The 230,686-nt window shown below is 48.1% G+C and carries 211 protein-coding genes, 1 pseudogene and 3 riboswitches (1 of these 215 cut by a window edge); of the genes and pseudogenes, 177 read left to right on the top strand and 35 right to left on the bottom strand.

The genetic code is table 11. The features are described from left to right. Together ptsP and HP567_RS01055 are read left to right on the top strand one after the other, a co-directional pair. Nucleotides 1–498, top strand: the 3' portion of a protein-coding gene (gene ptsP / locus HP567_RS01060) for a phosphoenolpyruvate--protein phosphotransferase (RefSeq protein ID WP_173610325.1). The gene continues 1,224 nt to the left of window position 1, outside the view; 498 of the gene's 1,722 nt are visible here — the last part of the coding sequence; its start codon lies beyond the left edge, outside the window; the stop codon is at nt 496–498. Between the two features lie 18 nt (nt 499–516). Next, on the top strand, nt 517–774 hold the full coding sequence (locus HP567_RS01055; protein WP_015893797.1) for an HPr family phosphocarrier protein: 258 nt from the start codon (nt 517–519) through the stop codon (nt 772–774). Nucleotides 775–839: 65 nt separating this feature from the next. Here the strand turns inward: HP567_RS01055 and HP567_RS01050 are convergent, their stop codons facing one another. Both HP567_RS01050 and HP567_RS01045 read right to left on the bottom strand, forming a co-directional pair. Next, nucleotides 840–2,516, bottom strand: a complete 1,677-nt coding sequence (locus HP567_RS01050) for a sulfatase-like hydrolase/transferase (RefSeq protein WP_173610326.1) — start codon at nt 2,514–2,516, stop codon at nt 840–842. A 136-nt stretch (nt 2,517–2,652) separates the two neighbouring features. Next, nucleotides 2,653–3,720 (bottom strand): YeiH family protein, encoded by a 1,068-nt coding sequence (locus tag HP567_RS01045; protein WP_173610327.1) that lies wholly within the window; start codon nt 3,718–3,720, stop codon nt 2,653–2,655. 128 nt (nt 3,721–3,848) lie between these two features. Here HP567_RS01045 and HP567_RS01040 point away from each other — a divergent pair, with 128 nt between their 5' ends. Beyond that, complete coding sequence (locus HP567_RS01040) at nt 3,849–4,745, top strand: LysR family transcriptional regulator (RefSeq protein WP_087351171.1); 897 nt, start codon at nt 3,849–3,851, stop codon at nt 4,743–4,745. A 46-nt stretch (nt 4,746–4,791) separates the two neighbouring features. Here the strand turns inward: HP567_RS01040 and HP567_RS01035 are convergent, their stop codons facing one another. From HP567_RS01035 to HP567_RS01025, 3 genes are all read right to left on the bottom strand, one after another. Next, nucleotides 4,792–6,348: a sensor histidine kinase gene (locus HP567_RS01035; protein WP_173610328.1), complete on the bottom strand. Its 1,557-nt coding sequence runs from the start codon at nt 6,346–6,348 to the stop codon at nt 4,792–4,794. Then, nucleotides 6,338–7,015 carry a response regulator transcription factor gene (locus tag HP567_RS01030; protein ID WP_173610329.1) on the bottom strand — a complete coding sequence of 226 codons (678 nt, stop codon included), beginning with the start codon at nt 7,013–7,015 and terminating at the stop codon, nt 6,338–6,340. The genes HP567_RS01035 and HP567_RS01030 overlap by 11 nt, the downstream gene beginning before the upstream one ends. Before the next feature lie 161 nt (nt 7,016–7,176). Further along, on the bottom strand, nt 7,177–7,734 hold the full coding sequence (locus HP567_RS01025; protein ID WP_173610330.1) for a hypothetical protein: 558 nt from the start codon (nt 7,732–7,734) through the stop codon (nt 7,177–7,179). Between the two features lie 332 nt (nt 7,735–8,066). On the opposite strand from HP567_RS01025, the gene eutL reads away from it, so the two are divergent. The 25 genes from eutL (at nt 8,067) to HP567_RS00905 (ending at nt 29,856) form a co-directional block, all read left to right on the top strand. After that, the gene (gene eutL, locus HP567_RS01020) at nt 8,067–8,717 is read left to right on the top strand and encodes an ethanolamine utilization microcompartment protein EutL (RefSeq protein WP_173610331.1); all 651 of its coding nucleotides are present in this window, start codon (nt 8,067–8,069) and stop codon (nt 8,715–8,717) included. 35 nt (nt 8,718–8,752) lie between these two features. After that, a complete protein-coding gene (locus HP567_RS01015) occupies nt 8,753–9,238 on the top strand; it encodes a BMC domain-containing protein (RefSeq protein WP_173610332.1) in 486 nt (161 codons plus the stop codon). Next, nucleotides 9,238–10,731 carry an acetaldehyde dehydrogenase (acetylating) gene (locus tag HP567_RS01010; RefSeq protein ID WP_048035225.1) on the top strand — a complete coding sequence of 498 codons (1,494 nt, stop codon included), beginning with the start codon at nt 9,238–9,240 and terminating at the stop codon, nt 10,729–10,731. The genes HP567_RS01015 and HP567_RS01010 overlap by 1 nt, the downstream gene beginning before the upstream one ends. 49 nt (nt 10,732–10,780) lie before the next feature. Next, nucleotides 10,781–11,068 carry an ethanolamine utilization microcompartment protein EutM gene (gene eutM, locus HP567_RS01005; RefSeq protein ID WP_047069988.1) on the top strand — a complete coding sequence of 96 codons (288 nt, stop codon included), beginning with the start codon at nt 10,781–10,783 and terminating at the stop codon, nt 11,066–11,068. Nucleotides 11,069–11,077: 9 nt separating this feature from the next. Beyond that, on the top strand, nt 11,078–11,854 hold the full coding sequence (gene pduL, locus HP567_RS01000) for a phosphate propanoyltransferase (protein ID WP_173610333.1): 777 nt from the start codon (nt 11,078–11,080) through the stop codon (nt 11,852–11,854). Between the two features lie 15 nt (nt 11,855–11,869). Continuing rightward, nucleotides 11,870–12,697, top strand: a complete 828-nt coding sequence (locus HP567_RS00995) for a hypothetical protein (RefSeq protein ID WP_047069986.1) — start codon at nt 11,870–11,872, stop codon at nt 12,695–12,697. A gap of 4 nt (nt 12,698–12,701) precedes the next feature. Beyond that, the gene (locus HP567_RS00990) at nt 12,702–12,989 is read left to right on the top strand and encodes a EutN/CcmL family microcompartment protein (RefSeq protein ID WP_007720099.1); all 288 of its coding nucleotides are present in this window, start codon (nt 12,702–12,704) and stop codon (nt 12,987–12,989) included. A gap of 2 nt (nt 12,990–12,991) precedes the next feature. Further along, entirely contained in the window at nt 12,992–13,333 is a 342-nt protein-coding gene (gene eutS, locus HP567_RS00985; RefSeq protein WP_007720097.1) for an ethanolamine utilization microcompartment protein EutS, read from the top strand. Next, complete coding sequence (locus tag HP567_RS00980) at nt 13,330–13,773, top strand: EutP/PduV family microcompartment system protein (protein ID WP_173610334.1); 444 nt, start codon at nt 13,330–13,332, stop codon at nt 13,771–13,773. The genes eutS and HP567_RS00980 overlap by 4 nt, the downstream gene beginning before the upstream one ends. Before the next feature lie 92 nt (nt 13,774–13,865). Further along, nucleotides 13,866–15,326 (top strand): sensor histidine kinase, encoded by a 1,461-nt coding sequence (locus HP567_RS00975; protein ID WP_173610335.1) that lies wholly within the window; start codon nt 13,866–13,868, stop codon nt 15,324–15,326. Further along, nucleotides 15,292–15,888: an ANTAR domain-containing response regulator gene (locus tag HP567_RS00970; protein WP_441299782.1), complete on the top strand. Its 597-nt coding sequence runs from the start codon at nt 15,292–15,294 to the stop codon at nt 15,886–15,888. Before HP567_RS00975 ends, HP567_RS00970 begins: the two co-directional genes overlap by 35 nt. A 142-nt stretch (nt 15,889–16,030) precedes the next feature. Then, nucleotides 16,031–17,491, top strand: a complete 1,461-nt coding sequence (locus HP567_RS00965) for an ethanolamine ammonia-lyase reactivating factor EutA (RefSeq protein WP_173610337.1) — start codon at nt 16,031–16,033, stop codon at nt 17,489–17,491. A 20-nt stretch (nt 17,492–17,511) separates the two neighbouring features. After that, nucleotides 17,512–18,873, top strand: a complete 1,362-nt coding sequence (locus HP567_RS00960) for an ethanolamine ammonia-lyase subunit EutB (RefSeq protein ID WP_173610338.1) — start codon at nt 17,512–17,514, stop codon at nt 18,871–18,873. Nucleotides 18,874–18,893: 20 nt separating this feature from the next. Then, the gene (gene eutC / locus HP567_RS00955; RefSeq protein ID WP_173610339.1) at nt 18,894–19,835 is read left to right on the top strand and encodes an ethanolamine ammonia-lyase subunit EutC; all 942 of its coding nucleotides are present in this window, start codon (nt 18,894–18,896) and stop codon (nt 19,833–19,835) included. A gap of 20 nt (nt 19,836–19,855) precedes the next feature. Then, nucleotides 19,856–20,797, top strand: a complete 942-nt coding sequence (gene mdh / locus HP567_RS00950; protein WP_015893779.1) for a malate dehydrogenase — start codon at nt 19,856–19,858, stop codon at nt 20,795–20,797. Between the two features lie 378 nt (nt 20,798–21,175). Next, nucleotides 21,176–22,549 carry a helix-turn-helix domain-containing protein gene (locus HP567_RS00945; protein WP_142497484.1) on the top strand — a complete coding sequence of 458 codons (1,374 nt, stop codon included), beginning with the start codon at nt 21,176–21,178 and terminating at the stop codon, nt 22,547–22,549. A 158-nt stretch (nt 22,550–22,707) separates the two neighbouring features. Next, nucleotides 22,708–22,833: a hypothetical protein gene (locus HP567_RS29800; protein WP_255675221.1), complete on the top strand. Its 126-nt coding sequence runs from the start codon at nt 22,708–22,710 to the stop codon at nt 22,831–22,833. Between the two features lie 156 nt (nt 22,834–22,989). After that, nucleotides 22,990–23,280, top strand: a complete 291-nt coding sequence (locus HP567_RS00940; protein WP_173610340.1) for an aspartyl-phosphate phosphatase Spo0E family protein — start codon at nt 22,990–22,992, stop codon at nt 23,278–23,280. Between the two features lie 180 nt (nt 23,281–23,460). Next, complete coding sequence (locus tag HP567_RS00935) at nt 23,461–24,816, top strand: helix-turn-helix domain-containing protein (protein ID WP_173610341.1); 1,356 nt, start codon at nt 23,461–23,463, stop codon at nt 24,814–24,816. 98 nt (nt 24,817–24,914) lie between these two features. After that, nucleotides 24,915–26,267, top strand: coding sequence for a helix-turn-helix domain-containing protein (locus HP567_RS00930; protein ID WP_173610498.1), 1,353 nt, complete (start codon nt 24,915–24,917; stop codon nt 26,265–26,267). Between the two features lie 230 nt (nt 26,268–26,497). Then, on the top strand, nt 26,498–26,803 hold the full coding sequence (locus HP567_RS00925; protein WP_173610342.1) for an aspartyl-phosphate phosphatase Spo0E family protein: 306 nt from the start codon (nt 26,498–26,500) through the stop codon (nt 26,801–26,803). Between the two features lie 23 nt (nt 26,804–26,826). Further along, complete coding sequence (locus tag HP567_RS00920) at nt 26,827–27,573, top strand: hypothetical protein (protein WP_173610343.1); 747 nt, start codon at nt 26,827–26,829, stop codon at nt 27,571–27,573. 46 nt (nt 27,574–27,619) lie between these two features. After that, the gene (locus HP567_RS00915) at nt 27,620–28,360 is read left to right on the top strand and encodes a hypothetical protein (RefSeq protein WP_173610344.1); all 741 of its coding nucleotides are present in this window, start codon (nt 27,620–27,622) and stop codon (nt 28,358–28,360) included. Nucleotides 28,361–28,507: 147 nt separating this feature from the next. Next, nucleotides 28,508–28,960, top strand: coding sequence for a hypothetical protein (locus HP567_RS00910; protein ID WP_173610345.1), 453 nt, complete (start codon nt 28,508–28,510; stop codon nt 28,958–28,960). A 407-nt stretch (nt 28,961–29,367) separates the two neighbouring features. Beyond that, nucleotides 29,368–29,856: a hypothetical protein gene (locus HP567_RS00905; RefSeq protein WP_173610346.1), complete on the top strand. Its 489-nt coding sequence runs from the start codon at nt 29,368–29,370 to the stop codon at nt 29,854–29,856. Nucleotides 29,857–31,083: 1,227 nt separating this feature from the next. Here the strand turns inward: HP567_RS00905 and HP567_RS00895 are convergent. After that, on the bottom strand, nt 31,084–32,046 hold the full coding sequence (locus HP567_RS00895; protein WP_173610347.1) for a hypothetical protein: 963 nt from the start codon (nt 32,044–32,046) through the stop codon (nt 31,084–31,086). Nucleotides 32,047–32,258: 212 nt separating this feature from the next. Between HP567_RS00895 and HP567_RS00890 the strand changes: the two genes are divergently transcribed. From HP567_RS00890 to HP567_RS00870, 5 genes are all read left to right on the top strand, one after another. Next, a complete protein-coding gene (locus HP567_RS00890) occupies nt 32,259–32,636 on the top strand; it encodes a hypothetical protein (protein ID WP_173610348.1) in 378 nt (125 codons plus the stop codon). Between the two features lie 170 nt (nt 32,637–32,806). After that, entirely contained in the window at nt 32,807–33,271 is a 465-nt protein-coding gene (locus tag HP567_RS00885) for a hypothetical protein (protein WP_173610349.1), read from the top strand. Nucleotides 33,272–33,725: 454 nt separating this feature from the next. Next, nucleotides 33,726–34,127 carry a hypothetical protein gene (locus tag HP567_RS00880; RefSeq protein ID WP_173610350.1) on the top strand — a complete coding sequence of 134 codons (402 nt, stop codon included), beginning with the start codon at nt 33,726–33,728 and terminating at the stop codon, nt 34,125–34,127. A 145-nt stretch (nt 34,128–34,272) separates the two neighbouring features. Continuing rightward, nucleotides 34,273–34,845, top strand: a complete 573-nt coding sequence (locus HP567_RS00875; RefSeq protein ID WP_173610351.1) for an RNA polymerase sigma factor — start codon at nt 34,273–34,275, stop codon at nt 34,843–34,845. Further along, nucleotides 34,838–36,304 (top strand): DUF4179 domain-containing protein, encoded by a 1,467-nt coding sequence (locus tag HP567_RS00870; RefSeq protein WP_173610352.1) that lies wholly within the window; start codon nt 34,838–34,840, stop codon nt 36,302–36,304. Before HP567_RS00875 ends, HP567_RS00870 begins: the two co-directional genes overlap by 8 nt. A 38-nt stretch (nt 36,305–36,342) precedes the next feature. On the opposite strand, the gene HP567_RS00865 is transcribed toward HP567_RS00870, so the two are convergent. Beyond that, on the bottom strand, nt 36,343–37,626 hold the full coding sequence (locus HP567_RS00865; protein ID WP_173610353.1) for an HAD family hydrolase: 1,284 nt from the start codon (nt 37,624–37,626) through the stop codon (nt 36,343–36,345). A gap of 292 nt (nt 37,627–37,918) precedes the next feature. Between HP567_RS00865 and HP567_RS00860 the strand changes: the two genes are divergently transcribed. Together HP567_RS00860 and cls are read left to right on the top strand one after the other, a co-directional pair. Further along, nucleotides 37,919–38,863 (top strand): aminopeptidase, encoded by a 945-nt coding sequence (locus HP567_RS00860; protein WP_173610354.1) that lies wholly within the window; start codon nt 37,919–37,921, stop codon nt 38,861–38,863. Between the two features lie 82 nt (nt 38,864–38,945). Next, nucleotides 38,946–40,394, top strand: coding sequence for a cardiolipin synthase (cls, locus tag HP567_RS00855; RefSeq protein WP_173610355.1), 1,449 nt, complete (start codon nt 38,946–38,948; stop codon nt 40,392–40,394). Between the two features lie 390 nt (nt 40,395–40,784). Here cls and HP567_RS00850 read toward each other — a convergent pair whose 3' ends face one another. The 5 genes from HP567_RS00850 to HP567_RS00830 form a co-directional block, all read right to left on the bottom strand. After that, nucleotides 40,785–41,759: an ABC transporter substrate-binding protein gene (locus HP567_RS00850; protein WP_173610356.1), complete on the bottom strand. Its 975-nt coding sequence runs from the start codon at nt 41,757–41,759 to the stop codon at nt 40,785–40,787. A gap of 68 nt (nt 41,760–41,827) precedes the next feature. Continuing rightward, nucleotides 41,828–43,408, bottom strand: coding sequence for a helix-turn-helix domain-containing protein (locus tag HP567_RS00845; protein WP_229087825.1), 1,581 nt, complete (start codon nt 43,406–43,408; stop codon nt 41,828–41,830). A 62-nt stretch (nt 43,409–43,470) separates the two neighbouring features. Further along, the gene (locus HP567_RS00840) at nt 43,471–43,854 is read right to left on the bottom strand and encodes an OsmC family protein (protein ID WP_173610358.1); all 384 of its coding nucleotides are present in this window, start codon (nt 43,852–43,854) and stop codon (nt 43,471–43,473) included. A 95-nt stretch (nt 43,855–43,949) separates the two neighbouring features. Then, nucleotides 43,950–45,587, bottom strand: a complete 1,638-nt coding sequence (locus HP567_RS00835) for a M20/M25/M40 family metallo-hydrolase (protein WP_173610359.1) — start codon at nt 45,585–45,587, stop codon at nt 43,950–43,952. A 58-nt stretch (nt 45,588–45,645) separates the two neighbouring features. Beyond that, nucleotides 45,646–46,386, bottom strand: coding sequence for an IclR family transcriptional regulator (locus tag HP567_RS00830; RefSeq protein ID WP_173610360.1), 741 nt, complete (start codon nt 46,384–46,386; stop codon nt 45,646–45,648). Between the two features lie 352 nt (nt 46,387–46,738). Between HP567_RS00830 and HP567_RS00825 the strand changes: the two genes are divergently transcribed. Together HP567_RS00825 and HP567_RS00820 are read left to right on the top strand one after the other, a co-directional pair. Next, nucleotides 46,739–47,503, top strand: coding sequence for a dimethylarginine dimethylaminohydrolase family protein (locus HP567_RS00825; protein WP_173610361.1), 765 nt, complete (start codon nt 46,739–46,741; stop codon nt 47,501–47,503). A 72-nt stretch (nt 47,504–47,575) separates the two neighbouring features. After that, entirely contained in the window at nt 47,576–48,985 is a 1,410-nt protein-coding gene (locus HP567_RS00820; RefSeq protein WP_173610362.1) for an amino acid permease, read from the top strand. 75 nt (nt 48,986–49,060) lie between these two features. Here the strand turns inward: HP567_RS00820 and HP567_RS00815 are convergent, their stop codons facing one another. Further along, entirely contained in the window at nt 49,061–50,377 is a 1,317-nt protein-coding gene (locus HP567_RS00815; protein WP_173610363.1) for a D-arabinono-1,4-lactone oxidase, read from the bottom strand. After that, nucleotides 50,365–51,552 carry an amino acid deaminase/aldolase gene (locus tag HP567_RS00810; RefSeq protein ID WP_173610364.1) on the bottom strand — a complete coding sequence of 396 codons (1,188 nt, stop codon included), beginning with the start codon at nt 51,550–51,552 and terminating at the stop codon, nt 50,365–50,367. The genes HP567_RS00815 and HP567_RS00810 overlap by 13 nt, the downstream gene beginning before the upstream one ends. Nucleotides 51,553–51,851: 299 nt before the next feature. Further along, nucleotides 51,852–51,951: riboswitch (purine riboswitch) on the top strand. A 52-nt stretch (nt 51,952–52,003) separates the two neighbouring features. On the opposite strand from HP567_RS00810, the gene HP567_RS00805 reads away from it, so the two are divergent. From HP567_RS00805 to HP567_RS00795, 3 genes are all read left to right on the top strand, one after another. Further along, entirely contained in the window at nt 52,004–53,437 is a 1,434-nt protein-coding gene (locus HP567_RS00805; protein WP_173610365.1) for an NAD(P)/FAD-dependent oxidoreductase, read from the top strand. A 184-nt stretch (nt 53,438–53,621) separates the two neighbouring features. Then, nucleotides 53,622–53,954 (top strand): hypothetical protein, encoded by a 333-nt coding sequence (locus HP567_RS00800; RefSeq protein ID WP_173610366.1) that lies wholly within the window; start codon nt 53,622–53,624, stop codon nt 53,952–53,954. Next, on the top strand, nt 53,929–54,207 hold the full coding sequence (locus HP567_RS00795; protein WP_173610367.1) for a hypothetical protein: 279 nt from the start codon (nt 53,929–53,931) through the stop codon (nt 54,205–54,207). Before HP567_RS00800 ends, HP567_RS00795 begins: the two co-directional genes overlap by 26 nt. 50 nt (nt 54,208–54,257) lie before the next feature. On the opposite strand, the gene HP567_RS00790 is transcribed toward HP567_RS00795, so the two are convergent. Both HP567_RS00790 and HP567_RS00785 read right to left on the bottom strand, forming a co-directional pair. Beyond that, nucleotides 54,258–54,671 (bottom strand): MarR family winged helix-turn-helix transcriptional regulator, encoded by a 414-nt coding sequence (locus HP567_RS00790; protein ID WP_173610368.1) that lies wholly within the window; start codon nt 54,669–54,671, stop codon nt 54,258–54,260. 206 nt (nt 54,672–54,877) lie between these two features. After that, nucleotides 54,878–55,495 (bottom strand): DUF3298 and DUF4163 domain-containing protein, encoded by a 618-nt coding sequence (locus HP567_RS00785; RefSeq protein ID WP_173610369.1) that lies wholly within the window; start codon nt 55,493–55,495, stop codon nt 54,878–54,880. 154 nt (nt 55,496–55,649) lie between these two features. Here HP567_RS00785 and HP567_RS00780 point away from each other — a divergent pair, with 154 nt between their 5' ends. From HP567_RS00780 to HP567_RS00750, 7 genes are all read left to right on the top strand, one after another. Next, a complete protein-coding gene (locus HP567_RS00780; RefSeq protein WP_173610370.1) occupies nt 55,650–57,125 on the top strand; it encodes a methyl-accepting chemotaxis protein in 1,476 nt (491 codons plus the stop codon). Between the two features lie 152 nt (nt 57,126–57,277). Next, a riboswitch (SAM riboswitch) is annotated at nt 57,278–57,400 on the top strand. Between the two features lie 199 nt (nt 57,401–57,599). After that, complete coding sequence (locus tag HP567_RS00775; RefSeq protein ID WP_173610371.1) at nt 57,600–58,628, top strand: BMP family lipoprotein; 1,029 nt, start codon at nt 57,600–57,602, stop codon at nt 58,626–58,628. Between the two features lie 106 nt (nt 58,629–58,734). Continuing rightward, on the top strand, nt 58,735–60,264 hold the full coding sequence (locus HP567_RS00770; RefSeq protein ID WP_173610372.1) for an ABC transporter ATP-binding protein: 1,530 nt from the start codon (nt 58,735–58,737) through the stop codon (nt 60,262–60,264). Next, nucleotides 60,239–61,309: an ABC transporter permease gene (locus HP567_RS00765; RefSeq protein WP_173610373.1), complete on the top strand. Its 1,071-nt coding sequence runs from the start codon at nt 60,239–60,241 to the stop codon at nt 61,307–61,309. Before HP567_RS00770 ends, HP567_RS00765 begins: the two co-directional genes overlap by 26 nt. Further along, nucleotides 61,296–62,210, top strand: a complete 915-nt coding sequence (locus tag HP567_RS00760; protein WP_173610374.1) for an ABC transporter permease — start codon at nt 61,296–61,298, stop codon at nt 62,208–62,210. Before HP567_RS00765 ends, HP567_RS00760 begins: the two co-directional genes overlap by 14 nt. Before the next feature lie 41 nt (nt 62,211–62,251). Continuing rightward, nucleotides 62,252–62,917, top strand: a complete 666-nt coding sequence (locus tag HP567_RS00755) for a sulfite oxidase-like oxidoreductase (protein ID WP_173610375.1) — start codon at nt 62,252–62,254, stop codon at nt 62,915–62,917. A 1-nt stretch (nt 62,918) separates the two neighbouring features. Then, nucleotides 62,919–63,644 (top strand): nucleoside phosphorylase, encoded by a 726-nt coding sequence (locus HP567_RS00750; RefSeq protein ID WP_173610376.1) that lies wholly within the window; start codon nt 62,919–62,921, stop codon nt 63,642–63,644. A 342-nt stretch (nt 63,645–63,986) separates the two neighbouring features. Here HP567_RS00750 and HP567_RS00745 read toward each other — a convergent pair whose 3' ends face one another. Beyond that, nucleotides 63,987–64,313: an ArsR/SmtB family transcription factor gene (locus tag HP567_RS00745; RefSeq protein ID WP_173610377.1), complete on the bottom strand. Its 327-nt coding sequence runs from the start codon at nt 64,311–64,313 to the stop codon at nt 63,987–63,989. A gap of 24 nt (nt 64,314–64,337) precedes the next feature. Continuing rightward, nucleotides 64,338–66,062, bottom strand: a complete 1,725-nt coding sequence (locus HP567_RS00740) for a SulP family inorganic anion transporter (protein WP_173610378.1) — start codon at nt 66,060–66,062, stop codon at nt 64,338–64,340. 298 nt (nt 66,063–66,360) lie between these two features. Between HP567_RS00740 and HP567_RS00735 the strand changes: the two genes are divergently transcribed. Genes HP567_RS00735 through HP567_RS00705 form a run of 7 tightly spaced genes read left to right on the top strand, consistent with a single transcriptional unit; the run spans nt 66,361 to nt 72,595 of the window. Then, complete coding sequence (locus HP567_RS00735) at nt 66,361–66,960, top strand: glycerol-3-phosphate responsive antiterminator (protein WP_173610379.1); 600 nt, start codon at nt 66,361–66,363, stop codon at nt 66,958–66,960. Then, nucleotides 66,938–67,600, top strand: a complete 663-nt coding sequence (locus HP567_RS00730; protein WP_173610380.1) for an HAD family hydrolase — start codon at nt 66,938–66,940, stop codon at nt 67,598–67,600. The genes HP567_RS00735 and HP567_RS00730 overlap by 23 nt, the downstream gene beginning before the upstream one ends. Before the next feature lie 6 nt (nt 67,601–67,606). Continuing rightward, on the top strand, nt 67,607–68,674 hold the full coding sequence (locus HP567_RS00725) for an ABC transporter ATP-binding protein (RefSeq protein ID WP_173610381.1): 1,068 nt from the start codon (nt 67,607–67,609) through the stop codon (nt 68,672–68,674). Further along, nucleotides 68,674–69,630 carry a carbohydrate ABC transporter permease gene (locus HP567_RS00720; RefSeq protein WP_173610382.1) on the top strand — a complete coding sequence of 319 codons (957 nt, stop codon included), beginning with the start codon at nt 68,674–68,676 and terminating at the stop codon, nt 69,628–69,630. Before HP567_RS00725 ends, HP567_RS00720 begins: the two co-directional genes overlap by 1 nt. 26 nt (nt 69,631–69,656) lie before the next feature. Further along, nucleotides 69,657–70,484 carry a carbohydrate ABC transporter permease gene (locus HP567_RS00715; RefSeq protein ID WP_173610383.1) on the top strand — a complete coding sequence of 276 codons (828 nt, stop codon included), beginning with the start codon at nt 69,657–69,659 and terminating at the stop codon, nt 70,482–70,484. A 32-nt stretch (nt 70,485–70,516) separates the two neighbouring features. Then, the gene (locus HP567_RS00710; RefSeq protein ID WP_173610384.1) at nt 70,517–71,845 is read left to right on the top strand and encodes an ABC transporter substrate-binding protein; all 1,329 of its coding nucleotides are present in this window, start codon (nt 70,517–70,519) and stop codon (nt 71,843–71,845) included. Nucleotides 71,846–71,875: 30 nt separating this feature from the next. Further along, on the top strand, nt 71,876–72,595 hold the full coding sequence (locus tag HP567_RS00705) for a glycerophosphodiester phosphodiesterase (protein WP_173610385.1): 720 nt from the start codon (nt 71,876–71,878) through the stop codon (nt 72,593–72,595). 62 nt (nt 72,596–72,657) lie between these two features. Here the strand turns inward: HP567_RS00705 and HP567_RS00700 are convergent, their stop codons facing one another. Both HP567_RS00700 and ggt read right to left on the bottom strand, forming a co-directional pair. Beyond that, nucleotides 72,658–74,646 carry a methyl-accepting chemotaxis protein gene (locus HP567_RS00700; RefSeq protein WP_173610386.1) on the bottom strand — a complete coding sequence of 663 codons (1,989 nt, stop codon included), beginning with the start codon at nt 74,644–74,646 and terminating at the stop codon, nt 72,658–72,660. Nucleotides 74,647–74,726: 80 nt separating this feature from the next. Beyond that, the gene (gene ggt / locus HP567_RS00695; protein WP_173610387.1) at nt 74,727–76,445 is read right to left on the bottom strand and encodes a gamma-glutamyltransferase; all 1,719 of its coding nucleotides are present in this window, start codon (nt 76,443–76,445) and stop codon (nt 74,727–74,729) included. A gap of 182 nt (nt 76,446–76,627) precedes the next feature. Beyond that, nucleotides 76,628–76,716, bottom strand: a riboswitch (cyclic di-GMP riboswitch). A gap of 253 nt (nt 76,717–76,969) precedes the next feature. On the opposite strand from ggt, the gene HP567_RS00690 reads away from it, so the two are divergent. The 8 genes from HP567_RS00690 (at nt 76,970) to HP567_RS00655 (ending at nt 85,274) form a co-directional block, all read left to right on the top strand. Continuing rightward, nucleotides 76,970–77,587, top strand: coding sequence for an SET domain-containing protein (locus tag HP567_RS00690; protein WP_173610388.1), 618 nt, complete (start codon nt 76,970–76,972; stop codon nt 77,585–77,587). A gap of 79 nt (nt 77,588–77,666) precedes the next feature. Next, a complete protein-coding gene (locus HP567_RS00685; protein ID WP_217367146.1) occupies nt 77,667–79,334 on the top strand; it encodes a glutamine--tRNA ligase/YqeY domain fusion protein in 1,668 nt (555 codons plus the stop codon). Nucleotides 79,335–79,455: 121 nt separating this feature from the next. Beyond that, nucleotides 79,456–80,790 carry an APC family permease gene (locus HP567_RS00680; RefSeq protein ID WP_173610389.1) on the top strand — a complete coding sequence of 445 codons (1,335 nt, stop codon included), beginning with the start codon at nt 79,456–79,458 and terminating at the stop codon, nt 80,788–80,790. A 572-nt stretch (nt 80,791–81,362) separates the two neighbouring features. Further along, nucleotides 81,363–81,968 (top strand): QueT transporter family protein, encoded by a 606-nt coding sequence (locus HP567_RS00675; protein ID WP_173610390.1) that lies wholly within the window; start codon nt 81,363–81,365, stop codon nt 81,966–81,968. After that, nucleotides 81,965–82,807, top strand: coding sequence for an energy-coupling factor ABC transporter ATP-binding protein (locus tag HP567_RS00670; protein ID WP_173610391.1), 843 nt, complete (start codon nt 81,965–81,967; stop codon nt 82,805–82,807). Before HP567_RS00675 ends, HP567_RS00670 begins: the two co-directional genes overlap by 4 nt. Beyond that, entirely contained in the window at nt 82,804–83,619 is an 816-nt protein-coding gene (locus HP567_RS00665; protein WP_173610392.1) for an energy-coupling factor ABC transporter ATP-binding protein, read from the top strand. Before HP567_RS00670 ends, HP567_RS00665 begins: the two co-directional genes overlap by 4 nt. Before the next feature lies 1 nt (nt 83,620). Beyond that, nucleotides 83,621–84,409, top strand: coding sequence for an energy-coupling factor transporter transmembrane component T (locus tag HP567_RS00660; RefSeq protein ID WP_173610393.1), 789 nt, complete (start codon nt 83,621–83,623; stop codon nt 84,407–84,409). A gap of 16 nt (nt 84,410–84,425) precedes the next feature. Next, complete coding sequence (locus HP567_RS00655) at nt 84,426–85,274, top strand: alpha/beta fold hydrolase (RefSeq protein ID WP_173610394.1); 849 nt, start codon at nt 84,426–84,428, stop codon at nt 85,272–85,274. A gap of 40 nt (nt 85,275–85,314) precedes the next feature. Here the strand turns inward: HP567_RS00655 and HP567_RS00650 are convergent, their stop codons facing one another. Next, nucleotides 85,315–86,016, bottom strand: coding sequence for a hypothetical protein (locus HP567_RS00650; protein WP_173610395.1), 702 nt, complete (start codon nt 86,014–86,016; stop codon nt 85,315–85,317). A 155-nt stretch (nt 86,017–86,171) separates the two neighbouring features. On the opposite strand from HP567_RS00650, the gene HP567_RS00645 reads away from it, so the two are divergent. From HP567_RS00645 to HP567_RS00630, 4 genes are all read left to right on the top strand, one after another. Next, nucleotides 86,172–86,912 (top strand): gluconate 2-dehydrogenase subunit 3 family protein, encoded by a 741-nt coding sequence (locus HP567_RS00645; RefSeq protein WP_217367147.1) that lies wholly within the window; start codon nt 86,172–86,174, stop codon nt 86,910–86,912. Nucleotides 86,913–86,927: 15 nt separating this feature from the next. Continuing rightward, nucleotides 86,928–88,649: a GMC family oxidoreductase gene (locus tag HP567_RS00640; protein ID WP_173610397.1), complete on the top strand. Its 1,722-nt coding sequence runs from the start codon at nt 86,928–86,930 to the stop codon at nt 88,647–88,649. Between the two features lie 219 nt (nt 88,650–88,868). Next, nucleotides 88,869–90,077 (top strand): trans-sulfuration enzyme family protein, encoded by a 1,209-nt coding sequence (locus HP567_RS00635; protein WP_173610398.1) that lies wholly within the window; start codon nt 88,869–88,871, stop codon nt 90,075–90,077. A 26-nt stretch (nt 90,078–90,103) separates the two neighbouring features. After that, the gene (locus HP567_RS00630; protein WP_173610399.1) at nt 90,104–91,558 is read left to right on the top strand and encodes a sigma-54 interaction domain-containing protein; all 1,455 of its coding nucleotides are present in this window, start codon (nt 90,104–90,106) and stop codon (nt 91,556–91,558) included. Between the two features lie 67 nt (nt 91,559–91,625). Here the strand turns inward: HP567_RS00630 and HP567_RS00625 are convergent, their stop codons facing one another. Then, nucleotides 91,626–91,949, bottom strand: coding sequence for an antibiotic biosynthesis monooxygenase family protein (locus HP567_RS00625; protein ID WP_173610400.1), 324 nt, complete (start codon nt 91,947–91,949; stop codon nt 91,626–91,628). 206 nt (nt 91,950–92,155) lie between these two features. On the opposite strand from HP567_RS00625, the gene HP567_RS00620 reads away from it, so the two are divergent. Further along, nucleotides 92,156–92,524 (top strand): DUF6713 family protein, encoded by a 369-nt coding sequence (locus HP567_RS00620; RefSeq protein ID WP_173610401.1) that lies wholly within the window; start codon nt 92,156–92,158, stop codon nt 92,522–92,524. A 52-nt stretch (nt 92,525–92,576) separates the two neighbouring features. On the opposite strand, the gene HP567_RS00615 is transcribed toward HP567_RS00620, so the two are convergent. Then, complete coding sequence (locus tag HP567_RS00615) at nt 92,577–93,428, bottom strand: arylamine N-acetyltransferase (protein WP_173610402.1); 852 nt, start codon at nt 93,426–93,428, stop codon at nt 92,577–92,579. Nucleotides 93,429–93,630: 202 nt separating this feature from the next. Beyond that, nucleotides 93,631–94,146 carry a stalk domain-containing protein gene (locus tag HP567_RS00610; RefSeq protein ID WP_015893706.1) on the bottom strand — a complete coding sequence of 172 codons (516 nt, stop codon included), beginning with the start codon at nt 94,144–94,146 and terminating at the stop codon, nt 93,631–93,633. A gap of 223 nt (nt 94,147–94,369) precedes the next feature. On the opposite strand from HP567_RS00610, the gene HP567_RS00605 reads away from it, so the two are divergent. Beyond that, nucleotides 94,370–95,059: a uracil-DNA glycosylase gene (locus HP567_RS00605; RefSeq protein ID WP_173610403.1), complete on the top strand. Its 690-nt coding sequence runs from the start codon at nt 94,370–94,372 to the stop codon at nt 95,057–95,059. 80 nt (nt 95,060–95,139) lie between these two features. On the opposite strand, the gene HP567_RS00600 is transcribed toward HP567_RS00605, so the two are convergent. Then, on the bottom strand, nt 95,140–95,781 hold the full coding sequence (locus HP567_RS00600; RefSeq protein ID WP_173610404.1) for a thiamine diphosphokinase: 642 nt from the start codon (nt 95,779–95,781) through the stop codon (nt 95,140–95,142). A gap of 33 nt (nt 95,782–95,814) precedes the next feature. Continuing rightward, complete coding sequence (locus HP567_RS00595) at nt 95,815–96,219, bottom strand: 2Fe-2S iron-sulfur cluster-binding protein (RefSeq protein WP_173610405.1); 405 nt, start codon at nt 96,217–96,219, stop codon at nt 95,815–95,817. A 142-nt stretch (nt 96,220–96,361) separates the two neighbouring features. Here HP567_RS00595 and HP567_RS00590 point away from each other — a divergent pair, with 142 nt between their 5' ends. Further along, nucleotides 96,362–97,270 (top strand): GNAT family N-acetyltransferase, encoded by a 909-nt coding sequence (locus HP567_RS00590; protein WP_173610406.1) that lies wholly within the window; start codon nt 96,362–96,364, stop codon nt 97,268–97,270. Nucleotides 97,271–97,287: 17 nt separating this feature from the next. Here the strand turns inward: HP567_RS00590 and HP567_RS00585 are convergent, their stop codons facing one another. Next, the gene (locus HP567_RS00585) at nt 97,288–98,094 is read right to left on the bottom strand and encodes an Fpg/Nei family DNA glycosylase (protein ID WP_173610407.1); all 807 of its coding nucleotides are present in this window, start codon (nt 98,092–98,094) and stop codon (nt 97,288–97,290) included. Between the two features lie 207 nt (nt 98,095–98,301). Between HP567_RS00585 and HP567_RS00580 the strand changes: the two genes are divergently transcribed. Further along, nucleotides 98,302–99,459 carry a THUMP domain-containing class I SAM-dependent RNA methyltransferase gene (locus HP567_RS00580; RefSeq protein ID WP_173610408.1) on the top strand — a complete coding sequence of 386 codons (1,158 nt, stop codon included), beginning with the start codon at nt 98,302–98,304 and terminating at the stop codon, nt 99,457–99,459. A gap of 36 nt (nt 99,460–99,495) precedes the next feature. Then, on the top strand, nt 99,496–102,210 hold the full coding sequence (locus HP567_RS00575) for a DUF4855 domain-containing protein (RefSeq protein WP_173610409.1): 2,715 nt from the start codon (nt 99,496–99,498) through the stop codon (nt 102,208–102,210). Nucleotides 102,211–102,263: 53 nt separating this feature from the next. On the opposite strand, the gene HP567_RS00570 is transcribed toward HP567_RS00575, so the two are convergent. Both HP567_RS00570 and HP567_RS00565 read right to left on the bottom strand, forming a co-directional pair. Further along, nucleotides 102,264–102,911 (bottom strand): hypothetical protein, encoded by a 648-nt coding sequence (locus HP567_RS00570; RefSeq protein ID WP_173610410.1) that lies wholly within the window; start codon nt 102,909–102,911, stop codon nt 102,264–102,266. A gap of 80 nt (nt 102,912–102,991) precedes the next feature. Then, complete coding sequence (locus tag HP567_RS00565; RefSeq protein WP_173610411.1) at nt 102,992–104,239, bottom strand: MDR family MFS transporter; 1,248 nt, start codon at nt 104,237–104,239, stop codon at nt 102,992–102,994. A gap of 570 nt (nt 104,240–104,809) precedes the next feature. Here HP567_RS00565 and HP567_RS00560 point away from each other — a divergent pair. Then, nucleotides 104,810–105,922, top strand: coding sequence for an aminopeptidase (locus HP567_RS00560; protein ID WP_173610412.1), 1,113 nt, complete (start codon nt 104,810–104,812; stop codon nt 105,920–105,922). Nucleotides 105,923–106,473: 551 nt separating this feature from the next. Next, entirely contained in the window at nt 106,474–107,406 is a 933-nt protein-coding gene (locus HP567_RS00555; RefSeq protein ID WP_173610413.1) for an RluA family pseudouridine synthase, read from the top strand. Nucleotides 107,407–107,502: 96 nt separating this feature from the next. On the opposite strand, the gene HP567_RS00550 is transcribed toward HP567_RS00555, so the two are convergent. Then, a complete protein-coding gene (locus HP567_RS00550) occupies nt 107,503–108,516 on the bottom strand; it encodes a hypothetical protein (protein WP_173610414.1) in 1,014 nt (337 codons plus the stop codon). A gap of 139 nt (nt 108,517–108,655) precedes the next feature. On the opposite strand from HP567_RS00550, the gene HP567_RS00545 reads away from it, so the two are divergent. The 5 genes from HP567_RS00545 (at nt 108,656) to HP567_RS00525 (ending at nt 115,147) form a co-directional block, all read left to right on the top strand. Continuing rightward, nucleotides 108,656–109,279: a YhbD family protein gene (locus HP567_RS00545; RefSeq protein WP_173610415.1), complete on the top strand. Its 624-nt coding sequence runs from the start codon at nt 108,656–108,658 to the stop codon at nt 109,277–109,279. A 14-nt stretch (nt 109,280–109,293) separates the two neighbouring features. After that, nucleotides 109,294–110,022, top strand: a complete 729-nt coding sequence (locus HP567_RS00540; protein ID WP_173610416.1) for a cell shape determination protein CcmA — start codon at nt 109,294–109,296, stop codon at nt 110,020–110,022. A gap of 127 nt (nt 110,023–110,149) precedes the next feature. Continuing rightward, complete coding sequence (locus tag HP567_RS00535) at nt 110,150–110,776, top strand: TetR/AcrR family transcriptional regulator (protein ID WP_173610417.1); 627 nt, start codon at nt 110,150–110,152, stop codon at nt 110,774–110,776. Between the two features lie 31 nt (nt 110,777–110,807). After that, entirely contained in the window at nt 110,808–112,040 is a 1,233-nt protein-coding gene (locus HP567_RS00530) for an efflux RND transporter periplasmic adaptor subunit (RefSeq protein ID WP_173610418.1), read from the top strand. Further along, a complete protein-coding gene (locus HP567_RS00525; RefSeq protein ID WP_173610419.1) occupies nt 112,037–115,147 on the top strand; it encodes an efflux RND transporter permease subunit in 3,111 nt (1,036 codons plus the stop codon). Before HP567_RS00530 ends, HP567_RS00525 begins: the two co-directional genes overlap by 4 nt. A 59-nt stretch (nt 115,148–115,206) precedes the next feature. Here HP567_RS00525 and HP567_RS00520 read toward each other — a convergent pair whose 3' ends face one another. Next, a complete protein-coding gene (locus HP567_RS00520; RefSeq protein ID WP_173610420.1) occupies nt 115,207–116,058 on the bottom strand; it encodes a CPBP family intramembrane glutamic endopeptidase in 852 nt (283 codons plus the stop codon). A gap of 196 nt (nt 116,059–116,254) precedes the next feature. Here HP567_RS00520 and HP567_RS00515 point away from each other — a divergent pair, with 196 nt between their 5' ends. The 9 genes from HP567_RS00515 to HP567_RS00475 all read left to right on the top strand — a co-directional run bounded on the left by HP567_RS00515 (nt 116,255) and on the right by HP567_RS00475 (nt 127,861). Further along, a complete protein-coding gene (locus tag HP567_RS00515; protein WP_007724798.1) occupies nt 116,255–117,550 on the top strand; it encodes an HD domain-containing protein in 1,296 nt (431 codons plus the stop codon). Next, nucleotides 117,543–118,073 (top strand): YwgA family protein, encoded by a 531-nt coding sequence (locus HP567_RS00510; protein ID WP_173610421.1) that lies wholly within the window; start codon nt 117,543–117,545, stop codon nt 118,071–118,073. Before HP567_RS00515 ends, HP567_RS00510 begins: the two co-directional genes overlap by 8 nt. A 183-nt stretch (nt 118,074–118,256) precedes the next feature. After that, nucleotides 118,257–118,646 (top strand): thioredoxin family protein, encoded by a 390-nt coding sequence (locus HP567_RS00505; RefSeq protein ID WP_173610500.1) that lies wholly within the window; start codon nt 118,257–118,259, stop codon nt 118,644–118,646. A 36-nt stretch (nt 118,647–118,682) separates the two neighbouring features. Then, nucleotides 118,683–119,585, top strand: coding sequence for an S-layer homology domain-containing protein (locus tag HP567_RS00500; protein ID WP_173610422.1), 903 nt, complete (start codon nt 118,683–118,685; stop codon nt 119,583–119,585). Nucleotides 119,586–119,623: 38 nt separating this feature from the next. Further along, entirely contained in the window at nt 119,624–123,571 is a 3,948-nt protein-coding gene (locus HP567_RS00495; RefSeq protein WP_229087824.1) for an ABC transporter permease, read from the top strand. A 66-nt stretch (nt 123,572–123,637) separates the two neighbouring features. Then, on the top strand, nt 123,638–126,424 hold the full coding sequence (locus tag HP567_RS00490; RefSeq protein WP_173610424.1) for a lipase/acyltransferase domain-containing protein: 2,787 nt from the start codon (nt 123,638–123,640) through the stop codon (nt 126,422–126,424). Nucleotides 126,425–126,450: 26 nt separating this feature from the next. Beyond that, complete coding sequence (locus HP567_RS00485) at nt 126,451–126,768, top strand: hypothetical protein (protein ID WP_173610425.1); 318 nt, start codon at nt 126,451–126,453, stop codon at nt 126,766–126,768. A 97-nt stretch (nt 126,769–126,865) separates the two neighbouring features. Next, entirely contained in the window at nt 126,866–127,363 is a 498-nt protein-coding gene (locus HP567_RS00480; protein WP_173610426.1) for a YwhD family protein, read from the top strand. A gap of 240 nt (nt 127,364–127,603) precedes the next feature. Beyond that, entirely contained in the window at nt 127,604–127,861 is a 258-nt protein-coding gene (locus HP567_RS00475) for a hypothetical protein (RefSeq protein ID WP_015893678.1), read from the top strand. 51 nt (nt 127,862–127,912) lie between these two features. Here HP567_RS00475 and HP567_RS00470 read toward each other — a convergent pair whose 3' ends face one another. Beyond that, a complete protein-coding gene (locus tag HP567_RS00470; RefSeq protein ID WP_173610427.1) occupies nt 127,913–129,964 on the bottom strand; it encodes a transglycosylase domain-containing protein in 2,052 nt (683 codons plus the stop codon). A 196-nt stretch (nt 129,965–130,160) separates the two neighbouring features. Between HP567_RS00470 and speE the strand changes: the two genes are divergently transcribed. The 18 genes from speE to HP567_RS00380 all read left to right on the top strand — a co-directional run bounded on the left by speE (nt 130,161) and on the right by HP567_RS00380 (nt 152,726). Beyond that, a complete protein-coding gene (speE, locus tag HP567_RS00465) occupies nt 130,161–130,994 on the top strand; it encodes a polyamine aminopropyltransferase (protein WP_088911020.1) in 834 nt (277 codons plus the stop codon). A 19-nt stretch (nt 130,995–131,013) separates the two neighbouring features. Next, nucleotides 131,014–131,883, top strand: coding sequence for an agmatinase (speB, locus tag HP567_RS00460; protein WP_173610428.1), 870 nt, complete (start codon nt 131,014–131,016; stop codon nt 131,881–131,883). Nucleotides 131,884–132,062: 179 nt separating this feature from the next. Next, nucleotides 132,063–133,307 (top strand): MFS transporter, encoded by a 1,245-nt coding sequence (locus HP567_RS00455; protein WP_173610429.1) that lies wholly within the window; start codon nt 132,063–132,065, stop codon nt 133,305–133,307. A 55-nt stretch (nt 133,308–133,362) separates the two neighbouring features. Further along, nucleotides 133,363–133,776, top strand: coding sequence for a DUF1934 domain-containing protein (locus tag HP567_RS00450; RefSeq protein WP_173610430.1), 414 nt, complete (start codon nt 133,363–133,365; stop codon nt 133,774–133,776). Nucleotides 133,777–133,850: 74 nt separating this feature from the next. Next, complete coding sequence (locus HP567_RS00445; protein ID WP_173610431.1) at nt 133,851–134,243, top strand: hypothetical protein; 393 nt, start codon at nt 133,851–133,853, stop codon at nt 134,241–134,243. Between the two features lie 77 nt (nt 134,244–134,320). Beyond that, nucleotides 134,321–135,739, top strand: a complete 1,419-nt coding sequence (locus HP567_RS00440) for a sigma-54 interaction domain-containing protein (RefSeq protein ID WP_173610432.1) — start codon at nt 134,321–134,323, stop codon at nt 135,737–135,739. A 164-nt stretch (nt 135,740–135,903) separates the two neighbouring features. Continuing rightward, entirely contained in the window at nt 135,904–137,268 is a 1,365-nt protein-coding gene (ablA, locus tag HP567_RS00435; RefSeq protein ID WP_173610433.1) for a lysine 2,3-aminomutase, read from the top strand. Between the two features lie 267 nt (nt 137,269–137,535). Then, nucleotides 137,536–139,611: a heterodisulfide reductase-related iron-sulfur binding cluster gene (locus tag HP567_RS00430; protein WP_173610434.1), complete on the top strand. Its 2,076-nt coding sequence runs from the start codon at nt 137,536–137,538 to the stop codon at nt 139,609–139,611. A 115-nt stretch (nt 139,612–139,726) separates the two neighbouring features. Then, complete coding sequence (locus HP567_RS00425; protein WP_173610435.1) at nt 139,727–140,266, top strand: sigma-70 family RNA polymerase sigma factor; 540 nt, start codon at nt 139,727–139,729, stop codon at nt 140,264–140,266. Beyond that, entirely contained in the window at nt 140,263–141,372 is a 1,110-nt protein-coding gene (locus HP567_RS00420; protein WP_173610436.1) for a hypothetical protein, read from the top strand. Before HP567_RS00425 ends, HP567_RS00420 begins: the two co-directional genes overlap by 4 nt. A 161-nt stretch (nt 141,373–141,533) precedes the next feature. Then, complete coding sequence (locus tag HP567_RS00415; protein WP_173610437.1) at nt 141,534–142,712, top strand: acetyl-CoA C-acetyltransferase; 1,179 nt, start codon at nt 141,534–141,536, stop codon at nt 142,710–142,712. A gap of 15 nt (nt 142,713–142,727) precedes the next feature. Beyond that, a complete protein-coding gene (locus HP567_RS00410) occupies nt 142,728–143,579 on the top strand; it encodes a 3-hydroxybutyryl-CoA dehydrogenase (RefSeq protein WP_173610438.1) in 852 nt (283 codons plus the stop codon). A 30-nt stretch (nt 143,580–143,609) separates the two neighbouring features. Beyond that, the gene (locus HP567_RS00405; protein WP_173610439.1) at nt 143,610–144,752 is read left to right on the top strand and encodes an acyl-CoA dehydrogenase; all 1,143 of its coding nucleotides are present in this window, start codon (nt 143,610–143,612) and stop codon (nt 144,750–144,752) included. A 35-nt stretch (nt 144,753–144,787) separates the two neighbouring features. Beyond that, a complete protein-coding gene (locus tag HP567_RS00400) occupies nt 144,788–145,930 on the top strand; it encodes an acyl-CoA dehydrogenase (RefSeq protein ID WP_173610440.1) in 1,143 nt (380 codons plus the stop codon). A 170-nt stretch (nt 145,931–146,100) separates the two neighbouring features. Continuing rightward, the gene (locus tag HP567_RS00395; RefSeq protein ID WP_007725542.1) at nt 146,101–146,733 is read left to right on the top strand and encodes a TetR/AcrR family transcriptional regulator; all 633 of its coding nucleotides are present in this window, start codon (nt 146,101–146,103) and stop codon (nt 146,731–146,733) included. A 121-nt stretch (nt 146,734–146,854) separates the two neighbouring features. Further along, nucleotides 146,855–150,106, top strand: a complete 3,252-nt coding sequence (icmF, locus tag HP567_RS00390; protein ID WP_173610441.1) for a fused isobutyryl-CoA mutase/GTPase IcmF — start codon at nt 146,855–146,857, stop codon at nt 150,104–150,106. 257 nt (nt 150,107–150,363) lie between these two features. Continuing rightward, a complete protein-coding gene (rpoE, locus tag HP567_RS00385) occupies nt 150,364–150,924 on the top strand; it encodes a DNA-directed RNA polymerase subunit delta (protein WP_173610442.1) in 561 nt (186 codons plus the stop codon). A gap of 206 nt (nt 150,925–151,130) precedes the next feature. Further along, nucleotides 151,131–152,726 carry a CTP synthase gene (locus tag HP567_RS00380; protein WP_173610443.1) on the top strand — a complete coding sequence of 532 codons (1,596 nt, stop codon included), beginning with the start codon at nt 151,131–151,133 and terminating at the stop codon, nt 152,724–152,726. A 71-nt stretch (nt 152,727–152,797) separates the two neighbouring features. Here HP567_RS00380 and HP567_RS00375 read toward each other — a convergent pair whose 3' ends face one another. Then, nucleotides 152,798–153,592 carry a lipid II flippase Amj family protein gene (locus tag HP567_RS00375; protein WP_173610444.1) on the bottom strand — a complete coding sequence of 265 codons (795 nt, stop codon included), beginning with the start codon at nt 153,590–153,592 and terminating at the stop codon, nt 152,798–152,800. A 170-nt stretch (nt 153,593–153,762) separates the two neighbouring features. Between HP567_RS00375 and HP567_RS00370 the strand changes: the two genes are divergently transcribed. The 15 genes from HP567_RS00370 to spoIIR all read left to right on the top strand — a co-directional run bounded on the left by HP567_RS00370 (nt 153,763) and on the right by spoIIR (nt 167,862). After that, the gene (locus tag HP567_RS00370) at nt 153,763–154,137 is read left to right on the top strand and encodes a response regulator (protein WP_007725537.1); all 375 of its coding nucleotides are present in this window, start codon (nt 153,763–153,765) and stop codon (nt 154,135–154,137) included. Nucleotides 154,138–154,240: 103 nt separating this feature from the next. Beyond that, a complete protein-coding gene (gene fba / locus HP567_RS00365; protein WP_016740164.1) occupies nt 154,241–155,095 on the top strand; it encodes a class II fructose-1,6-bisphosphate aldolase in 855 nt (284 codons plus the stop codon). A gap of 14 nt (nt 155,096–155,109) precedes the next feature. After that, nucleotides 155,110–155,754 (top strand): fructose-6-phosphate aldolase, encoded by a 645-nt coding sequence (gene fsa / locus HP567_RS00360; protein ID WP_015893657.1) that lies wholly within the window; start codon nt 155,110–155,112, stop codon nt 155,752–155,754. A 79-nt stretch (nt 155,755–155,833) separates the two neighbouring features. Next, entirely contained in the window at nt 155,834–157,117 is a 1,284-nt protein-coding gene (locus HP567_RS00355; protein ID WP_173610445.1) for a UDP-N-acetylglucosamine 1-carboxyvinyltransferase, read from the top strand. Nucleotides 157,118–157,145: 28 nt separating this feature from the next. After that, nucleotides 157,146–158,108, top strand: a complete 963-nt coding sequence (gene glpX / locus HP567_RS00350) for a class II fructose-bisphosphatase (RefSeq protein ID WP_173610446.1) — start codon at nt 157,146–157,148, stop codon at nt 158,106–158,108. 67 nt (nt 158,109–158,175) lie between these two features. Further along, a complete protein-coding gene (gene rho / locus HP567_RS00345; RefSeq protein ID WP_173610447.1) occupies nt 158,176–159,456 on the top strand; it encodes a transcription termination factor Rho in 1,281 nt (426 codons plus the stop codon). A gap of 75 nt (nt 159,457–159,531) precedes the next feature. After that, nucleotides 159,532–160,434, top strand: a complete 903-nt coding sequence (locus HP567_RS00340; RefSeq protein ID WP_173610448.1) for a M23 family metallopeptidase — start codon at nt 159,532–159,534, stop codon at nt 160,432–160,434. A 70-nt stretch (nt 160,435–160,504) separates the two neighbouring features. Beyond that, entirely contained in the window at nt 160,505–161,770 is a 1,266-nt protein-coding gene (locus tag HP567_RS00335; protein WP_173610449.1) for a radical SAM protein, read from the top strand. A gap of 106 nt (nt 161,771–161,876) precedes the next feature. After that, complete coding sequence (rpmE, locus tag HP567_RS00330) at nt 161,877–162,074, top strand: 50S ribosomal protein L31 (RefSeq protein ID WP_015893651.1); 198 nt, start codon at nt 161,877–161,879, stop codon at nt 162,072–162,074. A gap of 87 nt (nt 162,075–162,161) precedes the next feature. Next, nucleotides 162,162–163,616: a cryptochrome/photolyase family protein gene (locus tag HP567_RS00325; protein WP_173610450.1), complete on the top strand. Its 1,455-nt coding sequence runs from the start codon at nt 162,162–162,164 to the stop codon at nt 163,614–163,616. A 28-nt stretch (nt 163,617–163,644) separates the two neighbouring features. Beyond that, entirely contained in the window at nt 163,645–164,220 is a 576-nt protein-coding gene (locus tag HP567_RS00320) for a thymidine kinase (RefSeq protein ID WP_007725515.1), read from the top strand. An 86-nt stretch (nt 164,221–164,306) separates the two neighbouring features. After that, nucleotides 164,307–164,810 (top strand): sporulation protein, encoded by a 504-nt coding sequence (locus HP567_RS00315; RefSeq protein ID WP_173610451.1) that lies wholly within the window; start codon nt 164,307–164,309, stop codon nt 164,808–164,810. A 235-nt stretch (nt 164,811–165,045) separates the two neighbouring features. Continuing rightward, nucleotides 165,046–166,122, top strand: coding sequence for a peptide chain release factor 1 (gene prfA, locus HP567_RS00310; RefSeq protein WP_047069834.1), 1,077 nt, complete (start codon nt 165,046–165,048; stop codon nt 166,120–166,122). Further along, nucleotides 166,106–166,996: a peptide chain release factor N(5)-glutamine methyltransferase gene (gene prmC / locus HP567_RS00305; RefSeq protein WP_173610452.1), complete on the top strand. Its 891-nt coding sequence runs from the start codon at nt 166,106–166,108 to the stop codon at nt 166,994–166,996. Before prfA ends, prmC begins: the two co-directional genes overlap by 17 nt. Nucleotides 166,997–167,106: 110 nt before the next feature. Next, nucleotides 167,107–167,862, top strand: a complete 756-nt coding sequence (gene spoIIR / locus HP567_RS00300; protein WP_173610453.1) for a stage II sporulation protein R — start codon at nt 167,107–167,109, stop codon at nt 167,860–167,862. Between the two features lie 56 nt (nt 167,863–167,918). On the opposite strand, the gene HP567_RS00295 is transcribed toward spoIIR, so the two are convergent. Continuing rightward, entirely contained in the window at nt 167,919–168,716 is a 798-nt protein-coding gene (locus tag HP567_RS00295) for a DUF3298 and DUF4163 domain-containing protein (RefSeq protein ID WP_173610454.1), read from the bottom strand. A 230-nt stretch (nt 168,717–168,946) separates the two neighbouring features. On the opposite strand from HP567_RS00295, the gene HP567_RS00290 reads away from it, so the two are divergent. The 54 genes from HP567_RS00290 (at nt 168,947) to HP567_RS00025 (ending at nt 224,312) form a co-directional block, all read left to right on the top strand. Further along, on the top strand, nt 168,947–170,026 hold the full coding sequence (locus tag HP567_RS00290) for an L-threonylcarbamoyladenylate synthase (RefSeq protein WP_173610455.1): 1,080 nt from the start codon (nt 168,947–168,949) through the stop codon (nt 170,024–170,026). Between the two features lie 56 nt (nt 170,027–170,082). Beyond that, nucleotides 170,083–170,643 carry a manganese efflux pump MntP gene (locus tag HP567_RS00285; protein ID WP_173610456.1) on the top strand — a complete coding sequence of 187 codons (561 nt, stop codon included), beginning with the start codon at nt 170,083–170,085 and terminating at the stop codon, nt 170,641–170,643. 33 nt (nt 170,644–170,676) lie between these two features. Further along, on the top strand, nt 170,677–171,147 hold the full coding sequence (locus HP567_RS00280) for a low molecular weight protein arginine phosphatase (protein ID WP_088909763.1): 471 nt from the start codon (nt 170,677–170,679) through the stop codon (nt 171,145–171,147). A gap of 140 nt (nt 171,148–171,287) precedes the next feature. Next, on the top strand, nt 171,288–171,743 hold the full coding sequence (gene rpiB, locus HP567_RS00275) for a ribose 5-phosphate isomerase B (protein WP_007725502.1): 456 nt from the start codon (nt 171,288–171,290) through the stop codon (nt 171,741–171,743). Beyond that, on the top strand, nt 171,744–172,313 hold the full coding sequence (locus HP567_RS00270; RefSeq protein WP_173610457.1) for a TIGR01440 family protein: 570 nt from the start codon (nt 171,744–171,746) through the stop codon (nt 172,311–172,313). Between the two features lie 19 nt (nt 172,314–172,332). Then, entirely contained in the window at nt 172,333–173,583 is a 1,251-nt protein-coding gene (gene glyA / locus HP567_RS00265; RefSeq protein WP_173610458.1) for a serine hydroxymethyltransferase, read from the top strand. Nucleotides 173,584–173,764: 181 nt separating this feature from the next. Further along, nucleotides 173,765–174,394, top strand: a complete 630-nt coding sequence (gene upp, locus HP567_RS00260; RefSeq protein WP_047069825.1) for a uracil phosphoribosyltransferase — start codon at nt 173,765–173,767, stop codon at nt 174,392–174,394. A gap of 18 nt (nt 174,395–174,412) precedes the next feature. Then, nucleotides 174,413–175,561 (top strand): non-hydrolyzing UDP-N-acetylglucosamine 2-epimerase, encoded by a 1,149-nt coding sequence (gene wecB / locus HP567_RS00255; RefSeq protein WP_173610459.1) that lies wholly within the window; start codon nt 174,413–174,415, stop codon nt 175,559–175,561. A gap of 223 nt (nt 175,562–175,784) precedes the next feature. Then, the gene (locus HP567_RS00250; RefSeq protein WP_173610460.1) at nt 175,785–178,949 is read left to right on the top strand and encodes a phosphodiester glycosidase family protein; all 3,165 of its coding nucleotides are present in this window, start codon (nt 175,785–175,787) and stop codon (nt 178,947–178,949) included. 417 nt (nt 178,950–179,366) lie between these two features. Further along, nucleotides 179,367–180,752, top strand: coding sequence for an adenosylmethionine--8-amino-7-oxononanoate transaminase (gene bioA / locus HP567_RS00245; RefSeq protein ID WP_173610461.1), 1,386 nt, complete (start codon nt 179,367–179,369; stop codon nt 180,750–180,752). A gap of 1 nt (nt 180,753) precedes the next feature. After that, nucleotides 180,754–181,473: a dethiobiotin synthase gene (gene bioD / locus HP567_RS00240; protein ID WP_173610462.1), complete on the top strand. Its 720-nt coding sequence runs from the start codon at nt 180,754–180,756 to the stop codon at nt 181,471–181,473. A 20-nt stretch (nt 181,474–181,493) separates the two neighbouring features. Next, entirely contained in the window at nt 181,494–182,489 is a 996-nt protein-coding gene (bioB, locus tag HP567_RS00235; protein WP_047069820.1) for a biotin synthase BioB, read from the top strand. Between the two features lie 16 nt (nt 182,490–182,505). Next, entirely contained in the window at nt 182,506–183,705 is a 1,200-nt protein-coding gene (gene bioF, locus HP567_RS00230) for an 8-amino-7-oxononanoate synthase (RefSeq protein ID WP_173610501.1), read from the top strand. Continuing rightward, complete coding sequence (locus tag HP567_RS00225) at nt 183,702–184,439, top strand: alpha/beta fold hydrolase (RefSeq protein ID WP_173610463.1); 738 nt, start codon at nt 183,702–183,704, stop codon at nt 184,437–184,439. The genes bioF and HP567_RS00225 overlap by 4 nt, the downstream gene beginning before the upstream one ends. Then, nucleotides 184,408–185,226, top strand: coding sequence for a malonyl-ACP O-methyltransferase BioC (bioC, locus tag HP567_RS00220; RefSeq protein ID WP_173610464.1), 819 nt, complete (start codon nt 184,408–184,410; stop codon nt 185,224–185,226). Before HP567_RS00225 ends, bioC begins: the two co-directional genes overlap by 32 nt. A 99-nt stretch (nt 185,227–185,325) precedes the next feature. Continuing rightward, the gene (locus HP567_RS00215; RefSeq protein ID WP_173610465.1) at nt 185,326–187,314 is read left to right on the top strand and encodes an AraC family transcriptional regulator; all 1,989 of its coding nucleotides are present in this window, start codon (nt 185,326–185,328) and stop codon (nt 187,312–187,314) included. Between the two features lie 145 nt (nt 187,315–187,459). Further along, complete coding sequence (locus tag HP567_RS00210; RefSeq protein ID WP_173610466.1) at nt 187,460–188,650, top strand: acetyl-CoA C-acetyltransferase; 1,191 nt, start codon at nt 187,460–187,462, stop codon at nt 188,648–188,650. A gap of 137 nt (nt 188,651–188,787) precedes the next feature. Continuing rightward, on the top strand, nt 188,788–188,997 hold the full coding sequence (locus HP567_RS00205) for an AtpZ/AtpI family protein (protein ID WP_026134010.1): 210 nt from the start codon (nt 188,788–188,790) through the stop codon (nt 188,995–188,997). 11 nt (nt 188,998–189,008) lie between these two features. Next, nucleotides 189,009–189,377: an ATP synthase subunit I gene (locus HP567_RS00200; RefSeq protein WP_173610468.1), complete on the top strand. Its 369-nt coding sequence runs from the start codon at nt 189,009–189,011 to the stop codon at nt 189,375–189,377. A 67-nt stretch (nt 189,378–189,444) separates the two neighbouring features. Further along, the gene (gene atpB / locus HP567_RS00195; RefSeq protein WP_106779513.1) at nt 189,445–190,260 is read left to right on the top strand and encodes a F0F1 ATP synthase subunit A; all 816 of its coding nucleotides are present in this window, start codon (nt 189,445–189,447) and stop codon (nt 190,258–190,260) included. A gap of 55 nt (nt 190,261–190,315) precedes the next feature. Continuing rightward, on the top strand, nt 190,316–190,537 hold the full coding sequence (gene atpE / locus HP567_RS00190) for a F0F1 ATP synthase subunit C (RefSeq protein ID WP_015893623.1): 222 nt from the start codon (nt 190,316–190,318) through the stop codon (nt 190,535–190,537). A gap of 114 nt (nt 190,538–190,651) precedes the next feature. Then, a complete protein-coding gene (gene atpF / locus HP567_RS00185; RefSeq protein WP_015893622.1) occupies nt 190,652–191,155 on the top strand; it encodes a F0F1 ATP synthase subunit B in 504 nt (167 codons plus the stop codon). Beyond that, a complete protein-coding gene (locus tag HP567_RS00180; protein WP_173610469.1) occupies nt 191,152–191,679 on the top strand; it encodes a F0F1 ATP synthase subunit delta in 528 nt (175 codons plus the stop codon). Before atpF ends, HP567_RS00180 begins: the two co-directional genes overlap by 4 nt. A gap of 43 nt (nt 191,680–191,722) precedes the next feature. Further along, nucleotides 191,723–193,234: a F0F1 ATP synthase subunit alpha gene (gene atpA / locus HP567_RS00175; protein WP_173610470.1), complete on the top strand. Its 1,512-nt coding sequence runs from the start codon at nt 191,723–191,725 to the stop codon at nt 193,232–193,234. Between the two features lie 74 nt (nt 193,235–193,308). Further along, nucleotides 193,309–194,172 (top strand): ATP synthase F1 subunit gamma, encoded by an 864-nt coding sequence (atpG, locus tag HP567_RS00170; protein ID WP_173610471.1) that lies wholly within the window; start codon nt 193,309–193,311, stop codon nt 194,170–194,172. A 48-nt stretch (nt 194,173–194,220) separates the two neighbouring features. Beyond that, nucleotides 194,221–195,630 carry a F0F1 ATP synthase subunit beta gene (atpD, locus tag HP567_RS00165; RefSeq protein WP_015893618.1) on the top strand — a complete coding sequence of 470 codons (1,410 nt, stop codon included), beginning with the start codon at nt 194,221–194,223 and terminating at the stop codon, nt 195,628–195,630. Nucleotides 195,631–195,657: 27 nt separating this feature from the next. After that, on the top strand, nt 195,658–196,056 hold the full coding sequence (locus tag HP567_RS00160; RefSeq protein ID WP_137031981.1) for a F0F1 ATP synthase subunit epsilon: 399 nt from the start codon (nt 195,658–195,660) through the stop codon (nt 196,054–196,056). Between the two features lie 220 nt (nt 196,057–196,276). Continuing rightward, complete coding sequence (locus tag HP567_RS00155; RefSeq protein ID WP_173610472.1) at nt 196,277–197,017, top strand: DUF6042 family protein; 741 nt, start codon at nt 196,277–196,279, stop codon at nt 197,015–197,017. Nucleotides 197,018–197,310: 293 nt separating this feature from the next. Beyond that, nucleotides 197,311–197,682, top strand: a complete 372-nt coding sequence (locus HP567_RS00150; RefSeq protein WP_015893615.1) for an NADH-quinone oxidoreductase subunit A — start codon at nt 197,311–197,313, stop codon at nt 197,680–197,682. After that, complete coding sequence (locus tag HP567_RS00145; RefSeq protein WP_007725455.1) at nt 197,673–198,191, top strand: NuoB/complex I 20 kDa subunit family protein; 519 nt, start codon at nt 197,673–197,675, stop codon at nt 198,189–198,191. The genes HP567_RS00150 and HP567_RS00145 overlap by 10 nt, the downstream gene beginning before the upstream one ends. Next, nucleotides 198,188–199,600, top strand: coding sequence for an NADH-quinone oxidoreductase subunit C (locus HP567_RS00140; protein WP_173610473.1), 1,413 nt, complete (start codon nt 198,188–198,190; stop codon nt 199,598–199,600). The genes HP567_RS00145 and HP567_RS00140 overlap by 4 nt, the downstream gene beginning before the upstream one ends. A 3-nt stretch (nt 199,601–199,603) precedes the next feature. Further along, a complete protein-coding gene (locus tag HP567_RS00135) occupies nt 199,604–200,752 on the top strand; it encodes an NADH-quinone oxidoreductase subunit D (protein WP_173610474.1) in 1,149 nt (382 codons plus the stop codon). Further along, the gene (gene nuoH / locus HP567_RS00130; protein ID WP_173610475.1) at nt 200,752–201,759 is read left to right on the top strand and encodes an NADH-quinone oxidoreductase subunit NuoH; all 1,008 of its coding nucleotides are present in this window, start codon (nt 200,752–200,754) and stop codon (nt 201,757–201,759) included. Before HP567_RS00135 ends, nuoH begins: the two co-directional genes overlap by 1 nt. 135 nt (nt 201,760–201,894) lie before the next feature. Further along, nucleotides 201,895–202,308, top strand: a complete 414-nt coding sequence (nuoI, locus tag HP567_RS00125) for an NADH-quinone oxidoreductase subunit NuoI (protein ID WP_007722093.1) — start codon at nt 201,895–201,897, stop codon at nt 202,306–202,308. A 1-nt stretch (nt 202,309) separates the two neighbouring features. Then, the gene (locus tag HP567_RS00120) at nt 202,310–202,819 is read left to right on the top strand and encodes an NADH-quinone oxidoreductase subunit J (protein WP_173610476.1); all 510 of its coding nucleotides are present in this window, start codon (nt 202,310–202,312) and stop codon (nt 202,817–202,819) included. Then, on the top strand, nt 202,816–203,127 hold the full coding sequence (gene nuoK / locus HP567_RS00115) for an NADH-quinone oxidoreductase subunit NuoK (RefSeq protein ID WP_007722089.1): 312 nt from the start codon (nt 202,816–202,818) through the stop codon (nt 203,125–203,127). The genes HP567_RS00120 and nuoK overlap by 4 nt, the downstream gene beginning before the upstream one ends. A gap of 27 nt (nt 203,128–203,154) precedes the next feature. Further along, the gene (gene nuoL / locus HP567_RS00110) at nt 203,155–205,068 is read left to right on the top strand and encodes an NADH-quinone oxidoreductase subunit L (RefSeq protein ID WP_173610477.1); all 1,914 of its coding nucleotides are present in this window, start codon (nt 203,155–203,157) and stop codon (nt 205,066–205,068) included. Beyond that, nucleotides 205,061–206,593, top strand: coding sequence for a complex I subunit 4 family protein (locus HP567_RS00105; protein ID WP_173610478.1), 1,533 nt, complete (start codon nt 205,061–205,063; stop codon nt 206,591–206,593). Before nuoL ends, HP567_RS00105 begins: the two co-directional genes overlap by 8 nt. Before the next feature lie 3 nt (nt 206,594–206,596). Further along, entirely contained in the window at nt 206,597–208,129 is a 1,533-nt protein-coding gene (nuoN, locus tag HP567_RS00100) for an NADH-quinone oxidoreductase subunit NuoN (protein WP_173610479.1), read from the top strand. A gap of 104 nt (nt 208,130–208,233) precedes the next feature. After that, entirely contained in the window at nt 208,234–208,464 is a 231-nt protein-coding gene (locus HP567_RS00095) for a DUF1146 family protein (protein ID WP_047069796.1), read from the top strand. Between the two features lie 97 nt (nt 208,465–208,561). Beyond that, nucleotides 208,562–209,305, top strand: a complete 744-nt coding sequence (locus HP567_RS00090; protein ID WP_173610480.1) for a YwmB family TATA-box binding protein — start codon at nt 208,562–208,564, stop codon at nt 209,303–209,305. Nucleotides 209,306–209,323: 18 nt separating this feature from the next. Continuing rightward, on the top strand, nt 209,324–210,649 hold the full coding sequence (murA, locus tag HP567_RS00085; protein WP_016740202.1) for a UDP-N-acetylglucosamine 1-carboxyvinyltransferase: 1,326 nt from the start codon (nt 209,324–209,326) through the stop codon (nt 210,647–210,649). 173 nt (nt 210,650–210,822) lie between these two features. After that, a complete protein-coding gene (gene spoIID, locus HP567_RS00080; protein ID WP_173610481.1) occupies nt 210,823–211,839 on the top strand; it encodes a stage II sporulation protein D in 1,017 nt (338 codons plus the stop codon). A gap of 87 nt (nt 211,840–211,926) precedes the next feature. After that, nucleotides 211,927–212,661 carry a M23 family metallopeptidase gene (locus HP567_RS00075; RefSeq protein ID WP_173610482.1) on the top strand — a complete coding sequence of 245 codons (735 nt, stop codon included), beginning with the start codon at nt 211,927–211,929 and terminating at the stop codon, nt 212,659–212,661. Between the two features lie 180 nt (nt 212,662–212,841). Next, complete coding sequence (gene spoIIID, locus HP567_RS00070; RefSeq protein ID WP_003388385.1) at nt 212,842–213,126, top strand: sporulation transcriptional regulator SpoIIID; 285 nt, start codon at nt 212,842–212,844, stop codon at nt 213,124–213,126. Between the two features lie 81 nt (nt 213,127–213,207). Beyond that, nucleotides 213,208–214,224: a rod shape-determining protein gene (locus HP567_RS00065; RefSeq protein WP_088909734.1), complete on the top strand. Its 1,017-nt coding sequence runs from the start codon at nt 213,208–213,210 to the stop codon at nt 214,222–214,224. Nucleotides 214,225–214,231: 7 nt separating this feature from the next. Continuing rightward, nucleotides 214,232–215,221: a flagellar hook-basal body protein gene (locus HP567_RS00060; protein WP_173610483.1), complete on the top strand. Its 990-nt coding sequence runs from the start codon at nt 214,232–214,234 to the stop codon at nt 215,219–215,221. Between the two features lie 15 nt (nt 215,222–215,236). After that, complete coding sequence (locus HP567_RS00055; protein WP_173610484.1) at nt 215,237–216,070, top strand: flagellar hook-basal body protein; 834 nt, start codon at nt 215,237–215,239, stop codon at nt 216,068–216,070. Nucleotides 216,071–216,105: 35 nt separating this feature from the next. After that, entirely contained in the window at nt 216,106–216,360 is a 255-nt protein-coding gene (locus tag HP567_RS00050; RefSeq protein WP_173610485.1) for a DNA-directed RNA polymerase subunit beta, read from the top strand. Between the two features lie 130 nt (nt 216,361–216,490). Continuing rightward, on the top strand, nt 216,491–217,012 hold the full coding sequence (locus tag HP567_RS00045) for a CDP-alcohol phosphatidyltransferase family protein (RefSeq protein WP_137032012.1): 522 nt from the start codon (nt 216,491–216,493) through the stop codon (nt 217,010–217,012). A gap of 172 nt (nt 217,013–217,184) precedes the next feature. Further along, nucleotides 217,185–217,643 carry a 3-hydroxyacyl-ACP dehydratase FabZ gene (fabZ, locus tag HP567_RS00040; RefSeq protein WP_173605649.1) on the top strand — a complete coding sequence of 153 codons (459 nt, stop codon included), beginning with the start codon at nt 217,185–217,187 and terminating at the stop codon, nt 217,641–217,643. A 124-nt stretch (nt 217,644–217,767) separates the two neighbouring features. After that, a complete protein-coding gene (locus HP567_RS00035; RefSeq protein WP_048035063.1) occupies nt 217,768–218,505 on the top strand; it encodes a WecB/TagA/CpsF family glycosyltransferase in 738 nt (245 codons plus the stop codon). Nucleotides 218,506–218,532: 27 nt separating this feature from the next. Next, nucleotides 218,533–219,633 (top strand): glycosyltransferase family 4 protein, encoded by a 1,101-nt coding sequence (locus HP567_RS00030; protein WP_173610486.1) that lies wholly within the window; start codon nt 218,533–218,535, stop codon nt 219,631–219,633. Nucleotides 219,634–219,806: 173 nt separating this feature from the next. Next, nucleotides 219,807–224,312: an S-layer homology domain-containing protein gene (locus HP567_RS00025; protein ID WP_173610487.1), complete on the top strand. Its 4,506-nt coding sequence runs from the start codon at nt 219,807–219,809 to the stop codon at nt 224,310–224,312. Nucleotides 224,313–224,388: 76 nt separating this feature from the next. Here the strand turns inward: HP567_RS00025 and HP567_RS00020 are convergent, their stop codons facing one another. Continuing rightward, entirely contained in the window at nt 224,389–225,048 is a 660-nt protein-coding gene (locus tag HP567_RS00020; protein WP_173610488.1) for a YigZ family protein, read from the bottom strand. A 272-nt stretch (nt 225,049–225,320) separates the two neighbouring features. Here HP567_RS00020 and HP567_RS00015 point away from each other — a divergent pair, with 272 nt between their 5' ends. From HP567_RS00015 to HP567_RS00005, 3 genes and pseudogenes are all read left to right on the top strand, one after another. Further along, nucleotides 225,321–226,529 (top strand): TolC family protein, encoded by a 1,209-nt coding sequence (locus HP567_RS00015; protein WP_173610489.1) that lies wholly within the window; start codon nt 225,321–225,323, stop codon nt 226,527–226,529. Nucleotides 226,530–226,979: 450 nt separating this feature from the next. After that, the gene (locus HP567_RS00010; RefSeq protein WP_173610502.1) at nt 226,980–230,138 is read left to right on the top strand and encodes an S-layer homology domain-containing protein; all 3,159 of its coding nucleotides are present in this window, start codon (nt 226,980–226,982) and stop codon (nt 230,136–230,138) included. 124 nt (nt 230,139–230,262) lie between these two features. Further along, nucleotides 230,263–230,686: pseudogene (locus HP567_RS00005) on the top strand (hypothetical protein); the annotation flags it as partial.

Here is a 230,686-nt window from a genome sequence, read left to right as displayed (position 1 = left end):
GAAGAGAAAAAATCCTTGGTCGATCGCGGAATTGTAGTATCCGATCAGTACGAAGTGGGTATCATGATTGAGATCCCTGCTGCGGCACTGATGGCCGATCAATTTGCACGTGAGGTTGACTTTTTCAGCATTGGAACCAATGATTTAATTCAATACACAATGGCAGCCGACCGTATGAACGAGAAGGTCGCTTATCTCTACCAGCCATATCACCCTGCTGTTTTGCGCTTGCTGCACAATGTCATTAAAGCAGGGCATGCGCAGAACAAATGGGTCGGTATGTGCGGGGAGATGGCGGGCGATCCAATCGCGATCCCGATTCTGTTGGGAATGGGTCTGGATGAATTTAGTATGAGTGCAGGGAGCATTTTGCCTGCGCGCCAACAGCTGAGTCGTTTGAGCGTAGAGGACGCAGCGAAACAGATGGATACGATTTTACAGATGAGCACTTCTGCGCAAGTAGAGGCGTTCGTGAAGGAATGGCTTGAGAGAGTATAAGGAAGGAGGCAGATCAGAATGGTAGAGAAAAAAATAGTGGTTCAATTGGCGCACGGCCTGCATGCACGTCCTGCTGCGAACTTTGTGAAGGTAGCCACGTCTTTTTCCAGCGAAATTAAAATCATCAAAAATGAGAAAAATGTAAATGGCAAGAGCATCATGGGCATTATGGCAGCAGCGATTGGAAAAGGGGAAGAAATTACCCTGATCACCGATGGTGTCGATGAACAAGAAGCGATGGCAGCATTGGAAAAAGCATTGACCGAACAGGAATAGGGATGAGAAAAGGAAAGACGAAAAGCCCCTCGATTTGAGGGGTTTTTTCTGTGTTCCGGGAAAGTTCACGTAGACAGTAGTTGTGCGAAAGGGGGCGAGAAGGGTGTCAGTCGCTTTTGGGCTCGTTGTTCTTCTAAAAGCAGCTCCATTTTCAGGCGGACGCGCTCTGAGTGTGTGGTTTTGTAGAGGGGGATTACCAAATTCCGTGTTTCCAAAGGGTCGGCCGTGAGATTATACAATTCGTATTCAGTCATCGTGGGGTTGAATACATCCCCGGTAAAGTAGCGGGAGTATTTCCATAAAGCGCTGTGCCCGGCAGAATTCATGCAGGCGATGACCGTTTCTATCTGATTTGGAGGAATGACAGAGTCATAGGGTTGGTGTTGCACGTTTACTTGATGCTGTCCTTTTGTCACATCATCGTCCGTCATGAAGTAGATCGGCTCGCTGGAGATAGAGTCCATATCGTGGGACAAGATGATGGGAGTAAGATCACGACCGACAAGAGGGCGCACCTCGCTATGTGTATAGGTCAGCTCCTCACCAAGTCTGTCTGTGTCTGCTCCGGCCATCCCGAGTAGAGTCGGAAGAATATCCACATGACTGGTTAACAGCTCTGTGGAGGTCGCGCATGGAAAAAGAAGCGGGTTGTGGATAATGAGGGGAACATGAATCGCTTCTTCGTAGGCACAGTACCATTTTTGATACAGTTTGCCGTGAGCCCCCAATAATTCGCCGTGGTCGGATGTGAACACGACCAGTGTCTCGGGATAAAACGAGCTGGCGACGAGTGCTTCAAGAACACGCATCACTTCCCGATCGGCGTTTTTTTGGAGCTGATAGTACAGTCTTCGATAATGGGCTTGGTCCGAAATGGGCTGGAACGCCTGTGGATATACCTCCCGATAACTCGCTTGGCAGCGCGGTTTTGTCGCAAGTGATTCATACTGAGTAGGGGGCGGGGCAACTGTGGGAACTGACTTATCCACATGGAAGCGAAAAAACGGTGAGCTCGCTGAGATATCCCCATAGATGGCGATATCATGTGGATTGACGAAAGACGCCACGATCAGCCAAGGATGGTAGCTTTCAACGGAGCTTTTCTCCTGATCCAGGGCATGGAGCAGCTCGATGACTTCGCTGCTGTACACTACATCACGACCATTTACTCCGATGGCTGCGGACGAACCAGAGTTATGCGGCGCTATTCCATGCGGTTCAGGCCCTATCCAACTGGAGAAGCCGTAGCCGTCCAGCCGATCAGCAAGCAAGTATAAGCTTTCCTTATCGGGATCGGGGACCCCTGTTCCAAGGGTATAGCTGGGGATAGGAAAATGGGTACCCGGTACCCAGATGTCGGCATCGGAAATATGCCACTTGCCTTTATAGAAACACCGATAGCCCGCTTGACGAAAATAATTTCCCATCGTCGGAACAGTGTTGCGATCCAGCCAGAACATGTCGCTGTCAGCAGATCGTTTAGCTGCGCCGCTGGTCTGGCTGACGCCGTGCAAAGAGGGGTACTGACCGGTGAACAAGGTAGCTCTGCTAGGGCAACAGGCAGTGGAGCCAACGTAATGACGAATGAATTCCAACCCATGCTCTCGCAAAAAAGTATGAGCGTGGAGTGTATCCTCCTTCCATTCACGTATTGCAGGCTCTTCATAAACAGGGGGAAATCGTTCCTGATCCACAATGATGAATAAGATATTCGGTCGTCTCCTCAACCATTTTCTCGACATATAGATCCCCCTCGGCAAAGATGTACACATCTTTATCAACATATGGGGATAATCTTTGTCCTTATCCACAAAAAAACTCGCCGATCATCAAGAAATCGGCGAATTCGAATTCGGGTGTTTGGTTATCCACAGTTTTTTATACCAATGCAAAGGAGAGCACCGACAAAAGAATTGAGGTAATACTCATGGCAATCAGTGGACGCGCCGCTTTTGTCCGCAGTGCACGCAGATTGACATTGAGGCCAAGCCCGACCATCGCCATAGTGAGAACGAAGGTTGTGACATTGGCGATTCCGTTATGGAATGCTTCTGTGACAGGAATGGATGTGCCGAGAACGTAGCTTCCAAAAACACTCATAGCGAGGAAGCCGATCAGGAACCATGGGAATTCAATCTTGGTGCCACTTTGTAATTTCCCGGAGCGTTTCATCCAAATCATCAGGATAAAACAAAGCGGAACCAACAGGAGCACACGCCCCAATTTTGCCAGCAGGGCAATCGCTAGCCCATCTTGACCCGCTGGTGCAGCAGCCAATGCGACATGAGCAATCTCGTGCAGACTAATTCCTGACCACATGCCGTATTCAACTGCGGACAGGGGAAGGAATGGACGCAGGATCGTGTAGGCAATAGCAAATAAGGTTCCGACGAGGGCAATCATTCCTACCCCAATGGCGGTATCTTCATCCTTGGCAGCAACGATAGGGGAGACGGCTGCAATCGCCGCTGCTCCACAGACGCCTGTACCGACTCCGAGCATGAGGGAGAGGGAAGAGTCTGCTTTCAACCACTTGGCTATCAGCATCGTAACCGCGATAGCAAAAATAATGACACCAGCGTCATAGACGAGAAGCCCGAGGCCTTGATTCAAGACGACATCGATATTGAGCTTGAGCCCGTACAAAATAATAGCCAGACGCAGTAAACGCTTGGCGGAAAATTGAATCCCTGATCGCAATGCTTCCGGATATCCACGAAAATGCCGGTAAGCGACCGCGATCAGGATCGAACAGGCGAGGGGGCCAACCTGTTGAAACCCAGGTATTTTTGCTAAGACGTAGCCTGTCAGGGCGATAAAAAAAGTAAAAGCGATTCCAGCTATCCACAGCGAGAAGGATGCAGGTTTGCTTTCGTTGTTTTTTGCGGGCTGTACGCTGGCATTGCTTTCATTCAATGGCACGCTGCTTTTGATGGGAGTTGCCATTGCCATCACTCCTCGAAAAGTTTTACAAACTCAGCATACGGCAACTGTTATAATAAGAAAAATAAATCATTGCGATAGTGATCATAAGTGAAATGAATGGTTAGTGGTGGAAAGGAGAGTGAAGGCAGTTGGATCAGCATTTGCTAGTGTTCGTGACCGTTGCAGACAGACAGAACTTTTCCCGAGCTGCAGAAGAGCTCCACATGACGCAGCCTGCCGTTAGTCAGTATATTCATGCGCTCGAGCGCACGATAGGGACAAAGCTCCTGGAGCGAAGCAACAAATATGTTCGCTTAAATAAAGCGGGGGAGATTGTCTATCATCACGCTCGGGAGATCCTGGGCTTGTACACGCGGATGCAGAGTCTCGTGGATGATTTGATGAACACACCGAGCGGGCATTTGACGATTGGCGCCAGCTACACATATGGAGAGTATGTACTGCCTCACGTCATTGCGCGTCTTCGTCAGTATTACCCAATGATTACCCCTACGATTACGATCCACAATTCCACAGTCATTGCTGAGCTGGTAGCGAAGCGACAACTCGATGTCGGGATTGTGGAGGGGGAGTATGTGGACGAAAAAATGTGCGTGGAGCCGTTTGCTGATGATCGTATGTATTTGATTGCTTCTCCAGAGCATCGATTGGCGGGGCAGTCTGAGGTCAGCATTGACGAACTGATGAAGGAAACGTGGATAGTACGGGAAGAAGGGTCGGGCACGAGGGAAGCGGCTGAAAAAATGTTTCGCCAACTGCAATTCACACCGCACAAGCGAATGGAGTTCGGCAGTACGCAGGTGATCAAGGAGTCAGTGGAGGCTGGCTTGGGAATCAGCCTGCTGTCTTATTGGGCCATCCGTAAAGAACGAAAGCTCGGCACGCTCTGTACATTGAAGGTGACGGGGACACCTGTTACCCGTGATTTTTCGCTCGTCACGAAATCCGACGAGTTTCATACCAAAGCATTGGACATCTTCATGGATCTTATCCGCACGCATGTGCCGGAGGGGGCCCATACGTAAAAGAGGAAGCGGCACGATTCATCGGTGCTGCTTCCTCTGTTCATTTTCATGCGGATGTATCTGGATGGGCCAGTGTCAGACGAAAGGTTGTTCCTTCTGGAGAAGTCCGAATCAATTCGACATTTCCCCCGTGTGCTTTTGCCAATAGTCGCGAAATCGTCAGGCCCAGTCCCAATCCATGTTTCTTTTTACGTTTGCTGTCGCCGCGATAGTACCGTTCGAAAATGAATGGAACCTCTGACTCAGAAATCCCTTTTCCATTGTCAGTCACGTCGATGGAGAGAAAATCCCTTTGATTATGGACGCTGATCTCGATTTGCGTTGCATTTGCGGCTGCGCTGTTTCCCAATAAATTGAGCAAAATTTGTTTAACATGTGATTCATCGCCGACCCAAACGATTTCTGATCCAGTCGGGTTTACTGTCACAGTTACGTCTGCAAATGACGGTAAGGCTTGCACCTGTGCGACTATCTGATCCAATGTGCTGTTGATCTGAATGGATTGCTTCTCGACGAATACTTCGCCTGCTTCCATCGACGAAAAATCGAGCAGGTCATTGACCATTGTCTGGAGTCGCTTGGCTTCGTCCATGCTGATTTGCATGAATTCATCGGCATCTGTACCTTTTACAACGCCGTCTTTGACCGCTTGAATCATCCCGCGGATCGAGGTGACAGGGGTACGCAGTTCATGGGAGACACCAGCCAAAAGGTCGGTGCGCATCCGCTCCAGTTGTCCAAGCCGTTTCGCCATTTCGTCAAAAGAATGAACCAGCTGACTGATTTCCGCTTCTTTGATTTTGGAAGAATTGGGCAAGGGAGGCGTATAATTCCCGCTGGATATTTGCTCTGCCGCTATTGCCAACTGCCGCAGGGGTTGTGTTAACGAGCGAGACAGCACATAGACGATGGCCCAACCGCACAAGGTGATGATCCCGATGGAAACCATGATCGTGATATAGGTGTGGACCAAATCATTGTTAAGCGGGGTACTGACGTAATAAGTGCCTGCGACTGCATTGTGTTCATAGTAAGGGACACCTACACGCAGCCAGGTAGCACCCTTTGTGGCAACGACCTCCCGTATTTCCTTTGTTTTGTCCACAGGCTGGGCAGGAGTCGGCAACTGCGCAATGGTAGCGGTCGTCGTCTGATTCAGCATATCCTTCTTGAACGTCTTGCCCGCATCATCGTAAATCTGTACCACGTGATCGATTGGGACAGTCGGCATGACTCGAAATGCGATCGTGGCAGTATTGGCTGCAGGTGTTGCGGTGCCAGGAATAGCCGGAGACCCAGGGCCAGTCACAGCAGTGACAGCCTGATTGGAGATACCAACGGTTGTTTGTGCCAAATCCTCTATCTTTACAGAAGAAGTCGAGGTGTCCTTGGCAAGCAACACCTTGGTATACGAATCAGCGAGCAACTCTGTTCTTGCTTCCAATACTTGAAACTGTTGTTCTGTAGTTGCTTTGTTAATCCAATAGATGCCAAAAAACCCAATGCCAAAAAGAATGACCGATAAAATCAGGGCATAGCGCCACGTCCAGTAACGCAAGAGCGGTACAGCAGCTCTGGTAGAAGTAGATCGATTAGTAAACACGCAGGCTATACCCCATTCCTCTGATTGTGCTGATTTCCCCTTCAGAAGTCGGCCACGGCAGTAAGCTTTTGCGCAAGCGCTTCACTGCGGTATCCACAGAGCGATCGCCCCCTTCAAAATCCATTCCCCACACCTGATCCAGCAACTGATCTCGGCTGAAGCATTGGTTCGGATGTCGCGCCAGGAAAACAAGTAGTTGCCAATCCCTTGGCATTAAGGAAAGGGGTGCTTTCCCGATTAAGGCATTTTGGGCCGTAACATCTATGGAAAGTGTCCCGAGTCTGATCGTATCTGCTTCGGCGATATAAGAGGAACGGCGGAGCACAGCTTGTACACGGGCGAGCACTTCTTCTGGATCAAATGGCTTGGCGATGTAATCATCTGCCCCTTGTGCCAGACCTTTGAGCTTGTCTGGCACGGTACCGCGCGCCGTGATGATAATGACAGGGCAGCTGCCGTATTGGCGAATCTGATCGAGTATATTCAAGCCGTCATGATCGGGCAGCATCAGGTCAAGCAGGACAAGATCTGGTTTCCAGGAGAGAAAAGTCGGAATTGCCTCGTGATCACCCACATTCCATTTTACCTCATAGCCCGCCCGTTCCAGGTAGACCTGGACAAGTCGGGCAATCGGCATTTCATCCTCGATGAGTAGAATTCGTTTCACGAAGAAACACCTCCTATCTATCTCAAGTCAATTTGTACTTATCATAGCAATGATAGAAATCATTTTGACTGACATCATGTGTCCGTTGAATGGCGAACGGCATGACTAAACCTCTGGCAGTTTCCTGCTAGAGGTTTTTTTGTGTGCTTGAAAGGCAACGCTTATTTTTTGATGGCAGGTACTGAGACTGTTGTACTTTTTGTGATCTTGCCTTCTTTTTCGAGCTGTTTGATCAACTCTTCCACAGAGATGCCTTTTTCTTTTGCTACTTCTTCCAGATTGATAGTTGTCGTGGAAGAAATTATTGCCAGCGTGCCTTCTTCTTTAAGCTGCTCGATCAACTCTTCTACGGAGATGCCTTTTTCTTTCGCCATTTCAACCAGGTCGATTGTCTTACTGTTATCGCTGATGGCATCGAATTTCATGAAGGAGAAGCTAGTTGTCAGATCGCCGTCTTTCGTGTTAATAGCTACTCCTTTCGTCAGTTTTCCTTCTTTTTCAAGCTGCTTGATCAACTCTTCCACAGTGATCCCTTTTTCTTTCGCCATTTCCTCCAGGCTAATAATCGGTTTGAAAAGAGCATTTGTACCATCTGTGGTCACCATTTTCAGTGGAGCAGAAGAACCAGACGTTTTCGCGGGTTCACTTGCCGCAAACGCGGAACCTGCCATTGCGGATACTGCCAAAGCCATAACTGTCATTGCCATTTTCTTTTTCATTGTGAAATTCCTCCTTGGGGGGTCTTTAGACTGTAGTGAGCCTTGTTTGCGGGCTTGCCCGTCTCGGCTACAACACAAATTTAACGGGGGCGTGTGTCCGTAATATGACCGGAATATGGAAAAGTGACGGAATGCCGAAAACGCTTGCATTTTTCCCTGCCTTGTTCTACATTAGAGACAGGTAAAAGAGCACGTAAATCGCGTGTTATCTTCTACCCACAAGTGAATAATCAAAAGGCAAAGGTGCCCTTGAACACGGATCTTATTTTTTCGTGTTTAGGCACCTTTTTTTGCTTTTGATCAGGGATGTTGTCTTGAAAGGAGTGACACGCATGGAAAAACCAATTCGAGCGACGCCGCTTGCGATCCGACTGATTCCCAATGTCGATCCTCAATTTGCGGAGAAGCTGAACCTGCCTTCTCATATCCGAAGTCTGGGGCTTTTGACCTCCACGATTGACGATGTGGGGTATACGGCCATTGATGAAGCGACCAAAAAGGCAGCGGTAGAAGTTGTGTATGCCAAGTCGTTTTATGCAGGCTCAGGCCATGCGTCTGGACCGTTGTCCGGCGAGTTCATCGGGATGATCGGAGGCGCGACGCCATCGGAGGTGCAGAGCGGACTGGATGCAGCCGTTGCATTTATGGAAAGCGGAGCATGCTTTTACTCTTTGAATGCTGAAGGGACGCATGCGTATTACGCCCATGTTGTGTCGCGGACGGGCAGCTATTTGTCCCAACTGGCGGGAATCAGAGAAGGTGAACCGCTTGCCTACTTGATCGCACCACCGCTGGAGGCCATGTATGGTATTGATGCCGCCCTCAAGGCTGCAGATGTAGAAATGGTTCAATTTTTTGGTCCACCAACAGAAACGAACTTTGGGGGAGCGCTACTCACTGGCAGCCAGTCGGCATGCACGGCAGCCGCTGATGCTTTTGCCGATGCCGTAAGAAGTGTCGCCCAACAGCCTGTCAAACGATAATAGGGATTTTCCCTCTTGAAGGGGAGGTAATGTAAATGCGCGCTACGACATATTCACTCGGCATGATCGAGACATTGGGCTTGCCTGCTCTCATCGCTGCCGCAGACGCTGCTGCCAAAGCGGCTGACGTCAAAGTCGTCTCTTATGAGGGCGCGGACGCAGGGATCGTTACCGTGTATGTAATCGGAGATGTCTCCTCCGTACAGTCAGCAGTAGATGCTGGTGCTGAAGCTGCGAGACGTGTCGGAACATTGCTGCACTCACACGTTATTCCACGTCCTGACGAAAATGTACCCAAAATGCTTAAAAACCTGCTGAAACCGGAAGCAAAAGAAGAGGTTAAGGCAGAGCCGGCCCAAGTGCCAGCGACCAAATTGCAAGATCAGTCTATCAATGATCTGCGCAAAATGGCGCGTTCGTATGCGGATTTCCCGCTGACAACGAACGAAATCAACATGGCGAAAAAAGAAGATCTCATTCGTCTGTTGGAAGAGAAACAAGGCGGAGGTGACAAAGCCTAATGACACTCGACGCTGATCTGTATTCCATACAGGAAGTGCGTACCTACCTCGCACAAGCGAAGGAAGCACAGGCCAAGTTCGCTACTTACAGCCAAGAACAAGTCGACAGAATCATCGAAGCCATGTCCAAAGCGGGCGTGGAGCATGCTGATCGACTCGCAGCTATGGCTGTAGAAGAAACAGGCTTTGGTAACATCCCGGACAAACGGATGAAAAACCTGTTTGCTGCTCAAGATGTGTACGCATCTGTGAAAGATGTAAAAACGGTTGGCATCATCCGTAAGGACGAAGAGAACAAGGTATGGGAAGTGGCGCAGCCATTCGGTATCGTAGCTGGTATCGTGCCTTCCACCAATCCGACGTCCACGGTTATCTATAAATCGATGGTCTCCCTCAAGGCGAGAAATGCGATTGTCTTCAGCCCGCATCCGTCTGCAGCCAAGTGCACGCTGGAAGCAGCGCGACTGATGGCACAGGCGGCAGTAGCGGCTGGAGCACCAGAAGGCTTGATCCATTGCGTTACCAAGCCTACGCTTCCAGCGACAAACGAATTGATGAAGCACAAGCTGACCAATTTGATTCTCGCGACTGGCGGAACGCCGATGGTACGCGCGGCATACAGCTCCGGCAAGCCTGCTTACGGTGTGGGACCTGGTAACGTTCCGGTCTACATCCACCACAGTGCTGACTTTGCTGCTGCTGCCAAGCGCATCGTGCAGAGCAAAACGTTTGACTATGGTACAATCTGCGCTTCTGAGCAAGCATTGGTAGTGGAGGAATCCACCAAACACCAATTGATTGCTGCCCTTAAGCGTGAAGGCGCCTACTTCCTGAACGAGCAAGAAAAGGAAAAGGTAGCTGCCATCGTTACGATTAACGGCTCGCTGAACGCGAAAATCGTTGGCCGCTCTCCGCATGTGATCGCTCAAATGGCAGGTATTACCATCCCTGCTGATACGCGTGTCCTGGTTGCGGAGGAGAACAATGTAGGTAAAGCATATCCGATGTCCGTTGAAAAGCTGGCTCCGGTCCTTGCCCTCTACACTGTTCAAGGCGACAGCGAAGCGTTTGCCCGTTGCCGCGAATTGCTGGAGCATGGTGGTCTTGGACATACAGCGGGTATTCACGCCCAGGATGACAATGTCATCGCAGCGTATGGTCAAGCAATGCCAGCATCCAGAATTCCGGTAAATACCGGTACGACTTTCGGGGGAATTGGTGCAACGACTGGCGTACAACCAGCGTTTACACTTGGATGCGGTTCTTTAGGGGGCAACATCACTTCCGATAACATCGGTGCGAAGCACATGTTCAACATCAAGCGTGTTGCATTTGGCATCAAAGAAATGCCACAATCAACGCCAGCACCACAAGCTCCTGCGACACAAGCGGAAGAAGCTGTTCTACAGGCTGTCTCTTCCATGAACGTTGGCTTGAGCCGTGATGAGATCAAGAACATTATCAAATCCGTGTTAACAGAAATGACGTCTTAATGTCGTAAAACACTAAAATCTTGGAGATATAATTAAGGAGGATACAAAAATGGCTGGAGAAATGTCCGCATTGGGAATGGTAGAAACAAAAGGTTTGATCGGAGCAGTTGAAGCTGCTGACGCAATGGTAAAAGCAGCAAACGTAAAACTGATTGGTAAAGTACACGTAGGTGGCGGTCTCGTAACTGTTATGGTACGTGGTGACGTAGGTGCAGTAAAAGCTTCCACAGACGCAGGTGCCGCTGCTGCTGAAAAAGTAGGAGAGCTCGTATCTGTACACGTAATCCCACGCCCTCATGGAGACATTGAACTGATCCTGCCTAAACTCGAAGGGTAATAAATCCCTATGGCAGTCATTACAGAAGCATCCTTGAGAGCAATGCATAAGTCAGGTATCCCAAACCCCTTTCTCGTTGAGAAAGGGGATAAAATAACACCAGCAGCGGCAGATTTCTTGAAAGGAAGAGGGATTCAAGTGAAACAAGTTGATCAGAACCAGCAGCCTTCCACCAATCAAGCTGCCGAGGCAGTGCGTGAAATTCCTTTGGGCGTATCGAATCGTCACGTTCACTTGTCGCAAGAAGATGTGGAAAAGCTTTTCGGAGCAGGCCATCAATTGACGCCAATGCGTGATTTGTCGCAGCCGGGTCAGTTTGCTTGCCAGGAAACAGTCACCATCGTAGGACCAAAAGGCAGCATTCACGGGGTTCGCATCTTGGGACCAGCTCGTGGCGCGACACAAGTGGAAATTTCCAGAACAGATGGCTTCGCAGTGGGTGTTCATGCCCCTGTGCGTATGTCTGGAGATATTGAAGGTACACCAGGTATGGTGCTTGTAACGGCAAAAGGGACTGTTGTGATGGACAAAGGCGTAATCGTAGCGAAGAGCCATGTTCATATGTCTCCAGCAGATGCTGAGCAATATCAAGTGAAGGATGGCGATACGCTGATTCTGGCGACGCAAAGCGATCGTCCTATTATCTATCCAGATGTAGTCGTTCGTGTACATCCGCAGTTTGCACTTGATTTCCACGTTGATACGGATGAAGGAAATGCCGCTAATTTGAAAACGGGCGACCGGGTAAAAGTGATCGGCAAGAACGGGCAATTTTACTCCGGCTAACGGAGGTTGAGCTTGATGGACATCAGAGAAATGGTGGCGTCGATTACGAAAGAAATTTTGCAATCGATGAATACAGAAAAACAAAGCAGCACAGCGCCTCGTGTCCTGTACGTTTTTTGCGACAGCCAGGCTCATGAGGCGTTTCAAGATCATTTTATCCAACTGAAAAACCACGGGATCTGCCATGACATTCTCTTCCTGGACGGAGAAACCTCTTCCTGGTTGGGAATGCATAAGATTGAATGTGGGGGAGCAGGCAAAATTCTTACAGCAGATGAGTACGCTCCTGCCCCGTTGGAAGTGCCGAAAGATTATGTCGGTATCGTGATTCCAGAAATCGATTTGGATAATGCAGCGAGAATTGCTTCCGGTCTAAAAGGAACAATTAAAGCGGAAATCGTCTTTTCCGCGTTGGTGACGGGCAAATTCGTCATCGCTGGTTCCGATGTGCCAGGGATCAAGCGCGCAGACCGTCGTACCCTGCAAACATTGACACTGACACCTGCTTATGAAAAGCTGTTCAACCGTCACGTTGAGAGCATGAAAGAGCTGGGTGTAGAGTTTGCAGAGCAACGCCGTCTGGCTGATCGCGTGGTTTCCAAGCTGAAGTCTCAACTGCAAAAAGTGGAGACTACTAGCAAGACAGAGCAACCGACATTGACTCCTTTGGATGAGCAAGAAGCTGTCTTTTCCGGGAAGCTGTTGACAGCGGATTGGATCAGATCTCAGCCTGAGCTTCGCGATACGACTTTGATCGTGAAAAAAGGTGCAATTGTTTCTCCGCTTGCTTATGACAGCATGAGAGAACGCGGCATTACGGTCAGCTATTTAGGAAAAGGGTGATCGCATGTTTTTGGGAAAAGTGATCGGCAGCGTCTGGGCCACGCAAAAAGAAGCAGGTATGGAAAATCTCAAGCTCATGGTGGTTCAGCCGATTGATTGGCGTGGCGAAGAAGGCGGACAAACCGTAATCGCAGCGGACAGGATCGGTGCGGGAATCGGGGAGCAGGTTATCGTCTCTCGTGGGACGCCTGCCCGAATCCTTTTCTCCGGCACCAGTGTGCCGATCGATGCGATCATCGTAGGCATCGTGGATTCGTTTGAGGTGCCGGGTGCCGCAGGAAGAGAGGAATAGGAATGGAACAGGAACGTTCACGAGTCATCCAGGAATTCGTACCAGGGAAACAGGTCACGTTGGCTCATGTGATCGCAAACCCTGACCCAATGCTCTATACCAAGCTAGGTATCAATGAGGCCGGTGCGATCGGCATCTTGACTTTGACGCCTACCGAAACAGCCATTATTGCCGCGGATATTGCGACAAAGGCTGCTGGCGTCGAGCTTGGGTTTCTCGATCGTTTTACAGGTTCACTGATTGTCGTAGGAGATGTATCCGCTGTTGAGATGGCAGTCGAAGCGGTCAATCAGGTGCTGAGCGAAAAACTGCGGTTTACACCGGCGTTGGTGACGAAATCATGACCGGCCGTGTAATGATTATCGGTGCAATTGAAGCAGGAAAGTCTTCTCTGGTGCGGGCGCTGTTCAATGACGAACAGCCTGCCAGGAAGACCCAAGCGCTCGAATATCGGGACTGGGCAATTGACACTCCGGGTGAGTACAGCGAAAACCCGATGTTTTACCGCACGCTTATGGCTACCTCTCTTGAGGCGAAGGTCATTGTGATGGTACAGGATGCTACGCGGGAGCGCAATTATTTCCCTCCTGGTTTTTCGCAAGGGTTTCCGCAATCGTGCATCGGGGTCATTACCAAAATGGATCATCCTGATGCCAACGTGGAGAGGGCAGAACAATTCCTGCGTCAATCGCTAGGCAATGCGAAAATTTTCCGGACCTCCTCGCTCACGAATGAGGGAGTGCCAGAATTGCGAGCGTATTTGCAAGAAATTGTAAACGAGTAGCGTGATTAACCAGTATTACACCCCTTTCCGCCGTAGCGTGTCTGTGAGAAAATGAGGTCATATCAACTCCTAGCAGGTGAAAAGAGGTTCACATGCAATCAATACGAGAAGTGTGCAAAGCGTCCACGACGTTGAGTGATGACGACATTCGGATTGTGGAGGATCTGGCTTCCAAGCTTCAGATTTTTGCTGATCTGTCTCAAGCGGACATGTTTATCGATTGTCCGACGGTAGATCGGAGCGCGGCGATGGTAGTCGCACAAGCTGCACCGAGTACGGCACGCTCCATGTACAGTGGATCGGTCGTAGGGCATTTGGCGACGGCGATTAATGAGCCGGCCGTTATGTATTGCCTGACTACAGGCAAGCCCGTCATCGGTTCACGTGGGGTTTCACAGGAGCAGGTCGTGATGCGACAAAGTGTCGTACCCATTACGAATGCGGCTGGAAAAACAATCGGGACCTTGATAACTGAACAAGATATATCCAAACAGGTGGAACAGGAAAAGAACGTCGAAATGCTCAAGGAAACAACAGAGCATTTAAGCGAGACGCTCATCCAGTTCGCTGTGCCTGATCTGCCCATTTCGTCGCTGTTGCATGAGGGCATGATTTTGTTTGATCAGAGTGGGATTATCACGTACGCCAATGGCCGTGCCCACAAGCTGCTCTCCTTGATTGGCTTTGAACGGCCGGAAAAGGGAGAGAGCATTGAACGTATTTTTTCCTGGAGAGTTACCCCGGAGAATTTTGTACGCAACGGGGGTTATATTCAGGAGGAGCTGTCAAAAGGCAAACATTTTATTATGATGAAAGCGGTTTCGTCCGTTCGCAAACAAGACATCATTGGGGGATTTATTCTCCTGCGAGACATATCGGACATTCGGGAAAAAGAAAAGCAATTGATGATCAAATCCGCGGTGATCAAAGAGATTCACCACCGGGTCAAAAACAATTTGCAAACCATCTCTAGCCTGTTGCGCCTGCAAATGCGGCGTTCGCAGTCAAACGAGATTGAAAAGGTATACCGGGAAAGCATCAATCGCATCAACAGCATCGCCATTATTCACGAATACTTGGCACAGGATGGTCTGGAGCAGATTGACTTCAAAGAGATTTTAACCAAAATATCGAAAATAATCGTCTCTTCGATGAGACGTTCTGAGCAAGCTATACACGTCGTGGTGACGGGCGAATCGGTGTATCTGCCGTCCAACAAAGCAACATCGTTTGCCTTGATCGTCACCGAGCTGATTCAAAATTGCATGATTCATGGTTTTCATGAGCAGCAAGAAGGGAAAATCTCTATTGCACTGGTTGCCAAGGAGGACTTCGTTAGTCTGTCTGTGACAGATGACGGGGTAGGCATCGAGGACATGGAGCAAATCCACAAAAAGGGCCATCTGGGCCTGAAAATTGTCGATACACTGGTCAGGGAAGACCTCGAAGGCACGATGCATTTCCGCAACACTGGGAACGGAACAGAGGTTACCATACTCTATCCGATCCAAAAGGAGGATGAAGATGACACAGCCGAAGATTATGGTGGTTGATGACGAGCCGATTATTCGCATGGATTTGCGCGAGATGCTCGAAAATGAAGGGTATTTAGTGGTTGCCGAGGCGAAAAACGGAGAAGAGGCAGTCGAACAGGCCCATCGTCACAAGCCCGATCTGATCATCATGGATGTGAAAATGCCTGTCTTGAATGGTATCAAGGCAAGCAGTATCATTCGTTCCTTTTCAGACAGTTCCATTCTCCTTTTGACGGCTTATAGCCAAAAGGAACTCGTCCAGGATGCCAGAAAAGCGGGTGTGACGGCTTACTTGGTGAAGCCGGTGTCGGAGGATGACTTGATTCCCGCAGTAGAAATCGCGCTCAGTCAAAAGGAAAAAGTCGTTTCCCTGAAGAAGGATATAAATGATCTGAAGCAAAAGATCGAGGATCGCAAGGCAGTGGAAAAGGCAAAAGGAAAGCTGATGAGTGCCCTATCCTTGGAAGAGGATGCGGCTTACAAATGGATGCAGCAAGTAAGCATGCAACGGCGCATGCCGCTTGTGAAGCTGGCAGAGGAAATCTTGTCGGGCGAGCAGGCCATTTTTTCGCAAAGCTAGAACTGACGTTATCATAAAAAGCAGTGACAAGTAGATACGAAGAGAGCAAAGGCGCTTGAATCAGACCGGGAGCAAGGAACCGGCTGTTCAAGCGTTTTTTCGTAGGGCCCGTCTGACACGCCAATGGTTCAAGGAGGTTCATATGGACGAACAATGGATCCAAAGCGTCGGGATCGATGTGGGAACAAGCACGACCAAAATGATCGTAAGCCGATTGCGATTGGGTCGCATGTCCAGTACGTTTTCGCTGCCGCGTTATCAGATCGTGGAGCGACAATTGCTGTATGCGAGTGAAGTGCATTCCACACCGCTCATCGGATTTGATGAAATCGACGCTGACGGAATCGGAGCGATTCTTGCAGCTGAGTACGACAAGGCACAAATCAGCTTGTCCCAAATCAAGTCCGGGGCGGTCATCATTACCGGAGAAACAGCCAGCAAAAAGAACGCACAGCATATCGTTCATCTGCTGGCAGAACGCTCCGGGGATTTCGTGGTAGCGACAGCAGGTGCTGACCTCGAAGGCGTGCTGGCGGGCAAGGGCGCTGGCGCAGAAAAACGCTCGCAAGCCATGCAAGGTGTGATCGTCAATGTCGATATTGGCGGAGGAACAGCGAATGCAGCCTACTTCCAACGTGGCCGGGCGATTGCGACGGTAACGTTCCACGTCGGAGGAAGACTGATCCGTCTCAGTCCGCAAGGTGTCGTTCAATACGTGTCGCCGAACATTCAACAATGGCTGACGGCAAAAGGACTGCGTATTCAAGTCGGACAGGAAATCGGATTCGCGCAGCTCACAGAGGTTGCCGAACAGCTGGGACGCAGTATGCTCGATTATTTGACGGGGAAAGAGCGCCAAGTGTCAGGCTTGCTCGTAGTGGGACCGCATTTGCGCGATACCATCCCTGTTAACGAACTGACTGTCTCAGGCGGTGTGGGTCTACTCATGAGCGGACCTCCCGTCCAAAATATTTCGGATGCGAGCCGATACGGCGATTTCGGCCCACTGCTCGGTTATGTCCTCCAGCAGGAGCGCGAAAAAGGAACGTATCCGGTACAGTGGCTAGACCCGGATCAAACGGTACGGGCAACGGTAATTGGCGCGGGGATGCAGAGTACGGAGATTAGTGGTTCAACCGTGCATATCAAGCCGGAGCTGTTACCGATTAAAAATATTCCGATTCTCAAGCTGGAGCTTACCGAGGAACAATTGGCAGATGCCACACGACTGCGACAGGAAGTGGCTTCGATCTACCAATTGGGTGAGCGTCTGTTTGAAAAAACGACAGGGATTCCTTTCGCACTTGCGATCTCCGGCATCGGGTACTGCTCGTACGCTCTGCTGCAGACGCTGTCTCAGGAGCTGTCGGAGCAATACCGGGCGACTTTCCCCGAGAGTCAAACCATGGTTGTGATCTGTGAAACAGATATGGCGAAAGCGCTCGGGCAGGCCTTGGCGCTGCGTTGCAAAGGGGCACCGGAAATCATTTGCATCGATCAGGTGCGTGTGGAATACGGCGATTACATCGATCTCGGTGAGCCGATCTCGGGAACGATTATTCCCGTCGTCGTCAAAACACTTGCATTTGATGAGAGGCCGTAACGTAAGAAGGGGTGGACGTGATGAACACGAAAACGACTGTGCTTGGACAGACCTATCAATTTCGCGATTTGAAAGAAGTTTTCGCGAAAGCTAATGAAGATAAATCAGGCGACCAGCTGGCTGGTATCGCCGCTGCTGATTCCCGGGAACGTGTAGCTGCCAAGCAAGTTTTGGCTGACCTGACATTGGCGGATATCCGCAACAATCCGATGGTTCCGGCAGAAGAAGACGAAGTATCGCGTGTGATCGAAGAAGGGATCAACGAAAAGATTTACAACGAAATCAAAAACTGGAGCGTAGCTGAGCTGCGCGAGTACATCTTGAGCCATCAAGCAGGCGATAATGAACTCAAGCGAATCAGCCGCGGCTTGTCCAGCGAGATGATCGCAGCGACTGCCAAGCTCATGAGCAATCTCGACTTGATTACGGCTGCGTCCAAGATCAAAGTTGTGACGCATGCCAACACAGCAATCGGTCAGAAGGGCGTACTGGCTTCTCGTGTACAGCCGAACCATCCATCTGATAACGTACAAGGCATCAAAGCGTCTCTGTACGAAGGACTGAGCTACGGAATCGGCGATGCGGTTATCGGGATCAACCCGGTTATCGATACAGCGGACAGCGTCAAGGATATTTTGAACATGACCAAAGACGTGATGGCCAAGTTTGATATCCCGACGCAAAACTGCGTATTGGCTCACGTATCCACACAAATGCGTGCCATCCGTAATGGGGCACCAGCAGACTTGATCTTCCAAAGTTTGGCGGGCAGTGAAAAAGGAAACAAGGCATTTGGTATTGATGTAGCACTGTTGGATGAAGCAGATGAGCTGATGCGCAAAGAAGGCACCTCCTACGGGCCGAACTTCTGGTACTTCGAGACAGGCCAAGGCTCAGAGCTGTCTGCCGAGGCGCATCACGGCATGGACCAGGTAACAATGGAAGCGCGTTGCTACGGACTTGCTCGCAAGTACAATCCGTTTATCGTGAACACAGTAGTTGGCTTCATTGGACCTGAGTATTTGTACGACAGCCGTCAAGTGATCCGTGCTGGACTGGAAGACCACTATATGGGCAAAATGCACGGTTTGCCGATGGGCTGTGACGTATGCTACACGAACCACATGAAGGTCGATCAAAACGACATGGACAATCTCGGCATTTTGCTCTCGTCGGCAGGGGTTAACTTCGTAATCGGCGTAGCGATGGCAGACGATGTCATGCTCAACTATCAATCGACAAGCTTCCATGATATTGCGGCATTCCGTGAAGTGATGGGACTGCGACCTGCTCCTGATTTTGAAAAATGGCTGGAGAAAATGGGCATCATGGAAAACGGTAGGCTGACTGCAAAAGCAGGCGATCCGACAATCTTCATGTAAGATCAGGAGGTGAAAGACGGATGGAACAACAATTAGATTTCTTGGTAGATAAAGTAGTAGCAGAGCTGCAAAAGAAGCTGGGTGAGGCTACAGAACAAGCTCCGTCACCAAAAGCAGAGACAGGCTTGATCCAACTGAGAGCGGAGCCAAAGGCAGAGCCAGTAGCAAATGCGACAGCCGCACCGACACCTGCTCCTGTAGTGAATGAGCAGCCTGCTCCATCGACAGAACCAGAGAGAACCACACATGTACCGAATCCGAAGTACAAGGAAGGCTTGGATGAATTGCTGTCCAGCACGCCAGCGCGCATCGGGGTTTGGCGTACAGGTGTGAGACCTCTGACCAAAACTATGCTCGAATTGCGTCGTGACCATGCTGCGGCTGTAGATGCTGTATATGGCGAAGTCAGTCAAGCGGTGCTCGACCAGTTCTCTTTGTTCACAGTGGAAACACAGTATGACAACACGGAAAACTATTTGAAGCGCCCAGACATGGGACGTATCCTCACTGAGGAAGGCGTACGCATGCTCCAAGAGCGCTGCCAAAAGAAACCGCAGGTACAAATCGTGGTTTCGGACGGCTTGAGTGCTGCTGCGGTGGATGCGAACCTGAAAGACGTGCTTCCATCCCTGATGGACTCTCTGAAAAGCTACGGACTGACCTGCGGCACTCCGTTTTTTATCAAGGGCGGACGCGTAGCCAGTATGGATCACGTCGGCGAGATTTTGGAGCCAGAAGTATTGGTGCTCTTGATCGGAGAACGTCCAGGATTGGTTACGGCACATTCCATGAGTGCGTACATGTGCTACCGTCCACGCAAAGGTATGGTAGAATCAGAGCGTACAGTGATCTCGAATATTCATCGTCAAGGTACATCTCCGGTTGAGGCGGGTGCCCACATCGGGACTATTCTCTCCAAAATGCTGGAGCAAAAAGCAAGTGGTGTAAAACTAGTCTTGTAACATGACGAGGAGGATTCAGCATGACATTTCGCAGAAAAAAAGTAGCCGTAATCGGTAGTGGTTTTACTGGAGCGACAACTGCGTTCATCATGGCGCAAAAAGAGCTGGCTGACATCGTATTGGTCGATATCCCTCAATTGGAAAACCCAACGAAGGGGAAAGCACTCGACATGATGGAAGCTTCTCCAGTTCTCGGCTTCGATGCTAGCATCACAGGTACTTCTGACTACAAAGACATCGAAGGCTCCGATATCGTAATCATCACAGCAGGGATTGCACGCAAGCCAGGTATGTCCCGCGACGACTTGGTAGCAACGAATGCAGCCATCATGCGCTCGGTTGCTGAGCAAGTGAAAACATATGCACCAAACTCCATCGTACTCATCCTGTCCAACCCGGTAGATGCGATGACCTATACATTCTACAAAACGTCCGGCTTCCCGAAACACCGAGTAATCGGTCAATCCGGTGTACTCGATACAGCTCGCTTCCGTACGTTCGTAGCGATGGAACTGAATGTATCCGTGAATGACGTAACAGGCTTCGTATTGGGCGGTCACGGTGACGACATGGTACCACTCCTGCGTTACTCCTACGCTGGCGGCATCCCACTGGAAAAATTGATCCCACAAGATCGTCTGGACGCTATCGTCGAGCGTACACGCAAAGGCGGCGGCGAAATCGTAGCTCTCTTGGGCAACGGTTCCGCTTACTATGCACCTGCGGCAGCTCTGGTAGAAATGGCAGAAGCGATCTTGAAAGACCAGAAGCGCATCCTGCCATCCATCGCTTTGCTCCAAGGCGAGTATGGCTACAACGATATCTACCTGGGCGTACCAACTCTCTTGGGTGGAAATGGTATCGAGCAAGTCATCGAGCTGGATCTGACTGCTGCTGAGAAAGCGGCTTTGGATAAATCCGCAGATTCCGTTCGTGCGGTTATGAAAGTAGCTATGCCATAAGCACAGTATGAAAATGAAAGCTTCGCCAGATATCTTGGCGGAGCTTTTTTTACAATGTGGCTATAAGTAACTGTAGTGGTGGGGAAGAAGCGGATTTCCAGTCTACGCTTCGGCCTACGCCCTGCTGAGGGCGTGTACTGTTCGCTCCGAAATAAATAGCGGGAGCGCTTCAAAAGTAGAGTTTCGAGGCTGTATTCGCATGAAAGCTGATTCAACTGAGTGTAATTGTCACGAAGTGCAAACACCTGTAAGACATTGGAGGAATTGTGCGAAGAGTGACGAACTAGATTACAGAAATGTTAAGGATTGTAAAGAAAAATCTATCAAAAAAATATATTTTGTTGTAAAATTAAGGAAAAAAGTAGGGGTTGATTCTTTATGGGGGGGCTGCAAGGGACGATGCACTGGTCGCTGCGGTCAGAAATTGAAAGACACCGTAGAGAGTGCGGCTATACCTTGAGTAAATTAGGTGAATTAACGGGAATCAACCATGGGAGTTTAAGCGAAATCTTGAACGGAAATCCACCGCGGGCTATGACCATTGGTCAATTGGATGCGCTAGCGGCGGTGTTTGGTCGCGAGCCAGGTTGGTTGTACGAATTGTATACGGAAGAATGCATAACAGAGGGGCGAATATCGCGCCCTCGGTTGATACCTTATTTAGTTCGATGCGCGGAGGTTGGGCGGAAAGATTGCATCGAAGAGGTTGTTCCTAAATTGTTGGACAACCCTAAAAATATTTCGACTCTCTTTTTAGTGGCGGAACAGCTATATGAAAGTGGGAAACAAAAAGAGTCCGTACCTTTTTATCAGGCTGTCGTTGATAGCGAGAAGGATGGACATTCTGACCAATTCGTAATGAGTCAATATCGATTGTTTCGGGCTGCACTCGGGACCAATTCTGAAGAAAATGGGGAGGCAGTTATTCGGTTTGCTCCCTATCGGAATAGGCTTCCTGAGAACTATCAGTTGGATGCTTTATTTCAATTAGCGCGGGTTTGTTTCGCTTTACAGAAATGGAAGAAATCAGAGCAGTATGCAGATGAGTTGCGGTTTCTTGCAGAAACGATTTACATACATGAGTTGGATAGGTTGAAAAGAAACAAAAAGAGTGAGTTACCTGAGACAGACAGGCACTTGGTCTTTTATTATGCAATAGGACACCTATTCAAGGGCGCGGCATTGGAAATGCAAGGCCTGTATGCACAGGCAAAAACATATGTACAAGGTTACGCTGATTTGGGATGGTTTGAATTACTGGATGAAGTCGGGCACCAAGAGGTAGAAAAGTTCCGTGTTTGGGCAAAGGCAAACTTATACACATTAGAGGTACTAGCTGGCAATACAAGCATTATTGAGGAGTATGCAGACTATCTTGAAAGTCTTCCTACGAATGAAATACTTGCTGGTTTAATTTCTATTATGAAATCAGCTAATACGTACCAATTTTGTGTGGATGAGATATTAGAACGTTTTTCTTCGCATATTGCTAGTTTCGGTCAATTTAAAGAGGCTATTGGATTGGACAGACATCTCCAGTTTCGATATCAGACATCCATTTATGAGTTTGATAAAGGACGGATAGAAAGAGGAATCGAAGAAACTTTACGTTGCCTTTCCCTAGCAGATTTGATGAATCGATATGACGATACTCTTAAATGCGTAGCATTATTTGAAGAATATCGGCAGTATGCATCCACAACACAAGTGGAACAGTATCGAACAATTGTAACGGGTAAAAGAGCGATCTGATTATCCAAAGCTACATAGGGGTACCTAGTATTACATTCTCAAAGATGCACTGCAACAGTTATAGTTATGTTAGAGAATAGCGCTGATGCTTAGGATTTAGCATTACCCAGATTGTTGCATGTAAAATGTTATAAAGTAGAAAGAGGGGGATTAAAAAGATGAAGGGACTTATTCTCGCATTTTTTATTACGTTTGGACTTCTCGCAGGTATCCCGATTGATTTTGATTCAAGCCATTCCAACATGTATACAGCCAAGGCAAATCAGCATGGAACTGATGCTTAGGAATTTTACTGGGATTCTGGTTGTTAAATAGAGTGTTCTCCCCCCAAAACATCCCTCCGATGGGATGTTTTTTCTATTCAATTTTTCTTAATCGGTGAATTTCTGCACATCCCTGTATAGTAAATATATGTAATAAAATGTAAAAGAGAGGGGGCGTTGGACATTACTGCTATCGCAAATATTTTAGATAGGGATGTTTCTTTTCACAGTGGAAACTCCCCCAAAAGAGGAGCAGCATCAGCCCCTAAAAGTAAGTGTACGATCCGGGGCATGGTAAAGGAAATCGGTTGCCACTTAGAGTTGGATAATAGAATTGAACAGCTACGACAGGAAATGATGGAATTGGCAGGAAGGTATGGTCTTTCACATGATAAAGTTTTGGCTGTAAGCCAACAATTGGATAAATATATTGTCATTGCACAAAACAGATTGAAAACGGAAAAGTAAGGATAAGGTTACTTCTTCTCACACCTCAAGGCCCCAAAAACCCTTCCGTTACCCCATTGTCCGGGTATCTGCTGACTCCTAGGTCAAAATGTTATGAACTAGATGACGAAATGCTAGGAAGGTAAAGTAGTGTATTTCGAAAAAATGTAAAATAAAGTAAAAACGAAGGGATGAACCTTTATGGTAGGGCTGCAAGGGACATTGTATCAGTCACTGCGGTCAGAAATTGAACAATGTCGGAGAAAGCACGGTTATACATTAAGCAAACTGGGTGAATTAACGGGCATTAACCCCGGTAGCTTGAGTGAGATATTAAATGGAAATCCCCCGAGGGCTATGACCATAGGGCAATTAGATGCGTTCGCTGAGGTATTTGGACGTGAGCAGGGTTGGTTATATGAATTGTATACAGAAGAATGTTTATCGGAGCAGAGAATATCGCGCCCACGATTAATTCCTTATTTGACTCGATGCGTGGAGGTTGGGAGAAAGGATTGCATAGAGGCTGCCGTTCCCATATTGCTGGAGAATCCGAAAAATATCTCAATTTTGTTTGCACTTGCAGAACAGCTATATGAGAAAGGGCAACGGAAAGAATCGGTGTCCTTTTATGAATATGTCATTGAGAATGAGAAAGATAGCTTTTCTGACCACTTTGTGATGAGTCAGTACAGGCTCTTTCGAATAGTCGTACAAGGAACGAATTTTGAAGAAAATTTGAAAGCAGTTATTCGATTTGATCCGTATCGAAGGCGCTTACCGGAAAATATCCAGTTGGATGCTCTTCTGCAATTGGCCAATGTTTGTTATACGTTGCATAAGTGGAGGCAAATGGAGCATTATGCAGATGAATTAAGAGAATTGTCTACAATTGTCTATGAGGATGAGTTGCGGAGGCGAAAAAACAACATACCGAGTGAAATGTTAGCAACAGAACGTCATCTGGTTGTGTACTATGGACAATCATTTCTCATTAAAAGTATAGCATTAGAAAAACAGGAGTTGTATGTAGAAGCGAAGCGATATGTTGAAGGATATGCTGATTTAAGCTGGTTTGAACTCTTGGATGAAGTTGGACAAATCGAGGTGCAGAAATTTCGAACATGGGCAACAGCCAATTTGTACACATTGAATATCCTGATGGGGGATGGTGACGTCATCCCTGAGTATATTCAATTCCTGGATGATCATCCAAAAGAAATACTTTCCGGTTTAGTAACAATTGTGAAAGCGGCCAATGAACATGGTTTTTCCATCGATTCAATATTTGATAAGTTTGCAGAAAATATAGATAGTTTCATAGGACGCATAGACGCTATCGGCATGAGTGAACATATCCAGTTTCGGAATGAAATGGCGAAATACTTACTAGAAAAAGAGAAGTATGCAGAGGGGCTTAATGAAACGTTTCAGTGTCTCTCTTTATCGGATATTACTAAAAACTATAACAATTATAGCAGTTTGTTCAAATTATGGGTGTGGGTATCAAAGTCGTTAGTGGATAAGCAACAAAGTAGGCAGGGTGATATATGTTAGGCTAAAAATATCCGAATTAGAGGATATTTTTCTATTTGGATATTAGAAACTGCTAGTTCCTTTAAAATTCATAAAATAAAAAACAAGGGAATTATGCTATATGGGGGGCGCAAGGGACATTGTATCGGTCGCTGCGGTCAGAAATCGAACAAAATCGGAAAAAGCATGGCTACACATTAAGCAAGCTGGGTGAATTAACGGGCATTAACCCCGGGAGTTTGAGCGAGATTCTCAATGGTAATCCGCCGCGTGCAATCACCATTGGTCAGTTAGACGCGCTAGCCAAGGTGTTTGGTCACGATCCGGGTTGGTTGTATGAATTATACACGGAAGAATGCATATTAGAGGGGAGAATATCGCGCCCCCGATTAATACCATACTTGATTCGATGCGTGGAGGTTGGGCGAAAGGATTGCATAGAAGCTACTGTCCCCCAAATGATGGAGGATCCGAAAAACGTCATGATTCTTTTTGCCCTTGCAGAACAGCTATATGAGAAAGGGCAACTGAAAGAGTCGGTGCCCTTTTATAAATATGTGATTGAGAATGAAAAAGATAGCTACTCTGACCACTTTGTAATGAGTCAGTATCGGTTATTTCGTGTTGTACTTGGGACAAATGCAGAAGAAAATTGGGAGAATGTCATTCGGTTTTCTCCTTACCGAAACCGGCTTCCTGAAAACTATCAACTCGACGCCTTATACCAATTGGCGAAGATCTGTTTCGCTTTGCAAAAGTGGGAAAGATCAGAGCAGTACGCAGACGAATTAAGGCTTCTGGCAGACACTGTTTACAGGCATGAATTGGACAGGATGAAAAGAAACAAAAAAGGCGAATCTCTGAAAACGGAGCGCCATCTTGTCTATTATTACGGATTGGGCCATTTATATAAGAGCGTTTCACTGGAAATGCAAGGACTGTATGAAGAGGCGAAGAAGTATGTGCAAGTTTACGCTGATTTAGGATGGTTTGAATTACTTGATGAAGACGGACGTAAAGAGGTAGAAAGATTCAAGGTATGGGCAAAGGCGAACTCCTACACATTGGAGGTGTTGTCTGGCAATAGTAGCATCATTGAAGAGTACGCTGACTATCTCGATAGTCTTCCCACCAATGAAGTTCTTGCTGGTTTAAATGCCATTATGAAATCCGCTAACACCTACCATTTTTGCGTGGATGAGATTTTAGAGCGCTTTGCCTCCCAAATTTCTAGTTTCGATCAATTTACAGAAGCAATAGGATTGGATCGACATCTTCGGTTTCGATATCAGATGGCTATTTATGAGTTTGGTAAGGGAAGGATAGAGAGAGGAATTGAAGAAACGATATATTGCCTTTCACTAGCGGATTTGACGAATCGACACGACGAGACCCTTACATACATAGCACTGTTTGGATGGTTAGGGAATATGAATAAGCGAATAGGTAACCAAAACAAATTAGGTGACTAGTATACTGTTAGGTCATTGTGAATATATCGTAGGTTGATGAAACATCCTCTGTCAGGATGTTTTTTTATTCCGTTTTTTGCAGTTGGTAAAAACTCGCATATCATTTTATGGTTAATTATGTAACAAATCTCAAAATAAGGAGTTGGGGGTGATAATCTATGAAGCAATAGAAATCTAAGAACATCTCTAAAAAGAGGAGCCACGAATAATCTGGTGGTAAAGGAAGTAGGGTGAGTCTTATAGCAGCAATTGCATTTAAAAAGGGCGTTCCACCCCTTCGACAGGTTAAAGGAACGCCCGCAGGAGGAGCAGTTAAAGCTCCTATAAGTAAATGTATCACGCTACCTCTAGATCGGGAAGGAGTAACCTATCACGATATTGATCATTTGAAAAACATTGTGGAACAATTGCGAGAACAATTGGTGCAAATGTATTTAGAGAAGAATGATTTCTTGAATGATGAAGTCGTAGCATTAAGCCAGCAATTGGATCAGTACATTCTGGTAATTCAATCTAAATGCTATTACCTTGAGTAAAATTCTGGTCGGGGGGTTGAGGTATGCGAAAAGTTATTTCAAGTATTGTATGCGCATTGACCTTAGTTGTTTCAACGTTTTCATTTGGTCACGGATATGCAGCTGAAAAGCAGGAAAAGGTGATGTATAAAACTGAAATGAAATCAGAGAAAGAACTTCGTAAAGATGCGTTGGCAGGAAAAAAAGATTATGACTTTAAGGACATTAGATTCCAGTTACATGATGAGAAAGGGAATGTAGTTAAAGACCTAACTAAATATAGTCACTATACCGTTCAAAAATTAAAGGAAACACAAGTAGGTCAGCAGGTAATTAGCGATTATGTACTTTATGCAGTTTCAGATCCGTCTGATTATGATAACCGCGATCAGGATTCTAACCCAGCTCTAAACTTTCAACAAACTGTTTGGATGTGGACGAGCATCATTAAGGAAAATAATATAGATGTTTGGGGAAAAGCTACTCGTTATGAAGCAAGATGGGATCTACTAGATAGAAACGGTTTAACAATAAAATCAGGAGAATTTACAGCGAAAGCATATGGTAGAAGTAAATCTAATGGTACAACCTTAAATTACAGTGATCCAAAAACGTACACCCCACCAGCTTGGGGGACAAATTATGTCAAGAAGCCGACATGGGATTACGTTCGGATTGACGATTCATATGGTGTTTTCGGTGCTAGATTGAAAACCTCCTACACTGCTCGTACATCCACCGGTACACTGTACAGCACTGTTATTGTTGGTAGCGGCAGCATTTCATGGTAAACACCATGAGTTAACTCTACTCATTTTCATTCAAGGAGGTTGTACAATGAAAAAGGTTATTGCAAGTATGATTTGTGCATTAGTCTTAGCTGCTTCAACACTTTCATTTGGTCATGGATATGCAGCTGAAAAGCAAGAAAAGTTGCTGTATAAAACTGAGATAAAATCAGAGAAAGAACTTCGTAAAGATGCTTTGATAGGAAAAAAAGACTATGACTTTAAAAACGTGAAATTCGAGTTAAAAGATGAGAAAGGGAATGTAGTTAAAGACCTTACTAAATATAGCCACTATACAATTCAAAAATTGATGGAAAGACAAGTAGGTCACCAGGTAATTAGTGATTACGTACTTTATGCAGTCTCAGATCCTTCAGGATATGACAATCGGGACCAAGATTCTAACCCAGCTCTAAACTTTCAACAAACAGTTTGGATGTGGACAAGCATTATTAAGGAAAATAATATTGATGTGTGGGGTAAAGCTACACGTTATGAGGCTAGATGGGATTTACTAGACAAGAATGGTTTAACAATAAAGTCTGGAGAATTCACTGCAAAAGCTACTGGAAATAGTAAATCTACTGGAAAATACATGAACTATAGCGATCCAAAAACGTACTTTCCTCCTTCCTGGGGCCAAAGTTATGTTAAGTCACCATCATGGGATTATGTCCGCATTGATAATCAGCTTGGAGGATTTGGAGCCCGTCTAAAAACTTCTTATACCGCACGAACGTCAACGGGTACCATCTATAGCACGGTTTCTGTAGGGAGTATAGCTTGGTAAGATTCCAACATGAAAGTGAACGGTCTTTGATAGGCCGTTCATTTGATTTCATATCTTTAAACTTGAAAACTAATAGAATGGATTACGATGAATATAATACTTGCTGTAGCATAGACTTAATCATACTTTGAGATAGGAGGTTTACCTTTGAAAAAAACGATACTAGTATTTCTTATTCTCCCACTTCTTTTACTCGGTGCTTGTTCCGAAAAGGAATGGTCCTACAAGTACGAAGGAGCTACTGACAATTGGAATGGAGTTACTGAAATTTTTCACGATAAAGAAAATGGTGCACGCTTTGTAGGTAAAATTAAGTATTTAGGAAATGGTGATGTTAAGAAGCTTAAATTTATTTCTGAATTAACCCAAACAAGTCAACAAACAGGTAGTGTTCAAACCCCCAATTTTAAAGAGGGTTATATCATCATCTTTCAAGATGTACCTAACACGGATAGCACCAAAAATGATTTTAAGAATGGAGTAACGGACGAAGAAGTAAAATCTTTTTTTGGTGACTATCCTGTTTTCAAAATTGATTGGACTGATGAGGAAGGTATAGATCACACCGAAACTATTTACCTAAAATATGTGGCTCAATAATAAAAGCAACAATGGCTAGGAACCTTTTGATAGCTTCCTAGCCTGTGTTTGACAAGCGGCTTTGATGTTCAAATCGACAAAGGTACAAAACTGTTCAAGGACCTCTGGGCGCAAGCACCTGTTACTCAACCCGCCCTGTTTAGTGGTATCAATTATAACAAAACTGTTACTTCAAACGGTGTAACCTACAAAAACTACATCTGGACAAAGAACTGGGGAACTTGGGCGTTGTACAAATATACACCTCATGCTTTGGACATTAATCTGCTCCCAACAATCGGTGGAGGTAACTATTTGTTCTATCAAATATTTAAGGGATATTGGGGAACAGATTGGACATAACAAGATTGGGAAGCAACCTTCATTAAAGAGTGAAGGTTGCTTCCGCACATAGAGGAGGATAAGATATGATTCATGCTCGATATATAACCTTATTTTTTGGGTTGATCTCTTTTTTTGTGTTGATCATGGGGTGCTCCGAACGTACTGGTACCCCGGTGAGCGAAACAAATTTGAAATCTATTTTTCCAAAAGAAATATGGGTACAACTCTATCGTGAAGACTCGATAAAAGCTCAACCAGAACTAATTGCTGAGTACTTCGAAGATCCAGACTTAAACAAAATCCTGAATTGGATACATGAAGGGGTAATAAGCGACTTTGAAGGAACCATTGCTTCCCTGTCTATATTGCAGTTTGAATATGGAACGAAGGAAGGTGCGGCAGAGGCCAAATATATAATGTACGCCGCAACCAAAGAGGGGGGTTACTACATCAAACCATTCAACATAACTCCTCATTTTAATCTTGATTCCTACAAACAAGAAGATGGAGACAAATTAATATCCTTATTGGGCAAAACAGAGTGGTACAAAGTTGAAAGAGCGCCCTATTGATTTATAAATCTTGAATAAAAGCATTTAAGGAAAGTGCTCATTAATTCGTGATCATGTTGGCTATAACAAATCAGTTTATACTACCAGTGTAATGGCAAAAGCAGAATAATAAGGCGATCAAGGTAATCAGACTGAAAGGTTTTTAGAATGATTTAAGAAAGAAATGTTTTTATGTCCCCCTTTTATTTTAAGCAAGAAATAGGGTGTCTTATTTGCCACCTAACGTTCTTTGGTGGAATTGTACCGTACTTCAACCATACCTTAGTCTTTAAACTCCGTTAAAATCTGAGACACGTGCATGGCATCCACCAATGTCGCAAGACGGCATCGAGCAAACAAGCTATATGGGCATGGATATTGTCCATTGCTTCTGTGGTGAACACGGGATGCTCGCTGCCTACCAGGGCCAACTGGTGCTCAATATAGTCTCTTGTTTCCTGAACTTCTAATCCACTCAAGTGAAAACGGACGTTCATCCGTTGCGTTATGGTAACGATCTGCCGGACGCTGTTTGAAACTGTTATGCACTTTTTGATGGTAAGCGACTTCCAACCATGCAGTAAAAAAACGGTTCAAATCCTACAAGGTCTGAATTTTTCCCTGTTCGATAAGGTCTTAGGTTTCTGGAACAAAACTCTGGTCAACAAAAGTACCAAGGCGAGCACAAATGCGTGCAAAATGGATGGAGGAATAGATTGCTCCATTGTCGACATAAATCATTTGAGGATCGCTTTCTTTAAGCAGTCTTCTAATCTTGGGACACGCTCTTCAAGGTAAAACTGCCCATGTACGATGTAGCGAGAATAGTCGTCGATGGACACGACGAAGTATGCCATCTTTTTCTTACCTGTTTTTTTGGACTTCGGCAAATAGAGCGTATGCTGGACATCGCCTTGCCAACAAGCTCCTAATGAATGCCGAACCAAAGACTGTTGGAATGACTGGAAAACCTGAGGAAATCAAAAAAACCTTAGGAGAACCCTCTAGAGAGTTTATGGATGACTCGGGTGATCATACGTTTATATTGGAATATGAAAACAATGGAAACCTACTGAGATTTACGTTTGATTCAAAAGAAAGCCCAGTAAAGTATGTTACCCTTCGAGTCCAATAAGCTAGACTACCTGGCTTATTGTGGCCTGAATTCTGAAAAATTACTGCATAAAAAAAGAGGCGGTTCTCCCGCCTCTTCTCTTTTACTTGTGTACCCCAGTTGACTCTGTTTTTCTACCATTCCGTTTCCGTTTTGTGTTCAATAATTTGCCATACTTTTGGTTCAACTGCTTCCATCATTTCTTTCAGTGCTTTCTCGGTGATCGCTACTCCATCACCTTGAAGTTGTCCTCTAGCCTGTGTTTCTGCAATCACATCAGTTACTTGTTGTTTCGTGATATTTTTAGATGCTGCAATCTCCACAACAGTTTTACCTTTTGCTAATTCTTGTTTTAATTCTGTCGGGCTCATTTTTAGTAAAGCAAACAGTTTTTCATCGTTTAAAAAGTTATCAGCAGTATAATCAGGCTTACCATTTAAAGAGAATAGGCCTTCCACTTTAATGTTTGAAGGTGTATCAGAAGGTGTATCAGCTGTAGGAATACCTACGATCTTAGTAAGACTAATGGTATTGTCCTGAACAAAAACCTGGAAGACCGGTTTATCGAACATCTCATTGGTGTAATTCAACATCCATGTTTTTTGGTTTGGATTCTCCATTTGCTCGATAGCAACCTTGTATTGTTCGACGTTGCCATACATTTTATCAATAAGATCAGTTACCTTCGCCTTGATTTCCTGATCGCTTAAAGTAATGAGTGACTTCTCCTTAGGCTCCCAATTCTCTTGAATCACGTGTTCAATCTCACCCGTACTACCGTTTGTATGGAGGGTAATCTTTTTGCCGGTTCCTCCTTTTTCCTGTAGTACGATACTTGTTTGCTTCACGTTGATTACATTTTTCCCTTTGGATACATCACCTTGAACGTTGCTTGCATCGATAATCTCAAACGATTTTGTTTCAGGATATGCGAGATACAGCTTCTCAAGTGTTGATTTGCCAACCTCATCCACCTTGACTTGTTCAGCAGTCATCGGTGTTCTTGTAGGCATGTCAATCACGCCAGAAGCTGCAAATGCTGCAGCTGGAATCAAAATCGCAGTGGCAACGATTCCACCAATTAATCGTTTTTTCATAATTACTTCGCTCCTTTTTTGTTGTAAATAATGTGAATCGGATTGTTCTATTTGTTCTTTGAATAAGCAGCTTACACACTATATTGCCTCTTTAGCGGAAAAAGGTTCGGTTTATATTTTATTTTTTTGCATCGTGAAACTGATCAATCGCTTTAGTAACTTAGATGGGTTCAAACTATTCTATCTATCTTTTTGTAGGAAGGAGATTGCTAATGATTAGCATTAAGAATTTAAAATCCACAAAAAAAATAGCATTGGCTACTATTGGTTTTATAACAATTGCAGGACTTGCTGTTTACTATATAGGTGACTTAAGAAATCAAAATTTCCTTTATTCCAGTGATTCAGATTATAGAATAGTTTCTGGTGAAGCAATGTTTACCGAGACATTCACTGACGTGGAGGGTCTAGCTGAAAATGCAGATATCATAGCCGAAGCTGAAGTTATTTCTCAAGAAAATAACCCTAATTATGAAAGACTAGATGTATATACAGTCTCACTTTATTTCCTCCAGGAAAGTTATTCAGGGCAGAATATTTCAGAACTTAGAAACGAAGTTGAACAACTCATTGCTTCCTCTCCCAATTAGCACCCCAAAGTCTCTCTCAACCGCAAGATTATTACGAAGTAGATAGAAAAAGAAGATAACGGATTGGTATGGGAGTTTTTTTGCTATTACTAAAAGGTTGTGAATGGTTATCTGGCGTGTTGGAAAAGTTTTGTATCAAGTTCGAAATAAAAGGATGGAGAGGGATTGCGATGGAGGACATTATCGTAGAGCCGGGAATAGGGGTTGGCCCCATAAAGTTAGGAATGACTAGGGAAGAAGTAAAGGCTTATGAGCAAGAATGGCCGCTGAAATATGTGACATTTCTGATACAGTATGAGGAGAACAAAGTGAGTTTTATCGAAGTTCCCATAGATACATACAATTTCAGCGGAGGATTCAGTTGTTTTGTTTACGGTATCGATGTGGTTCATACAAAGGCGACACAATTAGCGGAAAAAATCGATAAGATATCAAATTATACGCGGGATGAAGGTGCAAAGTGGGGCGACAGATACGCTTTTCCTGAGATAGGTTTAGGTTTTTGGCGAGATGTTGTCTTAAATGAAGAAGATTTAGAAACAGAAGAATTTAAAAATTTGGACCCAGTAATACAGGAGGATAGTCTAAGGAATCAATATTTCAGTACCGTTTTCGTCATGTATCCAATGGTTTAACAGGGGGCATATTCAACAAGGTAACAAGAAGCCTGCGTTAAGGATGCGATTTCTCGCGTCTTTTTGGTTACATATGACCTCCAATTGCGAAATTAATCCCGATAGTGGCAATGAAAAAAAGGCCATCTGCTTGGTTGTAATTACATGGGGGAGGTTGTTTTCCATGCAATACTATTCATTCCTCGTCTTTGTGATTTTCCTTCATATCACGAAAGTGTATAACTTCATCGAGAGCAGACTCAGCCCGTTCGATTTCGCCATAGTCGTTGGTATGGGAGTTTTTTGGCTATTACTTAAATGTTGTGAATACTTATCGGGCGTATTGGAAATGGTATGTATCAAATTCAAAATGAAAGTATGGCAATTGTATGTGGTCGCATTGATTTTGTATTTTTTATTTTAGTTTCTTACTGTATTCCCTACTCTCTCGACCTGTTATAGAGGAGGAATGGAAGTGAAAAAAATAGTCATCGCGATTTTCATAATATCTATTGCAGGGGGGGTTATCCTAAAAACTCTATACTCTCCTGAAAATACAGTAAGGACCGTCATAGACAATATAGCAAATGGCACACAAAGCCACGTGCAAATGAAACAAGATCAAATTGAATTAATTCGTTCCTATTTTGAATTTGCCGCTAAGAATAATCTAAAGTCACCAGAAGTTTCAGTTAGACAAGTCGAAGGAACCGGAGATCATATTAAGTTAATCGCAGAGTTTCTAATAATAGATTACGATGAAAATAATAGAATTCGAAAAGTGTATGCAGGAAATCTCCTTTTCACCTTACAGAGATCTTCGTTTTATAAGTGGGACGTAATAAACATCGAGGAAAAAATGAAACTTAGCCTTTAGGTGGAAAGTGCTTGTAATAGTATTCACCCGTTTCTGTTCAGGGGACGGGTTTTTCCATGTTTCATATTTTTTCGCCTAAGTAACGTGAACCAAACTCCGCGTTCTCGTGAATATACAGTAGAGAAAAACGAGGGGAGGGAACGCTGTGGATGAGTGGGAGTTGATTGCCAAATGCCAAGAGAACGAGCCTGAGGCCTTTGAACAATTGGTCAAGCCCTATCTGGCGATGGCATATCGGACAGCGTACTTGATCATTCATGACAAGCATCTGGCACAGGACGCGGTTCAGGAAGGGCTCATCGAAGCGTATCAGCACATAGACCGACTCGATAAAAAACGGGGAATGGCCTTTCGCAATTGGCTATACCGGATTATTACGTTTCGGGCTCTGAATCTGGTACGCAAGCAGAAGCCTGTGGTGGAATATGAGGAGATGATCCCGGATGAAGCGTTAACGCCGCTGGACAACGTGATCCAGCGAGAGGAGCAGCATCAAATATGGCAGGCGATTCGCAGCATGAAGGCGGAGCATCGCGCGGTTATTATTCTTTACTATTACGAGGGCTTCAGCGTGTCGGAGATCGCCAAAATTACGGGTTCCTTTGAGGGGACGGTCAAATCACGGATGCACAAGGCCAGGAAGCTGATTGCGCAGCAATTGGACAAGGAATGCATTCCATCTGATTTTTTGCGGGAAGGGGCAATGACGCATGACTAACGAGGAGCGGCAAATTCAAGAGACGCTTAGGAAAGTAGCGGGAGCTGTCGAGACGCCGAGTTTTCAAATGCCAAGCCAGAATAACGCGTTGCAGGTGGGAAGGCGTCCGTTTTACCGAAGCAAAAGATGGGCTTCCATCGGCATCGCTTCCGCTGTCGTACTCGGGCTGCTCGGAACCATGCAAGTGTCCCCAACGTTTGCGGCCTATGTCAAATCGATCTTTGCACAAGGTGTGTTCAACGACGAAGGACTGCAACAGGCGGCGAGACAAGGCTTCTCCGAAACATCGAATCTTTCTGTTACGGATCAGGGGATTACCTTGGAGGTAAAGGAAATCATTGCTGATCCGGCGCAGGTAATAGTAGCTTTAATGATAAAACAGTCGGATGGCCAGCAGCTCGGGCCTGAATGGAAGACAGCAAGTAACTCTCAATTCAATGGAGTTGAATTGTTGGATGCCAAAGGGACGGTCATTTCTGACAAGTGGGGAACAGCCTTTGAAGATAATGTCGGATTCATCCGGTTTATCCTTGGGGAAAAAGGACAAGAGCCCCTTCCGAAAACGTTGTCGATGCACTTTGATGAAATTGGAGATATAAAAGGAAACTGGAAGCTGCAAGTTCCGATTACGATGGCAAAAACAACGGCCGCAACGACTGTGTTGCCTGTCAATCAAACGCAAGTGACGAAGCATGGATTGAGGATGACCTTACATCAGATCGTCAACACGCCAACGACCACCCGAATTGAGTTGGAAACACAATGGACAGAGGCGGCCAAAAAACAATTGGAACAAGAAGCGAAAAAGCTAACCGGAAAGACGACGAACCCTGATTATGCTCCATTTCTTCCGTATCAGCAATATATGCTGGGATATTATTACGAGGAGGCAGATGGCAGCAAGGGGAAGGAAAGGCGCAAAGAAAGATCCCATCCCATTGATCGCTATGGACATTTCCACTGGATTATGGACGACGATCCGTTGCCAAAAGGCAAATCAAAGACGCTTGTCATAAACAGCTTCCACAAGGCAATACCGTATGATATGAGTGTCACCTTCCGGCCAGATGAGTTGAACAAGAAGCCCGTAATGAAACAAGTGGGAGAAGATATCTTCACGGTGAAAGGCGTCCAGCTGGCAAAAGATAAATATTCGGAAAAACAGCAAATAGAAATGGAAGTCGAGGTACTATCCAAAGATATTTCCGATATTTATTTGCCTTGGTGGGTAGCGCAAGACGGGAAGGGAACCACTTACCGTGCTAGAAGGAGTACTCAATCCACGGGACCCGTTGACCAGTCTGGACGCGAGAGAGTAACATACAAATTTTTACTGGAGGACAGCAGGAACTCGGAAGAAGACGAAATAACCAAGCTCCCGGAGAAGCTCACCCTACGACTGGATGCTGTTCAAAAAAAATATCCACTCGAGTGGAGAATTCCCGTTACTCATCCATAAAGAGAAAACCGCCCCGTACAAAGGGCGGTTTTTCCTGTTTATTTCGCGACCAACTGCGGCTCTTTTTGCCCGAGTCGGATCGTCGCTTCGCTCGGAATCCACATGCCTGTGTTCTCATCACGTCCTTGCAGGACTACCGTCGGGTTTGCTTTGCCCATCTGCTCAGCACCTTTGGTAATTTGCTGCCCAATTTTGCCGCCTTTGACGCGGTTTACGACGAGCGAGAGCTGCACGCTGTCCAGCTCTGTCATCATCTCGAAATCACCGTTGCTATCGCCCGCGATGAAGATAGGGCCATGACCATATTTTTTCACCAATACATTCTGGATCACTTCCGTCTTGCCGTGGGCTACCGTGATCGGGTAGTCAGGCTGGTACACGTTCGTAATCCGTCCGTTTTCTGTTTTCAGACGCATGCCGATGATGTTCTCCGCTGGGAGATTGTAGCCATATTTCGGGAGAGTGGCAAAAACACGAACGACATCCTCCAGGGAGGCACTCACGACATATACGTCGATGCCATTGGCACGCAACGTGTTCATCAGGTTTGCTACTTCGGGAGTGAGGCGCAGTCCTGTTGTATGGGAGGCTTTCACCACACCTGCTTTGCCTGCCAACGATTTCGGGCTCGTCCAGCTTACTTTTTCAATCGCCATGCCCAGGCTGTGATCATTGGATGCTTCCGCCAATTGTTGCACTTCTTCCACTGTCATGTTCGTGAAGAGGTAGAGGATCCATGGATAGCCAATCGAGGTGCTGTGCGTATCGTTGATCGCTTCATACAAGAAAAACAGTTTGGCTTTGAAATCTGCGAATTGCTCTGTTGCTGTCACTTCCTCCAGCGACTTCGTTCCTTTAAAACCTTGATAATTTTGATATAAGTACGTGTAGTCGGCTACGAGATCAGTCGCGATGGCATCGAGTGTGACAGGCTTGCCGTCGACATTTTTATACGAATCGGAAAACGGTCCCTCTGGTACATTCGTACGGATGACCTTCCCGAATTCTTCTGGAGTGAGCTTGTAAGCCAAATGGTTGATCTGGTAAACAAACAGCGCTTCCTCAGTGTCATGCATGATGCTCGTATTGTCCCAGTCAAAAACGGCATACGGCTTCTTTTTGGCATTGTAGGAGGCACTCTTGATGCCGTTTTTCTCAATCAATTCGTGGACGGCTTGATAAGTCGCAGGTGCCCATTTCCCCTTGTCGAGCATCTGCACGTTGGTGTCCTTGGCCAAAGCTGGCATCTGCATCGCGAGCAGAGCGACGATCATCAGCATGGTCAGCCACCACGTTTTGGGTTGTGCTTTTCTGTGTGACATGGTTGTCATCCCCTTCTTCTTTTTCTCGATCCCCCAAATGAAAACGCTATCATTTTTTCAAAAGAAAAAGGCCTTCCCCACGCCTATTGATAAAGCGCGGGTAGAAGACCTCATTGTCTTAAGCGTTTTCATTTGTATTCTAATCATACTAAATTTAACAGCAAAAGCAAGAAGATTCCGATAAACAGGGTAAGGGCAGGACTAACGATCCAATCTAGCGAAGACAGAAGAGTTTGCAAGAAAAAAGTGGATATAACCTAACCATAAGATAGACGAAAAGGATGATTCTTACATGACATTGATAGAATCCAGCAAAGCCATTTTGATGAATTGCCTTGCATTGCAAGCAAATGAGACATTTTTGGTGGTGGCCGACGAGCGGAAGCGGGACATCGGTGAAGCGATCTGGGAAGCCGGTAAACAGCTAGGGGCAGAAGCAATGCTGATGGTCATGCAGGAGCGGGAAAAGTCCGGTCAAGAGCCTCCTGCAGCTGTTGCAGCGGCGATGAAGAGCGCAGATGTGGTGGTATGTGTGACCCAGCACTCTTTGACGCATACAAAAGCACGAAAAGAAGCAGCAGCAAATGGTACAAGACTGGCTACCATGCCAGCTATTACGGAAGACATGTTCCTTGCAGGAGCGATTTCCGCTGACTATACACAAGTAAAGGCACTCACCGAGCGCGTGACCGAGATGCTAACGCGAGCAAGTACCGTGCGAATCGAAAAAGCGGGCAAGTCACTGACGTTTTCCATCGCAGACCGCAATGGGGTGCCGAGTACTGGCATGTACGTCAATCCTGGAGAATCGGGCAATTTGCCTTCCGGAGAAGCGTATATTGCCCCATTGGAAGGAACAGCAGAGGGACAAATCCTCGTCGATGGCTCCATCGCGGGTATCGGAAAAATTGATTCGCCACTGTTGCTGACGGTCCAAAATGGTCGGATCACAGAAGCAGAAGGAACATCGGCTGAACGCCTCCTGCAAATGCTTGGAGACCAAGACGGGCGGATGCTGGGTGAATTCGGAATCGGAACGAATGACAAGGCGCGTATTACGGGAGTTGTGCTGGAGGACGAGAAGGTATACGGAACGATTCACGTAGCCTTTGGTAGCAACAATACGTTTGGCGGGACGATTGTCGCAGGGGTACATATTGATCTGGTTGTCAAAGAGCCGGATGTGTATTTGGACGACAAATGTATCATGAAGAACGGAAAACTATTGGCAACATAGGATAAACTAGATGGATAGGAAGGATGAATCCCGATAGTAAATGTTGTAATATGGGAGGAATCCTAGAGCTGGATGTGGTGTGATGGCGTTGTCTGAAAAGATAATTGCGATAGTAACAATAGGTAACCTGATTTTGGGTGCCGTTCTTATTTTCATGGAGAGGCGTAACATTGCGGCAACCTGGGCCTGGTTGATGGTTTTGCTGTTTTTGCCGGGCATCGGTTTTATTATTTACCTGATTTTTGGACATAAGCTGAGCAAGAAAAAGCTGTATCGGCTCAAGGAAGGGGAGTTTTCCCATTTTCGAGCTGCGGTCGATAGGCAAAAGCAGTTGCTTGCCCATGGTGAACTGCAGGTCAACGACCCTGAGATGGAGAGACACCGCGACATGATTTTCATGAACGTGGTAAGTGATGGAGCGTATTATACGCAGGATAATACCATTCAGGTTTTTAAGGAAGGCCATAGTCTGTTTAACCTCATGTTCAAACAGATGGAAGAAGCACGCGAGCATATACATTTGCTCTACTATATTTTGAATGACGATGAATTAGGGAAACAGCTCATTCAACTGTTGACGAAGAAGGCAAAGGAGGGCGTCGAGGTTCGACTGCTCTATGATGCGGTAGGTTCTTCTGGTATCTCATCCAAGTTTCTGCGCCCATTGGTAGAAGCAGGGGGAGAAGTCGCCTCTTTTTTCCCGGCGAAGATTCCGTTCCTGAATTTTCGGGTCAACTTCAGGAATCATCGCAAGCTGACGATTATTGATGGCAAGATTGGCTATATCGGAGGCTTCAACATCGGGGATGAATACTTGGGCAAGGATAAGAAGCTGGGGTATTGGCGTGACACCCATTTGCTGATAGAGGGAAGAGCGGTGTACATGCTGCAAGCACGCTTTTTCCTGGACTGGAATTTGTCTGCACCGAAAAGAATGCATGAGTCACTCGCGTATTTTCCTGAGATTCAAGAGGCTGAGGGAACGATTGGCGTTCAGATCGTATCGAGCGGGCCAAACTCGGAAAAAGAGCAAATCAAGCATGCTTTTTTGAAGATGATTTACAAGGCACGAAAGAAGATTTACTTGCAGACGCCTTATTTCGTTCCCGATGAAAGTATGCTGACCGCACTAAAAATGGCGGCAATGTCTGGGGTAGATGTGCGGGTGATGGTCCCGGGAAGGCCGGATCATTTGTTGGTATTCTGGGCGACCCACTCTTATCTCGGCGATTTGTTAAAGAGCGGTGTGCGCTGCTTCCTCTACGAAAAAGGCTTCATGCATGCCAAAGCCATTGTGGTCGATACCCAGTTGTCGTCTGTAGGAACGGCCAACGTCGATATTCGCAGCTTCAAGCTGAATTTCGAGACGAATGCGTTTATGTACGATTCGCAGATGGCAAAGGAGCTGGAGGAACTGTTCGTCTCCGATCTGGCTGATTGCCGGGAAATGACATTGGGAGAGTATGTGAACCGACCACTGCGTTTGCGCTTGCTGGAATCGTTGACGCGGCTGTTGTCTCCGCTTTTATAATAGCTGGACTGGAAAGCAAGAGAGGACCTGTTAGCCTATGTGAACAAACACGGGCTGGCAGGTCCTTTCCTATTCACAATTTATGCGGCAGTTATGATCATCCTAAGTTTTAAAAGGTATCGACGAACCAATAAAGCTGGTGAGAAGAAAAAGCACAGAGCTCGTAGACCTTGACAACGCCTACCCAGTTGGAACTTCCAAAAGGGGGCCCGCTTGTCGAACACTTCTTCCTTGAGAAACTTCCGCCCGTAGGGTGGCTTTGGCTCGACGGTCCCCTTTTGGAAGTGGAGACGGACAGTCAATCCCCCTTGCGGGCGTGTCAGAGTCGAAGAGAACTGTGCTTTTTCTTCTCCACCTCTATGTTGACTCAAACCAAAATGCCCTATCTTATTATTTCTTCGTTCCAGTCAAATCCTGCACAGCTTCATCCAACTGCTTTTCAATCAGAATAGGGTCGTAGCCAAGCCATCTATCCACATTGACTACATAAACCTGATTCTTTTTGACAGCGGGCAAGTTTTTCCACAGACTGCTTTGCTCGATTTCTTTCAAATACTGAGCGGCATCCTCTCCAGGGAACAGCATCAGGAAAATATGGTCGGCTGCATATTCCGGTAGAAGCTCCATGGATACGTCTTTTGACCAAAACAGCGGGTCTTTTTCGATCTCGCTCTTTATGAGTGACGGTGGAGTCAACTGAAGATCGTTATACAAAACATGGCCCATATTGCGAGCACCGTACATTTTAATCGTTTTCGCACGGACGTTTAGTGCTGCAACAGTCTCGTCTTTCCCGACCTTAGCATGGACCAACTTACGTGCTTCTTCCACCTTTGCTTTGTACTTCTGCTCCCAAGCCTTTCCTTCTTCCTCGCGACCTAGAACTTCCGCTACCTTTTGTACATGCCCGTAGACATCATACTGATCGAAGGCGATCGCCACGACAGGCGCAATTTTTGTCAGTTTTTCATATACCTGTTGCTCGACTTCGGTACCGGTGAGGATCAAGTCAGGCTGCAACTCGAGGATTTTCTCCAGATTATAGGCATCATAATCTCCCACGACTTCGATTCCACTAACCAGTGGCTCCATGTCTGGACCTTCCATATGTCCCTTCAACGCACCGATTGGCTTCACCCCAAGGGCAAGCATGGGGCCCAAATATTGCAGAACTACGACGCGCTGAGGCTTCACAGGAATGGTAGATTCGCCCTTTGCGTGCTTCAGGACACGAGTATCGCTGCTTTTACTTTCTTGCGCAGGTGCTGATGGAGTGGGGCTGGCTGTCTGGCCGCATGCCGTGAGCAAGAACAAGGAAAGAATCATCAATCCTGACAGCCAAGCTTGTATGCATGATCGTTTCATCGTTATATCCTCCGTGAGTGAAAATGATTCTCATTAATAGAGTTCATCTTACCCTGAATGCCCTCTTTTCATCCATGGAGAATGTTCCGTTTTTCTTTGGACAATGTGGTGGTGTTTGCATGGGTCAAAATTTGGACAGCCTCTTCCAGCTGAATGTCGAGGGAGAGGGGATCATACGAAAACCATATCGGATTAAGAATGACCACTTGTCCTTTTTGTACCGCAGGAATTCGTTGCCAGACATCCTGTTTCATCAACTCTAGGAAGTGTGCCCGTGAGAGATCATCATCAAAAATATGAACGAAGAGCCAATCTGCTGCATACTGGCTTAATTGATGCTCGTTGATTGTGGTCGCCCAGAAATTGGGGTTGCGTGTCAACTCTTCTTGAATCATTTTGGGTGGTGTCAGCTTCAACGATTTGTACAGAACATGCCCGATATTTCTGGCGCCGTATGCCAATAGGCTCTGTGGACGCACATTGAGGATCAAGAATGTATCTTCCTTTTGAATATGCGCGTCGATGCATCGCTTCGCCTTCAAAACCTTCTGTTCATGCTGCTTGAGCCACCTGTGTGCCTGGTCTTTCATGCCAAGCACATCGGCCAACGTTTTCAGATGACCAAATACATCACGATCCAGCCACGGAAGGGCAAGAGTAGGTGCAATCTTGGAGAAAGCAGCGCTATCCCCTGTCGATTCGGTCAAAATAAATGTCGGTTGCAATGGTTTGATTAAGTCTGGTGTGTTCTCGGGCAGGCTGACAATCTCATCTGCCTCTTTCATCCGTAATTGCTCACGTAAATAAGTGACCTGCTCTTCCGGAGCGCCAATCGGTCTGATTCCGAGTGCCAATAAATACTCCGCATAGTGAAAGGTGACGGGTGCCATTTGCTTCTGATTCATGCGAACAAAACCAGTCGGGGACACGCCGACCTGCTGCTTAAAGCGTCTGCTGAAGTAAAACTCATCGGCATACCCGACCAGACGTGCTACCTCACGCAATCGTTTATTCGATTCGCGCAGAAGCGTCTTGGCATGCTCCATCCGGCAGCTCGTCAAATATTCGATCGGGCTTTTTCCGACCTTTTTCTTGAAGACTTCGGTGTAATATCGAGGGGTAAGGCCAGCTCGATTCGCCAAATCATCCAAGGTGATTGGCTCGGCATATTTCGTATGCATGTAAGAAATAGTCTGATCGACAACGCTTGATGTTTCTACGGCAGCCTGCCGTTCTGCATGGCTCCAAATCAGGTGCAGCAATTGCTGAAAGCGAATTTGATTTTGAAAAGCTTCCAACGGATCACTGACTTGTCGATGAGTATACAGCGTGAGGGCAAGCTCCGTACTGTGATCGACTTGGTGAAATAAACACGAGCTGTGGTCAAGATTCCAGGAAAGACTCGGACTGTAGGCGTTGGTGACCTGCTCTTGCTGTTGCAGGGTGTCAAAATAGAGTACGAGGAGACGGAGTGGCTCTTCTGTATCAGGGCGTACTTGCCTCGCAGATTCTCGAGAGAGGACGAGTACACTTCCATCTAGTAGAGCCTGTTGATCCGACTCGTTCAGCATCTGGCCCGTTCCTTTTGTCACGATCAGCACAGCATGGGTTGATTCGCCGGAAAACGCCCATTCTTCAGTCGGTGACAAGGTGACCTGCTGTATGTCTTGAAGCAGAAACAAAGGACTGGGCGTTAGCACTGTATTTCCTGTCATGATACCAATTCGAAGGACTCGGTTATGACGATGCTTCCCTTGACAGATTGGACCATCGGGCAGTTTTTGCTTGCGGCTTCAATGGCCTTTTGCACTTTTTCTTCTTTCATATTTTCACCTGTAATGATGAAGTGGAGGTGAATTTTTTCAACCCGATTTGCCTCTGCCTCATTCCGCTGAACATCTGCGGTTACCTTCATGTCCGTGCACGGCATTCTCATCTTGTCCAATACTTTTCGCAAAACACCGCCACTGCAAACAGCGATGGAAGATACCAAGAGCTGGTAGGGGCGAAAGCCATACTGTTCATCACCCGATACGTGCAGCTCACCGTAGGACAGTTGAGTGACAAAACCATTTTCTTTCGCTTGAAATTCCATGCGTAACCCTCCCTTGAAATGGTTTTTCTTCATTATAAGAAAAAAAGGCTCCCGTGCGACAGTAATCTATCGGTACCGGAACCTTTTCCCTTTTGCTATTCCTTCAAAGCTTTCCCATTTTGCAAGAGAGACTGGATGCAACGAGGAAGCATGTCTTTTAACGTATCGAATGCATAGTCGATGTCCAGGCGTTCTGTCCACTGATGGGCGTCACGTCCGACTGGACCGAGGTTCATGACAGGTACATCAAAAGCTTCGAGCTCCTGAAGCGGAATGGAGTAGCCGTTGTCCCACAAAGGCATGTTCGCTACTAATGGCTTCATGGATGCCGCCGGATATTGGAGTCCGACGTAGCTTAAGTCAGAAATTCCGCCAAAGTAGTTTTGTTTGACCAAATTGACCTGGTGCAGATCTCTCGCGTATGCTTTCATCTCTTCCGTCGTTTGTTGGATCAGAGGATGATTGCGCGAGCTGACTGCCGGGTAAAACGGTGGAGCGAAGAACAAGATCATCATCGGCGACAATTCTTTGCACAGAATCGCTAACTGATCCACCAGCTCGATCGTGGCGTCACGGTCGTCCTTGTCGCCGCGGTTGGCGATCACGTCTGCTTCCAACTGGCGCAGTTTTTCTTCCCCGTACGTTTTCTTCGCATAGGCATACAGTTCTTCGTAAGTCATGACAGAAATGGACAGATCACGCGGGCTAAACGGCGCGAAGTTGGCAAACTGGCTCGCGTGCTTGAGATAATTTTGCTTCATGCGCTCTGCAACATTTCTTGCCGATTCCAGCAGCGGCTCTACGACATCTTCCATTTGTTTTTCCAGCAGGAACAGGTTGAACAGCGTCACGGCACGGTGCGGAATTTGCACAGAGTACTCTTTTTTCAAATCCTTTTGAATCAGGTTCGTCGGTGGAGGAGATGCTTCCCCCTCAACGACCTCGCAAAAGGATGTGTTCAGCTCGAGCTCACATGTCAATTGGGAGGCCATGTAATTGCCGTTCAACCCGGCAAAAGGCTCGCCGACATGTGTTTCTTTGCCGTAGCAGAGGAAGCCTGGGAGCACTTTTCCGATGGAGCCTGTGTACAAGTACGTATTCGTATCCCCTGGATAGCGGGTAAACATCGGCTCCGAGTTGAGCACTGTGGTATAGCTCAGGTCGAACTCTTCGGCGATTTTCAAAAGCTCTGGGACTGCTGCCCGCATCCCGACAGAATTCACCTCTTCGTCAGGGACGGTCAGAAGCAAAATGTTGCCCTCGAACTCTCCAGCAATCGCTTGCTCAATCATCGACATGTGCAGTGTCAGTCCGCATTTCATATCCATGGTGCCACGGCCAAACAGCCAGTTGCCGGTTCGAATATCCTGTTGAACGTCTGCTGGCATATCGGCTTGGTTTTGTTGGAAGAGAGGAGTGAGGGTCTTCGGATCAAAAGCATGCTTCATCCAGGCGCCGTAATCCTCGACGTCGACGACATCAAAATGGCTGACGAGAATGACGGTGTCCCGTACGCCTTCTTTTTTGACCAAAGCAGTGACAAAATGGCGCCCATCTTCAGTCGGATTCGCACGCACATGATCGGGATTGGCTTGATAATAAGGCAGGGTACGAAGCTGATCGACGACGTAGCCAGGCAAGTCCTTCTCGGCAGATGATCCTGTAATGCTTGGGATGCTTACCAAATTGCACAAGAGATCGATGAGCTGCTCTTTTGTTTGCCATTTTTGCATAAAAAACGCCTCCGTTTTCCGTATAGTGAAAACTGTTTCCGGTTAGTGGGCAAAAAAATTAAGGTAAGGCACCGATCTTGTGGGAAATTTCTTTGGCACTTTGTTGGGCTTGTTCAATGAGTGAGGACAAGAGCTGCTCGTTGATTCGATAGCTCGGAACGCCGATACTCAAAGCACCTACGACCTTTTGGTTAACGCCGAAGATAGGAGCGGCAATGGATGCGGTACCCTCGGTTTTCTCACCGTAGCTGACTGCATAGCCGTTTTGTCTGATTTCTGGCAGTCGTTCTAACAGCTCGCGACGTTTTTCTGCATCCGGGACTAAATCGGTCACGATTTGCTCTGCTTCGGTTGGATTCATATTGGCGAGAATCGTTTTGTTTGCCGCACCGATATGCAGCGGAATACGCTCGCCCAGATTATCCATGCTTCTGACAGACATGGGACCTTCCACTCGTTCGAGTACGATGGCATGTGAGCCCTGTGGAATGTTCAGATAGACAGTTTCTCGTACGTCTGCTGCCAGTTGCTCCATGACAGTTCGGGCGACAGCGCGCATATCCATCTTGTCCAGGATGCGCAGCCCGATTTCCATCCACGTATAGCCGACCTTGTACTGCTTGCTCTCAGGAACCTGGAGGATGAGTCCATGCTTGATGAGGCTGCTAATTAAACGATGTACCGTACTCAGCGGCAGGTCCGTTTGTTCAGCAATTTCCGAGATGGACCAATGCTGCTTGTTAGGATCTGATACCAGGACGGAGATGATGCTCATCGCCCGGTCAATCGATTGTACCAACGTGGGTTACCTCCTGGCTTTGTTGCATAGTGACTGCTCATTGCATGTCACGCCAGCTTAATATGACCTCAATCTATCAGAATTTTTCAGCCGAATCAATATAATTTAGACGAGATAAAAATTTATTGACAAAAAATTTGAAACTATTTTACATTAAGAGTGTAATTTTGTATTGCAGAAGCAATTCCACAATGCGGAATATTTCTGGGTGATTGCTTAGAGAAAATGAATGCAATATGGTGGCGATGAACAAGCAAAAAGCAGCAGATGAGGAAGCGTTTACATGCTCGTTTCTCCGTCGCCCACTGTTAGACAAAAGCAAGATTCGAAAACAGAAGGGAGATCTATCATCATGAAATTTTCACGTGCGATTGTAAGAAAACCGGGAAAGAGTTATGTAAATGGTTTGACGACTTCTGATTTGGGTACACCTGATTTTGAACTTGCTCTTAAACAGCATGCCGCTTATGTAGAAGCGCTGAAACAGACAGGTCTGGATGTAACTGTTCTGGAAGCGGACGAGCGTTTCCCGGATTCTACGTTTGTGGAAGATACAGCTGTCCTCACGGAAAAGTGCGCCGTCATCACCAATCCCGGTGCAGAAAGCCGCAATGGTGAAATTGAGGATATGAAATTGGTGCTTCCTCGTTTTTATGACACGATTGAATATATTCAGGCCCCTGGCTTCCTCGATGGTGGAGATGTCATGCAGGTAGACAACCATTTCTATGTCGGTCTGTCGACACGCACCAATGAAGAAGGAGCCATCCAGTTCCGCGAGATTCTCTCTAAATACGGATATGAAGTCACCATTGTCCCGTTGAAAGAGTTTTTCCACCTGAAAACAGGTATCGCCTACCTTGGCAATGACTTGCTGGTTCTGGCTGGCGAGTTCATCGATTCTGAAGTGTTTAGCCAGTACAAGCATCTGGTCGTGGAAAAAGAAGTCGAGTACTCAGCGAACTGCATCCATATCAACGACTACGTGATTATTCCAAAGGGCTTTGAGAGCACGAAAAAGCAAATCACTGACGCTGGTTACAATGTGATTGAGCTGGAAATGTCTGAATTCCAAAAACAAGACGGAGGATTGAGCTGCCTGTCCCTGCGTTTCTAGCGCAGGCAGTTCTCTCTTCTTTTATAGCCCCCTGATAGACCTCTTAAAAAGCAGGTGAAAGAGAGGAATCTTATGAACACTGGGAATGAAAGAGACACACAGCTACAACGCTCCATGAAAAGTCGCCACTTGTTTATGCTGTCGTTAGGCGGTGTCATCGGGACAGGGCTCTTCCTCAACGCTGGTTTCACGATCAATCAGGCTGGACCTGGCGGAGCACTTGTCGCCTATATCATCGGCGGGATTTTGTTGTACTTGGTCATGACATGCCTGGGTGAGCTTTCTGTAAAAATGCCAGTAACAGGCTCTTTCCAAGCCTACGCCAGCCAGTATATTGGTCCGGCGAGCGGGTTTACACTGGGATGGATGTATTGGCTAGGGTCTGCTACAACGGCCGGGGTAGAGTTTACTGCCGCGGGCATGGTCATGCAACGGTGGTTCCCGGATACGCCGATTTGGATTTGGTGCGCGCTCTTTATCGTTTTGCTCTTTGCCTTCAATGCGTTGACGACAAAAGGGTTTGCCGAAACGGAGTACTGGTTTGCCGGAATTAAAGTGTTGGCTGTCCTTATGTTTATTATTGTCGGACTAGGTGCTATATTCGGTATTGTCAGTATGGAAGGAAGACCCGCTCCGTTTCTCTCCAACTTTTCAGCAGATGGGGGACTATTCCCGTTTGGCATTGCGATTGTCTTTGTGACGATGATGAACGTCGTATTCTCTTATCAAGGCTCTGAGTTGATCGGAATCGCGGCCGGGGAAGCAGAAGACCCGCAAAAGACCATTCCGCGGGCGATTCGCAACGTTGTGTTTCGTATTCTCGTGTTCTATGTGGCGTCGGTCACGATCTTGTCCGCCCTCTTTCCATCAAGTGAGCTGGGGCTCTTGGAAAGCCCGTTTGTGACGGTATTTGATGCAGTGGGGATTCCTTTTGCAGCGGATATCATGAACTTCGTCATCTTGACGGCTTTGTTGTCTGTCGGGAACTCATGCTTGTACGCAGCCACTCGCTTGTTGTGGTCCCTTTCCCATAGCAATATGGCGCATCCCGTTTTTGGCAAATTGACCAAGCGTAAAGTGCCCTTGAACGCACTCTTGGCAACGCTGGCGTTCTCGCTTCTGTCCTTGTTAACCAGCGTGGTTGCAGCGGATACGGTATACGTGCTGCTCATGTCTGTATCCGGTATCGCGGTCACCTTCACGTGGATGGGGATTGCTCTCTCTCAATTCAACTTCCGCCGTCAATACTTGCGTGAGGGTGGAAAAATAGAAGATTTACAGTTTGTAGCACCGTTTTACCCAGTGATGCCGCTCCTGTGTCTGGCTATTTGCACATTCATTCTTATCTTCCCGGCGTTTGACCCGACACAGCGAATTGGCCTCTTCTACGGAATTGGTGCGCTCGTGCTGTTCTATACCTTCTATTATGTGCGCTATGGACGCAAAAAGGCGCATAAACCGAATCTCCCAACGCAAGGTTAAGACGTGCTGCACCATAGAAAAATGCCCCTGCCATGATGATATGGTCGGGGCATTTTTGTAGTGGGAGGTTTGTTTTCAAGAAATGCCGAATAACTCGGCTAAATACGGGTTCACGAACAAGCCGTCAGGGTCGAGCTCAGAGCGAATGGCGAGGAAATCGGGCAAGCGCGGGTAGACTTGATGAAGCCTCTCGGCGGTCATGCTGTGCATTTTCCCCCAGTGTGGACGTCCGCCATATCGGGCGAAAATTTCCTCCATCCGGGCAAAATACGCTTCGTACGGCATTCCCTTGTACATGTGGACGGCAATGAAGGCACTATCACGCTCATAGGCGGGACTGAGCCAGATGTCGTCCTTTTTCACGTACCGGCATTCAAGCGGAAAATGAACGGCAAAGCGCTCTTGCTCAATCGCCTGACGGAGCTCCCGTATGGCATCACCCATATGCTCGGCAGGAAAGCAGTATTCCATTTCGTAAAAACGCACAAGGCGAGGGGTGGCGAAAAGCTGATGGCTGTAGCCGCTTTCATGGACAGAGGGAACGCTTTGGGCGGACAGCCTGCTGACGCTTTTGGTGAGAGAAGGACGCAATCGGCAGCTCTCGGACAAGAGCCAAAACAGCCCATTTTCCACCACCATTTTTTTCAAATAGCTCCATCGCTGATTGCCGCTAGGGGGATCGCTGGTCTCGTTCATAAATTTCACCTGAACGGTGTCCGAATACGGGAAGATAAAAAATTCGAAATGCCGATGCTCGGTTTTGAACGTCTCCAGAGAGGACAGGCACTCCTCGAGAGGCATGCGACGGCTTTGGTAGCGCAGGCGATAGGCTGGGAGGACACGCAGCTTAACGCGCACGATGATGCCCAAGAGACCAAGAGAGACTTGCATGGCTTTGAACAGCTGGGGCCGGGCCTGCTCGGATACTTCCAAAACCTCCCCGGATGCGGTCACGACTGTCAGCCCGACGACTTGCGTGGAGATGCTGCCAAAATGAATGCCTGTGCCATGTGTTCCGGTGCTGACAGCCCCTGCAATGGACTGGGCGTTAATGTCTCCGAGGTTTTCTTGTGAGTAGCCCGCTTGATGCAGGAGTTGTCCGAGTGTCTTGAGCTTGGTGCCTGCCCAGACTTCAACGGTATCAGAGGCAGGGTCTACACTGACGATTCCTTGGAGATGATCCAGGGATAGCAAGCAGTCTTCTGTCTGGACGAGACGAGTGAAGGAATGACCGGAGCCGACGACTCGAATCCGTGTACCTGCCTTCTTGCAAGCAAGGACAAGCTGCACGACCTCATCTACGGACTCTGGCATTGCGACTTGCTTCGGCTGGCTTTGTACATTTCCAGTCCAATTGCTCCAGTGATTCGCGTGCTTCTTTACAGTGAGCATAATCCATCCCCCCGATAGGTGGTCACTTCCTCGATGATTTTCCCGCCAGAGATGCAATACAGCCGGGTAAAACGTTCGCAGAGCTCGCCAGCTTTGGCATGGCGAAAAAAGATCGGGTCTCCCAGCTCCAGCGTTTCCATGCCTTGATAGTGGATGGGTGTCTGTACTTCCCCTGCTCCTTCGTTGAGAAACAGCTTTGCTCCCGCTGGCAAGTAAGGCTTGGGGAGTCTGTCACGCCCAGCAGAACCAGAGGCGATGTAGCCCCCGCCGGCACATGTGTAGATATGCGCTGCGGGCTTGCGGATAATCTCGAGGGCAAATCCGGCAGCAGGATGAAATCGAAAATCTTGAAAGTAGTCAAAAAGCCCGGGCGAAAAAAATCCGGAGCCTGCTGTAACCTCTGTAACGGCGTCTTCTTTCCCGGTCAAATGTAAGCTGCCCGTTCCTCCACCGTTTACGAAGCGGAGAGAAATGCCTAGCTCGTGAATGGCATGCACCAGTGTGGCACGTCGAGTAGCTACTTCTTTTACGGAATATTGCTTGAGGAGACGAATAATGCTGTTTTTCAGGAATTGACGAGGGTATCGATCGCCTACGCCAGCAATTTGAGCCTCGTACCCCATGACACCATCCAGGTAGAGATGATCGGAGGAAACAACGCGCTGGGCAAGGGAGAGGGACGCCTCGAGAGAGCGAAGTGGCGAGCGCCAGACGCCAAAATGCAGCCCCAACACATCAGACGACATGTCGATATCGAGACAGACCGGCAGTCTGGTTCCCGTTTCCCGGGCGATTTGTTCGAGCTGTTCGACATGAGGGAGAGAGTCGATCATCAAAGTAATGGAGCGTCCGTTCTTAATCTCGGAGGCGATTGACAAAAGCCAGCTTTTTTCCCAGAGCGGATAGCCAAGCAGCAGGTCATCTAAGCCTGCCTCGCACAGGTGAAGCACCTCAGGAGCGGAATAGCACATGAGACCACGAAAGCCATCGTCCAACTGCAATACATGTTTGAGAATGGCAACGCTTCGGATCGATTTGCTCGCGATTCGAACGGGTTTTCCATTGCTTTGCAGACTGATTTGCTCCGCATTTTCCTCCAGCAGATCTAGGTCGACGAAAGCGAACGGCTTGGGAACACCGGCAAAGGCAGACTGATAATAGCGATAATCCCGCATGTACAGGCCCCATCCTTTTTTGGACTGGATTTGAATGAAAAGAAGAACTGTAGATATTTCTTAAAATTCTATCTATTCTATCCATTTCTGTTTGATTCCTTCCTGACAAAGAGGGTCATGAACGGAAATAACGAATGTTCGCTTTTAAATATTCGTGTTTTGATGTGTTTACAGATTGTAAAGGCATGTTTACGATAAAAATAACTTTAAAAGACGAATAAATGGGCTGTCTTCGGTTGACTTGATTCACCTTATAAGCTACTATACATATTGTTGTGAAGAACAACACAGGCTTGACGAATGAAATAGTGATTTGTATTCGTATATCCTCAGAAATATGGTTTGAGGGTCTCTACAGGGAACCGTAAATTCCCGGCTACGAATAGGGCAGTTTTGGTATACCCTATTCGTCGGCCGGGAATTTTTTGCATTTTTTCGGGGAGGGAACGACATGAATAAGTATGATGTAATCGTTGTAGGAGCAGGACCAGCAGGGATTTTTACATGCTACGAGGTAATGCGCAAAGCACCGAATGCCAAGGTGCTGTTGATTGATAAAGGGCATGACATCTATAGCAGACGCTGTCCGATCTTGGAAGAAAAGATCAAGCTCTGCCCGCCGCCAGCAGGAAAAAAAGATTTCGCAGGCTGTTTGCCGGCCTGTTCGATTACCAGTGGTTTTGGTGGAGCAGGCGCCTATAGCGATGGGAAATTTAACATCACCACCGAATTTGGCGGTTGGATGACAGACTATCTCAGCCCTTCCACTGTACTTGGGCTGATTAAATACGTAGATGAAATCAATTTGGAGCATGGGGCAACGCAATCGATTACGGACCCGACCACAGAGACGATCAAGAGCATCGAGCAGCGCGGCTATGCAGCAGGACTCAAGCTGTTGCGAGCGCAGGTGCGTCACTTGGGAACGGAGCAAAACCTGGAGATTCTCCAGTCGATCTTCGAGCATTTGAAAAAGCATATCGACATGATGTTCAAGACAGAGGTCGCGGACATCATTACGGTGAAAGAAGCAGACGGACATCAGGTAAGAGGTGTCGTCTTGAAAAACGGACAAGAGTATGAAGCTGATTACGTGGTAATCGGACCAGGCCGGGACGGCTCCGCATGGTTGACGGATATTCTGAAAAAGCGCCGCCTGAAAATGTACAACAATCAAGTCGACGTAGGCGTACGTGTGGAGACGTCCGATGTCGTCATGCGCGAAATCAATGAGCACCTGTACGAAGGAAAATTCATTTTCAATACATCTGTTGGAACGCGTGTACGGACGTTCTGCAGTAATCCATCAGGCCACGTGGTCGTGGAAAACCACAGTGGAGTGATGGCGGCAAACGGGCACTCTTACAAAGACCCAGCGCTGGGCTCGATGAATACGAACTTTGCGCTCTTGGTATCACATACGTTTACAGAGCCGTTTGACAAGCCGAATGAGTACGCAAGAGAAATTTGCAAGCGAGCAAATGATCTGTCAAACGGTGGGGTCATCGTACAAAAGTACGGCGATATTTTGCGTGGTCGCCGTTCTACTGAGTCGCGTATTAAGGAAGGCTTCCTGGAGCCTACTTTGAAGGAAGCGGTACCGGGTGACCTGGGACTCGTGTTGCCTTACAACACGATGAAAAGTTTGATCGAGATGGTAGAGGCACTGGACAAGGTAACACCGGGGATCGCCTCCGAACACACGTTGTTCTACGGAGTGGAAGCGAAATTCTACTCAGCTCGTCCAAAACTGACTGAGGAATTCGAAACAGAAATCAAGGGATTGTTCTGTGGCGGGGATGGTGCAGGAATTACGCGTGGTCTGGCTCAGGCCGGAGCTGCTGGGGTCTGGATGGCTCGCAATATCGCGAAGCGCATGCAATAACGAATACGATCTTATCAAATAGGCTTCTTGCCGGGCACGCTTGTGCTTGGTGGGAGCCTTTTTTCATGAGGAAGCAGTATCGGGAAAGTAATGATCTCGATATGTCACGAGGAATTAGGCAGAAGCGTATTGTATAGAAGGGCCAATAATCAAACCACGACCTTTTGTTGGCAGGGAGGTATCTATGTTTTTTTGTGATGATGACGATACCGCTGTAATTGCACTTTGGATAATTTCCATTGGTTTTGTCATACTCGCCATTGATAAAACAACCAGATTAAGTCAAAAGCCTGCCTGCGACAATGAAAAGTTGATACAGCCCCTCATTCAATTAAACAAGCAAGTCAATGGGAAGAACAAGAATGGCAATGACGACGATGAAGATAAGCAATTCAAACGAATTGAAGAGCAAATTGCCCAATTACGCGACAGTGTTCAAGATATAAAGAAGAATTTACAGGAGAAGCCATGCAAAAACGGAGGGAAGAAGGATGATCGACAAAAATCTGGCGAATGAGCTGGTAGCGGTAGGCGGGTGGATCGCAGTTCTGGGTGCCTTCCTCGCTGCTATAGGCTCGACTGGACAGGTAGAACCGGACCAGGATACTTCTTCTACAGGGAAAGAGGCAAATGACAAAGAATCAAATGATTTGAAAAAACAAATGCTGCAACAGAAAAAACAATTACAAAAGCAACAGATACAGCTTGAACTGATTCAATTGGAGCAAGAGCTCAACACCATCATCGATAGCACAAGGAAAAATGGCTAACAAAAAATGACTTCACCAAACTGCTTTTGGGCGAAGTCATTTTTTACTTGTTACGACGGCTGCAAATTATCGTTCATTTTTTTCAATACGCGGTTAAAAATAGCAAGTTCTGCTTCGTCAAGGCCGCGGAGTGCCAGTTCCTCTTGTTCTTTGGCAGCCTCCAGCCATTCCGGGAACCGTTCGATTGCTTGTGGAGACAAGGACACATAGCGCTCGCGCTTGTCATCACCCTCTGAGCGAATGATCCAGCCCATCTCTTCCAATCGAGTGAGAGTCCGGGTAATCGTCGGCGCTTCCACATTCAGGTAATTGCTCAATTGAACCTGGGTGAGCGATTCACGATAATGCAAGCAAAGGATAATACCCCATTGCGAGCTGTATAATCCCATGGGAGCCAAAGACCCATTAAGTGATTTACTGAATATTCTTGCGGTTTGGCTAATTCGATGACCATAATAATGCATGAGTATATACCTCCAGGAAAGCTGGTCCGATATATCGTAAGCTTTATTGCTTAAGTAAATATGTACAATAACATACTAGCAGTTTCGGACATATAAGTAAACGTTTATTCGATGGCGAAATAATGGATTTTCTGACACAAATAGAATCAGGCGAGTGTCATGGAAGAAGACGCTCGCCTGGGTGGAAAATACGGCGGTACAGTGCATTAATCTGCGGACAAGATACTCAGTGGCCCTTTTTCATTGATGATCGGCTCCAGTTCATAGACCGAAATGGGGAACATGGGGAAACCGACGTAGTAAGGAGTAATTTCGTACAACTGGAAGTAAATGACCAGTGCTTTATCGGCGAGATAATAATCTTGATCGGGCTTAATCGAAGTAAAGCCATTAAGAGTGGGGATGTTTCTTTCTTTGATTTGACGCTTGATGTTTTCGGAAATTACCTTGACGTAATCGCTTCCTGGCTTGAATAATTCACGCAGCGTATACAGCTTGCCTGTTTGGATATCTGCGGTGATCGACCCGAGGAAGGTCATGCCGTGTGCCATTTGCGGTGTGTAGGCGTAGTTGCTCAACACGACGCTGAAAATACCGCGTTCGTTTGTCTTGATTTCGTAGCTTCCTTGCATTTCTGTATTTCCCGGTACCTGGACCCGTTGTTGCTCATGAATTAAGCCTTGAACCGTTTGATAAATCGCCCGGTTGATATCTTTTTCCGCTTGCTGGTTGGCTAGGCCTGCCAATTGGGGATAGTAAATCGTGGTGTTCGGACGGCTGATCGTACGTGTCAGCACAGTAGCTGGCAATTGATTGAGTTCCACTTTTTTCCGTTTCCTCCTGTACGTGTGAGTTGTGTAATAGCCTATTCGAAATTGTTTTTGGCTGTTCTCACTTTTTTCACAAATTTGGCAAAGGTTTGGCTATATAATGGGGAAAGAATCCGATACATAAGTAATAAGGAAAAGGGGGGCAATTATGATTCAATTGATTCGCAATACCTTGACTGACAAAGAAGGCTTTATGATTTTCATCCTATGGAATCATTTGTGGATGGCGGGACTCATTGCCTACCAAGTGGATGTGAACTTCTGGAAAGTGACGTCCTTGGGATTGCTGGTCACTTTAATTGTTTCGCCGTATTATTTCATTCGCAAAGATAGTCTTGTGATTCGTTATCTGGTAGCAATTGGACTCATGTTCTATGCGATTTCATTCGATCACTTTACCGATTACCAGGAGATCACCTTCCTCGCTTTTATCGTCATGGGCTTTTTGGCAGCCTATTTGGATTGGAAGCTGGTCGTAACAGCGGGAATTACCCAAATCATTGTCACGGTTATCGGGTTCTACACAGGAACCTACCAGATCTTCGATGGTGATTTTTCGGAGCTCAATTTGCTTATGCGTATTGTCACGCTTCTCATGATGATGGGAGCCGTCACGTATCTGTGTCTCGCCGGACAAGCCTCCCTGCAAAAAGCGCACGACGCAAGGCAGGAAGCGGAAGAGAAGGAGCGCCGTTTGGGAGAAATGCTTTTGAACATCCAGCAAATGACCGAGCAGCTGGATCGTACCAGCGATCATGTGCATGAGCATGCGGAAGGTACAAAGCGCAATACAGATGAAATGATGGTAGCCTTCAAGGAAGTCGCCGTCGGTATGGAATCGCAGGCGAATTCTACGGTGAAGATCGAAGAAGAGGTTCAATCTATCGATCAGGAAATCGAGGCGGTCACAACACAGACCAACGCAATGAAAACAGAATCGCAACAAAATAACCGTCGCCTGACAGAAAGTGTTCAGATGATGAACGAGCTGTCCTCGCAGATGGAGCAAATTGTACAGGCAGTCAATGTGGCAGCCTCAACGATTCACCAGCTCAATCGGCAGGCGAATCGCGTAGAGGAAATTGTCGGCGCTATTAATCAGATCGCGACACAAACGAATCTCTTGGCACTGAATGCAGCGATTGAATCGGCGCGTGCAGGCGAGCATGGTCGGGGATTTGCTGTTGTAGCGGATGAGGTACGCAAGCTGGCAGAACAAAGCGCGACAGCTACGCAGGAAATTACCGACATTCTCAAGTCACTCCACCAGGAAAGTGAGAATGCGGTGCAGCATATGAGCAATGGGGAAGTGTCTGTTGCAAAAGGCCAAGAGCTGGCCGTAAAAACAGTGGCCTCCATCGAAGCAGTGCGTGCCGGGATGATGGCTTTCCTGGAAGCTGCTGATCAAGTAAGCTCCAGCATGGACCGGGTAAAAGTGCGTTCCGGCGAAGTTGCCATCGAGATGTCGACCATTACAGCGGTAACCGAGGAATCGGTAGCCAACCTAGAAGAGCTGTTTGCGACAGCAGAAAACCAGCATCAAAAAGTGCGTGAGATTACGGAAGAGCTGGGCGAGTTGAATACGTTGTCGCATCGCCTCCAGCAAACCTTTCACGTAAATTAGAGGCTGTGCTTCTCGCCAAGTTAAACGGTGCTGAAAAGACGACTTTTTAAACTTCGATTTACTTTTAGAAGTGTTTGGAATTGAGAAAAAAGAATTGCATTTTCGAACCGTTCTGCTAGAATGAATTCCATTGTAACTAAATATATTCACCTACCTTATCAAGAGCGGCGGAGGGACTGGCCCGATGATGCCCGGCAACCACTGATCATGTCTATGCATGAACAGAAAGGTGCCAATTCCTGCAAAACCTGTACCATGGTTTTGACAGATGAGGAAGAGAACGGCTACGTACGCAAACTCTTCCTCCGGGAAGAGTTTTTTTGTGTATTTGTAAATGGGGAGGAGGAATAAACGAACGATAAATTAATTTTATAAGATAATATTCGTAAATAGTATTGAAAAAATAGGTAAAAAGCCGTACATTACCTAATAGGATAAAGAAAAACGTAAAGTTCGGATAGGGAGAGATACATCATGAAGAAGTTATTGCTGGCATTAACGACATTCGCAGTATTGGCAACAGGGTGCTCGACTGGAACCAGCGCACCTGCAGATCAGCCAGGAGGACAAGCAGCAGGACAAGAGGGCGCGGCCAAAAAGCGAATTGCCTTGATTTTGCCCGAGAAAATCGGTGTGAATCCGTTCTTCCAACAAATGGATGAAGGGGCGAAGAAAGCCGCACAAGAGCTGGGCGCAGAAGTGAAAACGATCGAATCTACGGACCATGGAGCGATTGAAGAAAATCTGCGTGTAGCTGTTGCAGAAAATTATGATTTGATCATCACTTCTTCCTTTACATCAGAGGATGCATTGAAAAAAGTAGCTACCGAAAATCCTGACCGTAATTTTGCGATTATTGATACCGTAGTAGATTTGCCAAACGTACGCAGTGTTACTTTCCGCGAGCAGGAAGCGGCTTACCTGGTGGGAGCAGCAGCAGGCTTGGCAACGAAAACGAACAAAGTAGGTATGGTTGTCGCTCTTGATATTCCGCAGTTGAAAAAATGGACAGTTGGCTTCGGAGAGGGCTTGAAAGCGACGAATCCAAAAGCAGAGCTGATGGTCAACTATGTAGGAAGCTTCACTGACCCGGCAAAAGCGAAGGAATTGGCTTTGCTCCAAGCTTCCAAAGGCGCTGACTTCATTAACGGTGCAGCAGCAGTAGGCGATCTCGGCGTTTTCGAAGCAGCGAAGGAAAAAGGCTTCTTCACAGCAGGTCAGGACGTTGACCGTACCACGATTGACCCAGAGCATATTGTTCTGTCCCAATTGAAAGGGACTGACGCGGCAGCTTATGAAACCGTGAAGACCTTTGTAGAAGGAACGTTCAAACCAGGTGTTGTGGCGTACGGCTTGAAGGAAAAAGGTGTTGGCGTAACCTATGTCACGCACGAAAGTAAAACGCCGCTGAACGCTTTTATTGGACAAGAAGTCGTGGATAAAGTGAAAGCGATCAGCGATGAGATCGTAGCGGGAACTCGCCAAGTACCAGATAAATTCTAAACACGCACGTCAAAATGCTTGTGCACAGTGATGGATGTGACCGACTACGGCTGTGTAGTCGGTCTTCCATTTTCATAAAAGGACGTACAGAAATGAGGGAGTGGGAATGACCGATCGCTTGGAAATGAGGGCCATGACCAAGAAGTACGGAGATTTTACCGCCAACGACAAGGTGTCGTTCTCACTGGCAGCAGGAGAAGTCCACGCGATTGTCGGGGAAAACGGGGCGGGCAAAACGACACTGATGCGGATGCTGTACGGGATGGAGCAGCCGACGTCGGGAGAGATCGTGTTAAACGGCAAGCCAGTTGTTTTTCGCGGACCAGAGGACGCGATTCGAAATGGAATCGGGATGGTTCACCAGCACTTTATGCTCTTCGGAGAATTCAGTGTGGCTGAAAATATCGTGATCGGATATGAGCCGAGGCAAGCGGGTTTTTTCAAAAGAAAGGATGCGGAGGACAAGGTGCGGGCGCTGAGTGAGCAGTATCGCATTCCGATTCAACCGCAGACCAAGGTAGCGAATTGCTCGATTGGGGAACAGCAACGGGTCGAAATTCTGAAGGTCCTGTATCAGGGAGCGGATATTATCGTGTTGGACGAGCCGACCGCTGTCCTTACCCCGCTGGAGGTACGCGACCTGCTGCAAACGATTCGAAACCTGGCAGAGAGCGGCAAGAGCGTCATTTTAATTACACATAAGTTGCAGGAAGTCATGGAGGTAGCCGATCGTATTACGGTATTGCGCGGGGGCAAAGTGACGGGAACGGTTTCGCGGAATGAGACAAATGCGGACGATTTAGCCAGATTGATGGTTGGACGTGAATTGCAGGAGCTAGCTGAGCGAGTTCCTCTGGATAAAGGTCCCTTGTTGCAGGTGGAGAATCTCACCGTTCGAGAAAAGCAGACACTGCTCGATCAAGTCAGCTTTACCGTACATCACGGAGAAATCGTAGGAATCGCTGGTGTTTCCGGGAATGGCCAATCCGAGCTGCTGCAAGCGATCAGTGGCTTGCGAGCGGCACAGGAGGGCACGGTGCGATTAGGTGGCAAGGACGTGACGAACAAATCAGTAGCCACCATTCGGGATGTCGGCTTGGCGCATATTCCGGAGGATCGCTACCTGTGGGGAGCGGCCAAACTCTCAAGCGTCGAGGAAAATGCGTTGATGGGCTATCAGCGAAAGCCTGCTTACAACCGCCGCGGTGTCGTTTTGCGGGAGAAATTTCGCCAAGTCGTAAAAGGCTGGGTTGAGAAGTTTTCCATCAAGACGGGCTCCCGACAATTGCAGGAGCTGGCAGGAAATCTGTCAGGTGGAAACTTGCAAAAGCTGATCGTAGCAAGGGAGTTGGGACATGAAACCCCGTTTTTGATTGCGGCTGAGCCTACACGAGGGGTGGATATCGGTGCCATGGAGTACATCCATCAGGCGCTGATCGAAAAACGCAATCAGGGAGACGCGATCTTGCTCGTCTCCTCCGAGCTGTCCGAAATTCTCGCCTTGTCTGACAGGATTTTGGTCATGTATAAAGGGCGAATCGCTGGAGAGCTTTCACGCCTGGAGGCAACCGAAGAAAAAATCAGCGTGATCATGGCGGGAGGAAGCATTCATGGCAGCAATCAAAGAGCTATCTAAGTCATTGGTGCAGCCGATCTTGGCTGTCGTTATCGGTTTGTTGACCGGGGCGCTGGTCATTGCTGCGGTTGGCGAATCGATCTTGGGCACCTACCAGGAAATGTGGAAAGGGGCCTTTGGCAGTTTTTATTTCTTTACGTCTACATTAGCGAGAGCCACGCCTATCATGCTGATTGCCTTGGGTCTTTCCCTTGCATTTCGGGCAGGGGTATTCAACCTGGGGGCGGAAGGGCAAATGGTGCTGGGTGCCGTCAGTGCTGCGCTAGTCGCGATCTATTTGCCAGCACCGGGAATGGTCAAAATTTTGGCGGGTATTTTCGCGGGAATGGCGGTTGGCGGGTTCTGGGCGTTGTTGCCAGGTTTTATGGAAGCGCGCTTTCGCATTCCATTGCTCATCTCTACGTTGCTTTTCAACTACATCGCGGTATTGTTTGCGAGCTATCTCGTGACAGAGCCATTCCGGGATCGCACGGGCTCTGCGGCACTTGCACAGACTGTCATGCTGGAGAAAAGCGCGTGGCTTCCGAAGCTGTTTGCCGGGATGAGCGTACATGCAGGTTTTTTGTTTGCGATCGTTGCAGCGCTGCTCTTGTTCTGGGTCCTTCGTTTTACGCCTTTTGGCTATGAAGTGAAGATGCTGGGTCAAAACTCGCTGTTTGCTCAATACGGAGGCATTAATCGAATTCGAGTCATGCTGACAGGTATGTTTGCCAGTGGTGGATTGGCTGGCTTGGCGGGAACCGTCGAGGTAATGGGGGCGCACTATCGTTTTGTGGACGGAGCGCTGACTGTACCGGGCTTCGCCTGGACGGGCCTGATGGCAGCTCTGCTTGCGAACTCGCACCCGCTTGGCATCATTGTGACTTCGATCCTGCTTGCTGCTTTTCAGACAGGAGCCATGGGTGTAGAGCGCAATACGGATGTGCCGCTGGAGCTGGCAAGTGTGATACAAGCCGTATTGATATTGTTCATCTCCGCCAAGTTCAGCTACGACTGGTGGAAAAAGCGGAAGGCAAAAGGAGGGGAATCGCATGGAGCTCTTTGATTGGTCCCTCCTCAGTTCTACCATTCGGATGGTCACGCCGATCTTGTTGGCAGCTTTGGGTGGAGCGCTCTGCGCACGTGTTGGAATCTTTAATGTTGGCTTGGAGGGATTGGTACTGGTCGGTGCCTTTTCTGCGATTGTCGGCAATCATTTTACCGGGAATCTCTTTCTGGCCGTCTTGATTGCAGCACTGGTCAGCATTGTCTTTTCACTCTTATTCGCATACATGACGATCAAGCTTAGGGCGAATGAAATCGTTGTCGGTGTGGCGATTAACTTTCTGGCGCTCGGGTTGACGACATTTGCACTGCGGGCGATCTTCGGTGTCAAAGGCGCGTTTTACGATAAGGATATGGCTGGCTTGCCCACCGTCGAGATTCCTTTCATTCACGATATTCCGGTCATCGGAGGCATTGTCTCTGGTCATTCGCCGCTCGTGTACTTTGCGTTTTTGGCTGCGATTCTGTTGTATGTGTTCTTTTATCGGACGGTTACAGGCTTCCGCGTCCTCGCAGTTGGTCTGAATCCCGTTGCGGCACGTAGTCTCGGCCTGAAAGTGACGGCGCTTCAAGTGCTGGCGATTGTAATGAGTGGCGCATTGTGCGGGATTGCAGGGGCACAGCTCTCACTGGGGCAAGTCACGATGTTTACAGAAGGTATGACGGCTGGTCGAGGCTTTATCGCATTGGTAGCGATGATGATGGGGCAGTCGCATCCACTCGGTATTTTGGCTTCGAGTCTTTTGTTCGGGTTGATGGATGCCCTCAGTATTCGTTTGCAGGGCTTTTCGCTTCCGACGCAATTTACGGCGATGCTGCCATACGTGCTGACAATTGCGGCGATGTTCTTCTTGAAGAACAAGAGTCAGATCGGCAACGACAATCAGCAGAGCACCCGTTAAACACAGGCTATATAGACAGCAAAGACAGGGGGAAATGCGATATGAACAAGGCAGATCGGATCAAAAGAATGAAAGTACCAGCTCCGGTGGGACCGGGACTCGCCAGACGACTTCCGCCAGGACAAATCCTGACAGAGCGCTTTCCCATTTTGCATGAGGGAGACGTGCCAGTGTATGACATGAACGAATGGACGCTGCGCGTTTTCGGAGAGGTAGACCGGGAAGTGACGCTTACCTACGAAGAGATCATGGCGATGCCGCAGGTGACAGTGACGAGCGACATTCACTGCGTGACGCGCTGGTCCCGTTTTGACAATTCGTTTACAGGTGTGCGTTTTCGTGATTTTCTACAGGCGATTGGCGTGACTCCGCAGGCGAACTTCGTCATGCTGCATGGTGATCACGACTATACCGCCAATGTGCCGCTCGCTGATCTGGAGCGTGATGATGTGCTGCTGGCTCACTCCTTTGATGGAGAGCGACTAACGGACAAGCACGGCTGGCCGCTTCGCCTGGTTGTTCCTCATCTGTATTTCTGGAAAAGCGTGAAGTGGATCAGAGGAATTGAATTTATGACGGAAAACAAGCCCGGCTTCTGGGAGCAAAATGGTTTTCACTTGATCGCAGACCCGTTCCGCGAAGAGCGGTTCTCTGGTGAAGCGTTGCCGATCCCAGAGGATGAGTGGGAGAAAAAGGAGTTCGATTGAGATGTTGACGAATCTAAAGGTAGATCCAGAACAACTGCCAAAGCGCGTCATCGTATGCGGTGATCCAAAACGTGCAGCCTTGATTGCATCGAAACTCGACAATCAGCATCAAATCGGGGAAAACCGCGAATATCACAGCTATGCGGGTACGTGGAAAGGCGTCGAGGTAGCGGTAGTGAGCCATGGGGTAGGCGCACCGGGAGCAGCCGTATGCTTCGAGGAGCTGGCGAAGGGCGGCGTGCAGGTCATCATTCGTGTAGGAACTGCCGGGTCATACCAAAAAGAAATCGAGACAGGCAGCCTCGTTATCAGCTCCGCGGCGGTTCGCCAAGACGGCTTGACCAGTCAGTTGGTTCCGGCGGGCTTCCCGGCTGTTGCCAATCGCCATGTCGTGGACGCGCTCGTACAAGCAGCGGGAGCAAACGCATCAGACTTGAAGGTATTCGAAGGAATCACACTGACACTCGATGTCTTCTACAGTGGCGTGCTGGAATTCCCCCACAAGCTGTACCAAAAAGCTGGCGTTTTGGCAGTCGAAATGGAAAACACCGCGCTCTTCGTGATTGCGGCTCTCCGCGGTATGAAGGCAGGCTCTATTTTAGCAATCGACGGATATGCAGATGCAGACTTGCTCGAATCGTATAACCCGCACACCGATGTGATGGCACAAGCCATTGAAGCAGAAGCATTGATCGCATTGGATGCAGTCCTTGCTGTTTCCCGGTAACAATAGGTAAGCCCAGGACTTTTCAGAGATCCTGGGCTTTTTTGTAATAGCGGTTAAGTTTTAAAAGGTTTTAAAAGGCATCGATAAACCAACAAAGCTAGCGGGAAGAAAAAGCACAGAGCTCGTAGACCTTGACAACGCCAACCCAGTCGGAACTGCAAAAAGGGGACCCGCTTGTCGAACACTTCTTCCTCGAGAAACTTCCGCCCGTAGGGTGGCTTTGGCTCGACGGTCCCCTTTTTGCAGTGGAGACGGCCAGTGAATCCCCCCTGCTGGCGTGTCAGAGTCGAAGAGAACTGTGCTTTTTCTTCTCCTCCACAATGTTGACTCAAACCAAAGCGACTATTCCTCGTTAAACCGATCCAGCATCGAGATCGTATCAATCAAATGATTGTTAAAAATCTGTCTCGCCACACTCAACAGCTCAATAATCATCGGATCACGCAGCGAGTAAGTGACTTTGTTTCCGTCCTTTGTTCCGTACACGATATTGTTGTTCCGCAAAATGGCGAGCTGTTGGGAAACAGCGGAGCCTTCACTCCCGATGAGTGTCTGAAGCTCGTTTACATTCTTATCTCCTTCCACCAGCAACTCCAGAATCCGAATCCGCAGGGGATGACCCAACGCCTTGAAAAAATTCGCTTTAAATTGCTGTAGTTCCAAATTCAATGATAGGTTCCTCCGATCGTAACATCATGTGGAAGTTTCAGTAGGAGCGGACAGGCGCGTGCATTCGCGAAAGGCAAAATGCTTGCATCCGAGGCACTTCCCAGTGTCAAGTAGACTAAGGGCATACGCTATCGCGTCCCCAGTATGAGTAAAAAAGTGAGCTTCGCCTACGAGGCCATATAGTCCCGTACGCTGCAAGATTTTCTTGGGGCCAGATTGGATTCCTGAAATAAGGACTGTTGTTCCTTGGTCCATACATTGTTTCACAATCCTGGACAAATTCGCTTCCCCAGTCATGTCCATCAGAGGGACTTTTCCCATCCGCAGCAGCAACACCTTTGGTTGTCGCTGAAGGGTTTGCGTGAGGGAGCTTTCAAACAAGTCGGCATCCCCGAAAAAGAGTGGGCCCTCAATCGTGAAAATGCTGATTTGCGGGCAATCATGCTCCTCGGTCACCATATGCGGCATGACTTTGTCGTGGTTGGACGAGGGATCAGGCAGTACCTGAGCTACCCGCAAGCTATCGCGCGTTCGTTTGACAAACAACAGGATAGATAGCACCAATCCCACTTCAATAGCAACGGTTAAATTGGTGAAAACGGTCAAAAGGAAGGTGAGCACCAGTACAAGAGAATCGCTCGTCTTTACTTTGAACATGTGGGCAAATTCCTTGCGCTCACTCATATTCCAGGCAACCAGCATCAAGATCGGCGCCATACTCGCCAACGGAATATGCGAAGCATAAGGGGCGAACAGCACGAGGATGAGCAAAACGACCAGACCATGAATGATGCCAGACATGGGGGAGGTTGCTCCGGTTCGAATGTTGGTGGCTGTTCTCGCAATCGCGCCAGTAGCAGGAATTCCCCCGAATAACGGAGTCACGATATTGGCAATCCCTTGGCCGATTAATTCACGGTTGCTGTTGTGGCGACTGCGTGTCATCCCATCGGCGACGACGGCAGATAATAAAGACTCTATCGCTCCTAGTATAGCAATGATCAGGGCTGGACTCAGTAACTTTTGGACACGTTCCCATGTGATTTCAGGAAAATGAAAGCCGGGTAATGCACTTGGTATCTCTCCAAAGGTGGAGCCAATCGTCGCTACCTTCCCTTCCAAAAAGAGGACGGAAACGACACTGGAGACTACGAGACCAACGAGAGAGGCCGGTATGCTACGGATGAATCGGGGAGTCACCAAAATAAGGGCGAGACTCAAAATAGCAATGGCTACGCTGTATAGATTAATCGTGTTCAGATGAAGGACGATTTCCCTCATATTGGACAGAAAATCTTCATGTCTCTGCAACTGCTCCAGGCCGAGAAAGTTGGCAATTTGACCGGAGAAAATGATAACGGCAATCCCCGAAGTAAATCCGATGATGACGGGGCGCGGAATGAATTTGATCAGCCCTCCCAGCCGTAGAACCCCCATGAGAACAAGGAGAATCCCTGCCATGAATCCAGCGAGGAGCAAGTCTGCATAACCGTATTGCATGACGATTGCAAATAATATCGGGATAAAAGCACCAGTAGGTCCACCGATTTGATAGCGGGAACCGCCAAATAGAGAAATCAAAATCCCGGCGATAATGGTCGTGTAAATTCCGTACTCAGGCTTTACTCCGGAGGCGATAGCAAATGCCATCCCCAATGGTATCGCGATAATACCGACGATTACTCCTGATACACAGTCTTTTCGAAAGGAAACAAGATTGTAGCCTTCGAATCTTGGTGCCCACTTCATGATTGCAACCCTTCTTTTCGTATTTTCGAATATTTGATTATTTGAATATAGATGGATCATACATCCGCTCTTCCATTCCGTCAATTCCAATCCTTACATGAACTTTTCCGTTTATTAATAATTGCTTCAAGATTCCTTAACGCTCGTACAGTACCATTCAAAGTAACAAGTGAACACATCCCTTCGGTTGGAGCCATGGAGAAACCCCCGACAGCCTTTCCAAGCACTTTCATCGAGAGTTCTTTGGCATTGTCATGTCGTAGGGTTTTTTGTCTTGGGCATAAGGAGGCGTAAGCGAGTGAACCAGGAACAGTTTCGTGCAAGACTGGCAAAGTACAAGCTAATCGCTTCCGTAAAAGAAGCGAAGCACCTGGAAAAAGCGGCAGAGGCAAATTTGAGTGCTGCGGTACTCTCGATTGGCAACATTGGTGTGATCAAAGGCTACGTGGATTATTTCAAGTCGAAAAATATCCCTGTATTTCTTCATTTGGAGCGGATTGGCGGAATCAGTCATGACCGGGAAGGCATCGCATTTCTCGCGCATTACGTCAAGCCAGACGGGATCGTCACTACGCGCAACACCCTGGTCAAGCTGGCGAAAAAGCAAGGCCTGCTGACGATTCAGCGTTTGTTTTTGGTGGATAGCGACTCGATTAAATCAGGCTTAACCTCCCTGCAAGATACACAGCCTGACGCTGTTGAGCTGATGCCTGGTTTGCTGCCGGAGTTTATCGAAGAATTTCGAAGTGTGATCGATACCCCGATCATTTCTGGTGGGCTGATTCGCAAGCAAGAACAGATGGAGGAAGTATTAAAGCATGGAGCGACAGCTGTTTCAGTCGGAAATCCGCTGCTGTGGAAGGAGTGTAAGAACCTTGATTCAAGCGTTGTTATTTGATTTGGACGGGACCTTGCTGGACAGTCGGGATGCGGTCGTGGATGCCGTTGCTTTTACGGCTGAGCAGTATGCACCGGGACATTTTAGCAGAGAAGAGCTTCTCGCGCGTTTTGGTGAATCGTTTGATGATTTTTTGGCGGCAGTTGCTACAGCAGCAGGCGTCCCTGACAAAAAGGAAGTGCTACAAAGATACTTCGCCTATGTACGGGAGCATCATGAAGAACACGTCAAACTGTTTCCGTTTGTTCGCGAAGGGTTGGAAAAGCTAAAGGCGGCGGGCTTTGCGATGGCGATCGTCACGAACAAGCAACGGGAGTTTACATTGGCTGGTCTGGAGATGGCGGGGATTGAGCATCTGTTTGAGGCCATCGTCACCGTCGATGATGTATCACGAGGCAAGCCGTCGGCTGAGCCTGTACAAAAAGCGCTGGGGGCACTTGGTAAACGTCCCGAGCAAGCCATGATGATCGGCGACAGTCGTTATGACGTACTGGCTGCGGTAGGAGCGGGTGTGCAATCTGTCGTGCTGGAGTGGTACGGACAAGAGAAATGGCCCTACGCTTCTCCGGATTACCGCTACGCCGATTTTGAGACATTTGTTATGGAAATGCTGGCCGCAAAAGCACAAGGAGGGAAATGAAAACAGATGGCACGTGTGGTGTTGGAGCAGGTAACGAAAGCCTTTCAGAATCAAAGCGTGGTCAAAGGATTGGATTTGGTCATTCCAGACGGCTCCTTTACGGTTCTGGTAGGTCCGTCCGGCTGTGGGAAATCAACCACACTCAGGATGATCGCTGGCTTGGAAACAGTGACGGACGGCAAAATCATAATCGGTGATCAAACGGTGAACCAATTGCCACCTGGCAAGCGTGATATTGCGATGGTTTTTCAAAATTACGCCCTCTACCCAACGATGAATGTGTACGACAATATCGCCTATGGATTGAGAAACCGAGGAACGTCGAAAAAGGAATGTCAGGTGCTGGTAGAGGAGATCGCGGAAATCGTCGGGCTATCCGATTATCTCAAGCGCAAGCCATCTCAGCTCTCCGGAGGTCAAAGGCAACGTGTCGCACTCGCGCGGGCCATGGTGAAAAAGCCAAAGGTCTTCCTGATGGACGAACCCCTCTCCAATCTCGATGCGAAGCTGCGAAATCAGATGCGTGTGGAGTTGACGAGCCTGCACAAGCAGCTCGGCAGCACCTTCATCTACGTGACACATGATCAGGTAGAGGCGATGACTATGGGCGATCAGATCGTCGTCATGAATGACGGACACATTATGCAAGTAGCGAGCCCGATGGATTTGTATCAGGAGCCGGAAAATCTGTTTGTTGCCCAATTTATCGGTTCTCCGCCGATGAACATTGTTTCTGCGGAGGGCAAGAGTGAACACGTATGGGGATTCCGCCCGGAAAAAGCAGTGCTGTTGCCTGCTGCTGTCCCAGCCATCACGAGCGAAGAGATGTGGAACACACGCGGTCAGGTCGTATCCAGGGAAATTCTCGGCTCAGACACGCTCCTTCACGTGGAGACGGAAAAAGGCAGGGTCATCGTCAAAGCGGACTCGGAGGTAGCGATGCAGGTCGGCTCCTCGGTCACGGTTACTGTACCGTGGGAATACATCTATGTGTTTGAAAAAGGGAGCGGAAAACGAGTGGGTCGCATGAGTGGACGAGTGCCTGTATCGACACGCGCAGGAGGGGATAGCTGATGCGAAAAGCGGCAACTGTACAGGAGTTGCCGGGTGTAAGCCAGTCGAAAAAAGAAGTGCGTTCACAGGCATTTGCATGGTCTGACCTCGCATCCCGGCTGCGTCCGTACTTGTATCTGGCACCCGCATTGATTTGCTTTGCCCTGTTCTTCTTTTACCCGATTGGCTCGATCATTTATTTGAGCTTTCAGGACTGGTCATTGATCAATCTGGAGCAAATGGAATGGGTAGGCTTGCAAAACTATCAGGACTTGATGAAGGACGGAGATTTTCATCAAGTATTGGGAAATACCGCGGTCTTTACCATTGCGACAGTGGGGGTCGGCTTGACGCTATCTTTCTTGCTTGCCCTATGGCTGAACAAAAAGGCAAAGGTGTACGGCATTATTCAGGCGACTGTTTTCAGTCCTCACATCATTTCGCTGGTATCCGTCTCGATGCTGTGGATGTGGCTGATGGACCCGCAGTTTGGCCTCTTGAACGCAGGACTGGAAGCGGTCGGACTGCCTGCGTATACATGGCTGACTGATCCGAAAAGCTCCTTGCTGTCACTGATTATCGTCAGCATTTGGAAAGGTGTCGGCTATAACACGCTCATTTTCATTGCAGGCTTGCAAAGCATTCCGGGCGATATATACGAGGCAGCAGCGCTCGATCAATCGCCGTGGTGGCGGACGCTGAGACGGATTACGATACCGATGCTGTCACCGACGATTTTCTTTTTGCTCATTATCAATACGATCTCATCCTTCCAAGCGTTCGACACGATTGCCATTATGACACAGGGTGGTCCAATCAATAGTACGAACATGCTTGTCTACTACATTTACGAGCAAGGAATGGACTTCTACAATGGCGGGATTGCTTCGGCCGCCTCTGTCATTTTGCTGATACTGGTAGGGATTTTAACAGCTTTGCATTTCCTGGTGATGTCCAAGCGCGTGCATTATCGCTGATGAACTCATGAGAAAGGAGGAGGAGCATGTATCGAGTGGTTTTGGCTTCACGCAAGACCGTGGAATGGATTGGGCTTTTGGTTGTGGCTTTCCTGTTTGTGTTCCCGTTTCTGTGGATGGCATCGACGGCTTTCAAAACGATGCCGGAGGTCCGGCAATTTCCCCCGACGCTTTTGCCTGAGACGTGGGAGTGGAGCAACTTCGCTCAAGCGTGGGAATCAGGTCCGTTCCTTATGTTTACGTGGAACAGCATTCTGGTTGCAGTAGGGATTTTGATCCTGCAATTTTTGACGGCGGTGCCTGCGGCTTACGCTTTTGCACGCTACAAGTTTCCCGGTCGCAATCTGTTGTTTGGTCTTGTCTTGATTGTTTTGATGATTCCGGGACAAGTCATCTTTTTGCCGATCTACGTGCAATTGAGCGGCTGGGGACTCGTCAACACGCTGTGGTCGCTGATCCTGCCGTACGCAGCCAGTGCTTTCGGAATCTTCCTGCTCAGGCAAGCATTCATGCAGGTGCCCGATGAAGTGATCGAGGCAGCACGTCTGGATAACGCGTCCGAATGGAAAATCATGTGGACGATCATGGTGCCGATGGCGAAGCCAGTGCTGGTCACTTTCGGACTATTCAGCTTTATTTACCACTGGAACGACTATTTCTGGCCGCTGATTATGACCAACAGCGACGAGGTGCGCACCTTGCCGATCGGAATATCCAGCTTGCACATGTCCGACGGCGGAACCTTGTGGAACGTCATGATGGCGGGCAACATGATTCTCATTCTACCGATTCTCGTGATTTTCTTCGTGGCACAACGGCATATTATCAAAGCGTTCATCTATCAATCCAAATAATAAAAGAGAGCTCTTAGGGAGGAAATCAAAACATGTTTTCATTGAAAAAGACTGGAACGATTCTATGTGCATTGACTATCGGTTTGTCAGGAGTTTTGGCTGGTTGCGGATCATCTAGTAAAGATCAGTCTGCAAGTGCAGGAAGCACTTCCCAGCCAGCAGCGTCTACAGCATCCAGCGGCCCTGTCCAAATTGATTTCTGGTATGCGTTGGGTGGCGTTCGTGGGAAAACAATTGAGGATATGGTCAAAAAATTCAATGAAACACATAAAGATATTATCGTCAAACCGGCCTACCAAGGTGCGTATCAAGAGAACCACTCCAAAGTACTGGCATCTGTGGCAGCAGGCAACAATCCAGATGTCACGATGGTCGAGATCGCTTCGATCGCGGCATTTGCGGATGCAAAAGTTTTGGAAGATTTGACGCCCTACTCCCAAGGGGATGAGAAGAAGTACATTCCAGGTCTCATGAAAAACTCTTATTGGAATGACAAACTGTACGCAGTACCATTTAACCGCTCCACTCCATTGCTGTACATCAACCGCGATATGCTAAAAGAAGCAGGACTTGATTCAAACGGTCCGAAAACATGGGATGAGCTGGTCAGCTTCTCGCAAAAGCTGAGCAAAAAAGAAGGAGACAAAATTACCCGGTACGGCTTCTCAACACCTGTTGATATCTGGTTCTACGAAGCGCTTGTTTTCCAAGGCGGGGGCAACATCCTGAGCGAGAACGGCAAGGAGCTGACGATCAACAACGAAGCAGGAAAAGCACCACTTGAGCTCTGGTTCAAAATGGTGAAGGAAGGCATCATGAAAAACCCTCCAGGAGAGAACTACAATGCGTGGGATGTAGCGGAGCAAGACTTCCTGAATCAAAAAGTGGGCATGATTTTTACCTCGACAGGTTCCTTGACGGAATTGAAGAAAAATGCCAAATTTGACATGGGTGCAGCTTTCTTGCCAGCCAATAAAACGTTTGGTACGCCAACGGGCGGTGCGAATCTCGTGATGCTGGCGAAGTCGACCGATGCAGAGAAAAAAGCAGCGTGGGAGTTCATGAAGTGGATGACCGATACTGAGCAGACAGTTCCGTGGTCCATCGCTTCCGGTTATATGCCTGTTACGACAGAAGCTATCGATTCGGCTGAAATGAAGGCATTCTATGAAAAAGAGCCAAACTTCAAGGTCGCGGTAGATCAGTTGCAATACGGCTATCCTCGTCCGATGGCTCCAGGCTACAAGGAATTGCAGGATGTGATTCAAAAAGAACTGCAGCGTGCGATGCTTGGCCAAGCGACTGTAGATGAAGCGATGCAGGCGGCGACGGAAAAAGGCAGCAAGCTTTTGAAAAAATAACAGAAACGAAATGATAGAGGAGCTGGCGAAATGAACATTTGTATGGCACATCGCGGGTGGTCAGGTAAAGCCCCGGAGAATACAATGACAGCGATTCGACTGGCTTTGGCAGAGCCAGCTATCAAAGCAATGGAAATTGATGTTCAACTGACGCGTGACGGTGTTCCGGTGCTGATTCATGACTTTACGCTGGAACGCACGACCAATGGCCGCGGTCTGGTCATGGATCATACCTTGGCAGAGCTGCGTGAGCTGGATGCAGGGAGCTGGTTTGGCGACAAGTTTGCGGGCGAGCGAATCCCTACACTAGAGGAAGTGCTGATCGCAGTAAAAGGTCGCTGCATGTTAAATATCGAGTTGAAAGCAACAAGTGACATGTACCCGGGTATCGCGGAAAAGGTGCTCGCGCTTGTAGAAAAGCATGGAATGAAGCAAGAGGTGTGCCTGACTTCATTTGACCACGATTTGATTCGTCACGTTCGCACGCTCGATCAAGAAGTGCAGACAGGCCTGATTGTATATGGTCGCCCTGTACTCATGCTGGAACAGATGGAGGCAGCAGGTGCTACGATCCTCTCCATGGGTTATCCGTTCCTGAATAGAGAGCTAGCAGTAGCTGCTATTGAAAAAGGTTTCAAAGTCATCGCGTGGACGCTGGATGATCCGAAGCATATCCGCGAAGTTATTTCGTGGCATCCTCAGGTTCAAATTTGCACGAACCATCCTGACCGGATGTGGGAGTTTGTATAAGCACAAGCAGGAAAAAGCCGCCGAGCGACATGCAAGGCGGCTTTCCTTTTTTCTTGTTTGGACTATATCTTGAATTTGCTTACATGAGATTGCAGTTCTTCGGCTATTCTTGCCAAAGAAGTAGCTGACGAACTGACTTCTTCCATAGCTGCCAGCTGTTCTTCTGTGGCGGCCGACACGCTTTGTGTTCCGTCAGCAGAATTCTCCGCTACTTCTTCAATGACAGTGACCAATTCTACCACCTGTTTGGTGCCAAAAGACATTTGCTCGGAATAAGCTTTTACTTCTTGAATTTGGCTTGCCACCTGCGTGACAGCATCCTGGATCTGTTCGAAGGACTTGCCTGCATTGTTAACGACCGTAAGTCCGGTGGCGACCTCTTTGGTGCCCTGTTCCATCGAAAGGACAGCCTGGTTTGATTCGAGCTGAATCGTCGTAATCAACAGTTTGATCTGTTGCGCGGATTGTGCGGACTGCTCAGCCAATTTGCGCACTTCGTCTGCCACAACGGCGAATCCCCGTCCCTGTTCACCAGCTCTCGCCGCTTCAATCGCTGCGTTTAGCGCTAACAGATTTGTTTGTTCAGCTATGGCGGTGATGACTTGTACGATTTGTCCGATTTCCTGTGAGCTGTTTCCTAATCGTTTGACGATATCGGCAATGTTGCCGACCGTGTTCTCAATCGATTGCATTTGGCTGATAACGACCTGAAGGGCCTGATTGCCTTCCACTGCAATTTGGGAAGCCCCCAAAGCTGATTCGGCAGCTTGCTGTGCATTCGTGGCAACTTGCTGAGCCCCTGTCGATACGCCTTGAATTGCGGTGACACTTTCCTCTACACTCTTCACTTGTTTTTCCGCACCGTAAGCTACTTCCTGAATCGTTATGGCGATTTGCTCGGTAGCCTTGCTCGTATGGTCGGCGTTGACCGACAATTCCTCTGCGGAAGAAGCCAGATCTGAAGCTGTATCATTTACTTGTTGAATAATCGTTCGCAGGTTGAGCACCATTGTGTTTACTGATTGGGATAGCTGTCCAACCTCATCCTTGGTTCGAATTTGCAGGGGTTGTACAGTCAATTCACCCTCGGAAATGCGGTTAGCCACGGAGGCAACTGCCGCAATAGGGCGTGAGATTTGTCGGGAAACAGCGTATGCGATTGCGGTCACGACAGCGACAACAACGATGACAATGATCCTAACCATGGTAGTAACGGATGAAACCGCAGACGTTATGGACTCGACAGGGATATGCAGATACAAACCAAAGTTGGTCTTGGGAATGGGGGAGTAGGTGACAACGTATTCCTTGCCGTTGTCCGAGTAGCTGTATGAGCCCTTTTCCGTTTTTCCTGATTTAAGGATTTCCATTAATGGTTGCGGCAGAGCGGATTCCTCAAGGGGTTTTCCGATCAGATCCTGGGTAGGATGGTACTGAATTTGATCCTTGTTATCAACGAGAATCGGATAACCATCGTTGCCTACTTTCAAATCTTTGAGAAAGGTAGCTGTGAAGTCATCTACATTGACGAGCCCGGTCAAGACACCGAGCTTCTCATTGTTTTTCGTTTTTACAGGGGAAGCGACGATGATAGAGCGATTGCCGGTTGTCTTTGCAACAAGAACATCGGAGAAGCTAGGCTTGTCCTGCATACCGTCTTTGAAGAATTGGCGCTCGCCAAGATTGATTCCAACGCTTTTGGGGAACGTATCAGCCGTTACTTTTCCATCGCTTGCGATAAACGTATTCCCGTCATACAGTTTCATTTCCTCGGTAAACTTGCGGATGAATTCGTTTTTTGCCGCGGAATCATCGGATTGAATATCCGAGGTGCGGGCTAAAATTTGAATTTCTGTCATACGCCGGTCCAGATATTGATCCATAGCTATGGCTGTACTGGAAGTAAGGTCAACATAGGATGATTTTTGTTTATCAATCAAAATGGATGAAAAGCTGTTCGTGATAAACAAAGAAACGGCAGTAAGTGGAATGACAGCCACGATGAGAAACCAAAGGATCATTTTGTTCCTGAGCTTGTTGAACAAAAACATAGGTTTTTCCACTCCTAATCCGTGAATGCAAAATAGAAACAGGTAGACTGCTGAGATTTACTCAGCAGTCTGACAAAATATTAATAGCCCATTGCAGCGCCTTCACCGCGAGGGTCAGCACCGCCAAATTTTACATTGGTTTGCGGGTCAATCAGGATTGCGCCGGACTGTCCCATCGCGTCGGTATAAGCTGCTTCCAGCTTTTCGACTGGATGCCCACGTTTAATGAGCTCGTCCAGGACTTCTTGAGGGATGCGGCTTTCCACCTTGAGATTGTTGGAAGCAGATCCCCAGTTGCGTCCATGCAGCCATCTTGGCGCTTCAATTGCGTCTTGCACGCTGAAACCAAAGTCGACAATACGTGTGACGAGAGCGGCTTGCGTTTGCGGCTGTCCTTCTCCCCCTTGTGTTCCGTAAAGGAGATAAGGCTTGTCCCCTTTGAAGAGCATCGCTGGGTTAATTGTGTGGAAGGTGCGTTTGCCTGGTTCCAAGTGATTGATGTGTTTGGAATCCAAAGAGAAATAACTTCCGCGGTTTTGCAAAAGGACACCCGTATCTTTCGCTACGATGCCGGAACCCCAGTCAAAATAGTGACTCTGAATGATGGACACGGCATTTCCATCTTTGTCGACGATCCCGAACCAGGTTGTATCGCCTTTTGGATCAAGCGGTTCTACGGATTTGGCTGCTTGCTTCATATCAATACGCGCAGCTAAATCTTTCCCATGCTGCTTGGACAACAGCTCATCTACAGGGATATCCGCAAAGGCTGGGTCAGTCAGCCATTTGTCGCGGTCAGCAAAAGCCTGTTTGGTAGCTTCCACAATCGTGTGATAGTAATCGGGTGTTCCTTCACCCATGCTCTTAAGGTCAAAGTTATTCAAAACATTAAGAATGGAGAGTGATGCCATGCCTTGGGAGTTAGGCGGAACGTTGTATGCTTTGTATCCGCGGTAGTCTACCGTAATAGGATCTGCCCAAGTGGAGGTATGCTTCTCAAAATCTTTCAACGTGAGCAATCCGCCGTTGGCTTGCATGTCTGCTACGATTTTTTTAGCAACTTCTCCTTTATAAAAACCGTCAGCGCCTTTTTTCGCAATGATTCGCAAAGTATTGGCAAGGTCCTTTTGTTTGAGAATTTCGCCTGCTGCATAAGGATCGCCGTTGGGCTTCAGGAATGTTTTACGGAATCCATCAAAACGTTGAAGATTCTTCAAGTCATTGTCAGTTGGATCTGTCGCGTATTTTGTCCAATACACTTGGTTGGGGGAGACTGGATATCCGTTTTCGGCGTATCCAATGGCAGGCTCCAGCAGTCTGTTCCATTGAAGCTTGCTGTTGCCCATTTTTTTATGGGCGTAGTTGTACGCCTCCCACCAGCCGGAGACAACTCCAGGGACAGTGTTTGCCGATTCATAACCGCGGGACGGGATTTTTTCGTAGCCTTTGCCTTTGTAATAGTCGATGGTTGCCTTTTCGCCTGCACGACCACTGCCGTTCAGTGCCTTCAGCTCTTTTGTTTTGGCATTGTAGATGAGCCAGAAGTTATCTCCGCCAATGGTTGTGTAATGAGGGTAGACAACAGCTAAGGTGGAAGCGGCTGTAATAGCAGCATCTACTGCGTTTCCACCGTCTTCCAATGTCTTCAGGGCCGCAGCCGTAGCCAGATAGTGAGGAGTCGTCACCATAGCGTTCGGTGACATCGATGTTGGACGGTTAGCAGCTTGTGCCCCAGAGAATGTTGATAGCCCGATGACAGCAGTCAGCGCGACGGTCGAGAGTTTCTTCAAGAATGACATTCCTATGAAACCTCCTTCATGATGAATAGAATAATGATTTCATTAAACCGGCTATCCGCTGTTGCCTCACCTCCTTTAAAAGTTAAAAATACACAAACATACAAAAATAGACAAAAATAGACATTGCGCGCGCAAAAAAAGACCAATGATATAGGATCATTGGTCTCGTCCTACATCAATACTTCGGTAGCTGGCAAGCGTGTCCGCTGTTGCGGAGGTAGCCCCTGTAGCTTTGCGTCGCCGGATTTCCCCGGGTATGCCGTTTCGATATCAATGGGTGAAACATAAAATGACATGACACAAATAGTGATTCGATCGTTGTGGGAAAATGTTCCTAAAAGTCCGTTTGCCAATAATATAGACTATTTACCATTTGTGGTAAATAAGAAAAAATATTTTAATCCAGAAAAATAGTCAGGAATGCTATAGGAAAGGTTGTTTTTCGCATACATTCACACACCTCCTGGGGCAGAACTGCTTATGATGATAAAAAGGCACATTCGCCAAGGAGTGAAACAAAGACCATGATGCATCCCGATACAGAATTGCGCTATATCAACGATGAGATCGGGTACGGTGTGTTTGCGACAAGGTTTATCCCAAAAGGAACGATTGTATGGGCACAGGATGATTTGGATCAGGTATTGGACCCTGCATTTGTGGAAAGACTTGACTCATTACGAAAACAGGACGTACAAAAATATTCGTTTAAGAACCAGTTCGGAAAGTACATTCTTTGCTGGGATAAGGCAAGGTACGTGAACCACAGCTTTCATGCGAATTGTGTGCCGACCATGTATGATATGGAATTGGCAGCACGGGATATTTTACCGGGCGAAGAGCTGACCGATGATTACGGAACGTTAAATTTGGATGAACCTTTTGATTGTTTGCCCGAGTCTGACACGGAACGCTCCCGCGTAATGCCTGATGATTTGCTTCGGTATTACCCGCAGTGGGATCGGATTGCAGCGGAAGCATTCCAACGTTTCAATCATGTTGAACAGCCTTTGCTACATCTCATTTCCCCGAAGCATCTCGAAACGATTCGTGGAATCACGGAGCAGCGCTTAGCCATTGATTCTGTCGTTCACCTGTATTGCAGGTCACAATGGCAAACGAGGCAGCAATGGGAGACGTGAGCGGGTCGGTCAACGACCCGATTTTGTTGAACTCTGGGTAGAGAATCAGTATTATGGAATGTAAAGGTGAAGTGAAAGGTTGATTTCATTGGAAAACAAGGTAGCGGCATCCAATTTTATCCGCAATATCATGATTGATGACTTGCAAGAGGGCAAAGTAAAGGAAATCATTACCCGCTTTCCCCCAGAACCGAACGGGTATCTCCATATTGGACATGCAAAAGCGATCTGCCTCAACTTTGAGTTGGCTCGAGAATTCTCCGGCAAGGCCAACCTGCGTTTTGACGATACGAACCCGGTGAAGGAAGACATCGAATACGTAGAGGCCATCAAAAGGGACGTTCAATGGCTTGGCTTCGAATGGGACGGGTTGTTTTTTGCATCTGATTACTTTGAAGAGATGTACAACCGTGCGGTGCTGTTGATTAAAAAAGGTCTGGCTTACGTAGACGATCTTTCTCCAGAAGATATGCGGAAAATGCGCGGAACATGGACAGAGCCAGGCACAGATAGTCCGTTCCGCAGCCGGTCAGTGGAGGAAAACCTGGATCTGTTTGCACGTATGCGCCAAGGGGAATTCAGGGACGGAGAAAAGGTGCTTCGTGCGAAAATCGACATGGCTTCTCAAAACTTCAACATGCGTGATCCGGTTCTGTATCGGATCTCCCATGCAACGCATCACAACACAGGTGACAAATGGTGCATCTACCCGATGTACGACTTCGCTCATCCGTTGGAGGATGCCATTGAGGGCGTGACACATTCTCTGTGCTCACTGGAATTCGAAGATCATCGCCCGTTGTACGATTGGGTAGTCCGCGAGTGCGAAATGGAGAATGTGCCTCACCAGTACGAATTTGCCCGCTTGAACCTGACGAACACCGTTATGAGTAAACGCAAGCTGAAACAGCTTGTCGATGAGAATGTAGTAGACGGCTGGGATGACCCGCGCATGCCAACCATCGCAGGCTTCCGTCGTCGCGGCTATACACCGGAAGCAATTCGTACATTCGCCCGTGAAGTAGGGGTAGCGCGCGCGAACAGCACCGTTGACGAGAAAATGCTGGAGTACTTCATCCGCGAGGACTTGAAGCTGAAGGCACCACGTACGATGGCTGTATTGAATCCATTGAAGGTCGTCATCACGAACTATCCGGAAGGACAAGTCGAGATGCTCGAAGCGGAGATCAATCCAGAGAACCCAGAGATGGGAAATCGTCAAATTCCGTTCTCCCGCGAAATCTACATTGAGCAGGACGATTTCATGGAAAACCCGCCGAGCAAGTATTTCCGCCTGTTCCCGGGAAATGAAGTGCGTCTGAAGCACGCGTACTTTATTAAATGCAATGACGTCGTGAAGGATGCAGACGGCAACGTGATCGAGATCCATTGCACCTATGACCCTGAGACGAAGAGCGGCAGTGGTTTTACTGGTCGCAAGGTAAAAGGGACGATTCACTGGGTGGATGCGACCAATGCAGTTCCTGCTGAATTCCGTTTGTACGAGCCATTGATTATGGATGATGAGGACGCAGAGGGTACATTCCTCGACAACGTTAACCCGAATTCATTGGAAGTGCTGCAAGGCTATGTGGAGCCAAATATGAAAGAAACCAAGCCACAAGACAAGTATCAATTTTTCCGTCATGGCTATTTCAATGTCGATCCGAAGCATACGACTGATGATAAGCTCGTATTCAACCGGATTGTATCGTTGAAGAGTTCCTTTGAACTGCCAAAAGCATAGGAAATACTCATATAAATCAAGCGCTGCTGTGCATGGAGATCCCGTGTGCAGCAGCGCTTTTTTCTTTCGTGATTATAAATCGGCGTGTATAATTATTCTGTTACAAAAAGGGGGACAGGCAGTGAACGGGAGAGCAGAACTAACACGTAGTTTGAAGTTGCGGCATATTGTCGTAATTGGACTGGGCTACATGGCCCCGATGGCCGTTTTTGACACCTTTGGCATTGTTTCTGGAGAAACGGGGGGGCACGTTCCTGCTGCTTATGCAGTCACACTTCTTGCGATCCTGTTTACGGCGGCAAGCTACGGTAAGATGGTACGGCTATTCCCTTCAGCAGGGACCGCGTATACGTATACGCAGCAAACGATCCATCCCTACGCAGGATTTTTGGTAGGCTGGGCATCCTTGCTGGACTATTTGTTTTTACCGATGATTAACGCCTTGTTGACGGGGGTATACCTATCATCCGTGTTTCCTGATGTATCGACAGCGTGGTGGATTATTGGCTTCATTGTTTTGGTGACGGGACTAAACGTATTTCGCGTAACCGTAACTGCATCCGTCAACTCGATTTTGGTGCTGTTTCAAGTCGTGGTCGTCTTGTTGTTTGCAGGATTGGCAATCCGTGGTCTTATGCATGGTGACGGTCTTGGGCAAGTATTCAATCTGCGACCATTTGTGTCACCGGATATGTCTGTCATTGCACTGCTTTCCGGTGCGTCGATTCTTTGCTTTTCCTTCCTGGGCTTTGATGCAGTAACCACACTCACAGAGGAAACCGTCGATGCTGAAAAGACGATTCCTCGCGGGATTATGCTTGTGGCACTCGCAGGAGGAGCGTTGTTTATTACGGCATCTTATTTCATGCAATCATTATTTCCGGATGTTTCGGTATTGTCTGATCCAGAAGCGGCTTCTGCGGAGATTGCTTTGTTTATCGGTGGGACGATCTTTCAATTGGTGTTTTTGGCGGCGGCGTTGTCCTCTACACTCGCTTCCGGGCTTGTATCCGTCACGAGTGTCACGCGTTTGTTGTACGCAATGGGACGAGATGGATTTTTGCCGAAACGCTGGTTCGGTTATGTACATCCGAAGCTGAGAACGCCTTTGTTTAACGTCTTGCTGGTCGGAGCACTGATGCTGTTCGCTCTGTATTTGGATTTATTAACGGCAACTTCCTTTATTAACTTCGGTGCACTGATCGCCTTTAGCTTTGTGAACATCAGCGTAATGGCGTACTATTTCCGCAAACAAAAGAACAAGCCTATCAAAGATTGGTGGGGCTTCGTGCTGTCTCCACTCATCGGGACAACGTTCATCGCCTTTTTGTGGGTCAACCTGGAAGCAACGTCCATGATGCTCGGCTTGCTCTGGACCTTTGTCGGCCTGATCTATTTGTTGTATTTGGTGAAGGTCAAGAAAACCAACTTGGAAATGGTGAGGTTTGAGGAGTAGAGGAGAGTAGCTGTAGTGGGGAAGAAGTGAATTTCCAGTCTACGCTTCGGCCTACGCCCCGCAAGAGGGATTGACTGTCCGCTCCTGAATAAATGGCGGGAGCGCTGGGCTCCAGAGGCGCTTGGACTGGAAATGCACTTCTTCTAACGTGGGATTTAAATCATATTTGAAAGTGGATTCAGGAGGGAGAGAACAATGATTCTCTCTCTTTTTTATTCTCCCTAATTAATGCAAGGGGACTCCAAACAGCTCGCAGAGGAAACAGGAGAAATAAGCGAAGATCTTAGGGACACCGACCGAGACGGAATGCAAAAAGCGAAACACGCCCTTAAGCGTCCACCTCTGAAACACATCCTGATTGGACCACTTTGGACGCGGTTTCGCTTTTTGCATGGAGTCGGGCAGTCAATCCCCCAGGGGGTGGACCTAGAATCTGAGCGTTTTCTCCTGTTTCCTCCCCACCACTACAGCCAGAACAAAGGCGTTCTTCTAGACGATCAAGTAAAGAGAGAGTAAACTGGCTACAGGAATATTCCAAACATTAACGCTTGACACGAGGAGGGTTTATTCTGATGTTTTCGACTCTATTCCGGCGGAAATGGACGACAGTAGATTACGTTCTGATTGTCGTCACTGCCGCGCTCTACGCTGTTGCCATTATTATGCTTGCCAATATCAAGCTCATTCCTTCCGTTCCGATCCGTCCAGCCAATGCCCTTCAGCCCGTATTTGGCATGTTATTCGGCCTGCCGGGATGCATTGGCCTTGCCTTTGGAAATATGGTCAGTGATTTGTTAACCGGAAGCGCCCCGCCTCATGCGATCGCGGTCGGTTTCTTTTCTAATTTTATGGGAGGCTTTATCGGGTTGCTCGCTGTGAGTCACCCTGCACTGAAAACAAAGCGGAGCATCCTTCAATACATCGTGTTTGTTGTCATTATCAGCTCGATTGTGGTAGCGTGCGCGATTTTGATTAACGTGGCACTGGGTCTGACACCAAAAGAAGTGGCGGTCTGGTACATCCCAACCGTGTTCTTGAACCAAGCCATTTCAACGGCGATTCTGGGGCCAATCCTCTTGAAGCTGTTGTACCCATTTGTGAAACGCTCTGGACTATACCGAGGCCGTCCCTTGCAGGAATTCAACTATCTTGGAAATGAAAGCAGGATCGCAAGGTGAAAACAGAACCATTGCTGCGAGTAAACGGAGTCTATTGGCACTATGAAGAGGGAGCAATGCCTGCGTTAGCGGACATTCATCTGGCGCTCTATCCAGGGGAAGTGGTTGGCATCGTCGGGCCTGCTGCCGCAGGGAAAACGACGCTGCTATTGACGATGTCGGGTCTGATTCCGTCTAACTACGGCGGACACTTCGTGGGGAGTGTCGAGTCCAAAAGCGAGCAAGGCATCGTCTTTCAAGATCCGGAAACCCAGTTCATCGGGCTGACCGTCGAAGAGGAGCTTGCTTTCTCGCTTGAGAATGCCGGTTGGTCGGACGAGCGAATGGAAAAAAGAATGGAAGAAGTACTCGATCTGATCGGCTTGCACGGCTTTGCTAATCGTTCGCCTCTTGAGCTGTCGGGGGGAGAAAAGCAGCGGGTCGCAATTGCATCCGCTCTTTCCCACAGTCCGCAGGTGCTCATTTTGGATGAGCCTACTTCCGAGCTGGACCCGGTGGGAGCGCGGGAGGTCTTCTCGCTCCTTTCACGGCTGAAGCAGGAAAAAGAAATGACGATTGTGGTATCGTCCCATGCAACGGAAGAGCTCGCGGCCTTTTGCGACCGAATGATTCTGATTGCCGGGGGGAAAATCGTATTGGACCAGCCGACTCGCCAATTTTTTGCCCAAGTGGACATGTTGGACGAGCATGGTATATTGGTCCCGGACGTCATCCGACTCTACCACCAGCTATGTCAGGGAGGCGTCATGTCGGCCTCCTCTGCTGGTGTGCCTCTGACTGTTGAGGAGCTGGCACTCCACTACAAGGAAGGAAAGCTCGTTCGGGAGGGAAGCCTGTGACTACCGTCATTGAATTCGATGAGGTCTGGTATGGCTATGAAAAAGAAAAGCCGGTGCTGCATGGCGTTTCGCTCCAACTAAAACAGGGAGAATTCGTCGCGATCATCGGGGGAAATGGTTCCGGTAAAACGACGTTGGCCAAGCATTGTAACGGTTTATACAAACCGACACAGGGTACCGTCAAAGTGAATGGTCTTGATACCAAGACGATGAATGTTGCCCAACTATCAAGAGTCGTGGCGTATTGCTATCAAAATCCTGATCATCAAATCTTTCATTCGACCATCAAGGCGGAGGTAGCATTTGGGCCCAAAAACATGGGCTGGCCGTCTGAAAAGATTGAGCAAGCTGTCGCGGAGGCGTTGGCAGCAGTGGGGTTATCCGACAAAGGCGAAAAAGAGCCTCATTTTTCGAGCAAAGGCACGCGGCAAAAAATTGCGGTGGCTTCGATCTTGGCGATGAAGCCGCAAGTGATCGTACTGGACGAGCCTACGACCGGTCTCGATTACCGAGGGATGCAGGAAATGATGGAGTTGGTACGGCATTTACACGCGGAAGGCCATACCATTATCGTCATCACGCATGATATGCGTCTGGTAGCGGAGTACGCCCAGCGAGTGATCGTTATGCATAAAGGAAAGCTGCTATGCGACGGGGACCCACAGCACGTATTTTCGCAGCCGCAAGTATTAGCTGCTGCCCAAGTAGAAGCGCCTGCCATGTATCGTTTCGGGAAAGCGGTGGGTGTCCTTGACCCGATTCCACTCACGCTGACAGCGATGAAAAAACAGCTGCTGGGAGAGGGGAGCTAAGATGAAGAATGCCCATCCGAGCTACGCGCTGCTTGTATTTATGCTGCTGGGCTTGCTCCCTTTTTTATTCCAGGACCCGCGCGCGCTTATCATTCTGTTGGCGATAAACATGGCACTGATTGCCAAGCTGGGCTGGGAGCGCTCCATGATCAAGGCGTATGTATTGGTTGGTGGAATCGGTTCGTGCTTTGCTGTGATTACGTGGTTGCCGTTTACCAATGCAGGCACTCCGTACTGGAGCAGCACGATTCCGGTGATCCACTATCCCGTGCAAATTACGGATGTCGGTGTCTTATGGGCATTGGGAATGGGACTACGATTGGCAAATGTAGCACTATTGTCCATGTATTATATGTTTACGACAACGCCCAGAGAAATCGCAATGGGACTTCGCGGGATTGGCGTTCCATTTCCGATCAGCTATTTGCTCTCGCTCATTTTTCGCTTTATCCCCCTCGTCAAAAATGATTTGGCGATCATTCGGGAAGCGCAGATGGTACGAGGGATGTCGACGAGCGAAGGAAGTGTTCCAGAACGCATCAGGAAGTACAGCTATTTGCTCGTACCGCTCATCTTCAATTCTCTCAAGCGTGTGCAATTGATCGCCAATGCATTGGATGCCAAAGGCTTTCGCATGTGTAACAGTCAGCATCGTTTTTACCGCAGTAAACGGTGGAGAAAAACGGAAGTAATCACACTAGTAGCCGGTGTATGCATCGTCGCCGCACTATTTTACATCGCCAGGTTGCATCCCGATCATATTGGCGTACTAATTCCGGGGCGTATTTAGTAAGGAGGCACGCAAAATGAACGAAGAATTGTTCTCGCAAGTCAATCGTTTGCAGGTAGAAGAGGGCACGCTGGAGTACGGCGTCACGGGAAAGCCAGATGCACCTGCCCTGCTGCTTTTGCATGGCATTCGCAACACCAAGCTACTGTTTGCGCCCATCTTGCCAGCATTGGCAGAGCGATATCGGGTGATTGCGGTAGATATCCGTGGTCACGGGAATTCTGTGAGCCATGGTTCCTTTTCATTTGAGCGGATCGTCACGGATTTGATTCAACTTTTGGAGAAAGAACAGCTCGAACAAGTCACGATTGTCGCAGCATCCTTTTCTGCTGTGCCTGCCCAGATGCTTGCGATTCGCGAGCCCAAGCGCGTAGCTTCGCTCGTTTTGCTGGATGGAGGCTATTATTCCTTGGGTGAAGTGCCCGGATTCAATAGGGAGAAGGTTGTCGACCGGCTGACTACCACGCGGTTTTCTTCGGTAGAGGAAGCAGAAAGGCAATTCGCAGAGCGGTATGGTACGAGAGTGATGCCAAAGGGCTGGATGCGAGACGAGCTTTTAAAAAGGGAAGACGGCAGCTACGGTTACCGTTTGCCGAGGGAAGCGTTCTCTGCTTACTTCCAGGAGTACAGCGTCCACAGCCAGCCGGAATTGTTCCAACTGCTGACATGCCCTGTGCTTTTACTACTGGCTGACGACAGCCTAATGTCAAAAGAAGAGCAGCAGTTTCATCGTCAGGCAGTCGTCCATTATCAACGGATTGTGAAGCAGGCCAAGGTGAAAATGATACCGAAAGCACAACACTTGCTGATGGTGACGCATCCGCAAGAGACCGTGAACGAAATCCATGATTTTTTATCGAAATAAGGAAGGGACAAGCGAGTGTGCTTGTCCCTTTTTCTTTGTTTTACCGCTTCGCTTCACGAATGAGCACGGTCAACTGTTCTGCCATGGCTTGCTGATTCTTTTGATCTCTTATGTGCTTTTTCACCGTTTCTAGCGCTTTGATGCCTTTTTTTGAGCTCACGAACTTCACGGGTGTATCCGTTCCGTAAATACGCTCAATTTGGGTGCGAGCTTGTGCAAATGTGTTCCGATGATCGCTCGTACCCAATGTCCCTGAGGTTCCGCTCCCTGATTTTGTCCGGGCATCATCGTGCCCGCGACTGGAGCTTCCAGAGTAATTGCTGATGAGATGGGACTGCATCGGGTCCATTTGATTGATCGATTGTGCATTGGCAGTAGAAGGTGCCAAATAGATCGCATCATTTACAATCAACGCCTGGACGCCGTGAACGCCCGCTGCTTTCAGTTGGGCTTCCAGCTTAGTAGAAGGACCACCCGTGTGCAGGTGTGAGCTGCCCATGGAGCTATAGAGAGCATTGCCCATACCGCTATACGTATGACCGTGTGCGTTTGTCGTGAGTTTCTTATCGCGATCCACACTTGGAATAACCGTAGCGCCTTTTGGAGCTTGCGCAACGGACTGTGTTCGTGCTGGCGTGTGTGGCTGTGACTTCGTAGGCGGAGCGGCTTGATTCATACAAGCTGTCAGTAAAAGTACAGTTCCTAATCCTGCGGTTCCAACCCATTTGTGGAAGTGCTTCATCACGATCCCTCCAAGTCTTCCTACCTATGTAAAGTTATCTTTTGTTCGCTGCCTGAAGTTATGAGTGGAGCTTGTTGGAAAAATTTCTGCGACCACGATTATCTTGGGTAAAAAATGCACAAACCAAAGGAAGGAAATCACTGGAGGTGGTAGACTTGGCAGATTCAAACAACGTGAAGGAGCAGCCAGTATCCCGAAGGAACTTCTTGAAAAACTCTGGCTTGGTGCTTGGTAGCTTGGTCGTGGGTGGCGTGGCAGGGAGCTTGCTCCGCAAACCGGAACCCCCGGCGCAGCCAGCAGCACCGCCCCCCGCGGCCGATTACAATCAGGCGCTCATGTTTTTTACGCCTGAACAATTCAAGGTGGCGGATGCTGCTTGTGAGCGCATCTTTCCTGAGGATGAGCTGGGGCCGGGCGCGAAGGCACTCGGTGCAGCTTATTTCATTGACCACCAGCTAGCGGGTGATTGGGGCTTTAATGCTCGAGAATACATGCAAGCTCCCTTTTATCCAGGTGAGATTACACAGGGCTATCAAGGCAGGTTGAAACGAAGGGAAATATTCGATATCGGCCTTCAAGAGATGAACAACTACAGTAACAGTACCCACGGAAAACGGTTTTATGAGCTCCCGCCGGAACAGCAAGACGCTGTTTTAAAGGCTTTTGAAACCGATGAAGTAAAATTGACGACCATTTCGGCGAGCACTTTTTTCAACATGCTGCGGGCCAGTACGATCGAAGGCGTTTATGCAGACCCTCTATACGGAGGCAATAAAAATATGGACGGCTGGAAAATGAAGAATTTCCCAGGCAATCAGATGGCGTATACACAGGTGATTGACAAGCCTGAGTTTGTGAAGATGGCTCCCTTAAGCTTGCGGGATCATCAACATTAAGGGAGGACAGTACATATGGCCAAAAAGTTGCCTAAGGTTGACGTCGTGATCGTAGGGGTGGGCTGGGGAGGAGGCATTATCGCTTCTGAGCTAACCAAGCAAGGTCTGACCGTAGTGGGACTAGAGCGAGGCAAGGAGCGCAAAACGGAAGACTACTTCATGGTACACGACGAATTGCGTTACGCTCTTCGCTACGAGTTGATGCAAGATTTGTCCAAGGAAACGATTACGTTCCGCAGTAGAATGAACGTTCGTGCGCTTCCCATGCGGTCCTACGGTTCCTTTTTGCTCGGGACAGGACTCGGGGGATCTGGTGTCCACTGGAACGGACAGACCTTCCGCTTCCTGCCGTATGATTTCGAGATCCGCTCTAAGACGATTGAACGGTATGGGGCAAAGAAAATTCCAGAGGGAATGACGATCCAGGATTGGGGCATTACCTACGATCAACTGGAGCCGTACTTCGATAAGTTTGAAAAGATGGCGGGAATCGCTGGCGAGGAGAATCCGTTGGGGGGGAAACGCTCAAGTCCTTATCCGATACCTCCGATGCGTACTACACCGAGCATGAAAATGTTTGCGGATGCCGCGAAAAAGAAAAACCTGCATCCATACATCCTTCCATCGGCAAATCTCTCGCAAGCCTATACGAATCCAGACGGGGTGGCACGGGCAGCTTGTCAGTACTGCGGCTTCTGTGAAAGGTTTGGTTGTGAGTACGGAGCAAAAGCCGATCCCGTAGTGACTGTGATCCCGGTCGCCAAGAAGACAGGAAAGTTTGAGATTCGCACGCATTCCCATGTCCGCAGAATTTTACATACAGGGAACAAGGCGACAGGCGTCTTGTATACAGATGTCACGACAGGGGAGGAATTCGAACAGCCCGCCGATATAGTGGTGATGACCAGCTATGTATTCAATAATACGCGAATTTTGCTCATGTCCAAGCTGGGAAAACCATATGATCCAGCAACGGGAAAAGGCGTGATCGGTAAAAACTACGCCTATCAGGTCATAAGAGGAGGCGCGGTGGGCTTCTTCGACGACAAGGAGTTTAACAATTATGCAGGCGCGGGATCGTTGGGAATGTGTCTGGATGACTACAACGGTGATAACTTCGATCACTCCGATTTAAAATTTATCCATGGCGCGAATATCTCTGTCACACAAACCGGCTTTCGACCAATCGGCACGAATAAGGTACCGCCGGGAACGCCTAGCTGGGGCAAGGATTTCAAGGCTGCCTCGATCAAATACGCGAATCGGTTCATATCCGTAGGCGCCCAAGGAGCTTCGATGCCATTTCAACAGCACTTCCTTGATCTGGACCCGACGTACAAGGATGCATTTGGTGATCCGTTAATCCGCATAACGTATGATTTCGTCGACCAGGACAGAGAGCTGGCGGCTTTTTGTGCAGATAAGTGCGCGGAAATTGTCAAAGAAATGGGTGCGAGCGATAAGCTCGAAATCAACCGTAAGCTCGGGCCCTACGATATCACACCATACCAATCGACGCATAATACAGGCGGCGTCATCATGGGCGCATCACCTGACACTTCGGCAGTCAACAACTATTTGCAGATGTGGGATGCAGAAAACGTATTTGTCGTCGGAGCTTCTGCCTTTGCACACAATAGCGGCTACAATCCGACTGGAACGATGGGTGCTCTCTCCTATCGAGCGGCAGAGGGTATTTTGAAGTACAGGAAAAGCGCGGGTGGCATGCTCGTATAAGCTGTTTTTCTAGTCATGCAAAACGTAATTGCAACTATGAGAAAAGTCGTTGGGGCAACTAACGGCTTTTTTGCGTGCATTTGAAAAAGTTCATTTGCATGATTGCGAATGTCTACAAGCACCAAAAGCGAAAAGTACTGGTATAATGCGGTTTCTCATGTTGGCATGCTCCTTGCTATACCCTTTGGTAACAGCACAAACCAAAGGGAGAGACAATCAATGACGACAAACAAGTGGAAGATGGACACCTCCATTATTCATACCGCACAAACGCCTTGCCAAAAAACAGGAGCCGTCGTATCCGCAGTGGTGCCTGCCGTGGCCTACGCGTTTCCAGATGCAGACTCCGCCGCAGCGTGCGTGGCTGGCGAGCGGGAAGGAACGTACTACGGAAGATATGGCAACCCTACCATTACCACTTTGGAACAAAAGATCGCCGCATTGGAAAATGGCGAAGCTGCCTTGGGTGTAAGCAGTGGGATGGCAGCCATTTCGGGGGCTTTGCTCGCCTTTTTGAAGCAGGGTGATCATGTGGTGTGTACGCGAGATGTGTACGGGGGGAGCTACAAGTTTCTTACGACCATGGCCCCGCGTTATGGCATTGCGACGGACTTCGTCGATTGCACCGATTTGCACGCAGTCGAGAGTGCCTTTTTGCCAAACACAAAAGTCTTGTACATCGAAACACCCTCGAACCCGTGCCTGACTGTGTTAGATATCTCGGCGCTGTCGCGATTGGCGCACGCACATGGCATTGTGGTAATCGTCGACAACACCTTCTTAACGCCGTATTTGCAGCGACCGCTTGAGCTGGGGGCGGATGTCGTCGTCCATAGCGCCACCAAATATTTAAACGGACATGGCGATGTCATCGCGGGCTTCATCGTCGGGAAGCAGGAGCATATCCAATTCATGCGCAAAAATGTCATGGGTGACTTGGGACAAAATTTGAATGCTTGGGATGCTTTTTTAATCCTGCGTGGGCTAAAGACACTCGGCTTGCGCGTCAGACAGCATGGACAAAACGCACAGGCAGTGGCGGAGTTTTTGGCACAGCACCCTGCGATCTCGCACGTCTACTACCCTGGTCTGCCTTCGCATCCACAGCATGAGCTGGCTAAACGGCAAATGGCTGGAATGGGCGGGATCGTTTCCTTTGAAGTAAAGGGCGGCTACGAGGCAGCCAAATCTTTCATTAACGCTCTGCGCTTGGCTATGATATCGTTTAGTTTAGGAGATCCCGAGACACTGGTACAGCATCCTGCCTCGATGACCCATTCCTCGATCCCTGCCTCTGAGCGGATCAAGTTCAACATCACGGACGGTCTGATTCGCTTATCGACTGGCTTGGAGGATGTGGAGGATATCATCGCAGATTTGGAGCAGGCACTGGCTAGTCTGCCAATGGCGGCAGCGACCAGGGGATAAAGGAACGTGAAACTGGAGGATTTGGCATGACAGAGTTTTCCCGGATCGAGGAATTCATTCAATCGTACGCCGACAATATTTCCAAGGTACTGGGACTCGATGTCACCATCCTGGATGAACAAGGGATACGTGTAAGCGGAACCGGCTACTATCAGGAGTTGATTGGATTGCCTGCGCCGGAGGGATCGTTTTTCCGAATGATCCTGCAAACCGGACAGCCGGGAATGATTTTTGACATGAAAAAAAACGAGTCGGAGTGTGGCAATTGCAAGTTTTTGCAGCAATGCCAGGAGCTGGCGACGATTGGATTTCCTGTGCACAAACGGGAGAAGACGGTAGGAGTCATCGGAATTATCGGCTTTTCCCTTGAACAAAAGGAAAAAATGCTGCACCACTCGGAAAAATGGATGCCGTTTTTGCAGCATACGAGTTCCTTGATAGAGCACAAGCTGTTAGAGCTGGATGCGGAGCGGGAGAAGAGCTGCAATATTCAGGAGGAAATGCCGCAGGCCTCGGTTCATCCGGTGTATTTCGCCCAGTTGATTGGGGCGGAAACAGGCTTGCGCGATGTGATTGCCAAAGCGAAAAAAGTGACGAACAGCATATCCACTGTTTTGATCCGGGGAGAGAGCGGAACGGGTAAGGAGCTGTTGGCCAAAGCCATTCACTGCGAGAGCGTGCGCAGCAGACAGCCGTTTGTGGCAGTCAATTGCGCAGCGATTCCCGAGACTCTGCTAGAAAGCGAATTGTTCGGGTACGAAGGCGGCGCATTCACAGGCTCCAGACGCGAAGGCAAGCCGGGGAAATTTGAATTGGCCCACAAGGGAACGATTTTTCTGGATGAAGTCGGCGATATTCCGTTGTCCCTCCAGCCCAAGCTACTGCGCGTCCTTCAGGAGAAGACAGTAGATCGGGTAGGCGGCGTGAAGACGTTAGAGGTGGATGTACGTGTCATTGCGGCTACACACAGAGATTTGGAGAGCATGGTCAGGGAAGGGACGTTTCGCGAGGATTTGTATTATCGACTCAATGTCATCCCGCTGCGGTTAAAGCCGTTGCGTGAACGTACGGAGGATATCACGCTTTACTTGCAGCACTTCCTGTATCGGTACGGGACGTTGCTGCAAAAAGGCAGACTGGAGCTCGAAGCCCAACTCGTCCAACGACTACAAGCATACGAATGGCCGGGGAATATACGTCAGCTGGAAAATGCCGTCGAGTATATGGTCAACATGGCGGAGGGACAAGTCATCGGCAACGAGGAGCTTCCTGAGTATTTGCTGTTCGAGGATGGGCCGCCGACAGCAGGCAGCGATTTGGGACTGGAAAAGCTGGTGGCAGAATACGAACGCTCCATTCTCCAGCGCTATTTGAATGCAGGCAAGTATGGACAGGACAAAGCCGCGATTGCCAATGAGCTGCAAATCAGCTTGTCGACCTTGTATCGGAAGATGGAGAAGTACGGATTGGAAAAAGGATAGAGGAAATAAAAAAACCAGCCAGAATTGATCGCGGAGTTTTCCGAGGTCTGGGCTGGTTTGCTTGTATTTACGAAGGCTGCGGTTCTTTTTTCGCTTTCAGCTCGTAATGGCCGGTTTTGCCGCTAATGTACCACTCAGGAGTTTCTTCTTCACGTGCTTGGCGGTGACCTGCCAGATGAACATCACTCAGCTCCCACTGCTTCCACGCCTCTTTTGATTCCCAACGGATCATGACGACCACTTCTTCTTCACCTTTGCGTGGCTTCTGTACCAGCACGCTCAAATCTACAAAGCCAGGAGCCTTCTCAACAGCACCAGGCTCGCTAAAGCCTTGTACGATTTTGTCTGAATGACCTTCCTGGACGACGTAAGTTTTTATTTCCATCATCATGAAGTGCGACACTCCTTATATCCCATTTCCCTACTTTCCCATATTATTGAGAAATATTATCATTGTCAACCAGATATTGGGAAATGGCAGGACGAACAGGCCATGGTTTTCCAAATTGTGATAATGTTGTGTTCGATTTGTATTTTGACCTCTTTATTTATTAGGGTGTAGTAACATAAAGTAATAAAATTGTAGGGGGGCTTTAAATGCCTGATCTCTTGCTTGTGATATTCTTGGTAAACTTATCTTTATTTCTTTTGCACGAAATGGATGCGATAAGACGTTCTGAGTGGAGATTGTTTATCGTGCTTAAGGATATGGAAGATTCTAAAGCTTATCAAGTATTCACATTTATTCACCTTCCTCTTTACACAATCATACTCTGTTTACTTTTTAGTAAATATCAGACAGTTACTTTTTGGGTCCTAGATTTATTTTTAATCATACATACAATTCTGCACCTATTTTTTGAAAAGCACCCCCGTAATGGATTTAAAAATACATTTTCAAGAACAATTATTTATCCAATGGGAATCCTTGCGGCTATTCATTTAGCATTACTATTTAATAACTGAGTACCAATAATATCAAAGACAAAGATGTTTGATTCGATAGCAATATAAAAACTCATGTGTCCTTTTTGGGAGCAGTAAAAATATCAATACCACGCTCAAGCAGGATTTCTACCGCCTCGCGAACAGGGAGAAGTGGCAGTTGCATTTCATCGGCTACGGCAGCTTCTATATCAGAGATAGTGTGGAGGGGTGTTATCTGGTCTGTGCCATCTGAATAACTGATGTGGAGAGTGTTGTTTTTAAGGACCACGAAGCGATCTTGCTCCAGCTGAAAACGATGGATGTGAAGTCGATTCAAAAAGAAGGCGTCTGGTAAAAAAGAGGAGCGGATGACTTCGGACAAGTCGGACAGTTCTTTTCGTTCATTCGGATGAAAATCCCACGGAGGAATTGCCACTTTTCCGTTTTCATACCGCGTAAAGCGATAGTGTTCAGGATGATCGGGACTTTTGGTCAAATCCATCGAGACAGTGCCAAAACTTCTGGCGTGGTTCCCGCTTTCCAGAAAATGAATCGGCTCAAAGATAGGAGCAGTAGCGCCTGTATCTACATAGACAGGTGTTTCTCCCGTATTGGGACCATCGATCAGGATGGCAGCATGCCCTCCGCCTGGCAAGACCAGATTACCAGAAAATCCAAGTGCACGAAGCAGTGCGAGAAAACTGTGATTATTTGTCATGCACGTGCCGCCGAAGTGATGACTGATTGCGTTTTGTACATATTCTTCCGGGGAAGGTATATCATGTTTTCCGTCACGAAAGAAGAGCAGCTTGCTTACATTTTCATAAGGGAAGGTCTGCAGATGCGCACGACAGAGCTGACTGAGATAAGAGAGGCTAGGGGACTTGCGGTCTAGCTGTAATTGTTGTAGGTATACACTCGCCCAGTTCGGTAAGTCAGACATAAACAAGTTCACTCCTTACATAAAATAATTAATAAATGAAAATGTTTGTAAAGTGTCGGTAAGGAGATCGTATCACAAGGGACAAGTGGTATTCAACCTAAATTTTCCCAGAAAACAAAAAGGCACCGGAAGGATATCCTCCGGTGCTAGCGGGTCCCTAGTCCGCTGTCTTTTTCGTACGAATAAATAAGTGCAGAAGAAATTATAACAACGACTTAATTTCCCCGGTATTCGGGTTCACCACGAACCAGCCATACGTACTGGTGTAGCTGTCGCCAGATTGGAAGTTGTTAACGACCGTTTGGTACACTTGGATGACATAGTGACCTTTTTCGTCGTCATGAGCGTACTCGACTACATGTGTCGGCGAGAGTTTGCCAGCGAATTTCTTTTTCACCAGCTCGATCGCTTCCATTTTGGAGTACATTTTTGCTGATGGAATTTTACCGATGAAAATCGATTTGGTTCTCGCGTCGTAAATGACCGGTTTGTTCAGGTTCTCAGCTACGAAGCGGATTGGAACATAGACGGAGTTTTTGTACATGATGCCTTGTACGTCGCTGTTTGGTGATTTTGGCAACCCGTCAAAGTAGTAGGTGAACGGTGTTTTCATTCCTTCTTCCGCGTCTGGAAAAGCGGGTGCTGCAATGGCAATTCCGGAGAAGAGCACCGAACCTACAACAATGCCCCCCAAAAATGACTTGATGTCCCATTTCATGATGTGAAACCCTCTCCCTTTCTCTTTTCTCTAAATCTTCCCAGCCATCATTATGTCAAAGATCATAGGAGAAAAGCTATCAAACGAGGGTACTAGGAAACAAAGACTAGGAATCATGGGAAAACTAGGACTAAATCAGAATAGTCCTAGTTCTCGAATCAGTGGTTCAGTGATTGGAAAGTTTGTGGTAAGGTAGAAAAAAACAGCGGACAAGGTGAGGAACATGGCTACCATATTGCAAAATGACTGGGCCCCCGTGTTGGCCGATGAATTCGAGAAGCCCTATTATGTAAAGCTTCGTCAAACGTTGAAGGAAGAGTATCAGACGCAGACAATCTACCCGGATATGTATCATATATTCACAGCGCTGCACCTGACTGAATATCAGAATGCAAAGGTTGTGATTTTGGGGCAGGACCCGTACCACGGACCCGGACAAGCACATGGATTGAGCTTTTCGGTCAGGCCGGGAATCAAGCCGCCGCCGTCTCTGGTCAACATTTACAAAGAGTTGAAAAGCGATGTCGGTTTTGAAATTCCCCAGCATGGTTACCTGAACCATTGGGCGAAGCAAGGCGTCATGATGCTGAACACCGTTCTGACAGTTCGTCAGGGCACTCCGAATTCGCACAAGGACATTGGGTGGGAGACGTTTACGGATCGTATTATCCATTTGTTGAACGACCGGGAGACTCCACTTGTTTTCATCCTGTGGGGTAAGCATGCGCAGGAGAAGGCGGCATTCATTGATCGAAACAAGCATTTCGTCATCGCCTCCCCGCATCCGAGCCCATTTTCGGCGAATCGCGGCTTTTTTGGCAGTCGTCCTTTTTCGCGGACCAATGAGTTTTTGCGTTCGCGCGGGCTTCAAGAGATTGATTGGCAGTTGCCAATGCATGTAGAGGAAGAGTAGCTTGCATTTGTGAAGGTAAAAGGAAAAGGATCTCCATTGTTTTTCAGCATGCAAGGGAGATCCTTTCTTTATTGATGTGATTAGTCTTTGCTTTTGACAACGAGCAGCATGCCCGTTTGAATCGTGATCGTTCCAGTCTGTTCCGTTAGCAGATTGCTGATACCAAGAGTGTCACCAATCCGCAGGGTTGCGTCCTCCAATGGATAGAGGAATCCGGTTAAGGTAATCCCTGTGACTTCCGGTGTAAAAGGCAGCAGGGAGATATGATCAAAATGATTCTGTTCTATCGTACTTTGACGGTCAATTAGACGGATTTCATTGGTCTCATCGAGGATTCGGCAGTTGGTGCCCGTCTGTAACGCTTTGTTCAGCAACTGTACGTTTGCCAGCATATGGTCAAAACGAGAGCCGAGCACACCGAGCAACACAATTTCCTCGGGCTGTTGCTCGATTGCCCAAGTAAGGGCCATCTCTGTATCGGTTAAATCTTTCATAACGGGATCGCAGGAGGAGACGTGCATACTGTGGCGTTCAATTTCTGCCATTTCCTCGGAGCTGACAGAATCAAAGTCACCGATCGACAATTTTGGCACAAGACCGTTGCGAACGAGGAACAAGGCACCTCTGTCAACACCGACGAGCCAATCATTTTCGCGTATCTCCTGGATCGCCCAGTTGCCCAGATTGCCTCCTGCGAATAGTAGGATGCGTGTAGGATTCATGCTACGGCCACCTTTTTCTATTGGAAATATCCTCTATGTAGGAATCGAAGAGCGAAATGTGCTCTGACAAGCGAGACGATAGCCTGTAGCGAGTTTTTCTCCCAACTTTGCTTTTTCCTGTCCAGTCGGGGTGTCGAGTAATGATGCACCAGCTACGATTTGTACACTGCACTTGCCGCAATGCCCTTGTTGGCATTTGTAAGCGATGGGTTGATCTTGCGTGAGCGCAGCTTGTAATAATGTCTCGGAGGGAGTGTACCGGACTGGCATCGTTTGTGAGCGTTGCTTCACCTGTACGAGCTTTTGCTCTGATTGTGGGCGAGCCGGGTCTGTTTTTTTCAACGACGTATGCGTATGCATGGGAACGGGAGCTGGACTCGACATCTGTACGTCAGATCGTCCAGGAATGAGCGAGCCGACCGTAAGCTGTTTGCGCATAGGAACCTCCCGAGTAAGTGATTTTTTTCATATTACCATGTCAGGCGTGTGGGTGACAAAGCTGGAGAAAGTGTTTAAAGATGATTGAATTTTTAGATTTTATCGATTAAAATAATTTTATCAAAACCAGGAAGGTGATACCATGATTACCATCAAGCGGATGAGCGACTGTACCTTTGCAGAAGTGACCAAAGCGTGGAACAGAGGCTTTGAAGGCTATTTTATCGAGTTTACGATGACAGAAGAAATGCTTGTCCAGCGACTGGGGGGCGAGGGATACGTACTGTCCCTGTCGGTGGTTGCTTTTGACGGCACAGAGCCAATTGGCTTAGTGGCCAGCGGGATGAGGACCGTTGCAGGGAAAAAAGTCGCGTGGAATGGTGGAACGGGTGTCGCCACGGAATATCGTCGCCAAGGAGTAGGGAAGCAACTGATCGAGGCGACATTGGATCTGTACAGGGAAGCTGGGGTGGAAGTAGCTACCTTGGAGGCGTTGAGCCAAAATACCAAAGCGATTGCTTTGTATGAGCAAAAAGGCTATGACGTCGTGGATCGTCTGTTGTTTTTGCAGCAGAGTGGATCGCTGGCAGAGAATGCCTTTCAGACAAATGAACAGGCTGATTATCGGGTTCGGCGCATTTTGGCCCAGGAAGCCGCGACGCTGCCGTTTTACGTGACCGATGTCCCTTGGCAAAACTACTGGGTGAACTTGCGAGACGCGCAGGCCGTGCTCGTAGAAGACAGAGAGGGTCAGGCGGTCGGCTATGCGATGTACAAGTGTGCGGTAAACGAAGAAGGCAAAGTGAGTGGGATCGTGCTGCGTCAATGTGTAGCACAGCCAGAGCATCCTGATGCACCAGACATTTTGAAAACCGCACTCGTGCATGTGTATGGGCCGCTTGCACACGATTGCCGCCGGTCTACGTTTAATTTGCGTGCGGCTGATACCTTGCTTGTCGAAATACTGCAAGCGACGGGATTCAGTCCTTCCGAGACAGAGCAGGTGTTTATGATCAAGCAGATGGAACCTGCACAGACCCCTGTTGTTTAAGGGAGTAAAGAAGTCTGTCAATGCTGGCAGTTCGTGCAGGCAAATACTTTGCGGGAGGAGAGCTCGCTCTTTTCAATAGGCTGTCCACAGCGCGGGCAAGGCTCTCCACCGCGATCGTACACCTGACAGCGCTCATCGAAGCCCCCTGTCAGGGAATCGCCTTGAAAAAGCGGCTGCATGTAACCGCCGAATCGAATTGCTTCTTTAAGCACGGTTTGCATGGAATGATACAGTCGTTTTTGTTCCTCGAGAGAAAGTGTCGGGATCGTCCTGGTAGGCAGGATGGCGGCATGAAAGCAGATTTCGTCCGCATAGCAGTTGCCGATGCCCGCAAGCCAATGCTGATTGACTAATGCTGTTTTGAGGACACTGCGTTTATCAGCGAGCAGCTCCGTAAATCGGGTAAAGGTAAACAGCATGTCCAATGGCTCTGGCCCAAGAGGAGCCAGCCTTTCGTCGATCTGAACGTTGGTGAGTAAATGCAGATAACCTAAACGGAGGCCGTGAAAATATAAGATGCGTTCTCCAAAAGCAAGAGTCACTTGGGCGGTTCTCTTTAGCTTGTCATCCGCAGAACCCAGGTAAAGAAAGCCGCCGAGCATCAGATGAAGCAGCAAAACATGTCCACTTTCCAGATGGAAAAGAAGATGCTTGCCACGCCGGTCGACAAGTGTCAGACGATTGCTTTGCAAAAGACGAGCAAATTCCGCAGGCGGCAGATTAATCGTTTTTTCCCGCTGAACGTGTGTGGCTGTTATCGTTCCTCCACCGATTTTCTCCTGTAGCAGTCGGCGATAGGTCTCCATCTCAGGTAATTCTGGCACGCTGACTCCCTCCCGTTACACAAAGTTTTTCGTAGGATTTCCCATATGGATGATCCACATGCCGTACCCGTCACTGTTTTTTGGTGATGGGTCTTTTGAATTTAGACAAGTTTACCAACGCTATTAGGAAATGGGGTAATATAATATGTAAGGTAAGTAGGATGAGGGCATGACCCGAAGGATTATTGGATGGACAGGAGATTACATATGCAAAAAGTAGAATTGATCGCTACGGCGACTTTTGGTTTGGAATCAGTAGTAGCAGAAGAAGTGAAGGCGCTCGGATACGGTCCGGTACAGGTGGAAAACGGCAAGGTAACGTTCACCGCAGATATTTCTGCGATTCCCCGCACAAATTTGTGGTTACGAACTGCCGACCGCGTGCGTCTAAAGATAGGGGAGTTCAAAGCAACTACGTTTGACGAGCTGTTTGAAAAGACAAAAGCACTGCCGTGGGCCGATTGGATCACAGAGGATGGGACGTTTCCTGTGGAAGGAAAATCGGTCAAATCTACCTTGTTCAGTGTGCCGGATTGCCAAGCCATCGTGAAAAAAGCAGTCGTAGAAAGTCTGAAAAAGACCTACAAGCGCGAGTGGTTCGATGAGCAAGGACCGCTGTACAAGATCGAGGTGGCACTTCTCAAGGATGTGGCGACGCTGACGATTGATACGTCAGGTCCGGGCCTGCACAAGCGCGGCTACCGGGAATTGATCGGACAAGCACCATTGAAGGAAACCATGGCTGCGGCGATGATTATGCTGTCTCGCTGGAAGCCTGATCGGGTATTTATGGACCCATTCTGTGGATCGGGTACAATTCCGATTGAGGCGGCGTTGATTGGACAAAACATCGCTCCGGGAATGAACCGGGAATTCGTTTCCGAGACATGGCCTATCATTCCGAAAACAGCTTGGCGTGAAGCTCGCGCAGAAACGCATGATTTGGCGCGCTATGATCAAAAGCTGGAGATTATCGGGACAGATATGGATGACGAAATCCTGAAAATTGCCCGCCGCAACGCGACGGAGGCTGGTGTAGATGACCTGATTCATTTTCAGCGCATGGATGTACGGGATGTGCGAACCAAGCGCAAGTACGGCTACTTGATTTGCAACCCACCTTATGGGGAGCGCTTGGGAGAATGGAAGCAGGTTGCCAAGATGTATGGCGAAATGGGGAAAACCTTTGCTGCCATGGATACGTGGTCTTTCTACATTATTACTTCCGACGAACAGTTCGAGGAGCATTTTGGTCGTACAGCAAGCAAAAAGCGCAAGCTCTACAACGGAAATATCAAGGTAGATTACTATCAGTTTTTCGGACCTAGACCGCCGCGCGGACCAATGGTTACCCCGACCGAATAAACAGAAAGAAGGGGCATAATTGGAGGAGAAAATGTAATGAGCAAGAAACGATTTGGGAGCAGAATGCTGGCTGCTTTATTGGCAGCGACTACATTACTGGTCCAAAGTACGCCGTTGACTCATGCTGCAACAGAGCCAGAGACACCGGCAGCAGACACCAAGAAGCTGGAAGATCAATTCAAAAAACAAGAAGAAGCCCACACGGAGTTTACCGATTTGGGAAACAGTTACGCTAGTAAAGCCGTAAACAGACTTGCAGCGCTTCATATGATCAGTGGTCAGGGAGAAAACCGCTTTAACCCGCAAAACACGATTTCTCGACAGGATATTGCGGTGCTTTTGACAAAAGTAATCGGTCTTCAACCAACGGAAATTGAGAATGCCGCTTTTGAAGATGTTCCGTTGGAAAGTCCTTATGCACCGTACGTTTATGGACTCTCCGAATTGGGTGTGATGAACGGCAGAAGTGAGCATGCCATGGGTGCTTTAGACCCGCTTACACGACAAGAGCTGGCTGTCATGCTGTCTCGTTTGATGAAAGAGGGCTCTGTGACCAAAGTGGCAGGTCAGACTCCTGTTACATACAGCGATGAAGAAGAAATCGCCGACTACGCCAAAACGGCTGTGGAAGAAGTGACGAATCAGCGCTGGATGCAAGGGGCAGGCGGCAAGTTTAATCCGACAGGAACCGTCACACGTGCGGAGGCAGCTGTGATCGCTGAGCGCGTCTTGGATGCACGCTACCAGCAAGCAGAGCAGGTGAAATACAAGGTAGATGTAGAGCGGCTGAGTCTGGCTGCTGGCACGAGCCAACGCTTGAAGGTAAGCAGTATCAGTGGAGATGAGCTGCCTTTTACACCGATTTTCGCTTTTGATCGTCCTGAGTTGGGAACCATTTCGGCTGACGGAACCTTTGTTGCTGGTTCTACAGCAGGAAAAGGAAATCTCACGGTGACAGTCGGCTACCAAACGACGACAATTCCGGTTGAGATCAAGGACGCTGATAAGCCAGCTGTCGAAAAGGTGGAGGACACGCCAAAGACTGCAACTGTGACTTCCTCCAATGACTCGGCAACGAAAGTCGATGAAAGCAAGACGGCAGTAGAGGGAGAAAAACCAGACGCAGACAAAGGAACAACAGAAACGGATGCAACCAAGCCTGCTGATCCAAAAGAAGAGGCGAAGGAGCCAGCAGAGAAGGACGAACTGGTCAATATCGCACCAGGCAGTTATACATCGGTTACTACTTTTGGAACGCCAGACTCGTATTTCCAAGAGCTGGAGAAGCAATATCCTGGTCCAGTAGGGGGACTTGTAACGCCTACAGAAGACTGGACGGGATACCACCGTCAGTTTGGACGCAAGGTGACCGTTGAGCTCGACGAGGCGAAGCCATTGGAGAGAGTTGCGCTAACGTTTAAGCAGCAGAAGACTTCGGGTATCACGATGCCAGAATACATGGAAGTCGAGGTATCTCGCGACGGGAAAGTGTGGTCGTATGCGGGAAGAGCTGTTCACGATGTTTCCGCCAAAGAGGACAAGCTGGTTACACGCACATTGAGCGTGACCTTGCCTGACGTGAACACCCGCTATGTCCGGGTATCCTTCCCGGTGAAAGTATTTACGTTCGCTCGCCAGCTGGAGGTATGGGCAAAAACGGATAGCGACTGGAACAATGGCGCTGTCTTGCTGCCGCCACCAAATCCGGCGAAGCTGGAAGAAGCCAAACAAGCAGGGCGTCGTGTGGAAAATATGCTGCTCGCTTATTCAGGAGAGCATGGCGAACTCGGGACATGGACCAAAGAGGATTTCCTCCCGATGGTTGGCTACCGCACTGTAGATGGTTATATGCGTGACCAGATGTTTGATACGATTCTGTTCCTACCATATCAGACCATTCCTGCTACGAAAGAAAGCTGGACAAAGTACATGAATGATTTGTTCGGCTCGAACAAGCAGCTCGACGCTCTCAACCAGGCTATGCGGGAGTATAACCGCTTGCGTGGAACGCTGTATACGACACCGACGCAGGAAAATGTCGTGCTGGCACTGCCGTATCCGAATGCCAGTCAGACCAATTTTGGTCAGCTGGATGAAAAGAAACCATCCCTCTCCTTCAACCCTGCGGGAATTGGGGAAGAGCAAGCGTATTTGAATCGCAAAGCTGCGTTGGAATGGTACTTCCAGGAGCTCATGAAGCGCTGGAACAAGGAAGGATACGCTTATCTGAAGCTGGAAGGAATCTATTGGTTCCATGAGCTGGTGGAGGATAGCGCACCGAAAGAGCGTCAGTTGATTCGTGACATGGGTAGCATGGTGCATGACGAGGCGTTGCGCTACTACTGGATTCCGTATTTCGGATCACCGGGAGTGTCCGAGTGGAAATCTCTTTATTTCGATAAGGCATTCCTGCAGCCGAGCTATTACAGCGACAAGCCGGTAGGAATTGACCGTATTCAAGGGGTACTGGATGTCGTCAACAAGTACGACATGGACATCGAGATCGAAGGCGACTGGAAGATGTACAATGATCCGAAGTTCTATCAGACCTACTACAATCAGTTAGTTGCCACCCACAAGCTGGGGATGGATAAAAACAACGTACACGCCTACTACTTCGGCTCCAAGACATTGCTAGAGTCTGTCAAGAGCACGGACCCTGTCAAACGCGCCATCTATGATGATACGTACAAATGGATGCGTGGTCGTTTTGACAGAACAGAATTTTTCGAGGGCAGCGAGATGCCGTAGTGAATGGAAAAGAGTCTGTTTCCCGCATTAAGGGGAGACAGACTCTTTTTTATCTAAAGCAGATGGACAGACTCTCCCCCAATCGTTTTCCTATAGATCCCCACCAGCTCCTGCACGATCTTTTCTTTCGTCGCATGTAGAGGGGGACTCGGATGGTAGTAATCGATTCCTTTTGGGCAGGGCTTGCCAAAAGTCGGTACCCCTGCTGCTGCGATCCGTTGTTTCCACCGTTTCTTGAGGGAAGAAAACTGCTGCCACGAATGGTGGTGGGAAAGCCCCCAACCAAGTAGGAGCCACGGGTGTTTTTGCAGTTCCCGCGTAGATACGAGCTGAGCCTCAAGCGTCGTCTCTTTCTCCTGAATAAGTTGCTCAAAATGAGATATAGCACTCACGGCAGCAGCATTTTGCACAGAAAACAGGTTGTACATATGAAATCTGCCTACCAATGCCTGTTTTCCGTAGATTGCTTCCACCAGTCGGATCAATTGTCGCATGGTGGGATCGAGTGTGGTCTGACCCATGATGCTATGACCGGATGCAGGTCTTTCACGAAAAAGCTTGGCACTACCAGGGTTCAGTAAGAGACAGCTCCCAAGAGAGCGATGGCCCTCTGAATTCGGTCCCCATTGAAGATAGGTAGAAATTCGATAGACGACTCCTCGATGCTCCTTAAAGGTAGCAAAGGCATTCGGCTGGTTCATGACGATCCCCTCCTGGTCAAGCTATCTATGATCCATTTATATGAGAGGAGGGGATTTGGTAGAACGGACATACCTCTATTCTAGCTATTTTTGCTAACCTCTTTGGTACCGATCATGCGGAACAAAATGATATACAGATAAGCACTGACTAGGGTTAAGCCCAGGACGACACCGAATACGCCAACAGGAGCAAGCCATTGGGATAGACCGATCGTCAGGGGAGCGATGAAGCGACCAATCGAGAACTGAAGCGAAGAGGCTCCCATGTACTGACCGCGTGCATCCTCCGGCGAGTATTTACTGATGAAGCTCTGGGCGACTGGTGTCCGCATCAGCTCGCCGAATGTCAAAATCGCCATACAGCCAAACAGAAGCCAAATATTCGTCGTAAAGGCCATCAAGAACAGACCGACACCGAATAAGATGGAGGAGATGACGAGGCTGTTGCGATCACTCCAGTTTTCGAACCAGCGTGTGACTGGCAGTGTAAACAAAACCACCAAAAAGCCATTCAACGCCATGAGCCAGCCGAATGCGCTGGTTCCCCCGACTGTATAAGTCCAATTGCCCCATGAGAATAATACTTGCTGCATGACATGCTCTTTGACATACAAAGCCATGTAAATATCCAATTGCATGAATCCAATGGCGATCAAAATCCCTGCGCCAATGTACAGGGCAAACGCTTTGTCTCGGAAAATAATGGCGTAACTCCTGAACTGCTCAATCAGGGAAAAACGCTCCTTTGCTTTCTCCTGACGGACGTGTTCAGGCAGCGTTTCCTTGATCAGGAAAAAGACGGTGATCGCAAAAAGCAATTCAACGATGGTACAGAACATCAACAGCTGCGGGCGATAATGGACAAAAAAGACAGAACCCAATACGGGACCTGCAACCACCCCGATGTTCATCGCTGTGTAAAAGGTAGCAAAGACAATTCTTCGATCCTCTTCTGTGGTCAAATCAGCTACCATGGCAGAGCTGGCAGGCCAGTAGAGAGCCCCAGCGATCCCGATCCCGATGAAGGCAAGATAGTCGATCCAAGGTGACGGAGAGAACGCAAAAAGTGCGAACATCACCGTGGATGTACAGAGCGAGAGCAGCATGGTGAATCTGCGCCCTACCCGGTCGGCCAAATATCCGCCAAACAGATTGGACAGCATCCCGAGCAGCGGTGGCACCATCAATAGAAGACCCGCTACATCCTTCCCGAACGTATCGCTAAAATAAATCGCCATAAACGGAAAGTACATCCAAAAGAATGTGTGCGTAATCAATTCACCAAAGAGACGTACTTTCAAATTTAGATCCCACGAACGCCAAATCATGACACGAATTCCTCCATTCATTTCGGCAGGTGCCTTGACCTCGGTTCTCTTTTTGGAAAAATTCCACGTAAAAAAGCGCAAACGGGGTAGAGACACTGCTCTTCCGCTTGCGCTTCATCAAACGATACAAAGGTGGCGGGAAATAACCAATTCAACGGGGGACAAAAGAGAGACGGTCACCTACCTATGGTTTTAGGTACAGTAAACCGACTGTTCACCCGAGAACATGGCCCGCAATTCATATCGGGAAAAAGACGGAAGCGGTTCAGGCATCCTGCAGCTTCTAGCTTTTGATAGGGTTATAAGAGGCAGTGCCCCTTAAGAGAGGCCCCACCTAAGCGAAGATAACTACAGATAACACCATGAACTCAGCACTCCCGTCTTTCAAATTTTTTACATAGGTAAACTCTTGTTGATTAGAATACTCGAAATCGTCGAATTTATGCAAGATAATTTTTTTAGTTTTTTTCGAATAGTACCAAGAACATATAGAATTGAAAAAGGGGCTTCTATTCGGTAAAATATTTTTTAACAACAACCAAATCATGCTAGGAATGTGGGGGATATCGCATGCGGGATGCACGCATCGTCAAGTTGGCTACAAATTTGCTGAGCCATTCTGTACGCCTGAAGGAAAAAGAAAGCTTGCTGATTGAAGTTCGTGGCGAGGGTCACGATTTGGCGAAGGAATTGGTTAGGCAGGCGTACGATTTGGGGGCCTATCCGTTCGTACGGATTATTGACCCGTCTATCCAACGTGAGCTGATGCTCGGTGCAAGTGCAGAGCGTGCGACTCATTTGGCGAAATGGGAAGAGCCAATGTACAAAGATTTGGATACCTATATCGTCATCAATGGTCCATCCAACGACAGTGAGATGGCAGATGTGCCGGTAGAGTGTCGTCGTGCGCATCAAAGCGTGATGCAAGAATTGCATGACTACCTGACCAACAATGTACGCTGGACACTGCTCAACTACCCGACAACGGCTTTGGCGCAAAATGCCAACATGTCTACCGTTGCTTTTGAAGATTTTTATTTTGACGTATGTTCCGTTGACTATAAAAAGATGCACGAAGCCTTTTTGCCTTTGCAGCAATTGATGGATCGTGCGGACAAAGTGCGTCTGGTTGGACCGGGAACGGATCTTCAATTCTCGATCAAGGACATCCCTAGTGTCATCTGCTCCGGACTTCGCAACATTCCAGACGGCGAGATTTTTACAGCTCCTGTGCGCGACTCTGTGAATGGAACCATTACGTACAACACCGCAACAAGCTACATGGGCACGAAATTCGAAAATGTATGTCTGAAGTTTGTAGACGGAAAAATCGTCGAAGCGACTTCTAACAATACAGAAAGACTCAACCAAATTTTCGATACGGACGAAGGGGCGCGCTACATTGGGGAATTCGCGATAGGCGTACATCCGTACATCCTGCATCCAATGAATGATATTTTGTTCGATGAGAAAATTGCTGGTAGCTTCCACTTCACACCAGGCCGTGCATACGACACCGCAGATAACGGCAACCGCAGCCAAATTCACTGGGATATGGTAAACATCCAGCGTTCTGAGTACGGCGGCGGCGAAATCTGGTTTGATGATGTGCTGATTCGTAAAGACGGTTTGTTCGTATTGCCAGAGCTGCAAGGACTCAATCCGGAAAACCTAAAAGGGTAATTGGTACAACAGAGTCATCATGCTGAGCATGGTGGCTTTTTTGTTTTTTAACGTAGCTATCGGTGAGGGAAGAAGCGCATTTCCAGTCTACGCTTCGGCCTACGCCCCGCAAAGGGGATTGACTGTTCGCTCCGGAATAAATGGCGGGAGCGCTTCAAACGTAGAAGTTCCAGGAAGTATTCCATGAGTGAAGCTGAAAACCCCCGCCATTTTTTCCTACGCTGAGTTGGGCTCCAGAGGCGCTTGGACTGGAAATGCGCTTCTTCTACGTGGCTGTTGTTTAACTTCTTGTAAGTTGATTCATGTTGATGAAAGTTCTAAACCTCCCTTGTATCACAATCAAAACGCTCTAAAAGCACGAAGTAATCACAAGCTGTACGCAAGCACTGTCACATGTCTGGAAGGAGACCGCCCGAACGAAGAGAGGATACAGGCGACTGGAAGACATGTGGCAGTGCTTCCCCAACCACAAACGTTGGACGACTACAAACGAGCATCTCTGGCATCCTTTTGCTACAATAAGAAAAAAGCATGGAACAGAGGGATTAGACGTGAGCCGCAAAGAGTGGATCGAATACATCGTCAGTGAACAAGACACGGGAATGAACGTGGAACAAATCGTCCGGCAAAAGCTCAACGTATCGGGTCGTATGATGCAGCGGCTGACGAGAAGCAAGGGGATTTTGCTCAATCGCAAGCAGCCCTTCCTGCAAAGACAAGTAAAAACAGGAGATACAATCGCTGTTCGTGTCATCGAGAGACAAGAGCAAGCGCCAAGGCAGCCCCAGCATGATACAAAGCCAGAGGGACCGATCACACCAATGCCGTCCATCGACATTTTGTACGAAGACGATCATCTCTTGATTGCAAACAAACCGGCAGGCATGATGGTGCACCCGATTAAACAGGAGACCGACACATTGGTACATGCACTCGTTGCCGTACTGGCGGCACGTGGTGAGCAGACGAGCGTACATCCTGTGCATCGGCTGGATAAGGATACATCAGGAGCTATTCTGGTAGCCAAAAGCAGCTATGGTCATCAATTGGCTGACAGGCTGTTGCGCGAAGGGGGCATTCATCGCGAGTATCTTGCGGTTGCCAGTGGGGTGCTGTCAGAGAGAGCTGGAACGATTGAGGCGCCAATCGGCCGAGATGCGCGTCATCCTACGAAGCGCCGTGTCGTGGAGAGTGGCGATCCTGCCATCACGCATTACGAGGTACAGCAGACCTCTGAGGGAATGACGCTTGCTCGCGTCTGGCTGGAAACGGGTCGTACCCATCAAATTCGCGTTCACTTTGCCCACATTGGACACCCGCTTGCTGGCGATACGATGTACGGGGGAGCGAGAGGTTTGTTACGCCGACAGGCTCTGCATGCTTCGAAATTGTCCTTTTTGCATCCGCTTCTCGAAAAAGAGATTGTAGTCGAGGCACCGATACCATCGGATATGAAACGCTTGATGCAAGCAGAGTTTACATAAGAACGGCCAAGAAGATGAAACCACCTTTAATAGAAAGGTGGTTTCATTGGTGTATTTGGTAAAGGTGGATTGTGCCCCCAATATTTTAGAGCATCCCTAGTTGATCAAGCCGTTTTCCGGCGAAACGACAAAATCATGGAAGACTCCTTTGTGGTTGATCGATGCCGTAACAGTCGGTTTCCCCTTTTTCGTAAACGTATATACGTTATATTTGGACGAAACATTGTATCCGGTCAGATCGAGGTTGAAAACTTTTTTCATCATCGGGTTGGCAGCAGCAATCGCCTTTTCTTTTGTAAAGAATGGTTTGGCAAACACCTTGGGAATATCTTCGTCTGCGGTATAGTTCTCATTTATGAACTCGCTGATCAGGGTAGCTGCCACCACTTTCCCTGTTTTCGCCCCTATGACGATACTGTATTTCCCTTCGGTATCCATGAAAGCCCATACTTGATCCAAGCGTTCTTTCGATTCTTTCACCAGTGTTACCTCAGGGAGCAGCGCCGATGCTTTACCGTTGGAAAGAGACTTCAGCGCCTTTTGCGCTGTATCGGTCACTTTGGGGTTTATTTGCTCGTTTGTATAATGCAATTTCGCAGCATTGACCTTCCCGGTGGCAGCGTCAATGCTGACCGATGCATGTTGCCCTTTGAACAGCCAAATGTTTTGTTTTTCCCAGTTGATCCGTTCTACCCTATCAATCGTAAAGGCATGCTGATTATCCATTCCTTTTAACGTGCTCGTAACAGTATTCTGCAAATCAGCTGCCACTTCGCTAAGTTTTAATTTTACGTTTACAGATACAACCTTTCCCTCCTGCTTGGTAACGAGCACCTCACCTCTGTTGTTTTTTGCCGTAATCACCCAGGAATTTGCCGTTTCTCCCCTGATCTCGTCCAGTTCGATCGGCACATCGCCCGCCTGCTTTTGCATCGCTTGTCTAGCGGCTTCTACGACATTTTTGTCAAGCTGGGCGAGGGTCTTCATTTCTGGCTTTAATGCTGGCGCCTGACCAGCTGCGTATGCTGGTGTCTGTGTGTTTGTAAACGGAGATGCTACGGTTAACAGCAAGGCAATCATACTTGTCACAGCTAGTGTTTGTTTTTTCATATGTCCTTCTTCCTTTCTACATTCCAATCATTTATTTGATCCAGCTCATGAGATTTTGTGACAATCATTCGAGTGTCAAACAATCTGCAGTTGAATAACGTAACAGTGTTATGTTACATTGTCTTTGGAGGTGCTTCACTTGGACACAAATGTAATTTCGAAGAAGGACCTGCTGGAGCTTACTGGCATTTCGTATGGACAATTGTACCGTTGGAAACGAAAGAACTTGATTCCAGAGGAGTGGTTCATTCGTCGAGCAACTTTTACAGGGCAAGAAACCTTTTTCCCGCGGGAACAGATTTTGGCTCGAATCGACAAGATCCTGAACATGAAAGACGACCTGTCGCTGGATGAATTGGCGGACATGTTTTCACCAAGTATGAGTGACACGTCGTTGACCGCAGAGGAATTGTTGGCACGAAACATTGTTTCGACAACTTCTTTAGAAGTGTTTAACGTTTTTCTCGGGAGTCTGCGGACCTTTACCTTCCAGCAAGCACTATACGCCTATGTGTTAGAAAAGCTTTTGGCCGCAGGAGACTTAAGTGTAGATGAAGGCGGCGGATTGCTGCAGGTACTGGCTAGCCACTATCCCAAATTCGAAGGGAAGCCTTGTGAGCTGATCTTTATGCGCAAGATGGGGATTTCCACGTTCGTGTTGGTGTCTGGCTCTACCGAAATGTATTTTGATAGCGGTGTAAAGGTAGTGAAACGGCTCGATCTAGCCAATTGCATCGAGGAATTAAAAGGAAAATATTTGTAGGGGGAGACCATACCATGCAGAACGAGAATAAGAACAAGCTAGATTTGATCTTTCATGGGGCAGTGAATGCTACGGGTGGCGTATACAACAAAGTAGATGTGCAAGGTTATGGCAAGATCAATGGCGATGTAGAGTGCGAGTCGCTTCATTGTGCCGGACATGTCAGTATCACGGGAAATCTCATTGGCTCTTCGGCAAAAGTAGAGGGCAACGCGTCGATTAAAGGCAAAGTGAAAATGGATACATTGTCTGTATATGGTCAGCTTGATGTTGCGGACGATTTGAATTTTACGAGTCTAAAAGTCGGTGGCAATGTCAAAGTACAGGGCAATATGGCTGGAGAGGATGTAAAGGTTCACGGATCATTGAAGACCGCAGGGGATTGTGAAGCCGAAGTGTTCCGGGCAAACGGTGCGTTTAATATCGGAGGACTGCTGAATGCGGGGCGAATCGAGGTCATTCTGCATGGCAGCTGTGAGGCAAAAGAAATGGGCGGAGAGCACATCGAGGTGCGCCGAACAGGCAATAGCACTTTGGGCAAGCTGTTGAAGCATTTTCTCAATAATACCTTGTCCGTAGAGACGATTGAAGGTGACGAAATCTATTTGGAAAACACAAAGGCCAAGGTCGTTCGCGGCAACAAGATCGAGATAGGTCCCGACTGCGAAATTGATCTGGTCGAATACAGCACAGAATGCAAGCAAGACCCGAGCTCACAGATTAAGACGCTGACACAACGGTAAGACTGACAAGGAAAAATGAACATTCCAAACTGTATGCAAGTATTTACATGCATGCAGTCTTTTTATATAATGAGCTTGGAAAAAAATGAAAATGCAAGTAATTGCTTGCTTGGCATGGAGGTGCGCTATGGATCACCCAGATATAGAACAGAAGCTGGGGGGGAGAGGCGAAGAGGAACAGGAAACCCGTGAGCGAATTTTATCGGCCGCACGTCAGCTAATGGCACAAAAGGGATACAAGGGAGCGACTACACGCAAGATTTCTGAGCTTGCGGGGGTTAATGAGGTAACGGTATTTCGTCACTTCAAGAACAAGGTAGGCATCTTGACAGAGCTCCTGAAAGAAATCATGGATGTCCGGGAGCAGCTGGAGCAAGGGTTGCAAGGCGAGTTTTCTGATATCAAGGAAATGCTGGTCAGCTACGCACGTACGTATTACGGCTTATTGGTCGAGCGCAAAGAAATTTTCATGATCTGCATGATTGAAGCGGATAACCACCCGGAAGTCGTGCAGATGTTCAGCAGTTTGCCGATGACCGCAGTCGAGGTATTGTCCAAAAAGCTCCTTGCGTTTCAGGAGCAAGGGCATTTGCCAAAGGCAGATCCGTTCACGGCAGCTCTTATGTTCGTCTCCACTTTTTTCTACGCCTTCATGGCGAAGTATCGGGTCAATCTCGATATCCAAATGGTAGAAGAAGAGCTTTTTGAAAATGCTTCTGAAATCTTGCTACAAGGCATCAGAGGACTCAAATAAACAGCATAGCTACATAGGGGCGGAGGAAGTCATGAAGAGAAGATGGCTTGTATCTGTAATGATGATCGGACTACTGGCAACGACGGCTTGCAGCGAGCAACAGCCCGCTTCGGCACCCCAGAAGGAAGTGAAACATGTCGTTGTTGCGCCAGTGAAGAAGGAGGAGGCTGTCACCGTTACGGAGTTGTCTGGTACGCTGGCTCCTTTGGAGGAAGCACTCGTTTCTTTTGAAGTAGGCGGTCGTATTGTGGAGATGAACCGAAAAGAAGGGGACACGGTTAAAGCGGGAGATGTGCTTGCCCGTGTAAACGCCACAGATTATTCACTCCAGGTTGCTTCGTCCAGCGCTGCCGTGCAGCAGAGTGCGGCGAATCTTAGCAAGGTAAACAATGGGGCGAGAGAGCAAGAAGTGACACAGGCGCGTTTGCTTGTGGAGAAGGCAACAGTTGGACTCCAAAAAATGCAGGATGATTTCAATCGGATTGAAAAGCTCTACCAGCAAAATGCCATTTCCAAAAGCGAGTATGAAAGTGCACAAAATGGACTGACGATTGCTCAAAAGGATTTGCAAAACGCACAGCAGTCTTATTCACTGGTTACTCAAGGGGCTCGTGCGGAAGACAAACAGTTGACGCAGGCTGTATACAATCAGACGATTATCGCCAAAGAAGTGGCAGCCAATACACTTGCCAAAACGCAGCTTCGTTCGCCGATTAATGGGACGATCATCGCCAAGCTCTCGTCTGCGGGCAATTTGGTCGGTTCAGGTACCCCCGTCTATCAGGTCGGCAACATCGACACATTAAAAGTCGTACTGCCCGTTCCTGACCGTGAGATTTCTGCATGGAAAGTAGGCGAGACGATCTCCTTAGACCTGTATGGACAAAAACGGGATGGCAAAGTGACAAAAATATTTCCTGCCACGAACCAAAATACCGGAACGATTGGCGTAGAGGTCCAAATCGCCAACCAAGCTCGAGACTGGTTTGCTGGTCAGGTGGTGAAAGCAACCAAAACGGTAACGGGGCAGGAAGGTGTCTACGTACCAGTAGAAGCAGTCATCAGTAGAGGACAAGATGATGCGCATGTCTTCGTCAATGCAGGCGGCAAGGCTGTCAAAACTAGCGTAGCTATCGGGCAGATTGTAAGTGACAAGCTCGAGATCAAGAACGGACTAAAAGAAGGAGACCAACTGATCGTCAAAGGGGTGGACCGTTTGTTTGACGGTGACCCAATCGAGGCGGCAGGAGGTACACAACCGTGATCAAGTACATCGTACAAAAGCGCAAAATTACGCTCCTGTTTTTCAGCATGATCGTACTTGTGGGCTCCCTCAGCTTTTTTCAACTGCCCAAGCAAGAGATGCCGGATATTATCGTGAACATGGCGACGATCACGACGGTGTACCCGGGAGCTTCGCCGGAAAAGGTCGAGCAGGCTGTTACGAAAAAGCTGGAAGAAAAAATCAATGAATTGCAGGGACTTAACTATATATCATCCTCATCTTCCCTCGGCGTCTCATTTATCATGGTGGAAGCAAAGAGTGACGTAGACCCGAAGCAAAAATGGGATGAATTGCGGAAGAAGGTAAAAGACGCAGAGGCTGATCTGCCAGCCGATGCGAAACAACCGATCATCAATGATGATTTGAACCGTACGTTTGTCCAATCGTTTGCGGTCACTGCAGACACGCGTGAGGAATTGTACAGCATGCGTACCATGCTGAAATCGTGGAAAGAACAGCTGCGCACCATTCCAAACGTAGCGGATGTACTGGTGGAAGGTCTACCGGAGCAGGAAGTCCACATCGAGGTTGATACGCAAAAGCTGAGCCAGTACGGGATCACGTGGAGTCAGGTGATGATGGCTGTCAAAAAGGAAAATGAAAAAATCCCGCTTGGCGACCTGACCACAGAAAAACGGACCTACCAGCTCAAGCTGGCGGAAAATACAGATGTCGAAGAACTGAACAAAGTCATTATCTCCCGTTCAAAAGAGGGCTTCCCGATCTATCTGAAGGACATCGGATCGATCAAAATGACGACGGAGACGGTGAAAACAACCTCGTATTTCAATGGGAAGCCTTCGATCACGATCAGCGTCAATGCAGAGACGGGAAGTGATGTGCCGTCCTTGCAGAAGCGCGTAGACGAGATGATGGTGACGCTGGATAAAACACTTCCGGCAGGGGCCGAAAGACACTCGATTTATAGTCAAAATGAACGCGTAGATGAGCTTTTTAGCGACCTGACCCGGGAAATGATGATTGCCATCATCGCTGTTTTGGTGGTGTGTGCGCTCGGATTGAACCTGATCACATCGTTGGTAGTCGCGATGGCGATTCCGATTTCTTTGGCTGTGGGGCTTATGTTCCTGCCATCTCTGGGTATTTCACTCAACATGATCTCGATCGTTTCCTTGATTATTGTGCTCGGGATCTTGGTCGATGACGCCGTGGTGGTCAATGACAATATCGAGCGGCGACTGTCTGTCCTGGGCGAAAAACCGATGGCTGCGGCGGTTAATGGTGCCAAGGAAGTATCAATTTCGATCACGACCGCTACGCTGGCTACGATTGCGTCGTTTGCGCCCTTGATGTTTTTGAGCGGCAACGTCGGGCAGTTCATTCGCCCGGTTCCGGTCATTATTTCGATGACGATGCTGGCATCAATGCTCATGTCGCTGACGATCATCCCGATCTTTCGCCAATGGTATGAGCAACGTAGAAAGGCTGGCGTAGAAGGGTATCGCAAGCCTGCCGGACTTTTGGGGAAACAATTGTTGCAGCTGACCAAGTGGTATGCGAGCAAGTTCATGCCGAAAATTTTGAAGCGACCGCTTTTGGCAGGAATGATTGGCGTATTGATTGGAACGGCAGCATATGGATTGATACCGTTCACTCCCGTGGAATTGTTCCCGAACGATGATCGCCCGCAGTTTCTCATCGATATCCGTCTTCCCGTGGGCAACAGTCTGGAAGAAACAGACCGGGTGGTGCGTGGGACGGCAGACTGGGTGTTGAAGCAGCCCGGCATCGAGGCAGTATCTGCCTACGCTGGAGGCAGTGCACCGAAAATGTTCGGCGGAGATACGGCTGCCGGAAGCGGCATTACCGTCGGACAGCTGGTGGTTCGTTATAATGAAAAAGAGACCCATCTCGAGAACATGCTGGAGCCGTGGACGGAGGAATTCAAAAAGCTGTATCCAGAAGCGAGTATCTTGATGAAGCAGTTGGAGGCAGGTCCCCCGGTTGGAAAACCAGTTGTGATTCGTTTGTATGGAGAGGATATTGAGACGCTGCGCTCTCTTTCTGCACAAACAAAAGAAAAGGTTGCCGGATTAGAGGGAACGTACAATGTCCAAGACGATTTCGGGGTAGAACGCTACACCTTGGAATTTGTCGTCAACAAAGAGCTGATGGAGCAAAAGCTCGTCAACTACACGGACTTGTCCACGACATTGCGTCTGGTGAGCGAAGGCATTACCGTCAGCGAGTTTGATACGGGCTCAGACTTGATAGATATGAAGCTGTTCTTGCAAAAAGGCCAGGAAGACCCTGCCTTGCTGTTCCAGCGACTCAGCATCGCCAATGCGCGAGGAGAGCTGATCCCGTTGTCACAGCTCGCGGAGGTAAAACCGACTTTCAGTACACAGACGATCCCGCATCGTGATTTGTCGCGGAGCGTGACAGTTACCAGTGATCTGAAAGGCAGAACCGCGACAGAAGTAATGGCAGAGATCAAGCCGATGCTCGATAATATGTCCTTGCCTGAAGGATACCGCTATGAGATTGGCGGCGAGACTTCCGAGCAGACTGATATTTTCATCGACATGGGCAAACTCTCGATTCTGGTCGTTTTCCTGATCCTGATTTTGATCGCGATGCAATTCTATTCCTTGACCATTCCGGTACTGGTTACAAGTACGATTTATCTCGCTGTATCAGGGAGCTTGATCGGCTTGTTCGTGACCCAGACACCGCTTGGCTTTATGACAATGATGGGGATTATTGCGTTGGCGGGCATCGTGGTGCGTAACGGAATCGTTTTGATCGAGTTCATCGAGGAGGCACGCCATACAGGAATGGAGCTGAAGCAGGCGGTTATTTCTGCGTGTGAGGCACGACTGCGGCCTATTCTTTTGACCTCGCTTACTGCGATTGCGGGTATGATGCCGCTCGCTATTTCAGGTGACGTTTTGTTCAAACCGCTAGCGGTAACCATTATTTCCGGATTGGCGTTTTCGACCCTTTTGACCTTGATCGTCGTGCCGTCCTTCTATATGGTTCTGACGCAGCACAAGATCAAAAAGCTGGCGAAAAAAGCCGCGAAGCGCCCGGACTTGTATGGGCCTGAGGCGGAGACACTGTAATACATGCAACAGCGGCAAACTCTCCGATTTATTTCTTTCGGGAGTTTGTCGCTGTTTTTTTAGTAAGCTTTTCTTGCTTTTCGCCAGCCGATTATCAAAAGAGCAAGGATCAGTATGAGAAAAACAAGTACACATAAAGCCCAGATTGACTGTAGCAGCATGCTTTGGTTGACTAGCCAGGGAATCTCCTCCAGAGGCATGTTTTTCATTTTGGGGAGTGAAGGAATGATCATCGCGTCTGCATAAATGTGCAGGACGATTGGAGCTAGCAGTCCCCAGCGAAGTGCTGCCCATGCCCACAAAACACCAATGAGAAACGATTCAAAAATAGCTCCCAGACCATGCCCAGGTACGTGATAGTAGGCGAAAATTATCGAAGGAATGAGTAGATACATCCATCTTGCACCAGTGGGCAGATCTGTGTTCCTCCGATAGAGGAGTGTTAGCATGAGAAAAGGGATGCCGCGAAAGACAAGCTCCTCCCACAAAGGATTATGCCAGATGGCAAACACAAGCAGATTTGCTTTGCCAGCGAGTGACTGTGCACCGATTGGCTGCGTGCTAGACCATCCGCTAATCGCCTGAAAAGCAGCTCCAGCCGCTTTTGCCAATAAGAGACCGACAAGGATGAACAGAAATGCCTGCCCCAATTTTTTCCTCCCTACAAGCCATAAGATGCCGCCAGCGTAAAGCAGCGAGATCACACCAAAAATAAGCCAGCCAGGAAGAGGGACAGCGACCTTCCAATCGGTTTTCGGCCAGAATAGGAGAGATACGTAAACCGTTTGTCCCAAAAAACCTGAGGAGAGAAATTGTCCCCAGGAGGCGAGCAGGGGCAGAAAGAGCATCATCATCAATAGAAGAAGGAAAAGTGGGCTTTTGGTTACGTATCGAAATGTATTTGTCCACATTTGCGAAAACCTCTCATTCCAACCATTTTTCCATATAATCCTATATGCCTTTTACTCGGTCTAGGCGAAAATGGCATTCTTCAGATTTTTGTAAGAGTTTGATTAAGCAAGAAATGGTATCAGACGTATGATATGATAGAATCAAAATTCACTGTCAGTAATAGATAGAGAGCAGTACAGGAAGGGAGTGTCCAGGATGCAACAGCCCCAGCTTCTTCATGAAGAAAAGGTATTCAAAGACCCTGTTCACCGCTACGTCCACGTGCGGGACAAATTCATTTGGGATTTGATCAACTCCGCAGAATTCCAACGTTTGCGCAGAGTCAAGCAACTGGGCACCAGCTTTTTTACGTTTCACGGTGGAGAGCATAGCCGCTTTAACCACTCGCTTGGCGTGTATGAACTGATGCGCAGAATTTTGGAGACGTTCGAAGGTCGGATTCAGTTGACGTACGAGGAAAAGCTGCTGTGTCTATGTGCGGCTTTGCTCCACGATGTGGGCCACGGTCCGTTTTCCCATTCGTTTGAAAAGGTGTTCAAGTACCATCACGAGGATTGGACGCGCGCCATTTTGCTTGGAGATACGCAAATCAACCGCATTCTTCGTCGGTTTGATGATAGCTTCCCGAAGAAATTGGCAGAAGTGATTAATAAGACATATGACAATAAACTGATCGTAAGCCTCATCTCCAGCCAGCTCGATGCCGATCGGATGGATTACTTGCTGCGTGATGCCTACTATACGGGCGTTAATTATGGCAATTTCGAGATTGAGCGTATCTTGCGTGTCATGCGGCCGCAGGAGGATGGCATTGTCTTTAAATTCAGCGGGATGCATGCTGTCGAAGACTACATCATGTCTCGCTATCAAATGTACTGGCAGGTCTATTTCCATCCCGTTACACGAAGTGCGGAAGTCATCTTGTGCAAAATTTTTCAACGGGCGAAGCTCTTGTTCTCCCAAGGCTATCCGTTCATGCAGGAACCTGTCATGCTGCTGCCTTTTTTGCAGGAAAAGGTAGAGCTTGCTGATTATTTGGCGCTTGATGAATCCATTATTCTTTTCTATATGCAACTCTGGCGCAGAGAGCAAGACCCTGTGTTGAAAGATTTGTGCGCCCGTTTTTTGGACAGGAATCTCTTTAAATACGTCGAATATAATCCGAGGGATTTTCGCTTGCTGTCTGAACTAAAAGAACTATTTCAATCTGCCGGAATTGATCCGATGTATTATTTGGAGGTAGACACGACCTCCGATCTTCCGTATGATTTTTACCGTGCCGGAGAAGAAGAGGAGCGCATTCCGATTATGCTTCAAATGCCTTCAGGCGAGCTGGTCGAGCTGTCACAGAAGTCAGAAATTGTACAGGCCATTAGCGGAAAGCGGCGCTTTGATTACAAGCTGTACTTTCCATTGGATAAAGTCATGGCTTTGCCGGGGGATCTCTCCCGTAAGATTCGAGAACGTCTGGGAGTGATGGAGGATGCTTAATCGTCACGCCAAGATCATACGCCTGATTGAGATAGTCGGCGAAGTGAGCGGGCGAAAAAAATTGCAAAAGATGGTGTACATAGGAAAACATCTGGAGATGGATTTCGATGAGCGCTACGAGTTTCACATGTACGGTCCATATTCGGAGGAACTGACGCTTAGAGTAGATGAGCTGTGCAACATGGGGCTTCTGGATGAGCAAATGGAGAGTAAAGGTGCCATTCATATGTATCGTTACTCTTTGAACGAAACCGGTCATGATTTTCTCAAGTTTCATGAGGTTGACTTCGGGAGTGGAGAACGTGCGATTTTGCGCATGAACGAGGAGAATTCCCGTTTTCTCGAGCTGGTTTCTACGATTCTGTATTTCAACCACCTGCCTTATGAGGAAATGAAGGGCAAAATCTTTACGTTTAAGAGCAAGCAGCGCTACACCGAGGAAGAGATTCAAAAAGGGCAAGCGTTTATCGAAGAACTGCGTGCGCTGATGAAGGAAGACGGCGGCACTGCACGTAAGCAATAGGGAACACCATACAAGGACAAGCACGGCGTACGAACTTGCAAGAGTTGTGGTACGTCTTTTTTTTATATATGTCAGCCAGTCCAATGGGGCTGGCTTTTTTTGTCTCAGTTCGGAGCTGCATAATACGGGCATCGTTCTTTGACAAGTGCATAGGTATGAAACATTTTGCTTAGCGAAAGGGAGATGGTCGTGAGCAGAAGCAAGCAATGGTGGCTGTGGATCGCGCTCGGTGTTGTGATACTTGTCGCCGGTATAAGCGCGTGGGGGACAGCCAGTGCGCATGAAGTGAGAGTGGTGTATGTCTATAGTGATAGTTGCGTGTATTGTACGGAGTTTGGGCCGACATTTGAGAGAGTCGTGAAGGAATATCCACCGGAAATGATTCAACGACTGGATATCCATGAGCAGAAAGAGCTGGATGAAGCGTCGCGCCTCGGGGCAGAGGCAACCCCCACTGTTTTTGTCGTCGAACAAGGTAAAGTGGTCGACAAGCTGGAAGGGGCGGTACCCGAGAATACGTTGCGAAGCTTTTTGCAAAGGCACCTAAATCAGACTCTTTCTAAAAATGGATAATATAGGTAAAATATCCGGTAAAGAGGGGGTCATTCCATGAACAAACGTGCAATGATGTCATGCCTACTAGCAGCTTTTCTCGCAATGGCAGGGCTTACTGGAGTAGCTGACAGTTCTAGCGTACAGGCTGCTGCGCCAGCGAAGGATTACGCTTCACATACAGCAAAGGCAGCCATTGATTTCGGTGTACAGAAGAAATACTTATGGCTGGATAGCAAGGGAAACTTTTATCCGAATAGTCAAATCACGCAGGGGCAGTTTATTGCGAGTTTAGTAGCGATTCGCGGATTGAAGGAGGTAGCGCCCGTACCGCAGCTCCCAGCGGGGCACTGGGCTAAGATGAGCTATGAGAAGGCGCAGAAGGCGGGGATTTTGGCGGGAGTGAAAGTCGAGCCGAACAGACTGATGACGAAGGAAGAAACAGCAGCGCTGGTGTATGCTGCATGGAAGCCGATTCGGGGTGAAAAGAATCCGAATTTAACTAATACCGGGGCGCTGATCACGTGGGGATGGATGAAGCCTGCGCCTAGTGGACAGCCCAAATTTCGTGAGGATTTGCCTGTGACACGAGGGGAAGCGGCGGAGATTTTGCGTTATTTGTGGAAGGATAAGTGGCAGCTTGAGCAAGGGGCTAAATTTGCGGATGAGTTTCATAAGAGCTTGAAGGTTGTGAATGGGAAGATTAGTGGGAAGGTGCCTAAGGGTGATAGTGATTTTATGATAAGGGCGATGTTTGTCTCAAAACAAAACGTTAAAGAAGGTTTTTTAAATAATGAATCCTTCAGTATTTCAATAAATGGTGCAGACTATATGTCTTTAGTAATAATAAATAATAACGACTCAACGGATGCTGGTGCTTTTATGTATCCCAAATTACCTACTTTTGAGAGAGTTGATAACACACGGAAATTTTATAAAGCGAAGGGTACAAAACAATGATACGACTTATAATAAGGCACAGGAAATTAATTTTTTCTGTGCTCTCCTTTTGTCTCTTAAGCGGGCTACTTACTATTTATTCAAATTTTGCAGGTGCAACACCAAACTACCACGGCATCGGTGTTGCTACTGTAGATTCACAGAAAGAGCTTGCACCAAAAAATCAGTTTGACATTCTTGCGATCTCAGGAATAGATGGAGAACTTGGTGCAACAGTATCACAGATTGAAGTAGATAGGGTCATTGATGGAAATAGAGTACTAGGATTCGCTGATATCAACAAAAAGGCAGACAGAGGATGGTACTTCGTAGACGAAAGTGAAACAAGCTACTGGATCAAACAGTTTGGCGGAAATCCCAATTATATCTTGGGGGGAGCTGCTAATGTTTATAGTAAAACTGTTTCTAGTAGTACTATAAGAGATTTCGTAGAGTACCAAGCCTACAACCTCGCAGAACTAGCCTCCGCCTCAGGCGGCGCAGGCTACACCAAAGGAGACAACCTCGTCCCAGACGGCAAAGGCGGATACATCTCAGTAGGCCACTTCCGAACAACCCCACAACCCAGCGGCAGCATAACCACCAACAAAACCAAATACAACCTCAACGAAACCGTTGAGATCCATGCAAATGCCACGGACTTTTCTTACTATGACCGCGGCATTTTTGTATGGTCTTTAAATGTGATCAACAAGACAACAGGACGTGGATACAAGAGCCTCTTGTCTAATCAAAAATTCAACGATCCAAGCACGGCTATCCCCACAGTAAACGAGACAAGCAATCCCCCGGGCTACAAGTGGACCTATAAAAATACCGAATATAAGCCTAGCGAGCCAGGCGTGTATGAAGTATCGTTAACAATCACTGACCTGCACCAAAGAAGCCGCCATGGATCAAGCAGCATAAGGGTTTCCACACCTTACACAGCACAATTCACAGTAGGAGATGTAATCCCGCCGGAGAAGCCTGATCCCGAAAAGCCTGACCCGGGCCCAGCTTGTTCGATCGGATCAACAAAAACCAAACTGAACATTCAAGTCGTTGGTGACAAGGATATAAAAGACCACAATGCTGTTGCAAGCGGCGGCTCAGATATTGCTGTCGAAAAAAATGCCGATATCACTCTCTCTGCCAATAAACCAGGAAAATACACGATGAATGGTTATGACATGAAGCCTGGAGCGAATGGGAATCGGAAGGTCGCGACAGGTAGGGTGGGTAGCTCTGGACGGGTAAAAGTCGTCTACATCAGTGATGATGGAACGGAGTGCTGGGAGAAATATTTGAGAGTCGAGTCGCCAGATGGCGAAGACTCATGCCCTATCGTTACGCTATCGGCATCTGCAGTAAGAAACGGTGAAACGATTGAGATTATGCCGTTCGATACACTTGCGTTCCGAGCCAAATACACAACCAAATACGGAGATAGCTCGGAGGCATCTCTCAAGTGGGATGTATCGCTTCCAAACGGAAAAATCTATACCTTGCCAGTCAAAGAAAATGACAATGGCAGATGGGGACCTTATGATTCCTCCAGTTTAAAGCTTCCGGACGGAAATGTTCATAACCCGTACTATTTTCCATTCGAGCGAGGAAAAACGTACAAACTGAAGCTAAACTTCGATGGAACAAAATGGGGGGAGCGACCTGAATGCAATTGGGAAATAACGATTGTGGTAAAAGATGCTTCCTGCTCAATCGCTGATCAAAAAAAGGTTGCGTTTTTGGTGCATAGTGAACCACCTCTGCCATTTTCTCCCGAAGGGGAAAGCATGAACGGATCAGTCAGCTCAGGTTTTACACTGAAAGACCCCGTATACATCAAGTACTTTACAGAGGTTGGAGATCAATACGATACCAATCTATCGTTTTCTTCGAAGGTATCTGGTACTTGGTATTGGAAGAGCCCCGGTGGAAAAACAGCGTTAACCGACAAGCTTGCAGCGGGCGAGCCATTCAGGCTCATGTTGCCGGCAAACGTAGATGTTGGCGATGAAATTGTACTGCTGTTCGAGTCCGAGACGGGCTGTACAGGTGAGGTGCGATTCACCATTGAGTCTGACCAAAAATGCTGGGATATTCTAGCGTCAGTAGAAATCGATCGAAACAATCAGAAGTGGAGCAAGGATATCCAACGTGGGGAAACCATTGAAATAGCAGCAGATGAGATTCGAGACAAGTATCGGTTTCGGATGTTTTTGTCGGATGATAGTCACTTTTCGATGAGATGGTTTGATCCTGCGTCTGGCTCTTGGGAAAGAAAGCGAGACGGAAAGGCACTCGATAGCTCAAACAGCTCCACAAATAGCCACTGGGTGTATTTCCCGAGAGACGAAAATGGTCTTCTTTTAGAAGGGCTGTACAAGGTGCAATTTTATTCAACCCAGAGTGACGGCTGCGACGGTCATTTTTTTGTGCAAATCGGCAAAGGTGATCCAAAACCGGATGGAGAGAATTTACTCATTGTGAAATCGAGCTTTCAAATTGATCCGAAGAGCCCTCGAGCTGCAGGAACCGATGCGACGATTACATTTAACGTGAAGAATGCCGGGAAATTAACACATGATACGAAATTGGCTGTTCGCTGGGCTAGCTCAGAAAAGGAAACTCGCTTGGACGTGAATGAATTCAAGCCGGGTGAGGTGCGCAAGATCACGGTTCCGACGAAGTATCCGCAAAAATCCGAGGATTTTATCGCCCATATCAATCCTGCGAAATCCATGCCGGAAAACGAGACGATCTGGACAGACAATCGTGCGGCTTGGCCAGTGAAGATTGTCGGTGGAGAAGTTCCGGAGCCGCCTGGCGGTGGGGGCGATTTTGATGGTGGTGAAATTGGCTTGGAGATTTATGACAGTGACGGTCGACAGCTACAAAAACTGCCATTACATGCAGACGGCGTGTGGGAACGTGAGCCTGCTACGATTCGCGTGGTCATAGATCAGACGAAAATAAACGAAGGCTTCCAAAAAACAGAGCAGGAGATCAATCAGAAAATTACGCAATTTAAAGCACAATTGGAGAGTGCAGTCAGCGGGGACAATATTAAAAACGTAACTGTCACTGCGAATCCGGGGTGGATTTCAGATGCCAAGAGTATGGCTGTCTATACACCAACACAGCTCGATCTGAAGCTGACGGGCCCCGGAGTGCCGATGCAATGGCAGGTAAGCAGTGCATCTACAGGCACTGAGGTCGTGTACACAGGAACTACGGTCCCAACACAGACGACTTGGCGCCAAGTACTCCAATCGCAAAAGTACAAAGCAGAAATCAACGGCTTTGTCATCGTGATGGATTATCAGGTCGATTTTGAGCTGTCCTACGAGAGCTGTGCTATGAACGACGAAGATGAAGAGGTGTGTGAACCACAGAACCTATCCAAAACGATGGCAGGACGCTATACGATTACGGTAAAAGGGGGAGAGCGCTCCTTTGAGGTCTTTGAGCCTAATGCAACAGGCTCGATTCGCCATACAGCCGAATGGGAAGCGTATCATGCCAGAGACAGGTATCCAAACAGCCAGCCTAACGATTATTACGCGGGTGAGCGCATTTTGACACAAGTGGAGCTGCAGGATCGACACCGTCATCCTGTGAGTAACCAGTTTCCCGTCGTGACATCTGCGCAGGCGTGGATTTCAGAAACTGGCATACGCCAAACGCCGTTACAGTCGTTGTTAGCCTTGCACCAAGCGACTCCTCGGCTCTGGAGAGGCCCCTCCTATTCCGCATCCAAGCTAGGGGCTCGTGAAGTGGGCGTAGATACGCCTTTGATGGGGGATAAACAGCATGGCTTCCAAAAGGATGCGAGCTACGCAGTCTATTACTCTGTTTCCTTTCGTTTTGACGTGAACAAAGGCTTCCCCTATCAAAATAAAGCCTCCGGGCAAGGGAACGAGCTAAAAGATTATCAACTACCCTTCCGAATCATTGCAAATGCATGGGAACGACAAGGAATCCGCAACCATACGACTCAGTAAAAATATTTGCACCCCCGCTCTGTCTTTTTCTACAGTAAAGTTAGAAAAAGGATGAGGGGGATTTTTGTGGGAATAATCACGCGGCGCTTGCTATGTGTACTTCTCCTATTCGCTTTATGCTTGGGAAATATAGTAGAACAGGGCTGGGCAAAAGAACCGGAGATATTCGTAGAAGAGGCGTGGGCATGGATCGACGAGGGAGAGGTGCGGTTTCAGGCACAATTATCGGGTACTCCGGATAAAGTAGAGCTGTCTGTCAATCAGGGCAGCGACAGCAAAACTCGTTCTTTTCACGAGGAGTCTCAGATTTCCCTCGCTGTAATGCCTACGGATGATAGCCCTGTCCAAATAACGATGTTCATAGATGATTCAGAGGAGCCGTTACGTAGCTGGGAGCTATCGTTACCTGAACACATAGACCCTACCGTAGAAAAAATAAAAATCCAAAAGGCGCCTTGGGATGAAATGGCTGCCGATCAGGGAGAGCCGTTAGTGTTGGTTGAACTAGAGATTGAAGACCAAAACGCAGCTCCGCCGGAAGAGTCAGAACAAAAACAGGAGCAGGATGCCACTGATGAAGAGCTTTCGCGGCTGGCAGAGGAATTTTATGCGGAATTTTCAGGTGAGAATAAGCCAGGAGAAGCGGAACTGCGCAGTCGAGAAGCTCGCTTTGAGGTAGAACCGAATGATACCTTGGGCAGCAAATCGGATTGGCTATTTGATGGAAAGGACAGCCATGGAAAGATTAGCAGCAAGGATGATGTTGATTTTTGGAAAATCAGAGGAACAACAAATGGACAGATGAATATATCCCTCACAGATATTCGGGCAAACGAAGACTACGATTTGTATGTGTATGATGAGGAGGAACGGGAGCTTGCCCGTTCAGAGCAGCATGGAAATGAGCCTGAGCTCATCGAGGGACTGGCACTTGAAAAAGACAAATGGTACTACATCAAGGTCGTTGGAAAACAGGGCTCGTTTTCGAAAGATTACTACTACCGCTTGCGAGCTGATTTCTCCGCAGATCAAGGAGGGGGCAAGGCAGATGGATACGAGCCAAACGACACAATGGAAGAGGCCTACGAGCTGGATGCGTATAACCGAAATATCGTAGGGAATCTTCATTCAAAGACGGATGTGGATTTTTACAGCTTATCCATTAAGCTCTCCTCTACTGTGGAGGTCTCCCTCAAGGATATCCCTACTGGAATGGATATGGACGTATTTCTCCTCGACGAGGCCGGAAAAGTCGTCGCTAGATCCGAGAAAGCGAAAAATTCGGATGAACATATTATCTTCAATGCCTATCCTGGAACCTACAAAGTCAAGGTTATGGCCAGCCAACGCTCGGGATTTACTGCTAACTCGTACAGTCTTTATATAGGAGACAGAACAATTCCGGTTATCTTAATTCCGGGAGTGGGTGGATCGCGCCTGGAAGTAGAGCAGAATGGAAAGAGATCGGAAATATGGTTGGGACTTGGCGATAGTCTCATTGGTATTAATGATCCTAAACACCGTCGGCTACTCTCGTTGGAGCCGATCAAGCCAAATAGTGTAGATGTGCAGCCAGTCGTCCGTGATGCGACGATCCACCCGGAAAAAGATGATTTTTATGCCATCGAGTATCTTTCCTATGCACCGTTTTTAAAAGAACTTACCGAACAGTATTACAGCATGGTAAAGGAACTGGAGAATGCAGGATACAAAAAGCATCGCACCTTATTTGCACTGCCGTACGATTGGCGTTACAGCAGCACCAAAAATGCCAAACTTCTAAAAGAGAAAATCGACGCTGCACTGAAGGCAAGTGGGGCAAATCAGGTGCATTTGGTGGCACATAGCATGGGTGGGCTCTTGGTAAAAGAAACACTTCTATCCAATGTGTCCTACCAGCGCAAAGTGAATCGTGTCGTATACATGGGCACACCCTTCCTTGGCTCTCCACGGGCATATCAGGCTCTTAAGCACGGATACAATTTTTCGATCCCTTGGCTGGATGAGGAAACAGGGAAAGTGATTTCCTCTTATGCACCTGCCGTTTACGAGCTGTTACCCTCTAAAAAATACTTTGAAACGGTTGGCTTCCTGAAAAGGAGTAACATTCAGTACTACACCTATGATGAATTTTTAAAGGACAAAAATATTCGCCTCGACTATGCGCCGCTCGTCAAACATGGCGGCAAAATGCATGAAAAGTGGGATAACAAAACGATCAATGTTCCCCAGTATTCCATCGTGGGTACAGGTCAAGTAACACTGCTTGGTTACTTTTACGATTCTTTTTATAACGAATGGTCCCCGATTCTCGATCCTGGCGTTGGGGATGGCACCGTTCCGTATATGAGTGCCAATTACGCCCAGAAGGATATGAAAAAACGATACTACGTGAAAGGCGAACACGCCAAACTGCCGACCATACCAGAAGTCATCGACCAAGTAACGCGATTGCTACAGGGAGATGAGGAATTACAATCAGGATTGCGCAATGCTCCGGACCAAAATGCTGACTACCTGTATTACATCATTGCACAAGATGACAAAAGCTTTCCTGAAGTGACGATAAACAAATCCGGTCAGACCTTTACGCTCGACGCCAATAAAAAAGAAGTACGGGAAGACCTGTCAATTGAATATCACGATCGCATCGTTGTTATCCATGTTCGAGATGGTGAAAACTTGGAATTCCAGCCGACTGTAGCTGTAGAGGGAGAGGAGCCAGCGCGCTTTCTGATCAAACGCTTTTCTTCAGATGATTCGGAGCGTTACAAAGAAACAGGAAGACGTTACGTGCTTGATGTGCGTGGACTGACAGAGGTAGAAGAATCTACAGATTCCAATGATGTGTAGTCATCAAAAACAAAGGGTGTAAGACAATGGATGATAATTGGATAATCTGGTTCATACTCGGTCCTTTCGTATTTTCATTGATGTTTGCGGGGCCTTTGATCGGTTTGTTCATCGCCGCTTCCATTCGCTTCATGCTAGGCTTTCGAGGCTGGTTGATCTTTCTAAGTGTTCTTTTTATCAGCTTTGTGTACTACCTGTTTATTGTTCCCTCTGACACGATGCTAGGTGAACTGTTAGTCATGAAGGTTGCCATGGCGGTCCATACAGCCGTCGTAACAATCCTGATCATGTGGGGCATCGAAAAAATGATCCAGCTCGTAAACAAAAAACGAAACACCCAATAGCCCATGGATAAATAACTGGGCACATAGGCAAATTGCGTCATCGCACGCTTTTCGAGTAGAATAAAGGAAGGAGAATGATTGTCTGGAGGTTATTCAAATGGATATTTTTGATAATAAAAAAGGCGGCTTTACCATCATGAGTGGAAAAACCGATGTACATGGCGGTTTTGGTCAAGGTGTACTCGACCTGAATGCTGTATCCTCGGTCATAATCGATGGGGACGAAGCGTACATTGACATGGGTGCCTTGCATGCCAAAAGTTCTGTAGAAAAGGGCATCAAATGGACGACAAATAAAGAAGAAGTACCAAATGGAAAGCCTTATTGGCTCGTTTGGGTAACAGTCGATCGCAATGAAGCTGGTCCTTACTATGCAGGGGCAACTGCGTGCTACATGGAAATTGATCGGGAAGCGCGTCGGGGCTACAAAATTTTGGCAGATCACGTGAATCGTATGGATTACTCCATGAAGAGACGTATTATGCTGTCCGATCTATCCGATAAGGAAAAGGCCGCTTTGAAAAAGCTTTTGATTGAAAATAACGCAGCGATGTATGAGAATTCCACAGAGGAATTAAAGCAAAATTTGTCCTAAAGTTGGAAATCGTGAACGGTCTGTGAACAAATCGTGAAATCAATTGTTCACACAATTGAAGTCAGGTAAACTTATTTCCATATTGTGTACATGTACACTTGGTCAGCAAACAGGGAGAGAGCCGTCACTCTTTCCCTGTTTGTCTTATATATAATTATCATTGCTGATCATAGTTTTTGGGAAATCGCGGAACACTAATGGGGATTGAACCAAACTGTTTGACGGAAGGGGCGGTACCCATTGGAAGAAGATCTCCGTGGTAATGAACAATCGCATGATCATTTTGTGAGGCACGGTGGTGTCCATTTCCGCACACACGTGACTCCGACCGAGATAAACAACTTTGTACGCAAGCTCCCTGCTGGAAAAAGGGACAGCTTGTTCGAAGTATTGGAACAGCTTGATCATGCCGGCCTGATTACGATCGTCAACGACCATGTTTTTGCCGATGGAGACGGAGTCGTGGGCGGCGGGGACAATCAGAGCACGCTAGGTTAATAGGCATATCAAAAAGGACGTACTCGATCAAGAGAAACGTCCTTTTTTTCTTTATTGATTCGGTTTCCACCAACTGCCCATGCGCTGCCAAAAGGTCGAAGAATCTGGCGGCTTTAAAGGTGTCGGTGTCTCATTTGTCGGGATGTGATCCGTGCAGTAATCTTGAGGCTCTGTTCCGCTGGCGAAATAAAAGAGCTGTGGATTCGGACAATGCTCGGTCGCCAGTTTTCCAGAAGCGGGATCAATATAGACAGAAACAACACCAGCTGGCATGTCAAAGAGCGCAGGGGGCTGACCTTTGAGCGCACTTTCCATGAACTGAGCCCAGATTTTTTTGGACAGATAGCCTTCCTTTACATCATCGACCTTTTGATTTTTGTCGTAACCTACCCATACGGTCGAAACCAGCTGCGGAGTGAATCCGCTCAGCCAAGCATCATAATCCGTGGATCCTGTTTTCCCTGCTACCGGTCGGTTCATTTCGCCAGCTACGCGATATCCCGTACCGCCTTGTTCAAATACACTTTGCATCATATTCACTAAGAGAGCAGAGGCGACCGGATCAGCTACCTGTGTTTTCTCAGGTTTTTCTTCAACCAAAATGTTGCCCTCGCTGTCCTCGATGGAGGTGATGGCAATGGGCTTAACGGCTTGTCCCTTGTTGACGATTGCTGCATAAGCTGCGTTTAACTCCAAGGGAGAGACAGGTGAAGTTCCTAGTGCGAGAGAGGGAACTGCTTGCATCGAGCTGGTGATACCTAATTGCTTTGCCTGATCAACCACTTTTTGTGGCCCGAGAAAATCAATAGTCTTGACGGCATAAATATTGTCGGAGGTTTTGATTGCTTCACGCATGTTGATCAGTGCGTTTGCATATTTTCCACCAAAATTGCCGGGGATGTACTGCTTATTGTTATCGTAGGTAAAAACGGTCGGTTCGCTTTTCATCAACGTGAGCGGTGTATAGCCGTTTTGCAAGGCTGACAAATACATGATCGGCTTGAAGGAGGAACCGGGCTGACGCTTGCCAAGCACGCGATTGAACTGACTCACCTTGTAGTCACGTCCACCTACCATCGCTTTGATATAGCCGGTAGCAGGGTCCATGGCGACGAGGGCTACCTGCAAATTCGAATTATTTTTTGGTAAGACAGAAGCAACAATATCCTCGGCCTTTTTTTGTACAACTGGATCAAGGGTCGTGTGGATTTTCAGACCGCCATGAATAAATTTTTCTTCGTCAATGCCATATTTGTTTTTTACCAAATTCGCGATGTAATCGCGGAAATAAGGAGCTGGCTCGGTTACATTCTCGTTTGCTCGCTGTTTCAGCTTGATTGGCTCCGCGTAGGCTTGCTCTGCTTCCTTCGATGTCAGTAGATTGTCGCGCTCCATGGCATTCAAAATGAGCTTTTGTCTGGCTTTGGCACGTTCCAAATCGACAAACGGTGAATAATAAGTAGGACCCTTCGGGATGCCTGCGAGCATGGCGCTCTCTGCTACCGTCAAATCTTTGGCGTCCTTGCCGAAATAGGTTTGGGCAGCAGCTTGTACGCCATAGGCTGAATGACCGTAATAAATCTGATTCACGTACATTTCTAATATTTCATCCTTGCTGTAATTCAGTTCAAGCTGAATCGCAAGAAGGGCTTCTTTGATTTTTCGCTCCCAGGTCTTGTCCAAGCTGAGGTACAGATTTCTCGCCAATTGTTGGGTGATGGTACTGGCACCTTGACGCATGTCCATGTTAACGACATCGACATAAGCAGCCATGGCTAACCGTTTCCAATCAAAACCAAAATGCTCGCGGAACGAACGATCTTCGATAGCGATGGTCGCATCAAGCAATGCTGGTGAAATCTCTGCAAGTGGCACAGAAATCCGGTTTTCGCCACGGTGCATCGTATCCAAAACCTCTCCATTGGAAGCGTAAATCGTCGTGGTTTGCTTCACAAACGTTTCCGGGAGTGGTTGTGAGCGTAAGTACAAAATGAGTAGCAAGATGGCAAAAGAGAAACATAATAGACTGAGAATGGTAAATTTTACAAATTTCTTAGCCCAACGCAAATAGCGCAGTAATGGGGCTTCGCGAATGATTTCCATGTGTGCCTCTCCTCCTTTCTGCGGTTGAATCAATAAAATAGGACATACTACGTTACTAGTAGTATGTGTCGCTTGCAAGCTGGTTAAACTTTCCTTGCTAGAAAAATATCTTGCAATTTGGAAGACAGCTACTATAATTTTCTTGTTATATTGTATTTTCATGCGGTTAATTGAAGGAGGTTACATAGCCATGAACATGGAATTGTGGTACACCGAAAAACAGACGGAAAATCACGGGATAACAACGAAAATTACAGAAACCCTATACAGTGAGAAATCCGAGTTTCAACAAATCGACGTAATTAATACGAAGCAGTTTGGTCGCATGTTAGTGCTCGACGGCATGGTTATGACTACCGATGTCGATGAGTTTGTCTACCATGAAATGATTTCTCATATCGCGTTGAACACGCATCCGAACCCGAAAAAGGTTCTGGTTGTAGGCGGCGGCGATGGCGGTGCTATTCGTGAAATCGTAAAGCACGCGTCTGTAGAAAAAGCAGTTCTGGCTGAAATCGACGGTGGCGTCATTGAGTCTTGCAAAAAATACTTCCCTGAGATTGCGAGTGCATTGACAGGCAATCCACGTGTAGATGTACAAGTAATCGATGGCATTAAACATATTCACGACCACAAAGGTGAGTACGATGTGATCATGGTTGACTCTACAGAGCCAGTAGGACCAGCCGTAGGTCTGTTTGAAAAAGGTTTCTACCAAGGCATTCACGATGCTTTGAAACCAGACGGTATCATGGTTGCTCAAACAGAATCTCCTTGGTTCAACCGTGATCTGATCAAGCGTGTGTTCAAAGACCTGAAATCGATCTTCCCGGTTACTCGTCTCTACACTTGCAGCATCCCTACTTATCCATCCGGACTGTGGAGCTTCACCATCGCTTCCAAGCAACATGATCCGTTGGAAGTAGATCCAGCGAAAATCAAAGATTTGGGCACCAAATACTACAATGCGGAAGTTCACCACGCTGCTTTCAAACTGCCTAACTTTGTGGCTGAGCTGACCCGCGACTAATCGGGGGAGAACTACACCTATGCGTTTTGACGAAGCATACTCTGGAAATGTCTTTATCCGTAGTCACGGGAATTACGAAGAAAGCCAAGCGGTTATTTACGGTATGCCGATGGACTGGACAGTGAGCTTCCGTCCGGGCTCTCGTTTTGGCCCTGCCCGTATTCGTGAGGTTTCCATCGGACTGGAAGAGTACAGCCCGTACTTGGACAGGCTGTTGGAAGACATCAAATACTTTGATGCTGGCGATATTCCTCTTCCTTTTGGAAACGTGGAAGGTAGCCTGGACGCGATCCGTACATTCGTGGCAAAAGTATTGGCAGATGGCAAATTCCCATTGGGTCTGGGCGGAGAGCACTTGGTTTCCTGGCCAGTATTCCAAGCGGTTTATGAAAAGTACAAGGACATGGTCGTATTCCACTTTGACGCGCATACTGACCTGCGCGACAACTACGAGGGATACGAATACTCCCACTCCACCCCGATCAAAAAGGTATGCAACCTGATCGGCGGTAAAAATGTATACTCTTTCGGAATCCGCAGCGGGATGAAGGACGAGTTTGAGTGGGCAAAAGGAAACATGCACCTGTACAAATACGATGTACTGGAGCCAGTGAAGCAAGTGCTGCCTACCATCGGCAACCGTCCGATCTACCTGTCGATTGATATCGATGTATTGGACCCTGCGCACGCTCCAGGAACAGGTACAACAGAAGCAGGCGGCATCACGTCTCGTGAGCTGCTCGATACCATTCACTTCATGGCAAACAACGGTGCGAATGTCATCGGTTGTGACCTGGTGGAGGTTGCTCCTGTGTATGACCACAGTGAAATGACGCAAATCGCGGCATCCAAAATCGTTCGCGAGCTGCTCTTGAGCTTTGTAAAATAAGATATCCGCTTTAAATAAGCCTTCGGTTTGCAAAAGAACCGGGGGCTTTTCCTATTAATTGGGACGTTAATTTCAATTAATAAACATTTTAGTTTACAAAGTATAAAATTATCAGTACAATCATAATAGTAAGATGATTGAAAAGTCGACGGAGGGTTTCCTACAAAGGAGTTGTCTGCATGAAAGAGGTATTTGCCTACGCACCATTTCGAAAGCTGTTCTTTTCCAATTTGTTCTCCGGTTTTGGGCAAGGGATGACGATGATCGGGATTGCCTGGTTCCTCGTGGAAACGACAGGTTCTGCTCAACTTTTGGGCTCGACCATGTTTACTTCTGCGGTACTGATGTTTTTCATTGGGCCGTATATCGGGACGCTCATCGATCGTTACTCCCGCAAGAAGATGCTGCTGATAGAAAACTTGATCGGATTTAGCGTGCTTGGCATGCTTGCAATCTGGGGCTTTTTCGGAGAGTACACCGAGTGGATGCTGATTGTCATCTATTTGACGACGACTTTTATGTACCAAATTCATTACCCGACGCAGTCCGCGCTGGTACAGGAGACGTTTGAGCCCAAACACTACAACAGCATCAACAGTCTGCTCGAGATCGAAGGACAGACGGCATCCGTTCTTGCTGGCGCATTTGCGGGGATTCTGCTTAGCTCCTATGGGCTGCATGTGGTGATTATTTTCAATGCGATTACGTACTTGTTCGCCTTTACCTTGCTGTCTACCATGACGTATACCTTCACGCTGGAAAAAGAAGCGAAGCAAAACCAGGGTGTCGCGTGGACGGGGCAGCTGATGGAAAGCTGGCGGTACATTCAGCAAAAGAAAGGATTCCTGCTGTTTGGCATATCCGCACTCATGCCCTTCATCGCTGTTATGGCGACGAACTTATTGAAGCCTGTTTACATAAGCCAAACGCTGCAGGAGGGTGTCTCGGTTTATTCGCTGGGAGAGGTCACATATGCACTGGGGGCTGTGGCGGCAGGTTTACTCGTTGCGATCGTCGTTCGCAAGATGGGACAGCTGGCAGCCATGATCGGCAATACGTTGTTGTTCGCGATTGCCATTGTCGTCATGATTGCTTTGCCGTATGGCTGGGCGCTGATTGCGGCGTACACGTTTTACGGGTGGAGTAACGCTTCTGTGCGCTTGATTCGGCAATCGCTCTATATGACAGTTGTGCCGAAGCATCAGATGGGGCGGGTGATGAGCTTTTTCAACTCAATCGGCATGATGATGCGTCTGGTCCTGATCGGTTTGTTTACGGCTATGATTGATTATACGGGGGCAGGAGTCGGGTACTTGGTGTTGGCGGGTCTACTGCTGCTGGCGGCAATCGGGATTGCTGCTACCATGAGATACCTGCTGGCTGATGCCAAAGCAGAGGCTGCGGTTGCCACAGAAGAGCGATGAAGGGTAGAATGTAGGGATAAATGGGAAGCGAAAGAAAGTGGAGTGTGGAAGCAGCATGCAAGACATACAAGTGAAATTGACGGCACGGCATCATGTCGAAGGCAACTGGGAAGAAACGACCCACAGCTATGAGGGCAGGCGCGTACAAAAAGCATCCGCGTGGTACTTGACCTACAAAGAGCAGATGGAGGGCGTAGGCGAAGTAAGCACGACACTGAAGCTGACAGATACGTCCATAACGTTGGTTCGTCAGGGCGGAGTTTCAACCAGGCAGCAATTCGAAAAAGGTGCCAGCACTCATTCTACCTATCAAAGTCCCTATGGTCCGTTTGCAATGGAGACGCATACGAACAAGCTGCGAATCCGCTACGAAGCAGAGGTTCCTGTACAGGTAGAAATCGCGTACCAGCTATGGATGAATGAGCAGTACGCTGGTGAGCATGAGCTGAAAATAGAGCTAGGAAAATAAGCCGCCCTTTGCAAGGGCGGTTTTTTGCACGTACAATAGGAGTACTTGCGGCTGAAGTGGGAGGGGGATACAGCATGTTTGTACTCGCAAATGGACTAATAGCCGGTCTGGGTCTTGCTGCTTTTTTAGCGCTCGGGGATGGTTTGTTTGATACCAATACCTTTCCCGTTTTAATTGATGTCAGCTATGTACCGGGTATGGAAAACCTGCCCTCTATTGTAGAACTATTGATTCATCTGCTGATTAGTGTGATCGTCGCCTTTTTTCTCATGCACTTTTACCCGCGGGAACGAAAAGCCCGGTCGGTACGATATTTGCTGTACTGGATGCTCAGTTTTTCTGTTGCGTTTTTCCCATTTAGTGTGCTGAGTCAATCCCCTATGAGTATGACAGCGTTCCTCATCTGGATATTGGGACATTTACTGTATACCGCAATGCTTGCCATTCAGGTAGGGCGTAATCGATAAATGCATAAAAGTGCCGAATATTCGGCGAAGTGATGATTTTTTGGCAGTATGGATGAAAGGAAGGAGTGAAAGCCGGGATGCCGTTGTCAGATACGGTAGAAATGTTGCAGGCGATCTTGGGTGCTATCGATGAAGGAATTCACGTTGTGGATGCAAATGGCATTACGATTTTCTACAATCACGTCGCAGCCAAGCTCGATGGGTTGACCCCAGAAGAGGTGTTGGGAAAGCCATTGTTGGAGGTTTTTCCTTCGCTTGATCGACAGTCGAGTACCCTGCTGCGTGTTATCGATAGTGGCGAATCAATTTACAACCAGACACAGACATATAAGAACTGGAAGGGAATGCGTGTAGAGACAATCAACACGACACTCCCGGTAAGAGTAGGCAAAAGGTTAGTCGGCGCAGTCGAGGTAGCGAAGGATATCGGCAAGCTAAAAGAACTGTCGGAACGCTTGGTCGATCTTCAGGCCAAAATTAGCAAGCCGAAACGGACAAAACGCACGGTAGATGAAACGACTTTTCATTTCGAAGACATTTTAACGATGAGTGAAAAAATGAAGCGCCTCAAAGAGCGCGCTCGAAAGGCTGCCCGGACAACTTCTCCTGTATTGATATACGGCGAAACCGGGACGGGAAAAGAACTGTTTGTTCAATCCATTCACCACGCGTCTGTCCGCAGCAGTAAGCCATTCATCGCGCAAAATTGTGCCGCGCTGCCTGCCGCGCTGCTCGAAAGCTTGCTGTTTGGCACGACAAAAGGAAGCTTCACGGGAGCCGATGATCGCCCAGGATTATTCGAGCTGGCGGATGGCGGTACTCTATTTTTGGATGAACTGAACAGCATGCCGCTCGACCTGCAGGCAAAGCTGCTACGAGTCCTCCAGGACGGTCAGATCAGACGGATCGGTGGGAGCCATTCGACCAAAGTAGACGTGCGGGTAATCGCCGCAGTCAACGAAGCACCGCAGTCACTCGTGGAGCGAGGAGTCATGCGTGCCGACCTGTACTACCGGATCAACGTCGTCTCTTTTGAACTGCCGCCATTGCGCGAGCGCAGAGAAGATGTGGAGATGCTGATCGATCATTTCTTGCAAAAGTTTAACCGGATTTTCGGTATGAATGTGCGTGGAATCAGCAGGGAAGTGGCTCAATTGTTTGCTGCGTATGAGTGGCCGGGGAATGTCCGTGAACTGGAACATGTCATAGAAGCAGCCATGAATATGGTGGAGTCAGACATTATTTTGCTGGATCATCTTCCGGCTCATTTACTGGAACGCTCGCAGTCCGAGAAAAAAGAAGCGTCAATTTCGGCTCAACTCCTACCAAAGGAAGGCTGTACGCTGCCCGAAATTTTGCGTGAAGTAGAGGAAAAAGTGATCAAAGATGCGATGCAGCAAACGGATGGCAATGTACTTCGCGCCGCCAAGCTCTTGGGCATCCCAAGACAGACGCTGCAATACAAGCTCTCGCAGCGGATGATCCCTCCCTGTTGATTGCCGAAAATTCGGCAGACTCGCGAAGGATTACAGGGAATAGAAGCGCTCACAAAACGCTCTATTCCTTATTTTCTAAATCTTTTGATTTGTTGGCATGGCACTTGCATCTCTTGTTGATTGAGTGAAACGAAGAGGTTCACCATAAGACGAGAGGAGACGGGATGCACATGACAGTAGCGACAAAACGCGATTGGCGTTCGATAGAACTTTGGAAGGATGTCACGGACGAGCAATGGAATGACTGGATGTGGCAGCTTACGCACACGATCAAGACGGTCGATGATTTGAAGCAGGTGATCAACCTGACACCGGAAGAGGAAGAGGGCGTACGTATTTCTACGCAAACGATTCCACTCAACATCACACCGTACTATGCTAATCTGATGGATCCAGACGATCCAAGCGATCCCGTTCGCATGCAGTCTGTACCTTTGTCCTCTGAGATGGTTCGTACCAAATACGACATGGAAGACCCACTCCACGAGGATACCGATTCTCCTGTACCCGGTCTGACACATCGTTATCCAGATCGCGTGCTTTTCCTGGTGACGAACCAATGCTCCATGTATTGCCGTTACTGTACGCGCCGTCGCTTTTCCGGCCAGATCGGCATGGGCGTGCCAAAGAAACAACTGGATGCCTGTATCGATTACATTCGCTCAAGACCAGAAGTCCGCGATGTACTGCTCTCCGGTGGAGACGGTCTGTTGATCAATGACCGCGTACTGGAGTACATCATCAGCAGCCTGCGCGACATCCCGCATGTTGAAATTATTCGGATCGGTACGCGCGCACCCGTTGTATTCCCGCAGCGCATTACTGAAAACCTGTGCAATATCTTGAAAAAATACCATCCGGTTTGGCTCAATACACACTTCAACCATCCAAAAGAGATTACACCGGAAGCGAAGCTGGCTTGCGAAATGCTCGCCAATGCTGGTGTTCCGCTCGGCAACCAGGCAGTTATTTTGGCCGGTATCAACGATTGCGCGAATACGATGAAAAAGCTGGTGCAGGACCTGGTGAAAATCCGCGTTCGCCCGTATTACATCTATCAATGCGACCTGTCTGAGGGAATCGGACACTTCCGCGCGCCCGTCAGCAAAGGGATCGAAATCATTGAGCACCTGCGCGGCCATACTTCCGGCTATGCAGTTCCGACCTTTGTAGTAGACGCTCCACACGGCGGCGGTAAAATTCCAGTCAGTCCGAATTACATCATTTCGCAAGCGTCCGATAAAGTTGTCCTGCGTAATTTTGAAGGCGTTATCACGTCCTACCCAGAGCCGAAGCAATACCATGAGCATGATGAAGAAAACTGCGAATACTGCAAGGCTGCAAAAGGCAAAGCAGTTGGTATTGCAGCACTCATGCAAGACGAGGTAGACAATCTGGAGCCGACTGATCTGCCCCGCAACAAGCGTATCAAAGCAACCAAGGTCAAATCACTCGCAGATGTTCGCACGGAGCAAAAGGCCAAGAAAGAACAGACCACTGCTGAGACCAAAGAAGCTTCAGGAAAATAAGCATGTTGAACAGCTACCCGTATGATGGTAGCTGTTTCTTTTTTCGTAAGAATATTTCCAACTCTTCGAAGAGGATGGATGATTCGCAACTTGTGTGTTAAGATCGAGTTGTACCCATTATGAGCGGTCGCTCAGTATCGTTTCATTTTTCGAAAAAAATAAACAGACTGACTGAATACTCATTCATTTATTTCCATGATTCTGATAAGATAGAAAAAACGATTTCCACGTCCAAAGACAAACTCGCAATAGAGGGGAGTAGAAAACATGCTGGCACTCATTAATTTGATCGCCTTTTTCCTGGTTCTTGCTTACGGGCTGTATTTAGCTGGGCATGTCGTGTACAGCAGATACTTGTTTATCAAGCTGGGGAAAAAGCCGGATGTGAAAAATGACTTTGGGGCACGCATCAATCTGATGCTCGACAACGTCATTTTCCACAAGAAGCTGCTAAAGGACAAAAAGAGCGGCGTGATGCACGTTGTGATGTTTTACGGTTTTATCACCTTGCAATTCGGGGCCATCGAGCTGATTATCAAAGGGCTTTCGAAAGGCTACGAGCTTCCTTTTGGCAGCGCTCACAAATATTTCTCTGTCATGCAGGAGATCACCACGTTTCTCATTTTGGCTGCAGTCGGCTACGCTTTTTACCGCCGCTATATCGAAAAGCTCAAGCGTCTGAAGCGCGGCTTCAAGTCAGGGATTGTTCTCTTGCTGATTTCCTCCCTGATGGCGACTGTATTGCTCTCGCTCGCTTTTGAACAAATTTGGCTCGGACATGAGCCATCGGCGTTCGCTCCGATCTCTTCTGTTTTCGCGATGGCTCTCTCTGCGATTGGGGTAGGGACAACGGGTGCAGTGGTAGGCTTTTACGTTTTCTGGTGGCTGCATCTGATCATCTTGCTCGGCTTCGCGGTGTATGTGCCGCAGTCCAAGCACGCGCATCTGCTGTTTGCGCCAGTCAACGTGTGGTTCAAGAAGCTGGACCCGCCAGGCAAGCTGACGAGCATTAATTTCGAGGACGAGACGCAGGAAGAATTCGGTGTCGGCAAAATCGAGGATTTTACACAAACGCAGCTCATCGACCTGTACGCTTGTGTGGAGTGCGGTCGCTGCACGAATATGTGCCCGGCCTCTGGAACGGGAAAAATGCTCTCCCCGATGGATCTGATTACGAAAATGCGCGACCATTTGACGGAAAAAGGTGCGTCGGTGACGTCGCGTACGCCATGGATGCCGAGCTTCGCTTTTTCGCAGACGACTGCCAATCAGATTGCGTTCCAAGCATCTGAAGTAGCGGCGACAGCGGAAGGAGCAACCGCGGTCTATGAGAAAAGCTTGATCGGCGATGTCATTACCGAGCAGGAGCTATGGGCGTGTACGACCTGTCGCAACTGTGAAGACCAATGCCCGGTAATGAACGAGCATGTCGATAAAATCATCGATATGCGCCGCTATTTGGTTATGACAGAAGGAAGCATGCCAGCAGAAGCGCAGCGCGCCTTGAACAATATCGAGCGTCAGGGCAACCCGTGGGGAATCAACCGCAAAGACCGGACGAAATGGATTGAAGGTCTGAATGGTGAGTACGAGGTGCCAACTGTGAAGCAGGTCGAGGAATTCGAGTACTTGTTCTGGGTAGGCTCGATGGGATCGTTTGACTTGCGCAGCCAAAAAATTTCGCAGGCATTTGTGAAGCTCATGCATGAAGCAGGCGTGAAGTTCGCCATTCTGGGCAACGAGGAAAAGAACTCTGGCGATACGGCCCGCCGCATTGGTAATGAATTCTTGTTCCAGCAGCTCGCTCAAGAAAATATCGCCTTGTTTGAAGCCTATGAAGTCAAAAAAATCGTCACCTGCGATCCGCATGCGTTCAATACGTTCAAGAACGAATATCCGGAGTTTGGGTTGAAGGCAGAGGTGTACCACCACTCTGAGCTGTTGGCGGAGTGGGTGAAGGAAGGCAAATTGAAGCCAACCAAGGAAGTCAAAGAGCGCATCACCTACCACGATTCCTGCTACTTGGGTCGCTACAACGAAATTTACGACAAGCCACGAGTGATCCTCGAAGCCATTCCTGGCGTAGAGGTAGTCGAAATGAAGCGCAGCGGCTGCGACAGCATGTGCTGCGGAGCAGGCGGCGGCTTGATGTGGATGGAGGAACATGAGGGCTCTCGTGTCAACGTCACACGTACGGAGCAAGCTCTGGAGGTCAACCCGACGGAAATCGCGAGTGCATGCCCATACTGCCTGACGATGATGAACGACGGAATCAAGACCAAAGAGCAGGAAGACCACGTTAAAACACGCGACGTCGCGGAAATTCTCGCAGACGCCATCTAGGTTCATACCATGCGCAAGTCTCGGTGCTAATCAAAGCGACGAGGCTTGCGCATTATTTTTTTGCAAAAAACTGTAAGATAAAGGAGCCAGCTGAATCTAAAGGAGTGGGAAGGGAGTGAGGAAGCTGGAGCTTGCAGAGAAAAGTTTAACAAAAACAAAAGAAGCATTATTTGATCAATTAATCCGGCACTATTTAAAAAAGGTGCTGCGACTCGTGTATTTGATGGTCAAGGACCGTAGTCTTGCTGAGGATATTACCCAGGAAGTGTTCCTGTTAGCTTACAAAAACTTGGGGAAATTCCGCCAAGAGAGCTCGATGCAAACATGGGTGTACCGAATCGCCGTCAACGAAGCGAAAAAACATCTGCGCTCGTGGTCGTTTCGTCACCTGTTTTTCAAGCCGGAAGTGGACATAGAGGTAGTCGAGGGAGCAGAGTCGGCTGTTTTGCAAAATGACCTTCGCGCCCGTTTTGCCCATCTCGTTATGAAGCTGCCGCATAGCTATCGTCAATTGATTGTCCTTCACTACTACGAGGAGTTGTCCGTAGAGGAGATCGCGGTCATTTTGGACACGTCGGCAGGAGCCATTTATACGAAAATGCACCGCGCACGCCAGAAGCTCAAAGCGCTCCTGGAAAAGGAGGGGATCGAATGAATCTGGATAAATTGCTGGCGGAATTCAAGGAAACGGCTGACCGGACACTGTTGCGCGGAATGGACGATACGACTGGCTTGGAGGAGAGGATTCGCATGAATATCGAGAAGAAAGGCAAGAAAAGGTTTCGTTTCATCTACCCCGTAAGCGCAGCGCTTGTTGCGGTCGCGATTGTCATCGTGCTTACCCCTTATCTACTGCAGAAGGAAAGCACGACGAGTACACATACGCCGAAGGAAACGTCTGCCGAGCCAGGTACCCATCAAAAGTCCGATCCAAAAGCTCACCCGGCCTCTGATGATCAGGTGATTATGGAAACGGTAGATGAGATCATCGATGTCTTGCGTGTTGGGATGACACAAGAACAAATGAAAGAAAAGATTTCGATCCCTTACAAAGTTGTAGACGATTATGGCGGAAGCGGGGACGATGGCACAGAAGAGTACTGGGGCTATTCGATTCTCGCAAAAGAAGGATATCAGCGAAAAGACTGGACAATGATCGAGACAGAGGCTCTACTAAAAAGAGACGTGGGCTTGGAGATGTTAGTTGGATGGAAGGATAAAAAGCTTCATTGGTATTCCGTGAGCTATGTCCAAGGCAAAGACGTCTATTTTTTCAAGCTGAATAGCAACGGAACTGTCCAAGAAGAAATCGTTCAAGATGGTGCCGAGACACCTGCTCCTCCGTCCATATTCGATTTAAAGACAGAGGAACAGGATCGTTATTACAATTACATGTATGAGAAAAAAGATGAGCTTTTGCGTGGATTATCTCCAATCGATGTATGGAAGCTGTATGTGCAAGCACAGCAAGAGGGTCAGCTCGAAATGCAGTACGCTTTGCATATCGAGGACGATGGATTCGAGAAGCCAACACTGGAGCAATATTTGGAAGATATGAAAAAAGATCCGGTTGGAGCACGAAATAGCTGGAAGCAGTTGAAAATGATGCGAGAATTGGCAAATGACTTAACGCTTGAACAAACGTCTGACAAGGAAGCGGTTGTATGGGTGACTTTCAAGGACAACAGGGATAAGGTTGGATATAAAATGCAGAAAAACAAACAGGGCATCTGGAAACTAAGCTGGATGGCACGACAATAGCAACAACAGCCTGGCTTTCACAAAAGTCAGGCTGTTCTTTTTTTCATTATAGATTGACTATTCGTACGGAAGACGGCAAAATAAAAGTATGCAAAATGAACGAACGCTCGATCAATTTAGTTTTTATTGATGTGAAACATCATCCGAATGGAGGGCATTCGATGAAAACGGTCATTGCAGGGGCAGCGCGTACCCCTTTTGGTAAGTTTGGTGGCTCTTTGAAAGCGCTATCGGCAGTAGAGCTCGGCTCCATTGTGATCAAGGAAGCGGTAGAGCGCGCTGGTATTTCCGGCGATCAGGTGGACGAAGTGATCATGGGTATGGTCTTGCAGGCAGGTGCGGGTCAGGTGCCCTCACGCCAGGCAGCTCGCAAAGCTGGTTTGCCGTGGAATGTAGCGAGTGAGACGATCAACAAAGTATGCGCGTCCGGGATGCGTGCAGTGACGATGGGGGACCAGATCATTCGGGCCGGAGACGGAGAAATCATCGTCGCTGGCGGCATGGAGAGCATGAGCAACGCACCGTATGCACTGCCAGATGCACGTAACGGAATGCGGATGGGAGATTCGACCGTTCGCGATCTCATGATGTACGACGGCCTCACTTGCCCGTTTCATCAAGTGGCGATGGCTGTTCACGGCAGCAATGTGGCGGAAGAGAACGGGATTACGCGAGAAGAGCAGGATGCGTGGGCGCTGCGCAGCCAGCAGAGAGCCGCACAAGCGATGGAAAAAGGACTTTTTGCCGACGAGCTTGTCTCGGTTTCCATTCCGCAAAGAAAAGGGGATCCGCTGCAAGTAACCGTCGATGAAGGACCACGTCCGGATACCACCGAGGAAGGATTGGCGAAGCTGCCACCCGTGTACAAAAAGGACGGAACAATCACGGCAGGCAATGCACCAGGAATCAACGACGGGGCGGCAGCAATGGTGCTGATGTCAGACGCGAAAGCACAACAGCTGGGCATCAAGCCGCTTGCGACGATACTGGGGCACGCCGCAGTCGGCGCAGAAGCTCCTTATATCGCGACAACTCCGGGGCTTGCGATCAACAAGCTCTTGGAAAAGACAGGTGTCTCGCTTTCGGAGATCGATCTATTTGAGGTAAACGAAGCGTTTGCCGCGGTGATTTTGACAAGTGGCAAAATCGTTGGCTGGGACGCAGAGAAAGTGAATGTAAACGGGGGAGCGATTGCGTTCGGACACCCGATTGGCGCGAGTGGGGCTCGGATCATTATGCACCTTGCTTATGAATTAAAAAGACGAGGCGGCGGCTTAGGGATCGCGGCCATTTGCAGTGGTGCCGCACAGGGTGACGCCATCTTGATTAAAGTAGAGTAAGGGAGGCCTTTTTACATGAACGTACAAACGATTATGGTCATCGGGGCAGGACAAATGGGCAGCGGGATTGCCCAAGTAGCGGCGCAGGCTGGCTTTCGCGTTTTTCTGAACGATGTCCAGCAAGCATTTGTAGAGCGCGGTCTGGCCACGATTACGAAAAACTTGTCGCGCAACGTGGAAAAAGGCAAGCTCAGCGAAGCAGATAAGGAAGCGATTCTCGGCCGTTTGACACTGTCTACTGATCTGGCAGATGCGTCTGAAGCAGATTTTGTGGTAGAAGCGGTGACAGAAAACATGGCGGTCAAAACGCAAATCTTTTCCAAGCTGGATGAAGTATGTCCGCCGCATACGGTGCTCGCGAGCAATACATCCTCGCTGCCGATTACTGAGATTGCGGCAGTTACAAAGCGGCCGGAAAGAGTAATCGGGATGCATTTTATGAACCCCGTTCCAGTGATGAAGCTGGTTGAGATCATCCGTGGGCTGCAAACGTCCGATGAGGTCTATCAGCTGACAGAAGATTTGTCCAAACAAATGAGCAAGGTACCCGTGAGCGTCAACGATTTCCCAGGTTTTGTGTCCAATCGGGTACTGATGCCAATGTTGAATGAAGCGATTTATTGCGTGTACGAAGGAGTTGCAACACCGGAAGCGATCGATGAAGTGATGAAGCTGGGCATGAACCATCCGATGGGACCGCTTCAACTGGCTGATTTCATCGGGCTGGATACTTGCCTCTACATTATGGAAGTACTGCACGAAGGGTTCGGTGATTCGAAATACCGCCCATGCCCATTGCTGCGCAAGTACGTAAAAGCAGGATGGCTAGGCAAAAAATCCGGTCGTGGTTTCTACGTGTACAGCTAGCCGAAGATTTCGCAGAAAGGTAGGACGGACATGGATTTCCGATTGAACGAAGAGCAAGAGATGATGCGCCGCATGGTGCGAGACTTTGCCCAGAAAGAGATCGCACCATTCGTCCCGGTGATGGAGGAGACGGACCAGTTTCCACGTCAGATCCTCAAAAAGATGGGCGAAATGGGGCTCATGGGCATTCCAATCGCCGAAGAGTGGGGAGGAGCGGGAGCGGACTTTATTTCCTACATTTTGGCCATTCACGAGATTTCCAAGGTGAGTGCGACAGTAGGTGTCATTTTGTCCGTGCATACCTCCGTCGGGACGAATCCGATTCTCTACTTCGGTACCGAGGAGCAAAAACGCAAATACGTGACCAAGCTTGCGAGTGGGGAATACCTCGGAGCTTTTGCCTTGACTGAGCCGCATGCAGGTTCTGATGCGAGCAGTATCCGAACCACAGCCGTGAAAAAAGGCGATGAATACATCCTGAACGGAAACAAGGTGTTCATCACAAACGGCGGGGAGGCTGATACGTATATCGCCTTTGCCGTTACTGACTCGACAAAAGGACCCAAGGGAATATCGGCCTTTATCGTAGACAAGGATACCCCGGGCTTCACGGTTGGGAAAAAGGAAAAGAAGATGGGACTTCACGGTTCCTATACGACAGAGCTCATATTCGACAATGCCCGTGTACCGGCTGCCAACCTGCTTGGACAGGAAGGGGAAGGCTTCTGTATCGCGATGGCGAATCTGGATTCTGGTAGAATCGGGATTGCTGCACAAGCCCTTGGTATTTGCGAGGCCGCAGTCCAATACGCGACAGAGTACGCGCGGGAACGCAAGCAGTTCGGACAATCGATTGCCAAGCAGCAAGCCATCGCTTTCAAGCTGGCTGACATGGCGACAAAAGCAGAAGTAGCCCGATTGCTGGTATACCGAGCGGCGTGGCTGCGCAGTCAAGGAATTGCTTGTGGAATGGAAGCCTCGATGGCAAAACGCTTTGCCACAGACTCTGCGATGGAGCTCGCCACAGAAGCAGTACAAATCTTTGGCGGCTATGGCTACACCAGAGAATATCCGGTTGAGCGACTATTCCGGGATGCGAAAGTAACGCAAATCTATGAGGGCACCAACGAAATTCAGCGAATTGTTATCGCCAAGCATTTGCTTGCTGATTGATAGAAAAATGAAAAGCACATGGGGGAGTGAGCCATATGAATTTCCAACTGACGGAAGAACATGACATGATGCGCAAGATGATTCGCGACTTTGCAGAGAATCAAGTAGCTCCGACAGCAGCCGAGCGCGACGAAGAAGAGTGCTTTGATCGTTCCATTTTTGAACAAATGGCTGAGCTTGGACTGACAGGCATTCCTTGGCCCGAACAATACGGCGGAGCAGGTGCAGATTACCTGAGCTACGTTATTGCAGTGGAAGAACTCTCCCGTGTGGATGCCTCTATTGGGGTGACACTGTCTGCCCATGTCTCCTTGGCGAGCTGGCCGATTTACAAATTCGGGACAGAGGAGCAAAAGCAAAAGTTTTTGCGTCCATTGGCAGAAGGTAAGAAGATGGGCGCGTACTGTTTGACCGAGGCGGGATCTGGCTCCGATTCTGCTGGAATGCGCACGACAGCTGTACGCGATGGCGATCACTACATTTTAAATGGCACCAAAATCTTCATTACCAATGCAGGCGAAGCCGAAATCTACATCGTATTCGCGGTCACTCAACCAGAGTTGAAGCATAAGGGCATCACGGCTTTCATCGTTGAAAAAGGCGTGGATGGCTTCACGATGGGGAAAAAGGAGAAAAAGCTGGGCATCCGTTCCTCGCCAACACTTGCGGTCAATTTTGAAGATGTGCGCGTGCCGGTAGAAAATAGACTGGGTGAAGAAGGTCAAGGCTTCAAGATCGCAATGATGACGTTGGACGGTGGAAGAAACGGTATCGCTGCTCAAGCATTGGGAATTGCACAAGGTGCGTACGAGCATGCACGGAATTATGCCAAAGAACGCAGTCAGTTCGGCAAACCAATCGCTTCCTTGCAGGCAATCCAGTTCAAACTGGCAGACATGGCAACCAAGATCGAGGCATCCCGTTTGCTCACTTATCAAGCAGCGTGGCTGGAGGATCAAGGTCTACCATATGGCAAAGCATCTGCGATGTCCAAAGTATTTGCAGGGGATACAGCGATGGAAGTGACAACCGAGGCTGTTCAAGTTTTCGGAGGTTACGGCTACACGCGGGAGTATCCTGTGGAGCGCTTCATGCGTGATGCCAAAATTACACAAATCTATGAAGGAACAAATGAAATCCAACGTGTCGTGATCAGCAATTTCCTGCTAAAAGAGTAGGAAGCTGTCCCATCTTCCAACACGATTACACACATAGAAAAGAAAAGTTTGGCTTTGTGCTCTTACTCGCGTATAATGATCTGCGATGATACAAAAGTAGAGTGTTTGCGCCTTCTTTTCTATGAGGCGTCTGACCAAACGCTCAGTCGGTTGGAAAGGTGGATTTTGGAGTGTCTGACAAGAGAAAAACGATACCGTCCCTGGTAAAGGACCCAAAACTGATCGAGAGAAGACGAGAGCAGATTATTGAGGCTGCCGTTCATCTCTTCATTAATAAAGGTTTTCATAAAACGACGACAAGGGAGATTGCCCGGGCGTCTGGATTTAGTATTGGTACGTTGTACGAGTATATCGAGTCAAAAGAAGACGTGCTTTATCTTGTTTGCGATGCCATTCATGCGGAGATGGAGACGCGCTTGCGTGAAGCGATCAACTTCAACGGAACTGGCTTGAAAACATTAAAGGTAGCACTAAAAAGTCTGATCCGCGTGATGGATCAGATGAGCGACCGCGTGTTGCTTATTTATCAGGAAGCCAAATCATTGCCAAAAGAAACACTCCGCTACGTATTGGGCCGTGAAGAAGCCATTTCGCATATTTTCGTCGAAATCCTGGAAAAAGGGATTGCCGATGGTTCGTTGCGCATTGACGAAAAGAACGTCAAGCTAATGGCGGACAATATCATGGTTTTGGGCGAAATGTGGGTCTTCCGCCGCTGGGCATTGAAAAAGCACTATACCATTGAGGAGTACACAGAGAAGCAAATTGCCCTGTTGCTTCGCGAAATTAGTGTCTCCGATTAAGAAAAGAGTTTAAAAAGTCTGGGAAACATAGGGTGCCAAGCATACTTCGCGTCTACCGCGCCTTGATCTGCTTGGCCCTGTTTTTCCGCCTTTTTAAACGTATAAAAAGGAGAGTGGAACGATGGAAACGGAAGTGTATCGTCCGCAAAACAAGGTTCGCTTTGTGACCGCAGCCAGTCTGTATGATGGTCACGACGCCTCGATTAATATCATGCGCCGTATTTTACAATCGTCGGGAGTAGAGGTTATCCATCTCGGACATAACCGCTCTGTTGACGATATTGTAACAGCCGCTGTCCAGGAGGATGTGCAAGGGATTGCCATCAGTTCGTACCAAGGCGGTCATGTGGAGTATTTCAAATACGTAATTGATCTATTACGCGAGCGGGGAGCAGAGCATATCCGTGTTTTTGGCGGCGGTGGTGGCGTTATCGTTCCACGCGAGATTCGGGAATTGGAAGAGTACGGAGTCTGTAAGATTTACTCGCCAGATGACGGCAGACGATTGGGCTTGCAGGGCATGATCAACGACATGATCAGACGCAGCGACTTCCCAACCGTCAAGCAGCTGGAGGAAGAAGTAGCAGGCTTGCGCGAGCAAAACCATCAGGCGATTGCCCGGCTTATTTCCGTTGCGGAGTATGCAGTGGACCAGCCCGAATGGACAGAGCCTCTCCGTGAAAGTTTAGTGGAAGCCGATTCAACCATACCGGTATTAGGGATTACAGGTACGGGTGGAGCAGGAAAAAGCTCATTAACCGATGAGCTTGTTCGTCGGTTTATTCGCGTTTATCCCGAGAAGACGGTTGCAATCTTGTCTGTCGATCCATCCAAGCAAAAATCAGGTGGAGCGTTACTTGGTGACCGCATCCGCATGAATGCCAACTCTACACCCCGCGTTTATATGCGCAGTCTCGCTACTCGCAAATCAGGCATGGAGCTGTCTGCTGCATTAAAAGACGCGATTCAAGTAACGCGCTCTGCCCATTTTGATCTGATCATTGTGGAAACGAGCGGGATTGGTCAGGGGGATGCGCAGGTCACAGAAGTGTGCGACGTCTCCATGTACGTCATGACCAGTGAATTCGGGGCGCCATCTCAGCTGGAAAAGATTGATATGCTCGACTTCGCTGATGTGATCGCGATCAATAAATTTGAGCGCAAAGGCTCAGAGGACGCTCTTCGCGAGGTTCGCAAGCAATATCGACGCAATCATCAGCTTTTTGAGCTGCCGGATGAGAAGGTTCCTGTGTATGGTACGATTGCGAGCCAGTTTAACGACCCGGGAACAAATGTGTTGTTTGCTGCCCTGATGCATCGGATTGTAGAAAAGACTGGCGTTGACTGGTCTGTAGAGCATTTGGATACGACTCCCGTAAAGATTCATAAAACTTCGTTGATTCCGACAGAGAGAATCAATTATTTGCAAGACATTGCCAACACCGTTCGTCAATATCGTGCCTATACAGAAGAACAGTCAGCGATTGCACGCAAGCTTTTTCAGTTGCAGGGTGCGAAGGAAACAATTCTGGCCTCGAGAGATTCTGCGGCTTCCGAGCTGGTGGCGGTACTTGATAAACAAATCGTTCTCTTTGAAGAAAAGCTGCATCCGGAGTGCCGACGTATCCTGGAAAATTGGCCCAAGCTCAAGGAGGCCTATCGGAAGGATCAATTCGTCACGAAAATTCGCGACAAGGAATTGGTTACCAAGCTGTTCAGCGTATCTTTGTCGGGTACACGCATTTCAAAAGTAGCCGTCCCTGATTACGAGGATTGGGGCGAAATTTTAAAGTGGTCGTTAAAAGAAAATGTCCCGGGGGAATTCCCGTATACTGCAGGAGTATTTCCGTTTAAACGCGAGGGAGAAGATCCCAAGCGACAATTTGCAGGCGAAGGTACTCCAGAGCGGACGAACAGACGCTTTCACTTCCTGTCTCAAAATGATGAAGCGAAGCGACTCAGTACTGCTTTTGACTCGGTTACGCTGTATGGAGAGGACCCTGACTACCGCCCGGATATTTACGGGAAAATCGGTACGAGTGGGGTTAGCATTTGTACTTTGGATGACATGAAAAAGCTGTACGCCGGCTTTGACCTTTGTGCACCTAGCACCTCTGTGTCCATGACAATCAACGGTCCTGCTCCTATGATTTTGGCCATGTTCATGAATACAGCGATTGAGCAGCAGTTGGATGCCTTTGTTCAAAAAGAAGGGCGTCAGCCTACCGAAGAGGAAGCGAAGCAAATCAGAGCGTACACGCTGTCGACTGTTCGCGGAACCGTTCAGGCAGATATTTTGAAAGAGGATCAAGGGCAAAACACGTGTATCTTCTCGACAGAATTTGCCTTGCGGATGATGGGGGATATCCAGCAGTATTTTATCGACCATAAAGTGCGGAACTACTACTCCGTGTCCATTTCCGGCTATCATATTGCGGAGGCGGGGGCGAATCCGATTACGCAGCTTGCGTTTACGCTCTCTAACGGATTTACCTATGTCGAGTACTATTTGAGCCGCGGGATGAACATCGATGACTTTGCGCCGAACCTGTCCTTCTTCTTCTCCAATGGTCTCGATCCGGAATACACTGTGATTGGACGTGTGGCTCGCCGGATTTGGGCAACTGTGATGAAAAATCGTTATGGTGCAAATGACCGCAGTCAAAAGCTGAAGTACCACATTCAGACGTCCGGCCGTTCCTTGCACGCGCAGGAGATGGATTTCAACGACATCAGAACGACCTTGCAGGCCTTGATTGCGATATACGACAACTGTAATTCTCTTCATACGAATGCATACGACGAAGCGATTACAACCCCGACTGAGAACTCTGTGCGACGGGCGATGGCGATTCAGATGATCATCAACAAGGAAATGGGACTCGCCAAAAACGAGAACCCGCTTCAAGGGGCATTCATCATCGATGAGCTGACAGATCTGGTAGAAGAGGCAGTTATGCAAGAGTTCGAGCGGATCAGTTCTCGCGGAGGCGTGCTGGGGGCAATGGAGACTCAATACCAGCGCGGCAAAATTCAAGACGAGTCCATGTATTACGAAATGAAAAAGCATACGGGTGAACTGCCAATTATTGGGGTGAACACGTTCATTAACCCGAATGCATCCGAGGACGATTACGAGATTGAATTGGCTCGCGCGACCGAAGAGGAAAAAGAACAGCAAATCATAAATCTCCGTGCGTTCCAGGAGCGCCACAAGGATGTTTCTGCGGCTGCACTCCGGCGCCTGCAGGAAGTGGCTATGGCGGGAGAGAACATCTTTGCCGAGCTGATGGAGACGGTAAAAGTAGCATCGCTTGGACAAATCAGTGCTGCCCTGTATGAAGTGGGTGGCCAATACCGCAGAAATATGTAAGACAAATCCCTCGGTAACGATTGCCGAGGGATGTCTTTGGTTTTGGTGTCGACAAGAATTAGTCAGCCCCTGTTTGAAAGCCTTGCATTTTCGTCTAAAATAAGGAATACTGTATGATAGCCTTCTTATGTTGTACGTTGTACAATCGAAGAAATCGATATCATTTATGAATGACTTATACAGGCCTGCGTCCCCCGAACAGGGCACCGGGTCAGTATTCAAATCAATCGTTTTCATATGGAAAGGACGTGCCCTGAGTGAGTCAATTGTTTGCTCATATTGATTCCGAGAAACTGAGTGAGATGGCGTTAGTTGACATCGCGTATGAAATTTTGCGTGAAACTAACCGCACTTACAACTTCCGCGAGCTGATGAATGAACTGGTTGCAGTGCGCAAGCTAACTGATGAACAACTCATGGCAATCATCGCGCAAGTATACACAGAAATTAACATTGATGGCCGTTTCGTGTGCCTTGGTGACAATGTATGGGGATTGAAACGTTGGTACCCAACTGACACCGTAGAGGAAACTCAAGAGGGTGGCGGAACGAAGAAGAAGAAAATCGTCACGGAAGACGACTTCGACGATTACGATACCGAAGACGAAGGTGTCGAAGAATACGAAGACGACGATGTTGTCATCTTTGAGGACGAAGAGGAATTCGTCGACGAAGATTCTGATATCGAAGAAGAAGAAATCGATGGAGAAATCGACGAGGAAGAACTCGAAGACGAAGAAGATGAGATGTTCGAAGAGGACGAAGAGCTTGAGGAAGAGGAATCCGACGAAGAGCTCGACGACGAAGACGAGAAATAGATCCTTGACTTCCGCTTAAGGGACAGATAAAATACTCCTTGGGCTTCACATGAAGAAGGATCAAATATGGGAAACTATAAAACAAAAGTGCCCCTACCCCATTTCTTTACGGGATAGGACTCGCTTTTGTTTTTCTTTTTTTTTGGAGCCGTCTTCATTCGATTTTTATAACAACTTAAGGGTGAGGGAAAGAGGGGACGTTAACGATGACGAAGTATATTTTTGTGACAGGCGGGGTTGTATCCTCGTTGGGAAAAGGAATTACAGCGGCTTCTCTGGGCCGACTCTTGAAAAATAGGGGTCTGAAGGTAACCATTCAGAAGTGTGACCCATACATCAACGTTGACCCGGGAACGATGAGTCCATATCAACACGGGGAAGTTTTCGTAACGGACGATGGTGCGGAAACAGACCTGGACTTGGGCCACTATGAGCGCTTTATCGATATCAACCTGAGCGCTAACTCCAATATGACGACGGGTAGAATTTACTCGACTGTCATCGCCAAAGAACGCCGTGGCGACTATTTGGGAGGAACCGTTCAAGTAATTCCTCACATCACGAACGAAATCAAAGATCGCATTTTCCGTGCAGGTCGCGAAACCGGGGCAGATGTAGTGATTACCGAGATCGGTGGAACTGTTGGGGATATCGAGAGCTTGCCATTCCTTGAATCCATTCGCCAGATCAAAAGTGACATCGGTCGTGAAAACGTCATGTACATCCACGTAACCCTGGTACCATATATCAAGGCAGCAGGTGAAATGAAAACCAAACCTACGCAACACAGCGTGAAAGAACTGCGCAGCTTGGGTATTCAACCAAATGTGATCGTGACACGTACGGAGCAACCGATGACGCAAGAAATGAAAGACAAGTTGGCTCTGTTCTGTGATATCGATAAAAACGCGGTAGTGGAATGTGTAGACGCTGATAGCCTTTACGATGTGCCACTGCAATTGCAAGCACAAGGATTGGACGATTACGTATGCCGCCACCTGGGGCTGACTTGCCAGGATGCGGATATGACAGAGTGGAAATCGCTCGTATCGAAAATCAAAAACCTGTCGAAAACGACTACCATTGCAATTGTTGGTAAATATGTAGAATTGCATGATGCTTACTTGTCCGTAGCAGAAGCGCTGTACCATGGTGGCTATGCGAACGACTCCAAGGTAGAAATCAAATGGGTGCACGCGGAAGAAGTTACGCCAGAAAATGTTGGCGAATTGCTCGGTGATGTAAATGGTATCCTCGTACCAGGCGGCTTTGGCGATCGTGGTATCGAAGGTAAAATCATCGCTACGCGCTATGCTCGTGAAAATAAAGTGCCATTCCTCGGAATTTGCCTGGGTATGCAAATCGCTGTGATCGAGTTCGCTCGCCACGTAGCGGGTATGGATGGAGCAAACAGCTCCGAGATCAACCCGAATACAGCGTATCCGGTGATTGACCTTTTGCCAGAGCAAAAAGATATCGAGGACAAGGGCGGTACAATGCGTCTGGGCCTCGGTCCAACCAAAGTGGAAGAAGGCACGCTGACTGAGGCTGCATACGGAAGCACTCTGGTTTATGAACGTCATCGTCATCGCTATGAAGTGAACAACGAATACCGTGATCAATTGGCGCAAATGGGCTTGCGTTTTGCGGGTACAACTCCAGATGGTCGTCTGGTTGAAATCGTGGAAGTTCCCGAACATCCATGGTATGTAGCGACACAGTTCCATCCAGAGTTCACATCCCGTCCGAACCGTCCACAGCCACTGTTCCGTGACTTCGTGAAGGCTTCCCTGAACAAATAACATAGATCGATAAATAGAAAAGACGCACCCGCGATGTATTCGCAGGTGCGTCTTGTGCTTTTAGAAGCAGATCAATGGAACAAGGGCGATAGCCAGGCTACCCAGTAGGCGGCGGGAATGAGTAGAAATTGAGCCAAAATCGTTCCGATGAAACGTGAGATCATCAGCCACAGGTACATATCACGAATCGATTGCTGCGTGGTTTTCCCTTGCATTGCTTTTTCGGTCAAAAGGGCAATTTGCGGGTCTACCAGAATCGTCATGAAAATCGTGGCAAAACCGTTGATTAATCCGGAAGACATCAAAACGGTTGCTTTGTAATCGGGGGCTAGCAATGTCGCGTACAACACGGACAGTACGCTGCTTGTGTAGATGGCTGTCCCAAATGCATTTAATAACAGTAATCGTTTGGGAACGCCTTTGATTCGAAACCGAGAGATGGCTTGCCAGCTAGGAATCCGAACATGGTGGTGGACACGTCGGATGGTATCGACACTAACTGCCGTGCGAATCATTTGCGGAATCGAGCCAGCTATCTCCAAGTGCGAGATCATTCGTTTCGATATTTGGACAAAAGTGGGAAACAGTACAATAGCCGCCAAGGTTCCGAGCGAGGACGCAGCAATAATTACGTGCAAATGCGTGCTAGGATCAAAGTGTTCCATTGCAGCTTGATCCATCAATCCCCCAGTAAAGGGTCCTTGAATCAGGTTGGAAGTACGGGAGAGGAGCAATACGATCCCGACCAAAGACATCGCTACAGCAATCCTGCCCGTTTGTACCCCTGCAAAACGGATTCCGTAGGTAAGTGTCTCTGTCGTATGGATAATAAATGTTAACAAGCAAATCAGCCACAGAGCATCCATAGTAAGTATCTGGCTCCTTGTGTGTAGGGGAAATTGGTTTTTCCATTATACTCGAAATGAGGCCCATGGGAAATTTTAAGTTGACGTTTAGCAAAAAAGGTGAAGGAGTTTCCTGATTTTAGGCGAACCCATAATAATTAAGAAAACGCATTCGTCAGGGGGGAATCAGATTGTTCGACAAACAAGATAAAAAGGTACTGGTTGTGGATGACCAGTATGGGATTCGCATTTTACTGTATGAGGTGCTGGGAAAAGAAGGGTACAAGACCTTTCAGGCAGCAAACGGGAAAATGGCATTGGAAATCGTGGAAAAAGAATCACCAGATTTGGTTATCCTCGACATGAAGATCCCTGGGATGGATGGTATTGAGATCTTGAAACACATCAAGAAGATCAATCAGGAAATCAAAGTCATCATGATGACAGCTTACGGAGAGCTGGACATGATCAAAGAAGCAACACAACTGGGAGCATTGACTCATTTTACAAAGCCTTTTGATATCGATGAACTACGAATGGCAGTACATCAGCAATTAGCTTGTTAGAAACAGACTGCAAAGGTCAGGGTACAAGCGTCCCTGTTAACAAATGCTTGTCTGTGGTATAATAAGCCACATGACTGAAGTCTGCTAGAGGAGGATTTACAAAATGCCACTGGTACCTATGACCGCTTTTACCGAAGACGTCAAAAAGCATAAATACGCCGTCGGACAATTTAACCTGAACAATCTGGAGTTTACTCAAGCGATTACGGAAGCTGCGATGGAAGAAAAATCGCCTGTGATCTTTGGTGTTTCTGAGGGTGCATTGAAATACATGGGGATCGATTATACAGTAGCGATTGCAAAAGTGGCTGCTGAACGAGCAGGAGTTCCTGTTGCTTTGCATCTTGACCATGGTAGCAATTTTGACATGGTAATGAAGTGCATTCGTGCTGGGTTCTCTTCTGTTATGTTCGATGGTTCCCATCATTCGTTTGAAGATAACCTTCGCCTGACCAAACAGGTTGTAGAGGCTGCTCACGCTGTTGGCGTATCGGTAGAAGGTGAACTCGGTACCATCGGCGGGGTGGAAGACGACTTGTCTGTTGACGAGGAAGATGCCACTCTGGCAAATCCTGAGGAAGCAATCCGCTTCTGGGAAGAAACAAAAGTAGACTACGTAGCGATTGCTGTAGGTACAGCACACGGTATGTACAAAGGAGTTCCAAAAATCCGCTACGACATTATCGAAAAAGTAGCGAGCAATATTGGAGCGCCGATCGTTCTTCACGGTGGTTCCGGCGTACCAGACGAAGCGATTATCGAATCCATCCGTTTGGGCGTAGGAAAAATCAATGTAAATACAGAAAGCCAAGTCGCATGCACGGAAACAGTTCGCAAAGTGCTGGCTGCCAAGCCGAATGAGATCGACCCACGCAAATACCTGGGCCCTGCTCGCGATGCGATCAAGGAAGTAGTCAAAGGAAAAATGCGCCTGTTCGGAAGCAGCAACCGCGCGTAACTGGGAGGATAATCATGCGTTTTTTGATCGATACAGCAAACGTTGAAGAAATTCGCGAGATTCACGAATGGGGAGTTCTGGCGGGCGTAACGACAAATCCGTCTCTGGTTGCCAAAGAAGGACGCGATTTTGTTGAAACCCTGAAAGAAATTCTCGATATTGTTGACGGTCCGATCAGTGCCGAAGTCATCAGTACCGATGCAAAAGGCATGATCGAAGAGGGAGAGAAGCTCGCTGCTCTCTCGAAAAACATCGTCATCAAGCTGCCAATGACCGCAGAAGGTTTGAAGGCAACCAAGTATTTTGCCAAGCGCAAAATCAGAACAAACGTAACACTGGTGTTCTCCGCGAACCAGGCACTTTTGGCTGCGCGCGCAGGTGCGAGCTTCGTGTCTCCGTTCCTGGGACGCTTGGATGATATTGGTCAAGATGGTATGCAATTGATCGAAGATATTGCAGAAATCTTTTCTGTTCACGGTATCGACACCGAAATCATTGCGGCATCTGTGCGCCACCCTGTTCACGTAACGGAGGCAGCCCGCCGTGGTTCTCACTTCGCTACCATTCCAGCGAAAGTCTTCAAACAACTCATTGCCCACCCACTGACAGACAGTGGCTTGGAGAAATTCCTCGCTGACTGGGCAAGCATGCAAAAATAAGGACACGTGTTGAAAGTCCAAGCACCTTTTCCATTGGGGAAGGTGCTTCTTTCCCGATTACGCCTGAGGAGAGCAAAGCATGGATAAGCTGATCATCAACGGTGGAAAACCGCTCGCGGGGACGGTGACCATCAGCGGAGCAAAAAACAGCGCGGTCGCACTCATTCCAGCAGCGTTGCTGGCAGATGGACCCGTTGTTATTGAGAATCTCCCCCGTATTCAGGATGTAGGTATTTATCACGAGCTCTTGCAGGAAATGGGAGCTGACGTGCTGTTCGAAGAAGATTGGATGGAAGTAGACGGACGCAGTATGAGGCTGATGCTCATGCCAAATGGTCGCATCAAAAAGCTTCGTGCCTCGTACTATTTGTGGGGAGCTTTGCTCGCCAAGTTCGGTGAAGCCCAGGTAGGCTTGCCAGGTGGCTGTGATTTGGGCCCGCGTCCAGTAGATTTGCATATCAAAGGCTTTGAAGCGATGGGCGCCGAAGTGGAGAACAAAAACGGCGTCATGACTATCCGTGCCCAAAATGGACGTTTGCAGGGTGCGCGAATTTATCTCGATCTGGTCAGTGTTGGTGCGACCATTAACATCATGCTGGCTGCTGCCAAAGCAGACGGTGTGACCATTATTGAAAACGCCGCCCGTGAGCCTGAGATCGTCGATGTAGCAACCTTGCTCAACAATATGGGAGCAAACATCAAAGGGGCAGGAACGGACATGATCCGCATTCAAGGCGTCGAACGCTTGCGCGGATGCCGTCATACGATTATCCCCGATCGAATCGAAGCGGGGACGTACATGATTGCGGCAGCGGCTACCAACGGCAATGTGATGGTGGAGAATGTTATTCCGAAACATTTGGAGTCTGTAACGGCCAAGCTGCGCGAAATTGGTGTGCACGTGGTAGAGCAGGATGACAGTATTCAAGTCATCGGACATGATTCTTATCGATCAATCGATGTGAAAACGAGTCCGTATCCGGGTTTTCCAACGGATCTCCAGCAGCCGATCACGACCTTGCTGACTCTTGCCAAAGGCTCAAGCATCGTGACGGACAATATTTACAGCTCGCGTTTTCGACATGTAGATGAACTGCGCCGTATGGGAGCTTCCTTGAAGATTGAAGGAAGATCGGCTGTCATCGAAGGCGGAAGCAAACTGAATGGTGCCAAGGTGGTGGCTTCAGATTTGCGTGCGGGAGCAGCTTTGTTCATTGCCGGCCTGGCAACGAACGGCACGACAGAATTAGAAGGACTCGAACATATAGATCGTGGCTACGAAAACCTGGTGGGCAAGTTGCAAGCCTTGGGGGCCGACATTACTCGTGTGGGCCTGCAAAGCATGGAAAACCACCAGCGTTAACCAATCACCAGGAGAGGAGTCTTCCAGAATGGAACGCAGTTTAACACTTGAATTGGTACGTGTGACTGAAGCCGCTGCTTTGGCTTCTGCCAGTTGGATGGGTCTCGGAAAAAAAGATGAGGCTGATGATGCGGCAACGACCGCAATGCGCAATGAATTTATGAAAGTGCCGATGGATGGCGTCGTAGTAATTGGCGAGGGCGAAATGGACGAAGCGCCAATGCTTTACATCGGTGAGCGTTTGGGCCAGGGAGTGGCTCCAGCAGTCGATGTGGCTGTAGACCCTTTGGAGGGAACAAATATCCTTGCAAAAGGTACGTGGGGAGCGATTTCGGTCATTGCTATCGCAGACCGCGGAAATTTGTTGCATGCTCCTGACATGTATATGGAGAAAATGGCAGTAGGGCCTAAAGCAGTCGGTAAGGTCGATATCAACGCACCGGTTCGCGATAACCTGAAGGCGGTAGCACAGGCACAAGGGAAAGATATCAGCGATTTGGTCGCTATTGTACTTGACCGTGATCGCCACTCCAAGGTGATCCACGAGATTCGTGAGGCAGGCGCGCGTATTCGCCTCATCTCTGACGGAGACGTAGCGGCTGCGATCAATACCGCTTTCCCGGATACAGGTGTAGACATTTTGTTCGGTTCTGGAGGAGCTCCTGAAGGTGTTCTGGCAGCAGTTGCCTTGAAATGCCTCGGGGGAGAAATTCAGGGCAAGCTCTTGCCACAAAATGAAGATGAGATTAAACGCTGTGTCAAAATGGGATTGACGAACCCTCATCAAGTACTGTTCATGGATGATTTGGTCAAAGGTGATGACGCTATTTTTGCAGCGACAGGTGTAACGGATGGCGAGTTGCTCAAAGGGGTTCGCTTCCAGGGAACTCGTGCGACGACCAATTCCGTTGTTATGCGTGCAAAAACCGGAACGGTACGCTTCATTGAAGGGAACCACCGCTTGGAACGCAAGCCGATGAAAGGTTTGTAAGAAAATCATTTTCGCATCTATTTGTTGAGCTAGGTTTTTTCAAGAGTAAATAAAGAGTGGTGGATGTATGTTACTTTCTGAACTAGAAGAAAAGAAGCTGACCGACCTCTATAAGTTGGCCAAGGAATACCATATTCCGTACTACTCCCAGCTGAAGAAGAAGGAATTGATTTTCGCGATTCTTCGGGCACGAGCGGAGCGGGATGGTCTCATGTTTATGGAGGGGGTTCTCGAAATTTTGCCGGAGGGATACGGCTTCCTCCGCCCCATTAACTATCTCCCCAGCTCAGAAGATATCTACATTTCCCAGTCGCAGATTCGCCGTTTTGATCTGCGGATGGGGGATGTGGTATCAGGAAAAGCAAGACCACCGAAGGAGAATGAACGTTATTTTGGGCTCCTTCAAGTAGAGGCTGTGAACGGAGAAGACCCTGAGATAGCCGCAGAGCGTCTTCATTTCCCCGCTTTGACACCGTTGTATCCTCAAACCAAGCTCGTACTGGAGACAGCCCCTACACGTGTTTCCACTCGCCTGATGGATCTTCTCTCTCCTGTTGGACTGGGTCAGCGTGGATTGATTGTGGCTCCGCCAAAAGCGGGGAAAACCATGCTGATCAAAGAAATTGCCAACAGCATTACCGAAAGCCGCCCGGATATCCACTTGTTTGTCTTGCTCATTGATGAGCGCCCGGAAGAGGTGACGGATATGCAGCGATCTGTCAAAGGAGAGGTAGTTGCCTCGACTTTTGACGAGTTGCCTGAGAATCACATCAAAGTTGCTGAGCTTGTCTTGGAGCGTGCAAAGCGACTGGTTGAGCACAAAAAAGACGTGGTGATCCTGCTGGATTCCATTACACGTCTCGCTCGTGCTTACAACTTGGTTATTCCTCCAAGTGGTCGAACGTTGTCCGGTGGTATTGATCCGGCAGCCTTCCATCGTCCGAAGCGCTTTTTTGGTTCAGCGCGCAATATTGAAGAAGGCGGCAGCTTGACCATTTTGGCGACTGCTTTGGTTGAGACCGGCTCCCGTATGGACGATGTGATTTATGAGGAGTTTAAAGGAACCGGAAACATGGAGCTTCATTTGGATCGCAAGCTGGCGGAGCGCAGGATTTTCCCGGCGATCGATATCCGCCGTTCGGGTACGCGCCGCGAAGAGCTTCTGCTCACCAAAGAAGAGCTGGATAAGCTGTGGATGATCCGGAAAAACATGAATGAAACAAATGAGTTTGTCGACTCCTTTATTAAAAAGTTGGCAGATACAAAAACAAACGAAGAATTTTTGCAAACCCTTGAGTCTAAGCAACAGGGAAGAGGGAAAGCAGCTAGCACGACGGTGAGTTCATGATGACTCACCGTCATTTTTTTTGTGGCGTTGGCATACCGTTAGGAAGGGAGCTGGAAAAGAAGGAGGAGATGCTTAGTGGAGTACGTGCAAGTTAGCGCTCCGGTGGAGTCACAGATGGAAGCGAAACAAGCAGTCGTGGAGCAAGCGCTATTTCAAGCGTTTAATCCCTATGCCAGTCTGACTTCACCTGCACCAGCAACGAAAGGAAATTCAGTGGTGTACGCTGTTCGGCAAGGAGATACGCTATCTGGTATTGCCCAGCGATACGGCCTTTCTCTAAAAAACCTGGTAGAAGCGAATAGTATTACGAATCCCCATCTGGTAAGCGTGGGCATGAAGCTGATCATCAAGCGTGATGAAGTCGGACATATGGTGAAAAAAGGAGAAACACTGGATTACATAGCAAGGCGGTACGGTGTGAGTCGGGAATCGTTAATCGAACGAAACCCGCTGCTAAAATGGCTGTCGGACAACCTGTATGTAGGACAGGTCGTGTATGTCCCTATCGCAAAAGGCAATCCGATGTTGGGCAACGACCCGGAGCAGAAGCGAAGTGCCGTTCATGCAGCAAGTCGGCAAGTCATCACGAGGATTCGCGGCGGTCTAAGTTGGCCTGTCAGAGAAGCAACGATTACAAGCGGATTTGGAGAACGTTGGGGAAAAACACACAAGGGTGTGGATTTGTGGAATGAACATGAATCAAAGACCCCGATTTTGGCAGCGAGAGCAGGAGTGGTTGTGGAGGCTGGCGCCAATCGGTCAGGGTATGGGCGGATGGTCGTGATTGATCACGGAGATGGCTTGCAAACCTTTTATGCCCATATGCGTCTGTTGCTGGTGTCACCTGGTCAAACCGTAGAAGCAGGTGAGATATTGGGATACATGGGGCAAACGGGTAACTCTACGGGCTACCATTTGCACTTTGAAGTGCGGCAGGATGATGTGCCGATCAATCCACTTCCCTATCTTGGCAGGTAACCCTATACAATTTACATTGCTTTTTCAATGCGATACAATGGGCAAAGCAAAGAAGCGAGGCGATTTTCCCATGTATTTAGTTTACGCAGATGAAAAAGGCAATGTATACGACCACCCAGGTCTTTTTGCAGTGGCTCGTAACGGAGATATATTGACAGAAATTCTGGAAGAAGAACTGATCCCGCTCCCGGAAGGATCGACGTTGGTCAGTTTGCCAGACACCGAGCCGATCGGAATGGACCCCGACACAGGTGAAATGGTCAAGTTGGATGGCTGTACAGCAGTAGGTGCACTTGTGCCACAAGGCATTACAAGGCTCTTGCTGCCAGGCTACGTGAAAACGAACAAGGAAAGCAAGCTGCCTCTGTTTGGCTACTCCGCAGTCGTCTGGAAGGATAACCGTTTTTGGGTAACGGGGCGCGCGAGTGACGATATTTACAAATGGGACCCGTTGAACTTCCCGATGGATGAACTGCGCCAGCGAGTGGCAAAGACGTTGGAGACGTTTCCGCAAAACCGCATTTTGAACCACTTGTCCCACTGTGCGTTGGAGTACGAATGCTTGACGGCCTCCAATAACTTTTTCAACCGCTGGGAAGGCAGCTTGCCTGTTTCCTATACCTGTAATGCGGGTTGTTACGGCTGTATTTCCGAGCAACCAGATGACAGTGGGTTCCCTTCTCCACAGACGCGGATGAACTTCAAACCGACAGAGGACGAGCTGGTGGAAGTCATGCTACACCACTTGAAGACACCGGAGAGCATCATCAGCTTTGGACAAGGCTGTGAGGGTGAGCCTTCTACGATGGCTTCGATCATTGTGCCTGCTATGCGTCGCGTACGGGAAACGACAGATATGGGCTTTATCAACATCAATACGAATGCAGGCTTGACGGATCATATCAAAGGCATTGTCGACGCCGGACTTGATCTGATGCGCGTAAGTATTATAAGTGCGATTGACGAACACTATCATGCATACTACCGCCCGCGCAACTACACATTGGAAAATGTAGCACGTTCTGCTGAGTACGCGGCATCCAAGGGTGTGTATACGTCCATTAACTACTTGTGCTTCCCTGGTGTGTTTGACCGCGAAGAGGAAATGGAAGCGATGATCGAGTTCATCCGCAGAACAGGCATTAAGCTGATCCAGTTGCGAAATCTGAATATCGATCCAGAGAGCTACTTGGCGATGATTCCAAAAGCGCAAGGCGAAGTGTTCGGCATGAAGCAAGCTATCGAAATTTATCAGCAGGAGCTGCCAGATGTCGTTATCGGTTCGTTTACACATATTCCTCCGGATCAACTCCAGCGCAGGAAAAACATGGCGTAATCGGCCAACCAGTTGCATTTCAACAGTGTTTCATGCTACTATCTGATATGTGTTTATATAACTCTGTTTCGGCAAACGATTCAGGGCGGAAAGAGGTGTAGAAGAGATGAAACAAGACATTCATCCTAAGTACAACGTAGTAACAGTTAGCTGCGCATGTGGTAACGAATTTGAATCCGGTTCCGTGAAACAAGCGTTGAAAGTGGAGATCTGCTCCAACTGCCATCCTTTCTTCACAGGAAAACAAAAATTCGTTGATGCAGGCGGCCGTGTAGACCGTTTCAAACGCAAATACAATCTGTAATAATCAGAATGTATGGGAGCAACCAGGTAGAGCAATCTGCCTGGTTTTGTCTTTTTCTGGCACTGATTTTTTGGGGGAGGACAAGTGATGACTGCCATAGTCTGGTTCCGTCGGGATCTGCGCTTGCACGACCATGCTGCTCTGCACGCAGCCATCCTCACAGGTGATCCGATTATTCCTGTTTATATAGTGGATGATTCACTTTGTCTTTCTGCGGCTGTAGGGGAAAAGCGACTTCATGCGCATTTTTCCGCGATAGCTGCACTCGACGACGCTTTGGTTCAACTGGGAGGTCGTCTCTTGATTCGCCACGGCGAACCACACCAAGTGCTTTGCCAATTAGCCGAAGAGACGAGTGCCAATAAGCTGTTTTTCAATCGGGATTATACGCCAGACGCTCGCAAGCGAGACGAGCTCGTGTCAGAAGTGTTGAGCAGTCAGGGCGTATTTGTGCATGCATGCAAGGATTTGGTTTTGCATGAGCCGGGGGAAATTATGACAAAGCAGCGTACACCATATGCGGTTTTTACGCCTTATCGCCGCGTTTGGCAGACGTTGCCCAAAGACCGTCCATTCCCTCAACCGACGAGCTGGAATCTATTTGATCGGTTGAAGGAGTTGCCGAGTGAGCCTGTTCCTACTGTGGAAGATTTCGGACGCAATCGACCGTTTGGCACTGAGTGGGAAATGAAGCAGTTCGGGGAGCGAGCCGCACGTCAACGATTGCAGCAATTTTTAGATGGTGACATTTATACGTATAAAGAACAACGTGACATGCCAGGAGTGAATGCGACCTCCCGGCTGTCTTTTGCCCTAAATGCAGGTACTTTGTCTATACGGACGGTGTATCATTGCGTACAGGAAGTGCTTTCCGATGCGCGGGGTGAGCAGGTTACCTCGATCGAAGCTTTTCTGACGGAACTTATTTGGAGAGAATTTTATCAGCAGGTGCTTTTTTTCCATCCGCACACGACTGCCCATGCTTACCTGCCGCAATTTGAAGAGGTCGCTTGGGAAAACAGGAAGGATTTGTTTGCCCGCTGGTGTCAAGGGGAAACGGGTTACCCGATTGTGGATGCTGCCATGAAGCAGTTGAATGAAACGGGATGGATGCACAATCGGCTGCGGATGATTACGGCTTCTTTTTTGACAAAGGATTTGCTTGTGGATTGGCGGTGGGGAATGGCCTATTTCGCACAGCAGTTGATCGATTTCGATGAAGCGGCAAACATCGGGGGCTGGCAGTGGAGTGCTTCGACTGGTACCGACGCGCAACCGTATTTTCGGATTTTTAATCCTGTCACGCAAGGGGAAAAGTTTGATCCAGACGGTGTTTTCGTCAAAAAATATCTTCCCGTATTGCGTGAAGTACCTCTACAATATATTCATAAACCATGGGACATGCCGGAGCATATCCAAGAGCAAGCAGGCTGCAGGATTGGCTTCGACTACCCGCTTCCTTGTGTGGACCATGCACAAAGAAGAAAGCTGGTCATGGCCTTGTTTCAGGAGGCAAAAGACCGCCATGCAAAGACTGAGTAACGACTTTTAGGCAAAGGGAGACAGAGACGTGGCACAACTATATTTTCGGTATGGAGCGATGAATGCTTCCAAATCCATTCAATTATTGACCGTTGCCCACAACTACGAGCAATCGGGGAAAAAAGTAGTAGTGTTTACTCCAGCAGTTGATGATCGCTATGGCGTGGGAAAAGTGGCTTCGCGTGTTGGGATTAGCCGAGAAGCGATTCCGATTAGCGAAGAGACCGATTTGTACCAAATCGTAGAGGCAGAATCAGTCAAGCCGCATTGCGTGTTGGTTGACGAGGCTCAGTTCATCAGCCGCCACCATGTAGATCAGCTCGTCAGGATCGTAGACAAGCTGGGAATCCCTGTAATCGTCTATGGCTTGTTGAAAAACTTCAAGAATGAGCTCTTCCCTGGCAGCGCCGCCCTTTTATGCGAGGCAGACAAAGTAGAAGAAATTAAAACAGTTTGTGTGTACTGCAATAAAAAGGCGACACATATTCTCAAGTTCAAAAATGGACAACCCGTCTACTCTGGGGAGACGATTGAAATTGCTGGAAATGATACATACAGCAGCGTCTGTCGCAAGCATTACTATACCCCTCCAGTTGCCGAATAAAGAAAGCATAAGCCACCCCCTGTTTGTCCCGTGCATGAGCCCAAAAGGCGATGCACAGACTAAGCAAAACAGGAGGTGGCTTTTTCATGTGGACACAGCCAAATTGGCTTTTGCGCAGCCCGCGTGTCGTTCTGGGCTTGGTTGTACTTACGACTGTCCTCACTGTCGGATGCGGGGGAAATACGGCTAAGCAACAGGGCTATAGTACGGATACGAGGAATACCCAGCACAATATGAAGATCAGAGGGGATCAAAGCGGCAATACACTTCAAGGCCGTGCGCCTGTTCCTGCGGATCGTGACCCGTTAATGGGGCGCAATCAGAATCCGAATATGGTTATCGGCCACTGGAACTCACGTAATACCCAAGTCGACGTGACCAATATGGAAAGAATGGCCATGTCGGTAAAAGGTGTGGAAAACGCTCGCATCACACTCAGCGATGCCAATGCATATGTTACTCTTGACCTTGTGCATAACATCACTGCGAATCAAGCGCGAACCATCGAACAGCAGGTGATTTCGCTTCTTCAGGAAAGACTCCCGCGTTACGATTTTCACTTAACCTCGCATGACGGTTACCATCGCTGACAGGTGAGCAGGACGTATGTAGCAAGGCTCGGCATTGCCGGGCCTGTTTGGCATCGGTAAAACATTTCCAGTTATAATGCACTTTGACTTCTTGCGCCATTCCTCCTATAATTTATCTGTTATAACCGTTTTTATGGTAGATAGCATTTTATCGCAATTCATATCTAACATACATGCTACCAAGGCTTCGCCTGCGCCAAAAGGCTATTATTCTTTGCGATGGGGTGAAATAAAAATGTTTACACGCTTATCTGCAGTCGAAGAGCGTTTTGAAGAAGTAACCAACCTCCTATGTGACCCCGACGTCATTAGTGATACAAAACGCTTGCGTGAACTGTCCAAGGAACAATCTTCGTTGGAAGAGACGGTAACGACATACCGTGAATATAAATCAGTGGTGAGTCAAATCGATGACGCCAAAGCGATGCTGGAAGAGAAGCTGGATGACGAGATGCGTGAGATGGTCAAGCTCGAACTCAACGAATTGTCAGCACGCAAGGAACAACTGGAAGATCGCTTGAAGATCCTGTTGCTTCCAAAAGACCCGAACGATGAGAAAAACGTGATTGTAGAAATCCGCGGTGCTGCGGGTGGCGATGAAGCTGCACTATTTGCAGCGGTACTGTTCCGTATGTACACACGTTTTGCGGAGCGCAACGCTTTTAAAATTGAAGTGCTGGAGGCAAGTCCAACCGATATCGGCGGATACAAGGAAATTGTTTTCTCGCTGTCTGGTCGTGGTGCCTACAGCAAAATGAAATTCGAAAGCGGCGCCCATCGTGTGCAACGTATCCCGGCTACTGAGTCCGGCGGACGCATCCATACTTCTACTGCGACCGTACTGGTTCTGCCAGAAGCAGAAGACGTGGAAGTGGAAGTACACGAAAAAGATATCCGCATCGATACGTTCTGCTCCAGTGGTGCGGGCGGTCAGAGCGTTAACACGACCAAGTCTGCGGTGCGCGTAACGCATATTCCTACAGGGATCATGGTTTCTTGTCAGGACGAGAAATCCCAGCATTCCAACAAAGACAAAGCGCTGCGTGTATTACGCGCTCGTCTGTATGATTTCTATATGCAACAACAAAATGCGGAAGCAGATGCTACGCGCAAAAGCTTGGTGGGTACTGGTGACCGAAGCGAGCGCATCCGCACGTACAACTATCCACAAAGCCGCGTGACTGACCACCGCATCGGTCTGACCCTGCACCGATTGGAATCGGTATTGGAAGGCGAATTGGATGAAGTGATCGACAACCTGATCCTGCATGAACAAACGGAGCTTTTGAAAAGCCATGCACACTCAGCTTGATTGGTCTGATGTCACGACGATTCGAGAAGCCCTATTACGGGCTTCTTCCTTTTTGCGGGAAAAAGGGACAAAGGATCCTTTGTTCGAAGCGGAGCTAATGATTCGTCATTGTCTCGACTGGGATCGGACGCGCTTTTTAATGGCGATGACGGATTCAATCGATGCAGAAACATTAGTGAAGCTGGACGGACTGTGCGTGCGCAGGGCGAATAACGAGCCATTGCAATACATGTTTGGCGAACAGGAGTTTTACGGGCGTCCTTTTACGGTGCGACCAGGGGTGCTGATCCCAAGACCAGAAACGGAAATACTGGTGGAGCAAGTGCTGGCTGCCGCTACAAAGCTCTGGCCTGAGAGCGAAGAGCTAGCGGTGGTGGATATCGGCACAGGGAGTGGAGCCATCTGTATTACGCTAGCGCTAGAAAAACCGCAATGGCGTGTAACTACGGTGGACCTGTCTCCTGAGGCAACGGCAATTGCTCGGGAAAATGCAAGTCATCTTGGTGCGGATGTCCGCTTTCTACAAGGGGATTTGGTGCAGCCGCTTTTGGAAGCTGGCGAAAAGGTAGACATACTCGTATCCAATCCACCTTATATCCCGAGTCGCGATGTCGAGGAGCTGGACGATGAGGTGCGCGTACATGAGCCTCGCTTGGCTTTGGATGGCGGCGAAGATGGTCTGGATTGCTATCGTCGCTTGTGTGACGCGCTGCCGAATCTATTGAAAGAAAGAGCGGTCGTAGCGTTTGAGGTAGGCATTTATCAGGCTGGGGATGTAGCGGCATTGATGAGGGCATCTGGCGTCATGAATGAGGTAGAGATTGTTCCAGACTTGGCGGGGATCGAGCGGGTTGTTATCGGAGTGAGACGATAGCACTGGCTCGTCTCGCCTTTTTTACATAGGAATGAATGTTTGAAATCGTGTGAATCCGTCCATACTGATTGCTAAAGAGAGAAGATCAGTAGAGAGGGAGACGGATAACGATGAAACGGATGTTGTTAATGGCATTTAGCCTGTTTATGCTTATGATGAGCTGGGAGGGGCAGCTTACTTCGGCCAATGTGTTGGATAATGGGCCGATCCCTCAAGAATCCGTTCGTTTGCGCATTATTGCGAACAGCGATTCGGTCCAAGATCAATGGTTAAAGCGCGAAGTCAGAGATGCGATTATCGCTCAAATGAATACGTGGGCGGACGATATCGAGACTTTGGCGGAAGCAGAGCAAGTGATTCAATCACAATTGCCTGTCCTTCAACAAGTGGTAGACAAGACGATCGAGGAACGCGGTTTTTCATACAAAGCAGTAGTCGATTTCGGCGAAGTTCCTTTTCCAACGAAGCTGTACGGCTCCTATGTGTATCCTGCGGGTAATTACCGAGCAGTCCGTGTACAAATTGGAGAGGCAAAAGGTCAAAACTGGTGGTGTGTCCTGTTCCCGCCGCTCTGCTTTATTGACATGTCCAATGGCGACGCTGTACAAGCCAAGCCAACTCCGGAGCCGGAACAATCTGAGCAAACGACAGTAGCTGTATCCGAGGAAAAGGAAGTAGCGGTCTTCCCCTTGGAAGAGAACGAAGTAGGGTTGAAATCCGAAACAAATAAAGTGGATGCCGAGCAAATGAAGGTAGAGGTAGAAGAAACCGAAGAGGTAGAAAAAGAAGAAGAAGTAACGGCCTCTGCTCCTGAAGTAGAAGTGCGATTTTACTTATGGGAAAAAATCGAGGGCTGGCTCTCCTAGCCGGACATAAAAACGACACCCGCCGCATGTGCAGGTGTCGTTTTGAATTGCCACTATTACTTTTTGAACAAAGCCTCACGGATCTCAGGCTTCAACAGACTTTGGTAACGATGAGCAGGGATCGTGAACTCTGGCATTCCTGCTGCATAAGCGGCAATTTCATATTGACCAAAATGGATAACCAGGTTGCCGTCTTTAAAGGAGAAGCCTTGATCCTCTCTGATGCCCTCGAATGCATCATAAGGGTTAAAGCCATCCGCCTGAGTCTCTGCTTTGATTTGTTGTGTAATGATTTGATTGAGAATAGTACGGTAGTCATAGCCAGGCTGGAACAGGTCAGCCAGCTTCAGTTGTTTTGCCTTGGCCTGATTATCGATGGTGTAATACGTAACATCCGTCATGCCATGTGCTCCGCCTGTATAAATGTATGTCTGTACGGAGAAAGAAACGAGCTTGCCAGCATTGTGTACCTCATAGGAGATGTCGAGTGCATGAGGGCGTAGCTCCCAGCCGTTCTTTTTCGCGTCTGCTGCATCTTCTTTGCCGGCTTTTTGTCCTTCTGCCAGGCCTGTTTGTGCTTCTTTCAGTAGCGTAGCGTTCAGTTTTGCTTCAAAAGCTTTATCCTTCATCCCGCTAATGACTGGGATGGATACTTTACCTTGAAATTCTTTCGTATCGACCGTAATGGTTTTTGGTGTGAACACGACACCGTTAGCTTGTGGCTCTGGTGCTTGCACAGCAGGCTTTGTGGAGGTTGCGGGTGAAGCGGGTGCTGCAAATACTGGAGCAGCAACGGCTGTTAACAATACAGCTGTGCCAAGCAGGCTGGAAGCTAAAGATTTAAAAGATGACATTTCATTCACGGTCCTTTCGATAAAGGGAAAGTTATTGTTTTGTTTTCGTGTTCATTCTACTACAAGGCTATGACGGATAAAGTTAAAAAAAGGTAACAATGCTCTTTTTTCCACGCTGTTCAGAAAAGTTATTCACAGGTTACCCACAGCCTGTTGAAAACTTTTTGGTGCACATCTATACTTAAGGCACTCCTTACAAAGAAACGAGCTAGAGAAAGGATTTTTTAACGATGGAAATGAATTTTGTGACAAAAGTCTGGTCTGTGGATAACGATGTGGAAAATCAGCATAGTTGTGCACAGATTGTGGATGCAGCCCGTTTTCTTCGAGAAGGGGCAGTTGTGGCGTTTCCCACGGAGACGGTTTACGGTTTGGGAGCGAATGCATTATCAAACGAAGCAGTGGAAAAAATATTTACAGCAAAAGGCAGACCCAGCGATAATCCGCTGATTGTACATATTGGAGCGTGGGACCAGTTGTCCACAGTAGCAAGTGAGGTTCCAGAGAAAGGGAAAAAGCTGATGGAGGCGTTTTGGCCTGGACCCTTGACGGTCATTTTGCCAAAAACCGATCAGGTAGCGTCGCTGGTAACGGCAGGGCTGGATTCAGTCGGGGTTCGCATGCCTGATCATCCGATTGCCTTGGCTTTGATCAAGGAAGCGGGGGTACCGATTGCAGCTCCGAGCGCCAATCGCTCCGGACGTCCGAGTCCAACGACTGCGGCTCATGTATTGGCTGACTTGAATGGACGCGTAGCAGGAGTGGTCGATGGTGGGGCAACAGGTGTTGGGGTAGAGTCTACTGTTATTGATGTGACGCAGGACCCCCCGATGATTCTGCGTCCAGGCGGCATTACACGGGAGCAAATGGAACCAGTGATTGGCTATGTGGAGCTCGACCCTTCTTTTCAAGTGGGAGCAGCCGAGGCACCGCGCTCTCCGGGGATGAAATATACGCATTACGCTCCGGAAGGGGAAATGTGGCTAGTATCAGGAGAGAGTGAAAAAGTTCGGGCAAAAATGGAAGACATGCTGCAACAGGCGAAGCAGCACGGTCAAAAAACGGGTGTGCTGGCAACGGAAGAAACAGCGCCCTTTTGGAAAAGCCACGCGGCGGCAGATGTCGTTCTTGTGGTTGGATCACAAGCGGATCTCGAAGCGGTTGCCCAACAGCTATATGCAGTGCTGCGAGAATTCGACGATCAAGAAGTACAGTATATTGTCGGCGAGACTTTCCCGCGAAACGGGTTGGGTATGGCCGTGATGAATCGCTTGGAAAAGGCTGCTGGAGGCCGCGTCTTGTCCGTGTAAACCTGTCCTAAACTCCCCCTTGTCCGCATAAGGTGAAGAGACGGGAGGGGAGCTGCTTGGATCAGGTGTTATTCCAATGGGGGCAATTTTTGACGTTGCTCATTATTGCTTTCGCCTTAAGTATGGATGCCTTTTCGTTGGGAATTGGCGTAGGGATGGTTGGGATTCGGTTACGAGAGATTATCAAAGTAAGTATCACCATCGGACTGTTTCACATTATGATGCCGATCATCGGGATTGTCGTTGGAGCGTATTTGTCCGATTTGATTGGAGATATAGCCGTGTTTATTGGCGGCGGGGTCCTGATGATCATCGGCTTGCATATGCTATGGAATGGCTTCGTTCAAGGGGATCAAAAAAGTGTGTTGAAGACAAAAGGGTTCGGACTTATGCTCTTCGCATTTAGTGTCAGCCTGGATGCTTTCACCGTCGGTTTCTCGTTCGGCTTGATCGAGGTCAATAGAATTTTGGCCATCGCCCTGTTTGGAGTAATGGGTGCCACGATGTCTTACTTCGGTTTAATGTTAGGCAGGAGTGTGGGAGGGTGGCTTGGGGATTACAGCGAATTAATAGGTGGACTTATTTTGTTTGGTTTTGGGTTAAAATTTATGATATAACCGGGCTTATTAACAGGAGAGGAGGAACCATACGTGAAACGGATACTTTTCGTCTGTACGGGAAATACGTGCCGAAGCCCAATGGCAGAAGCGATGTTCCGTGCGAAGACAGACGGACAGGGGCTTGAAATACGCTCAGCCGGAGTGGCGGCATTTGCTGGTCAGGATGCCTCCTTGCACGCCAAACAAGTATTAGAAGAGCGAGGAATTGCCCACGATCATAAGGCCAGCAAGGTAGATGATGGGTTGATTGAATGGTCTGATGTCATTTTGACGATGACGCACGGTCACAAGCGCGCGATCTTGACGTATTTCCCCTCAGCCGCTGAAAAAGTGCATACCCTACAAGAGTTCGTGGGGATAGAAGGCTTTAGTGATATTGCTGATCCGTATGGGGGATCACTGATGGATTATCGCAGGTGTGCCGAAGAAATCGAAGAGTCACTGGAAAGGCTTTCATTGATGCTCAAGGACCCAGGTCTTCGTAAATCAGTGGATGAATAGGGTGCTGGTGTATAGCCAGGACCTTGTTTTTTGTGAGAGTACGAACGATTTTTTAGTGACTTGATAAAAATGTTCACTTTTTACTTATTGTTTTTTGATGTATACTAGACGAAGATTATGAGACAAGCGAGGGATGACAGATGAAAGTAGCACTTGCTGCTGATCACGGTGGATACAAGCTAAAAGAGGAGATCAAGACTCTGCTGGCCTCCATGAACATCCAAACGGAAGACTTCGGCTGCACCTGCGAGGAATCGGTTGATTATCCCGATTATGCTTTGCCAGTAGCGGAAAAGGTGGCAGCGGGGGAATTTGATCGAGGCATTCTCGTTTGCGGAACAGGTATCGGCATGTCGATCGCAGCCAACAAGGTTCCAGGCATCCGTTGTGCACTTGTGCATGATACGTTTTCCGCACGCGCTACTCGTGAGCATAACAACACCAATGTGTTGGCGATGGGTGAGCGAGTTATTGGGCCGGGTCTGGCGCTTGATATCGTGAAAATTTGGTTGGAAACAGAGTTTCAAGGTGGTCGCCACGAGCGCCGTGTGGAAAAGATTTCGCAAATTGAAGCGAAGCATGCGGGAGTGAAGTAAGTGGATTTATCCGCTATCGAAAAACAAATCAGTGGAATTGTCGAGGAAGTAGCCGATTTGGCAGAGCTTGCAGCAGGACAACTCATGGTGATTGGGTGCAGTACCAGCGAGGTGCTCGGGGAGCATATTGGAAAAGCTGGAAGCCAAGATGTAGCGAAGGCTCTGTATCGCGGGATCCAGTCTGTTGTAGAGAAGCGCGGCTTTGCTGTGGCCTTTCAATGTTGTGAACATTTGAACAGGGCCCTGGTCGTCGAGCGCGAGGTTGCATTGCGATATGGACTGGAAGAGGTCTCGGTTGTTCCTGTTCCGACTGCTGGAGGCTCTATGGCTGCGCATGCGTTTACACAGTTCACGGATGCAGCCGTTGTGGAGCAAATTCGCGCGCATGCAGGCATAGATATCGGTCATACCCTGATCGGTATGCATCTGAAGCATGTGGCAGTACCGGTACGTCCGAAGCAGCGTCTTGTTGGACAAGCACATGTTACAGCAGCGCGCACACGTCCCAAGCTGATTGGCGGACCGCGCGCCGTTTATGAGAAGACACCACCAAATGAAAGCTGCACATAAAAGAGGAGGAGAAACTACTATGCTAGATTTTTTGCGTAAACAAGACCCGCAAGTATTGGAAGCCATTCAACTGGAGCTCGGAAGACAACGCGACAAGATTGAGCTGATCGCTTCTGAAAACTTCGTAAGCCGCGCAGTCATGGAAGCAATGGGAACCGTTTTGACGAACAAATACGCAGAAGGATACCCAGGCCGTCGCTATTACGGTGGTTGCGAGTATGTGGATATCGTGGAAAACATCGCGCGTGACCGCGTAAAAGAAATTTTTGGCGCTGAGCATGCAAACGTACAACCACACTCCGGCGCTCAGGCGAACATGGCTGTATACTTCACGATTCTTCAGCCAGGAGACACCGTATTGGGAATGAACCTGTCCCACGGTGGTCACTTGACGCATGGTAGCGCAGTAAACTTCTCCGGTACTCTGTACAATTTCGTTGATTACGGTGTAGACGAAGATACGCACCTGATCAACTATGAAGTTGTTCGTGCAAAAGCATTGGAGCACAAGCCAAAACTGATCGTTTGTGGGGCGAGTGCCTATCCGCGTACGATTGATTTTGCCAAGTTCCGTGAGATCGCGGATGAGGTGGGCGCGTACTTCATGGTGGATATGGCGCACATCGCTGGTCTGGTTGCGGCAGGTCTGCATCCAAACCCAGTACCGCATGCACATTTCGTTACTTCTACGACGCACAAGACTCTGCGTGGACCGCGTGGCGGTTTGATTTTGTGCAAGGAAGAATTCGCGAAAGGCATCGACAAATCCGTATTCCCAGGCGTTCAAGGTGGTCCGTTGATGCATGTGATCGCAGCAAAAGCGGTTGCCTTCGGTGAAAACCTGCAACCAGAATTCAAGGATTATGCAAATCGCATCATCAAGAATGCGCGTGCGTTTGCTGAGGCACTGACTGCTGAAGGTCTGACGCTAGTTTCCGGCGGAACGGATAACCACCTCGTATTGGTTGATGTAAGCAAAATCGGCCTGACAGGTAAAGTGGCTGAGCATCTGCTGGACGAAGTAAGCATTACTACGAACAAAAATACGATTCCTTACGATACACAAAGCCCGTTTGTTACAAGCGGTGTCCGCATGGGTACGCCAGCAGTTACAAGCCGCGGTTTTGATGAGGAAGCAATGAAAGAAGTAGCAGCGATTATCGCTCTGACATTGAAAAATCCAGAGGATGCTGCGAAGCACGAGGAAGCACGCCAACGTGTGGCAGCTTTGTGCCAACGCTTCCCGATGTACGAAGGCTTGAATATCTAAGCAAGGCAACGTGAAGCAGACCCGGTGGAAAATTCCCCATACGGGTCTGCTTTTTTTCCACTTCGCGGCTGTCGTTAGGGATCAAGGATGTGAAAAAGTACGAAGATTAGGCAAATTGACGGCACCACTCTCACCAGCTATTATAGAAAGGATGTATTGATAGGGAAACGGAGGAAATGACATGAGCCGTGTATATGTGTTTGACCATCCGCTGATTCAGCATAAAGTTACGTATATTCGTGACAAGAATACAGGGACCAAGGAATTTCGCGAACTGGTAGATGAAGTGACTACTCTGATGGGCTATGAAATTACCCGTGATATGCCGTTGGAGGAAACTACTATCGAAACGCCAGTGGCTACCTGTCAGTCGAATGTAATTGCTGGTAAAAAAGTAGGGTTGGTACCGATTCTTCGTGCTGGTCTTGGTATGGTGGATGGCCTGATGAGGCTGATCCCTGCTGCCAAAGTAGGACACGTAGGTCTTTACCGTGATCCGGAAACCCTGCAGCCTGTTGAGTATTATGTGAAGCTGCCATCCGATGTTGCTGAGCGTGAGTTGATCGTAACTGACCCAATGCTGGCGACTGGTGGCTCTGCTGTTGCCGCTCTTACTGCTTTGAAAAAACGTGGAGCGAAAAACTTGAAACTGATGTGCCTCATCGCTGCTCCAGAAGGCATCAAGCTGGTTCAGGACGAGCATCCTGATGTAGATATCTATGTAGCAGCTGTTGATGAATATTTAAACGACCATGGATACATCGTGCCAGGCTTGGGCGATGCGGGTGACCGCTTGTACGGCACGAAGTAGTCGGAGAGGGAAAAACGGATGAAAACTGTAAAAGTAATGACGGTATTCGGCACACGTCCGGAAGCGATCAAAATGGCACCGCTTGTCCATGAATTGAACAAGTACAGCGAACAGATCGAATCTGTCGTTTGCGTGACGGCCCAACATCGTCAAATGCTCGATCAGGTTTTGGACATTTTTGATATTCAACCAGACATTGACTTGAACATCATGAAGGATCGCCAAACGCTGGTGGGTGTGACCACTCGCGCATTGGAGAGCCTGGATGAAACAATGAAGGAAGTAAAACCGGACATCGTCCTCGTACACGGGGATACGACAACCACTTTTGTGGCGAGTCTGGCTGCTTTTTACAACCAGGTAGCAATTGGTCACGTGGAAGCGGGCTTGCGCACATGGGACAAGTACTCGCCGTTCCCGGAAGAGATGAATCGTCAGCTGACAGGTGTCATGGCTGACCTTCACTTCTCCCCGACTAATGGATCGGCTGACAACCTTCGTCGCGAAGCAAAGCCGGAAAAGAGCATCTACGTGACAGGAAACACTGCAATTGACGCGTTGAAAACGACCGTTCGCGAGGATTACACGCATCCGGTGCTTGATCGCGTAGCTGGTCAGAAGCTGGTGTTGATGACGGCACACCGCCGCGAAAATTTGGGCGAGCCGATGCGTCGTATTTTCCGTGCAGTTCGAAGACTGGTGGATGAGCATCCTGAGATTGCTGTTGTGTATCCGGTTCACTTGAATCCTGCTGTACAAGAAGTGGCGCAGGAGATTCTCGGGAATCACGATCGCATTTCGTTGATCGAACCATTGGATGCCCTTGATTTCCACAACTTCGCTCGTCGCTCCCATCTCATCCTGACCGATTCCGGCGGGGTGCAGGAGGAAGCGCCGTCTCTTGGCGTGCCAGTCCTGGTTCTGCGCGATACGACAGAACGTCCTGAGGGAATTGAAGCAGGCACGTTGAAACTCGTGGGAACCGACGAAGAGCAAGTGTATGCAATGGCAAAAGAATTGCTGACCAACCAAGCGGCTTACGATGCAATGGCGCATGCTGTCAACCCATATGGGGATGGCGAGGCTTCCCGTCGTATCGTAGAAGCAATCCTCTATCATTTTGGTTTGCGGGCTGAACAACCAGAGCCTTTCCAACCAGGTCAGTAACATACAGCTAGGAAAACCCGCCAGGTACCGTTCGTCAAAACCGGGCGGGTTTCTTGTTGTAGAGCGATTTTTGGGGTTTCGATGACTGATGATTTGGTATGTTTTTCTAATAGGGAATCGAGAGAATTGGCGAAACTATCCATGACCTTTTGCGTCTAATATTTAGTTGCTTGGCTTAGATGGTAGAAAGACAGAGTTTGGAATACGGAGAGGAGTTACCAACATGAGAGCGCAAAGGATAGTGACGCTGCTCACGGCTACGACCATGGCCTGGGGAGCTTTTGTTCCGTTTGTGCCGTTTGCGACCAATGTCGCACACGCCAGAGCGGAGACAAGTGCATTGAATATGATGTGGCAAACCCCAATTGGTGAGGGGACCACTTTACAGAAATATACGAAATCATTTGCCAATCAAGTAGTCACGATCATGGTAACCAAGGTTGATCTGAATAATCCTTACGTTGAGGTCAAACCGGTATACGGAACGAAAGGCAAGCTGACAGACAGGCAGACGGTTACACAAATGGCGCGTGAAACTGGAGCTATAGCAGCGATCAATGCCGACTTTTTTAACATGTCCAAACGGGGAGCGCCGTTTGGTATCGTCATGAAAGACGATGAACTCATTTCGTCCATGGGTTTGGTCTCCTACTGGTACGCGCTGGGCTTGACTGGCGACAAGATGGCCATCGTCGACAAGTTTGGGTTTGGCGGCAAGGTTACGGCTCCTAATGGCGCTACCTATTCGATTCAGGGTGTCAACAAGGAAGAGTACAACCCGAGTGATTCACGAAAAAGTCACCAGAACCAACTGAACGTCTATACCCCTTCCTTTGGCAAAACCAGCTTGGGGACGATACCGGGCTACAAAGATGTCGTCGAGATTTTGTTTGTAGACAACGTAGCCAAAGAAGTTCGTGTGAATCAACCTGGCGTATACATACCTTACAACGGCTATGTCCTTTGGGGACATGGAGCAGCAGGAGCATTCCTCAAGCAAAACTTCCCTGTAGGCGCTACTGCAGCGGTTGAGTACCAAACGACACCACAGACACTCAACCTAAAGCAAGCGGTAGGCGGCAATGTGATTTTGGTTGATCAAGGGAAAGCCCTCACTTCCTTTCAAGCGGACAAGTCCATCATCAACAAGACGGCACGCACATCGGTCGGAGTTTCCCAGGACGGGAAGACCTTGTACATGGTCACGATCGATGCGAGCCAAGGCGTTTATTTGGACGAGCTGGCAAAAATCATGGCGGAGCTCGGCTCTTATCGGGCTGTAAACTTTGACGGTGGTGGCTCTACGACCATGGCAGCTCGCATGCTGGGTGAGACACACGCAAATTTGGCGAATAAGCCGAGCGGCGGTGCTGAGCGCCGAGTGCCTACTGGACTGGCCGTATACAACACGGCACCTGCGGGAGAATTGAGAGGCTTCCAAATCGATGTACCGGCAGATGTGCTTATCGGACAATCTATCCCGCTCAGCGCATCCAAAGGTTATGACGTGCATTACCAGCCGTATGCGATCAATGCAGGCGATGTGAGCTGGGATGCTAGTCAGTCCGAAGCGGGCTCCGTAAATGGCAAGCACTTCACACCAGCTCGCTCTGGCAAGATCACATTGACTGCGCGATTGGGCAATGTGACGCAAAATAAAGACATTCAAGTCATTTCCGGCAACGATGTTCAGCAAATCATCGTTTCCCCGAATCCGATCACGATTGCACCGGGACAATCCCTTACTCTCGATGTCAAAATCAAAACGAAAAAGGGCTCAACCGTACAAGCGACACCACTTAGCGTAAAAGCGAGTGTCGATTCTTCTGTAGCGACGATCAACGACAATCTGCAACTGGTAGCAGGCAATGAGCCGGGCAACGGAAACCTGACGATTACGTATGATGGCGTGGCGACAACCGTACCATTTGCCGTTGGACAATTTGAGCAGCCATGGCTGACCTTCGATAATCAGGCCGGCATGTACCATGCAGCGAATCCATCCAGCATCAGTTCGGCTGGTTCGTTTGCGCTCGTTTCCGATCAGACATTCCGCACGAAAAAGGCAGCGAAGCTGGTGTACAACTTCTCTGGAGCACCAGCGAACAACATGCGGATTTCGTACGGCGTTCTGGGGGCAAAACCTGTGACCATTCCTGGCAAGCCGCTCGGATTGGGCTTGTGGGTCAATGGTGACAACAGCGGACATTGGCTCCGTGCTGAAGCAGTCGATGCAAACGGGAAGCCGGTCTACGTCGATCTGGCTAAAGAGATCAATTGGACAGGCTGGAAGCAAGTGAAAGGCTACTTCCCGAGCAATGTTGCCTATCCATTGCAATTGAAGAGTGTGTATGTCGTTGACCAAGCCAATGATGGCATTACACACGACAAAGGAACACTGTACTTCGACGAATTCTCGCTCCTCTTGGGCAACCAGACAGGTCAGCCAAGCGATGCGGCGGTTGTCCCTGAACTGCCAGGCAGCATGTCACTCGGAGCAGAGCTCGATCTCCACTATTCCTTTGAAAATACCGCATCTTACCTGGATAGTGCGCTGATTGATGTGGAGTCGATCGTGACCCAGCCGATGCCAGGATATGTACCTGCTGATTATTCGTTTACGATTAAACCGGGCGAACTAAAAGCAGGGCAAGAGGACGCAATTTCCACTTCGTCTATTCAGTTGACCTTGGCACCGAAGCAATGGCTCGCTGGAAAAGGTGTTGGACTCTTGTACGTAAACCAAGTGAACAATACGTTGGATCCGCTTCTGGGAACCATGAATGCTCAAGGTCAGTGGGTATATGAAGTCAATAGCTACGGCAAGTACATTCCGTACTACCTGGACAATGCAGGCACGAGCAGCGCTGGATTTACAGATATCACGAAGCATCCAGCCAAGGCAGAAATAACCTACATGGCGGAAAAGGGCTACGTGAAGGGTTTGACGGAGACGACGTTTGGCCCAGAGGTTTCTCTGACAAGAGCACAGTTCGTCACCCTGCTCTCGCGCTCTTTTGGGTGGGAGCTCCCTTCCTCACCAAAGCTGAAATTCAAGGATAAGGTGCCTTCCTATGCGCAAGGTGCCGTACAGGTTGCCGTTTCCAAAGGTCTGGTGAAGGGGTATAACGATAATACTTTCCGTCCGGATCAGCCGGTGACTCGCGCAGAGGCCGCAGTCATTCTCGATCGTCTCGTGAATAAAAAGGGAGCGGCGAAAAAGCTCTCCGATAAAGGGACCTGGCCATCCTGGGCAACTACATCTATCAACAACATGGTCGGACTCGGTCTGATTGATCCAGTTGGATCAAATTACCAACCAAATAAACCGACGACGAGAGCAGTGTGTGTCGTAGCGCTGTATCGCATCCTGCATCAAGATAAATAGAATCGGAATATAAAAGGTCAAGCTTCTCTAACGAAGAGAAGCTTGACCTTTTTTGTTGCCTTCCTGAGTTTTAGAAGGTATCGATAAACTGACAAAGCTGGTGAGAAGAAAAAGCGCAGGGCTCGTAGACCTTGACAACGCCTTCCCAGTCGGAGCTTCCAAAAGGGGACCACGCTTGTCGAACACTTCTTCCTTGAGAAGCTTCCGCCCGTAGGGTGGCTTTGGCTCGACGGTCCCCTTTTGGAAGTGGAGACGGACAGTAAATCCCCTTTGCGGGCGTGTCAGAGTCGAAGAGAACTGCGCTTTTTCTTCTCCTCCCCTATGTTGACTCAAACCAGAAAGTCCTTTTATTTTTCAAGATCAAAAAAAGCTTTGTCAAAATGAGTTAACCATTTTAAAATAACAGTTAACAAATATATGTTAACCAAGGTTGTGATTTGGTTGTTAAAAAGTTATGCAGAGCTCTCTGCCAAAAACAAGCGATACGTGTGGCATCCCTTCACCCAAATGAAAGACTACGTCGCACAGGAGCCATTGATTATTGCGAGAGGAGAAGGGATCAAGCTGTTCGATGTGAACGGCAAGGCTTATTACGACGGCTTTTCCTCCGTGTGGTTGAACGTCCATGGTCACAACGTTCCCGAGCTAAATCAGGCAATCACAGACCAGCTCGACCAGATTGCCCACTCTACCTTGCTCGGCATGGCAAACGTCCCATCCATTTTATTAGCGGAAAAACTGATCCAGCTCGCTCCAAAAGGATTGAGCAAGGTCTTTTACTCTGACAACGGGGCAACGGCGGTCGAAATCTCACTGAAAATGGCGTTCCAATACTGGCAAAATCGCGGGCAGACCGGCAAGCATTCGTTTATCACGATGAACAATGCCTATCACGGGGATACGATTGGAGCTACCAGCGTGGGAGCCATTCCTCTCTACCATCAAGTTTACAAACCACTGCTCTTTTCTCCACACGTCATTCCATACCCTTATCCATACCGGCAGGGAGGAGAAGAAGCAGCCGTTCAGGCCACGTTGAGCAGTCTGGAAAGCTTGCTTCGGGAAAGAGCTCATGAGATTGCGGCGATGATCGTAGAGCCTGTCGTGCAGGGAGCAAGTGGCATGATTATCATGCCAGACGGTTGCTTGAAAAAAATCGCGGAGCTGTTGCGCGCCCATGATGTATTGCTGATCGCAGACGAGGTAGCAACAGGATTTGGACGCACAGGCAAAATGTTCGCTTGTGAGCATGATGGGGTCGTGCCGGACATCATGGCGGTTGCGAAAGGGCTCACGGGCGGGTATTTACCAGTAGCGGCTACCTTAGTAACCGAGCAGATTTATGATGCTTTTTTCGCCGACTATGAGGAACAGAAAACCTTCTTTCACGGACATTCGTTCACAGGAAATCCACTCGGCTGTGCAGTTGCTCTCGCCAACCTGCGGCTGATGGAGGAGCGCGGAGTCGTTCAACAAGTAGCAAAAAAGGCAATCGATCTGGATCAATTGCTAGGGCCGTTATACGACCTGCCTCATGTAGGAGAAATTCGGCAAAAAGGCCTGATGGCGGGAATCGAGCTGGTTCGGGATAAAGAGACCAAGGAGCCTTATCACTGGAATGAGCGGATCGGTGTACGTGTCTGTCAGGCAGCAAGAGAAAAAGGGCTTTTGACACGACCGTTGGGCAACGTCATCGTTTTTATCCCACCGCTTGTATCTACAACCGAAGAATTGGCTGACATGGTTCGGATTTTGGCGGAATCGATTCAGGACGTAACGACAGGCGATACGAGGAGTGATTGATATGGCTGATCGCCCCTTATCCGGATTGTTCATCACAGGGACAGATACTGGGGTAGGCAAAACGATTGTGACTGCCGGAATCGCATCCGTGTTGCGTGAGACAGGAGTGGACATCGGGGTTTGGAAGCCGGTCCAGTCAGGAGCACGAGCACAGGATGAGGGCAGTGACGCAATGCGCTTGAGATCGTGGAGTGGAGTGCATGACGCGTGTGAGGAGATAGCTCCGCTCTGTTTTGCGGCACCGCTTACCCCTTATCTGGCTGCGGAAGCAGAGGGGAAAAGCTTGACTATGGAGCAAGTAATTGCTGGAGGACGCCCCCTGATGGAACGTTATCCGGCACTCCTCGTCGAAGGAGCCGGTGGTCTGATTGTGCCATTGACTCCAACCGAAACGATGGCGGATCTTGCTGTTCGACTGAACCTGCCAATGCTCATCGTGGCTCGGGCTGGGCTCGGCACGATTAACCATACGCTGTTGTCCGTTTGGTATGCACGGGAACTCGGGATCGAGGTTGTAGGTGTCATCCTGAATCAAAACAACTCAGCTGGTGTCATTGATGAGAGTGTCAAAACAAACGCGAGCATGATTGAGAGCTATGGGGGAGTTCCTGTATGGGGCGTACTTCCATGGATAGACCAACCGTTAGGGCGTCAGCAGTTGACACAGTTAATCCACGAATGTGTAGACATCGGACAGCTGTACCAGTGGAGCCATAAATAAAATGAAGGGGAGACGAGAAAATGAAGCAAAGCACCTGTCTGGATTGGAAGGAATACGCCCATAAAGCGATTGCCAAAGAAGAGTTTACGCAGGAAGAGGCTATGAAGGTGTTGCAAGCGCCAGATGATGAGCTGCTGCTGGTCATGAACGAAGCTTTTCGCGTCAGAAAGCACTTTTTCGGAAAAAAGGTCAAACTGAACATGATCATCAACGCCAAGAGCGGCCTATGCCCGGAGGATTGCGGTTACTGCTCGCAGTCGATTGTTTCGAATGCTCCCGTATCCAAGTACACGATGCTGGATAAGGAGACATTGCTCGCAGGTGCGCGAGAAGCCATGAATCGAAAAGCAGGTACATACTGTATTGTCGCCTCAGGACGTGGTCCCACGGAAAAAGAGCTGGGGCAGGTCATCGAGGCAGTCAAAGAAATCCGCGAGACAATGCCACTGAAAATTTGCGCGTGCTTAGGGATACTAAGCGACGAACAAGCAACGCGACTAAAAGATTCAGGTGTTCACCGCTACAACCATAATCTCAACACGAGTCGCAACCATTACGAAGCGATTACGACAACGCACACGTACGATCAGCGTGTACAGACAGTCGATACCGTAAAAAGAGCAGGGATGTCGCCCTGCGCAGGCGTGATCATCGGCATGGGGGAGAGCGATGAGGAGATCGTTGAAATGGCATTTGCCCTGCGCAATCTCGACGCAGATTCCATCCCGATCAATTTTTTAAATGCGATTCCAGGAACCCCGTTGGAGGATAAAGGACGCACCCCGGCAATGAAGGCTCTTCGTGTTCTCGCCTTGTTCCGATTTATTTGCCCGGATAAAGAAATTCGTGTTGCGGGTGGTCGCGAAGTGAATCTGCGCACCTTGCAGCCGCTTTCCTTGTATGCAGCCAACTCATTGTTTGTAGGTGATTATTTGACGACACCCGGGCAAGAAATCACGACAGACCATCAGATGATTGAAGACCTCGGGTTTGAAATCGAGCTGTGTGCGTTGTAGGACAAGTAGGTCAGTGATGAAGAAACGCTACACATGGCTGGAAGAAGAATACGATTCATTGTGCAAACAATCGTTGGCAAGAGAATGGAACACTGTAGAGTCAGCCATTGATCGCGCTGGCACGTGGATTCAAGTCGAAGGGAGACCATTATTAAACCTGTCATCGAACAACTATTTGGGCTTGGCTCATGATCGACGAATCGTGGAAGCTGGCAAGATAGCGGCAGAGGAGTGGGGGGCAGGAGGAACTGCCTCTCGCCTCGTCCATGGTAACTACGCGTTATACGACGAGCTGGAACAACAATTGGCGGCGTGGAAAGAGAGAGAAGGGGCGCTTGTTTTTGCAAATGGCTATCAGGCAAATACAGGGGTACTTGCAGCGCTTGCTGGAAGAGGCGACGCTGTTTTTAGTGATCGGTTGAATCACGCCAGCATCGTAGATGGGATCGTGCTCAGTCGGGCGGAGCATTTTCGGTATAGACATAACGACATGGAGCACCTGGAATTTTTGCTGAAAAAGCACCAGGATACAAGACGGAAGTGGATCGTCACGGACAGCATATTCTCCATGGACGGTGATAAAGCCCCTCTTCTTGAATTGGTACAACTGCGAGATCGTTACGATGCCATCCTTATGGTTGACGAAGCCCATGCAGGGGGAGTGCGTGGTGAGGAAGGGCAGGGCTTGTGCCACGAGCTAGGCATCGCCGGACAAGTCGATGTTTTGATGGGAACCTTCAGCAAGGCATTTGGTGTTTATGGCGCATACGTATGCGCAGATGAGATCATCATTCGTTATTTGATGACAAAAGCACGCTCGCTAGTCTATTCCACAGCTCTGCCTCCTGCTGTGATTGGTTCGAATCTGGCGGCGTTGTCTTTGGTACAAACAGACTCTTGGCGAAGAAAAGCAGTGAGGCAGAATGCGCTCATGTTTCGCCAGTTGCTTCGCTCATACGGGTTTACCGTAGACGAAGAAGATACGCCAATTATCCCGCTCACGTTAGGAGAGAATGAGTGGACTTTGCAATTCAGCAAAAGGCTTCGGCAGCGAGGGATTGCAGCAGTGGCGATTCGACCTCCTACTGTGCCAGCAGGAACCGCGCGTATCCGTTTTACGGTGATGGCTGACCATACGCGCGAAGAGCTGGAGTGGGCTTGTGAGCAAGTGAGCGAAATCAGAGACGAGCTTCACAAAGGAGGGGCGATATCGTGAGAAAAGTGATGCTGTGGCTAAACGGGTGGGGAATGCCAGATTGCAGCTGGGATGCAGTTCGCTCACAGTTTCCTTCCTATCAGCATATCATTCCTACTTATTCGGACGTCACGGACCCCTCACAATTTTACGAGAGAGTAGAAGAGGAAGTCCGCTCCCAATCGGCTCAGGAGCTGATTGTAGTGGGATGGTCAATGGGAGGAATGCTCGGATTACGCCTCGCTGCCCAGTACCCGGTCTCAGGACTTGTTTTGATCGGCACGACAGCACGCTTTACGAGCGAACAGCATGATCTTCGTAAAGGGTGGCATCCCGTTGTTTTGCAAAGGATGAAAAGGCAGCTTTCTGTTGCACGCGAGCGTGTGATGGACACTTTTGTCAAACAAATGCTAACACCAGGAGAGCGAGAACAAACAGGTCTGCAAGTGGGACTGGACAGCCAGAATTGGAGTACGGCGGCGTTGGTTGCGGGCTTGACCTATTTAGAAGAAGAGGATTGCCGCCCGTTTCTGTCTTCGCTGACTACTCCTGCTCTCGTCATTCATGGAATGGAGGATGCTATCTGTTCGTTCTCAGCGGGAGAAGAGCTGGCGAGTAGCCTTTCGAGTGCCCATTTCGTGCAAATTCCTGACTGTGGTCATGCCCCGCATGTATTTGTTCCAGAGGTTGTAGGAGATTCGCTAAAGAGGATGGTGGAGCAGCTTGCAGAAGAGGGCAATCAGCAGCCGATTTAGTGAGAAGGCTGTCTCATACGAAAAATACGCACTCGTGCAAAAGAAGATGGTCGATCATTTGAGTCAAATGATTATAGAGATAGCGAATGAGAATGATGTGCGAAACATCGTAGAGATTGGCTGTGGGACAGGGGGGTTAACCCGCGTCATTCGCAGCTATTTTTCTGCTGCCCATTACGAGGCGGTAGAGATTGCGTCAGGCATGTTGGAGCAGGCGAAGAACAATCTGGAGCAGCAACGCCTGATTTGCTCCTATTTTCAAGCTGATGCCGAAGAATGGGTTTGGGAACAACAGGCGGAGTCAAAGGATTTGATCGTTTCAGGAGCATGCTTTCAGTGGTTTGCCAAGCCTACGCATACGCTAAAAGGATTGGCAAGAATCCTGAAGCCCGGAGCACCTTTGGTTTTTTCAACATTTGGACCCGATACTTTTTGGGAGCTGCATGATTCGTTTGCGAATGCTCATGCGATTTTGGGGGAGAAGGGAGTGCGCCATGGCTTGGAGTTTCTCTCTGCACGTGATTGGCGTGAGAAATTGAAGCAAGCAGGGTTTACGGATATAGAGATCATTAGGAAATATGAGCGGCTAACGTACCCGGGTGTACGGGATTTTTTGCATGCCGTGAAAGCTGTAGGCGCCAGTGCAAGTATGGAGCAAGGGAGCGGTCTCGGCCGCAGAAAACTCCTTGCAGAAATGATTCAATACTATGAGCAGACGTATAAAAGAGAAACAGGCATCCCTGTCACCTACGAAGTTATTTACGTTCGCGCGATTTCATCGGTGTAGTGTGTTATCAATGATCTTTGTTATGGAAATGAGAATGGTTATCAAATAGAATGAATAGAGGAACGATGGGAGGGCTATCAAGGAGTTGAATGTGGGACAATGCACGTAGATGATCATATTTTTTTATGGAATCAGGCAAGTGTACGATTACATGATGTACGGCATATCGTCATGCGAGCCGGAGAACAGCTGCGGTCCTATCAATTGCCGGCTAGTGCCTTTCTATTTTCGGTGAGAGGCAGTGGTCTGATTCGTCTTGACGGGAATGTGCATGCGATCAAGAATTGCTATATTGCCCATGCTGGCAAAGGTACTTACGTGGATATCGAGGAAATAAAGGATGAGCTGGAATACTATCTGATTTTGTACAAAGCTCATTTGCCGTTGCCTTGCCGGCAGGAGCTGCTGCGTTTACTGGAGAAAACACAACCTTTTCACATCCAATACGGCTTTACTCCCATGCATCAGGCAAATGTATTTGTCGCAATATCACGTATGCAGCAAGCATGGAATCAGAACGGCAATCTGGACAAGCTGCGAGCCAAGGTTCTGCTTTATCAACTCGTATGTGAGCTAATGGCACAGATGCAGTCACAAGGAATCGGAGTAACAGTACCGAACTTGGTCGAACAGGCCATCAGGCATATCGAGGAGCACTACGCAGAGACTTTCACACTCGATGATCTATCTGCGCTCTTAAACTGCAGCTCCCGATCCCTGCAACGCACCTTTAAAGCCCAGCTAGCGGTCGGCCCTATCGACTATCTGATCCAAGTGCGCATTCAAAAAGCGCAGGAACTGCTGCGTCAAACGAATTTGGGACTAAAAGAAGTAGCGGAATCAGTAGGTTATGCCGACAGCTATTATTTCAGTCGTATCTTCAAAAAATACACAGGTATATCTCCGTCTTCCTACAAAGAATATTCTCTGACACCGGAACAACGTCGCCAAAGTCCATCACTCTTGTCGCGATATTCCATTGCTGGTCAAAAGCTGTGGAAATATAATGATCACATTGAAAATGAAAATCAAAATCACCCGCATTCAAGAGATGGAGGAGCCGTACCGATGTATAAGAGTACAAAAGCGATGCTGGCGCTGAATCTGATGCTGAGCCTTACCTTGCTGCTGGGAGCTTGCTCGGCTGGCGGCATGAATTCTAGCAATTCGGGGAGTACAGCAACAGGCGCCTCGAAGCAGGTAGCGACGCAATCGAATACCACGCAACCTAGCGCGAATCAAGAAGTGAAGAAAAGCGAGACACGTACTATCAAACACATAAAAGGCGAGCTGACGCTTGATTTTAAACCAGTCAGAATCGCTGTGCTGGATACGCAGTACGCAGATCAAATGCTGGCCTTGGGCGAACTGCCTGCAGGCAGTGTAATTACAACGGGGGACGGTACAAAGTTTCCTGAGTATCTCATGGACAAGCTAAAAGATGTACATGTACTCGGGACAAAGGACGAGCCCAATTCGGAAGCGGTCGTGGCCATGGAGCCTGACTTGATTATTTGCACGGAGTTCCAGGACAAAATCTATGATAACCTGTCCAAAATCGCACCAACCATCATGTTTGGCCGAAACGAAGACTGGCGGGATACACTGCTTACATTCGGGAAAATTCTCGAAAAAGAACAAGAAGCTGAGCAAATCGTAAAAGACTACAAAGAGAAAACGAACAAACTGAAAGCAGAACTCGCAACCAAGCTCAAGGGTGAGTCCGTCGCACTTATTCGTCCGCGTGATAATGCCATTCGACTGCACACAGTTGAACACCGTACGGCTGCTATCTTGTATTCCGATTTGGGACTGACTCCTCCCAAGCCAGCGATGGATAAATCTGATACAGCTACGATGATTTCTCTGGAAGTGCTGCCAGAGGTAAATGCCGATCACATATTTGTCGTAACGGACAAAGCGAACCAAGCATTAACGGACGAATTCAAAAATAGCTCCATTTGGAAAGGGCTAAAAGCAGCCAAGGAAAATAAGGTGTACGAGGTAAACACAACTGTGTGGATTGCCTATTATGGCCCGATTGCCATCAACAATATCGTCGATGAAATTGCAGAGGCGCTTCTATAAATCATACAGACCGTCACTCTCTCCTAAGAGCTGTGACGTTTTTTTATGAATTGGAAAAGAAAGCGATTTCCTGGCAGGAATTATCACAAAAAGATGGAATCTTAAGAAGGTTGCCTATCCTGTTTATTCGAGGGGTGTGTGGAAGATGAGTCAAAGAGAAATCGTCATTGCGAGTGCTGTGCGCACTGCTATAGGTAGCTTTCAAGGAACGCTTGCAGGTGTCAGCGCGACAAAGCTGGGCGGGATTGTACTGGAAGCAGCGCTAGAGCGTGCAGGTGTTTCCAAGGATGCGGTCGATGAAGTGATTATGGGGAACGTATTGTCAGCAGGCTTGGGTCAAAACCCGGCGCGCCAGGCTTCTATTCACGCGGGCCTTGCTCATGAAGTTCCCTCCCTGACAATCAACAAGGTTTGTGGTTCAGGTCTAAAAGCCGTTCATCTGGCTGTGCAGTCAATCCTTGCAGGTGAGGCAGAAGTTGTCTTGGCTGGCGGGATGGAGAATATGAGTCAGGCACCTTATTTAATGGAAGGTGCGCGCTCAGGCTACCGCATGGGAGACCAGAAAGTAGTAGACTCCATGATTCGTGACGGACTGTGGTGTGCTTTCAACGACTACCACATGGGCATTACAGCAGAGAACCTCTGCACCAAATACGAAATCGGACGCGAAGAGCAGGATGAGTTTTCAGCGTGGAGCCAGGAAAAGGCTCAGCAAGCGCTCGCTAGTGGTCGTTTTCAGGAAGAAATCGTGCCGGTTCCAATCCCGCAACGCAAGGGTGATCCGGTGCTGTTTGCCGTAGACGAATTCCCGCGCGTTGGCGTGACGGCCGAAGCGCTAGGCAAATTAAAGCCTGCATTTAAAAAGGATGGAACCGTGACAGCCGGGAATGCATCTGGCATCAACGATGGAGCAGCAGCTCTCTTGATTATGACACGCGAAAAAGCAGAAGAGCTGGGCGTGAAGCCTCTCGCCCGTATTGTAGCCAATGCGAGTGCAGGTGTTGATCCAAGTATCATGGGGTACGGTCCAGTTCCTGCGACCAAACGCGTACTGGAAAAAGCGGGTCTGTCGATTGCTGACATCGACTTGATCGAAGCAAATGAAGCTTTTGCCGTCCAATCGCTGTCTGTAGGCAAAGCACTAGGCTTTGATCGTGAGAAGCTGAATGTCAACGGCGGAGCCATTGCTTTGGGGCATCCAATTGGTGCGAGTGGCGCGAGAATCCTGGTCACACTCGTGCATGAATTGCAAAAACGCGAAGGGGTAAAATATGGGTTAGCGACTCTTTGCATCGGCGGTGGACAAGGGGTCTCTACAATTGTCGAGAAAATTTAAATTTTAAATTGTGAACGCTTTGTGTACAGACTGAGCCGAACGTTGACAAAGGGAATAATTCTTCGTTAATATGAATGAGGGCAAAGGGGCACTTGACACCAGCCCTCTCCTTATGTATGAAAGGAGAATGTTACTCTGTGTCGAAATTGGATAATCCGTGGCGAGCGATCACGTTGGTCACCCTGATCGGTGTCGATATGGCCGTTTGCGTGATTTCGGGAGTCCTTCTGGGAAAATACTTGGATGGTCTTTTCTCTACCAATCCGCTTTTTTTGATGGTTGGGCTGCTCGCGGGATTAGGAATAGGCGTGTATAGCGTCTACCGCATCGTTCGCGGTTACCTCTAGGGAGATGGAACATGCAAACGTTTTCTTCGGCAATGCGATCCACGTTTCGCTATGCCTTTTTCTGTATGGCAATTGCCTCGATACTCTGGGCGGTGTTGCCATCGTATCGTTTCTTTTTGCAAAGCCTCCTGCTTGGGATGGTTTGCAGTTTGGTGAATGGCACGGTCCTCTTCAGCAAAACCTGGCGCATAGGTCAGATGGCTGTTGATTCAAATGTCCGGCCAAAAGGGACTGGTATGTTGCAGCGACTGGCTGTGGCAGGCTTTGCAGTCTTTTTGACAATGCGTTTTCCTCATTTGTTTGGAATCGGTGGCGTGTTGATAGGTTTATTCCTCTTTCAGATTCTCAGTTTCCTATTTGTGTATCGCTCCTTTAAATAGATAGTAGATATTTTTTCTTTACACGTACGTAAGCAATAGACTCGCGCGGAAGAAAGGGGTGAAATACATGCATTATTCTCTGCGGTTTGAATGGTTGGGCATGGTATTTGACATCTCCACTATTCTCATGATTTTGGTTACCTCTCTGGTGGTGCTTTTGCTGTGTATCGGGATGACCCGCAACCTGACCTCCGCAACTCCAAGCGGCGCGCAAAACGTGATGGAATGGATTGTGGACTTCGTTACCGGCATTACAAAAAGCTACATCACACCGAAGAAGGCTGCGGGCTTTGTCTCGCTGGCACTCACTTTGTTCCTTTACATTTTCCTTGGAAACCAACTGGGTCTCGTATTTAACGTAAACACGGCTCACCACAACGGTCCTGACCATCAAGTAAGTGAAAAGGTTAAAGACATGTTGACGGCTTCCACGAATGAACAAATGAAGCAACAAAAGATGGCCAAGCTTGAAGAAGAGTTGAACTCTACCGATCCGTCCTCGCATGGCGTTGTCATTGGCTGGTGGAAATCACCAACAGCGACTCCAAGCGTAACTTTCGCTCTGGCGTTCATCGTTCTTCTCTACGCTCACTATCTGGGCATCAAGAAGAGCTTCGGCGGATGGTTGAAACATACATTCCTGAACCCGATTCACATTCTGGAGGAGTTCATCATCAAGCCGTTGACGCTGCCTTTGCGTCTATTCGGTAACATCTTTGCGGGTGAGGTTTTGATCGCCTTCCTGCTGGGTGTAGGGATCTTCGGAAGCATTCCGCTGTTCCTGTGGTTGGGCTACTCAGTGTTCGTTGGTTCCGTACAGGCATTCATTTTCACAACGCTGGCGATGGTTTACCTGTCACAGCAAGTGAATGAAGAACACTAATTTCGCTTACCCGATTTTATTTTCGTTTTTTAAACACTAAGGAGGTTTTTAAACAATGGAAGGTTTGGCTCTTGCAATTGGTATCGTATTTGGTCTGGCTGCTCTTGGCGCAGCGATTGGTAACTCTCTGGTAATCTCTCGTACAATTGAAGGCGTAGCTCGTCAACCAGAAGCACGTGGTAGCCTGATGGGTCTCATGTTCCTGGGTCTTGGTCTGGTAGAGGCAGTTCCGATCATCGCTGTAGCGATCGGTTTCATTCTCTTCGGTCGCCTGTAATCAGCGAGCATTTAGTAACAATAGGCGGGCACTTGATACCCGCCTATATTTTTGACAAAGACAACTAATAACCTTGATGATACATCTTTCTTTTCGCAGGAAGGAGTGAAACGAATGCTCGACTTTGGAGCGGTATCCCTGGAATGGGGAACGCTGTTAACCCAGGCAATTGTGTTCTTGTTGTTGTTGCTGCTTGTTCGTAAATTGGCTATGGGCCCGATCGTAGGGATCATGGAAAAACGTCGTCAGCATATCGAAAGTCAAATCTCCTCAGCTGAGAAGAACCGCACTGAAGCGGAAGCTCTTCTAGCTGAGCAACGTCGCGTGCTGGATGAAGCGCGTGCAGAATCGAAAGCAATCATTGACCGCGCTGCAAAGCAAGCGTCTGATGAAGCAACCAAAATCGTGACAGAAGCACAAGCTGCATCCGAGCGTATGAAAGCGGAAGCAAGTGCTGAACTGGCGCGTGAAGTGGAAAAAGCAAAACTCGAACTGCGTGAGCAGATGACCAGCCTGTCCGTGCTCTTGGCTTCCAAGATCATCGAGAAAGAACTGGACGAAGCAGCTCAAAAGTCTACTGTTGATAAATTTCTCGCACAAGTGGGAGATCGCCTATGAGTAGCGCAGTAGGAAAACGCTATGCTCGTGCGCTCTTTGAAGTAGCGAGTGAACGTAGCAAGATTGATCAGGTAGAAGCAGACCTGGGTGCAATCGTGGAAGCGGTTGAAGGCAATGAAGATCTGAAAAAGATCATGCTGCACCCTCACATCGCAGCAGATGCGAAAGCTACGCTCGCTGACGAATTGTTCAAAAGCCATGTAGGGGAAGAAGCCTTTAATTTTCTGAACGTCCTGATTGAGAACGGACGCGAAGTTGATCTGGTTGATATCTACCGTTCTTTTGTACAATTGGCGAACGAAGCTCGTGGATTTGCAGATGCGATTGTGACAAGTGCAAAGCCGCTTTCTACTGAAGAGCAAAATGAGCTGGCTGAGAAGTTCGGACAAACGCTGAATAAAAAGCTGCGTATGACAGCAGTCGTAGATCCAGCGATTCTCGGTGGCATTATTATCAAAATTGGCGACCGTCTGTACGATGGCAGCTTGAAAACGAAGTTGGAAACCTTTGCGCAAAAAGCGTAAAGTTCGATGGCTTTTAAGAAGTTGGATGAATGGGGTGAATTAAGTGAGTGCAATCAGACCAGAAGAGATTAGCTCCCTCATTAAAGAGCGGATCGCTAACTTTAAATCTGAAATCGAAGTTGTGGATGTAGGCACAGTCATCCAAGTAGGTGACGGTATTGCTCGTGTTCACGGTTTGGAAAAGGCCATGCAAGGGGAGCTTCTCGAGTTCCAAAATGGCGTAATGGGTATGGTACTCAACTTGGAAGAAGATAACGTGGGTGTCGTTATTATGGGACCTTTCCGCGACATTAAGGAAGGCGATACTGTAAAACGTACCGGCCGCGTTATGGAAGTTCCAGTAGGGGAAGCGCTGCTCGGCCGCGTTGTAAACCCACTGGGTCAACCAATCGATGGTCAAGGCCCTATCGCAAATAACGGTTTCCGTCCAATCGAGAGCCCAGCTCCTGGTGTTATGGCACGTAAATCCGTACACGAACCACTCCAAACAGGTATCAAAGCGATTGACGCGATGATCCCAGTTGGTCGTGGACAGCGTGAGTTGATCATTGGTGACCGCCAAACTGGTAAAACAGCAGTGGCGCTCGACACGATCATCAACCAAAAAGGTAAAGACATGATTTGTATCTACGTTGCAATCGGTCAAAAGCAATCTACCGTTGCAAACATCGTAGAAACTCTGCGTAAAGCAGGGGCTCTGGAATACACAATCATCGTTTCTGCTACTGCGTCTGACCCAGCTCCAATGTTGTACCTGGCTCCATATACAGGTGTAACAATGGCTGAGTACTTCATGTACAAAGGCGGACACGTTCTGTGCGTATACGATGACCTGTCCAAACAGGCTGCTGCATACCGCGAAATGTCCCTCTTGCTCCGTCGTCCTCCAGGTCGCGAAGCATATCCTGGTGACGTATTCTACTTGCACTCCCGCTTGCTGGAGCGCGCTGCGAAACTGTCTGATGATCTGGGTGCTGGTTCCATTACAGCTCTGCCATTCATCGAAACCCAAGCGGGTGACATTTCCGCATACATTCCAACGAACGTGATCTCCATCACGGACGGTCAGATCTTCCTGGAGACAGACTTGTTCAACGCAGGTCAACGTCCAGCGGTTAACACCGGTCTTTCCGTATCCCGTGTAGGTGGTTCCGCGCAAATCAAGGCGATGAAAAAGGTAGCAGGTCCACTCAAGCTCGAGTTGGCTCAATACCGTGAGTTGGCTGCGTTTGCTCAGTTCGGTTCCGATCTGGACAAAGCGACCCAAGCTCGTCTGACCCGTGGTGAGCGCTTGATGGAAATCATGAAACAAGGTCAGTTCGATCCAATGCCTGTTGAGAAGCAAGTTGCTTCTATCTATAGCGCTACAAGAGGTTACCTGGATGATATTCCAGTAGCAGAAGTGCGCCGTTTTGAGAAAGAGATGTTGTCTTTCTTGGATTCCAACAAACCGCAACTGTTGGAGCACATCCGCACAACGAAAGACCTTCCAGATGAAAAAGAATTCAACGCAGCGATCGAAGAGTTCAAAAAAGGCTTTTCGGTAACTCGCTAATCGTTAACCTGATAGACATCAGATGCATGCCGGGCGATTTGCCCGTGCATGCGTCCTCAAGGTGGTGAAAACGAGTGGCTAAAGGAATACGTGAGATTCGACGCAGTATCAAAAGTAAAAAAGATATGCGCCAAATCACGAAAGCGATGAAAATGGTGGCGGCTGCGAAGCTTCGCCGTAACCAGGATAAAGCTGAGGCGGCACGCCCGTATGCTGACAAGATCCAGGAAGTGATCGCAAGCATCGCGAGTGGGACCTCTGGTTCCAAGCATCCAATGTTGCAAAATCGTCCGGTGAAAAAGACTGGTTATATTGTCATCACTTCCGACCGTGGACTTGCTGGGGGTTACAATGCCAACATTCTCCGTAAAGTGGTAAATACCATTAACGAGAAGCACAAGTCCAAGGATGAATACGGTATTTTTGTGATTGGCCGCAAAGGTCGTGACTTCTTCAGCAAACGGAACTACCCGCTTTTGGAGGAAGTGACAGGTCTGCCAACCAGCCCAGCCTTTGCTGATATCAAGAAAATTGCCGGTGCAGCAGTCCAAATGTTCGAGAATGAGCAGATTGACGAACTGTACCTGTGCTACAACAAGTTCCAAAGTGCAATTTCGCAAATACCTACCGTAAAACAATTGCTGCCATTGGAAGCTCCCGAGAGCAACAATGCGCGCGCAATCAATTACGAGTATGAGCCGTCCTCGGAAGAAGTATTGGCGGACCTGTTGCCGAAATATGCGGAAACACTGGTTTACAGTGCACTTCTCGAAGCAAAAGCTTCTGAAGAAGGTTCCCGTATGACTGCAATGGGCAACGCGACAGACAATGCTACGGATATGATCAACCGTTTAACGTTGAGCTACAACCGTGCTCGTCAGGCAGCCATTACACAAGAGATTTCCGAGATCGTTGCAGGTGCAAACGCACAGGCTTAGTGGCAGCGAATAGCTCCCAATTTAGCTTTACAGGAGGGAAGAAGTAAGATGGCGAATGGACGTGTGGTTCAGGTAATGGGTCCGGTTGTTGACGTCGAGTTCGACCGCGGACACCTGCCTGCCATTTACAATGCGATCAAGATTCAACATAAAGCACAAAGTGCCGGTGAGCGCGACATCGACTTGACTGTTGAGGTTGCTACTCATTTGGGCGATAACTTGGTTCGTACCGTTGCAATGTCTTCCACTGACGGTTTGGTTCGTGGTATGGAAGCAGTTGATACCGGTGCAGCTATCTCCGTTCCAGTGGGTGCAATTACCCTCGGACGCGTATTTAACGTATTGGGTGAGCCGATCGACCTGCAAGAACTTGGTCAAGTAGATCGTCGTGACCCAATTCACCGTAAAGCTCCTGAGTTCGTAGACCAAGCAACGACTGTTGAGATCCTGGAAACAGGTATCAAAGTTATTGACCTCTTGGCTCCGTACATCAAGGGTGGTAAGATCGGTCTGTTTGGTGGTGCGGGTGTAGGTAAAACCGTTACTATTCAAGAGCTGATCAACAACATCGCGCAAGAGCACGGTGGTATTTCCGTATTCGCTGGTGTAGGTGAGCGTACCCGTGAAGGTAACGACCTGTACCACGAGATGAAAGACGCAGGCGTACTGCCGAAAACCGCGATGGTATTCGGTCAGATGAACGAACCGCCTGGTGCACGTCTTCGTGTAGCGTTGACTGGTCTGACTATGGCGGAATACTTCCGTGATGAAGAAGGCCGCGACGTTCTTCTCTTTGTTGATAACATTTTCCGCTTTACTCAAGCGGGTTCCGAAGTTTCCGCTCTCTTGGGCCGTATGCCATCTGCGGTAGGTTACCAACCAACATTGGCTACCGAAATGGGTCAGCTGCAAGAGCGTATTACTTCCACGAAAAAAGGTTCCGTAACGTCCATTCAAGCGATCTACGTACCAGCGGATGACTACACTGACCCGGCTCCTGCTACTACGTTTGCTCACTTGGACGCTACAACGAACTTGGAGCGTTCCATCGCTGAGTTGGGTATCTTCCCTGCGGTAGACCCACTCGCATCCACTTCCCGTGCTCTGGCTCCTGATATTGTAGGACAAGAACACTATGATGTGGCTCGTAGCGTTCAAAAAATCCTGCAACGTTACAAAGAACTGCAAGATATCATCGCGATTCTCGGTATGGACGAGTTGAGCGACGACGACAAGCAAGTAGTTGGACGCGCACGCCGCATTCAACGTTTCTTGTCCCAGTCCTTCCACGTTGCCGAGCAGTTCACTGGTAACCCAGGCCAATACGTGCCATTGAAGGAAACTGTTCGCAGCTTCAAGGAAATCCTCGAAGGTAAGCATGACCACTTGCCAGAGGGCGCGTTCCTGTACGTAGGTACAATTGAAGAAGCGGTAGAAAAAGCGAAGAAAATGGCGTAAGACACCCTGGAAAGGGGAGACGAGTAAGTGAGTAAGATGACAGTTGAAGTCGTAACTCCTGAACGGGTTGTCTACAGCGGTCAGGCTGAAATGGTGATTGCTCGCGGCTTGCAAGGGGAAATTGGTATTATGCCAAACCACATGCCGTTGGTAACCCCGCTGAAAACAGCGCCAGTTCGGATTAAGACAGAAGGCGATAAAGAAGTAAAGATGGCTGTAAGCGGCGGCTTCATGGAAGTGCGCGGCGATAAAGTGACCATCCTTGCTGAAACGGCTGAATTGCCGGGAGACATCGATGTTGAACGCGCGAAGGCTGCGAAAGAGCGTGCTGAAAAGCGTTTAGCTGAGAAATATGCCGAGCTCGACGTCAAGCGTGCAGAACGCGCGCTGCAACGTGCGATGGCACGTCTCGACGTATCGAAGTAAAGCGTAAGCTTGATATCCCCGCGCCCATGTGGCTGCGGGGATTTTTCGGTTATAGGCGATGAATGATGAACCATGGTAATCGGGCATGATATTTCCAGTTGGTAATTGCCTAATGTTTCTGTGTATAATAGACCTAATGCCCTGCCGACGAGCTACGTTATCATGATAAACAGCGGGAAAAAGCGGCATTGGCTATTGGGATTAAAGGAGAGTGTAATTGATGCAAACCGTTCGCGATATCCGCCACAATCAAGATGGCGTAGTGATTCCTAGCAGCTTTGCGGCAAATGGCTGGACAAGCGTGCTATCTCATGAAATGAATGTTCTTTTCCAAGCAATGTGCTATGTGGTAACGAAGCATGAGTCTAAAGAAGAGATGAGAAAAGCTCTGGACGAGTTCGATGCATTGAAAGGCACATTCACTGAGCCTGTTCAAGAAGGCTTTAAGTCTGAAGAGGATTTTAAAGGCTATGTAAACCTGTTGAACAGATTCAAAGCATTCATGAGTCGTTCCGAATATGCATATCCGACATCTCTTGACGAAGCAATTGAACTTTTCGTGAAGTGGGGACTGGTAATCGATAATGAAGATGCCTGGGATGTACCGGTTTATCCATTCCCAGATGCATCTGAATTGTTCAAGCTGAGTGAAGCAGAATCTCTTGCGTTGGCTCATATTAAACTGGAAGCATTGGTGCATCCGATGTTTAGCCGCCTCGTAATGAAGCTGCACGAGCAAGAAGAAAATACGTTCAGCATGTCCAAAGCAGAAATGAAGCAATTGCTGAACACAAATGACCAGATGCTGGCAGAGGTTCTGATCAAGCTGACTCCATATATGGAAGATGCGATTGAAAATATGCTGGAAATCCCAGAAGACGAGAAGATGAACTTCACGATTGTATGGGAACGTATTTACGAGGACTTCCTTGGACAGCAATTTTCAAACAACGTTCAATAATTAAGAGAATAAGAGAGCCAGACGGGCATATTCGTTTGGTCATCATACTATGCTGGAAAAACTCAGGGGGAAATCTCTGAGTTTTTTCCCTTTATATGGCACAAAAGGAAGGCTTTCGTTAGACACCCTATTGGCAATTTGCTATAATGATAAAGGTATTTTTTTCTAGCAGCGACAGCGTTCATACCTACACCTTTGACGCTGCGAGCAGTACCCTTTTGAGGGAGTCTCGACTTCTTCTGGAGGACAGCGCAAGACGATTCATACCTTTCTCAAGAGCGGAGGGAACGTGGGTGAGTGACATCTATACCAACAATTATGTGATTGTCGCGATCTTTTTGATTCTTGGTGTGTTGTTGCCCGTGGCTACAGTCAGTTTTGTTGGTCCATTACTTCGTCCAAAGAAACCGACACGGGAGAAGCAAACTACTTATGAAAGCGGTAACATTCCTGTTGGTGACAGTTGGGTGCGTTTCAACGTGAAGTATTACATCTTTGCCCTCATGTTTGTCATCTTTGATGTAGAAACACTCTTTCTGTATCCGTGGGCCGTCGCTTACAAAGAACTGGGGCTCTTTGCCTTAGTCGAGATGGTCATCTTTATATCCTTGCTCGTCGTAGGATTGATTTACGCGTGGAGAAAGAAGGTGCTGGAATGGAACTAGACCTGACAAGCATTGCGCCTGAATTGCAAGAGGAATTGAATCGCAACGTCATGTTCACGACATTGGAAACAGTGAAGGGATGGGTTCGCAGCAACTCGTTGTGGCCATTAACTTTTGGCTTGGCCTGTTGCGCAATCGAGATGATGGGAACGGGTGGGGCGCGTTATGACCTCGACCGGTTTGGTGTTATTTTTCGAGCATCCCCAAGACAATCTGATGTCATGATCGTAGCCGGGACCGTCACGAAAAAGATGGCACCACTGCTTCGCAGGCTGTATGATCAAATGCCTGAACCAAAGTGGGTGATTGCCATGGGCTCCTGTGCGACAGCGGGAGGTCCGTACGTGCGCTCGTACAGCGTGGTAAAAGGTGTAGACCAGATTGTGCCTGTCGACGTATATATTCCGGGTTGTCCGCCTAACCCTGCCGCTTTGATCTACGGAATCAATAAGCTCCAAGAAAAAATCCGTTACGAAGCGAAGACTGGGAAGCAGGTGACCAATCTATGAGCGACGAGAAGCGCAAGCCGACGCCGGAGGAAAAGGCAGCGGCAGCGGCTGAAGCCCGTGCCAAGGCCGAAGCTTTGCGAAAATTAAGAGAACAGGAAGCACAAGCTTCCCAAGAGGCGAGCCCAATGGAGGCATCTCAAGAGCCACAAGAGGAAATCTCTGCTCCGGAAGCAAAACCTGTGTCGGAAATGACACCTGAAGAAAAAGCCGCAGCGAAGAAAGCAGCAGCGGCTGAAGCGATTGCCAAGGCAAAAGCGGCGAAGGAACAGGCAGAAGCTGCACCACCCCCAGCAAAACCTGTGTCGGAAATGACACCTGAAGAAAAAGCCGCAGCGAAGAAAGCAGCAGCGGCTGAAGCAATTGCCAAGGCAAAAGCAGCGAAGGAACAGGCGGAAGCTGCGCCACCGCCAGCAAAGCCTGTGTCAGAAATGACACCTGAGGAAAAAGCCGCAGCTAAGAAAGCGGCAGCGGCTGAAGCGATTGCCAAGGCAAAAGCGATTGCCAAGGCAAAAGCAGCGAAGGAACAGGCGGAAGCTACTCCACCGCCAGCAAAGCCAGTGTCGGAAATGACGCCTGAGGAAAAAGCCGCAGCCAAGAAAGCGGCTGCCGCAGAAGCACTAGCCAAGGCAAAAGCAGCGAAGGAAGCAAAAGAAGCTGCGGAAAACGGAGCCGATACGGCAGAATCAGCTCCAGATGCGGATGCCAAGGCGAAGGCCGCCGCTGCCGCAAAAGCCAAGGCTGCCGCCGCAGCTGCTGCTAAGGCAAAAGCCGCTCGTGAAGCAGGCGGCGATGAATCCGGTGATGACGATGCCAAGGCGAAGGCCGCTGCTGCCGCAAAAGCCAAAGCAGCCGCCGCAGCAGCAGCGAAGGCAAAAGCAACGCAAGCAACTGGGGATGAGACCCCGGCAGAGGAAGCGCTGAAAGTGCCTTCCAAAAACCAGCCCTATCTTGATAAATACGTTTCACGAATTTCCGAAGCGTTTGGACAGGAAGTTATCGAGGCTTCGTATATTAACGAGCTAGGTAAGGAAGTTCCAACTCTCACCATTCAAAATGAACGTTGGCATCAAGTTGCCCAATTTTTAAGAGATGATGAGCAATTGAGTTTTGAGTACCTGTCCGATCTTCACGGTGTCGATTACGAGGATCGCCTGGAGGTATACTACCACTTTTATTCCTACAAAAATCGTCAAAGCTTGGCAGTAAAGGTCAAAACGAGCAGAGAAGAGTCAAAAGTTGCTTCTGTAATGGACCTCTGGCATGGCGCAAATTGGAATGAAAGAGAGACTTTTGACCTTTTGGGTATTCATTTCCCGGGACATAAGGATTTGCGTCGAATCCTGTTGCCGGATGATTGGGTAGGGTATCCGCTGCGCAAAGATTATGTGCAATACGACGAGGAGGTTTAGCAGATGAACCATAACATCCTCACGACTCATGTTGATACCTCTTCTGAAACAGGACTTCGTACGGAAGAGATGTTATTAAACGTAGGTCCACAGCATCCGAGTACACACGGAGTATTTCGTTTGGTAGTAAAAATCGATGGGGAAACCATTAAAGAAGCGATTCCGGTGATGGGCTACCTGCATCGAGGTACAGAGAAGCTGGCAGAAAACTTGACCTACACGCAAATTATTCCGTATACAGACCGTATGGACTACGTGTCCGCCATGACGAACAACTACGTTCTCTGTCACGCAGTCGAAACGATGATGGGGTTGGAGATTCCAGAGCGAGCTCAGTTTTTGCGATTGATTGCGATGGAACTGAACCGGGTAGCGAGCCATTTGGTTTGGTGGGGAACGTATCTCCTGGACATTGGTGCGATGGGGCCCTTCCTATATGCATTCCGTGATCGGGAGACGATCCTCGATTTGTTTAATGAACTGTGCGGGGCGCGGATGACCTTTAACTACATGCGCGTAGGTGGAGTGAAATGGGATGCACCTCCAGGCTGGATCGACAAAGCCAAAGAATTTGTCCAGTACATGAAGAAAGAATTGAATAACTACCACCAGCTGGTGACAGGGAATGAGATTTTTATCAACCGTCTTATAGGGATTGGCAAGTTCGATACAAAAACGGCATTGGATTACTCGCTATCTGGTGTCATGCTCCGCTCGACTGGTGTCAAGTGGGACCTGCGCAAAGACGAACCGTATTGTATTTACGATCGTTTTGAATTTGACGTGCCAACAGCGACTGAGGGAGATTGCATGGCGCGCTATCATCTGCGCATGGCAGAAATTGAACAATCTCTGCGAATTCTCGAGCAGGCATTGGAGCAATTTCCGAGTGAAGGCGAAGTCATGGGCAAAGTGCCACGTGTGATTCGCCCGCCTGCTGGGGAGACATATGTGCGCATCGAGTCACCGCGGGGAGAAATTGGCTGCTACATTGCCAGTCAAGGCAAGGATAAACCGTGGAGATTGAAGTTCAGACGGCCTTCGTTTACCAATCTGCAAATTCTGCCTAAGCTGTTGCAGGGGGAAAACCTCGCGAACATGGTTGCCATCCTGGGCAGTATCGACATCGTGCTCGGGGAGGTTGACTGTTAATGAATACTCTCTTGCAGCAAGCCCCCTCATGGGGGACCACGCTTTGGTTTATCATAGCGGCAGTTTTACTACTTGCTGTCGTGTTGGGGTTCGTTACGTACGCTATTTACTTTGAGCGAAAAGTGATTGGGTGGATGCAGCTGCGCATCGGGCCGAATCGAGTAGGTCCATTGGGACTTCTCCAGACGGTTGCGGATGTTGCCAAGCTGCTATTAAAGGAAGATGTTCGACCGCAACATGCTGACAAAGCATTGTTCACTCTGGCACCAATATTAGCCTATGCCCCTGCTTTTGCCGTATTGGCGGTCATGCCTTTTTCGGAAAGCATTCAGTTCGCTGATCTGGGAATAGGGCTGTTGTATTATATTGCCTTGTCTGGGATCACCGTATTAGGCGTAATCACGGCAGGCTGGGCCTCGAATAACAAGTACTCGCTGATCGGGGGTCTCCGCTCCGCTGCGCAGATGATCAGCTATGAAGTACCGCTGGTCATGTCCGTGGTGGGGATCGTTCTATTGACGGGCAGCATGAATCTCGAGGATATTGTCTATGCGCAGCAGGATGTCTGGAATATTGTTCCGCAGTTTATCGGATTTGTTGTATTTATCATTGCTGCCCAGGCTGAGCTGAATCGTACGCCATTTGACTTGCCGGAAGCAGAGTCGGAGCTCGTTGGCGGTTACCACGTCGAGTATTCGGGTTTCCGTTTTGCGATGTTCATGCTGGCGGAGTATGTGTACATGTTCGGGATGGGTGCCTTGATCACGATTCTCTTTTTTGGTGGTTGGTTGCCGATTCATCCATCATTGGACTTCATTCCGGGAATCGTTTGGTTTATCCTTAAATTTTCTGTTTACGTCTTCCTCCAGTTTTGGATTCGCGCCACGATGCCGCGCTTACGTGTCGATCAACTGATGTCGTTTGCTTGGAAAGTGCTGTTGCCCGTGGCATTGTTCAACATCCTGCTCACAGCCGTAGTGGTTTCTTACCAAAATGGCATGTTCTAGTAGCGACTTGATCGAAAACGACTACGTCCCACTGTTTTCATAGCGCAGGCTTCGCCATAGGCTTGCTTCGTCAAAAGCTTGCTTTCGTCAAAAACGTGGTGCAGCCAAGTTCTCAAATTCTGAGGGGTGACACACATGCTAGGACTGGCCAAAGGCCTGGGGTATACATTTAAAAAGCTCACGGAGAAAAAAGTAACCCACTTCTATCCGGATGTGCCCTTTCCAATGCCGCCTCGCTTTCGCGGTATTCAGCACTTTTCTCCTGAAAAATGCATCGTCTGCAACCAATGCGCACGCATTTGTCCGACGGAGTGTATTCAACTGACAGGGAAGCCCCATCCTGATCCGGAGAAAAAGGGAAAGATTATCGATACGTACGATATCAATTTTGAGTTATGCATTTTATGCGATCTGTGTACAGAGGTTTGTCCTACGGAAGCAATTGTGATGACAAACAACTTCGAACTGGCTGCCTATAGCCGGGACGAATTGTACAAAAACTTGAAATGGCTCGACGACAACAATACGAACGTCAGGGAGGAGAATTAGTATGACAGGTGAATTCGTTGCCTTTTTTATCCTGTCCCTTCTGACGATCGGTGGCGCGGTGTTTATGATCAGCTTTACGCGCGTCGTCCACATGGTCATCTCATTGGGCGTTACGTTTATCAGCATTGCAGGTCTGTTTGTTTTGTTGGGAGCGGATTTCGTCGGGGTCGCACAAATTCTGGTTTATTCAGGGGCTATCTCCATTTTGATGCTCTTTGGAATCATGCTGACCAAGCACGATGCGAACGATGAGGGAACAGGCCGGACATGGAAAAACCGTTTTATCCTGCTCTTCGTAATCGTTCTGTTCGGATTATTGTTCTGGGGTGTGCAAAATACACCATGGCCTGCGCCACCGCCACCTGCAGATGCTCCTGTAGACAATGCCAAAGAAATCGGTATCGAAGTATTCACCAAATTCGTCATACCATTTGAGCTGTTGTCTGTTCTGTTGCTGGTCGCATTGGTCGGTGCGATCATCATGGCGAAAAAGGAGGGGGATAACGAATGACAGTAAGTATTTCCTCCTACTTAATGGTCGCTCTGATTCTCTTTTGTGTAGGCCTGTATGGCGCATTGACGAAACGAAATGCGGTCGTCGTCTTGTTATCAATCGAGCTGATGCTGAATGCTGTAAATATTAACCTGGTCGCCTTTTCCAAGTTCGGTCTGTATCCATCCGTGACGGGACAAATCTTTACCTTGTTCACGATGACGGTTGCAGCTGCCGAGGTTGCCGTAGGGTTAGCGATTCTGATTGCGCTGTACCGCAACAAGGAGACTGTGAATGTAGATGAAATGGACCAAATGAAACGATAAGAGGGAAACCTGAAAAGGAGGACAAAGATGGATACTCTAATGCACTACGCCTGGCTGATCCCTCTGTTTCCGCTTCTTGCTTTCATCGTGATCGTCTCATTTGGTCGCCAATTGAAAGAAGGAGCGGCCATAGTGGGCATTACCCTGACGGCTGTTTCTTTTGGAATTGCAGTGCTCATCTTCTGGGAGAGATTCCAGGGTGGGGGAACCGATTACAATTATGTGATAGATTGGCTGCATATTGGCGATATCGTGATCAACATGGGCTTCGAAGTGAATCCGCTGAATGCCATGATGCTCGTCATTGTGACATTAGTCAGTCTGTTGGTCCAAATCTACTCCAAAGGCTACATGCAAGGGGATGAACGCTTTCCGGTGTTCTATCAATACCTGGCGCTGTTCACATTCTCCATGCTGGGATTAGTCATCTCGCCTAATTTGTTGCAAGTATATATTTTCTGGGAGCTGGTAGGGGTATGCTCCTTCCTGCTCGTTGGCTACTACTACTTCAAGAGAGAGGCAAAAGCAGCCGCCAAAAAGGCTTTTATCGTTACACGCATCGGGGACCTTGGTTTGTTCATCGGGATATGTCTGTTGTTCTGGTGGACCGGAAGCTTTGAGTACGGAGCAATTTTTGAGAGTATCGCACTCGGACGACTGGAACCATGGATGATTACGCTCGCGGCGATTCTCATTTTCGTTGGGGCCATGGGAAAATCAGGTCAATTTCCGCTTCATACGTGGTTGCCTGATGCCATGGAAGGTCCAACACCTGTGTCGGCATTAATTCACGCGGCAACGATGGTTGCGGCTGGTGTTTATTTGGTCGCTGCTACCTATCCGCTGTTTATCGCATCCGATACGGCTTTGACAGTTGTGGCGTATGTAGGAGGATTCACCGCCATATTTGCAGCTTCGATCGGCTTGACCCAACGGGATATCAAGCGTGTCTTGGCATATTCCACAGTCAGTCAGCTCGGGTACATGATGCTGGCATTGGGTGTAGCTGGTGCTGCTGGTTATGTAGCAGGGTCCTTCCATTTGATGACTCACGCCTTTTTCAAAGCACTGCTCTTCCTGGGAGCAGGTAGTGTCATCCATGCCGTACATACGCAGAATGTATTCGAAATGGGTGGCTTGTGGAAAAAGATGCCGATCACCGCTTTGACTTTCTTGATCGGTTGCTTGGCGATTGCGGGAATCTTTCCGTTCGCTGGTTTCTGGTCGAAAGAAGCGATTCTGGGGGCTGTTTACGGAGCACATCGCTACGATTTGCTGTTCATCGCGCTCTTAGCAGCATTCTTTACGGCATTCTATATGTTCCGTCTGTTCTTCCTGACATTCGCAGGGAAGGCACGTGGCAAGCACGAAGCTCACGAATCTCCAGGAGTCATGACTGGTCCGCTCTTGGTCTTGGCATTGCTTGCGGTTGTCGCGGGCTTTGTGAATACACCGTACGCGCCATTACTCTCTGATTGGTTGCTGTCAACGAAAACAGGTACGGCAATCACGAGCATTTTTGTGGAAGGCAGTGAGCACGCGGCCGCTTGGTTGCAGATTGTGGCACTGTTGATCTCTATTCTTGGAGTCGTGCTGGCTTACCTGATATACGGCAAGAAATCCATCTCCTCGGACACGATTCCAGAAACAATGCCGTGGCTCTATCAGCTCTCATACAAGAAGTACTACATCGATGAGCTGTATCACAACGTCATTGTTCGTCCATTAGGCTGGCTTGGATTTGTCCTAGATGTATTTGATAAGTACATTGTGGACGGTTTGGTTGGATTGACAGCAAAAATCACCCAGGGAATCGGATCTTTGCACGCAAGAGTACAAAGTGGGCAGATTCAATCCTATGGAGCAATGGTCATATTCGGTCTGTTACTCTTGATCATCGCCATCAGTTTGACGGCCAAGGGAGGTGGACTCTTTGGGTAATATCCTTTTGTCATCACTGGTGTTCTCTCCGCTGCTGGCGATTCTCGTCATGGCTTTTATCCCCAGTCGACATGCAGGTGTGATCAAGCAGGTCGGGATTTTTGGAACGTTGCCGGCACTTATCTTGGCAGGTTGGATGTTCGGCATGTTTGATTACGAGACAGCCAATCTGCAGTTCGTAGAAAAGCACAGTTGGATTTCGATTCCGATTGGAATGGCTCAGGCAGGCACGGTCTTTGCTTTTGAGATCAACTATGAACTCGGTGTAGATGGTATTTCGATGCCATTGATTTTGCTGACGGCGATTATCGGTACCCTTGCAGCAATTGCTTCATGGCAGATCAAGAAGAGGCAGAAGGAGTATTTTATCCTGTTTCACCTGCTGCTGATCGGCATGTTGGGAGTCTTTGCTGCAGACAATCTGTTTCTGTTCTTCATTTTCTTCGAGCTGACACTCGTACCGATGTACTTCCTCATCGGGATTTGGGGATATGGGGAGCGCGAACAAGCAGCAAACAAATTCCTGTTGTATAACGGAATCGGTTCAGGGATCATGCTGCTGGCTTTCATCGTGATCTTTGTCATCATGCGGACGCTCAATATCGATGAAATCACGGCGATCCTGACGACACCAGGGCATCCGATAACCGAAATCCTTACGCCGGAAATGCGTTTTGGCATCTTCCTAGCGCTGTTCATCGCTTTTGCGATCAAGCTGCCCGTATTTCCGTTCCACACGTGGATGCTACGCGTTCACGTACAGGCTCCACCTTCAATCGTCATGATTCACTCCGGTATTTTGCTGAAGATGGGGGCGTACGGCCTTTTGCGGATGGGAATCGGCTTCTTCCCGGAGCAGGCCTACGATTTCTCTACGTGGATGGCAGTTTTGGGGATTATCAACATTTTGTATGGGGCTGTGCTGGCCTTCGTACAAAAGGATTTAAAAATGGTGCTGGCTTACTCCAGTATCAGCCATATGGGTATCGTCTTGCTCGGTTTCGCTTCGATGAACACGATCGGGTTTCAGGGAGCGATGTTCCAGGTGATATCTCACGGTTTTATCTCAGCACTGCTCTTCTTCTTGATCGGTGTCATTTGGGATCGGACACAGACATCGTTGCTCGACGATTTGGGCGGTTTAGCCAAATCCATGCCGTTTGTCAGCGGCGTGTTGTTGGCAGGCGGGATGGCTTCACTCGGACTTCCGGGCATGTCCGGATTCATTAGTGAGTTCTTTGCCTTCCTCGGTCTGTTTGGTCGTTTGCCAGTAATGGCAGCAGTGGGAGCGATCGGGATTGTCCTCACCGCGGTGTATTTACTCAGAGCGATCTTGAAAACAACTTTTGGCCCTACTCCAGGCAGATGTACAGGACTTGCTGATGCACAGCCGATGGAAGTTATTCCGATGGTAGTTCTGTTGGGATGTATTATTCTCATCGGGGTTTATCCGGCAGTTCTGGGGAATCCGATGCAGCAGGCGCTGAAAACGATCGTACCTATCGTAACGGGAATAGGAGGGTAATCCATGGAGGTTAAAGATATTTTCTCATATGACTGGAGCTACCTTCTGCCCGAGTTTATCATTCTTGGCTTTGCTACCTTTTTATCACTGCTGGACCTTTTTGCGGGCAAGCGTCTTGGCAAGCAGGTCATCGGTTGGCTATCCTTCCTGGGCACGGTCATTGCGGCGATCTTTGTGATCATCAATATGAATGCTCTCGATAAGCCATATAGCTACATGATCGACATGATCCGGATCGATGATTACGGCAATGCGTTCAAGCTGATTTTCTTGGCAGGGACAGCTTTTGCCATTCTCATCTCGCTGTCCTATCTGAAATCGGGGGAAGTCCAGCACAGAGGCGAGTATTACTATTTGCTGCTGACCGGGCTTCTCGGGGCTATGGTCATGGCTTCTTCGGCTGACTTGATTACCTTGTTCGTGGGACTGGAGCTATTGTCTCTCTCGTCCTATGTACTGGTCGGATTGCGAAAAAAATCGCGGCTTTCCAACGAGTCGGCGTTCAAATACGTCGTTTCGGGAAGTATTGCCACGGCTGTGCTCCTGTTTGGGATGTCGTACGTGTACGGACTCACGGGAACCACACATATTTATGAAATCTCATTCCGGTTGGCAGAAGCGGGAATGGCGGGCTATCAGTTCCTTGTCTATACGGCGTTTGCGTTTCTCGCAGTAGGTCTTGCCTTCAAAATATCTGCAGCGCCTAACCACATGTGGGCGCCAGATGTCTATCAGGGTGCTCCTACCCCAGTCACTGCTTTTCTGGCAGTTGTGTCAAAAGCAGCAGGGTTCGCGCTGATCTTTCGAGTAATGATGATCTCGTTTTTCAACGTTTCCGATGGAACGGGATCAGGACGGTTCTTTTTCGAAGAGGGAAGCCTCTACCTGGGGCTGATGGCAGCGGCCTCGATGATTATCGGAAACACGATGGCGCTCAGGCAGACAAACGTCAAACGTATGATGGCTTACTCCGGTATTGCGCAAGCGGGTTATTTGCTCGTGCCGTTTGTACCGCCGACCTCTCTCTTTTTCAGCGAAGTGATCTTCTATCTGTTCGGTTACCTGCTGGTCAGCTTTGGTGCTTTCGCTGTGATTATGGTTGTATCTCGTGAGCAAGAGACAGAGGATTTGAAAGGATTCGCCGGATTGTACCATCGCTCGCCTGTGATGGCAATCGCGATGAGCATCTTCCTCTTGTCCTTGGCAGGTATCCCGATTACGGTTGGCTTCTTCGGGAAGTTCTATCTGTTCATGGGTACATTAGTGGTAGAAAACTACTGGCTGGCGGCAATTATGATCATCACCAGCGTCATTTCCTACTACTACTACTTTGGGATTATTCGTCAGATGTACATGCGTCCTGGGACAACCGAAGCACCGATGGTTGTGCCAAAAGGCATTTGGACGTTTATTCTCATCATGGCAATCGCTACCGTATTCTTCGGGGCTTTCCCGGGTCTGGTCACCGACTATATCCAGATTCATTTCAATCCGTCCTTTGATTTTGGCAACATGCTCTCTCCCAGCTCTCAGTGATACTCGTAACTGAATAGCACTTCAGGTACAATAGAAGGGATGGCTCGTGATCGGGCCGTCCCTTTTTCTATGATTCTCGGTTGGGCAATGAGGAGGTAACTAGCATGTCACAAGAAGTATATGGCTTGTTGAGCATCATTTTATCGATTGCGTTTATTGGGCTCGCTTGGTGGGCGTTGCAATCCTTTCGCTTTGATAAAATTTTGAAAAAACCAAATGGTGCTCAGGCGAAGCTGTTGCAAATTTTTCTTTCCATTGTGATTGGATATGAACTGTCCCGCTTTTTCCTTGATTACTTGGGCTGGTCCCTGACATTCGGGAATTTGTTCAACTAAATACCCAAAGACGACGATTCGCTGGTATATCCACCCAGCTACATGTACAAAATGAGAAGTACAAAGAGATACATGTAAGCATAGGGAGAGGATATCAATGGGGAAATGGTCTGGTTGGTGTGTGCTGGCTCTATTGCTCGTGATGGGGGCCGTGTATTGGATGCCTGTACAAGCAAAGGAAGAAAAGCCGGTTGTGACAGAAATGATGAAAGTACTAGAAGAAACAGGCGCAACGGGTGTATCGGTTCAGGTACGTATGCGTACGGCGATGGGAGAAGGCCTGCGTGCTGAACAAGTAAAAGAGTTGGCGATGAAATGGGCACAACAACTTGAGATTCCGTTTTCCCCAAGCGAACAATCGCGTAAACACAACATACTCGCATATGGGACTACATACACACAAAACGGCGTGGATCTGAGCTACGAGGTGACAGGAGTGCCTAAAAATGGAGCATTTTCTGTATATCTAGTACTTCAGTTATCTGGAAGCCGTGATTCGCTACTATATATTGGACAAGTACAGGAAACCTTCACGAATGCCCTGCAAAGCGCCGACTTTATTCCGCAAATTAGCACTTGTATTCGCGGATTGTACAATGTTAAGATGGGTGTTGACCAACAGGAGGGTAAAATATTGTCGATTTTTGGTACTCTCCAGGCAACAGAATTAGAACGTTTGCAAGATGAGACGGTTGTCAGCATTTCAGGGTATACCCCTATGTGGGAATCATTCATCGCGTTAAACGGTCAAAAGATGAATCTACAGGTGGCTACGCATCGTGACAGCCATTCTGGAACATGGATTACGGTAGGTACACCAATCATCACTGTGGAATATTAGCACGCGGAGGGGTACACATTGGATAAAATTATTGTCCGTGGTGGTAAGGCATTGGCTGGAAATGTAAAAGTATCTGGCGCCAAAAATGCCGTACTCCCTATTATTGCAGCATCTATCTTGGCAGAAGAAGGGACTTGCGTCATCTCAGACGTACCAGGCCTCGACGATGTCCGGACGATATGCGACCTTTTGAAATCGATGGGAATCTCCCTTACATATGATCATGAAGTGCTGACGATCGATGCTTCCAAGCTTACGAGTGTAGAAGCGTCCTATGAACTGGTCCGCAAAATGCGCGCATCTTTCCTCGTGATGGGGCCGCTTTTAGCCAGAAAAGGACAAGCTCGTGTCGCTCTTCCGGGTGGATGTGCCATTGGTACACGCCCGATCGACCAGCACCTAAAAGGGTTTGAGGCTATGGGAGCCAAAATCGAAATCGGACAAGGGTTTATTGAAGCGACGGTAGAAGGACGATTGAAGGGTGCGAAAATCTACCTGGATATTGCTAGCGTCGGTGCAACAGAAAATATTATGATGGCCGCTGCTTTGGCAGAGGGAACCACATTGATCGAAAATGCGGCAGAAGAGCCGGAAATCGTTGATTTGGCGAACTTCCTGAACAGAATGGGAGCAAAAATCCGCGGTGCGGGTACAGGTTCGATCCGCATCGAAGGCGTGGAAAAGATGAAGGGCTGCACACATTGTGTCATTCCTGACCGTATCGAAGCAGGAACTTTCATGGTGGCTGCAGCGATTACCGGTGGGGACGTCTTTGTGGAAGGTGCGATTTGCGATCATCTCAAATCCGTGACCGCCAAGCTTCGTGAAATGGGCGTGGACATTGAGGAGCAAGAAAACGGCATTCGTGTACGCCGCACTGGCCCACTGAAAGCAGTTGACCTCAAAACGCTGCCATACCCTGGCTTCCCGACAGATATGCAGTCGCAAATGATGGCGCTTTTGCTTGTTTCAGAAGGAACGAGCATTGTGACCGAAACAGTATTTGAGAACCGCTTCATGCACGTGGAAGAGTTCCGCCGCATGAATGCGAACATCAAGATCGAAGGCCGCAGTGCCATCGTCGAAGGCGGTTCCAAGCTGACAGGCAGCAAGGTAGCAGCAACTGACTTGCGTGCTGGTGCAGCACTTGTACTGGCTGGGCTCGTATCGGAAGGAGAGACTGAGGTCTCTGCTCTGCACCATATTGACCGTGGCTACGTGAACTTTACGGAAAAGCTGCTGGCTTTGGGAGCAGATGTAGAACGCGTGGTCCCAGAAGAAAAGGCTCGTGAAAAAGCCGTTTCCGAAACCATCAAAGTAAGCTTCTCTCCTAATTTTGCTTGATAAATGCGTCAACCATATGGCAAAACGAAAGATTCTCTGCGGATGCAGGGGGTCTTTTTTTCGTTCTCTCGACTCTCTCATTCTCTCGTTCTACCGCTCTGTTACTGAACATAGACTTTAGTAGGTTATTTAAGACTTTTCGTGTCTAGTACGTAACGGGGAGGATCTCTTGCATGAAACGCTATCTACTCATGTGGTTTATCGCTTTGCCGATCTTGCTCGTCCTGATGCCTGCTGCTCTGGTCTTTTGGTTTTCACCAGCAATCAGCCCTGTCAGTCAGCCAACTGTGGCCGTCTCGGAGCCTGCCATACCAGCGATGAAGGAATCCGCTTCCTCTCTGCCGGTAAAGGTGTACCGTACAGAAAAAAAGACCGTGGAAACATTGCCGCTAGAAACGTATATTACGGGAGTCGTAGCGGCAGAAATGCCAGCCGAGTTTGAGCTGGAGGCTTTAAAAGCACAGGCGTTGGCGGCCAGAACCTATATCGTGCGCCGATTAAAAGAGGGCAAGTTTGATGATGTGCCCTCAGGCGGGCAGGTCTTGGATACGGTGCAGCATCAAGTCTATATGGATGAAGTGCAACGGCGTGAGCGTTGGGGAGACCAGTACGAATGGAAAAACAAACGCATCCAGCAAGCAGTGATGGCAACAGCAGGGATTATCCTGACCTACCAGAACGAGCCCATTGACGCGACGTTTTTTTCCACCAGTAATGGTTTTACAGAGAACTCGGATGAATACTGGGAAAAGCCCATTCCTTATTTGAAGAGCGTTGCGAGTCCTTGGGATATTCAATCTCCTCGCTATGAGGAAACGGTCGTCATGTCCACGGTGGAGCTAGAAAAGAATTTGGGCGTCAAGCTCACGCAGGAGGCCTCTACCAATGGTTCCTGGTATCGGATCGAATCGCGTACAACCGGAAATCGCGTAGGAACCATCAGCATTGGCGGCAAGGAATTTACAGGAAGAGAGTTTCGTGAAAAGCTCAATTTGAATTCTTCTTCCTTTACGTTGGACTTGCGCGGCAATCAGGTATTCATTACGACCAAAGGGTACGGTCATGGTGTCGGGATGAGCCAGTGGGGAGCAAATGGAATGGCCAAAAGCGGCAAAAGCGCGGAGCAAATCGTCAAACACTTCTATCAAGGAATTAGTCTGCAAGAGTATAAAAGGGTCATCCCAGCTTAAAAGCGATGCAAATTTTTACTTTTCCCTACTCTCTCAGGTTTATACGCCAAAATTCTGGCGATACTGAGGGATGAGGTGATGAATAAAATGGAAGATCAAAAAAATCAAAATCAACCGATTCCATTCAAGAAGGCAAGTTCTTGGAAAAAAGTTTTGGGCAAGAAATGGGCGTTTCCTGCAATCTACATCGGCACCGCAGCAATCATTCTCGCTTTTGTGATGTGGTATCAGGGCAATGTCATGGACACGGTATCCAAAATGACGAATGGCACAGATGGCGTGGCAGTGACAACTCCTGCAGCTCCTGAGACGACTACACCGCAAAACGAAGAAGCAGTACCTGCTACAAGTGGCGTACAACCACTCGCTTGGCCAGTAGGAAAAGGCGTACAGTACAATGTGGGCATGAACTACTACGATGAGAAAGCCTCTAAGGAGAGTCAGCAAAAAGCATTGGTGAGCTTTGACAACTCCTTCTATCCACACACAGGTATTGACCTCGTATCCACGGATGGCAAGGGCTTTGATGTCGTCGCAGCTCTTGCGGGCAAAGTGGTAAAAGTGGTGAACGATCCACTTGTCGGCAACGAGATTGAGATTGAGCACGCAGACAAAATGATTACGGTCTATCAAAGTCTGGAAAGCGTAACAGTCAAACCAGGCGATGAAGTGACACAAGGTCAAGTAATCGGGTCTGCTGGACGCAACACCTTTGAAAAAGACGCTGGCGCACATCTTCACTTCGAAGTTCGCATCGATAAAAAGCCTGTCAATCCAGAACAATACTTGATTCAGGCTGATACGGAAGTAAAAAATCAATAACCAATGAATGTAGAAAAACACCTGCAAAATACAACAATTGCGGGTGTTTTTTTGCGTGTTGTACAAACTGTTGAAAAAAGATGAGGCCGTGCTGGCTTGTCAGGCTTGGAAACGTAGAATATGTGTCCCTACGCACCCATATATTGTATCAGACAATGTAGATACAAGGAGGCGAGTAATGTGCACGACTACATCAAAGAGCGGACCATCAAAATCGGCCGATATATTGTAGAGACAAGAAATACGGTTCGGATGATCGCCAAAGAGTTCGGTGTTTCGAAAAGTACTGTGCACAAGGACTTGACTGAGCGGCTGCCTGAGATAAATCCAGAGTTGGCGAACCAGGTTAAGGAAATTTTGGAATATCACAAAGCCATCAGACATCTTCGGGGGGGCGAAGCGACCAAAATCAAGTACAAACGGCGTAGTAAAAAAGTACGAGTAGAACAGGAGGAGAGTGTGTAAGAAAGAATTTCCTTGTCCTCTCACGTAGAAGAGCCTATGATATTAGGTAGAAATGTAACTGGTAATCAGGGAGGACCTTTCATGTTTGGCAAAGATATCGGAATCGACTTGGGCACGGCCAATGTCTTGGTTTTTGTAAAAGGCAAGGGAATTGTCCTAGACGAACCATCTGTCGTGGCAATAGATAGTAAAACCAGAAAAGTTTTGGCCGTGGGAAATGAAGCCTATCGCATGGTAGGTCGCACCCCAGGGAATATCGTAGCGATCCGACCTTTGCGAGAAGGGGTTATCGCGGATTTTGAAATCACAGAGGCCATGCTGAAGCACTTCTTAAACAAAATTGGTGGGAAGAGCATGTTTGCCCGACCGCGAATTTTGATTTGCTGCCCAACCAACATCACCTCTGTTGAGCAAAAGGCCATTCGCGAAGCAGCTGAGCGCAGCGGTGGAGCAAGAGAAGTATTTATCGAAGAAGAGCCGAAAGTTGCCGCAGTTGGGGCAGGTATGGACATTTTTCAGCCGTCCGGAAATATGGTAGTGGACATCGGTGGGGGAACGACCGATGTAGCGGTATTGTCGATGGGCGATATTGTCACGTCTTCCTCCATTAAAATAGCAGGCGATACATTCGATGTGGCTATTATGCGTTACATAAAAAATAAATACAAATTGCTGATTGGAGAGCGTACGGCTGAAGATATCAAGGTTCAGATTGGAACCGTATCCGGCGGACGCCAGGACGAAATGGACATTCGAGGTCGAGACATGGTAAGCGGCTTGCCGCAAACGATTACCATTCGCTCCAATGAAGTCCAGGAAGCCCTGGCTGAGTCGGTGAGTGCGATTGTACAAGCCTCAAAATCTGTTTTAGAACGAACACCTCCGGAGCTTTCTGCCGATATAATTGATAAGGGTGTTTTCCTGACCGGTGGCGGCGCATTATTGCACGGTATTGACGAGATTCTGGCAGAGGAGCTGAAGGTTCCTGTGCTGGTAGCGGACGAGCCAATGATGTGCGTTGCAAAAGGAACAGGAATGATGCTGGACTATTTGGACAAGATGCCAGCTAACTCGAATAAGCGATTATTCAGGGGGTAAGATTTAAGTGATCAGAGGCTTGTATACGTCTGCATCTGGCATGCTGGCTTTGCAGAACAGGCAAGAATCGCTGGCGAACAATTTAGCAAATATCAATACACCCGGGTTCAAACAGGACGTGGGTGTCATGCGTGCATTTCCGGAGCAATTGCTCTCGCGCATGAATGATCATGAGGGACTGGATGTTCCGGGCATCCCTACTATGCCTGGGCAGCCTGCCATTATCGGGCGTCTGAACACAGGGGTATACATGGCGGAGGCGCTGCCGAATTTTGCGCAGGGGGATATTGAAGAGACACGCAATCCATATGATATTGCGTTGATGGACAATATTCAGCCAGATCAGGATGGCAATGAGCGGCGGTTGTTTTACGGTGTGGCACGGATTGAACAAGCGGATTTGGCTCAGCCAGTACAGCAAGAGGATATCCGCTATACGAGAAATGGTAACTGGAGCGTGAATTCGGACGGGTACCTGGTGACAGCGGAAGGATATTATGTGCTGGATAGCTCTAATCAGGCGATTCGAATCAACCATGATCCCGCACTCGGAACCAATGTCGGTCAAAACCTGAAAATTTCCGAGCGTGGCGAATTGATGCAAGTTACCATTGATCCAATCACCAAAGCAGAACAGTATACGGCGCTTCCTACTCATGCTAGATTGGGACTTGCAGTGGTAACCGATCCGCTAAAGCTTGTACGTGAAGGAACGAATGTTTTCCGATTTGAAGGCGATATACCAGTGGAAGGGATCGATTTGGCAGAAGCCAACGATCAGGCTGCTATAGCAGCTGGTACGTACAATACCCCTATGGTCGCGGGACGTTTCGGTACACAACAGGGCTGGCGTGAACGGTCGAATGTAGACCCAGCACAAACCATGACGAGTATGATGAGTGTGCTTCGCGCCTATGAAGCGAACCAACGGGTAATTACCACGATTGACGGTACGCTGGACAAGGCTGCTAATGAAATTGGTCGGGTTAATGGATAATAGGAGGTAGGAAGGATGCAGTCGCTTAATATTTCCACATCAGCTATGCGCGGTATTCAGCAAGCGTTGGACAATACAGCCAACAACCTGTCGAACATTGATACGATTGGGTACAAGCGCAGGGTAGCATCGTTTTCCGAGCTTCTCACAGACTCAATGAATGAGCAGCCGGCAGCGGATAACCAAAATCGCAATACACCAGTGGGGATAAGAATCGGTAGTGGAGCGCATCTTGCCATGACCAAGCTGGATCTCGGTCAAGGCAGTCTCAAGCAGACAGATGTGCCAACAGATGTTTTGATTGAAGGAGATGGCTATTTTTTGGTCACTCGTAAAATCAAAGATGCGAGTAAGATCACCGTGGATGAAGAAAGTCGCTTTACGCGTAATGGTTCTTTTAAGCTGTCTTATGATGATGATGACAAGGGATACGTACTGCACACCACGTCTGGCCATATTTTGACAGACGAAAATGGTGCGAATATCGTATTCCCGGAGCCAGTAAAAAATATCTCGATTTCCCCTGATGGTACTTTCAGTGCGGACGGAATGCCGGCACCTGTAAAAATTGGTGTATGGAATGTAGAGAACCCTGATCAGCTAAAGCAAGTCGGTGAGAATCTGTTTGATGCCGAATTGGCTTTCGGGGCAGGACCGCAAAGTAAATACACCAGTGCATATGATGATGGTGTAACATTGCGCCAAGGTGCTCTCGAGTCATCAAACGTCAGCATGACAGAAGAAATGTCCCAACTGGTGAACATTCAGCGTGCGTATCAATTGAACTCACGCGCAATTGGTATCAGTGATCAAATGATGGGTATTGCGAACCAATTGAGAAGCAGATAAAGCCATATAAATTCAACATGACGGAGGAGAGGAGCATGGAACAAGGGAAGAGCAAACGTTTCCCGCGTCAGACCGAAGAGGTTAAGTCAAAAGCAAGAGAGCGGGAACGGAGCGGCAAAAATTGGCGGCTGAGAGTTGCCAAGATGGTGCTGGTCCCACTCCTGCTGTTTTTCTCTCTGGTCGTTGGTCTGATGATCGGATACGGTGGAGTTGGCAAGAAGCCAATGTCTGAAGTATTCGATCCAGGAACCTACAAACATATGTGGGATTTAATGTTTGAGGATACGTAAAAATGAAGCTGGACAAGCCCGAACCTTTGGTTGGGGCTCCTATTTTTTCGGGGACTTGTTGTGGTGTTTGTCCACAGAGTATAATAGGTCGAGTGGTTGAAAAAGGAAGTGACGATTTGAATACGGAGGGATGTCCGTGAATCTTCCTAATTTGCTTACGATCTTTCGCATCGTGCTCATCCCTTTGTACCTGTATGTCTTTTTTTCGGAGTTTCCGTATCATGTTGAAATCGCTTTAGGCATTTTGATTTTGGCGGGAGTGACCGATATTGCGGACGGGTACATCGCGCGGAAGCATAAGCTTGTGACCACCATCGGAATGATGTTAGATCCTCTGGCAGATAAATTAATGATGCTGGCGGTCATCGCCTCATTATTTTTGACGGATCGAATCAGTGTATGGGCTGCCCTGTTTTTCTTTGTGCGCGATCTGGCCATGATAGTAACAGGAGCTGTTTATCATTTCCGTGGCAAAAAAACTGTCCCGGCTAATGCCTATGGCAAGCTGACAACCGTTCTTTTGTATCTGGTCATTCCGCTCGTTATGTACCGTTACGAGTACAGTGAAGCGATACTTTGGTCGGTTATAGCGTTCTCATTTATTGCGAGTGCGATTTATCTGGCAAAGGCTCGACTATTGAACCGCATGTAAGGGTTCCAGCAAGTTGAAAAAGAGCACTTCCGCTTTGGGGAGGAAGTGCCCCTTTTATCTTAACCCCGCTTGTCCGTTTTACTGGGGCGGGAATTATGTATATTGTTTCGTTGGTTAAAGGGTATTCATGCATAGACAAGTCTAGTTAAGTATGGAAATGGAGCGATACATAATGGAAATCAAAGCGCCTTTGGATATTATGCAAATTCAGGAAATCATTCCACACCGTTACCCGTTTTTGTTGATAGACAAAATTGAAGAGCTGGAGTTAGGAAAAAGAGCAGTTGGAATTAAAAATGTTACGGTAAATGAACCGTTTTTCCAAGGCCATTTTCCTGGTTATCCAGTCATGCCTGGCGTCCTTATTGTGGAAGCGTTGGCACAGGTTGGGGCAGTAGCGATGCTCAGCATGGAGGAACATCAAGGAAAAATCGGACTGTTTGCAGGCATTGATGAATTCCGTTTCAAAGATCAGGTGAAGCCGGGAGACACGCTGGTACTAGAGGTTGAGCTTACTCGTGTACGTGGAACCGTCGGCAAAGGACATGGCAGAGCACTGGTAAATGGAAAAGTAGTAGCAGAGGGCGGATTAATGTTTGCCCTGACGGCAGGAAATAAGGCACATTCATGATCATCTTGAATGTGCCTTTCTTTTCGGGTAGAATGGCTAATGGGCAACTCCATCCATGAGAAGGTAGTTTAAAAAGCCGTCTTTTTAAACATTCATTTACTAACAAGCACTTGAAGGTGAAGAAATGACCAAACAGGTCGCAACCATATTAGATGTGCCATTTACGACTCGCGGTTTTCGTGAGACTGTCGATCATATAACAGAGCGCATACAAAGCGGTCAAAAGACCCACGTGGTGACAGCCAATCCGGAAATCGTCATGGTAGCGAGAGAGAACCGCGCTTTCCGTTCTATTGTAGAACAAGCCTATGTCGTTCCAGATGGAATTGGAATCGTGTACGCTGCCAAATGGACGAATCAGCCAATTTATGAGCGCGTTACCGGTGTGGAGCTTCTGGAAGCGCTCATGGCGAAAGCCGATCAACATCAGTGGGGCGTGTATTTACTCGGCGCCAAGCCGGATGTCATTCATTTGGCAAAAGACAAACTGAGTGCTCGTTATCCGAACGCCCGAATCGTCGGATGTCGGGATGGCTATTTTCGCCCAGAGGAAGAAACTCAAATTGTACAAGAAATTGCCGAAGCGAAACCACAGCTCCTGTTCGTCGCACTGGGTGCGCCCAGACAAGATGAATGGATGGCGAAGTATCGCGATCAGTTAAATGCCTCCTTAATGATGGGGGTAGGCGGCAGCTTTGACGTCATTTCCGGGAAAGTAAAGCGCGCTCCCGAGATTTGGCAAAAACTGCATTTGGAATGGTTTTATCGACTTGCTTCTGAGCCTTCACGCTGGAAGCGTCAACTGGCTATTCCTCGGTTTGTTCTAACCGTACTGAAAGAAAAATGGAGTAGCCGTTCCTAGATGCATCCGTAGAGAGGAGAACAGTCGATGTCTACACTAATCCTCGGATTTCTGACTTCGCTGATCATATCGTTTATTGCTACACCGTATGTAAAAAACTTGGCTGTAAAAGTAGGGGCTGTGGATGCTCCGAACCAGCGCAAAGTACACACGCGAATCATGCCACGTATGGGTGGCTTGGCGATTTATATCGGTTATCTGGTTGCGTTCTTCCTATTTGTCCCACATACAACCATGTCAGAAATGCTGGGAATTTTCATCGGAAGTACGATTGTTATGGTCGTAGGCATGCTCGATGACAAATACCAACTCTCGCCAAAATGGAAGTTGCTTGGCCAGCTAGTCGCAACAGCGATTGTCGTCATTCCTTTTGGCTTGAAGATTGGCGTCGTGAATCTACCGTATAGCGGGAGCATTGATTTCAGCAGTGGCTGGCTTTTCTGGCTGGCGATTCCGATCACAATGTTTTGGATTGTCGGGGTAACGAATGCGGTGAACCTGATTGACGGTCTAGATGGACTGTCGGCAGGTGTATCAGCAATTGCTGCAGGGACAATGGGTGTCATGGCCTTGTTGATGGATGATTACAAGGTAGCGACCTACTGTTTCGTGCTCCTTGGAGCGATCCTGGGCTTTCTCTACTTTAACTTTCATCCGGCTCGTCTGTTTATGGGCGACACCGGTTCGCTTTTCTTGGGCTTCAACCTGGCTGCACTATCGATCATGGGCTTTAAAGAAGCGTTGTTCGTTTCCTTTATCATTCCAATCGTCGTGCTGGGTGTACCGCTCTGGGATACGTTCTTCGCCATCGTGCGCAGGATCGTAAACAAAAAGCCGATTTCGAGCCCAGACAAAGGGCATTTGCATCACTGCTTGCTAAACATGGGTCTGTCGCACCGCTCGACTGTACTCACGATTTACTCGATCAGCATTTTCTTCGGGACGATGGCGATCCTTCTGACGAAAACGACGAAGTGGACTACGATTATCGTCATGGTCGCGCTGCTGATTGCCATTCATCTCGGAACGGAGATCGTTGGACTCGTAAGCCGCCGTCACCGCCCACTGATTAATGCTTACAGACGTATCAAAATTAAACAGACCGAGCAACAGCGTCGGACGAATTAGAAATACAAAGAACCCTAGCATTTAATGGTGCTAGGGCTTTTTTTCGCCAAAATTTAGGGGGAAACACTTAAGTGAAGAATGGAATTGTCCGATAAAGATAGGGAGAATTACATTGTCCCATTACAAGTGTGGGACACATAAGAGGCTTCAAAAACAAACGGAGAGGTGAAAATATGAACAAGTCCTATCAACAATTCCGTCGTTGGCTGGTCATGTGCCTGACAATGATGCTGATTGTTACAGGTATGTTGCCAGCAGTGCCAGCTTCTGCGGCGCTGGGTTCCAACTGGGTAGGTTTCCAGACACTACCTGACTATGTTGTGACACCGACACCACCTAATGGCGATGGTAAAAGTTATAGCACGCCGATCAAGACCCTAAGCAAACTGGTCCATGGAGTCGAGCTTACTTACACCGATAGCACCAAAAATGGTCAAGGTGTAGACGTTTTAATTGATAATGTCGTGTTTCCGAATAATCAATTGTTCGTAGGCAACAAAATTACACTGCCAGATTTTTATTTGAACAGCAGTGGAGCAGTGACCAAAGTTACAGTGAGGCCAAAAGTAACGGCCAATACAACGAATGATACAGCAGAGATTTTCTTTCAGTACACACCAAAACCTTCTGCTCCAGGAGAAGGTCCGCTAAAATTTGATAACGGCGGAGCGGGTAAGCATCAAAGTACCCCTATAAAGGTAACAAATCGAACAGTAACGAATTTGAAATACGAATATACTGTTTCAGATAAATTGGATAAAACACGGGCTGTAGAGGTTCAAGTAAACGGCATAACCGTTAGAACTGTAACTGGTTCTTCTGGAGGTATCTTGCCAGATATCGATCTATCTCCTGGACTGAATGCAATTCAGTTGTTTGCGTCGAATACAGGAGAGCGTGCTATTGTTTATTACGAGTACAACTCGCAGAACAGCCCAATCTCCATTACTAACTTCTCTGGAGGAACGACAGCCTATACCCCAGTGATTTATGGAGACTCTACGATAACCTTGGTTGGGACGTATGGCAGTGGAGTAACTGGAAGCAGCTTGCGACTGAAGCTGATCACGAACAACGGCACTTCCATTCAAGACTTGGCCAATACTGCGCCAGCGATTAATGGCAGCAACTTTACATTTAGCAACATCGGCTTGAAACCAGGTCTGAATCAGATCGCTTTCTATGAAAAAGTAGGAAACGTAACAAAAGAGCACTACCAGTTCTATGTTCAATACAACAACACACCACTTGTCAGTGACTTGAAAGTAAATGACACACCGCTGAACGATCCGAATGTCAACACTAGTCCAACTTATATCACGGTTCCATCACTCAACCGTCTGAATTTGAATATGGACGGGAAAGCGCTCAATGCGGATACTGTTGAAGTGAAAAATATGCGTACAGGCGATGTGGTCAAAACGCAGGTAAACCGCACGGGATCTTTTGGATTGAGTGTTCCATCCCAACTTGGCGAAAATACCTTGGAGATCAGGGTCTTTAACCAAAATAAAGAGGTAGGGACTTTTGTCCGAAAGCTCTTGGTAACGACAACATCATCCGGAAGCTCTGATCAGTTTTACAAAGTAACGTTAGGGGGAGTAGCACTTCTGCCTAACCAGCAATCGACGATATCAGGTCCAGCTTCATCCCCAGAGATGGCGTTGAATGGCTCGGCGCTGTTGAAGTTTGTAGATATTACAAATGAGCAGAAGTTCCAAGAATTCAAGATTACGATTTCTGATGGCAGTAACAAATATGAGTACAAGTCTGCTGAGGGGGTAGGCTTCAAGGAGATCGGCAACCCGCAAAGCGGATTTACGGAATATGCGGTAGATATGGCGAAGGTACCTGCAGGAATCTTTAAGGACGGTAAAACGTATAAGTTATCCTTGAGCTATCAATACCTGTCAAAGGCTTCAGATAATACCGTATCGTCTCCATCGGGCTTTATAAATGTCGCGAACTACGAGTATGAATTCAAATACTTGGATAACTCCAAGCCAAACATTTCACAAGTGATAAATTTGGCAAACGCACAAGTATTGTCTCCGACGGCTACAAATATCATTGTGACTTCACCGTTGGAGTTGAAGGCGGTCACGCAAAATATTCCAACTCCTGATAATTCAACCATTACGTATAACGGGCAGAAGTTGACTTCTGGAGTTGACTATGTAATTACGTCAGCTACTGATGAATTTACACTTACTTTGAAAAAGCTGCCACAGGGTCAGGGTAAATTAGTAATTGGATATCCTGGTGGAACAGGTTCAGCTACTTACACCCTGGATATTCGCATTACTCCATTTGCTCAAATCACCTATGTAGATGCAACAGGACAGGTGCGTAGCTTTGAAGATGGATATCAAGTAAAAAGTGAGAATGATATCCGAAATCTCGACGGGAAAGTGTACAACTATGTTTTGAAGTCAAGTAACATTGAGGCAACCTTAAATGGTTCGAAAATCGATATTAGTGCTGGTATCGATACAACCAAGGGTACGTTCCTTATCCCTAAAAATCTGCTCGGTTACAAAAAAGGTAACAACGTCCTGAAAATTACCTTGAAAGACGATCCACAAACAGTATTCACCTATAATGTTTCTTACAACTCATCCAAGACGCCATCTGTAGAGGATGTGAAGCTGGAGATCATCTCCAATGGTGATACTGAAGAGTTGACCAAGAAAGCTGGAGATGCATCTTATAAGACAGGTGCCAACTTCTTGACCAACTTGAGCTTTACTGTAAATGATGCAACACATGTCTACATTGAAAAGAACGGAAAACGTATCAACGATTTCCGCTACAAGAGTGGAGATTGGGAACAAGATACGACAAACCAGGAATACGTAAAAGCGCGCCTGGAAGCATCGTTGAATAATGATTTGGAAGACTTGTTTGATGAGCACAACATTGATTCGCAGTCCCGTTCCCGATTTGAAGGGAAGATGACCACGAAGAAATACGGCGATCTTGTTGAAGAAGTGCAAGATGCTGTGACTGATGCCAAAGAACAAGAACAGAAACTGGCCCTTTTCCCTCTGACTTTGAAAAAGGGTGGAACAACGGTCTACACCATCGTAGCTGAAGATGACAATGGCACTGTCATTCGCTATGACATCAACATCGATCAGAAATATTCCAGCTGGGAAGTTTTGTCCCCAGTAAAAGCAAAAGAAAACGATCCATACGTTATCGTAAATAGCAACAGTGCAGTTGTGAAAGTGTTTGCGGAAAATGCGGACAAAGTATTGTTTGGCAAAACAGAGGCAAAAGTATCCAATACAAGCAACCCTGACTTCTATTACGATGACGATCAAGGGAAAACAATCCCTGAGACTTACTATGTATTTACATCTACAGTTCCACTTAAAAAAGGTCTAAACACAATTAAATTCTCGGTTGTGGTAGGCGATAGCACCTATAAAGACGAAATCAAGATTTACAATGCGAGTTCGACTGTAAATGGTGCAGAATATCGTGATGTATTAGGGAAGAAAACTACTTTCAGCGTATTTGATAAGCAATTTGAGTTGAAGTTCCCGAAAGGTACCGTATTGCTGTCACCAGATGACAGCCGTGCTGGTCAAGAAGTGAAGAATCCTAACGGAGATATTTTTGTCGATGTACCTCTATACTTCGGTATGGCAGACAGGACAACAGGACAAATAAACATCGACGAGGATAATCTGGAAGAACGACTGGTTCTGGAAGCTAACTTTAACTATGCAAGTCCTCTGTACTATGTAGATGCAGGTGATACAGAAGCCCCGGGTGGTCGTGATCCATACTTCGATGAAGGCGATGCGGAAGACTTCAAGAGTCGTTGGCAAGACAATCTGGTTCCTAGCCTTCGCGGTACAATTACCATCAAATACGATCCATCCATTGTAAACGCAGCGAATAACATCCTGACCGTTTTCTATCACAATGGGGATGAATGGAAAAATATTAGTGGCGTAGTGAGTACAAGCAAAAAGACTGTTACCGTACCGTTTGCTGGTTTTGGTTATTACATGGTCATGAAAACGAGAGAAACATACGATGATGTCATTGGACATGATTTCGCTCGTGATGCAATTGAGACGCTGTACGCCAAAGGCATCATGCCAGCATACAGTGGAAGCAGCTTTGGGGCAAACCGTGACATGACACGCGGCGAATTTGCGACGATGCTGGTTAAAGCGATGGATTTGCCAATTAACGCTGGGCCATATCGGGATAGCAACGAGCGTGATCCGTTAGAACCGACCTTTACGGATGTTCGTCCGAATCGCGATTCGTGGGATTATGAGTACAAATACATTGAGACGGCTGCTCGGGCTGGAATTATTCGTGGAAAACAACCAGGGTACTTCCGTCCAGATGAAAATCTTACACGCGAAGAAGCAGCAATCATGATCTCGCGTGCGCTTAATCTCAAATTGGGTACACTCGATGCTTCCAAACTGGCTTTGAACAAAATGTTCTCAGATGCCAAGGATGTTAGTTACTATGCAGCTCCATCCGTACTTGCTGTCAGCAAGGCGAAACTGATGAACGGCGAAATAGATAATCCAGGTGAGAAAAAGTCAACCTACAGCTTCAAACCAACAAACAACCTGACTCGTGCTGAAATGGCTGTCATCACTATTCGTGTGATGGTCCAACTCAAAAAACTGCCTAAGCAGTAAGCCGAGATATTTCGCCATATATAATAGAAGAAAAGCTGAAGAGGTCATCGACTCTTCAGCTTTTTTCATGGAGAAATTACTCTTCTTCCACATCGCCAACCGCGTCTACAGGAACCTCCACATATTCCTTCTCCCCCAGCACGATCTGAGCTTGTCCATTCGTCAAATCAACCATCCGTGAGACAAACTCATCCTGTTCCCCCTCAGGGATCAGCACATGCGCAGTCACCTTGTCTGTAAAATCCGTACCACTCACGCGATGTTCGCCTAGACGCAGCTCGTTCTCGACTTTGCCCCACCACGTATAGTCCACGCTGACAGAGACCGTCTGATGCAGCGTGTGCACCACGATCTTCGCAGCCTTCAATGCAGTGACCGTTCCAGCTGTATAAGCCCGAACAAGTCCACCAGCCCCAAGCTTGATTCCGCCGAAATAGCGAGTGACGACCACGACCGTATCCTTCACGCCGTTTTTCTTGATGCATTCCAGGATCGGCTTGCCTGCCGTACCGCTAGGCTCCCCGTCATCACTCGAGCGCTGAATCTGATCGTTTTCGCCGATGACAAAAGCAGAACAGTTATGAGTAGCGTCCCAGTGCTTCTTTTTGATCATCGCGATAAATGCTGTCGCTTCTTCCTCAGTGGTAACCCGCTGGGCATATCCGATAAAACGGGAGCGCTCAATAACGATATAGTCCTCACCGTAGCCAGCGATGGTTTTGTATTGGGTTAGCATCGTACAATCACCTCAAGAAAAGGATAGCATGCCAAAGAAATGTTGGCGAACAGTGAAATGTTTTTGACACATAATCGTAGTACTCTATGTGGTGCTTGTGGAATAAAAAAGGAAAGGGAGGAGTTCCTTATGATTCCCTTATGAAAATGCTGGTATGGCATAATTTTGCGTGTGAGAAGGATAACTCTGTGATATAGTGATCTTGGGACAAACCACATATTTAATGTGGTTAATAATTTTATGCTCAATATAAAATAAAGGAGTGGAAGTCAGTGAATTTTCCATATTCGAAAAAGAAATGGATGTCTATCAGTTTGGCGGCATTATTAACAACAGCCCTTGGCGCAGGAACCTTGACGGCATCTGCGAATACAGGCTCCGATCAAGCAAAGGCACCTACGACTGTACAAGCATCAAACGATAAAGTAGCAGCTGAGGCAGGCAAAGAGAATACGACAACGCCTGATACTGCCGCAACAGAAGAGTTGACGTTGGATAAAGCGATTGAACAAGCTTTGAAAACCAACGTCACATTACAAAATGCTATTCTGGATGCGAAAAATGCAGATATTAACAACTCGATTACTTACAGAAGCACGGCACAAATGACAGCAGACATGCTGGAATCCTTGGATGCAGCGCAAGCAAAGTATGTAAGAAGCGCCCAAAGTGAAATGACTAAGAAGCTGAATGCGCTCGCTGTTAAGTCTACAGAAGGAAAAATCAAGTTAGGTGCACAAGATGCCTATTACAAACTGATTTTTGCTCAAGATGACGTGAATTTGAAAAAACAAAGCTTGGCTCGTGCAGAAGCACAACTGAAAGTAGCCAAGGCTGCATTTGATGTTGGAACGAACGCGAAGACTGATGTTCTTGAAGCAGAAATGGGCGTAGCTGGTGCAAAAGCTCAGTTGACGACTGCGGAAAACAACTTGGAAATTGCCGTGATGAATTTGAACGATTTCCTTGGCGTTGATCTGCAAAAAGAATGGAAAATCGTCTCAGCCAATAAGAAAATGGCTCCAATCTCGATTACCATGGAAGATGCCGAGAAGCAGGCCCTCTCTAAACGTTTGGAAATTACCAAAGCAGAAGAAGAGCTCAAGCTGGCAGAATTGAATGTGAAGCTGATCGCCGAGTATACAGCGGCGTCAACTCTTTCTGGTCAACAAGCTCGCAACAACGTCGAGAAATCGAAGCTTGCCATTGATGAGGCAAAACGTACCGTTTCGAAAGATGTTGCACAGGCATACCTCAACCTAAACGCAGCTCGTGAGGCGATTGATTTCCAAAAAGCGGCAAAAGATTCTGCTGCTGAGAGCTATCGTTTGAAAAATTTGCGTTTTGAAAATGGACTCGCGACGACTTTGGAAGTAATCCAATCGGAAGAAGCGCTGTCTACTCGTGAGAACGAGTACCAAAAAGCTGTCCTGTCTTACAACTTGGCTGTCGTAAACTTTGAAAATGCATTAGGAAATTAACCTAATTCAAGCAAGATTATGAGGTTTTGACCCAAATTGGAAAAAGGTTCAGTCGTGACAGCCCGCCATATGTCCCCTATAATACGGATTGTGGCGGATGTCACTTCGTACATAATGGACAGGTGAATAACGAACCACGAAAAAAACTTTAAATTTTTTTCGAAGGCGCCGCAACTTTTGATTCGCTCAGGCGTTTAATAGGATGTCACACGAAAAACGGGGAATTGTGTAAAAAAGATTCACGAATTCTAGCAGTTGTGTTACACTAGTGATTGTTGCATTTTACACAATACTGAATATACTAGAGATTTTTAACACAAAAAGCGAGGCTTTCCTGCGAAAGGAGGTGACACGCGCTTGCAGGATTCGGGCTTTAAAAAGAAAGATAGATTAACAACAAATATTCCCCAAGAACAATTTGTTTATACTAGAGGAGGAGAACACAAGGTTATGAAAAAGGTCGTTAACAGTGTATTGGCTAGTGCACTCGCACTTACTGTTGCTCCAATGGCTTTCGCAGCAGAAGAAGCAGCAACTACAGCTCCTAAAATGGATGCTGATATGGAAAAAACCGTAAAACGTCTGGAAGCTCTTGGCCTGGTAGCAGGTTATGGCAACGGCGAATACGGTGTAGACAAAACTATCACTCGTGCAGAGTTCGCTACTCTGGTTGTTCGCGCTCGCGGACTGGAGCAAGGTGCGAAATTGGCACAATTCAGCAATACTTACACAGATGTAAAATCTACTGATTGGTTTGCTGGTTTCGTAAACGTAGCTTCCGGCGAAGAAATCGTAAAAGGTTTCCCGGACAAATCTTTTAAACCACAAAACCAAGTTACTTATGCTGAAGCTGTAACTATGATCGTTCGTGCACTGGGTTATGAGCCATCCGTTAAGGGTGTATGGCCTAACAGCATGATCTCCAAAGCTTCCGAGCTGAACATTGCTAGAAGCATCACTTCTCCTAACAATGCAGCAACTCGTGGCGACATCTTCAAAATGCTCGACAACGCTCTTCGCGTAGACCTGATGGAGCAAGTTGAATTCGGTACTGACATCCGTCATGAAATCACGAAAGAAACTCTCCTGACTAAATACCTGAAAGTTACTGTTCGTGACATGGAATGGGCTCAAGAAGCTGGCAACGACAGCGAAGACCTGCCATTGGTAACTAACGTACCAGCTATCGGTCTGGGCAAAATCAAAGCTAACGAAGTTACTTTGAACGGTAAAGACGCTGGAATCGGCAACACTACTTACAAAGTAGCTGACGGTATCAACGCTAACGATTTCGATGGTCAACACGTACAAGTGTGGATCAAAGACGACCGTGAAGACGTAATCGTTTGGATGGAAGGTTCCACAGACCAAGAAGTTATCATGGACCGCGTTGGCGAGTTCACGCTGAAAGGCAAACTTTTGGAAGATCCAAAAGATCTGAGCAACTCTGATCTGGCTGATCTGAAATTGGAGCTGGATGCTAGCGAAAAGAGCTACCGCTTCAACAAAAACACTAAAGTAACTTACAACTTCACTCGCTTCAACGATCCAGTTGATGGTTTGAAAGAAATCATCAAGGACAACGCTGATGGCGGATTCACTTTCGGTGCAAAAGTTGTTCTGGACAACAATAACGAGATTGCTTACATCCACGTTATTGACGACCAATCCATGAACAAAGAAGACGAAGGCGTTAAATACGGTTCCGAAGTTATCTCCAAAATCGATGCTGATAAAAAGAAAATCACGAACCGTGATAACGACAAGTTCAACGACCTGGAAGACAAAGAAGAAGGTAAAGACTTCTTGGTATTCCTTAACGGTAAACCAGCTAAATTCAGCGATCTGAAAGAAGGCATGGTTTACAGCGTATACTACGCTGATGGCGACGAAGACAAATTGCTGGTATTCGCTACTGACACAGTAGTAGAAGGTAAAGTAGACAAAGTTGTTAGCCGTAACAACAACGACTACCGCCTGACTATCGGCGACAAAACATACCGCGTTTACGAAGGTGCTACTTTCTCCGATGACGGTAACAAAGATGTTCAAGACATCGACAAAGACCACTGGGATCTGGTTGACAGCTTGGACGACGAAACAGTAAAACTGTACCTGGATGCTTCTGGTCGTGTTCGTCACATCGAAACTAAGGATGCTATCGACGATCGCAAACAAAAAGCAATCATCACTCGTGCAGCTACTTTCAACACAAGCAAAGACACTTGGGATTTCACTGTGTTGACTCAAAAAGGTAAAAAAGTAACTGTTTCCCTCGAAGCTAAAGACATCTATGACTTCGATGGCAAAAACTTCTCCAGAGATGGCAAGTCCGAGTGGGATCTGGAAAACATTCTGGTACCTAGCAAAGACAAAGACACTCTGCTCGTAGAAGTAACTCTTGATGCAGATGGCAAACCAGACAAAGTTGAATTCTTGAAACCTGTTAAGGTTGAAGAAGAATCCGGCAAAGCTTGGGATGACCTCGCAGATGAAGACGACGATATGGTTGGCGACTACGAAGTTACTGACAAAACAGCTGTCTTCAACATGACTGGTGAGTTGGAAACAAACGGCAAACGTGCTGAACTGAAAAACGCTAAAACTGCGAAATTCAAAGACGTTGCTGATGAAAACGACCTGTCCGTAATCTACACTGTAAACGACAAAGACGAAGTAGAAGCAATCTTCGTTGTTGAAGGTGACGGTTTGTCTGGTGACGCTATCTACGGTCAAGTTATCGACTTCGGTCGCGCTGGCGGTAAAGACACCATCAAAGTATGGGTTAAAGAGAAAGATAGCAACAAAATCGTTGAGAAAGAATACAAACTGGATGGCGATCAAGACGATCTGAAAGATGACGACATCCGTCGTAACGACTTCATCGCATTCACAGTTGATTCCAACGACGAAGTTATCGTTGACGATGTAGTTGAAGTAGTTAACAAAAACGCTAAAGGCATGCTCGCAGAAGTAACTGACGAAAAAGGCCTGAGCGATGCAAACATCGACAAATTGACTGTTGGTTTGGTTGATGATGTAAGCAAAGACACCATCACTTACAAAGATGCTGACGGCAACAAGAAGAAAGCTAGCATCAAATCTGCTACAGTTTACTTCGATCTGTTCGATGACCTCGGTGAAGCAGATGGCGTTAACGAAGGCGACTACGTTGTAATGATCGACAGCGGTGACATCTCCGGTACTAAATACGACTTCGTTCTGATCGTTTCCGACGAGAAGACAGTTCGTAAAGAAGACCTGGAAGATGAAGCAGAAGCATTCTTGAAACAAGAGCCAGCTGAAGGCGAAAAACCAGTTTGGGATGCTCTTCCAACTACTGTAGAAGGTAAATATGTATCTGCTGGTACAATGAAAATTTACCGTGCTTCTGTAGAACTGAACAAAGACATCAAGGCTGATGACGTTGATGACATCATTTTCTCCATCAACGGTAAAGAAGTAACGCCTGACGTTCTGGACTTCAAAGATGGCAAGATCTCCATCCAGTACCAAACTGAAGACAAAGTAACTTCTAGCGAACTCAAAGTTACTAACAAAAATGGTAAAGATTCCGACAAAGCAAACGTGAAATTCGTAGAAGCGTAAGAATTTCAGTTAGCTAGTCTGAAGCAGGATTTGGGTTACCAAAGAGTTAGAGGGGACATATCCCCTCTAACTCATATTACCCGACTATAGAGAACTTCCTATCAAACATACGGAGGGGTAGTACGTGAATAAAAAAGTGGTTCTTTCTGTTCTTTCAACTACACTTGTAGCTAGCTTGGCAGCTTCTGCTTTCGCAGCACCAAAAGATGGTATTTACATTGGTGGAGACATCAAAAAATTCTACTCTACTGACGTTCTGTTCGAAATGACGCCAGCAGCTAAAACAGCTTATAACAATGAGCTGAAAACTATGGCTACTAACCTGAACAACGTAGTATTCGTTGACTACAAAGGAAACGGTGCTTCTTTGCAAGAAATGTTCGACAAGGGCGGTAAAGTTGCTCTGGGCGAGCCTCTGAAAAAAGAAGACTTCGCTGATCTCTACAAAGTAGTGAACAAAGATGGTTCTTCTACTGCAACTGAAAATGCTAGAGACAAAGTAGATGGCACAACTCCAGGTGACCTGAAAGTTGAATCTGTAAGTGCTA

The organism is Brevibacillus sp. M2.1A, from assembly GCF_013284355.2.
Taxonomy (GTDB): domain Bacteria; phylum Bacillota; class Bacilli; order Brevibacillales; family Brevibacillaceae; genus Brevibacillus.
This window is presented reverse-complemented; position numbering and strand designations above follow the sequence as displayed.

Bases quoted from the DNA above. Each gene is read 5' to 3' on its own strand.
- HP567_RS00290 (WP_173610455.1), top strand. From the start codon at position 168,947: ATGGAAATGAATTTTGTGACAAAAGTCTGGTCTGTGGATAACGATGTG.
- eutM (WP_047069988.1), top strand. From the start codon at position 10,781: ATGGCTGGAGAAATGTCCGCATTGGGAATGGTAGAAACAAAAGGTTTG.
- HP567_RS00480 (WP_173610426.1), top strand. From the start codon at position 126,866: ATGGATATTTTTGATAATAAAAAAGGCGGCTTTACCATCATGAGTGGA.
- HP567_RS00675 (WP_173610390.1), top strand. From the start codon at position 81,363: ATGTTTTCGACTCTATTCCGGCGGAAATGGACGACAGTAGATTACGTT.
- HP567_RS00890 (WP_173610348.1), top strand. From the start codon at position 32,259: ATGATTAGCATTAAGAATTTAAAATCCACAAAAAAAATAGCATTGGCT.
- HP567_RS00660 (WP_173610393.1), top strand. From the start codon at position 83,621: ATGAAGAATGCCCATCCGAGCTACGCGCTGCTTGTATTTATGCTGCTG.
- ablA (WP_173610433.1), top strand. From the start codon at position 135,904: ATGCACATGACAGTAGCGACAAAACGCGATTGGCGTTCGATAGAACTT.
- nuoI (WP_007722093.1), top strand. From the start codon at position 201,895: ATGCTAGGACTGGCCAAAGGCCTGGGGTATACATTTAAAAAGCTCACG.
- wecB (WP_173610459.1), top strand. From the start codon at position 174,413: ATGAAAACTGTAAAAGTAATGACGGTATTCGGCACACGTCCGGAAGCG.
- HP567_RS00400 (WP_173610440.1), top strand. From the start codon at position 144,788: ATGAATTTCCAACTGACGGAAGAACATGACATGATGCGCAAGATGATT.
- HP567_RS00905 (WP_173610346.1), top strand. From the start codon at position 29,368: ATGATTCATGCTCGATATATAACCTTATTTTTTGGGTTGATCTCTTTT.
- HP567_RS00700 (WP_173610386.1), bottom strand. From the start codon at position 74,646: ATGTTTTTGTTCAACAAGCTCAGGAACAAAATGATCCTTTGGTTTCTC.
- bioB (WP_047069820.1), top strand. From the start codon at position 181,494: ATGAAGCAAAGCACCTGTCTGGATTGGAAGGAATACGCCCATAAAGCG.
- HP567_RS00820 (WP_173610362.1), top strand. From the start codon at position 47,576: ATGAACACTGGGAATGAAAGAGACACACAGCTACAACGCTCCATGAAA.
- HP567_RS00120 (WP_173610476.1), top strand. From the start codon at position 202,310: ATGACAGGTGAATTCGTTGCCTTTTTTATCCTGTCCCTTCTGACGATC.
- HP567_RS00710 (WP_173610384.1), top strand. From the start codon at position 70,517: ATGTTTTCATTGAAAAAGACTGGAACGATTCTATGTGCATTGACTATC.
- HP567_RS00870 (WP_173610352.1), top strand. From the start codon at position 34,838: ATGACTAACGAGGAGCGGCAAATTCAAGAGACGCTTAGGAAAGTAGCG.
- cls (WP_173610355.1), top strand. From the start codon at position 38,946: ATGGCGTTGTCTGAAAAGATAATTGCGATAGTAACAATAGGTAACCTG.
- upp (WP_047069825.1), top strand. From the start codon at position 173,765: ATGAGCCGTGTATATGTGTTTGACCATCCGCTGATTCAGCATAAAGTT.
- HP567_RS00640 (WP_173610397.1), top strand. From the start codon at position 86,928: ATGGCCAAAAAGTTGCCTAAGGTTGACGTCGTGATCGTAGGGGTGGGC.
- HP567_RS00725 (WP_173610381.1), top strand. From the start codon at position 67,607: ATGGCACGTGTGGTGTTGGAGCAGGTAACGAAAGCCTTTCAGAATCAA.
- HP567_RS00455 (WP_173610429.1), top strand. From the start codon at position 132,063: ATGAAAGAGGTATTTGCCTACGCACCATTTCGAAAGCTGTTCTTTTCC.
- atpF (WP_015893622.1), top strand. From the start codon at position 190,652: ATGCTCGACTTTGGAGCGGTATCCCTGGAATGGGGAACGCTGTTAACC.
- fba (WP_016740164.1), top strand. From the start codon at position 154,241: ATGCCACTGGTACCTATGACCGCTTTTACCGAAGACGTCAAAAAGCAT.
- HP567_RS00505 (WP_173610500.1), top strand. From the start codon at position 118,257: ATGGTCGTGAGCAGAAGCAAGCAATGGTGGCTGTGGATCGCGCTCGGT.
- HP567_RS00650 (WP_173610395.1), bottom strand. From the start codon at position 86,016: ATGAAGCACTTCCACAAATGGGTTGGAACCGCAGGATTAGGAACTGTA.
- HP567_RS00600 (WP_173610404.1), bottom strand. From the start codon at position 95,781: ATGAATCCTACACGCATCCTACTATTCGCAGGAGGCAATCTGGGCAAC.
- HP567_RS00995 (WP_047069986.1), top strand. From the start codon at position 11,870: ATGGACATCAGAGAAATGGTGGCGTCGATTACGAAAGAAATTTTGCAA.
- HP567_RS00030 (WP_173610486.1), top strand. From the start codon at position 218,533: ATGTCTACACTAATCCTCGGATTTCTGACTTCGCTGATCATATCGTTT.
- HP567_RS00535 (WP_173610417.1), top strand. From the start codon at position 110,150: ATGGATCACCCAGATATAGAACAGAAGCTGGGGGGGAGAGGCGAAGAG.
- ggt (WP_173610387.1), bottom strand. From the start codon at position 76,445: ATGTCATTCTTGAAGAAACTCTCGACCGTCGCGCTGACTGCTGTCATC.
- HP567_RS00935 (WP_173610341.1), top strand. From the start codon at position 23,461: ATGGTAGGGCTGCAAGGGACATTGTATCAGTCACTGCGGTCAGAAATT.
- HP567_RS00895 (WP_173610347.1), bottom strand. From the start codon at position 32,046: ATGAAAAAACGATTAATTGGTGGAATCGTTGCCACTGCGATTTTGATT.
- HP567_RS00595 (WP_173610405.1), bottom strand. From the start codon at position 96,219: ATGCGCAAACAGCTTACGGTCGGCTCGCTCATTCCTGGACGATCTGAC.
- HP567_RS00795 (WP_173610367.1), top strand. From the start codon at position 53,929: ATGATCGACAAAAATCTGGCGAATGAGCTGGTAGCGGTAGGCGGGTGG.
- nuoK (WP_007722089.1), top strand. From the start codon at position 202,816: ATGACAGTAAGTATTTCCTCCTACTTAATGGTCGCTCTGATTCTCTTT.
- HP567_RS00540 (WP_173610416.1), top strand. From the start codon at position 109,294: ATGCAGAACGAGAATAAGAACAAGCTAGATTTGATCTTTCATGGGGCA.
- icmF (WP_173610441.1), top strand. From the start codon at position 146,855: ATGGAAACGGAAGTGTATCGTCCGCAAAACAAGGTTCGCTTTGTGACC.
- HP567_RS00035 (WP_048035063.1), top strand. From the start codon at position 217,768: ATGACCAAACAGGTCGCAACCATATTAGATGTGCCATTTACGACTCGC.
- HP567_RS00825 (WP_173610361.1), top strand. From the start codon at position 46,739: ATGAAATTTTCACGTGCGATTGTAAGAAAACCGGGAAAGAGTTATGTA.
- HP567_RS00025 (WP_173610487.1), top strand. From the start codon at position 219,807: ATGAACAAGTCCTATCAACAATTCCGTCGTTGGCTGGTCATGTGCCTG.
- HP567_RS00445 (WP_173610431.1), top strand. From the start codon at position 133,851: ATGTTTGTACTCGCAAATGGACTAATAGCCGGTCTGGGTCTTGCTGCT.
- HP567_RS00135 (WP_173610474.1), top strand. From the start codon at position 199,604: ATGAACCATAACATCCTCACGACTCATGTTGATACCTCTTCTGAAACA.
- HP567_RS00215 (WP_173610465.1), top strand. From the start codon at position 185,326: ATGCACGTAGATGATCATATTTTTTTATGGAATCAGGCAAGTGTACGA.
- fsa (WP_015893657.1), top strand. From the start codon at position 155,110: ATGCGTTTTTTGATCGATACAGCAAACGTTGAAGAAATTCGCGAGATT.
- HP567_RS00145 (WP_007725455.1), top strand. From the start codon at position 197,673: ATGGAACTAGACCTGACAAGCATTGCGCCTGAATTGCAAGAGGAATTG.
- HP567_RS00860 (WP_173610354.1), top strand. From the start codon at position 37,919: ATGACATTGATAGAATCCAGCAAAGCCATTTTGATGAATTGCCTTGCA.
- HP567_RS00920 (WP_173610343.1), top strand. From the start codon at position 26,827: ATGCGAAAAGTTATTTCAAGTATTGTATGCGCATTGACCTTAGTTGTT.
- HP567_RS00850 (WP_173610356.1), bottom strand. From the start codon at position 41,759: ATGAAACGATCATGCATACAAGCTTGGCTGTCAGGATTGATGATTCTT.
- HP567_RS00565 (WP_173610411.1), bottom strand. From the start codon at position 104,239: ATGATTTGGCGTTCGTGGGATCTAAATTTGAAAGTACGTCTCTTTGGT.
- HP567_RS00690 (WP_173610388.1), top strand. From the start codon at position 76,970: ATGATGCATCCCGATACAGAATTGCGCTATATCAACGATGAGATCGGG.
- HP567_RS00420 (WP_173610436.1), top strand. From the start codon at position 140,263: ATGAATCTGGATAAATTGCTGGCGGAATTCAAGGAAACGGCTGACCGG.
- HP567_RS00915 (WP_173610344.1), top strand. From the start codon at position 27,620: ATGAAAAAGGTTATTGCAAGTATGATTTGTGCATTAGTCTTAGCTGCT.
- HP567_RS01050 (WP_173610326.1), bottom strand. From the start codon at position 2,516: ATGTCGAGAAAATGGTTGAGGAGACGACCGAATATCTTATTCATCATT.
- HP567_RS00885 (WP_173610349.1), top strand. From the start codon at position 32,807: ATGGAGGACATTATCGTAGAGCCGGGAATAGGGGTTGGCCCCATAAAG.
- HP567_RS00515 (WP_007724798.1), top strand. From the start codon at position 116,255: ATGCAACAGCCCCAGCTTCTTCATGAAGAAAAGGTATTCAAAGACCCT.
- HP567_RS00180 (WP_173610469.1), top strand. From the start codon at position 191,152: ATGAGTAGCGCAGTAGGAAAACGCTATGCTCGTGCGCTCTTTGAAGTA.
- HP567_RS00200 (WP_173610468.1), top strand. From the start codon at position 189,009: ATGCAAACGTTTTCTTCGGCAATGCGATCCACGTTTCGCTATGCCTTT.
- HP567_RS00810 (WP_173610364.1), bottom strand. From the start codon at position 51,552: ATGCGGGATTATCGCTATTATCAGTCTGCCTTTGCCGGTGTTCCCAAG.
- HP567_RS00960 (WP_173610338.1), top strand. From the start codon at position 17,512: ATGAACACGAAAACGACTGTGCTTGGACAGACCTATCAATTTCGCGAT.
- HP567_RS00450 (WP_173610430.1), top strand. From the start codon at position 133,363: ATGCAAGACATACAAGTGAAATTGACGGCACGGCATCATGTCGAAGGC.
- HP567_RS00805 (WP_173610365.1), top strand. From the start codon at position 52,004: ATGAATAAGTATGATGTAATCGTTGTAGGAGCAGGACCAGCAGGGATT.
- HP567_RS00715 (WP_173610383.1), top strand. From the start codon at position 69,657: ATGTATCGAGTGGTTTTGGCTTCACGCAAGACCGTGGAATGGATTGGG.
- HP567_RS00050 (WP_173610485.1), top strand. From the start codon at position 216,106: ATGGAACAAGGGAAGAGCAAACGTTTCCCGCGTCAGACCGAAGAGGTT.
- HP567_RS00990 (WP_007720099.1), top strand. From the start codon at position 12,702: ATGTTTTTGGGAAAAGTGATCGGCAGCGTCTGGGCCACGCAAAAAGAA.
- HP567_RS00210 (WP_173610466.1), top strand. From the start codon at position 187,460: ATGAGTCAAAGAGAAATCGTCATTGCGAGTGCTGTGCGCACTGCTATA.
- HP567_RS00625 (WP_173610400.1), bottom strand. From the start codon at position 91,949: ATGATGATGGAAATAAAAACTTACGTCGTCCAGGAAGGTCATTCAGAC.
- HP567_RS00770 (WP_173610372.1), top strand. From the start codon at position 58,735: ATGACCGATCGCTTGGAAATGAGGGCCATGACCAAGAAGTACGGAGAT.
- mdh (WP_015893779.1), top strand. From the start codon at position 19,856: ATGACATTTCGCAGAAAAAAAGTAGCCGTAATCGGTAGTGGTTTTACT.
- HP567_RS00090 (WP_173610480.1), top strand. From the start codon at position 208,562: ATGGGGAAATGGTCTGGTTGGTGTGTGCTGGCTCTATTGCTCGTGATG.
- HP567_RS00780 (WP_173610370.1), top strand. From the start codon at position 55,650: ATGATTCAATTGATTCGCAATACCTTGACTGACAAAGAAGGCTTTATG.
- HP567_RS00295 (WP_173610454.1), bottom strand. From the start codon at position 168,716: ATGTCATCTTTTAAATCTTTAGCTTCCAGCCTGCTTGGCACAGCTGTA.
- HP567_RS00485 (WP_173610425.1), top strand. From the start codon at position 126,451: ATGGATGATAATTGGATAATCTGGTTCATACTCGGTCCTTTCGTATTT.
- atpD (WP_015893618.1), top strand. From the start codon at position 194,221: ATGGCGAATGGACGTGTGGTTCAGGTAATGGGTCCGGTTGTTGACGTC.
- HP567_RS00840 (WP_173610358.1), bottom strand. From the start codon at position 43,854: ATGGAATTTCAAGCGAAAGAAAATGGTTTTGTCACTCAACTGTCCTAC.
- HP567_RS00530 (WP_173610418.1), top strand. From the start codon at position 110,808: ATGAAGAGAAGATGGCTTGTATCTGTAATGATGATCGGACTACTGGCA.
- nuoN (WP_173610479.1), top strand. From the start codon at position 206,597: ATGGAGGTTAAAGATATTTTCTCATATGACTGGAGCTACCTTCTGCCC.
- HP567_RS00355 (WP_173610445.1), top strand. From the start codon at position 155,834: ATGGATAAGCTGATCATCAACGGTGGAAAACCGCTCGCGGGGACGGTG.
- HP567_RS00970 (WP_441299782.1), top strand. From the start codon at position 15,292: ATGAAGATGACACAGCCGAAGATTATGGTGGTTGATGACGAGCCGATT.
- rho (WP_173610447.1), top strand. From the start codon at position 158,176: ATGTTACTTTCTGAACTAGAAGAAAAGAAGCTGACCGACCTCTATAAG.
- HP567_RS00720 (WP_173610382.1), top strand. From the start codon at position 68,674: ATGCGAAAAGCGGCAACTGTACAGGAGTTGCCGGGTGTAAGCCAGTCG.
- HP567_RS00065 (WP_088909734.1), top strand. From the start codon at position 213,208: ATGTTTGGCAAAGATATCGGAATCGACTTGGGCACGGCCAATGTCTTG.
- HP567_RS00590 (WP_173610406.1), top strand. From the start codon at position 96,362: ATGATTACCATCAAGCGGATGAGCGACTGTACCTTTGCAGAAGTGACC.
- HP567_RS00790 (WP_173610368.1), bottom strand. From the start codon at position 54,671: ATGCATTATTATGGTCATCGAATTAGCCAAACCGCAAGAATATTCAGT.
- HP567_RS00865 (WP_173610353.1), bottom strand. From the start codon at position 37,626: ATGTCACACAGAAAAGCACAACCCAAAACGTGGTGGCTGACCATGCTG.
- HP567_RS00140 (WP_173610473.1), top strand. From the start codon at position 198,188: ATGAGCGACGAGAAGCGCAAGCCGACGCCGGAGGAAAAGGCAGCGGCA.
- HP567_RS00020 (WP_173610488.1), bottom strand. From the start codon at position 225,048: ATGCTAACCCAATACAAAACCATCGCTGGCTACGGTGAGGACTATATC.
- HP567_RS00835 (WP_173610359.1), bottom strand. From the start codon at position 45,587: ATGCAAAAATGGCAAACAAAAGAGCAGCTCATCGATCTCTTGTGCAAT.
- prfA (WP_047069834.1), top strand. From the start codon at position 165,046: ATGTTTACACGCTTATCTGCAGTCGAAGAGCGTTTTGAAGAAGTAACC.
- HP567_RS00520 (WP_173610420.1), bottom strand. From the start codon at position 116,058: ATGTGGACAAATACATTTCGATACGTAACCAAAAGCCCACTTTTCCTT.
- HP567_RS00635 (WP_173610398.1), top strand. From the start codon at position 88,869: ATGACGACAAACAAGTGGAAGATGGACACCTCCATTATTCATACCGCA.
- bioD (WP_173610462.1), top strand. From the start codon at position 180,754: ATGGCTGATCGCCCCTTATCCGGATTGTTCATCACAGGGACAGATACT.
- HP567_RS00055 (WP_173610484.1), top strand. From the start codon at position 215,237: ATGCAGTCGCTTAATATTTCCACATCAGCTATGCGCGGTATTCAGCAA.
- HP567_RS00575 (WP_173610409.1), top strand. From the start codon at position 99,496: ATGAGCAAGAAACGATTTGGGAGCAGAATGCTGGCTGCTTTATTGGCA.
- atpE (WP_015893623.1), top strand. From the start codon at position 190,316: ATGGAAGGTTTGGCTCTTGCAATTGGTATCGTATTTGGTCTGGCTGCT.
- speB (WP_173610428.1), top strand. From the start codon at position 131,014: ATGCGTTTTGACGAAGCATACTCTGGAAATGTCTTTATCCGTAGTCAC.
- HP567_RS00800 (WP_173610366.1), top strand. From the start codon at position 53,622: ATGTTTTTTTGTGATGATGACGATACCGCTGTAATTGCACTTTGGATA.
- rpiB (WP_007725502.1), top strand. From the start codon at position 171,288: ATGAAAGTAGCACTTGCTGCTGATCACGGTGGATACAAGCTAAAAGAG.
- HP567_RS00380 (WP_173610443.1), top strand. From the start codon at position 151,131: ATGACGAAGTATATTTTTGTGACAGGCGGGGTTGTATCCTCGTTGGGA.
- fabZ (WP_173605649.1), top strand. From the start codon at position 217,185: ATGGAAATCAAAGCGCCTTTGGATATTATGCAAATTCAGGAAATCATT.
- HP567_RS00510 (WP_173610421.1), top strand. From the start codon at position 117,543: ATGCTTAATCGTCACGCCAAGATCATACGCCTGATTGAGATAGTCGGC.
- HP567_RS00500 (WP_173610422.1), top strand. From the start codon at position 118,683: ATGAACAAACGTGCAATGATGTCATGCCTACTAGCAGCTTTTCTCGCA.
- HP567_RS00705 (WP_173610385.1), top strand. From the start codon at position 71,876: ATGAACATTTGTATGGCACATCGCGGGTGGTCAGGTAAAGCCCCGGAG.
- HP567_RS00945 (WP_142497484.1), top strand. From the start codon at position 21,176: ATGGGGGGGCTGCAAGGGACGATGCACTGGTCGCTGCGGTCAGAAATT.
- eutC (WP_173610339.1), top strand. From the start codon at position 18,894: ATGGAACAACAATTAGATTTCTTGGTAGATAAAGTAGTAGCAGAGCTG.
- HP567_RS00750 (WP_173610376.1), top strand. From the start codon at position 62,919: ATGTTGACGAATCTAAAGGTAGATCCAGAACAACTGCCAAAGCGCGTC.
- HP567_RS00325 (WP_173610450.1), top strand. From the start codon at position 162,162: ATGACTGCCATAGTCTGGTTCCGTCGGGATCTGCGCTTGCACGACCAT.
- HP567_RS00610 (WP_015893706.1), bottom strand. From the start codon at position 94,146: ATGAAATGGGACATCAAGTCATTTTTGGGGGGCATTGTTGTAGGTTCG.
- bioA (WP_173610461.1), top strand. From the start codon at position 179,367: ATGTTAACCAAGGTTGTGATTTGGTTGTTAAAAAGTTATGCAGAGCTC.
- eutL (WP_173610331.1), top strand. From the start codon at position 8,067: ATGGAAAAACCAATTCGAGCGACGCCGCTTGCGATCCGACTGATTCCC.
- HP567_RS01045 (WP_173610327.1), bottom strand. From the start codon at position 3,720: ATGGCAACTCCCATCAAAAGCAGCGTGCCATTGAATGAAAGCAATGCC.
- prmC (WP_173610452.1), top strand. From the start codon at position 166,106: ATGCACACTCAGCTTGATTGGTCTGATGTCACGACGATTCGAGAAGCC.
- HP567_RS00755 (WP_173610375.1), top strand. From the start codon at position 62,252: ATGAACAAGGCAGATCGGATCAAAAGAATGAAAGTACCAGCTCCGGTG.
- HP567_RS00045 (WP_137032012.1), top strand. From the start codon at position 216,491: ATGTCCGTGAATCTTCCTAATTTGCTTACGATCTTTCGCATCGTGCTC.
- speE (WP_088911020.1), top strand. From the start codon at position 130,161: ATGGAATTGTGGTACACCGAAAAACAGACGGAAAATCACGGGATAACA.
- bioF (WP_173610501.1), top strand. From the start codon at position 182,506: ATGAAGAAACGCTACACATGGCTGGAAGAAGAATACGATTCATTGTGC.
- HP567_RS00620 (WP_173610401.1), top strand. From the start codon at position 92,156: ATGCCTGATCTCTTGCTTGTGATATTCTTGGTAAACTTATCTTTATTT.
- glyA (WP_173610458.1), top strand. From the start codon at position 172,333: ATGCTAGATTTTTTGCGTAAACAAGACCCGCAAGTATTGGAAGCCATT.
- spoIID (WP_173610481.1), top strand. From the start codon at position 210,823: ATGAAACGCTATCTACTCATGTGGTTTATCGCTTTGCCGATCTTGCTC.
- HP567_RS00075 (WP_173610482.1), top strand. From the start codon at position 211,927: ATGGAAGATCAAAAAAATCAAAATCAACCGATTCCATTCAAGAAGGCA.
- HP567_RS00415 (WP_173610437.1), top strand. From the start codon at position 141,534: ATGAAAACGGTCATTGCAGGGGCAGCGCGTACCCCTTTTGGTAAGTTT.
- eutS (WP_007720097.1), top strand. From the start codon at position 12,992: ATGGAACAGGAACGTTCACGAGTCATCCAGGAATTCGTACCAGGGAAA.
- HP567_RS00250 (WP_173610460.1), top strand. From the start codon at position 175,785: ATGAGAGCGCAAAGGATAGTGACGCTGCTCACGGCTACGACCATGGCC.
- HP567_RS00405 (WP_173610439.1), top strand. From the start codon at position 143,610: ATGGATTTCCGATTGAACGAAGAGCAAGAGATGATGCGCCGCATGGTG.
- HP567_RS00775 (WP_173610371.1), top strand. From the start codon at position 57,600: ATGAAGAAGTTATTGCTGGCATTAACGACATTCGCAGTATTGGCAACA.
- HP567_RS01010 (WP_048035225.1), top strand. From the start codon at position 9,238: ATGACACTCGACGCTGATCTGTATTCCATACAGGAAGTGCGTACCTAC.
- HP567_RS00605 (WP_173610403.1), top strand. From the start codon at position 94,370: ATGGCTACCATATTGCAAAATGACTGGGCCCCCGTGTTGGCCGATGAA.
- nuoL (WP_173610477.1), top strand. From the start codon at position 203,155: ATGGATACTCTAATGCACTACGCCTGGCTGATCCCTCTGTTTCCGCTT.
- HP567_RS00740 (WP_173610378.1), bottom strand. From the start codon at position 66,062: ATGAAGTGGGCACCAAGATTCGAAGGCTACAATCTTGTTTCCTTTCGA.
- HP567_RS00315 (WP_173610451.1), top strand. From the start codon at position 164,307: ATGTGGACACAGCCAAATTGGCTTTTGCGCAGCCCGCGTGTCGTTCTG.
- HP567_RS00615 (WP_173610402.1), bottom strand. From the start codon at position 93,428: ATGTCTGACTTACCGAACTGGGCGAGTGTATACCTACAACAATTACAG.
- HP567_RS29800 (WP_255675221.1), top strand. From the start codon at position 22,708: ATGAAGGGACTTATTCTCGCATTTTTTATTACGTTTGGACTTCTCGCA.
- HP567_RS00335 (WP_173610449.1), top strand. From the start codon at position 160,505: ATGTATTTAGTTTACGCAGATGAAAAAGGCAATGTATACGACCACCCA.
- HP567_RS00760 (WP_173610374.1), top strand. From the start codon at position 61,296: ATGGAGCTCTTTGATTGGTCCCTCCTCAGTTCTACCATTCGGATGGTC.
- HP567_RS00965 (WP_173610337.1), top strand. From the start codon at position 16,031: ATGGACGAACAATGGATCCAAAGCGTCGGGATCGATGTGGGAACAAGC.
- HP567_RS00410 (WP_173610438.1), top strand. From the start codon at position 142,728: ATGAACGTACAAACGATTATGGTCATCGGGGCAGGACAAATGGGCAGC.
- HP567_RS00010 (WP_173610502.1), top strand. From the start codon at position 226,980: ATGAAAAAGGTCGTTAACAGTGTATTGGCTAGTGCACTCGCACTTACT.
- HP567_RS00440 (WP_173610432.1), top strand. From the start codon at position 134,321: ATGCCGTTGTCAGATACGGTAGAAATGTTGCAGGCGATCTTGGGTGCT.
- HP567_RS00095 (WP_047069796.1), top strand. From the start codon at position 208,234: ATGTCACAAGAAGTATATGGCTTGTTGAGCATCATTTTATCGATTGCG.
- HP567_RS00975 (WP_173610335.1), top strand. From the start codon at position 13,866: ATGCAATCAATACGAGAAGTGTGCAAAGCGTCCACGACGTTGAGTGAT.
- HP567_RS00580 (WP_173610408.1), top strand. From the start codon at position 98,302: ATGCAAAAAGTAGAATTGATCGCTACGGCGACTTTTGGTTTGGAATCA.
- HP567_RS00655 (WP_173610394.1), top strand. From the start codon at position 84,426: ATGAACGAAGAATTGTTCTCGCAAGTCAATCGTTTGCAGGTAGAAGAG.
- atpB (WP_106779513.1), top strand. From the start codon at position 189,445: ATGCATTATTCTCTGCGGTTTGAATGGTTGGGCATGGTATTTGACATC.
- spoIIR (WP_173610453.1), top strand. From the start codon at position 167,107: ATGAAACGGATGTTGTTAATGGCATTTAGCCTGTTTATGCTTATGATG.
- HP567_RS00630 (WP_173610399.1), top strand. From the start codon at position 90,104: ATGACAGAGTTTTCCCGGATCGAGGAATTCATTCAATCGTACGCCGAC.
- HP567_RS00155 (WP_173610472.1), top strand. From the start codon at position 196,277: ATGCAAACCGTTCGCGATATCCGCCACAATCAAGATGGCGTAGTGATT.
- HP567_RS01055 (WP_015893797.1), top strand. From the start codon at position 517: ATGGTAGAGAAAAAAATAGTGGTTCAATTGGCGCACGGCCTGCATGCA.
- HP567_RS00375 (WP_173610444.1), bottom strand. From the start codon at position 153,592: ATGGATGCTCTGTGGCTGATTTGCTTGTTAACATTTATTATCCATACG.
- HP567_RS00570 (WP_173610410.1), bottom strand. From the start codon at position 102,911: ATGAACCAGCCGAATGCCTTTGCTACCTTTAAGGAGCATCGAGGAGTC.
- nuoH (WP_173610475.1), top strand. From the start codon at position 200,752: ATGAATACTCTCTTGCAGCAAGCCCCCTCATGGGGGACCACGCTTTGG.
- rpmE (WP_015893651.1), top strand. From the start codon at position 161,877: ATGAAACAAGACATTCATCCTAAGTACAACGTAGTAACAGTTAGCTGC.
- HP567_RS00765 (WP_173610373.1), top strand. From the start codon at position 60,239: ATGGCAGCAATCAAAGAGCTATCTAAGTCATTGGTGCAGCCGATCTTG.
- HP567_RS00550 (WP_173610414.1), bottom strand. From the start codon at position 108,516: ATGAAAAAACAAACACTAGCTGTGACAAGTATGATTGCCTTGCTGTTA.
- HP567_RS00430 (WP_173610434.1), top strand. From the start codon at position 137,536: ATGCTGGCACTCATTAATTTGATCGCCTTTTTCCTGGTTCTTGCTTAC.
- HP567_RS00815 (WP_173610363.1), bottom strand. From the start codon at position 50,377: ATGCTCACTGTAAAGAAGCACGCGAATCACTGGAGCAATTGGACTGGA.
- HP567_RS00560 (WP_173610412.1), top strand. From the start codon at position 104,810: ATGCGGGATGCACGCATCGTCAAGTTGGCTACAAATTTGCTGAGCCAT.
- HP567_RS01015 (WP_173610332.1), top strand. From the start codon at position 8,753: ATGCGCGCTACGACATATTCACTCGGCATGATCGAGACATTGGGCTTG.
- HP567_RS00980 (WP_173610334.1), top strand. From the start codon at position 13,330: ATGACCGGCCGTGTAATGATTATCGGTGCAATTGAAGCAGGAAAGTCT.
- pduL (WP_173610333.1), top strand. From the start codon at position 11,078: ATGGCAGTCATTACAGAAGCATCCTTGAGAGCAATGCATAAGTCAGGT.
- HP567_RS00470 (WP_173610427.1), bottom strand. From the start codon at position 129,964: ATGGAAATCATTCGCGAAGCCCCATTACTGCGCTATTTGCGTTGGGCT.
- glpX (WP_173610446.1), top strand. From the start codon at position 157,146: ATGGAACGCAGTTTAACACTTGAATTGGTACGTGTGACTGAAGCCGCT.
- HP567_RS01025 (WP_173610330.1), bottom strand. From the start codon at position 7,734: ATGAAAAAGAAAATGGCAATGACAGTTATGGCTTTGGCAGTATCCGCA.